The organism is Nonomuraea sp. WAC 01424 (assembly GCF_003947315.1).
In the GTDB taxonomy this organism is placed as follows: Bacteria; Actinomycetota; Actinomycetes; order Streptosporangiales; family Streptosporangiaceae; genus Nonomuraea; species Nonomuraea spiralis.
Genome location: NZ_QHHZ01000004.1, coordinates 226,626 through 457,311, shown reverse-complemented (window position 1 = coordinate 457,311; position 230,686 = coordinate 226,626). Strand labels below are relative to the sequence as shown.

Annotated in this window: 193 protein-coding genes (2 of these 193 only partly in view); 106 read left to right on the top strand and 87 right to left on the bottom strand. The window is 72.1% G+C overall.

What is annotated here, in order from left to right:
• From DMB42_RS14250 to DMB42_RS14230, 5 genes are all read left to right on the top strand, one after another.
• Positions 1 to 1,001 carry the 3' portion of an amidase gene (locus DMB42_RS14250; RefSeq protein WP_125634581.1) on the top strand. Its footprint begins 415 nt before the window's first position, so the window shows 1,001 of its 1,416 coding nt (coding positions 416-1,416); the start codon falls outside the window, past its left edge; its stop codon occupies positions 999 to 1,001.
• A gap of 70 nt (positions 1,002 to 1,071) precedes the next feature.
• Positions 1,072 to 2,250, top strand: coding sequence for a substrate-binding domain-containing protein (locus DMB42_RS14245; protein ID WP_125634579.1), 1,179 nt, complete (start codon positions 1,072 to 1,074; stop codon positions 2,248 to 2,250).
• The gene (locus tag DMB42_RS14240; RefSeq protein ID WP_125634577.1) at positions 2,229 to 3,785 is read left to right on the top strand and encodes a sugar ABC transporter ATP-binding protein; all 1,557 of its coding nucleotides are present in this window, start codon (positions 2,229 to 2,231) and stop codon (positions 3,783 to 3,785) included. The genes DMB42_RS14245 and DMB42_RS14240 overlap by 22 nt, the downstream gene beginning before the upstream one ends.
• On the top strand, positions 3,778 to 4,824 hold the full coding sequence (locus DMB42_RS14235) for an ABC transporter permease (protein WP_125634575.1): 1,047 nt from the start codon (positions 3,778 to 3,780) through the stop codon (positions 4,822 to 4,824). Before DMB42_RS14240 ends, DMB42_RS14235 begins: the two co-directional genes overlap by 8 nt.
• Before the next feature lie 183 nt (positions 4,825 to 5,007).
• Positions 5,008 to 5,565 (top strand): ATP-binding protein, encoded by a 558-nt coding sequence (locus DMB42_RS14230; protein WP_125634573.1) that lies wholly within the window; start codon positions 5,008 to 5,010, stop codon positions 5,563 to 5,565.
• A 27-nt stretch (positions 5,566 to 5,592) separates the two neighbouring features.
• Here DMB42_RS14230 and DMB42_RS14225 read toward each other — a convergent pair whose 3' ends face one another.
• From DMB42_RS14225 to DMB42_RS14215, 3 genes are read right to left on the bottom strand one after another with little or no spacing between them, the layout of a single operon-like run.
• Positions 5,593 to 6,711: an NAD(P)/FAD-dependent oxidoreductase gene (locus tag DMB42_RS14225; RefSeq protein WP_221762137.1), complete on the bottom strand. Its 1,119-nt coding sequence runs from the start codon at positions 6,709 to 6,711 to the stop codon at positions 5,593 to 5,595.
• A gap of 21 nt (positions 6,712 to 6,732) precedes the next feature.
• Complete coding sequence (locus tag DMB42_RS14220) at positions 6,733 to 8,226, bottom strand: long-chain fatty acid--CoA ligase (RefSeq protein WP_125634571.1); 1,494 nt, start codon at positions 8,224 to 8,226, stop codon at positions 6,733 to 6,735.
• Entirely contained in the window at positions 8,219 to 8,692 is a 474-nt protein-coding gene (locus tag DMB42_RS14215) for a MarR family winged helix-turn-helix transcriptional regulator (protein WP_185844649.1), read from the bottom strand. Before DMB42_RS14215 ends, DMB42_RS14220 begins: the two co-directional genes overlap by 8 nt.
• Positions 8,693 to 8,813: 121 nt before the next feature.
• Here DMB42_RS14215 and DMB42_RS14210 point away from each other — a divergent pair, with 121 nt between their 5' ends.
• The 4 genes from DMB42_RS14210 to DMB42_RS14195 are packed head-to-tail and all read left to right on the top strand — an operon-like array spanning position 8,814 to position 12,942.
• Positions 8,814 to 9,731: an SDR family NAD(P)-dependent oxidoreductase gene (locus tag DMB42_RS14210; protein ID WP_125634566.1), complete on the top strand. Its 918-nt coding sequence runs from the start codon at positions 8,814 to 8,816 to the stop codon at positions 9,729 to 9,731.
• Positions 9,728 to 10,606, top strand: a complete 879-nt coding sequence (locus tag DMB42_RS14205) for an amidohydrolase family protein (RefSeq protein ID WP_185844648.1) — start codon at positions 9,728 to 9,730, stop codon at positions 10,604 to 10,606. The genes DMB42_RS14210 and DMB42_RS14205 overlap by 4 nt, the downstream gene beginning before the upstream one ends.
• Before the next feature lie 13 nt (positions 10,607 to 10,619).
• A complete protein-coding gene (locus DMB42_RS14200; protein WP_125634564.1) occupies positions 10,620 to 11,072 on the top strand; it encodes a MaoC family dehydratase in 453 nt (150 codons plus the stop codon).
• A gap of 34 nt (positions 11,073 to 11,106) precedes the next feature.
• Positions 11,107 to 12,942 (top strand): acyl-CoA dehydrogenase, encoded by a 1,836-nt coding sequence (locus DMB42_RS14195; RefSeq protein ID WP_125634562.1) that lies wholly within the window; start codon positions 11,107 to 11,109, stop codon positions 12,940 to 12,942.
• Between the two features lie 15 nt (positions 12,943 to 12,957).
• Here the strand turns inward: DMB42_RS14195 and DMB42_RS14190 are convergent, their stop codons facing one another.
• A complete protein-coding gene (locus DMB42_RS14190; protein ID WP_185844647.1) occupies positions 12,958 to 15,243 on the bottom strand; it encodes a LuxR C-terminal-related transcriptional regulator in 2,286 nt (761 codons plus the stop codon).
• A gap of 389 nt (positions 15,244 to 15,632) precedes the next feature.
• Here DMB42_RS14190 and DMB42_RS14185 point away from each other — a divergent pair, with 389 nt between their 5' ends.
• From DMB42_RS14185 to DMB42_RS14175, 3 genes are all read left to right on the top strand, one after another.
• A complete protein-coding gene (locus tag DMB42_RS14185) occupies positions 15,633 to 16,796 on the top strand; it encodes an FAD-dependent oxidoreductase (RefSeq protein ID WP_125634558.1) in 1,164 nt (387 codons plus the stop codon).
• Positions 16,793 to 17,644 (top strand): sigma-70 family RNA polymerase sigma factor, encoded by an 852-nt coding sequence (locus tag DMB42_RS14180; RefSeq protein ID WP_125634556.1) that lies wholly within the window; start codon positions 16,793 to 16,795, stop codon positions 17,642 to 17,644. The genes DMB42_RS14185 and DMB42_RS14180 overlap by 4 nt, the downstream gene beginning before the upstream one ends.
• A 105-nt stretch (positions 17,645 to 17,749) precedes the next feature.
• Complete coding sequence (locus tag DMB42_RS14175) at positions 17,750 to 19,546, top strand: hypothetical protein (protein WP_125634554.1); 1,797 nt, start codon at positions 17,750 to 17,752, stop codon at positions 19,544 to 19,546.
• A gap of 135 nt (positions 19,547 to 19,681) precedes the next feature.
• On the opposite strand, the gene DMB42_RS14170 is transcribed toward DMB42_RS14175, so the two are convergent.
• Positions 19,682 to 20,287 (bottom strand): hypothetical protein, encoded by a 606-nt coding sequence (locus DMB42_RS14170; protein WP_125634552.1) that lies wholly within the window; start codon positions 20,285 to 20,287, stop codon positions 19,682 to 19,684.
• A 381-nt stretch (positions 20,288 to 20,668) separates the two neighbouring features.
• Here DMB42_RS14170 and DMB42_RS14165 point away from each other — a divergent pair, with 381 nt between their 5' ends.
• A complete protein-coding gene (locus DMB42_RS14165) occupies positions 20,669 to 21,337 on the top strand; it encodes a hypothetical protein (protein ID WP_125634550.1) in 669 nt (222 codons plus the stop codon).
• 34 nt (positions 21,338 to 21,371) lie between these two features.
• Here the strand turns inward: DMB42_RS14165 and DMB42_RS14160 are convergent, their stop codons facing one another.
• Both DMB42_RS14160 and DMB42_RS14155 read right to left on the bottom strand, forming a co-directional pair.
• A complete protein-coding gene (locus DMB42_RS14160; protein WP_125634548.1) occupies positions 21,372 to 21,626 on the bottom strand; it encodes a hypothetical protein in 255 nt (84 codons plus the stop codon).
• A gap of 174 nt (positions 21,627 to 21,800) precedes the next feature.
• Positions 21,801 to 21,971: a hypothetical protein gene (locus tag DMB42_RS14155; protein WP_260477676.1), complete on the bottom strand. Its 171-nt coding sequence runs from the start codon at positions 21,969 to 21,971 to the stop codon at positions 21,801 to 21,803.
• Positions 21,972 to 22,504: 533 nt separating this feature from the next.
• Between DMB42_RS14155 and DMB42_RS14150 the strand changes: the two genes are divergently transcribed.
• The 5 genes from DMB42_RS14150 (at position 22,505) to DMB42_RS14130 (ending at position 30,344) form a co-directional block, all read left to right on the top strand.
• Positions 22,505 to 23,821 carry a cellulose binding domain-containing protein gene (locus tag DMB42_RS14150; protein WP_125634544.1) on the top strand — a complete coding sequence of 439 codons (1,317 nt, stop codon included), beginning with the start codon at positions 22,505 to 22,507 and terminating at the stop codon, positions 23,819 to 23,821.
• 372 nt (positions 23,822 to 24,193) lie between these two features.
• Positions 24,194 to 25,204 carry a ketoacyl-ACP synthase III family protein gene (locus tag DMB42_RS14145; RefSeq protein WP_229823995.1) on the top strand — a complete coding sequence of 337 codons (1,011 nt, stop codon included), beginning with the start codon at positions 24,194 to 24,196 and terminating at the stop codon, positions 25,202 to 25,204.
• Positions 25,201 to 25,452 carry a phosphopantetheine-binding protein gene (locus DMB42_RS14140; RefSeq protein WP_125634540.1) on the top strand — a complete coding sequence of 84 codons (252 nt, stop codon included), beginning with the start codon at positions 25,201 to 25,203 and terminating at the stop codon, positions 25,450 to 25,452. Before DMB42_RS14145 ends, DMB42_RS14140 begins: the two co-directional genes overlap by 4 nt.
• 19 nt (positions 25,453 to 25,471) lie before the next feature.
• On the top strand, positions 25,472 to 26,515 hold the full coding sequence (locus DMB42_RS14135; protein WP_125634538.1) for a ketoacyl-ACP synthase III family protein: 1,044 nt from the start codon (positions 25,472 to 25,474) through the stop codon (positions 26,513 to 26,515).
• Positions 26,516 to 26,564: 49 nt separating this feature from the next.
• Complete coding sequence (locus DMB42_RS14130) at positions 26,565 to 30,344, top strand: type I polyketide synthase (protein WP_260477675.1); 3,780 nt, start codon at positions 26,565 to 26,567, stop codon at positions 30,342 to 30,344.
• A gap of 73 nt (positions 30,345 to 30,417) precedes the next feature.
• Here DMB42_RS14130 and DMB42_RS14125 read toward each other — a convergent pair whose 3' ends face one another.
• The 7 genes from DMB42_RS14125 to DMB42_RS14095 all read right to left on the bottom strand — a co-directional run bounded on the left by DMB42_RS14125 (position 30,418) and on the right by DMB42_RS14095 (position 36,176).
• On the bottom strand, positions 30,418 to 31,074 hold the full coding sequence (locus DMB42_RS14125) for a substrate-binding domain-containing protein (protein ID WP_185844646.1): 657 nt from the start codon (positions 31,072 to 31,074) through the stop codon (positions 30,418 to 30,420).
• 69 nt (positions 31,075 to 31,143) lie between these two features.
• Positions 31,144 to 32,514 (bottom strand): phenylacetate--CoA ligase family protein, encoded by a 1,371-nt coding sequence (locus DMB42_RS14120; RefSeq protein ID WP_125634533.1) that lies wholly within the window; start codon positions 32,512 to 32,514, stop codon positions 31,144 to 31,146.
• A gap of 28 nt (positions 32,515 to 32,542) precedes the next feature.
• Positions 32,543 to 33,169 carry a TetR/AcrR family transcriptional regulator gene (locus DMB42_RS14115; RefSeq protein WP_125634531.1) on the bottom strand — a complete coding sequence of 209 codons (627 nt, stop codon included), beginning with the start codon at positions 33,167 to 33,169 and terminating at the stop codon, positions 32,543 to 32,545.
• Between the two features lie 19 nt (positions 33,170 to 33,188).
• Positions 33,189 to 33,578: a hypothetical protein gene (locus DMB42_RS14110; RefSeq protein ID WP_125634529.1), complete on the bottom strand. Its 390-nt coding sequence runs from the start codon at positions 33,576 to 33,578 to the stop codon at positions 33,189 to 33,191.
• On the bottom strand, positions 33,551 to 34,087 hold the full coding sequence (locus DMB42_RS14105; RefSeq protein ID WP_260477674.1) for a response regulator transcription factor: 537 nt from the start codon (positions 34,085 to 34,087) through the stop codon (positions 33,551 to 33,553). The genes DMB42_RS14110 and DMB42_RS14105 overlap by 28 nt, the downstream gene beginning before the upstream one ends.
• Before the next feature lie 53 nt (positions 34,088 to 34,140).
• Positions 34,141 to 35,193 (bottom strand): winged helix DNA-binding domain-containing protein, encoded by a 1,053-nt coding sequence (locus DMB42_RS14100; RefSeq protein ID WP_125634527.1) that lies wholly within the window; start codon positions 35,191 to 35,193, stop codon positions 34,141 to 34,143.
• The gene (locus tag DMB42_RS14095; protein ID WP_125634525.1) at positions 35,190 to 36,176 is read right to left on the bottom strand and encodes an NADP-dependent oxidoreductase; all 987 of its coding nucleotides are present in this window, start codon (positions 36,174 to 36,176) and stop codon (positions 35,190 to 35,192) included. The genes DMB42_RS14100 and DMB42_RS14095 overlap by 4 nt, the downstream gene beginning before the upstream one ends.
• A 62-nt stretch (positions 36,177 to 36,238) precedes the next feature.
• On the opposite strand from DMB42_RS14095, the gene DMB42_RS14090 reads away from it, so the two are divergent.
• From DMB42_RS14090 to DMB42_RS14065, 5 genes are all read left to right on the top strand, one after another.
• A complete protein-coding gene (locus tag DMB42_RS14090) occupies positions 36,239 to 37,213 on the top strand; it encodes a YafY family protein (RefSeq protein WP_125634523.1) in 975 nt (324 codons plus the stop codon).
• A 253-nt stretch (positions 37,214 to 37,466) separates the two neighbouring features.
• Complete coding sequence (locus DMB42_RS14080; RefSeq protein ID WP_125634521.1) at positions 37,467 to 38,213, top strand: hypothetical protein; 747 nt, start codon at positions 37,467 to 37,469, stop codon at positions 38,211 to 38,213.
• Between the two features lie 182 nt (positions 38,214 to 38,395).
• Positions 38,396 to 42,571, top strand: coding sequence for a LamG-like jellyroll fold domain-containing protein (locus DMB42_RS14075; protein WP_125634519.1), 4,176 nt, complete (start codon positions 38,396 to 38,398; stop codon positions 42,569 to 42,571).
• 11 nt (positions 42,572 to 42,582) lie between these two features.
• Complete coding sequence (locus DMB42_RS14070) at positions 42,583 to 48,795, top strand: RHS repeat-associated core domain-containing protein (RefSeq protein WP_125634517.1); 6,213 nt, start codon at positions 42,583 to 42,585, stop codon at positions 48,793 to 48,795.
• Positions 48,796 to 49,061: 266 nt separating this feature from the next.
• Complete coding sequence (locus DMB42_RS14065) at positions 49,062 to 52,517, top strand: S8 family serine peptidase (protein WP_221762136.1); 3,456 nt, start codon at positions 49,062 to 49,064, stop codon at positions 52,515 to 52,517.
• Positions 52,518 to 52,521: 4 nt separating this feature from the next.
• Here DMB42_RS14065 and DMB42_RS14060 read toward each other — a convergent pair whose 3' ends face one another.
• From DMB42_RS14060 to DMB42_RS14040, 5 genes are all read right to left on the bottom strand, one after another.
• Positions 52,522 to 53,484, bottom strand: coding sequence for a helix-turn-helix domain-containing protein (locus DMB42_RS14060; RefSeq protein WP_125634513.1), 963 nt, complete (start codon positions 53,482 to 53,484; stop codon positions 52,522 to 52,524).
• A 104-nt stretch (positions 53,485 to 53,588) separates the two neighbouring features.
• A complete protein-coding gene (locus tag DMB42_RS14055) occupies positions 53,589 to 54,800 on the bottom strand; it encodes an MFS transporter (RefSeq protein WP_125634511.1) in 1,212 nt (403 codons plus the stop codon).
• A gap of 232 nt (positions 54,801 to 55,032) precedes the next feature.
• Positions 55,033 to 55,527: a hypothetical protein gene (locus DMB42_RS14050; protein ID WP_125634509.1), complete on the bottom strand. Its 495-nt coding sequence runs from the start codon at positions 55,525 to 55,527 to the stop codon at positions 55,033 to 55,035.
• The gene (locus DMB42_RS14045; protein ID WP_125634507.1) at positions 55,496 to 56,386 is read right to left on the bottom strand and encodes an alpha/beta hydrolase; all 891 of its coding nucleotides are present in this window, start codon (positions 56,384 to 56,386) and stop codon (positions 55,496 to 55,498) included. Before DMB42_RS14045 ends, DMB42_RS14050 begins: the two co-directional genes overlap by 32 nt.
• Positions 56,387 to 56,419: 33 nt before the next feature.
• The gene (locus DMB42_RS14040; protein WP_125634505.1) at positions 56,420 to 57,847 is read right to left on the bottom strand and encodes an MFS transporter; all 1,428 of its coding nucleotides are present in this window, start codon (positions 57,845 to 57,847) and stop codon (positions 56,420 to 56,422) included.
• Between the two features lie 144 nt (positions 57,848 to 57,991).
• On the opposite strand from DMB42_RS14040, the gene DMB42_RS14035 reads away from it, so the two are divergent.
• Positions 57,992 to 58,594, top strand: a complete 603-nt coding sequence (locus tag DMB42_RS14035) for a TetR/AcrR family transcriptional regulator (RefSeq protein WP_125634503.1) — start codon at positions 57,992 to 57,994, stop codon at positions 58,592 to 58,594.
• Between the two features lie 22 nt (positions 58,595 to 58,616).
• Here DMB42_RS14035 and DMB42_RS14030 read toward each other — a convergent pair whose 3' ends face one another.
• Together DMB42_RS14030 and DMB42_RS14025 are read right to left on the bottom strand one after the other, a co-directional pair.
• Complete coding sequence (locus tag DMB42_RS14030) at positions 58,617 to 59,306, bottom strand: hypothetical protein (protein WP_125634501.1); 690 nt, start codon at positions 59,304 to 59,306, stop codon at positions 58,617 to 58,619.
• Between the two features lie 220 nt (positions 59,307 to 59,526).
• A complete protein-coding gene (locus tag DMB42_RS14025) occupies positions 59,527 to 60,120 on the bottom strand; it encodes a TetR/AcrR family transcriptional regulator (protein WP_125634499.1) in 594 nt (197 codons plus the stop codon).
• A gap of 96 nt (positions 60,121 to 60,216) precedes the next feature.
• Here DMB42_RS14025 and DMB42_RS14020 point away from each other — a divergent pair, with 96 nt between their 5' ends.
• On the top strand, positions 60,217 to 61,710 hold the full coding sequence (locus tag DMB42_RS14020; protein ID WP_125634497.1) for a carboxylesterase/lipase family protein: 1,494 nt from the start codon (positions 60,217 to 60,219) through the stop codon (positions 61,708 to 61,710).
• 11 nt (positions 61,711 to 61,721) lie between these two features.
• Here the strand turns inward: DMB42_RS14020 and DMB42_RS14015 are convergent, their stop codons facing one another.
• Together DMB42_RS14015 and DMB42_RS14010 are read right to left on the bottom strand one after the other, a co-directional pair.
• A complete protein-coding gene (locus DMB42_RS14015) occupies positions 61,722 to 62,216 on the bottom strand; it encodes a hypothetical protein (protein ID WP_125634496.1) in 495 nt (164 codons plus the stop codon).
• 275 nt (positions 62,217 to 62,491) lie between these two features.
• The gene (locus DMB42_RS14010) at positions 62,492 to 63,676 is read right to left on the bottom strand and encodes an amidohydrolase (protein WP_260477673.1); all 1,185 of its coding nucleotides are present in this window, start codon (positions 63,674 to 63,676) and stop codon (positions 62,492 to 62,494) included.
• A gap of 1,357 nt (positions 63,677 to 65,033) precedes the next feature.
• On the opposite strand from DMB42_RS14010, the gene DMB42_RS14005 reads away from it, so the two are divergent.
• From DMB42_RS14005 to DMB42_RS13965, 9 genes are read left to right on the top strand one after another with little or no spacing between them, the layout of a single operon-like run.
• Positions 65,034 to 66,497 carry a thioesterase domain-containing protein gene (locus tag DMB42_RS14005; RefSeq protein ID WP_185844645.1) on the top strand — a complete coding sequence of 488 codons (1,464 nt, stop codon included), beginning with the start codon at positions 65,034 to 65,036 and terminating at the stop codon, positions 66,495 to 66,497.
• Entirely contained in the window at positions 66,494 to 71,104 is a 4,611-nt protein-coding gene (locus tag DMB42_RS14000; protein WP_125634492.1) for a non-ribosomal peptide synthetase, read from the top strand. The genes DMB42_RS14005 and DMB42_RS14000 overlap by 4 nt, the downstream gene beginning before the upstream one ends.
• Entirely contained in the window at positions 71,101 to 76,500 is a 5,400-nt protein-coding gene (locus DMB42_RS13995) for a type I polyketide synthase (RefSeq protein ID WP_125634490.1), read from the top strand. The genes DMB42_RS14000 and DMB42_RS13995 overlap by 4 nt, the downstream gene beginning before the upstream one ends.
• Positions 76,497 to 76,688 carry an MbtH family NRPS accessory protein gene (locus DMB42_RS13990; RefSeq protein WP_125634488.1) on the top strand — a complete coding sequence of 64 codons (192 nt, stop codon included), beginning with the start codon at positions 76,497 to 76,499 and terminating at the stop codon, positions 76,686 to 76,688. The genes DMB42_RS13995 and DMB42_RS13990 overlap by 4 nt, the downstream gene beginning before the upstream one ends.
• Entirely contained in the window at positions 76,681 to 79,824 is a 3,144-nt protein-coding gene (locus tag DMB42_RS13985; RefSeq protein WP_125634486.1) for a non-ribosomal peptide synthetase, read from the top strand. The genes DMB42_RS13990 and DMB42_RS13985 overlap by 8 nt, the downstream gene beginning before the upstream one ends.
• Positions 79,821 to 82,955, top strand: coding sequence for a non-ribosomal peptide synthetase (locus DMB42_RS13980; protein WP_125634484.1), 3,135 nt, complete (start codon positions 79,821 to 79,823; stop codon positions 82,953 to 82,955). Before DMB42_RS13985 ends, DMB42_RS13980 begins: the two co-directional genes overlap by 4 nt.
• A complete protein-coding gene (locus tag DMB42_RS13975) occupies positions 82,948 to 85,980 on the top strand; it encodes a non-ribosomal peptide synthetase (protein WP_125634482.1) in 3,033 nt (1,010 codons plus the stop codon). The genes DMB42_RS13980 and DMB42_RS13975 overlap by 8 nt, the downstream gene beginning before the upstream one ends.
• Positions 85,977 to 89,597, top strand: coding sequence for a non-ribosomal peptide synthetase (locus tag DMB42_RS13970; protein WP_125634480.1), 3,621 nt, complete (start codon positions 85,977 to 85,979; stop codon positions 89,595 to 89,597). Before DMB42_RS13975 ends, DMB42_RS13970 begins: the two co-directional genes overlap by 4 nt.
• The gene (locus DMB42_RS13965; protein ID WP_125634478.1) at positions 89,578 to 90,846 is read left to right on the top strand and encodes an MFS transporter; all 1,269 of its coding nucleotides are present in this window, start codon (positions 89,578 to 89,580) and stop codon (positions 90,844 to 90,846) included. Before DMB42_RS13970 ends, DMB42_RS13965 begins: the two co-directional genes overlap by 20 nt.
• On the opposite strand, the gene DMB42_RS13960 is transcribed toward DMB42_RS13965, so the two are convergent.
• The 8 genes from DMB42_RS13960 to DMB42_RS13925 all read right to left on the bottom strand — a co-directional run bounded on the left by DMB42_RS13960 (position 90,815) and on the right by DMB42_RS13925 (position 99,528).
• A complete protein-coding gene (locus DMB42_RS13960; RefSeq protein ID WP_125634476.1) occupies positions 90,815 to 91,834 on the bottom strand; it encodes an LLM class F420-dependent oxidoreductase in 1,020 nt (339 codons plus the stop codon). The two genes, DMB42_RS13965 and DMB42_RS13960, sit on opposite strands and share 32 nt — an antisense overlap.
• On the bottom strand, positions 91,813 to 92,547 hold the full coding sequence (locus tag DMB42_RS13955) for a thioesterase II family protein (protein WP_125634475.1): 735 nt from the start codon (positions 92,545 to 92,547) through the stop codon (positions 91,813 to 91,815). The genes DMB42_RS13960 and DMB42_RS13955 overlap by 22 nt, the downstream gene beginning before the upstream one ends.
• The gene (locus tag DMB42_RS13950) at positions 92,544 to 96,497 is read right to left on the bottom strand and encodes a non-ribosomal peptide synthetase (protein ID WP_185844644.1); all 3,954 of its coding nucleotides are present in this window, start codon (positions 96,495 to 96,497) and stop codon (positions 92,544 to 92,546) included. Before DMB42_RS13950 ends, DMB42_RS13955 begins: the two co-directional genes overlap by 4 nt.
• Positions 96,494 to 96,802 carry an acyl carrier protein gene (locus tag DMB42_RS13945; protein WP_185844643.1) on the bottom strand — a complete coding sequence of 103 codons (309 nt, stop codon included), beginning with the start codon at positions 96,800 to 96,802 and terminating at the stop codon, positions 96,494 to 96,496. Before DMB42_RS13945 ends, DMB42_RS13950 begins: the two co-directional genes overlap by 4 nt.
• Before the next feature lie 187 nt (positions 96,803 to 96,989).
• The gene (locus DMB42_RS13940) at positions 96,990 to 97,598 is read right to left on the bottom strand and encodes an MBL fold metallo-hydrolase (protein WP_125634469.1); all 609 of its coding nucleotides are present in this window, start codon (positions 97,596 to 97,598) and stop codon (positions 96,990 to 96,992) included.
• Entirely contained in the window at positions 97,595 to 98,680 is a 1,086-nt protein-coding gene (locus DMB42_RS13935) for an S-(hydroxymethyl)mycothiol dehydrogenase (protein WP_125634467.1), read from the bottom strand. The genes DMB42_RS13940 and DMB42_RS13935 overlap by 4 nt, the downstream gene beginning before the upstream one ends.
• Positions 98,681 to 98,755: 75 nt before the next feature.
• On the bottom strand, positions 98,756 to 99,121 hold the full coding sequence (locus tag DMB42_RS13930) for an amidohydrolase family protein (protein WP_221762134.1): 366 nt from the start codon (positions 99,119 to 99,121) through the stop codon (positions 98,756 to 98,758).
• On the bottom strand, positions 99,091 to 99,528 hold the full coding sequence (locus DMB42_RS13925; protein ID WP_260477690.1) for a LysR family transcriptional regulator: 438 nt from the start codon (positions 99,526 to 99,528) through the stop codon (positions 99,091 to 99,093). The genes DMB42_RS13930 and DMB42_RS13925 overlap by 31 nt, the downstream gene beginning before the upstream one ends.
• Before the next feature lie 65 nt (positions 99,529 to 99,593).
• Here DMB42_RS13925 and DMB42_RS13920 point away from each other — a divergent pair, with 65 nt between their 5' ends.
• Positions 99,594 to 100,448: a GntR family transcriptional regulator gene (locus DMB42_RS13920; protein ID WP_125634463.1), complete on the top strand. Its 855-nt coding sequence runs from the start codon at positions 99,594 to 99,596 to the stop codon at positions 100,446 to 100,448.
• Positions 100,449 to 100,607: 159 nt separating this feature from the next.
• On the opposite strand, the gene DMB42_RS13915 is transcribed toward DMB42_RS13920, so the two are convergent.
• Entirely contained in the window at positions 100,608 to 102,368 is a 1,761-nt protein-coding gene (locus DMB42_RS13915) for a hypothetical protein (RefSeq protein WP_125634461.1), read from the bottom strand.
• Between the two features lie 174 nt (positions 102,369 to 102,542).
• Here DMB42_RS13915 and DMB42_RS13910 point away from each other — a divergent pair, with 174 nt between their 5' ends.
• The 3 genes from DMB42_RS13910 to DMB42_RS13900 all read left to right on the top strand — a co-directional run bounded on the left by DMB42_RS13910 (position 102,543) and on the right by DMB42_RS13900 (position 104,764).
• Positions 102,543 to 103,136 carry a TetR/AcrR family transcriptional regulator gene (locus tag DMB42_RS13910; RefSeq protein WP_125634459.1) on the top strand — a complete coding sequence of 198 codons (594 nt, stop codon included), beginning with the start codon at positions 102,543 to 102,545 and terminating at the stop codon, positions 103,134 to 103,136.
• Positions 103,137 to 103,207: 71 nt separating this feature from the next.
• On the top strand, positions 103,208 to 104,401 hold the full coding sequence (locus tag DMB42_RS13905; protein WP_125634457.1) for an MFS transporter: 1,194 nt from the start codon (positions 103,208 to 103,210) through the stop codon (positions 104,399 to 104,401).
• 45 nt (positions 104,402 to 104,446) lie between these two features.
• The gene (locus DMB42_RS13900) at positions 104,447 to 104,764 is read left to right on the top strand and encodes a hypothetical protein (protein WP_125634455.1); all 318 of its coding nucleotides are present in this window, start codon (positions 104,447 to 104,449) and stop codon (positions 104,762 to 104,764) included.
• Between the two features lie 48 nt (positions 104,765 to 104,812).
• Here DMB42_RS13900 and DMB42_RS13895 read toward each other — a convergent pair whose 3' ends face one another.
• A complete protein-coding gene (locus tag DMB42_RS13895) occupies positions 104,813 to 107,122 on the bottom strand; it encodes a hypothetical protein (RefSeq protein ID WP_125634453.1) in 2,310 nt (769 codons plus the stop codon).
• 86 nt (positions 107,123 to 107,208) lie between these two features.
• On the opposite strand from DMB42_RS13895, the gene DMB42_RS13890 reads away from it, so the two are divergent.
• From DMB42_RS13890 to DMB42_RS13880, 3 genes are read left to right on the top strand one after another with little or no spacing between them, the layout of a single operon-like run.
• On the top strand, positions 107,209 to 108,459 hold the full coding sequence (locus DMB42_RS13890; protein ID WP_125634451.1) for an ROK family transcriptional regulator: 1,251 nt from the start codon (positions 107,209 to 107,211) through the stop codon (positions 108,457 to 108,459).
• Positions 108,456 to 109,679 carry a 6-phospho-beta-glucosidase gene (locus DMB42_RS13885; RefSeq protein ID WP_125634449.1) on the top strand — a complete coding sequence of 408 codons (1,224 nt, stop codon included), beginning with the start codon at positions 108,456 to 108,458 and terminating at the stop codon, positions 109,677 to 109,679. Before DMB42_RS13890 ends, DMB42_RS13885 begins: the two co-directional genes overlap by 4 nt.
• Positions 109,676 to 110,680, top strand: a complete 1,005-nt coding sequence (locus DMB42_RS13880) for an N-acetylglucosamine kinase (protein ID WP_260477672.1) — start codon at positions 109,676 to 109,678, stop codon at positions 110,678 to 110,680. Before DMB42_RS13885 ends, DMB42_RS13880 begins: the two co-directional genes overlap by 4 nt.
• On the opposite strand, the gene DMB42_RS13875 is transcribed toward DMB42_RS13880, so the two are convergent.
• Positions 110,640 to 111,305, bottom strand: a complete 666-nt coding sequence (locus tag DMB42_RS13875) for an N-acetyltransferase (protein ID WP_125634445.1) — start codon at positions 111,303 to 111,305, stop codon at positions 110,640 to 110,642. The genes DMB42_RS13880 and DMB42_RS13875 overlap by 41 nt on opposite strands.
• A 52-nt stretch (positions 111,306 to 111,357) precedes the next feature.
• Between DMB42_RS13875 and DMB42_RS13870 the strand changes: the two genes are divergently transcribed.
• Genes DMB42_RS13870 through DMB42_RS13855 form a run of 4 tightly spaced genes read left to right on the top strand, consistent with a single transcriptional unit; the run spans position 111,358 to position 115,473 of the window.
• Entirely contained in the window at positions 111,358 to 112,584 is a 1,227-nt protein-coding gene (locus tag DMB42_RS13870) for a beta-N-acetylglucosaminidase domain-containing protein (RefSeq protein ID WP_125634443.1), read from the top strand.
• Complete coding sequence (locus DMB42_RS13865) at positions 112,578 to 113,816, top strand: ABC transporter substrate-binding protein (protein ID WP_125634441.1); 1,239 nt, start codon at positions 112,578 to 112,580, stop codon at positions 113,814 to 113,816. The genes DMB42_RS13870 and DMB42_RS13865 overlap by 7 nt, the downstream gene beginning before the upstream one ends.
• The gene (locus DMB42_RS13860; protein WP_125634439.1) at positions 113,813 to 114,670 is read left to right on the top strand and encodes a carbohydrate ABC transporter permease; all 858 of its coding nucleotides are present in this window, start codon (positions 113,813 to 113,815) and stop codon (positions 114,668 to 114,670) included. Before DMB42_RS13865 ends, DMB42_RS13860 begins: the two co-directional genes overlap by 4 nt.
• Positions 114,667 to 115,473 (top strand): carbohydrate ABC transporter permease, encoded by an 807-nt coding sequence (locus DMB42_RS13855; RefSeq protein WP_125634437.1) that lies wholly within the window; start codon positions 114,667 to 114,669, stop codon positions 115,471 to 115,473. Before DMB42_RS13860 ends, DMB42_RS13855 begins: the two co-directional genes overlap by 4 nt.
• Positions 115,474 to 115,581: 108 nt before the next feature.
• Here the strand turns inward: DMB42_RS13855 and DMB42_RS13850 are convergent, their stop codons facing one another.
• Positions 115,582 to 115,959 carry a hypothetical protein gene (locus DMB42_RS13850; RefSeq protein WP_125634435.1) on the bottom strand — a complete coding sequence of 126 codons (378 nt, stop codon included), beginning with the start codon at positions 115,957 to 115,959 and terminating at the stop codon, positions 115,582 to 115,584.
• Between the two features lie 261 nt (positions 115,960 to 116,220).
• Between DMB42_RS13850 and DMB42_RS13845 the strand changes: the two genes are divergently transcribed.
• From DMB42_RS13845 to DMB42_RS13820, 6 genes are all read left to right on the top strand, one after another.
• On the top strand, positions 116,221 to 117,108 hold the full coding sequence (locus DMB42_RS13845) for an MBL fold metallo-hydrolase (protein WP_125634433.1): 888 nt from the start codon (positions 116,221 to 116,223) through the stop codon (positions 117,106 to 117,108).
• A 60-nt stretch (positions 117,109 to 117,168) separates the two neighbouring features.
• On the top strand, positions 117,169 to 118,233 hold the full coding sequence (locus tag DMB42_RS13840) for a hypothetical protein (RefSeq protein ID WP_125634432.1): 1,065 nt from the start codon (positions 117,169 to 117,171) through the stop codon (positions 118,231 to 118,233).
• 134 nt (positions 118,234 to 118,367) lie between these two features.
• A complete protein-coding gene (locus tag DMB42_RS13835; RefSeq protein ID WP_125634430.1) occupies positions 118,368 to 118,772 on the top strand; it encodes a YbaB/EbfC family nucleoid-associated protein in 405 nt (134 codons plus the stop codon).
• On the top strand, positions 118,765 to 119,115 hold the full coding sequence (locus tag DMB42_RS13830) for a hypothetical protein (RefSeq protein WP_125634428.1): 351 nt from the start codon (positions 118,765 to 118,767) through the stop codon (positions 119,113 to 119,115). Before DMB42_RS13835 ends, DMB42_RS13830 begins: the two co-directional genes overlap by 8 nt.
• A gap of 6 nt (positions 119,116 to 119,121) precedes the next feature.
• A complete protein-coding gene (locus DMB42_RS13825; RefSeq protein ID WP_125634426.1) occupies positions 119,122 to 121,365 on the top strand; it encodes an NUDIX domain-containing protein in 2,244 nt (747 codons plus the stop codon).
• Positions 121,366 to 121,381: 16 nt separating this feature from the next.
• Positions 121,382 to 121,753 carry a hypothetical protein gene (locus DMB42_RS13820; protein WP_125634424.1) on the top strand — a complete coding sequence of 124 codons (372 nt, stop codon included), beginning with the start codon at positions 121,382 to 121,384 and terminating at the stop codon, positions 121,751 to 121,753.
• A 48-nt stretch (positions 121,754 to 121,801) separates the two neighbouring features.
• Here DMB42_RS13820 and DMB42_RS13815 read toward each other — a convergent pair whose 3' ends face one another.
• Positions 121,802 to 122,296, bottom strand: coding sequence for a cupin domain-containing protein (locus DMB42_RS13815; RefSeq protein ID WP_125634422.1), 495 nt, complete (start codon positions 122,294 to 122,296; stop codon positions 121,802 to 121,804).
• Between the two features lie 191 nt (positions 122,297 to 122,487).
• Here DMB42_RS13815 and DMB42_RS13810 point away from each other — a divergent pair, with 191 nt between their 5' ends.
• Positions 122,488 to 123,927 (top strand): serine hydrolase, encoded by a 1,440-nt coding sequence (locus DMB42_RS13810; RefSeq protein ID WP_125634420.1) that lies wholly within the window; start codon positions 122,488 to 122,490, stop codon positions 123,925 to 123,927.
• Positions 123,914 to 124,579 carry a nitroreductase gene (locus DMB42_RS13805; protein ID WP_125634418.1) on the top strand — a complete coding sequence of 222 codons (666 nt, stop codon included), beginning with the start codon at positions 123,914 to 123,916 and terminating at the stop codon, positions 124,577 to 124,579. The genes DMB42_RS13810 and DMB42_RS13805 overlap by 14 nt, the downstream gene beginning before the upstream one ends.
• A 50-nt stretch (positions 124,580 to 124,629) precedes the next feature.
• Here DMB42_RS13805 and DMB42_RS13800 read toward each other — a convergent pair whose 3' ends face one another.
• Complete coding sequence (locus tag DMB42_RS13800; RefSeq protein WP_125634416.1) at positions 124,630 to 128,598, bottom strand: S8 family serine peptidase; 3,969 nt, start codon at positions 128,596 to 128,598, stop codon at positions 124,630 to 124,632.
• Positions 128,599 to 128,774: 176 nt separating this feature from the next.
• On the opposite strand from DMB42_RS13800, the gene DMB42_RS13795 reads away from it, so the two are divergent.
• The gene (locus tag DMB42_RS13795; protein WP_125634414.1) at positions 128,775 to 129,770 is read left to right on the top strand and encodes a helix-turn-helix domain-containing protein; all 996 of its coding nucleotides are present in this window, start codon (positions 128,775 to 128,777) and stop codon (positions 129,768 to 129,770) included.
• Positions 129,771 to 129,798: 28 nt separating this feature from the next.
• On the opposite strand, the gene DMB42_RS13790 is transcribed toward DMB42_RS13795, so the two are convergent.
• Positions 129,799 to 130,116, bottom strand: coding sequence for a hypothetical protein (locus tag DMB42_RS13790; RefSeq protein WP_125634412.1), 318 nt, complete (start codon positions 130,114 to 130,116; stop codon positions 129,799 to 129,801).
• Positions 130,117 to 130,322: 206 nt separating this feature from the next.
• Complete coding sequence (locus tag DMB42_RS13785) at positions 130,323 to 130,610, bottom strand: DUF1905 domain-containing protein (protein ID WP_125634410.1); 288 nt, start codon at positions 130,608 to 130,610, stop codon at positions 130,323 to 130,325.
• 111 nt (positions 130,611 to 130,721) lie between these two features.
• On the opposite strand from DMB42_RS13785, the gene DMB42_RS13780 reads away from it, so the two are divergent.
• The gene (locus tag DMB42_RS13780; protein WP_125634408.1) at positions 130,722 to 131,750 is read left to right on the top strand and encodes an acyl-CoA desaturase; all 1,029 of its coding nucleotides are present in this window, start codon (positions 130,722 to 130,724) and stop codon (positions 131,748 to 131,750) included.
• On the top strand, positions 131,747 to 133,273 hold the full coding sequence (locus DMB42_RS13775) for an MFS transporter (protein WP_125634406.1): 1,527 nt from the start codon (positions 131,747 to 131,749) through the stop codon (positions 133,271 to 133,273). Before DMB42_RS13780 ends, DMB42_RS13775 begins: the two co-directional genes overlap by 4 nt.
• On the opposite strand, the gene DMB42_RS54195 is transcribed toward DMB42_RS13775, so the two are convergent.
• Entirely contained in the window at positions 133,270 to 133,800 is a 531-nt protein-coding gene (locus DMB42_RS54195) for a TetR/AcrR family transcriptional regulator (protein WP_125634404.1), read from the bottom strand. The genes DMB42_RS13775 and DMB42_RS54195 overlap by 4 nt on opposite strands.
• 137 nt (positions 133,801 to 133,937) lie before the next feature.
• On the opposite strand from DMB42_RS54195, the gene DMB42_RS13765 reads away from it, so the two are divergent.
• Positions 133,938 to 134,804, top strand: coding sequence for an alpha/beta fold hydrolase (locus DMB42_RS13765; protein WP_221762133.1), 867 nt, complete (start codon positions 133,938 to 133,940; stop codon positions 134,802 to 134,804).
• A gap of 16 nt (positions 134,805 to 134,820) precedes the next feature.
• Here DMB42_RS13765 and DMB42_RS13760 read toward each other — a convergent pair whose 3' ends face one another.
• The gene (locus DMB42_RS13760) at positions 134,821 to 135,468 is read right to left on the bottom strand and encodes a TetR/AcrR family transcriptional regulator (RefSeq protein ID WP_125634400.1); all 648 of its coding nucleotides are present in this window, start codon (positions 135,466 to 135,468) and stop codon (positions 134,821 to 134,823) included.
• A gap of 59 nt (positions 135,469 to 135,527) precedes the next feature.
• Here DMB42_RS13760 and DMB42_RS13755 point away from each other — a divergent pair, with 59 nt between their 5' ends.
• The gene (locus DMB42_RS13755) at positions 135,528 to 136,496 is read left to right on the top strand and encodes an NAD(P)-dependent alcohol dehydrogenase (RefSeq protein ID WP_260477671.1); all 969 of its coding nucleotides are present in this window, start codon (positions 135,528 to 135,530) and stop codon (positions 136,494 to 136,496) included.
• Between the two features lie 24 nt (positions 136,497 to 136,520).
• Here the strand turns inward: DMB42_RS13755 and DMB42_RS13750 are convergent, their stop codons facing one another.
• A complete protein-coding gene (locus DMB42_RS13750; RefSeq protein ID WP_125634398.1) occupies positions 136,521 to 137,384 on the bottom strand; it encodes an aldo/keto reductase family oxidoreductase in 864 nt (287 codons plus the stop codon).
• 130 nt (positions 137,385 to 137,514) lie between these two features.
• On the opposite strand from DMB42_RS13750, the gene DMB42_RS13745 reads away from it, so the two are divergent.
• The gene (locus tag DMB42_RS13745) at positions 137,515 to 137,958 is read left to right on the top strand and encodes a helix-turn-helix domain-containing protein (RefSeq protein ID WP_125634396.1); all 444 of its coding nucleotides are present in this window, start codon (positions 137,515 to 137,517) and stop codon (positions 137,956 to 137,958) included.
• Between the two features lie 24 nt (positions 137,959 to 137,982).
• Here the strand turns inward: DMB42_RS13745 and DMB42_RS13740 are convergent, their stop codons facing one another.
• From DMB42_RS13740 to DMB42_RS13730, 3 genes are read right to left on the bottom strand one after another with little or no spacing between them, the layout of a single operon-like run.
• A complete protein-coding gene (locus tag DMB42_RS13740; protein ID WP_221762132.1) occupies positions 137,983 to 139,437 on the bottom strand; it encodes a multicopper oxidase family protein in 1,455 nt (484 codons plus the stop codon).
• A gap of 11 nt (positions 139,438 to 139,448) precedes the next feature.
• Positions 139,449 to 139,796 (bottom strand): hypothetical protein, encoded by a 348-nt coding sequence (locus DMB42_RS13735; RefSeq protein ID WP_125634392.1) that lies wholly within the window; start codon positions 139,794 to 139,796, stop codon positions 139,449 to 139,451.
• A gap of 10 nt (positions 139,797 to 139,806) precedes the next feature.
• Positions 139,807 to 140,130, bottom strand: a complete 324-nt coding sequence (locus tag DMB42_RS13730; protein WP_125634390.1) for a hypothetical protein — start codon at positions 140,128 to 140,130, stop codon at positions 139,807 to 139,809.
• Between the two features lie 307 nt (positions 140,131 to 140,437).
• Between DMB42_RS13730 and DMB42_RS13725 the strand changes: the two genes are divergently transcribed.
• Entirely contained in the window at positions 140,438 to 141,922 is a 1,485-nt protein-coding gene (locus DMB42_RS13725) for an FAD-dependent monooxygenase (RefSeq protein ID WP_125634388.1), read from the top strand.
• Positions 141,923 to 141,988: 66 nt separating this feature from the next.
• Here the strand turns inward: DMB42_RS13725 and DMB42_RS13720 are convergent, their stop codons facing one another.
• Positions 141,989 to 142,576 (bottom strand): TetR/AcrR family transcriptional regulator, encoded by a 588-nt coding sequence (locus DMB42_RS13720; protein WP_260477670.1) that lies wholly within the window; start codon positions 142,574 to 142,576, stop codon positions 141,989 to 141,991.
• A gap of 115 nt (positions 142,577 to 142,691) precedes the next feature.
• Between DMB42_RS13720 and DMB42_RS13715 the strand changes: the two genes are divergently transcribed.
• The 3 genes from DMB42_RS13715 to DMB42_RS13705 all read left to right on the top strand — a co-directional run bounded on the left by DMB42_RS13715 (position 142,692) and on the right by DMB42_RS13705 (position 145,706).
• Positions 142,692 to 143,324 (top strand): NmrA family NAD(P)-binding protein, encoded by a 633-nt coding sequence (locus tag DMB42_RS13715; protein WP_185844642.1) that lies wholly within the window; start codon positions 142,692 to 142,694, stop codon positions 143,322 to 143,324.
• Complete coding sequence (locus DMB42_RS13710) at positions 143,321 to 144,187, top strand: TIGR03620 family F420-dependent LLM class oxidoreductase (protein ID WP_125634384.1); 867 nt, start codon at positions 143,321 to 143,323, stop codon at positions 144,185 to 144,187. The genes DMB42_RS13715 and DMB42_RS13710 overlap by 4 nt, the downstream gene beginning before the upstream one ends.
• A gap of 112 nt (positions 144,188 to 144,299) precedes the next feature.
• The gene (locus DMB42_RS13705) at positions 144,300 to 145,706 is read left to right on the top strand and encodes a glutamate decarboxylase (RefSeq protein WP_125634382.1); all 1,407 of its coding nucleotides are present in this window, start codon (positions 144,300 to 144,302) and stop codon (positions 145,704 to 145,706) included.
• Positions 145,707 to 145,800: 94 nt separating this feature from the next.
• Here DMB42_RS13705 and DMB42_RS13700 read toward each other — a convergent pair whose 3' ends face one another.
• Together DMB42_RS13700 and DMB42_RS13695 are read right to left on the bottom strand one after the other, a co-directional pair.
• Positions 145,801 to 146,397, bottom strand: a complete 597-nt coding sequence (locus tag DMB42_RS13700; protein ID WP_125634380.1) for a class I SAM-dependent methyltransferase — start codon at positions 146,395 to 146,397, stop codon at positions 145,801 to 145,803.
• A gap of 151 nt (positions 146,398 to 146,548) precedes the next feature.
• Positions 146,549 to 147,094 carry a hypothetical protein gene (locus DMB42_RS13695; RefSeq protein WP_125634378.1) on the bottom strand — a complete coding sequence of 182 codons (546 nt, stop codon included), beginning with the start codon at positions 147,092 to 147,094 and terminating at the stop codon, positions 146,549 to 146,551.
• A 271-nt stretch (positions 147,095 to 147,365) separates the two neighbouring features.
• Between DMB42_RS13695 and DMB42_RS13690 the strand changes: the two genes are divergently transcribed.
• Both DMB42_RS13690 and DMB42_RS13685 read left to right on the top strand, forming a co-directional pair.
• Positions 147,366 to 148,598, top strand: coding sequence for a hypothetical protein (locus DMB42_RS13690; protein ID WP_125634376.1), 1,233 nt, complete (start codon positions 147,366 to 147,368; stop codon positions 148,596 to 148,598).
• A gap of 142 nt (positions 148,599 to 148,740) precedes the next feature.
• Positions 148,741 to 148,959 (top strand): hypothetical protein, encoded by a 219-nt coding sequence (locus tag DMB42_RS13685; RefSeq protein WP_125634374.1) that lies wholly within the window; start codon positions 148,741 to 148,743, stop codon positions 148,957 to 148,959.
• A gap of 375 nt (positions 148,960 to 149,334) precedes the next feature.
• Here DMB42_RS13685 and DMB42_RS13680 read toward each other — a convergent pair whose 3' ends face one another.
• A complete protein-coding gene (locus DMB42_RS13680; RefSeq protein ID WP_125634372.1) occupies positions 149,335 to 149,679 on the bottom strand; it encodes a nuclear transport factor 2 family protein in 345 nt (114 codons plus the stop codon).
• Positions 149,676 to 150,110, bottom strand: coding sequence for a MarR family winged helix-turn-helix transcriptional regulator (locus DMB42_RS13675; protein WP_221762131.1), 435 nt, complete (start codon positions 150,108 to 150,110; stop codon positions 149,676 to 149,678). The genes DMB42_RS13680 and DMB42_RS13675 overlap by 4 nt, the downstream gene beginning before the upstream one ends.
• 316 nt (positions 150,111 to 150,426) lie before the next feature.
• Between DMB42_RS13675 and DMB42_RS13670 the strand changes: the two genes are divergently transcribed.
• Both DMB42_RS13670 and DMB42_RS13665 read left to right on the top strand, forming a co-directional pair.
• Positions 150,427 to 151,503: a hypothetical protein gene (locus tag DMB42_RS13670; protein WP_185844641.1), complete on the top strand. Its 1,077-nt coding sequence runs from the start codon at positions 150,427 to 150,429 to the stop codon at positions 151,501 to 151,503.
• Positions 151,504 to 151,615: 112 nt separating this feature from the next.
• Entirely contained in the window at positions 151,616 to 152,086 is a 471-nt protein-coding gene (locus tag DMB42_RS13665) for a hypothetical protein (RefSeq protein WP_125634367.1), read from the top strand.
• Between the two features lie 19 nt (positions 152,087 to 152,105).
• Here DMB42_RS13665 and DMB42_RS13660 read toward each other — a convergent pair whose 3' ends face one another.
• On the bottom strand, positions 152,106 to 152,555 hold the full coding sequence (locus tag DMB42_RS13660) for a MarR family winged helix-turn-helix transcriptional regulator (protein ID WP_125634365.1): 450 nt from the start codon (positions 152,553 to 152,555) through the stop codon (positions 152,106 to 152,108).
• 63 nt (positions 152,556 to 152,618) lie between these two features.
• On the opposite strand from DMB42_RS13660, the gene DMB42_RS13655 reads away from it, so the two are divergent.
• The 6 genes from DMB42_RS13655 to DMB42_RS13630 all read left to right on the top strand — a co-directional run bounded on the left by DMB42_RS13655 (position 152,619) and on the right by DMB42_RS13630 (position 157,397).
• Entirely contained in the window at positions 152,619 to 152,987 is a 369-nt protein-coding gene (locus DMB42_RS13655) for a VOC family protein (RefSeq protein WP_125634363.1), read from the top strand.
• 78 nt (positions 152,988 to 153,065) lie between these two features.
• Positions 153,066 to 154,049, top strand: coding sequence for an AraC family transcriptional regulator (locus DMB42_RS13650; protein ID WP_125634361.1), 984 nt, complete (start codon positions 153,066 to 153,068; stop codon positions 154,047 to 154,049).
• Between the two features lie 99 nt (positions 154,050 to 154,148).
• Entirely contained in the window at positions 154,149 to 155,372 is a 1,224-nt protein-coding gene (locus tag DMB42_RS13645; protein ID WP_125634359.1) for a styrene monooxygenase/indole monooxygenase family protein, read from the top strand.
• Complete coding sequence (locus tag DMB42_RS13640) at positions 155,369 to 155,866, top strand: flavin reductase family protein (protein WP_125634357.1); 498 nt, start codon at positions 155,369 to 155,371, stop codon at positions 155,864 to 155,866. The genes DMB42_RS13645 and DMB42_RS13640 overlap by 4 nt, the downstream gene beginning before the upstream one ends.
• A 79-nt stretch (positions 155,867 to 155,945) precedes the next feature.
• The gene (locus tag DMB42_RS13635) at positions 155,946 to 156,518 is read left to right on the top strand and encodes a hypothetical protein (protein WP_125634356.1); all 573 of its coding nucleotides are present in this window, start codon (positions 155,946 to 155,948) and stop codon (positions 156,516 to 156,518) included.
• 114 nt (positions 156,519 to 156,632) lie between these two features.
• On the top strand, positions 156,633 to 157,397 hold the full coding sequence (locus DMB42_RS13630) for an IclR family transcriptional regulator (protein WP_125634355.1): 765 nt from the start codon (positions 156,633 to 156,635) through the stop codon (positions 157,395 to 157,397).
• A gap of 9 nt (positions 157,398 to 157,406) precedes the next feature.
• On the opposite strand, the gene DMB42_RS13625 is transcribed toward DMB42_RS13630, so the two are convergent.
• A complete protein-coding gene (locus DMB42_RS13625) occupies positions 157,407 to 158,168 on the bottom strand; it encodes an IclR family transcriptional regulator (RefSeq protein ID WP_125634353.1) in 762 nt (253 codons plus the stop codon).
• Between the two features lie 68 nt (positions 158,169 to 158,236).
• Here DMB42_RS13625 and DMB42_RS13620 point away from each other — a divergent pair, with 68 nt between their 5' ends.
• Genes DMB42_RS13620 through dmpG form a run of 3 tightly spaced genes read left to right on the top strand, consistent with a single transcriptional unit; the run spans position 158,237 to position 161,027 of the window.
• On the top strand, positions 158,237 to 159,061 hold the full coding sequence (locus DMB42_RS13620; protein ID WP_125634351.1) for a 2-keto-4-pentenoate hydratase: 825 nt from the start codon (positions 158,237 to 158,239) through the stop codon (positions 159,059 to 159,061).
• Complete coding sequence (locus DMB42_RS13615) at positions 159,058 to 160,002, top strand: acetaldehyde dehydrogenase (acetylating) (RefSeq protein ID WP_125634349.1); 945 nt, start codon at positions 159,058 to 159,060, stop codon at positions 160,000 to 160,002. Before DMB42_RS13620 ends, DMB42_RS13615 begins: the two co-directional genes overlap by 4 nt.
• Positions 160,002 to 161,027, top strand: a complete 1,026-nt coding sequence (gene dmpG / locus DMB42_RS13610) for a 4-hydroxy-2-oxovalerate aldolase (protein ID WP_125634347.1) — start codon at positions 160,002 to 160,004, stop codon at positions 161,025 to 161,027. The genes DMB42_RS13615 and dmpG overlap by 1 nt, the downstream gene beginning before the upstream one ends.
• On the opposite strand, the gene DMB42_RS13605 is transcribed toward dmpG, so the two are convergent.
• Positions 160,990 to 161,532: a TetR/AcrR family transcriptional regulator gene (locus DMB42_RS13605; RefSeq protein ID WP_185844664.1), complete on the bottom strand. Its 543-nt coding sequence runs from the start codon at positions 161,530 to 161,532 to the stop codon at positions 160,990 to 160,992. The two genes, dmpG and DMB42_RS13605, sit on opposite strands and share 38 nt — an antisense overlap.
• On the opposite strand from DMB42_RS13605, the gene DMB42_RS13600 reads away from it, so the two are divergent.
• The 4 genes from DMB42_RS13600 to DMB42_RS13585 all read left to right on the top strand — a co-directional run bounded on the left by DMB42_RS13600 (position 161,446) and on the right by DMB42_RS13585 (position 167,059).
• The gene (locus tag DMB42_RS13600; protein WP_396982273.1) at positions 161,446 to 161,694 is read left to right on the top strand and encodes an alpha/beta fold hydrolase; all 249 of its coding nucleotides are present in this window, start codon (positions 161,446 to 161,448) and stop codon (positions 161,692 to 161,694) included. The two genes, DMB42_RS13605 and DMB42_RS13600, sit on opposite strands and share 87 nt — an antisense overlap.
• Before the next feature lie 58 nt (positions 161,695 to 161,752).
• On the top strand, positions 161,753 to 165,364 hold the full coding sequence (locus DMB42_RS13595; RefSeq protein ID WP_260477689.1) for a serine/threonine-protein kinase: 3,612 nt from the start codon (positions 161,753 to 161,755) through the stop codon (positions 165,362 to 165,364).
• Positions 165,365 to 165,482: 118 nt separating this feature from the next.
• The gene (locus DMB42_RS13590) at positions 165,483 to 166,043 is read left to right on the top strand and encodes an RNA polymerase sigma factor (RefSeq protein ID WP_125634343.1); all 561 of its coding nucleotides are present in this window, start codon (positions 165,483 to 165,485) and stop codon (positions 166,041 to 166,043) included.
• 56 nt (positions 166,044 to 166,099) lie between these two features.
• Positions 166,100 to 167,059, top strand: a complete 960-nt coding sequence (locus DMB42_RS13585; protein ID WP_125634341.1) for a hypothetical protein — start codon at positions 166,100 to 166,102, stop codon at positions 167,057 to 167,059.
• Positions 167,060 to 167,084: 25 nt separating this feature from the next.
• Here DMB42_RS13585 and DMB42_RS13580 read toward each other — a convergent pair whose 3' ends face one another.
• A complete protein-coding gene (locus DMB42_RS13580; RefSeq protein WP_125634339.1) occupies positions 167,085 to 168,206 on the bottom strand; it encodes a HAMP domain-containing sensor histidine kinase in 1,122 nt (373 codons plus the stop codon).
• On the bottom strand, positions 168,203 to 168,865 hold the full coding sequence (locus DMB42_RS13575) for a response regulator transcription factor (protein ID WP_125634337.1): 663 nt from the start codon (positions 168,863 to 168,865) through the stop codon (positions 168,203 to 168,205). The genes DMB42_RS13580 and DMB42_RS13575 overlap by 4 nt, the downstream gene beginning before the upstream one ends.
• A 151-nt stretch (positions 168,866 to 169,016) precedes the next feature.
• Here DMB42_RS13575 and DMB42_RS13570 point away from each other — a divergent pair, with 151 nt between their 5' ends.
• Positions 169,017 to 170,552: a hypothetical protein gene (locus DMB42_RS13570; RefSeq protein ID WP_125634335.1), complete on the top strand. Its 1,536-nt coding sequence runs from the start codon at positions 169,017 to 169,019 to the stop codon at positions 170,550 to 170,552.
• A gap of 210 nt (positions 170,553 to 170,762) precedes the next feature.
• On the opposite strand, the gene DMB42_RS13565 is transcribed toward DMB42_RS13570, so the two are convergent.
• A complete protein-coding gene (locus DMB42_RS13565) occupies positions 170,763 to 172,682 on the bottom strand; it encodes a hypothetical protein (RefSeq protein ID WP_125634334.1) in 1,920 nt (639 codons plus the stop codon).
• Positions 172,667 to 173,437, bottom strand: coding sequence for an ABC transporter ATP-binding protein (locus DMB42_RS13560; RefSeq protein WP_125634332.1), 771 nt, complete (start codon positions 173,435 to 173,437; stop codon positions 172,667 to 172,669). Before DMB42_RS13560 ends, DMB42_RS13565 begins: the two co-directional genes overlap by 16 nt.
• Before the next feature lie 102 nt (positions 173,438 to 173,539).
• Here DMB42_RS13560 and DMB42_RS13555 point away from each other — a divergent pair, with 102 nt between their 5' ends.
• Positions 173,540 to 174,121 carry a TetR/AcrR family transcriptional regulator gene (locus DMB42_RS13555; RefSeq protein WP_260477669.1) on the top strand — a complete coding sequence of 194 codons (582 nt, stop codon included), beginning with the start codon at positions 173,540 to 173,542 and terminating at the stop codon, positions 174,119 to 174,121.
• A gap of 52 nt (positions 174,122 to 174,173) precedes the next feature.
• On the opposite strand, the gene DMB42_RS13550 is transcribed toward DMB42_RS13555, so the two are convergent.
• From DMB42_RS13550 to DMB42_RS13535, 4 genes are read right to left on the bottom strand one after another with little or no spacing between them, the layout of a single operon-like run.
• Positions 174,174 to 174,533, bottom strand: a complete 360-nt coding sequence (locus tag DMB42_RS13550) for a hypothetical protein (RefSeq protein WP_125634330.1) — start codon at positions 174,531 to 174,533, stop codon at positions 174,174 to 174,176.
• A 51-nt stretch (positions 174,534 to 174,584) separates the two neighbouring features.
• Complete coding sequence (locus tag DMB42_RS13545; protein ID WP_125634328.1) at positions 174,585 to 175,577, bottom strand: pyridoxamine 5'-phosphate oxidase family protein; 993 nt, start codon at positions 175,575 to 175,577, stop codon at positions 174,585 to 174,587.
• Complete coding sequence (locus DMB42_RS13540) at positions 175,577 to 176,215, bottom strand: hemerythrin domain-containing protein (protein ID WP_125634326.1); 639 nt, start codon at positions 176,213 to 176,215, stop codon at positions 175,577 to 175,579. Before DMB42_RS13540 ends, DMB42_RS13545 begins: the two co-directional genes overlap by 1 nt.
• 44 nt (positions 176,216 to 176,259) lie before the next feature.
• Positions 176,260 to 179,556 (bottom strand): BTAD domain-containing putative transcriptional regulator, encoded by a 3,297-nt coding sequence (locus tag DMB42_RS13535; protein ID WP_125634324.1) that lies wholly within the window; start codon positions 179,554 to 179,556, stop codon positions 176,260 to 176,262.
• Between the two features lie 166 nt (positions 179,557 to 179,722).
• Between DMB42_RS13535 and fxlM the strand changes: the two genes are divergently transcribed.
• Positions 179,723 to 180,949, top strand: a complete 1,227-nt coding sequence (gene fxlM / locus DMB42_RS13530) for a methyltransferase, FxLD system (protein WP_125634322.1) — start codon at positions 179,723 to 179,725, stop codon at positions 180,947 to 180,949.
• Between the two features lie 33 nt (positions 180,950 to 180,982).
• Here the strand turns inward: fxlM and DMB42_RS13525 are convergent, their stop codons facing one another.
• Positions 180,983 to 181,552 carry a TetR/AcrR family transcriptional regulator gene (locus tag DMB42_RS13525; RefSeq protein WP_185844639.1) on the bottom strand — a complete coding sequence of 190 codons (570 nt, stop codon included), beginning with the start codon at positions 181,550 to 181,552 and terminating at the stop codon, positions 180,983 to 180,985.
• A gap of 96 nt (positions 181,553 to 181,648) precedes the next feature.
• Here DMB42_RS13525 and DMB42_RS13520 point away from each other — a divergent pair, with 96 nt between their 5' ends.
• A complete protein-coding gene (locus tag DMB42_RS13520) occupies positions 181,649 to 182,050 on the top strand; it encodes a nuclear transport factor 2 family protein (protein WP_125634320.1) in 402 nt (133 codons plus the stop codon).
• A 55-nt stretch (positions 182,051 to 182,105) separates the two neighbouring features.
• Here the strand turns inward: DMB42_RS13520 and DMB42_RS13515 are convergent, their stop codons facing one another.
• Positions 182,106 to 183,905 (bottom strand): DUF5107 domain-containing protein, encoded by a 1,800-nt coding sequence (locus DMB42_RS13515; RefSeq protein ID WP_125634318.1) that lies wholly within the window; start codon positions 183,903 to 183,905, stop codon positions 182,106 to 182,108.
• Positions 183,906 to 184,113: 208 nt separating this feature from the next.
• On the opposite strand from DMB42_RS13515, the gene DMB42_RS13510 reads away from it, so the two are divergent.
• The 4 genes from DMB42_RS13510 to DMB42_RS13495 are packed head-to-tail and all read left to right on the top strand — an operon-like array spanning position 184,114 to position 190,389.
• Positions 184,114 to 187,254, top strand: a complete 3,141-nt coding sequence (locus DMB42_RS13510; RefSeq protein WP_125634316.1) for a discoidin domain-containing protein — start codon at positions 184,114 to 184,116, stop codon at positions 187,252 to 187,254.
• Positions 187,255 to 187,262: 8 nt separating this feature from the next.
• Positions 187,263 to 188,615: an ABC transporter substrate-binding protein gene (locus DMB42_RS13505; protein WP_125634314.1), complete on the top strand. Its 1,353-nt coding sequence runs from the start codon at positions 187,263 to 187,265 to the stop codon at positions 188,613 to 188,615.
• A complete protein-coding gene (locus DMB42_RS13500; protein ID WP_125634312.1) occupies positions 188,615 to 189,559 on the top strand; it encodes a carbohydrate ABC transporter permease in 945 nt (314 codons plus the stop codon). Before DMB42_RS13505 ends, DMB42_RS13500 begins: the two co-directional genes overlap by 1 nt.
• A complete protein-coding gene (locus DMB42_RS13495; protein ID WP_125634310.1) occupies positions 189,559 to 190,389 on the top strand; it encodes a carbohydrate ABC transporter permease in 831 nt (276 codons plus the stop codon). Before DMB42_RS13500 ends, DMB42_RS13495 begins: the two co-directional genes overlap by 1 nt.
• Here DMB42_RS13495 and DMB42_RS13490 read toward each other — a convergent pair.
• Complete coding sequence (locus DMB42_RS13490) at positions 190,332 to 191,531, bottom strand: GDSL-type esterase/lipase family protein (protein WP_125634308.1); 1,200 nt, start codon at positions 191,529 to 191,531, stop codon at positions 190,332 to 190,334. The genes DMB42_RS13495 and DMB42_RS13490 overlap by 58 nt on opposite strands.
• 92 nt (positions 191,532 to 191,623) lie before the next feature.
• Between DMB42_RS13490 and DMB42_RS53195 the strand changes: the two genes are divergently transcribed.
• The 3 genes from DMB42_RS53195 to DMB42_RS13480 all read left to right on the top strand — a co-directional run bounded on the left by DMB42_RS53195 (position 191,624) and on the right by DMB42_RS13480 (position 193,031).
• On the top strand, positions 191,624 to 191,887 hold the full coding sequence (locus DMB42_RS53195) for a hypothetical protein (protein WP_185844663.1): 264 nt from the start codon (positions 191,624 to 191,626) through the stop codon (positions 191,885 to 191,887).
• Positions 191,850 to 192,470 (top strand): hypothetical protein, encoded by a 621-nt coding sequence (locus tag DMB42_RS13485; RefSeq protein WP_221762129.1) that lies wholly within the window; start codon positions 191,850 to 191,852, stop codon positions 192,468 to 192,470. The genes DMB42_RS53195 and DMB42_RS13485 overlap by 38 nt, the downstream gene beginning before the upstream one ends.
• A gap of 126 nt (positions 192,471 to 192,596) precedes the next feature.
• A complete protein-coding gene (locus DMB42_RS13480) occupies positions 192,597 to 193,031 on the top strand; it encodes a hypothetical protein (RefSeq protein ID WP_125634306.1) in 435 nt (144 codons plus the stop codon).
• Positions 193,032 to 193,134: 103 nt separating this feature from the next.
• On the opposite strand, the gene DMB42_RS53190 is transcribed toward DMB42_RS13480, so the two are convergent.
• The 3 genes from DMB42_RS53190 to DMB42_RS13465 form a co-directional block, all read right to left on the bottom strand.
• On the bottom strand, positions 193,135 to 194,568 hold the full coding sequence (locus tag DMB42_RS53190) for a hypothetical protein (RefSeq protein ID WP_185844638.1): 1,434 nt from the start codon (positions 194,566 to 194,568) through the stop codon (positions 193,135 to 193,137).
• 692 nt (positions 194,569 to 195,260) lie between these two features.
• Positions 195,261 to 195,443 (bottom strand): hypothetical protein, encoded by a 183-nt coding sequence (locus DMB42_RS13470; RefSeq protein WP_125634304.1) that lies wholly within the window; start codon positions 195,441 to 195,443, stop codon positions 195,261 to 195,263.
• Between the two features lie 80 nt (positions 195,444 to 195,523).
• Positions 195,524 to 196,036: a MauE/DoxX family redox-associated membrane protein gene (locus tag DMB42_RS13465; protein WP_125634302.1), complete on the bottom strand. Its 513-nt coding sequence runs from the start codon at positions 196,034 to 196,036 to the stop codon at positions 195,524 to 195,526.
• A gap of 77 nt (positions 196,037 to 196,113) precedes the next feature.
• On the opposite strand from DMB42_RS13465, the gene DMB42_RS55975 reads away from it, so the two are divergent.
• The 7 genes from DMB42_RS55975 (at position 196,114) to DMB42_RS13445 (ending at position 202,369) form a co-directional block, all read left to right on the top strand.
• A complete protein-coding gene (locus tag DMB42_RS55975) occupies positions 196,114 to 198,807 on the top strand; it encodes a BTAD domain-containing putative transcriptional regulator (RefSeq protein WP_185844637.1) in 2,694 nt (897 codons plus the stop codon).
• A 63-nt stretch (positions 198,808 to 198,870) separates the two neighbouring features.
• Complete coding sequence (locus tag DMB42_RS53185) at positions 198,871 to 199,038, top strand: hypothetical protein (protein WP_185844636.1); 168 nt, start codon at positions 198,871 to 198,873, stop codon at positions 199,036 to 199,038.
• A gap of 67 nt (positions 199,039 to 199,105) precedes the next feature.
• A complete protein-coding gene (locus tag DMB42_RS53180; RefSeq protein ID WP_185844635.1) occupies positions 199,106 to 199,264 on the top strand; it encodes a hypothetical protein in 159 nt (52 codons plus the stop codon).
• A 74-nt stretch (positions 199,265 to 199,338) separates the two neighbouring features.
• Positions 199,339 to 199,506 (top strand): hypothetical protein, encoded by a 168-nt coding sequence (locus DMB42_RS53175; RefSeq protein WP_185844634.1) that lies wholly within the window; start codon positions 199,339 to 199,341, stop codon positions 199,504 to 199,506.
• A gap of 72 nt (positions 199,507 to 199,578) precedes the next feature.
• Entirely contained in the window at positions 199,579 to 200,127 is a 549-nt protein-coding gene (locus DMB42_RS13455; RefSeq protein WP_185844633.1) for a redoxin domain-containing protein, read from the top strand.
• Positions 200,124 to 201,962, top strand: a complete 1,839-nt coding sequence (locus tag DMB42_RS13450) for an ABC transporter ATP-binding protein (protein WP_125634297.1) — start codon at positions 200,124 to 200,126, stop codon at positions 201,960 to 201,962. Before DMB42_RS13455 ends, DMB42_RS13450 begins: the two co-directional genes overlap by 4 nt.
• Positions 201,959 to 202,369, top strand: coding sequence for a S26 family signal peptidase (locus DMB42_RS13445; protein WP_125634295.1), 411 nt, complete (start codon positions 201,959 to 201,961; stop codon positions 202,367 to 202,369). The genes DMB42_RS13450 and DMB42_RS13445 overlap by 4 nt, the downstream gene beginning before the upstream one ends.
• Positions 202,370 to 202,407: 38 nt before the next feature.
• Here the strand turns inward: DMB42_RS13445 and DMB42_RS13440 are convergent, their stop codons facing one another.
• A complete protein-coding gene (locus tag DMB42_RS13440) occupies positions 202,408 to 203,319 on the bottom strand; it encodes a hypothetical protein (RefSeq protein WP_125634293.1) in 912 nt (303 codons plus the stop codon).
• Positions 203,320 to 203,454: 135 nt separating this feature from the next.
• On the opposite strand from DMB42_RS13440, the gene DMB42_RS13435 reads away from it, so the two are divergent.
• Genes DMB42_RS13435 through DMB42_RS13425 form a run of 3 tightly spaced genes read left to right on the top strand, consistent with a single transcriptional unit; the run spans position 203,455 to position 205,118 of the window.
• Positions 203,455 to 204,276 carry a hypothetical protein gene (locus tag DMB42_RS13435; RefSeq protein ID WP_125634291.1) on the top strand — a complete coding sequence of 274 codons (822 nt, stop codon included), beginning with the start codon at positions 203,455 to 203,457 and terminating at the stop codon, positions 204,274 to 204,276.
• Positions 204,273 to 204,650 (top strand): GntR family transcriptional regulator, encoded by a 378-nt coding sequence (locus tag DMB42_RS13430; protein WP_125634289.1) that lies wholly within the window; start codon positions 204,273 to 204,275, stop codon positions 204,648 to 204,650. Before DMB42_RS13435 ends, DMB42_RS13430 begins: the two co-directional genes overlap by 4 nt.
• A 36-nt stretch (positions 204,651 to 204,686) precedes the next feature.
• Complete coding sequence (locus DMB42_RS13425) at positions 204,687 to 205,118, top strand: hypothetical protein (protein WP_125634287.1); 432 nt, start codon at positions 204,687 to 204,689, stop codon at positions 205,116 to 205,118.
• On the opposite strand, the gene DMB42_RS13420 is transcribed toward DMB42_RS13425, so the two are convergent.
• The 10 genes from DMB42_RS13420 to DMB42_RS13375 form a co-directional block, all read right to left on the bottom strand.
• Complete coding sequence (locus DMB42_RS13420; protein ID WP_125634285.1) at positions 205,081 to 206,322, bottom strand: M24 family metallopeptidase; 1,242 nt, start codon at positions 206,320 to 206,322, stop codon at positions 205,081 to 205,083. The two genes, DMB42_RS13425 and DMB42_RS13420, sit on opposite strands and share 38 nt — an antisense overlap.
• Positions 206,319 to 207,386 (bottom strand): sugar phosphate isomerase/epimerase, encoded by a 1,068-nt coding sequence (locus DMB42_RS13415; protein ID WP_125634283.1) that lies wholly within the window; start codon positions 207,384 to 207,386, stop codon positions 206,319 to 206,321. The genes DMB42_RS13420 and DMB42_RS13415 overlap by 4 nt, the downstream gene beginning before the upstream one ends.
• Before the next feature lie 5 nt (positions 207,387 to 207,391).
• Entirely contained in the window at positions 207,392 to 208,831 is a 1,440-nt protein-coding gene (locus DMB42_RS13410) for an FAD-binding oxidoreductase (protein WP_125634281.1), read from the bottom strand.
• Positions 208,810 to 209,907, bottom strand: coding sequence for a sugar phosphate isomerase/epimerase (locus DMB42_RS13405; RefSeq protein WP_125634279.1), 1,098 nt, complete (start codon positions 209,905 to 209,907; stop codon positions 208,810 to 208,812). Before DMB42_RS13405 ends, DMB42_RS13410 begins: the two co-directional genes overlap by 22 nt.
• Positions 209,904 to 210,731, bottom strand: coding sequence for an ATP-binding cassette domain-containing protein (locus DMB42_RS13400; RefSeq protein WP_125634277.1), 828 nt, complete (start codon positions 210,729 to 210,731; stop codon positions 209,904 to 209,906). Before DMB42_RS13400 ends, DMB42_RS13405 begins: the two co-directional genes overlap by 4 nt.
• A complete protein-coding gene (locus DMB42_RS13395; protein WP_125634275.1) occupies positions 210,728 to 211,591 on the bottom strand; it encodes an ABC transporter ATP-binding protein in 864 nt (287 codons plus the stop codon). Before DMB42_RS13395 ends, DMB42_RS13400 begins: the two co-directional genes overlap by 4 nt.
• Positions 211,588 to 212,505, bottom strand: a complete 918-nt coding sequence (locus DMB42_RS13390) for an ABC transporter permease (RefSeq protein ID WP_125634273.1) — start codon at positions 212,503 to 212,505, stop codon at positions 211,588 to 211,590. The genes DMB42_RS13395 and DMB42_RS13390 overlap by 4 nt, the downstream gene beginning before the upstream one ends.
• A complete protein-coding gene (locus tag DMB42_RS13385; protein ID WP_221762128.1) occupies positions 212,505 to 213,512 on the bottom strand; it encodes an ABC transporter permease in 1,008 nt (335 codons plus the stop codon). Before DMB42_RS13385 ends, DMB42_RS13390 begins: the two co-directional genes overlap by 1 nt.
• A gap of 26 nt (positions 213,513 to 213,538) precedes the next feature.
• A complete protein-coding gene (locus tag DMB42_RS13380) occupies positions 213,539 to 214,981 on the bottom strand; it encodes an ABC transporter substrate-binding protein (protein WP_185844632.1) in 1,443 nt (480 codons plus the stop codon).
• Positions 214,982 to 215,154: 173 nt separating this feature from the next.
• Positions 215,155 to 216,363, bottom strand: coding sequence for an amidohydrolase (locus DMB42_RS13375; RefSeq protein WP_221762127.1), 1,209 nt, complete (start codon positions 216,361 to 216,363; stop codon positions 215,155 to 215,157).
• Positions 216,364 to 216,543: 180 nt separating this feature from the next.
• On the opposite strand from DMB42_RS13375, the gene DMB42_RS13370 reads away from it, so the two are divergent.
• Positions 216,544 to 217,299, top strand: coding sequence for a GntR family transcriptional regulator (locus DMB42_RS13370; protein WP_185844631.1), 756 nt, complete (start codon positions 216,544 to 216,546; stop codon positions 217,297 to 217,299).
• A 140-nt stretch (positions 217,300 to 217,439) separates the two neighbouring features.
• Positions 217,440 to 218,606, top strand: coding sequence for an acetate/propionate family kinase (locus tag DMB42_RS13365; RefSeq protein ID WP_125634267.1), 1,167 nt, complete (start codon positions 217,440 to 217,442; stop codon positions 218,604 to 218,606).
• Positions 218,607 to 218,622: 16 nt separating this feature from the next.
• On the opposite strand, the gene pta is transcribed toward DMB42_RS13365, so the two are convergent.
• The 4 genes from pta to DMB42_RS13345 form a co-directional block, all read right to left on the bottom strand.
• Positions 218,623 to 220,695, bottom strand: coding sequence for a phosphate acetyltransferase (pta, locus tag DMB42_RS13360; RefSeq protein ID WP_125634265.1), 2,073 nt, complete (start codon positions 220,693 to 220,695; stop codon positions 218,623 to 218,625).
• Between the two features lie 61 nt (positions 220,696 to 220,756).
• A complete protein-coding gene (locus DMB42_RS13355) occupies positions 220,757 to 221,578 on the bottom strand; it encodes a universal stress protein (RefSeq protein WP_185844630.1) in 822 nt (273 codons plus the stop codon).
• A gap of 29 nt (positions 221,579 to 221,607) precedes the next feature.
• Positions 221,608 to 222,135: a DoxX family membrane protein gene (locus DMB42_RS13350; protein ID WP_125634263.1), complete on the bottom strand. Its 528-nt coding sequence runs from the start codon at positions 222,133 to 222,135 to the stop codon at positions 221,608 to 221,610.
• Between the two features lie 108 nt (positions 222,136 to 222,243).
• The gene (locus DMB42_RS13345; protein WP_125634261.1) at positions 222,244 to 222,900 is read right to left on the bottom strand and encodes a CBS domain-containing protein; all 657 of its coding nucleotides are present in this window, start codon (positions 222,898 to 222,900) and stop codon (positions 222,244 to 222,246) included.
• A 407-nt stretch (positions 222,901 to 223,307) separates the two neighbouring features.
• Here DMB42_RS13345 and DMB42_RS13340 point away from each other — a divergent pair, with 407 nt between their 5' ends.
• Both DMB42_RS13340 and DMB42_RS13335 read left to right on the top strand, forming a co-directional pair.
• The gene (locus DMB42_RS13340) at positions 223,308 to 223,988 is read left to right on the top strand and encodes a CBS domain-containing protein (protein ID WP_185844629.1); all 681 of its coding nucleotides are present in this window, start codon (positions 223,308 to 223,310) and stop codon (positions 223,986 to 223,988) included.
• A complete protein-coding gene (locus tag DMB42_RS13335; RefSeq protein ID WP_125634259.1) occupies positions 223,973 to 224,602 on the top strand; it encodes an HPP family protein in 630 nt (209 codons plus the stop codon). The genes DMB42_RS13340 and DMB42_RS13335 overlap by 16 nt, the downstream gene beginning before the upstream one ends.
• A 10-nt stretch (positions 224,603 to 224,612) precedes the next feature.
• On the opposite strand, the gene DMB42_RS13330 is transcribed toward DMB42_RS13335, so the two are convergent.
• A complete protein-coding gene (locus DMB42_RS13330) occupies positions 224,613 to 226,106 on the bottom strand; it encodes a carboxylesterase/lipase family protein (protein ID WP_125634257.1) in 1,494 nt (497 codons plus the stop codon).
• A 175-nt stretch (positions 226,107 to 226,281) separates the two neighbouring features.
• The gene (locus DMB42_RS54945) at positions 226,282 to 226,413 is read right to left on the bottom strand and encodes a hypothetical protein (RefSeq protein WP_260477668.1); all 132 of its coding nucleotides are present in this window, start codon (positions 226,411 to 226,413) and stop codon (positions 226,282 to 226,284) included.
• Between the two features lie 135 nt (positions 226,414 to 226,548).
• Between DMB42_RS54945 and DMB42_RS13325 the strand changes: the two genes are divergently transcribed.
• Positions 226,549 to 228,609 carry an NACHT domain-containing NTPase gene (locus DMB42_RS13325; RefSeq protein WP_185844628.1) on the top strand — a complete coding sequence of 687 codons (2,061 nt, stop codon included), beginning with the start codon at positions 226,549 to 226,551 and terminating at the stop codon, positions 228,607 to 228,609.
• Between the two features lie 48 nt (positions 228,610 to 228,657).
• Here DMB42_RS13325 and DMB42_RS13320 read toward each other — a convergent pair whose 3' ends face one another.
• The 3 genes in view from DMB42_RS13320 to DMB42_RS13310 are tightly spaced (at most 26 nt apart) and all read right to left on the bottom strand, a layout consistent with a single transcriptional unit that may run on beyond the window.
• A complete protein-coding gene (locus DMB42_RS13320; RefSeq protein WP_125634253.1) occupies positions 228,658 to 228,837 on the bottom strand; it encodes a hypothetical protein in 180 nt (59 codons plus the stop codon).
• A 26-nt stretch (positions 228,838 to 228,863) separates the two neighbouring features.
• On the bottom strand, positions 228,864 to 229,298 hold the full coding sequence (locus tag DMB42_RS13315) for a S26 family signal peptidase (RefSeq protein ID WP_221762126.1): 435 nt from the start codon (positions 229,296 to 229,298) through the stop codon (positions 228,864 to 228,866).
• 14 nt (positions 229,299 to 229,312) lie between these two features.
• Positions 229,313 to 230,686, bottom strand: partial view of an ABC transporter ATP-binding protein gene (locus tag DMB42_RS13310; protein ID WP_125634251.1) — the 3' portion only. The gene runs 447 nt beyond the window's last position; 1,374 of the gene's 1,821 nt are visible here — the last part of the coding sequence; its start codon lies off the right edge, out of view; the stop codon is at positions 229,313 to 229,315.

Sequence of the window (230,686 nt, the reverse complement as noted above, 5' to 3'; positions counted from 1 at the left end):
CGACCGCCAACCCGTGGGACCTCACCCGTTCGCCCGCGGGTTCCAGCGGCGGCGCGGCGGCCGCCGTGGCCGCGGGCATGGCGCCCGTCGCGCACGGCAACGACGGCGGCGGATCACTGCGCATGCCGGCGTCCGCGTGCGGCCTGGTCGGGCTGAAGCCCAGCCGGGCGCGGATACCTCAGCACCTTCAGTCGTGGTGGGAGTACTGCACGACGGAAGGGGTCATCACCCGTTACGTCGAGGACGCCGCCACCATCCTGGACGCGCTCAGCGTGCCCGACCCGCTCGCCTGGTTCCAGGCGCCCGCCCCCGCCCGTCCGTTCGCGGCGGAGCTGGGCCGGGAGGCGGGCCGGTTGCGTGTCGGCCTGCTCCTCGACGCCCCCACCGGGCTCCCGGTCGACGCCGAATGCGTCAACGCCGCCCTGGTCGCCGCCGACCTGCTCGAAAAACTGGGTCACGACGTCTTTCCCGTCCAGCCCTTCCTGCTCAGCCCGCAAGGCGGGCACGCGTACGTGGAGAAGATCATCCCAACGTCCCTCTACGTGCATCCCTTCGACGAACCCGAGCTCGCCGAGCCGTACAACCGGCACCGGTGGCTGCGGGTGCGCGACATCGACGCCGGCGACTACGCGCAGGCCGTGGCCCTGCTGCAGACCGAGTCACGGCAGGTGGTCGCCCAGTGGCGGCGCGACTTCGACGTCCTGCTCACCCCCACCATGGCCGGGCCGCCACCGCGGCTCGGCGCCGTGCTCGACGACGCCAACCGGCATCCCGAGACCGCGATGCCCAGCGCGCTGGCCATGGTCTCCTTCACCTCGGTGGCCAGTGTCACGGGCCAGCCCGCCATCAGCCTGCCCGTGCACACCTCGGCCGACGGGCTGCCCATCGGCGCGCAGCTGATCGGCGCGCCGTTCGACGAGGCCACGCTGATCCGCCTGGCCCACTCCATGGAAACGGCGACCGACTGGACCGCCGCCCGCCCACCCCGCTACGCGATCTGATCGACTCCCCCAACCCCCCACGCTCAGCCGTCCCCGGACGAGAGCATGGCCAGATCAAGGAACGCTCGTCATGGTCAACGCTCCCCTCAATTCCCGTGCCTCCCTCCTGTCCATCCTCCTGGCCGCCTGCCTCTCCCCGGCCTCCTGCGGCGACGCCTCGCCGGGCGAGGCGGGCGGCGCCTCCGGCACCTCCCCCGCCGTGCTGGACGCGGCGGTGAAGGCCGTCGAGAACGGCTACACCGGCACCTACTCCGAACCGCCATCGTCGGGCCCCGCCCCCGCGAAGGACGAGAACGTCTGGGTGATCACGGCGTGGCAGCAGGTCCGCGCTCTGGCCTACCAGGCCGAACAGCTCACCGAGGCGGCCACCAAGCTGGGCTGGAAGGCCCAGGTGTGCGACGGCCTGAACAACGTCAACGGCGGCATGTCCACCTGTGTCCGCCAGGCCACGGCGGCGGGGGCCACCGGCATCGTGCTGGTCTCGGTGGACTGCGCCCCCGTACGGCAGGCCCTGGTGGAGGCGCGGAAGGCCGGCGTGAAGATCGCCTCGTTCAGCGGGTTCGACTGTGACGACCCCACGCAGGACGGCAGTTCCCCGCAGTTCGACGCCCCGGCCGGCTACAGCGCCGACATGCCGAGACTGGCCGACTTCTACACCCGGCTCGGCGCCATGAGGGCCGATCTCGCCATCGCCAAGACCCAGGGCAAGGCGAAGGTGCTGCACATCGCCTTCCACGGCATCTCCTTCGGCGACTACGTGGCCAAGGGCTTCACGGATCGGATCGCCACTTGCGGCGGGTGCGAGATCGTCAACACGGTGAAGATCGCGCCTGCCGACGTGCCGAACCTCCGGCAGAAGTTCGAGACCGCGCTGGTGCAGGCGCCGCAGGCCAACGTCGTCGCGGTCGACGTCGACCACTTCTTCGTGGCGGGCGTCCAGCCGGCCCTGGTGTCGAGCCCCCGCAAGGACCTGGTCGTCATCGGCAACGAATGCCAGGTCGACAACCTGGACTACATCCGTGGCGGCAAGGGCCAGCAGTACTGCTTCGGCGCCTCGAACGGCTACCGCGCCTACGCCACGATCGACGCCCTGAACCGCGTCTTCAACGGCGAACAGGTCGCCCCCGCCGGCATCGGGATCCAGATCGTGGACAAGGACCGCAACCTTCCCGCCCCCGGCGCCGAGTACGTCGGCCCGATCGACTTCGCCGCCGCGTACGCCAAGACGTGGAACGGCTCGCCGCGATGACCGGCGGCGCCCCCGCGGCGGCCGTCCGGCTGAGCGGGATCACCAAGACCTTCGACGGCGTACCGGTGCTGCGCGACGTGGAGTGCGGCATCGCGCCGGGCTCGGTGCACGCCCTCCTGGGCGGCAACGGCTCCGGCAAGTCGACGCTGCTGAAGATCCTCGCCGGGGTCCACCAGGCCGACCACGGCGGCACGATCACCATCCGCGGTCAGGAACACGCCACGGGTTCGTACGGACCGGCGATCGCCCGCCGGTCCGGGCTCCGCTTCGTGCACCAGGACCTGGGGCTGGTTCCCGACCTGACGGTCAGTGAGAACTTCGCCCTGGAGAGCGGCTATCCGCGGCGGGCCGGACTGGCCATCTCCTGGCGGGAGCTGCGCCGATCGGCCCGGACGATCCTGGAACAGGCGCACGTCGACGTCGATCCGCAGACCCTGGTCCGGGATCTGCGGCCCAGCGACCGCACGCTGGTGGCCATCGCCCGAGCCCTGCGCGACGGCGACGAACACCTGACGCTCGTGCTCGACGAACCCACCGCGAGCCTGTCGCAGCACGAGGCGAAGGTCCTGCTCGAGGCGATCCGCCGGTGTCAGCGGCGGGGCCAGACCATCGTCTACGTCAGTCACCGCCTGCCGGAGGTGCTCGCGATCGCGGACCGGATCTCCGTCCTGCGCGACGGCGTCCTGGTCGCCGATCAGGACGTCGCCGACCTGGACGAGTCCGGCATCGTGACGCTCATGACCGGCCAGGAGTTGCGCAGGCAGACCGCCCGCTCCGGCCCGGGAGCGGACGCCCCGACGGTCCTGAAGGTCGGCGCGCTGGCGGCCGGTCCGCTGCGCGAGGTCTCGCTGTCCGTACGGCGGCACGAGATCGTCGGCATCGCCGGGCTGCTGGGATCCGGCCGCTCGACATTGCTGCGCACCCTCTTCGGCCAGGCCGGCCCCGAAGGCGGCGGGTTCGAGGTCGACGGGGTGCCCGCCCGGTTCCGGTCGCCCAGGGACGCCATCCGGCGCGGTGTCGCCCTGGTGCCCGAGGACCGCGGCGGAGACGCCGCCTTCGCCGATCTGCCGCTGTGGGAGAACGTCTCCGCGACGGTCATCGGCAAGTACTGGTCCGGCTGGCGGATGGCCCGCGCGTCCGAGCGGCGCGACGCCATCGGCCTGATCGAGACCTTCGGGATCCGCTCCGCCACCGCGGACGCCCCCTTCACCCACCTGTCGGGCGGCAACCAGCAGAAGGCCGTACTGGCCCGCTGGCTCCGGCTCGACCCGCGCCTGCTGCTGCTCGACGAGCCCACCCAGGGCGTCGACGCGCCGGCCAGGGACGACATCCACGAGCTCGTCAGGCAGCACGTGGCCAGGGGCAACGCGGCGCTGGTCGTCTCGTCGGACTTCGAGGAGCTTGAGGCCCTGTGCCATCGCGTGATCGTCCTGCGCGACGGGACGCAGGTCGCCGAGCTCGACGGCCCCCGGCTCACGGAGGCCGCCATCGCCGGACTCACCCAGACCGCCCGCAAGGAGTCGACACGTGACTGACGTTTCAACGGACTCGGCGACGCTGCCGAGCGACCTGGCCACGTCGCGCGGGCAGCACCCGCCCGCCGGCCGCGGCCGGTGCGTCGCCGGCTTCGTCGAACGGTACGGCCTGCTCCTGCTGCTCGTCGCCATGATCCTGGTGTTCGCCCTCCTGCCGTCCTCGGGTGAGGCGTTCCGCAGCGCGGCCAACATCAGCTCGGTGCTGGCCAGCCAGGCGGTGGGGCTCACGGTGGCGCTCGCCCTGCTGTTCCCCATGGCGGCCGGCTCCTTCGACTTCTCCGTGGGGGCTGTCACCGCGACGTCGTCCGTCGTGGCGGCAGCGTCGGTGTCCCATTTCGGGCTGCCGCTTCCCGTGGCGATCCTGCTGGCCGTCGTCTCCGGCACGCTCGCGGGCGCGGTGCTCGGGCTGCTGGTGGCCCGCTACGGGATCAACCCCTTCATCGCCACGCTGGGCATGGCGACCCTGCTGGGCGGCGCCGTCTTCGCGTACACCAACGGGTTGCAGATCAGCAAGGACATCCCCGAGTCGCTCACCGACCTCGGATCCCTGTCGGTGTTCGGGGTTCCGCGGATCGTGGTGGCGGCGGCGGTGATCGCCGTGGCGGTCTGGTTCGTGATGCGGCACACGCCGCTCGGCCGCCACCTGTTCGCCGTGGGCTCCAACGCGAGCGCGGCGCGCCTGGTGGGCCTGAACGTCCCGAGGATCACGTTCCTGTCGTTCGCGCTGGCCGGGCTGGTGGCCGGTGTCGCCGGCGTGCTGCTTCTGGCCCGCCAAGGGGCCGCGACCTCCGACAACGGGATGAACATGTTGTTCCCCGCGCTGACGGCGGTCTTCCTGAGCACGATCGTCTTCGAGGTGGGACGGCCCTCCGTCCTGGGAACCGTCGTCGGGGTGCTGTTCGTCGCCGTCAGTGTCAGCGGCCTGACGCTGGTCGGCGCGCCCTCATGGGTGAGCCAGGTCTTCAACGGCGCGGCGCTCCTCATCGCGGTCGGCCTGGCCGGCATCAGCAGGCGCCGGTCCGGGCGCGTAAGACCCTGAGGACGGACGGCGCGGCGGGCCACCTCGATCCGGACCACCGGACGTACGTGGCCCACTACCTACGTAACTGAATCGTGAACACGTAGTTCCCCGGTTATCCCCGCCGGCCCCGCGTCGGAGGCTGGAGATGTGAGGAGTTCATCCGGGCCTCCGGGCCCGCTCACACCATCTGCGGGGGAAACCATGAGCACTTCCGACTGCGAGATCCGGGGCAGCGAGGACCTGCGGCGTCACGCCTCGTCCGCCAACCCTTCGATCCGCCGTACGCGCACTCTGCGGGTCCATACCCGCGTCGTCACGTCCGGTGACTGCGGCTCGCGGACCGAACGCCGCCGGGCCTGGGTCTTCCCGCCCGTCGTCGCCTCGGTGCCGGCGGTGCGGCACAGCGTGGGCGCGCAGGCGCGGCGCTGGGGGTTCGGCGACACCGCGACCGCCGAACTGCTCGTCACCGAAGTGGTCGCCAACGCCGTCGCGCAGACGACCGAGCCGGTGCACGTCCGTATGTCGCAGGACGACGGTGTGCTGCGGCTGGAGGTCGAGGAGCACGGCTCGACGGCCCCGCTGCCCGCGGCCCGGCTGTCCGGCCCCGAGGAGGAGAGCGGACGCGGGCTGTTCCTGCTGGAGGCGCTGTCCGAGAGGTGGGGCGTCAACCGTACGGAGACCGGCAAGGTCGTCTGGTTCGCGGTCGCCCGGGAGACGGCCATCGCGCGGGCGCACGCAGGACGGTGCGGGCCGGCGTAGGCGGCCCGCACCGTACCGTGGCCTCCGTCAGCCGGTCACCTCGTTACTCTGCTGACCGGCCTGGCGGAGGATCTCCTCGGTGTCGTCGAGCGGCGGGTGGATCACTTCCAGGATCGTCCGCTTGAGGTCCTTGGCGTCCTGCCCGGTCAGCGCGACCGCGCGGTCCCAGCCGGTGGTGAACACCGCGCCGGCCGCGCCGAGGTCGAGGCAGGTGACGTACGGGTCGGGCGTGAAGTCCACCAGCGGCAGGCCGAGGAGGTCGGCGGCGGCGTTGTGACCAGCCGCCTTGCCCATGGGGGTGGCGAACTGGCAGCTCTGCACCACGTGGTTCGAGGCGTCCGCCATGGCCGCGGCGACGTCCCCGGCGGCGAACACCCCGCCCGAGACGCGCAGATGCCGGTCGACCCGCAGCCGGCCGAGCCCGTCGCGCTCGGCGGCGATCTGTTCGGTGAGGGAGTGGGCCCGCATCCCGGCGGTCCAGACGACGGCGTCGGCCGGGACGCTCTCGCCGTCCGCCAGGACGACGCCCTGCTCGGTCACCGACCGTACGCTCACCCCGAGACGCACCTCGACGCCCAGCTCGGCCAGTGCCGCCGCGATCACGGGCCGGGGCCCCGGGCCCAGCTCGGGCGCGACGACGTCCGCGCGTTCCAGCAGGATGACGCGCCCGCGGCCGGCCAGCTCGGTGGCGATCTCCAGCCCGGTGAAACCGGACCCGATCACCACGACGGTGAGGCCCGTACGGTCGCCGAGGTGGCCGTTCAGGCGTGCCACCCCGTCGGCGCTGTCGATGTCGAACAGGTGTCGCGCGCCCGGCAGGCCGGCTCGCACGAGCCGGCTGCCGGCCGCCAGCACCAGCCGGTCGTAGCCGATCGTGTCGCCGCCCGCGGTGACCGTCGAGCCGCCGACCTCGAGGCCGGTGACCTCCGCTCTGACGTGGGTCACGCCGATCGGCTCCAGGATGCGCTTCAGGGGGACGCGGGCCCACGCGGGGTCGAGCTTGTGCAGCCGGGGCCGCAGCACCAGGTCCTCGTGGGGCGCGACGAGCGTGATGCGCAGGTCGTCGTCACCCCGGAGGCGCGCCGCGGCGGCCGCGCTCCACACTCCGGCGAAGCCGCCGCCGACGATCAAAACGTCCGACATCATGTTCCCTTCGTCATGGGTCGGTCACCGCAGGAGGCCGCGGTGGATCTTGCCGGACCCGGTTCGTGGCAGCTCGTCCACGAACCGGACCGTTTTGGGGATCTTGTATCTGGCCAGCCTGCCGTCGAGGAAGGCCAGCAGTTCCTGTTCTGCGGCCGGACGATCGGGGTTCAGGCGGACGAACGCCCGCCCCACCTCGCCCCACCGCTCGTCGGGCACGCCGATCACGGCGCACTCCGCCACCGCGGGATGGAGCAGCAACGCGGTTTCGACCTCGGCGGGATAGACGTTCTCGCCGCCGGAGATGTACATCTCCTTGAGGCGGCCGACGATGGAGTAGTAGCCGTCCTCGTCGACCCGGGCCACGTCGCCGGTCCGGATCCAGCCGTCGTCCGTGACGGCGGCGGCGGTCGCGTCGGGTCTGCCCCAGTAGCCCGCCATCACCGTCGGGCTGCTGATGAGCAGCTCGCCCTCCGGGCCGCCGCCGTCCAGGCCTGGTCCGGCCAGCCGGACGTCGGAGAAGAAGTGCGGCACGCCCGCCGCGCCGACCTTCACCGTGCTCATGTCGGCCGTGACGATCAACGCTCCCGGGCCGGCCTCGGTGAGGCCGTACCCCTGGAGGAACCGCAGCCCCCGCTCCTGGTACGCGGCGATCAGCGAGGTGGGCACGGAGGCGCCCCCCGCCAGCAGGGAGCGGATCGAGGACAGGTCGGCCGAACTCCAGCGGGACGCGCGGGCCAGGTCCGCGAACATGGTCGGTACGCCGAACATCCAGGTGACTCGATGCCGCTCGACCAGGTCGAAGCAGGTCTCGACGTCCCAGCCGGTCATCAGCACCGCGCGGCCGCCCTTGAGCAGGGTCGGCAGGAGCGTCATGTTGAGCGCGGCGACGTGGAACAGCGGGGCGCTGACCAGGGTGACCTCGTCGCCGGTGATGTCGATCTCGATGAGGACGTTGAGGCAGTTCCAGATGACGTTGCCGTGGGTGAGGACCGCGCCCTTGGGCCGTCCCGTCGTCCCGGACGTGTAGAGGATCATCGCGGGGTCGGCGTGCCCGACCAGTTCGTCGATGAGCTCGGCGGAGGCGGCCCGCAGCCGGGTCTCGTAGTCGGCGGCGGCCGGGTCTCCGCCGATGGTCACGGTCACGGGGGCGGCGGCCACCCGCAACTGCCGCACCACCTCGTCGTGCCGGACGTCGTACAGCAGCACGGACGCGCCACAGTCGTCGAGCTGAAAGCTGAGCTCCGCCGCCGTGAGCCGGGTGTTGAGCGGTACGAACACCGCCCCAAGCAGGTGGACGGCGAACATGGTCTCCACGAACGAGGGCGCGTTGGGACCGAGGTAGGCGACCCGGTCGCCGGGTCCCGTCCCCATCGAGCGCAGGGTGTGGGCGAGGCGGGTGGAGCGTTCCGCGAGGCGCGCGTAGGTCAGTTCGTCGTTCCCCGCCACGAGGGCGGTCCGATGAGGGGTGGAACGAGCACGGCGGAGGGCCCAGGAGCCCAGACCCTGGTTACGCATCGGAGGGCGCGCCCGCGTCCACGGGGTCCTGGCCGAGGTGGGCGACGGCCAGATGCCTGAGGATGACGAGCAACTGGTCCTGTTCGTCCTGCGGCAGCACCTTCAGGAAGTCCTGGCGGGCGGCGGCGACGTCGACCTGGGCCCGTTCGCGCACGGCGTGTCCTTCGGGGGTGGCCACCACCTCGCGCGCCCGGCGGTCCACCGGGTGGGGCCGCCGCTCGATCAGACCTCGGGCCTCCAGCGTGTCGATGAGCGAGACCACCGGGCTGGGGTCCATCCCGAGGAACTCCGCGATGTCGCGCTGGGTCAGCCCGTCGCGGTCGCACACCAGCGACAGGACGGAGTAGTGGCGGACCCGCAGTTCGAAGGGGGCGAGCCTGGCGTTGGTCAGCCGCACGATCGCGCCGCTGGCATGGGCCAGCAGGAAGCCTGTGTCGTCGAGCAGCCCCACGTCTTGTGCACTCACGGCAACCCTCTCGTAGAGGTTGTCAATGAAGGAACTTTTCAGTTATTGACTTTATCATCTATTTTTGCGTACGGTCCAGCCCAAGGTTCGACAGAGGCGAGAGCGACGGGAGCAGAGGCCGATGGCTGATCTGACAGGGAAAGTAGCGGTGGTCACCGGGGCCGGACGCGGGCTGGGACTGGCCTACGCCCAGGACCTGGCGACCGCCGGGGCAAGCGTGGTCGTCAACGACATCGACCCGTCGGCCGCCGACGCCGCCGTCGAGTCGATCACCGCGGCCGGCGGCACCGCCGTCGCGCAGGCCGCCGCGATCGGCACCGCCGAAGCCGCGCAGAGCCTCGTCGACCGGGCGGTCTCCGCGTTCGGCCGGCTCGACGTCATGGTCGCCAACGCCGGCGTCCTGCGTGACACGGTGTTGTGGAAGATGAGCGACGAGGACTTCGACACCGTCGTCCACGTCCACCTGCGCGGCACGTTCACCTGTGCCCGCGCGGCGGCCGTGCACATGCGCGCGCAGGCCGAGGGAGGACGCATCATCTGCGTGGGATCGCCCACCGGCCAGCGCGGCACGTTCGGCCAGACGAACTACGCCGCGGCCAAGGCGGGGATCGTCGGCATGGTCCGCACCTGGGCCATGGAGCTGGCCCGGGCCGCCATCACCGTCAACGCGGTCATCCCGGTGGCCGCCACCGAGATGACCAGGACGGTGCCGTTCCTGCGCGAGCACGTCGAGGCGCTGGACAGGGGCGAGAAGCTGTCCTCCTTCGCCCGGCGCGCCGTCGCACTCGGATCGACCGCGGACGCCGCCGGCGTGGTGACGTTCCTCGCCTCGGACGCCGCCGCGGACGTCACCGGGCAGGCCATCGGCGTCGGCGGCGACAAGGTCAGCCTCTGGTCACACCCGCAGCAGATCGTCAGCGCCTTCACCGACGACGGCTGGAGCGCCGACGCGCTGGCCGAGACCTGGCCGGCCACGTTCGGCCCGCATGCCCAGACGGTCGGCGAGCCCGTCCCCCAGCCCTTGGAGCAGCGCGCATGACCCAGCCGATCAGCCTCTCCTCGCTCACGGCCATCGACGTGCACGTCCACGTCGAGGTGGACGACGAAGGCCACACCTCGCTCGGCGGTGACCTGATGGAGGCCTCCGCCGCCTACTTCAAGTCGGAGCACCGCACCCCGACCGTGGACGAGGTCGCCGGCGTCTACCGTGAGCGCGCCATGGCCGCGGTCGTCTTCGCCGTCGACCACGAACGCGCCACCGGCCATCCCCCCATCAGCAACGAGTTCGTCGCCCGCGCGGTGGCCCGCCACCCCGACGTCCTCATCCCCTTCGCCAGCATCGACCCCCTGCGCGGCGAGGCCGGCGTCGGCGCCGCCGCCCGGCTGCTGGCCGAGCACGGGGTGCGCGGGTTCAAGTTCCACCCGAGCCTGCAGAACTTCGACCCGACCGACCGCGCGGCCTTCCCCCTGTACGAGGCGATCTCCGCGCTCGGCGTACCGGCCGTCTTCCACACCGGCCAGACGGGCATCGGAGCCGGGCTTCCCGGCGGCGGCGGCATCCGGCTGGGCCTGTCGAACCCCATGCTCCTGGACGAGGTCGCCGCGACCTTCCCCGACCTGCAGATCGTGCTGGCCCACCCGTCCTTCCCCTGGCAGGACGAGGCTCTGGCCATCGCCACGCACAAGGCGAACGTCTGGATCGACCTGTCGGGCTGGTCGCCCAAGTACTTCCCGCCGAACCTGGTCCGCTACGCCAACACGCTGCTGAAGGACAAGGTGCTGTTCGGCTCCGACTTCCCCCTCATCACGCCGGACCGGTGGATCGCCGACTTCGACCGGCTCGACATCAAGCCCGAGGTCCGTCCCAAGATCCTCAAGGAGAACGCGGGCCGCCTGCTCGGCCTGCCGCAATGATCGGAGATCCGTCATGACCACGACCGTCACCGTCGCCGAACTGCCCGGCCTGGTCGGCCGGGACCTCGGCCACAGCCCGTACCTCGCCGTCGACCAGAACCGGATCGACCTCTTCGCCGAGGCGACCGGCGACCACCAGTGGATCCACGTGGATCCCGTCGCGGCCGCCGCCGGGCCGTTCGGCGGCACGATCGCCCATGGCTACCTGACCCTCGCGCTGATCATCCCTCTGTGGGGCGACCTGCTCGACGTCCAGGACGCCACCACCAAGGTCAACTACGGGCTCGACAAGGTGCGTTTCCCCGCTCCCGTGCCCTCCGGGGCCAGGATCAGGCTGCACGCGGTGGTCGCCGACGTCACGCAGATCAGCGGCGGCGTCCAGCTCGTGCTCAACGTGACCCTGTCGGCCGAGGGTGGCGACAAGCCCGTCTGCGTCGCCCAGCCGGTCTTCCGCTACTACCACTGACGTACGCCCCCGTGACGGAGGAGAGGCCGGGCCGATGAGCCACTACCGAAGCAACGTCCGCGACATCGAGTTCAACCTGTTCGAGATGCTCGGCATCGACCGGTTCCTCGGCTCCGGCGTCTTCTCCGAGCTGGACCGCGACGCCTGCCGGGACATCCTCGCGGAGGTGACCCGGCTGGCCGAAGGGCCGCTGGCCGCCTCGTACGCCGACGCCGACCGCAATCCGCCCGCCTTCTTCCCCGGCACGGGGGACGTCGTCGTGCCCGAGTCGCTCAAGAAGTCCTACGCCGCCCTGCGCGCCGCGGAGTGGTGGCGGCTGGAGGCCCCGCCGGAGCTGGGCGGCGTACCCGCACCGCGCACGCTCGTCTGGGCGGTGGCCGAGCTGCTCCTCGGCTCCAACCCCGTGGCCCACCTGTACGGCACCGGGGTGCCGTTCGCCGCGGTCGTCCACCGGGAGGGCACCGCGGAGCAGCGCAGGATCGCCGCGCACATCGTCGAGCGAGGCTGGGGCGCCACCATGGCGCTCACCGAGCCCGACGCCGGTTCGGACGTCGGCGCCGGCAGCGCCAGAGCCGTCCGGCAGGAGGACGGGACCTGGCACCTCGAAGGGGTCAAACGCTTCATCACCTCCGGCGAGCACGACCTCGCGGAGAACATCGTGCACCTGGTGCTGGCCCGTCCGGAGGGGGCCGAGGCGGCGGGCACGAAGGGGTTGTCGCTGTTCATCGTGCCGAAGTTCCTGTTCGACCAGGAGAGCGGCGAGCCGTCCGCCCGCAACGGCGTACGGGCGACCAACCTCGAACGCAAGATGGGCATCAAGGCCTCCACCACGTGCGAGCTCCGCTTCGGCGAGCGGGAGCCCGCCGTCGGATTCCTGCTCGGCGACGTGCACAACGGCATCGCGCAGATGTTCCACGTGATCGAGCACACCCGCATGATGGTCGGCCTCAAGGCCGTCGCGGCTCTGTCGACGGGCTACCTGCACGCCCTCGACCACGCGCGCACCCGGATCCAGTCGGCCGACCTCACCCGGCTGGGCGACCGGAACGCGCCCAAGGTGACCATCGTCAACCATCCCGACGTACGCCGCAGCCTGATGCTCACCAAGGCGTACGCCGAAGGGCTGCGGGCGCTGGTCCTCTACACCGCCGACTGGCAGGACCGGGTGGCGGCCGGCGAGCGCACGGGCACCGACGTCAGCGAGGCCCGCGCCGTGAACGCGTTCCTGCTGCCGATCGTCAAGGGCGTCGGCTCGGAGCGCTCGTACGAGCAGCTCGCGCACGCCCTCCAGGTGCTCGGCGGCTCCGGCTACCTCCAGGACTACCCGCTGGAGCAGTACGTACGGGACACCAAGGTCGACACCCTGTACGAGGGCACCACCGCGATCCAGGGCCAGGACCTGTTCTTCCGCAAGATCGTCAGAGATCGCCGGGCCGCGGTCGACGTCGTCCTGGCCGAGATCGACGAGTTCCTGCGCGCCGTCGGCGGGGACGACCGCCTGCGGAGCGAGCGCGAGGCCCTGGCCAGGGCCCGGGACGCCGTCGCCGGCATGGTCGAGGCGATGCTCGGCCACACCGGACGTGCCGAGCGGGACCCGCGCGAACACTACAAGGCCGGCCAGCACACCACCCGTCTGCTCATGTGCGCGGGCGACCTGATGGTCGGCTACCTGCTCCTGCGTCAGGCCGCGACGGCCCGTCGCCGGCTGGACCAGGGGGACCTCTCCCCCGACGCGCACGCCTTCTACGTGGGCAAGACGGCCGTCGCGCGCTTCTTCGCGCTCACCGTGCTGCCCCTGCTCGACGGTCACCGCGCGGTCGTCGAGACGGCGGACAACCATCTCATGGAGGTTCCCGAGGCGGCGTTCTGAGCACGGGACCGGCGCCTACTCCTGCGGCGGGGGCGCCACGTGGTCGAAGTACCAGGCGGCGATCTGGGTGCGCGAGGTGAATCCGAGCTTGGTCAGGATGTGTTCCACGTGCCCCTCGGCCGTACGGGGCGAGATGACCAGCCGGGCGGCGATCTCCTTGTTGCGCACCCCTCTGGCGATGAGGCCGGCCACCTCCAGCTCGCGCGGGGTCAGCTCCGCGGGCTCGGCACGTGGCCGTACGGTGGCATCGGCGTCGTTCTCCGGTTCCTCCAGGGCGTACGTGACGGCCTCGTCGAAGTCGAGGCCGGCGCCGCGCTCGAAGGCTTCCTCGAACCCCGTGTCGCCCAGTCCGGCACGCAGTGCCGCCTCCGCCTCGTCGTGCGCGACCGCGTAGGCGTGGAAGCCGGGCAGTGACAGGCCCAGCGCCCGCCGGATCGAGGTGGCCGCGCCGAGCAGCCGCGCCGCCCGGTCGTCCCGTCCTTGCGCGGCCGTCGCCCAGGCCAGGGACTCGATGTTCCAGGCCGCACCGTAGCGGTAGCCGGTCGTACGGCCGATGCGGATGCTGGCGCGGATCAACTCCAGCGCCCGCTCCGTCTCCCCCGCCAGCCAGCGTTCCATGCCCTCGACCCACACGCCCATGGAGATCTCGCCCTGCGCCCCGGCGTCCTCGGCGGTCTTCCGGCAGCGGGCCGCGAAGGCGGCGGCCCGCGGGTCCCCGCCGAAGGCGGCCGCCAGCGCCAGGTAGAAGATCGGCAGGAAGGGCCCCTGCGGCACGTCGTCCCCGGCGGCGGCCGTCCCGTACCGGTCGACGGTCTCCTCCAGCTGGCGGACGGCGCCGCGATAGTCGCCGAGCAACAGGGCCAGCCGGCCGGACAGGAACGTCACCATCGCCCGCTCGCCGCGGTCCCGCTGCTCCCCGGCCAGCGCGCGGCACTCGTCGATCAGCGGCACCGCCGCCTCGACCTCCCCCTGCATCAGGGCGAACAGCGCCTGCGTCGCCAGCGCCCCGAAGCGGGCCGGATCAGCGTCCCGCATCCGCCGGACGGCACGGTCGAGCCAGTGGCGGGCCTCGCTGAAGCCGCCGAAGTGCACCCAGTAGCCGTACAGCCTGGTGACGATCCGCAGGCCCGTCCCGGCCTGGTCGGGGTCGGAGAGCGCGTACTCCAGCGCCGCCCGGAAGTTGGGCATCTCGCGGACCACGCTGCTGTAGGAGTCCGCCTGCAGGGCGGTGAACCAGCTCGCCTGCGCCCGCTCGGCCAGCCGCCGGAAGTGGTCGAGGTGGCGCCGCCGCACGTCCGCCTGCGAACCGCTGCCGGCCAGCCGTTCGGCGCCGTACTGGCGCAGCAGCTCCAGCATGCCGTACCGGGCCTGCGGGCCGGTGTTGTCGTGCGTCAGGACGGACTTGTCGATGAGCGCGGCGAGCAGCGGCAGCAGGTCCTCACGCGCCAGGCCGTCGCCCGCGCACACCTCCTCGGCGGCGTCCAGGTCGAAGCCGCCGGAGAAGACCGTGAGGCGCTGCCAGAGCAGCCGCTCCCGCGGCGAGCACAACTCGAAGCTCCAGGCGACCGCGGCCCGCAACGTCTGGTGCCGGGGCACGGAGGTCCGATAACCCCGCGTGAGTACGCCGAGGTGGTCGCCGAGCCGGTCGGCGATCTGGTCGAGGGACAGGACCCGCGACTGCACCGCCGCCAGCTCGATGGCCAGGGGAATGCCGTCGACCAGCCGGCAGATCCTGGCCACGCCGCGATGGTCGGGAGCCCTGCCGAACGACGGGTCGATGGCCTTGGCACGTTCCATGAACAGGGTCACCGCCTCGTAGCGGCCCGCGTTCTCGGCCGTCAGGCACTGGTCGTCCGGCGGCAGCGACAACGGGGGCACGACGTACCGGACCTCGGCCGGGACACCCAGCGCCTCGCGGCTGGTCGCCAGGATGCGCACCTCCGGGACGGCCCTGATCAGCTCGTCGGCGAAGGCGGCACACGCGTCGACGAGATGTTCGCAGTTGTCCAGGACCAGCAGGGTCCGCCGGTCCCGCAAATGGTCGGCCAGCGTCTCCATGGAGAAGCGCGACCCCTTGTCACGTACGCCCAGCACCTCGGCCACGGCCCGTCCCAGCAGGTTCGCGTCCTGGAGGGAGGCCAGTTGCACGAGCCACACACCGTCGGAGAAGGCGCGCCGCGTCCTGGCCGCCACGTGGACGGCGAGGCGCGTCTTGCCCACGCCGCCGGGGCCGGTGAGCGTCAGCAGGCGGGTGGAGGCCAGCAACCGCCTGAGATCCGCCACCTCACGCCGGCGCCCCACGATCTCCTCGCTGTCGGCGGGAAGATTGCCGGCCGGCCGCCTCGACGCCGTCCTCGGAGCCACATCTCATGCTATCAACGCAGCTCAGAGCACCCATGGACGCGGCCCGGCAGGACGCGAGAGCCCGCCGCCACGGAACGGACGTGATCTCCCCCTTACGGCTGGGCCGACGGTCCGGGCGCCTACGCGGCCTGGTACTTCCACAACGACGGCTACACCACCCTGGCCGGGCCGCTCAGGTCCACCGTGACCTGAGCCCGCCACCGCGCGGGGACCCGGTGAGCGGTCACCAGGTCCCCGCGCCATGGGGGGACACCCGCGCGCCGGCCCCTGATGTCACACTCCGGGCGCTCTTTCCTTCTCATGGATGATGAGGAAAGGGGAACAGAATGGCGAAGAAGATCACGGTGGTCGGCGGCGGGCTGGCGGGACTGGTGGCGGCCGTCGTCTGCGCTGAGGCGGGCGCGGAGGTGACGGTGCACGAGGCGCACCGGAGTCTCGGCGGGCGCGGGCGGGCGATCGGCGGGCCGTACCTGGCTCATGAGGGCGCGCACGTCTTCTACGCCGACGGCCCGCACTGGACGTGGCTGAAGGAGCGGGGCCTGATCGGCGCGCTGGGCCGGCCGGCGATCCGCGACTACCGGATGGGGTTCGTACGGGACGGCCGGATGCGGCGACTGCCGCCCGCCGCCTTCGTCCGGATGATGGCGACCGGCCCCCGGACGGCCCCCGTGGAGGTGGACTTCCACACCTGGGCCGCCGGCCGGTACGGCGAGCGCGCGGCCCGGATCGCCGCCAACGCGATCAGTGTGGTGACGTTCGACGCCGACACGGGACGGTTGTCGGCGGCGTTCGTGTGGGGCCTGCTGCGCCGCGTGTTCGCCCCGCGCCCGCCGGCGGTCCGCTGGGTGATCGGCGGCTGGCAGGCGGTGATCGACCGGCTCGCCACCCGGGCCCGCGACCTCGGCGTCCGCGTCGAACTGGGTTCCCGGGCGAACGAGCTGCCGGACGGGCCCACGATCGTGGCCACCGAGTTGTCCTCGGCCCGGGTGCTGCTCGGCGACGACACGTTGCGTTGGGAGAGCGGCAACTGCGTGCTGTTCGACCTGGCCGTATGCTCGGCGCGCGGCGACCGTTTCATCTGTTGGGACCTGGACGGCGGCGGCTTCCACGAGAGTTGCTCCATGCAGGACCCCACCGCCGCCCCGGAGGGCGAGACGCTGTTCCAGATCGACGTGCCGATCCGGCCCGGCGAGAGCAGGCCCGAGGCGACCGGGCGGGCCGAGGCGCTGGCCGACCTGGCGGTGCCCGGCTGGCGCGACCGCGTCACCTGGCGGCGATCCGGCACGGCCAGGCATCGCACCGGCGCGCTCGACCTGCCGGGCCGGACGTGGCGCGACCGCCCGGCGATCGATCGCGGGGACGGCGTGTTCCTGGCGGGCGACATGGTGGCCGCGCCCGGCATGCGCGGCGAGATCTCCGTCAACAGCGCGATCAGGGCCGCCGAGGGCGCCCTGCGCGCGCTGCGCGTCGCCGGACAGGCCGTCCGATGAGCCAGGATGCCTTCCACACCCACCGCAACCTGCTGTTCAGCCTCGCGCACGACATTCTGGGCAGTGCCGGCGACGCCGAGGACGTCGTCCAGGAGACGTGGGTGCGCTGGCACGGCGTCGACCGCGACCGGGTGGACAACCCCCGCGCCTGCCTCGTCCGCATCGTCACCCGGCTGGCCCTGGACGAACGCGACCGGCTCCATCACGAGTACACCGGCCCCTGGCTGCCCGAGCCCGCCTCCGGCCCGGCCCGGGACCCGGCCGAGGACGTGGCCCGCGCCCAGACCATCGCGTACGGGCTGATGGTGGTGCTGGAGACGCTCTCCCCGCTGGAGCGGGCGGCGTTCATCCTGCACGAGGCGTTCGGTTTCCCGCACACCGAGATCGCGCGCATCCTCGACCGCTCCCCCGCCGCCGTACGCCAGCTCACCCACCGGGCGCGTGCACACGTCCAGGCGCGGCGTCCGAGGTTCGGCACCCAGCGGGCCGCCGCGCAGGCCGCCGCCGAACGGTTCCTCGACGCGGCGCTCGGCGGGAGCATCCCACACCTGATGGAGGTGCTCGCCCCCGACGTGACGCTGCGGACCGACGGCGGCGGACGGACCAGGGCCGCCCTGCGTCCCGTCACCGGCAGCGATCGGGTGAGCAGGCTGCGGGCGCGGGTGGCGCCGGTCGACGCCGAGGTGACGGTGCGCTGGTCCACCGAGGACGGGCCGCCGACAGCGGCCGTGTTCGCCGACGGCCGGCCGTACGCGGTGCTGGTGGCGGTCGTCGGCGAGGACGGGAACCGCGTCAGCGAGGTCTACGGCATCCTCAACCCCGACAAACTGACCCGTCTGACCGTCTGACCGAAGGAGCGGAACGCCCGGTCGCCCCGGGGAATTGAGGGGTGACCGAATCCCCGATCCAACCCGTGACAAAAAGGCTGACAGGCGCTTGAATGGCGCTCGAACATGAAGAGTCACATCGGGGACATGCCGGGGCTGGCCCGTCACCGCTTCGGGCGTCCGGCCGCCGTCGCCGTCGCGCTCTACCTGACCACCGCCACCGTCGCCGCCTGGTACGACGGCGGGCGGTGGTTCGTCGTCGTCGCGACGGCGCGTTTCTGGCCGTCGGACGACGAGGCGCGGCTCCTGCCCGCGGCGATCTGCGTGCTCAACGCGTGGGCGCTGTGGCAGATCCTGCGCGGGCCCGCCGCGCCGCGCGCCGCAACGCTGCCGCGCGAGGTGGTGTGGCTGCGGCGCCTGCTCTACGCGGACGTGCTCGGCGACCTGCTGCTCTGGGAGCTCCTCGACGACCTGTCCGGCGTCGCGGAGCACGTCGTGCGCTGGGCCGTGTGGACCGCCACGATGTTCCTGCTGGTACGGGCCCTCTCCGGGGTGTCGGCCCGGTTCCGGGGCGTCGCACTCGGGCTCGGCCTGACCGGAGTGCTGGGCGCGGCGCTGCGGCCGTTGGCCGAGGTCCCGCCCGCGGCTGCGCTCCCGCTGGTGATGGCCACCGTCGGCTGCAAGGTGATGATCATCGCCGGGCAGCGACGCGACGGCCGGTTCAGCGCCGTCACGGTCGCGGTCGGCTGGACCGCCCTGCTGCTCCCGACGGCGTTCGCGCTGCTCCAGGAATGGCTGGCGTTCGACGGCCTGTCGCTCGTCGTGCAGGCGCTCGGCGGGCTGCTCGTCGTGTGGGCGGCGCGTGCCGCGCACGAGCTCGCCGCGCCCCGCCCGGACGGGGCGGCGGCCGGAACCGGGCGGGCGCCGCGGTTGCTCGCCGCCGCCGCGTTCGTGCTCGTGTTGCCGATGGCGGTCGTGGGCGCGGAGCGGGACGCCCGGCTCACCTACACGGCCGCCGACGAGGGCTGCCGCGACCGGCTGCGCCCCGCGACCGGCCTCGGGCCCGGGGAACGGCGGCGGTCGTTCCTCTGCCTGGCCAGGAACGAGACCTTCGCCGCGGGCACGATGTTCCCCGAACGGCTGGCCGACCAGCGTGTCCTCGCCTACGGCGCGCAACTGTGCGCCCTGCCCGGCGACCGGGAACGGCGAACGCTGCACGAGCGGGCCGGCGGCATGGGGGACGTCATCGAGCTGACCGCGGCCCTTGAGTACCTGTGTCCCGGCGTCGTCGCCCGGCAGACCGCCGACGCGTACCGCGCCCAGGCCGAGCGTGACCTGCAAGAGGCCAGGTGGAAGGCCGAGGCGAACGCCCGGTGCGCCGACCCGTGGCCCAAGGTGCGGGCCAGGCGGCAGGGCACGGCCGCGTACATGTTGTCCGAAGGGGGCGGCTACGCCGTCTACGACGACCGCGACGACAGCGAAGGCGATCCCGGGGACATCTACGGCGGTGACGGTGAGGCCGCCGACATCTTCGACGCCATCGAGGACGGGTTCATCGACGCCGCCGGCAGCGGCGCCGCCATCGTGACCTCCGAGGAGAACGCGCCGATGTGCATGACGGTCAAGGCGTTCGACCGTGCCCCGCCGCTCCGGCTCGCCGGCTGGGACCAGGTGGTCGAGGTGGGCATCGTCAGCCGCAGCGGCCGCCTGGTCGTGCCGACGTACCCCGAGGGCGGCGGCAGCGGGGCGGCGGGGCCGCTGCCCGACCTGGCCGTCGCCGGTCCGGGCGGCTACCGCCTGCGCGTCCATGCCCGTACGGTGCCGTGGGACGAGGACGACCCCGACGCGCCGCTGGAGGAGCACCTGCTCGTGGTCTATCCCGGCCGTTCGACGGACAAGGTCGTCCATCGCCCGCGCGGGTGACCATGCGGGCGCGTCCGGATCTAACGGTCCACACCCTGATCCGCAGGCCGACTGTGGTCTTGGAGGGGCGACACCCCCGGCCGCGGACGCCGGTGGGGTGTCGGGGGTGTCACGGACGTGGAGCTCGGTCCCGGGTCACTGGTCGCCGGTGCCGCTCCGGTACCAGCCGCAGTCCCACTTGGGCTTGGATCCACCCGGCGAGCACATCCTGATGTCGTAGAACTTGGTCACGACACTCTCGTTGAGGTAGTTGCTCCAGCCCAGGTCCCTGACGGACAGATCAACGTACATCAGCGTCTTGCCGGAGTAATTCGCGTAGTCTCCGAGTTTCGTCTTGATCCACATGTCGAAGTTCGAGGTGTCTCCGTATTGCGGAGCCATCGTCAGGTCCGTCGAGTCGAAAGTGTTGCTGCTCCAGTCGTACAGGTGGCCGGAGACCATGACCTGGCAGTTGGGCTTGCCGTTGACCACGGGGTAGCCGGGCAGCAGCTTGCCCATGATCCAAAGGTAGGCGCCCGGCGTGTTGGGCGCTCCCGCCCCTCCCGTCTGGATGATGAACTTCGCCTGGTAGTTGCAGCGGCCGGACTTGGCGCTGAAGTTCACGTTGTTGTTCTGGCTCTGGATCGTCTTGCTTCCGTTGATCTTGTAGTAGTCGACGTCCGCCGAGGCGGGGGCGGCGCCCGCCATGAGCAGCGCCGCCCCGCCGAGCAGCGCGGCCACGAGCGAGATCATGCGCTTCACGAGAACTCCTGATCTGCCGGAAAGAGCAACGCGAAGATCATTACCGCTGTCACTGAACGGGCGGCGTCACGGACATTACGGCCACCCGAAATAGTGGCCGTCCCGGCTCTCCGGTACCGGTCGCCGTGGCCTGGGCGGTGGGGTGGTGACGAGCGCGGTCAGGGTGAGCACGACCGCGGGCCACACGAGCTTGTTCGTACGCCTGTCCAGCAGCGTCGGGAGCGCTTCTTGTGGATCAGTTGGATCTGGGGGCAGGGCGGGAGGAGACGCCACGCTCGGGGATTTGCACGGAACGTCCGGTCCGGCCTGTTCGTCGTCATGGTGTGACCCTCTCTCCGGAACTTGACGAACAGCTGCGCGAGGCGTCCGGCAGAATGCGCCGTGCCGAGCACGTCCGGCGCCTGCGCGCGGCTCGAAGCGGACGTGGTGGCGGCCGACGCCGAGCTGGTCGTGCTCGACCCCGCGTCCCGGGAGTACGCCCGGCTGCTGGCCGAGAAGGAGCGGCAGCTCATCCGGAGCGATGATCCACTCGCGCGTGAGCTGGCCGACCTGGGCGCCGCGCTCAACCGGGCGAGCTCCGACACGCGTGAGTGCGAGGAGGCCCACCGGGCGGGGCAGGGCGCGTACGAGGCGCTCGGCGTCGTGCTGCGCCTGCTCAACTCCGCCAGGACCGCCTCCACCTTCGACATGTTCGGCGGCGGCCTGCTCGCCGACGTCTTCGAGCACGACAAGCTGACCAGCGCCGACAAGGCCGCCTGGCACGCCCAGCGCGCTCTGGACGTCTTCTCCCGCGAGCTGGCCGACATCGGGATCACGGCCGGGCCGGTGATGCCGAAGGTGGACACCCGATGGTTCGTGGACACCTTCTTCGACAACATCATCAGCGATGTGCTCAAGCATCAGCGCATCGAGAAGACCCGGGCCGAAGTGGAGAAGCTGGCGCGGTGGGTGCGCGACACCTGTGCGTACCTCAAGGCACGCCGTGCCCAGCTGCTGGCCGAGACCAGCCGGCTGCTGACCAGGCGCGAGGAACTGCTGCGCCCCGCGTAGCCGGTCGCCGGGCTTCGCGCCCGATCGCACCGGGCTACGAGACGTACAGCATCCAGTAGGGAGGCCGCGCGTAGATGCTGCTCGGACGGCAGGAAGCGGTCTTCCCGGCGGCGGTGTACGTGGCGGCCGCACGAGCGCACGCGTCCGACGTCGGGTAGACGCCGACCATGACCGGGGTCGTGGAGGTCTGCGCCGTGGCAGCCTGTGCCGCCACGGGAAGGGCGAGGACGGAGAGGACAAGGCCGGCGCCAGCTGCGGCGCGGCGGAATGTGTTCGTGTTGAAAACCATGGACGGAACGGTAGAAGTCGTCCCTCTCCCCGGTCGTCAAAGCGACCCTTGATTCCCCGTCCCCCTCAGGGATGATTTTCCGCGGCCGGGACGTCCGCCTCCCGGGCTCGTGGTGAGGGCGCACGCGCCCCCGGGCCCTGAGGATCGGACCGGGGGCGCGTGCGTCTCACGAGGTCACGCGTAGAGGAAGTAGTAGAGGTACTGGCTCTGCCACTCGCATGAATAGTCGTCCCACCAGGTCTGGGTGATGCCGTAGGTGCCGGTCCGCTCGCACTCCGAGTGTTCCCGGAAGACGCCGGCCAGTCTTTCGGCGTGCGCCGGGGCGGCGCCGACCGTCAGCGTCACTCCGAGAACCATGACGGCTGAGACGAGAACAGCGCGTGCCTTTCGCATTCGTCCTCCTGCGACTGGGGAGATCATGACGGAGGACATTATCACCCACCGCGCCGGAATGATTGTCACGGCGGAATCGACCGCCGGAGTTCGTGAAACTTTCATCGGCGTTGCCGGGGAACGGCGCACGGAGTTGCGGCCGCTGTCAATTGCGGACCGGACGGCCGAGAAAGACCTCGTGGGTGCGTATCCGACCGCCTGTGCATGCCATGGATGCTCTGGGGCCGTCTCCGCGCCTTACGCCCCCAAAGTACGATTTATGCCGCTTCCCCGGCCGCCAGGAAACGACAGCACGAAAACTTTGACCATCGTCGCATACGTGTCATATCGTCTCCCCGCCCATATCGATGTGAGCCGCGACACTCGAGCACGACGTTGTTCTCACAGGCGCTACGGTCGGCACGCCGATCACGGCTGCCCTGCCGCCGGACGAGACACGCACGGCCACGGAAAGCGGCGATCATCCGACCAACCGGAGTCGCACCATGCAAGCTCGAATCCGCACGGCCTTCATCGGCTTGGCGATGACCGTGCTGGCCGCCGTCGGAGTGCCGGCGGCCTTCGCGCCGCCGGCTCACGCCACGCAGACGTTCATCGATATCGCTTACGCGCCCGCACAACCGGCCGGCAGCAAGGGGCACCTCCTGGACCTCTACCTGCCCGCCACCGGCATCACGCCCCGGCCGCTGCTGATCTGGCACACCGGCTCGGCGTGGAGCAGCGACAACGGCAAGGCCGGCGCGGACGCCATCGCGGCGATCTTCAACCCGCTCGGCTTCGCCGTGGCCGGCGTCAGCGTCCGGTCCAGCTCACAGGCGATCTTCCCGGCCCAGGTTCACGACATCAAGTCGGCGATCCGCTGGCTGCGCGCGAACGCCAGTACGTACCAGCTCGATCCCAACCGCTTCGCGATCATGGGCGACTCCTCCGGCGGCTGGCTGACGGAGATGGCCACCCTGTCCGGCGGCGTGCCCGCGCTGGAGGGCACGCTCGGCACGACCGGCGTCTCCAGCGCCGTGCAGACGGGGGTCGCCTTCTTCAGCCCGACCAACTTCCTGCAGATGAACTCGCAGAACCTGCCGACCGGCGGGCTGGACCACGACTCCCCCGCCTCCCCGGAGTCCCTCCTGGTCGGCTGCCCGATCCAGACCTGCCCGGCCACCGTGGCGCAGGCCAACCCGATGACGTACGTCGACAGCAACGATCCGCCGCTGATGTTCCTGCACGGCCAGGCCGACTTCCTGGTGCCGCACGGGCAGAGCGTCCTGCTCTACAACAGGATCAAGGCTCAGTGCGGTGACGCCACGTTCATCTCGGTGCCCGGCGCGGACCACATGGTGCCCCAGATCATGGACCCCGCCCATTTCGGTTCGCAGACCGTCTCCACCACCACGGACTGCACCGAGACCGTCGGCACGGGCACGATCAACCCCACCTGGGCCAACTTCGCGACCTTCGTGCGCGGCGGGCTCAAGATGGGCACCTCCTGCGAGGTCACCTACGCCACCGAGGTCTGGCCCGGGGCGTTCAACGGCACCGCGACCATCAGGAACACCGGCACGACCCCCATCTACGGCTGGGCCCTGACGTGGACCTGGGCGGGCAACCAGCTGGTCACGAACTCCTGGAACTCCACGGTGACCCAGACCGGCACGCAGGTGACCGCCCGCGACGACGGCACCAACACCTACATCGGTCCCGGCTCCAGCCAGGGCCTCGGCTTCACGGCGAACGTCACCGGGACGAACGCCATTCCCGCCCAGTTCAAACTGAACAACATCCCCTGCACGCGAGTGCCCTGAGACGACGCGCGCCGGGCGGGACCGAATGGCGACGGCCCGGCGCGCTCTCCAGAATTACATTCGGATAAACCGCGCCACAAAGCGGAAATACTTATTTCCTGAATGCGACACGTTCCGTCGACACTTGGTCACGGAAGGTCGCGGATCAAAATATTGCTTTATCCGACGGGCCAGCCCTATCCTTACCCGGGACGGCCCTCCGGCCCATTTCGCGTCGTATTCGCTGACCGGCCGGGGCCGCGTGATTCCCGGGGCCCGAAATGAATCGGATAAGCCGCCTTCCCCTGCTGAAGGCCGCTGTCCGGGATTCGTCGATGAGTAAGGGGACGTGTGCGTACATCCAACATGTTTGTCAGGAGCTTAGGCGTTTATGTGCCTGACAGCGTGAGCGTCGAGCAGGCGGTCCGCGAGGGCTGGTACCCGGCCGCGGAGGCCGAGGAATTCCGGCAGATCGGCGCGGCGGTGGCCGGGGACATGCCCGCGCCCGAGATGGCGCGGCTCGCGGTCCTGGACGCGTACGACCGCTGGGGTGAGTCCTCCCCCCGCGATCTGGACCTGCTGCTCTACCCGTCGGTCTGGCACCAGGGCCCGAACGGCTGGCAGCCTCAGCACTACCTGCAGATGCACCTGCTCGGCGGGGGCGTGCCGGCGCACGAGATCCGGAGCGGCTGCGTAGGGATGATCAGCTCGCTCGAACTGGCGGCGAGCTACCTCCAGGCCGGTGCGGACCGGGACACGGCCGTGGTCGTCTCCTCCGACAACCACGGCACGCCGCTGGTGGACCGCTGGCGGATGACCCCCGGGGCGCTGATCGGCGACGCCGCGGCGGCGATCGTGCTCGGCAAGGACTACGGCATGGCCGAGCTCCTGTCGGTGAACGTGACGGTGATCCCGGAGGCCGACGCGGTCAACGACGGCGCCTATCCCCTGTTCCCCCCGGACGCCACCGTCGGCAGGGGGCTGAGCTTCGGGGACCGGCACGAGGAGTTCCGCCAGCGGCTGCTCAAGGCGCAGGGGACCGGGATCCACCTGACGATCCAGAAGACGATGATGCAGCAGGTCGAACAGACTTTGGAGGAGGCCGGGATCGGGCTCTCCGACATCACGAAGGTGGCCTTCCCGCACGGCCGCCGCGAGGACCTGGACGGGCAGATGTCCTGGCTGGGCATCGACGAGGACCAGACGACCTGGGACTACGGGCGGCGCGTCGGCCACTGCGGCGCGGTGGACCAGTTCATCGCCTTCGAGCATCTGATCGCGACCGGCGGGCTCGTCGCCGGCGACCACCTGCTCATGGTCGGGTTCGGCTCCGGTACGTCGGTCGCCGCGGCGGCCTTCCGCGTCCTGTCCACCTCGCCCGTCACGAAGGGGGCGCGCGCATGAGCGACATCACGCAGAGGCTGGTCGACTTCGTGCAGGAGAACCTCGTCCTGGACGGCGACGACATCAAGGTCGACGCGACGACCCCGCTCCTCGTGTCGGGGCTGCTCGACTCCCTGCGCACGGCGCGCCTGCTGAACTTCCTCCGCAAGGACATCGGCGTCACCATCACCGCCGCGAAGCTCGACCCCGAGAACTTCAGGGACGTCGCGACCATCGTGACGATGGTCAGGGAACTCCAATCCGCTTAACCGGGACGAGGACAGAGTCATGCGGTACGCGGACACGTACATCAGCGGCGTGGGGGCCTACCTCCCCCGGACCGTCGTCAGCGTCGAGAAGGCCGTCGCCAAGGGCTGGTACCCGGCAGAAGAGGCCGAGCTGCACAATCTGGCGGGAGCGGTGGTGGCCGGGGACGTACCGGCTCCGGAGATGGCCCTGCACGCGGCGCGCAGCGCGATCAAGCGCAGCGGCCGGGCCCCGGCCGACCTGGACCTCCTCCTGTACGCCTCGACCTGGCACCAGGGGCCCGACGGCTGGCCCCCGCACTCCTACCTGCAGCGTCACCTCGTCGGCGGGGACGTCCTGGCCACCGAGATCCGGCAGGGCTGCAACGGGATGTTCATCGCCCTGGAACTCGCGGCCGGCCACCTGAGCGCCGCTCCGCACCGGCAGGCCGCCCTGCTGGTCTCGGCCGACAACTACGGCACCCCGCTGATGGACCGGTGGCGGATGGGCCCCGGCTACATCGGCGGGGACGCCGCGGGCGCGCTCGTGCTCTCCAAGGACGGCGGATTCGCGCGCCTGATGTCGGTCTGCACGACGACGGTGGCCGAGGCCGAGGAACTGCACCGGGGCAGCGAGCCCCTGTTCCCGCCGGGTGTCACGGTCGGGCGCCGGATGAGCTTCGCGGCCCGGAACGAGCAGTTCCGGCAGCAGGTCATGCCCAAGGGCGAGGCCACCTCGGCGTTGTTCAACATCCAGCGGGCGCTCATGGAGATCGTCGAGCGCGTGCTGGACGAGAGCGGGATCGAGGCCGGCGACCTCACCCGGGTGGCGTTCATGAACTACTCCGAGGAGATCGTCGAACAGCGCTGCATGGCCGTGGTCGACCTGCCCATGTCCCGCTCGACCTGGGACTACGGCCGCACCATCGGCCACTGCGGGGCCAGCGATCAGGTCCTGTCGCTCGACCACCTGCTCACGACCGGGCAGCTGGGCCCCGGCGATCACCTGCTGATGCTGGGCACCGGGCCGGGAGTGACCGTCTCCGGTGCCGTGATCAAAATCCTCGAAACTCCTCAGTGGGTCTGACATCGAAGGGAAACGAACACAGATGGTCGACACTCCGCGCGGAGCCCGGGTGGAACCAGTCGCGGTGGTCGGGATCGGATGCCGTCTTCCGGGCGACGTCCACTCGCCGGACGAGTTCTGGGACCTGTTGTGCGCCGGCCGGAACACGACCCGGCCGCTGCCCGCCGAACGCTGGCGCCGGTACGAGAACCGCAGCCCCGAACACGCCGCCGCGCTGCGCGACGCCGTACGTCACGGCAGTTTCCTGAGCGACATCGAGGGCTTCGACGCCGAGTTCTTCGGCCTGTCGCCCCGCGAGGCCGAGCTGATGGACCCGCAGCAGCGGATCCTGATGGAGACCGCGTGGGAGGCCCCCGAGCACGCCGGCCTGCCGCCGCACGAGCTGGCCGGGACCGACGCCGGGGTGTTCGTCGGCGTCTGCACGGCCGACTACGGCGGCCGGCTGCTGGAGGATCTGCCCCAGATCGAGGCGTGGACCGGGATCGGCGCCGCGACCTGCGCCGTCGCCAACCGCATCTCCTACTCCCTCGACCTGCGCGGCCCCAGCATGGCGATCGACACCGCCTGCTCGGCCTCGCTGGTCGCGCTGCACCTGGCCGCGCAGAGCCTGCGGCTCGGCGAGAGCGACGTCGCCCTCGCCGGCGGCGGCAACCTGCTGGTCACCCCCGGCCAGACCCTCACGCTCGGCACCGCCGGAGCCCTGGCCCCCGACGGGCGGTCCAAGTCGTTCGACGCGTCGGCCGACGGCTACGGCCGCGGCGAAGGCTGCGGCGTGGTCGTGCTCAAGCGGCTGTCCGACGCGCAGCGCGACGGCGACCGCATCCTCGCGCTCGTCGCCGGCAGCGCCGTCAACCAGGACGGGCACACCAACGGCATCATGGCGCCGTGCGGGGAGGCCCAGGAACACGTGATGGCCCGGGCCTGCAAGCAGGCGGGCGTCGCGCCGTCCACCGTCGACTACATCGAGGCGCACGGCACCGGCACCCGGCTGGGCGACCCGCTTGAGGCGGGCGCGCTCTCCTCGGTGTACGGCTCGGGGCGGCCCCCCGGCGACCCGTGCCTCATCGGCTCGGTCAAGTCCAACATCGGCCACCTCGAAGGCGCCGCCGGCATCGCCGGCGTCATCAAGGCGGTGCTCGCCCTCCACCGCGGCGAGATCCCCCCGAGCGTGCTGGACACCCTGAACCCGGCCGTCGCGTGGGAGACCTCGGGCCTGCGTGTGGTGACCGGGCAAACCGCCTGGCCGGAGCGCGACCATCCCCGCCGGGCGGGCGTCTCCAGCTTCGGGTACGGCGGCACCGTCGCGCACATCCTGCTTGAGCAGGCCCCGCCCGCGCCCGAGGCCGAGGGGACGCCTGCCCGGTCGGAGCGGCTGTTCCCGCTGTCGGCCGCGTCGGAGCAGGCCCTGCGGCAGTACGCCGGCAAGCTCGCCGATCACCTCGGGAACGGGCTCGACCTGGCGTCGGCCGGGCACACGCTGGCGCTCCGGCGCACCCACCTGGCCCGCCGCGCCGTCGTGATCGGGACGGACCAGGACGAACTGGCAGCCCACCTGCGCAGACTCGCGGAGGACGTGCCGGCCGAGGCGGTCCTCACCGGGGACGTGCTGCCCGAGCTCGGCCCCGGGCTGGTCTGGGTCTTCTCCGGGCAGGGCTGCCAGTGGCGCGGCATGGGACGGGAACTGCTCGCCGTACCGGAGTTCGCGTCCCTCGTCGACGAGGTGGAGCCGATCTTCACCGCGGAGATCGGCTTCTCGCCGCGGCAGGTCCTGGCCGACGGCGACCTCGACACGATCGACCGCGTGCAGACCATGATCTTCGTCATGCAGCTGGGCCTGGCCAGGCTCTGGAACGCGTACGGGGTCGCGCCGAAGGCCGTCATCGGCCACTCCGTCGGCGAGATCGCGGCGGCGGTGACGGCCGGCGCGATGAGCGTCGCCGACGGCGCCCGCCTGATCTGCCGGCGTTCCCGGCTGCTGCGGCAGGCCGAGGGCAAGGGCGCCATGGTGATGGTCGACCTGTCCTTCGAGGAGGCGGCGGACCGGCTGGCCGGCCGTGCCGACCTGGTGGCCGCGATCTCGTCGGCGCCGGGCTCCACCGTGTTGTCCGGCGACGTCGCCGCGGTCGAGGAGGTGGTGAACGAGTGGCCGGCCGAGGGCATCGTGGTACGGCGGGTGGCCTCGGACGTCGCCTTCCACAGCCCGCACATGGACCCGCTGGCCTTCGGCCTGGCCGCCGCCACGGCCGATCTGTCGTTCGGCGCGTCCCGCATCCCCATGTACACGACCGCGCTGGCCGACCCCCGGGCGACGCCGGTCCTGGACAGCGCGTACTGGGCGGCGAACCTCCGGGACCCCGTACGGCTGACCGCGGCGACGACGGCCGCCGCCGAGGACGGCTACCGCGTGTTCCTGGAGATCTCCCCCCACCCCGTGGTCGCGCACTCCGTCACCGAGACGCTCTCGGAGAACGGGTTCGAGGACGTGTTCGTCGGCGTCTCGCTGCGCCGGAACCAGCCGGAGCTGCCGGCCTTCCTCGTCGCGGTCGGCACGGCGCACTGTCACGGCGTCGAGGTGGACTGGCACCGGCTGCAGCCGTACGGCGGCCTGGCCGACCTGCCGCCGTACGCCTGGCAACACCGCCGCCACTGGCGCGAGAGCTCCGGCGAGGACGACAACCGAGGGCACGACGTGCACTCCCACACCCTGCTCGGAGCCGGGACCAGCCTCGCGGGCAGCCGGACCCGCGTGTGGCGCACCAGCCTGGAGGACGCCAACCGGCCCTACCCGGGCAGCCACACCCTCAACGGGGTCGAGATCGTGCCCGCCGCCGTGCTGGTCAACACGTTCCTGCACGCGGTCGAGGACGAGGACGCCACGCTCACCGACGTGGAGATGACGCATCCGCTGATGACCGCGGAACGCCGGCAGATCCAGGTCGTGCACGAACCTCCGGCGGTCCGGCTCGCGGCCCGTACGCCGGGCGACCCCGACGAGCCGGAACCGGCGTGGCTGGTGCACGTCACCGCCGACGTCGCCGCCCCGGGCATGGTGAAGCCCGACGTGCTGCCGGACGCCGGGGCTCTCGGCCCGGTCGACCCCGGGTTCGTGCACCAGCGGCTGGCCGCCGTCGGCGTGCCCTCGACGGGGTTCGACTGGACGATCGAGACGCTGCTGGGCGCGGACGGCGTGCTGCGCGCCACCGTACGCACCGGGGAGTCGGAGGGCTGGGCCTCGGCGCTGGACGCGGCCATGTCCGTGGCGCCCTGCGTGTTCCCCGGCGATCCGGTGTTGCGCATGGTCGTGCACATCGACGAGGTGGTGCTGACCGGCGCGCCGCCGTCCACGGTGATCATCGACGCGGCGATGGACCCGACCGCCGAGGACACCGTACGGGCGCTCCTGGCCGACGTGGACGGCCGGGTGGTGGGGCACCTCAGGGGGCTGCGCTACCCGGTGATCGACGCGCCCGTCCTGACCGAGGAGGACCTTCGGGGGCCCGGTGAGTCGTTCGCCGGCCTGGCGCCGGAGGTCCTGCGCGACCGCGTCCTGCCCGAGGTCCGCGCGGAGATCGCGGCCGTGATGCGGCTGGCCCCGGAGGACCTGGCGATCCGTCGTCCCCTTGTCGAGCAGGGGCTGGACTCGGTGATGACCGTCATGGTCCGGCGGCGTCTGGAGAAGCGTTTCGGCTGCCGTCTTCCCGCGACCCTGCTGTGGCAGCAGCCCACCATCTCCGCGATCGCGGACCACCTGGTGACGCTGCTCGCGACTCTCGAACCGGCCCCGGCGACGGAGCCCGTACCCGAGAGCCTGCCGGTGGTCGGAGGCTGAACCGGCGAGCCGGGCGGCCCTCGGACCGCCCGGCTCGCCGCGCCCGCCCGCCTCCGTACGACCTGCTTGCGGCCTACTGGCCGGTCGAGCGGTCCGTGCGTCGGGCGGCGGCCTGGCGGATGATGTCGGCGAAGGCGCGGACGGCGGGTGTGTCGCGCGCGGTCGGCCACAGGATGCCGTACTCGATCGGCGGGGCGTCGTCGAAGGGGACGTAGACGATGCCCGGGTGGGCGAAGTAGGGGGCGGCCCACAGGCAGGTGGGTGAGACGCCCTTGCCGCTGCTGACCAGCGGCAGGATCTCGTGCCAGTAGGTGGCGACGGGCCCCCTCGGTACGACGCGGCCGGACGGGGTCGCGGACGGGTAGTGGTGCTCGTACCAGTAGGCCGGGACGGCGCCGCCGCCCACGGTGATCATCGGCTCGGCCGCGCAGTCCTCCAACGAGACCGAGGCACGCTCGGCGAAGGGGTGCCCGACCGGGACGATGAGCGCGCGGGGCGCGCTGAAGACGACGGGGCCGACCGTGACGTCGGGTTCGTCGATCGGGAGCTCAGTGAGCTGGAGATCGAGGGCGCCGGCGCGCAGCGGGCCGAGGGGATCGTAGAGCTGGACCTCGGTGACCTGCACCTGGGCGGCCGGGTTGCGGACGTGGAGCAGGTCGGCGGCGGTGATGAGGATCTCGGCGCACCAGCTGCACGTCCTGCGCCTGGACACCTGGCGCGTCCAGGTCATCCGGGGCATGGACCTGCGTAGCCGCATCTGGCAGGCCACGGACAAGGCCTGAGAAGCCCCCGGAAGCCGTCAGGGACCCGGCAGCGGGATGATCTTGCGGTACTTCCCGCCGGCCGACTGCTCGGGCGGCTCCCCGGCGCGCTCGATCGTCACGTGACCGGCTCTGTGCTCGGTGAGCAGGTGGACGACCCGGTCACGGGCGGCCTGCCACACCCAGTCCGCGTCGGCGCCGCCGGCGGCCCGCAGGCGTACCCGCAGGACGGTGGGCGCGGTCTGGACGAGCTGGAACTGGTCCATGCCGGGCACGGCCAGCGCGGTGCTGAAGGACATGGGCGAGATGCCGACCCGCTCACCGTCCTCGGCGGGGAAGGTGAGCAGGTCGGCCGCGCGCCCCTGCACCTGTACGGCCGGGAGCGCGTTGCCGCATGGACAGGGGTCGGGCCGCATCAGGACGCTGTCGCCGAGGTCGTAGCGCAGGATCGGCTGGACCCGGTTGGCGAGGTTGCTGATCAGGACGGTGTGCGAGAGCTGCCCGGGCGGCACCGGCCGATGGTCGGCGTCGACCGGCTCCAGGACGACCCAGTCGCTGTTGACGTGGTACCAGCCCTCCCGGCAGCCGGACGTGAGGAAGCCGCACTCGCCGCAGGCGTAGGCGGCGCGGACCTTCGCGCCGAACGCGGTGGCGAGGCGTTCCCGGGCCTGCGGGCTCAGCGTCTCGCCGCCGGGGATGACGAGCGCCGGACGGATGCGCAACCGTCCGGCCTCCTGCTCCCCCGCCAGCAGCGTGAGCAGCCCCACGAACCCGGCGACGCTCGCCGGATCGAACCGGTTGAGCTCGTCGACCATGCTCTCCATCGACTGGTCGGTCGGGACGACCCGCATCAACCGGCCGAGCCACGGCCGGTCCAGGGCCGCCCGTGCCGGCCCGGCGAGGGTGGCGAAGTGGCCGCGCGGCGCGGTGACGTCCGCCATACGGCCGGCGCGGGCGAGGGTGCGCAGCACGTCGCGGGCCGACAACCCGGCGCCGGTGCGCAGCCCGGTGGCGGTGTGGACGGCCAGGCAGTGGTCGTCCTGCACGAACAGGCCGCGCTGCCCGCTGGTGCCGGTGGTCGTGGTGACCAGGTAACGGCCGAGGAACCGGTGGCCCACGAGATCGGGATCGGCCACGAACGCCTCGACCCGCTCACGGGTCACCTCACGGTCGGTGGCCCAGTCGTCGAAGCGGGCCATCAACGCCTTCTTGCCGGTGACCGGGAGCAGCTCAGGGTCGTCGGCCCCCTCCGGCAGGCCGTGGTAAAGCTCGCGGTAGTACGGCGAGTGGGCGCGGGCGTGCTGCACCAGCTCGGCCAGCCGGGCCCGCCGCCGCCGCGCGATCGCCTCAGGGCCTTCCCGTACGGCGCGCCGCATGTCGCGGGCGAGCCGCCGGATGCTTTCCCCCATGATCGTCGCTCCTGTCTCGGGTGGTGCGTCAAGGGTTCGGGGTGGGCGGCGGCACCGCGAGCAGGCCGCGCATGGCGATCTCCACGCCGTGCCTGCTGGCCTGCCACAACTCCTCCTGCGACCGGCCGAGCTGGACGCTGGCCAATCCCGCCTGCTGGATGGCGCCCATCAGGGCCCCGGTCATCGCTGCCGCGGTGATCGGGTCGAGGCCGGGGAACGCCTTCAGCAGCTCGCCCGCGACGCGCTGCTGAAGGTCGAGCAGCAGGTAGAGCCCCTTGGCCTGGAGCGCCGGCGTGGTCAGGGCCATCCGGGTCACGCCGGACAGCTCCGCGGCCTCCTTGACGGGGACCTTGGGCCGGCGGTGGGCGGCGTACCGCTCGACCGCCCTGGCCAGCACCTCACCCGGGCCCTCGTCCTGGCGGCGGGCCGCGATGGCCTCGACCAGCACGTCGAAGTCCCGTTCCAGGTCGGAGAAGAGCACTTCGTCCTTGGTGCGGAAGTAGTTGAAGAACGTCTTGGGGTCGACGTCGGCCGCCGCGGCGATCTGCGTCACGGTGGTCTGCTCGTACCCCTGTTCCTCGAACAGGGCGATGGCCGCCGCCACGATGCGGCGGCGGGTCTCGTGCTTCTTCCGCTCCCGCCGCGATTCCTGCATGCGGGCAAATGTACTCGCACTAGAAATTTCCAGCAACTGGAAGTTTCAGCGCCGGGGGCTCCACGGCGTCGTACTCGCCGCCGTCGCGGATCCACTGGCTGACGGCGTCACGGGTCTTCTCCATGGCGAGCGTCTGGGCGTTGTCCGCGGGGTAGAGCCAGGGGTTGCCCTTGAACGGCATGATCGTGCCGCCGATGACCCGTACGCCGCGGGCGCGGAAGGTGGTGGCCGAGGCGATGTCGTGGAAGGTCGCCGGGTCGGTCGCGCCCTTGACGTACAGGGTGACGCTCAGCTTGTCCAGCGCGGTGACGGGCAGCCGTACGGCGTCGCTGACGGCCTCCCGTCCGGCGGGGATCACCGTGCCGTGGCCGCGGCCGAACGTCACGGCCCGCGTCGTGGCCGGGCGCACGGCGGCTCCCCCGGCGGACTTGGCGACGGTGACACCAGTGATCGTGAGCGGCGTGGTGCCGTACCGGTTGGACAGCCTGAGCCGGATCGTGGAGCCGCCGGCGCTGAGGCGTACCACCTGGCGGACGCCGAGGCCGGATAGTTCCGTACGGTGCCGTAGGTCAGGCGGAGCCACTGGGCCACCTCGCGCGGCGTGGCGCCGCGCGCCGTCAGGCGCAGCACGTCGGCCTCCCGCGAGGTCAGCGGGCTGCCCTGCGCCCCCAGCGCGGCGAAGGCCGGCTGCGGATCGATGACCCTGCCCCCGCCCGCCACGGTGCGGATGGCCGCCGACAGCTCGTCCGGGCCCGCGTCCTTGAGCATGAACCCCGCGACCTCGGCGGCGATCCCGCGCCGCAGGTTGTCCGGCCGCCCGACGGCGGTCAGGATCAGCGCCTTCTCCAGATCGGCCGCCAGCCGGAGCAGCCCGGCCGGCGCCTCCCGCAGGATGCGCATGTCCTCGGCCAGCGACACCCGAATGACTCGGCCCCTCCCCCTTCGCCGGAGGATATCGGCACCCCGGCGCCTCAGCGGTACGACAGGAACGGCAGCAGCCGGCTGATCTCGTCGTCGACCGCCTGCCGTTCCGCGGCCGAAAGGGTACGGAACGGCGTCACCCGTACCTCGCCCGCGGTGAAGGACCAGGTGCCGCTGACGTAACCGTCGATGAGCACCGTGGGCAGCACTCTGGCCTGGCCGGGGGCGACGTGCTCGCGGTCGGCGTCGGCGACGATGCGGCTGCGGTCGGCGTGGCCGAGGAGGGCGTTGTCGTAGGCGGGCAGCAGCCGTACCGGGGCGGGGGTGTCGGGGTCGGGGAGCGGCGCGTCGGGCAGGTCGAGCAGGCGCCGGCCGTCGGGGCCGGTGTGGTGGCGCAGGCCGGCGCCCATCTCCGAGACGACCTCGTCCAGCCGGGTCAGCCCGCACCACGCCTGCACGTCCGCCACGGTGGCGGGCCCGAACGCGGCCAGGTAGCGGCGGATCAGGTCGCGGAGGGCGGCGGGGTGGAAGGGGTCGACCGGGGTGTCGCTGACGGCGACCGACGAGCGGGTGCCCCAGCCGCCCCAGGACGCGGTGGCTGGATCGTGCACGAGCGGGGTGCGCAGTTCGATCTCGCCGGCCAGGATCCGGCTGTCGCGGCCCGGGTGGAGGGTCGCCAGGTGCCTGGCGAGATCCCTTCTGGGCAGCGGCCCGGTCCGCACCAGGGCACGCCCCTCGGCCACCAGCGCCGCGGGGTCGAGCCCGGTGTTGTTGCGCCGGAAGTGCGCCGATCCGGCGGTGCGGTCCAGGACGGGCTGAATCACCGGCCGCAGCCGCCGGAAGTCGCCGGCCACTGTGAGGTGCATCGTGCCGCGCAGCAGACCGGAACGCACCACCCGCCCCTCGGCGAGCAGGGTGGTGAGGTCGGCGTGGGTGAAGTGGCGGATCCGGGTCCACAGTCCGACGTAGGGCCAGTTCGGCTCCTGCGCCTGCATGGCGACCAGGTGGCCGATCACCTCCAGGGCCGGCAGGTCGGCCCGCTCCAGCAGGAACTGCCGCTGGAGCAGGGCCCGGTTGAGCGCCCGGCGGGACAGGGTGGTCATGGCAGCCGCACCGAGACGTTGCCGCGGTACTCGCCCCGCAACATGGCCAGGAACGCGCCGGGCACGCCGTCGATGCCGGTCTCGACCACGGTCCGCGGGTAGACGAAGCGGCCCTGGTCGAGCGCCGTACGGAAGTGGCGGTGCCAGGCGGCGACCTGGTCGGGCGTGTGGTGGCAGGAGAACGGCAGCAGCTCGACCCCCTTGGCCCGGGCGGCGTCGTGGTCGGGCTCGGGGAAGCGGTCGGGGGCGGCGCCGAGCTGGGTGGACAACGATCCGCACAGGGCGAACCTGGCGCCCGGGGCGGCGGCCTCCAGCGCGGCGTCGTACAGCGCGCCGCCGACGGTGTCGAAGAAGACGGTGATGCCCTCCGGGGCCAGTTCCCTGAGCGCGGCGGCCGGGTCGTGGTGGTAGTCGAAGGCGGCGTCGAAGCCGAGCTCGGCCACGAGGTAGTCGGCCTTGGCCTGGCTGCCCGCGCTGCCGATCACCTTCTTGGCGCCCAGGTTGCGGGCGATCTGCCCGGCCAGCGAGCCGACACCGCCGGCCGCGCCGGAGACGAACACGACGTCGCCCTCGCCGGCCTTGGCCACGTCCGCGACGCCGTGGTAGGCGGTGGGGCCCTGGCCGAGGTGGTAGCTCGGGTCGGGGTAGGCGTCCCGGTCCAGCTTGACGTAGGCGGCCGCCGGTCCCGCCGAGTGCGTGCTCCAGCCGCTCATCGACTGGACCAGGTCGCCCTCCCGCAGGCCGGGATCGGCCGAGCTCAGCACGGTGCCGATCGCCATGACGCCCACCCGCAGGCCGGGCTGCCAGGCCGGGATCGGCAGGTGGCAGTCGGGGCGCATGAGTTCGAGGTACGTGGCGGCCAGCCCCAGGTAGTCGGTGCGGACGACGACCTCGCCCGCGATCTCCGTCCGGGCGACGGTGAAGTGCTCGGGGCCGGGGACGCCGGCGATCTGGGCGGTCAGCTGAATCTCGTGAGTCATCATGGTGACCACACTAGAGAGGCTTCCGGCCAGTTTTTGACCGGAAGTACGCCGATAATGGCGACATGGCCAACACCAGTTCCCGCACGCTCACGCTGTTGTCGTTGTTGCAGACGCACCGTCACTGGCCGGGCGCGGACCTGGCCGACCGGCTCGGCGTGTCGGAACGTACGCTGCGCCGCGACGTCGATCGCCTGCGCGAGCTGGGCTATCCGGTGCACGCCTCCCGGGGCACCGACGGCGGTTACCAGCTGGAGCCCGGGGCCGTGCTGCCGCCGTTGCTGCTCGACGACGAGGAAGGGGTCGCGCTGGCGGTCGGCATGGGGGACGCGGCGCAGAGCGGGATCTCGGGGCTGGAGGCGGCGGCGGTGCGCGCGTTGACCAAGGTGGTGCAGGTCCTGCCGCCCCGCTTGCGGACCAGAGTGAACGCGCTGCGCGCGATGACCGTCTCGGCGGCCTCCAGCGGGCCGGTCATCCCGGCGGAGGTGCTGACGCTGATCGCCCAGTCGTGCCGGGACCAGGAACGGCTGTGCTTCGAGTACACCACGCGCGGCGGCGCGCGTACCGGACGCGAAGTGGAGCCCCATCGCCTCGTCGCGCTCGGGGGCCGCTGGTATCTGGTGGCCTACGACCTGACCAGGCACGACTGGCGCAGCTTCCGCGTCGACCGGCTGGCCCTGCCGCGCAACACCGGTGTGCCCTTCCGGCCACGGCCGCTGCCCGGCGGGGACGCCGCCGCGTTCGTACGGACCGCGGCCCAGGTTCCGGCCGCTCACACGGTCGTCGCGCTGGTCCACGCGCCCGCCGGGCAGGTACGCCGGATGGTCGGCCAATGGGGCGAGGTCGAACCGGTCGCCGACGACCGGTGCCGGCTCACGATGATCTCCACCAGCCTGGACTGGCCCACGCAGGCGCTCGGCAACGTCGGCGCCGAGTTCGAGGTGCTCGGACCGCCGGAGTTCCTCGACCACCTGCGCGACTGGGGCACCCGCTTCCTCGACGCCGTCGCCAGGTCGTCGCCTCCCGGATCTCGCCCGTGACGCCGCGGGTCTACAGGTCCTTCCCGGCGAGCCAGGTCAGGCACGCCTCGGCCACCTCGCGCCAGCCGTGGTCGATCGTCAGGGAGTGACCGCGGTCGGGGAAACGCTGGATCTCGGTCACCGCGATGGAGGGAGAAGTGAAGCCGGCCGGGGTCGGAGAATGAGGCTGACGCCTCTTCCCGACGTGGTGCCAGCTACAGGCGTGAGGCGGTCGTGCCCCGGTCGTGACCGGCCTGCGGCAAGATCACAGCTCGTGAAGAAGACCATGATCACGGCCCTCGCGGCCTCCTGCTGCCTGCTGACGGCGGCCGTCCCCGCCCAGGCTGCCCCCAAGGATCCCGTACGCGCCCTCAAGGCCGTGCTCACCTCCGGGCACGGCGTGCGGTTCACCGAGACGACCACGCTCTCGGGCGGCAAGAACAACAAGTTCCAGAGCCGCAAGGGCACGTTCCAGTTCAACGCCAAGGGCGTGGCGGCCTCCGACATCACCGCCACCCCCGTGGGCCGCCCCCGCGAGCGCACGATCAGCATCGGCGACGTCAGCTACACCTCGGGCGGCATGTGGGCGGACCGCCTGCCCGAGGGCAAGGCCTGGTACAAGGGCAACGGCCTGCTCGGCGGCGGCAGCGCCTTCTACGGGCAGGTCATCAACCCCGTCGAGCCCAAGACGCTGGCGGCGCTGGTGAAGAAGGGGAAGCTGAGCGGGCGCACGCTCACGGGCAAGATCACCTTCAAGGAGCTGGAGAAGGCGTCGCGCTGGTTCGGGGCCTCGATCCCGCTGCGCATGCACGACGACACCAAGGTCTCCTACACGCTCACGCTGACCTCAGCCGGGCTCGTGAGCAGGGTGAAGTCGTCGTACGCGGCCACGGGGGTGCTCGACACCAGCGCCCTGGAAGGCAGGACGATCACGATCGACAGCCGCTTCACCGGCTGGGGCGCCAAGGTGTCCATCAAGCCGCCGGCCTCCGACGCGGTGAGCACCAAGGCCGACGACTGACGGGCCCTCTCCCGACGGCGGCGGGATCGTACCGCCAAAGTTGACGATCTTCTCAACCCACGGGCTGACGCCACCGTCATGCCTCGGGTCCTACTTTCTTGGCAGCTCTCAGCATCGCCGTGCCCCGGGTCGTCCCGGGGTCCCGGCATGCCTTCCAACAGGGCCGGAGCCGAGGAGCACCCGTGAGAAGACGTTGGAGCGCGGCACTCGCGAGCGTGCTCGCGCTGTCCTTGCTGACCGTTCCGTCCAGGGCCGATGCCGGGCCCGCCGGGCGGGCCGCCCCCGAGCCGGGGCCGCACGTGACCGAGACCGAGGCGGCGGCGGAGGCCGTACGCAGCGGCCGGCCCGTCGAGGTGCTCGGGCTGCGCGGCGAGGCCCGGGAGGTGTACGCCCAGCCGGGCGGCGGTTTCGTCGCGACCGAGCACCTGTTCCCGGTCCGCACGCTCAAGGACGGCGCCTGGGCGCCGGTCGACACCACCCTGGTCAAGGCCGAGGACGGTTCGGTGGGACCGGTGGCCGCGCCCATCGGCGTACGGCTGTCGGGCGGCGGGGACGGCGCGATGCTGGCGCTGACCAGGGCCGGCCGGACCATGTCGCTCACCTGGCCGGGGACGCTGCCCGCGCCCGAGCTCCAGGGCGACACGGCCCTGTACCGGGGCGTACTCGGACCGGACGTGGACCTGCGCGTGCAGGTGAGCGCGAGGGGCGCCTCGCACGTGCTGGTCGTCAAGACCCCGGCCGCGGCCCGCGACCCGCGGCTGCGGCAGCTGCGGTTCGGGCTGACCACGCCCGGACTGCGGGTGTCGGCCGACGCGCGGGGCCGCCAGTCGGTGACCGACGCGGCCGGCGGCGGCGAGCTGTTCACGGCCGCGCCGCCGCGCATGTGGGACTCCAGCGCTCCCGCCGGGCTGCTGGCCAGGTCCGGCGCGGTCGACGACGGCCTGCGCGCCGCCTCGGCCGCCGCGCCCGGCGACACCTCCAAGGTCGCCGTGATGCCCGCCGCCACCGGGGACGGCGCACTGACCCTCACGCCCGACCAGGGCATGCTCACCTCGCCCGGAACGGTGTTCCCCGTCTACATCGACCCGGTCTGGTACTCCCCCGGCGAATCGGCCAACCTCATGGTCTCCAGCGGCGGATGGGAGGACTACGGGTTCAAGGAGGAGGGCATGGGCCGCTGCCCGATCAACCTGCCGCCGGCCGGCGCGTACTGCGGCAGCTCGTTCGTCAAGCGGCTGTTCTACCGGATGCCGACCAGCCGGTTCTCCGGCAAGCAGATCATCTCGGCGGAGTTCTCGGTCAAGGAGACGTACGCGCCCTCCTGCGACGGCCGTTCGGTGCACATCTACCGGGCCACCGGTTTCGGTACGACGTCCACCTGGAACTCCACGAAGGACAACTGGGCCGACTACCTGACCTACCGGGACGTGGCCAAGGGCCGTACCGGCTGCCCGGCGGGCGACGTGGTGTTCAACGTGCTGAGCGCGGTCAAGGCCGCCGCGTCCAAGGGCTGGTCGGCCACGACGTTCGGGCTGCGGGCCGGCCACGAGGACGACGAGTACGGCTGGAAGCGCTTCGACGGCGACGCCGTCCTGCGCGTGTACTACAACACCCCGCCGCCGCAGCCGAAGATGAGCCAGCTGCGTTCCAGCCCCGGCGGCCCGTGCGCCGTGTACGGCAAGCCCACGGCGGTCAACCGGATCCCGATGATCTACGCCGACAACCTGACCGACCCCGACAACAGCGGCACCGAGGGCGAGAAGCTGAGCGCCGAGTTCGCGGTGGTGTGGACGGACGCGCAGGGCGTGGAGAAGAACTGGCACACCACGACGCCGAAGAAGCAGTCGGCCGCCGGTTCGAAGAAGTCGTCGTTCTCGGTGCAGATCCCGTCCGGGCTGATCCCGGTCGGCGCCGGGTTCAGCTACATGGTGCGCACCTACGACGGCGCGGCGTGGAGCCCGTGGAGCTGGGCGGGCGACGCCACCGCCTGCTACCTGCGCTACGACCCGACCGCCCCGCGCACGCCGCAGATCAGCTCGCCGGAGTACCCGGCGCTCAACCCCGACGACCCGGACACGGTCGCCCGCGACGGCGTCGGCAGGTACGGCGGCTTCTCCCTCGCCTTCGACCCCGAGGTCGTCAAGTTCGCCTACGCGCTCAACACCACGCCGGATCCCGCCTCGGCCCAGGCCCGTACGGCCAACCCGCAGCTCGTGCGGCAGGCGCCCACCCGGCCGGGGATCAACACCCTGTACGTGACCGTATGGGACGCCGCCGGCAACTTCTCCATCGGCGACCACAGCTTCTGGGTCAGCGAGGGCGCGCCCGAGCAGGTCAGGCTCAAGCTCGACGAACCGGTGGGCGCGACCGCGCTCACCGCCGACACGCCGGGCGTGGCAGCGCTGGCCGGAGCCGGCGTGACGCTCGGCGCCGAGGGCAGAACCGGGCGCGGCCTGCGGCTGGACGGCCTCGGCGGCGGGTACGCGGCGACGTCCGTCCCGCTGGTGCGCACCCGGGCGGGCTTCACGGTCTCGGCGTGGGTACGGCTGCGCAGGAACGACGGCTACTACAACGTGCTGGCACAGGACGCGCTCACCCAGAGCGGGTTCCAGCTCGGCGTGGACCCGGCCCCCAACGGCTGGGTGTTCAAGACGCCGGCCGGCGACGTACGCGGCGGCAGCAGCCCGTGGACCAGGGCCGGCGCGAACGCCCTGCCCGAGCTGGACACCTGGACCCACCTGACGGGCGTCTACGACGCCACGGCCAAGGTGCTGCGCCTGTACGTCAACGGCACCCGGGTCGCCGAGACCCCGGTGGCGTCGGTGCTGGACGCCCAGGGCGCCTTCCAGATCGGCCGCAGCCTGTACGACGGCGGCTACGCCAACTGGTGGCCGGGCGACGTGGACGAGGTCGCCGTACTCCGCAGGGCCGTGTCCGACGAGGAGGCCGCGACCCTGGCGGCCGGGACCGTGCCGCAGGGCGCGGCGGCGATGTGGCGGATGGAGGAGCCGGCCGGCGGCTCGCGCGTCTACGGCGAGAGCGCCCCGCCGACGGCCGCCGCGTCCGGCCTCACCCTGGGCGTGCCCGGCCAGGTCGGCAAGGCCGCCCAGTTCAACGGCTCCACCGGCTACGCGGCCACGGCCGACCCGGTCGTGGACACCGGCGGCACGTACTCGGTCTCGGCGTGGGTGCGGCTGCCCGCCACGCTCCCGGCCAAGGACGTCAGCGTGGTCAGCCAGGACGGGCTCACCCAGAGCGGCTTCTACCTCAAGTACCGGGCGAGCACCAACAAGTGGGGCTTCATGGTCACCGCCGCCGACGCGATGTCCCCCACGACGGCGACGGTCTACTCGGCCGCCGCGGCGGTCCCCGGCCAGTGGACGCACCTGGTCGCCGTGCACGACGCGGTCTCCAGGAAGTTGCGCCTGCTCGTCAACGGCGTCGACAGCGGCAGCGCGGACATGGCCGAGCCCTGGCGTTCCACCGGCGGCCTGCAACTCGGCCGGGCCCGCTGGAACGGCGTGATGGGCGACTACTGGCCGGGCGCGATCGACGACGTGCGACTGTTCGACCGGGTCGTCTCGGCGGAGGAGGCCAGGACGTTGTTCACCGTCAAGTCCGACGTGACCGGCCGCTGGCGGGTCGACCAGGCCACCGGCATGCCGCCGGTCAGCGCGGACTCCGCGCCGGTCACGCCCGCGCACCCGCTGACGCTGGCCGGCGGCGCGCGGATCGTGACCGGCCCGGGGCTGAGCATCGTCACGCCGCCGTCCGGGCAGGTGGCGGGGGCGCTCGACCTGCCGGGCGGCGACGGCGACTACGCCTCGGCGTCGGGGCCCGTGGCGGACACGGCCGCGAGCTTCACCGTCTCGGCCTGGGCGCAGACGGCGGGCGTACCGGCCCGGTCGATGACCGTGCTGAGCCTGGCCGGCGCCACCAACAGCGCGATCACCGTCCGCTACGACGCCGCCAAGGGCCGGTACGTCCTGGAGGTTCCGAACAAGGACGGCGCGGGCGCGAGCGTGGCGACGGTCGAGCACTCCTCCTTCCACCAGAGCGGGTTCGCCGACTGGGACCACCTGGCCGTGGTCTTCGACGGCTTCGACAGCCGGGTCTCGCTCTACGTCAACGGCGTGCTGGAGGCCGCGGCGGAGGCGCCGACGGTCTCCTACCGGGAGGGCACCCGCGTCTTCGCCCCGATCTCCTCGCTGCAACTGGGCCGGGCCAGGAGCGGCGGCGCGTACCCGGCGGGACAGAACTGGGCCGGCCAGATCGACGACGTGTGGGTGCTGCGCGGCGCGGCGACCGACGACGAGGTCGCCTACCTGGCCAATCCGACCGAGATCGACGAGCTGTGAGGGAGGGCGCCGTGACGAGGTCAGGGCGTGCCGTCGGCTTCACGACGGCGTTGACGCTGGTGGCGGGCCTGCTGGCCGCCTTACCCGCCGCGCCGGCGAGCGCGGACCGGGCCGCCGCCCCCAAGGACCCCGACAAGGTCGTGGCGGGCGGGCCGGTCAAGGCCAGGCCGCGGGTGCTGGACGCGTCGGTGACGCGTCCGGCGCCGCCGCCGGTGGTGCGCTGGCCCGAACCGGGCGTGGTCGAGGGCTCCCCCAAGGCGTCCCCGGGACTGTCCGCGGGGGCGTCCCGGGAGACCTCGGGGAAGGGCCCGCTGCGGGTCTCGGGCGCGGGGCGGGCGCGGGTGCTCGACCGCGCGGCCGTGGCCGGGACCGGGCTGGACGGCGTGGTCTTCGCGCTGGAGCAGCCCGCGGGCGACACCGTGGACGTACGGCTCGACTACTCGGGCTTCGCCGCCGCCTACGGCGGTGACTACGGCTCCCGGCTGCGCCTGGTCGGCCTGCCCGCGTGCGCGCTGACCACCCCCGGCCGGGACGAATGCCGCACGGTACGTCCGCTGCCGGCCGTCAACGACACGGCCGCCGGCACGCTGAGCGCCCAGGTGCCGGCCGCCGAGACAGTGCTGGCGGCCACCTCGCAGAGCGGCGGCGAGAAGGGCGACTACAAGGCGACCTCGCTGACCGCCTCCGACACCTGGCAGGTGGGCGCCCAGTCGGGCGACTTCACCTGGTCGTACCCGATGCGGGTGCCGCCGGTGCCGGGCGGGCTGACGCCGTCGGTGGCGTTGTCCTACAGCTCCGCCTCGATCGACGGCCGCACCTCCAACGGCAACAGCCAGCCGTCGTGGGTGGGCGACGGCTTCGAGTTGTGGCCCGGCTACATCGAGCGCCGCTACAACTCCTGCGAGGACGACAAGGCGCCCAAGAACACCACCTGGAACATCTACCCCGGCGACCTGTGCTGGGGGTACGACAACGCCACGCTGAGCCTGAACGGCAAGGGCGGCGAGCTGATCCCGGCCGGTGACGGCACCTGGCGCACCAAGGGCGACGACGGCACCCGCGTCGAACGGCTGACCGGCTCGGGCACCGACAACGGCGACGACGACGGCGAGTACTGGAAGGTCACCACGACCGACGGCACCCAGTACTTCTTCGGGCTGAACACCCTGGCCGCCGGCAAGCCGCAGACGAAGTCGGCCTGGACGGTCCCGGTGTTCGGCGACGACGACGGCGAGCCGTGCCACAAGGCCGAGTTCAAGGACTCGTGGTGCCAGCAGGCCTGGCGGTGGAACCTGGACAAGGTGGTCGACGCCGACGGCAATGCGGTCGTCTACTTCTACGAGCAGGAACGCAACCACTACGGCCGCAACCTCAAGTCCGAGGACGAGACCCCGTACGTGCGCGGCGGCCACCTGCGCTACGCCGAGTACGGCCTGCGCGCGGGCGACCTGTTCCCCGCCCTGGCCCCGGCGCGGGTGGACTTCACCACCGCCGAGCGGTGCATGCGCGAGACGGCCTCCGACTGCGCCGAGGCGGAGATCAAGGACCATCCCGACTACTGGCAGGACGTGCCCTGGGACCTGCACTGCGACGAGGGCCAGAAGTGCGAGGAGGACCACGGCACCGGCTCGCCCACGTTCTGGTCGCGCAAGCGCCTGGTCAAGGTGACGACGAAAGTGGCCAAACCCGACGGGAGCGGCCACCGTACGGTGGACTCCTGGACGCTCCAGCACGCCTGGGGCATGGCCGATGTCGACCGCCAGCTGCTGCTGACCTCGATCGTGCAGACCGGGCACGCCGGGGCCGCGCCGGTGACGCTGCCGCCGGTGTCGTTCGTGTACACGCAGTTGCCCAACCGCGTCGACAAGCTCGGCGACGACCTGGGGCCGTTCGTGAAGAACCGGCTGGGCACGGTCTACAACGAGTTCGGGGGCGTGCTCGACGTCAACTACTCGGCCGCCGACTGCACCACGTCCGACCTGCCCTCGCCGCAGTCGAACCGGCGCCGCTGCTTCCCCGTGTACTGGATGAAGACCAGCGGCGTGGACGACCATCCGACGCTGGACTGGTTCCACAAGTACGTGGTGACGCAGACCGTGCAGACCGACCTGACCGGCGGCGCGCCCGACCAGGTCACCGCCTACGACTACTCGATCGGCCGGCCCGCCTGGCACTTCGACGACGACGACGGGCTGACGCCGGAGAAGTACAAGACGTGGTCGCAGTGGCACGGCTACGACAAGGTGCGCGTCGTCTCGGGCGCGACCGGTCCGAACCCCGGCCAGGTGGACCACTGGTACTTCCAGGGCATGGACGGCGACCGGCTCGGCGCCGACGGCGGGCGCAAGGACGTCGACGTCTCCGACGGCGAGGGCGGCTCCTACCCCGACAGCGAGGCGTTGCAGGGCTTCGAGGTGCGGAAGGTCACCTACGACCGGGCCGGCGGCACGGCGGTGGAGAAGGTGCTCACCTCGCCCTGGTACCACCGGACGGCCAGCCGTACGCGCTCGTGGGGGACGGTGTCGGCCTACCTGTCGGCCCCGAAGACCACACGGACGCTCACCGCGCTGGACGGCGGCCGCTGGCGGGAGGCGAAGACCGCCAACCTGTCCTTCGACGAGGTGACCGGCCGGGTGCTGCAGGTCGACGACCAGGGCGACGCGGCGCTGGACACCGACGACGTGTGCACCACGACGACGATGGCGGCGCGCAACACCGGCGCGTGGCTGGTCGACGCGGTGGCCGAGGAGCTGAAGGTCGCCAGGCGCTGCGGCGTGGCCGTGGACCACACCAAGGACGTGGTCTCGGCCACGCGCACCGCCTATGACGGCGGCGCGTACCGCCAGGCCCCGACGAAGGGGCGGGCGACCTCGGCGGACAAGGCGTCGGTCGGCGGCACGACGGCCTCGGCCCTGGCGTACGTCTCCGACACCAAAACCTCCTACGACGCCTACGGCAGGCCGACCGCAATAACCAAGATCGACCACACCTCGTCCCCGGCGGTCGAGCGGCCGACGACCACCGTGTACACCGACACGCAGGGCCTGACCACCCGGACCACCGAGACCGGCCCGCCGGCCACGCCGGGGGTGCCCGGCTCGGCCATGACCACCGCCAAGGACCTCGACCCGGCCTGGGGCAGCGCCGTACGGACCACCGACGCGGGCGGCAAGACGGTCACGATGGCGTACGACGCGCTGGGCCGGCTGGTCAAGGTCTGGACGCCCGCCCGCGCCACCGGCCAGGTGCCCGACCGCGAGTACGCCTACCGGGTGGCCGCCGGCCAGATCACCGCCGTCACCACGAAGAAGCTCGACCAGGACGGCGGCCAGGAGACGTCGGTGTCGCTGCTGGACGGCTGGCTGCGCGCCCGCCAGACGCAGGACGCCGGCCCCGGCGGCGGCAGGCTGATCTCCGACACCTTCTACAACGCCCAGGGCGCCGTGGACCGGACCTACGCCGCCTACTTCGCCGACGGGCCGCCCGCGCCCGCGCTGTTCGGCGTGGCCCAGACCGGCCAGGTCGAGACCCAGACCGTCTACACCTACGACGGCCGCAACCGCAAGACGGCCGAGATCCTGCGGCCCGGCAACAGCGACACCGGCGAGTTGTGGCGCACCTCCTTCGCCTACGGCGGCGACTGGTCGCGGGTGACGCCGCCCTCGGGCGGGGTGGTCACCACCACCGTCACCGACGCCCGCGGCAGGCGCTCGGAGCTGCGCCGGCACCGCCCGGACGGCGGCTACGACTCGACGTTCTACACCTACACCGGCGGTGACCGGCCGGCCGAGGTCAAGGGGCCGGGCGGGAACGTGTGGCGTTACGCCTACGACGTACGGGGGCGCAAGACGAGCGAGCTGGACCCGGACAAGGGGCTGACCACGTTCGCCTACGACGACCTCGACCGGCTCGTGCAGTCGGTGGACGCGAGAGGCCAGAAGCTGACGCTGACGCTCGACGGCCTGGGCCGCAAGACCGCCCAGTACGACGGCTCCGGCGTCAAGCTGGCCGAGTGGACGTACGACACCGTGCGCAAGGGCCAGCCGGCCACCTCCACGCGCTGGTCGGGCGGCGCCGCCTACACCAAGCGGGTGGACTTCTACGACAACCTGAACCGGCCGACGCGGACCACGGCGGTGCTGCCCGCCGTCGAGGGCGCGCTGGCCCCGGCCGGCGGCTACACCTTCTCGACGGTCTACAACCCCGACGGCACGGTGCAGTCCACCGGCAGCCCGGCCGCGGGCGGCCCGGCCGACGAGGTGATCGCCGCCTCGTACGACGAGCTGGGGCATCCGCTGACCGCCTCCAGCAACCTGTCGTCGTACGTGGTCGGCACCGACTACAGCAAGACGGGCAAGCTGCTCGCCCAGCGGCTGGACACCGGCGCCGACGGCAAGCAGGTGGACTTCACCTACTCCTACGAGTTCGGCAGCCAGCGGCTGCGCACGCTGACCACGGTCCACGAGGGCGCGGCGGGCGTCGACCGCAGCGAGACCTACGGCTACGACGACGCGGGCAACGTCACGCAGATCGCCGACGCCTCCAGGGACGGCGCCGACAACCAGTGTTTCCGCTACGACCATCTGGCCCGCCTGACCGAGGCGTGGGCGCAGGGCGGGGGCGCGTGCGCGGCCGACCCGGCCGCCGCCGTCCTGGGCGGGCCCGCGCCGTACCACGACGCCTACACCTACGACGAGGCGGGCGACCGTACGGGCGAGACCCGCTACGACGCGGCCAACCGGCCGGCCGTCACCCGCGCCTACGCCTACGCGGGCGACGACGGCGCCGCGGCCGGGCTCAAGGGGCACCAGCTCGGCACGGTCACCCAGACCGGCACGGGCGCCCGCACCGAGAGCTACGCCTACGACGCGACCGGCAACACCACCAAGCGCCAGGTCGGGGCGTCCGCCCAGACCCTCACCTGGGACGCCGAGGGCGAGCTGGCCAAGGTGTCCGACCCGGGCAAGGGCGAGACCTCCTTCGTCTACGACGCCGACGGCGCCCGGCTGCTGCGCCGCGACCCCGGCGGGACCACGCTCTACCTGGACGGCATGGAGGTGCGGCTGAACAAGGGCGCCACGGCCACGGTCGCCACGCGCTACTACACGCAAGGCGACCAGGTGGTGGCGGTCAGGACCACGACCGGCGTCTCGTTCCTGGCCGCCGACCGGCACGGCACCGGCGAGGTGGCCATCGACGCCAGGACCGGCGCGGTCGTCAAGCGCCGCCTCACGGCGTTCGGGCAGCCGCGCGGGAGCGCCGCGGCGGGCTGGCCGGGCGACAAGGGCTTCGTCGGCGGCACCGTGGACGACAGCACCGGCCTGACCCACCTCGGCGCCCGCGAGTACGACCCGGACACCGGCCGCTTCATCTCGGTGGACCCGGTGTTCAACGCCGACAATCCGGGGCAGCTCAACGGTTACGGCTACGCCGAGAGCAATCCGGCGACCAACAGCGACCCGTCGGGCGAGTGCAGCCCGGAAGGCGGCTGCGCCACCAACCCCTGCCATCCGACGGGCGGCTTCTGCGGCGGGTTCGACGGCTGCGGCGGCACGTGCCCCCACCGCCCCGACGTCTCCGGCGGCGGCAACTACGCCCCCCGCTCCCCGGGCGAGCCCGAGCACGGCGGCTACCGGACGTGGAAGCGGACGCTCAAGCGGATGCTGAAGATGATGAAGGTGCTGGCCGAGTACGACGCGCTGACCGAAGGGTCCTGTCTGGCGGCGTGGTCGCTGACCTGCGACACCTGGCATCACTACCGCGGCAAGAGCGGCAAGGACTTCATCGTGGACCCGTACCAGATCTACTCCGACAACGAGGGCATCACCAAACGGGTGAACCAGGTCATGCGGAGCATGGCGAAGAAGGCGATCGCCAAGTGCCGGGCGGCGACCTGTGAGCTGTCGTTCGACTCGTTCTGGAAGAGCGCCCACGTCAGCGGGAACGACAAGGACACCTACTACACGCTCGGCGGCAGCATGTTCCGCGCGGACGGCAAGTTCCTCATCGAGAACGGCAACAACCCCAAGAAGCGGGTCATCACCGCTCAGTACACGTTGCGCATGCACAAGGACTGGAACTTCGACCCCGACGACGCGGCGTCGATCCCGATCCTGAACCGCAAGGCGAACTTCCGGCCCTTCTACGAGATGCACCTGTTGGGCTACGCCCGCGAGTTCGTCCTGCGGGGCAGCTCCAACGTGTACCAGTCCTGGCACCAGTAGCGGGCCCGCGACCGCCACCCCCGGCACGACGCGCCGGGGGTGGCGCCGTCGTTCTCCGGGCCGGCGTACGGTGTCGCAATTGCGACATGGCAGACAAACGGCACGTGTGACACCTGGCGCGTCACACATCCGATCACTCACTCTCGTGTGCACTGGTTGTTGTTGCTACGAGAGGTTTCACCCCCATGCACTGGTCCGCCCATGTGACGGTGGCCGGAGTCACCACCGCCGCCCTGTTGAGCTCCCCGTTACCCGCAGCCGCGGCCGTGGCAGAACCCGCCGGCGGGAGCGTCCACCGGGTCACGCTGATCACCGGGGACGTGGTGACCGTCAGGCAGGCCGGGCCGGGCAGGAACGCCGTCGAGGTGAAGCCCGGGCCCGGCCGGGAGCGGATGGCGTTCAACACCACCGAGGAGAACGGCGAGCTGCGGGTCCTGCCCAACGACATCGTCCCCTTCCTGGCGGCCAGGCGGCTGGACCCCGCCCTGTTCTCGATCACCCGGCTGATCGCCCAGGGGTACGACGACGCGAAGACGGACAAGCTGCCGCTGCTGTTCCTCTACGACGGCTCCGCGCCGAAGAGCGCGACCGCGCCCGAGCTGGAGAGCGTCAACGGCCGCGTCGTCGCCGCCGACAAGCGCACGATCGGCAAGCTGTGGAGGTCGCTCGACGAGCCGCGGGCCACGCTGTCGCAGGGCGTGGCGAAGATCTGGCTGGACGCCAAGGTCAAGGCCACCCTCGACCACAGCGTGCCGCAGGTGGGCGCGCCGGAGGCGTGGCAGGCCGGGTTCGACGGCAAGGGCGTCAAGGTCGCCGTACTGGACACCGGCGTCGACGCCACCCACCCCGACCTGGCCGGACGCGTCAAGCAGACCAAGGTGTTCACCGACGAGCCGAGCGTCCAGGACGGCAATGGGCACGGCACCCACGTGGCCGCCACCATCGCGGGCGGCGACGGCAGGAAGGGCGTGGCCCCCGGCGCCGAGCTGATGGTCGGCAAGGTGCTCGGCGACGACGGCTCGGGCACCCTGTCCGGCGTCATCGAGGGCATGGAATGGGCCGCCGCCGAAGGCGCGTCGGTGATCAACATGAGCCTCGGCGGCGGCGCCACCGACGGCACCGACCCGCTCAGCGTCGCCGTCGACACCCTCACCGAGCGAACCGGCGCCCTGTTCGTGGTCGCCGCGGGCAACGACGGCGCGGCCTACTCCGTCGGCACCCCAGGCGCGGCGACCTCGGCGCTGACCGTCGGCGCGGTCGACGGCAAGGACGCGCTCGCGCCGTTCTCCAGCCGGGGCCCGCGCCTGGACGACGCGCCCAAACCCGACCTCACCGCCCCCGGCGTGGCCATCGTCGCCGCCCGCGCGGCGGGCACCACCATGGGCGACCCGGTCGACGACCGTTACACGGCCGCCTCCGGCACCTCGATGGCCACCCCGCACGTGGCCGGTGCCGCCGCGATCGTCAAGCAGCGCCACCCCGACTGGACGGCGAAGCAGATCAAGGACGCGCTGATCGGCTCCGCCAAGCCCATCGCCGGCCAGCAGATCGACGACGCCGGCGCGGGCCGCCTGGACGTGGCCCGCGCGGTGCGCCAGGGCGTGACCGCGACCGGCGTGCTGGACCTCGGCAAGCATCAGCAGGGCCAGGGCCCCGCCACCGCCGAGGGCACGATCACCTACACCAACGGCACGGCCGCCCCCGTCACGCTGGAGCTGGCCACCACCCTCGGCGGGGCCGCGCTCGGCGCCAAGACCGTGACGGTCGCGGCGGGCGGCACCGCCGACGTCAAGGTCACGGTGGACCTGGCCGCGCTCTCCTTCGGCCGGTACGGCGGCGCCGACACCGCCACGGCGGGCGCCGAGCAGGTGCACACCACGCTGGCGCTGACCTGGAAGGGACCGCAGCACAAGGTCCGCTTCACCGCCATCGACGCCGCGGGCAAGCCGACCGGCACCGACACGCTGTCGATGTTCGGCGCCTCGCAGCAGGACGACCTCTTCACCTGGCTGCCCGAGGACGGGCTGACCGTGGAGGTGTCCGAGGGCACCTACATGACGCAGTCGCTCAACCTGGGCAGCGGCTGGGGACGCATGCACCCGCGCGACGGCATGGTCGTCATCCCCGAGCTCAAGGTCGACCGCGACCTGGACGTCGTGCTCGACTTCCGCAGGACCACCCCGGTGATCATCAGGACCAAGGAGCCCGCCGAGCAGGTCGGCATCTACACCTACTTCACCTATCGGGCGTTCGGCTCGCGCAAGATCTCCCAGGGCGTCATGAACTTCGACGTCATCGAGGGGCTCAACGTCTCACCGACCCAGCCGGTGCGGGACGGCTCGTTCGAGTTCGCCTCGCGCTGGCAGCTCGTCGCGCCGAAGCTCACCGTCCGCGTGCCCGGTACGGCGCAGCCGTACACGATGGGGTTCCTGGGCGGGTCGCCGGGCGTGGAGGGGCGGCACATGTGGCGGCTGGCCGACGGGACGGCCGGGTCCAAGGGCAAGGCCGCGGTCATCCGCAGCGAGGACATCGACTGGGCCGACCCGTCCGGGGCCGCGATCAAGGCGGGAGCGGCGGCGGTGATCCTGGTGATGGCCCCCGACGACCCGTTCGGGCCTGGCTGGCGGCCGGTCGGCGCCGACCTGCCGATCCCGGCGCTGGTGGTCGCCGCCGACCACGGGCGGCGGATGCTGGAGCGGATGACGAAGGGCAACGCGAAGATCGAGGTCACCGGGCAGATGGACTCGCCTTACCTCTACGACGTCATGCAGGTCTCCGACGGCCGCGTGCCGGACGAGATCGTGTACGAGGTGAACGACGGCAACACCGCGCGTGTGGCCACGACATACGCCGACAACGGGGGCTTCGCCTGGGCCAAGGAGCAGCGCTTCGGCTGGCGCCCCTGGCAGTCCTACTCGCTCGGCCAGCAGATGGAGACCCAGCGGATCGTCAAGACCCCGCTGCAACGCACCGAGTACGTCAGCGCCAACGGCTCCTACTGGCAGCACCTCGTCAACCACCAGTACGTCTGGGACGACATGGGCCGCCTGCTCGACGGCATGACCGAGCAGCCGCGCACGTACCAGCCCCGCACGCGGACCAGCGAGAGCTGGCACGCCCCGGTGGTCCGCCCGGCGATCCCCGCCTGGATCACGCCCTCCACCCGGGAGGGCGACACGATGGAGATCCGGATCCCCGAGTTCGTCGACTCCTCCGGTCACGCCTCCCGCGCGGGCGTCGACAACGACACCGCCTCGGCCCGCTTCTACCGCGACGGCACGCTGGTGGCCGAGCGCGACGCCGCCTGGGGCGCCTTCCCCGCCGCGCCGCAGGGGGCCGCCTACCGCCTGGAGCTGTCCACCAGCCGCACCTCGGAGGAATGGACCACGGCCACCGCGACCGAGACGGCCTGGACGTTCCGCTCCAAGCCGGGCGACCGGGTGTTGCCGCTGCTGCAGGTCGACTATGACGTACGCCCGGAGCGCCCCGGTCTGGTGGGCTTCGCCGTACGGCATCAGGAGGGCGTGAGCGGGGCACGTGCCAAGGACCTGAAGCTGGAGCTGTCGTACGACGACGGCGCGACGTGGCGGGCGCAGCCGGTGGTCGCGCTCGGCGGCGGACGCTACAGCGCGATCGTCCTGCGCCCGCACCCGTCGCTGCGGGTCACCGCCACCGACTCGGCCGGCAACACGGTCAGGCAGACGGTGATCAGGGCTTACTGATCGGTCAGAGCCAGTTCTCGCGGGCGGCGTGCCAGGCCAGTTGCATCCGGGTCTGCGCACCCGCCCGCTCCATCAGGTAGGCGATCCTGCGCTGCACCGTACGCTGCGAGATCTTGAGCTGGGTGGCGATCGACTTGTCCGGAACACCCGCGACCAGCAGCGACAGCAGATAGAGATGGTCGGCGTCGAGCGGGCTGCCCGGACTGGTCAGGCTGACCGGCGTGGCCCGCTCCCACAGGCTCTCGAACAGGGCCTTCAGGGCGTCGAGCAGGCTGCTGGGCCTGATCAGCGCGGCCGTGAGCTGGGTCAGGCCGTCGGTGTGCTGGATGAGCGGGAGCACCCCGAGCTCGCCGTCCGCGATGATCATCCGTACCGGGAGGGCGGGCAGCGCGCGGGCCTGCTCCCCCAGCGTGATGCCCTCGGCGAGGTTGACCAGCATGCCGGGTTCCTCCAGCAACGCCCCTTCGTAGATGACGCGGAAGCCGACGCCGCGCCGCAGCGCCGCGAGCTCCTCGGTGTTCTCCTGCGAGGTCATCGCCACGTGCCCGGCCCGGCAGAGGCTGACCACCTCGTGGCGGGCGCCGTCCTGCAGCAGCCGCAGCTGCTCGCGCAGCGCCGTACGGCTGGTGATCACCTCGATGAGCTGCGCCGCCTCGCGGCGCCGCGCGTGCGCGAGGTACTCCCCCGTGAGCTGCTCCATGGCATGCCGTGCCCGGTCGACCTCGGCCTGCCGCCGATGCAGCCGGGCCGCGAGCGCGACGTCGGGCGCGACCGCCGTGAACCGTCCGGACTCTCCCGGTACGGCCCGCGCCAGCCCCTTGGCCAGCAGCGAGCCGAGCGTCCGCCGCGCGACCTCGGCCGCCACGCCCAGCTCCTCGGCCAGGGCGTCGGACTCGACCTCGGTGGTCCTGACCAGCAGCCGGTAGGCGGCTTCCTCCTCCGCGCCCAGCCCCGCCGCGCTCAGCACGTGCCGCTCACGACCCGATCCAGATTCACCCGGCCATTGTAGGGAGGCGCCGCCGGGTGATGGCCGGGGCCGGTGACGGCGTCGTGAGCTCCCGCCGAGGGCGGTCAGTCGTGGACGAGTGCGGGAGCGGGCACGGCGGCGCCGGCCGGTTCGCCCGCCGGTTCGGATGCCGGGGCACGGCGTTCCAGGGCCGCGGACCAGACGGCCAGGACCAGGGCAGCGGCGGCGAGGAGGGCGCCGACCCAGTTCGGCGCGGTGAAGCCCAGGCCCGCGGCGATGACCAGGCCGCCCAGCCAGGCGGCGAGCGCGTTGCCCAGGTTGAACGCGCCGATGTTGACGGCGGAGGCCAGCGTCGGCGCGCCATGGGCCTGGTCGAGTACGCGCTTCTGCAGCGGCGGCACGGTGGCGAAGCCCAGCGCCCCCACCAGGAAGACGCTCGCGGCGGCGGCGACCTTGTTGTGCGCGGTCAGGGTGAACAGCGCCAGCACGACGGCGAGCCCGCCGAGGGCGGTGTACAGCATGGGCATCAGGGCGCGGTCGGCGAACCGGCCGCCGAGCAGGTTCCCGAGGAACATGCCGACGCCGAACAGCACGAGCAGCCAGGTCACCGCGTCGGCGGAGTAGCCGGCCACCTGGGTCATCATCGGCGCGATGTAGGTGATCGCGGCGAAGACGCCGCCGAAGCCCAGCACGGTCATGGCCATCGCGAGCAGCACCTGCGGGTTGCGGAACGCCGTCAGCTCCCGGCGCAGGCGGGTGCCCTCGGGCCGGGGCACGGCGGGCACGAGCGTGGCGATGCCGACCAGGCCGACCAGGCCGAGCACGGCGACGATCACGAACGTGGTACGCCAGCCCACCGCCTGCCCGATGAAGGTGCCCAGCGGTACGCCCACGACGTACGCGACGGTCAGGCCGGTGAACATGGTGGCGATGGCGCCGGCCTTCTTGTGCGGGGCGACCATGTCGGCGGCGGCCACCGAGCCGATGCCGAAGAACGCGCCGTGGGCCAGCGAGGCCACGATGCGGCCGCCGAGCATCACGCCGAAGCCCGGCGCCAGCGCGGACAGCAGGTTGCCGGCCACGAACAGGCCCATGAGCAGGAGCAACATCGTCTTGCGGCTGATCCTGGTGCCGAGCACCGTCATCAGCGGGGCGCCGATGACCACGCCGATCGCGTAACCGGTGACCAGGAGGCCCGCGGTGGGGATGGACACGCCGTAGTCGCCCGCGATCTCGGGCAGCAGGCCCATGATCACGAACTCGGTCGTACCGATCCCGAAAGCCCCGATGGCCAGGGCGAGAAGTGCGAGAGGCATCGCGCGGCCCTCCATGTGATTGCTGATGCATTTTGCAAGCCTCGACAATAGTTGCACGCGCGCTATAAAGGCAAACGCGGGCATTCCGTTCCCGTCGTCCGGGAGTCGGCGCCGGGAGCGGGCACGAGCCGCTTGGCCTTTCGGCCGTCCGGGCCCGGTTCGCGACGCAGGACAGCGCCCCGCTCCAGGACGTCCGCGATCCCCGGGGCTGAACTGGGCCCGGCGGGTCCCGTCAAGGGTGGATGGCGGGCACGATGCGCCAGTCGCGTTGGAACACCAGATTGTGCAGGTCGGCGGCGGCGATGGCCCGCAGGACGGGGACCAGCTCCGCCGCCTGCCGCGCGTCCGCGACGTTGAGCGGCCACTCCCCGACCGTGGCGCCCCGCAGGTGCGGGTGGTGGAAACCGGCGCCGTAGTGGGCGATCAGGGTGATCGGCGCGATGCCCGCCGACCGCTGCGCCGGCCACGACAGCGACCAGGTGGCGAAGCTGCCGCCCGCGGCGTCGGTACGTACGCCGGTGGCCTCGACGGCTCCGGCGCCCAGGAGGAGGTGCCGGTCGAACTCGGCCAGCACCTGCCGTACGGGCGCGTCGAGGAGTTCGGCGGCCTGCCGGAAGGCACTCTGCTTGCCCTGGCGGGTGGTGTGCCCGGCATGGGTGCCGTCGCGCAGGTCGGTGAAGTGGCGGACGAGAGCCTCAAGCGGGGCGGGGGGAACGTTCGTCGTCATCGTGAGTCCTTTCGCTGGTCGAGCCGGCCCGGAGTGCACACAGAGCGCGGGCGAGCGAGTGGAGAAGAGGACGGTCGGGGCGCAGCACGTCGCCGTGGACGGCGCCCGGTGGGCGCAGGAGCCGTACCGGGACGCCGTCCTCGCGCAGGCGGTGCGCGTACGCCTCGACGTCGTCGTGCACGGGGTCGTCGCGGCCGACGGCGAGGACGGCGGGGGCGAGGCCCGCCAGGGTGGGCGCCTGCCAGTGCGTCGCGTACAGGCGGGTGCCGTCGGCGTCGCGGACGGCGGCCGGCCCGTCGCCGAGCCGGGCGCGCCAGGCCCGGCGCAGCGCCGCCGCCTGCGGGAACGCGGAGGGCGAGCGGTGATAGGACGGCGCGGCGCAGGCGGGGTCGAACGGCGGGTAGGCCAGCACCTGCGCGGCCAGCGGCAGGCCGCGGTCCCGGGCGGCCAGGGCGGCGCCGGCGGCGATCGTGCCGCCCGCGCTGTCGCCCCCGACTGCGAGCGGGAGCCCGGCCGACTGGCCGCGGGCCCAGCCGAGGGCGGTGAGAACGTCCTGAACGGCGGCGGGGTGGCGGTGACGCGGCGCGAGCCGGTAGTCGACGCTGATCACCGTCCAGCCGGACCAGGCGGCCAGGGCCGCGGTGGCGTCGTGCCAGTCGGCGGCCGAGCCGCGCTGCCAGCTGCCGCCGTGCGCCCAGACCAGCAGCCCCGCGGGAGGACGGGCCGCCGGCCGATGGACCCGGGCCGGTACGGGCGGCGAGCCGGGCAGGACGAGCCCGCACCAGGACGTCGCCCGCCGACCGAAGCCGGAGATCTCGATGGCGGGGCCGGGAAGGCGGGCCGTGAGCTGAGGATCCATGATCTGCTCCGAGACGGGAGAGGGAAGGGCGGGTCAGGCGCCGCGCCGGCCGCGCAGGAAGAGCGCCGCGAGGAGTACGCCGAGCAGGACGAGGGCGGCGTTGACCGCGATGCCGACGGTGACGCCGTGCAGGACGGCCGCGCCGGTCGCGACGCCGGCCGTCGCGGCGGTGACGATCGCGGACATGATCGGGGTGCCCATGGTGATGCCGATCTGCTGGGACATCGAGGCCAGCCCGGTGGCCAGGCCCTGCTCGCGGCTCGGCGGGCCGGTGGTGGCGGTGACCATGAAGCCGACGATGACCAGCATGTTCCCCACGCCGCCCAGGAAGGTGGCGGGCAGCAGCAACCCCATCGAGGCCGAGGTGTCGCCGAGGAGCAGCAGGGCGGCGGTGCTGACCGCCTGCAACACCCCGCCGCCGACCAGCACGGCCACGGTCGAGGTACGGGCGATCACCTTCGGGGCGAGCAGCCCGCCCGCCACGGTCCCGAGACCGAGCACGCCGAACGACAGTCCGGCGGCCAGGGCGGTGAAGCCGAGGGTCTTCTGCAGGTAGAGGGTGAGCAGGTACACCAGGGACGTCTCGGTGACGAAGGCCAGCAGGCCGATCAGGTTGCCCCAGGCCACGGTCGGCTTGCGCAGGACGTTCAGCGGTACGAGGGGCTGGGCGGCGCGGCGTTCGACCAGGAAGAACAGGCCGAGCAGGACGACTCCGGCCACGAGCCCGGCCAGGGCGAGGGGGTGGGTCCAGCCGTGTTCGCCGGCCTGCGTCAGGCCGTAGACGACGCCGAGCAGCCCGAGGGTCACGCTGAGCGCGCCGGGCAGGTCGAGCCGGGGACGTACGGCGGGGCGGGACTCGGCGATGACGGCCGGCGCCACGAGGAGCACGGCGAGGGCGACGGGCACGTTGATGAAGAACGCCCAGCGCCAGGAGAGCACGTCGGTCAGTACGCCGCCGAGCACGGCTCCCGCGGTGAACCCGGCGGACATGAGGGCGCCGTTGAGGCCCAGCGCCTTCTGCCGCAGCGGCCCTTCGGGGAAGGACGTGGTGAGCAGGGCGAGCCCGGCCGGGGTGGCGGCGGCGGTCGCCAGGCCCTGGGCGATCCTGGCCACGATGAGGATCTCGGGAGTGGGGGCGAGCCCGCCGGCCAGCGAGGCCGCGCCGAGGAGGGCCAGGCTGCCGAGGAAGATGCGCTTGCGGCCGATCAGGTCGCCGATGCGGCCGAAGAAGAGGGTGAACCCGGCCGCGCACAGGGCGAAGGCGGTGGCGATCCACTGGAGGCCGGACAGGGAGAAGCCGAGGTCGTCGCCGATGGCGGGCAGGGCCACGTTCAGGATCGAGAAGTCGACGGCCAGCATGAACTGGGCGACCAGGAGCACCGCGAGGGTGAGGCGCAGGCGGCCGGTCAGGCGCCGCGTCGGGGCCTGGACGGCGGACGACGGCAGGGATGTGGTGGTCATGGCAGGGCTTTCTCTCGGGCGTGCCGGTCGGCATGCCGCTACAAACGGTTCTGGAGTTCCGTTAAGATGAGAGGACTGTAGCACTGGAATCCACGCTAAGGGAACTGTTGTCCCGATAAGCGTTCGCAAGAGGAGGAGCCCGTCATGGCCGCCGATCCACCGCCCGGCGCCGTCCGTCCTGGTGGGCGTACTGCCCGCGTCCGCGAGGCCGCCCTCCAGGCCGCCGGCGACACCCTGGTCGAGAAGGGCTTCGCCGGGCTCGACCTCGGCGACATCGCCCGCCTCGCGGAGGTCGGCAAGACCACCGTCTACCGCCGCTGGGGCACGCCCGGCGCGCTGGCCGCCGACCTCCTCAAGGACATGGCGGCGACCTCACTGCCCCGCGCCCGCAACGGCAACCTGGAACAGGACCTGCGCGACAACGCCCGCCTGGTCGTCAAAACCCTCACCGACCCCCGCCAAGGACGCCTGTTCAAGGCGCTGATCGCCGCCTCCCTCTGCGACGAGGAGGCCGCCCGCGCGCTGCACCGCTTCTACGCCGTCCGCATCGAGGAATGGTCCGGCTGCGTCACCGACGCGATCGAACGCGGCGAACTGCCGCCCGGCGCCGACCCGCACCGGGTGATCGCCGCCGTCTCCGCCCCCCTGTACTACGCCCTGCTCAACACCGGGGAACCCCTCGACGAGGCCGCCGCCGACCGGGCCGCCACGGCGGCACTGACGGCGGCCCGCGCCGGAGCCGCCTGACCCGCGGCTCCGGCGCCGCGGGTCAGAGCATGTGATCTTGCTCGGGGAGGTAGGGGCTGAAATGGTCGGCGACCATCTCCGCGATCGCGGCGGCGTCGCGGGAACCGTCGACTTCGATCACGCGCACGCCGAGCCGGCGGGCGGCACGGACGGCGTCCTCCGCGACGAGGCGATCCCGGGCCAGGCGGTTGGCCTGCGCGCGGGCCGGATCGCTGACGCGGTGCCCGAGCGAGGCGGCCCGCGGCAGCTCTCGGAGCTGGTGCCGGCGGAACCCCGGCGTCGGCACCATGACGACCATCCGGCGTGGCGAGTCGACGACGGGTGCGACGAGTTCGGGGCGGAGTCCCCAGCCCTCGGCGATGATCGGACGGCCCGAGACGAGCGCGCGCAGGTCGTCCAGAGCCCACTCGAACCGGACCGGGAAACCCGCCAGGGTCGCGGCGGCCATCTCCTCCGGGCCGGTACGGACCCACACCTCGTCCGGGTCGGGCTCGGCGGCGGCCTCGGCGCGCGCGACGCGACGGGCGATGCGGCGATCGTTGTGGCCGCGGGCGTCGTGGTGGTCGTAGTGGTAGGCGGTGACGCCGTACTGGACGGCCAGGAGCCGGGCCACGGTCGACTTGCCGGCCCACTGGCCACCGCCGATCCACAACGCGCGGCGCAACGTGCCGAAGGGATCTTCGCCGTTTGCGAGGGAGCCGTGGCTGGTCATCCGGTGTCCTCCTCCGGTGAGGTGCGGTCCGCCTTCATGGTGTCGCCTCCTCGGCGGGATGGTGAAGTTGATCCGGAAGACGTTGCCGGGGTCGTGGACGGCGGCGACCACGTACGCCGGACGCGACTCGACAGCCCGGTCGAGTCCCGTCCGCCCGTCGTCATACCCATGGTCACCAGGCCGGAAGACCTGACCGGGAACGGCGGCGGTCTTGCGGGAATCAGCCGAACAGCCTGTCCAGGTGCACATCGATCGCGGTGAGCGCGTCCCGGGACTCGATCACACCCAGTTCGATCAGGGGGGTGAGGCCGGTCAGGGCGAGGAGCAGGTTGGTCTCGACCGCCGGGTCGCGGTCAGGGCCTATATGTCCGTCGGCGACCGCCTGGCGTACCAGTTGCTCGACGAGCGCCCGCCCCTGGACGAGGCCACGACGCGCCTGCTCGTGGACGGCCTCGTCGTGCAACGCCTCCAGGACGTACGCGGCGCTCATCCGGCTGGTCGCGCGGGCGTCGGCATGCAGGGGAAGCATTTCCGCGAGCGTCAGCCGCAGCACGTCACGAGGGTGCGGACGGTCACCGAGCTGCTCCAGACCCCGGCCGACGCGCAGCGAGGTCTGCTCGGAGGCGAAGTCCACGGAGAAGGAGAGCATGGCGGCCCGGGAGGCGAAATAGTGTTGCAGCTGCCCGAGCGACATGCCCGCCTCCTGCGCCACCACCCGCATGGTCAGGTGCGCGACGCCCCGCCGGTCCACCACCCGCCACAGCGCGCGGGCGATCTCCTCGCGCCGTCCGCGATGATCCACCTGTTTCGGCATCGCCGGTCTCCCTCTCGCCCTCCGGAACCTTTCCCATACAACTGACATAATACAGTTGACCTACAACCTCGAGATCCACTCAGGGAAGGCCCCCTCATGCCCGTACAAGCGACAGTGCGAACCACGGAAGGCGCGGTACAGGGACGCCGACGGCACGGACACACGGTGTTCCGCGGCATCCCCTACGCCCAACCCCCTGTGGGAGCCCTCCGCTTCGCCGCGCCCGCCCCACCGCAGCGCTGGGAAGGAATGAGACAGGCGACGGAATTCGGCCCAGCGGCACCCCTGTCCCTGCCGGTCGACACGGGCCCACCGCAGGGCACGGACTGGCTGACGCTCAACATCGCCACCCCCGACCCGGGCGCGACAGGACTACCGGTGCTGGTGTGGATCCCCGTGGGCGGCTACGTCTCCGCGATGTCGAGCGACCCGATGTACGACCCGGCGGCACTCGCCGAGGCAGGACTCGTCGTGGTCACCCTCAACTGCCGCGTCGGCGCGGAGGGCTTCGCGTTCCTCGACGACGCACCACCCAACCGCGGGCTCCTCGACCAGATCGCGGCACTGGAATGGGTACAACGCAACATCACCGCCTTCGGCGGCGACCCCGGCCAGGTCACCGTGGCCGGACAGTCCGCCGGCGCGGGGTCGGTCGCCGCCCTCCTGACGATGAAACCGGCACGCGGCCTCTTCCGGCGGGCCATCGCCCACTCCGTACCGGGGCTGCACAGCACCCCCGCACTCGCACGACAGGTCACCACCACCCTCGCGGAACGGGTCGGCGCGGCAACCCCCACCGCCGCGGCCCTGCGCGACACCGACCCCTGGCAGCTGGCCGCGGCACTCACCGCCCTCAACACCGGCCTCCACGCACACCGAGCACGCTGGGGACGGCTCACCGAGACCGGCACCGCCCTGTGCCCCGTCATCGACGGCGACGTCCTGCCCGAGACACCCTGGACCGCGCTGGCCGGCGCACGCGCCGACGGGACCGAACTACTCGCCGGCCACACCCGGGACGAATTCCGGCTCTTCAGCGTCATGAGCGGACGACACGGCACCTTCACCGAGCACGACGCCCACACGGCCCTGGAACTGCTCGCCCCCCAACCGCACGGCCCGGACGCCTACCGAGCCGCGTTCCCGCAGGCCGGCCCGGAGGAACTGGTGGAGACGGTCTACTCCGACGTCCTCTTCCGCATGCCGTCACAGAAACTGGCCGAGGCGAACGCCACAGCCGGCGACACCTCGTACCTCTTCGAACTGCGCTGGGCCGCCCCTGCCCTCGGCGGCATCCTCGGCGCCTGCCACAGCCTCGACGTCCCCCTGGCGTTCGGCACGCTGGACAGCCCCATCGGCACGCAGCTCATCGGCGACGAACCCACGCCCGAGGCCGTCGCCCTCTCCCGCGAACTCAGGGAGGCATGGATCCGCTTCGTCACCACCGGCGACCCCGGATGGCCCGCCCACCGACCCGACCGGCACCTCACCCGCGTCCTGGACACCGAGTCGAACACCCTGCCCTACCCCGAAGAGGCCTCCCGCCGAATCTGGGAAGACCACTCCCCCGCTCCCTTCGACCTCGTGTAGGCCGGCGTCGGTCATTCACGAGATGCCAGACCGGGAAGTTCACCGGCGAAGCGATCGTCCAGGAGGATCCCCTCTCCGAAGGACGAAGACACCGGCTCCCACTTCGCGGGGACCAATCCCTCCGAAAGGCTTCCTCCGTTCAGTGCTTTGAAGGTGTCCGTGTTCAGGTCCAAGCCTCGGCCTCCGCGATCCACCGCCATGACGTACTGCGGCGGAATGTCGGGGCGCGTCGGATTGACGACTTTCAGAATGGTTCCGCACTCCGAGGCCGTCAGACCTTGCACTGCGGTGATTCGCGACAGATCCAGGGCCGAGCCGGGAATGCCGCAGGACATCGGAATCTCATCCAGCGACCCTTTTTCCGGCCGGAACTCATGGAAGGTGACTTTCTGCTCGCCGGAGAGCATGCCCCCATCTGCCGCGACGGAGGCGTCGGCCCAGGTGGGTGGGGGCCATGACAACACCGCCAGAACGAGCCCTGTCATCGCCGCAACGGTTTTCCCCATGATTTGAAGACGGTACAGCCGAACGCCGTTCGCAGACCGGAAACCCCGCCTTTACGTTGTAGATCACACCATCCGGACGACTGGAGACGACGAGTCCGCGGGAATGCCGCGTTCGGATCGTTGGACGAGAAGGACCGGCCTGGATCGGGCCTCACGGTCCCGGCTGGTCCGTCGTGATCGGCTGTCCCGGCATTGCCGCACGAGGGCGGAGAACGGCTCGTGGCCGTCGGGGCGGCGGCGACGCCGCCATGTGACGCTTCCGTACCCTCGGGCGGTCAGCTGGGCGTTACCGGGCCCGAGGGAGCGTCGCCCGTCAGGACGCGGCGGGCCAGCGTCACGTAGTAGTCCGTCCCTGTCCGCAGGACGGCGTCATTGAAGTCGTACTGCCTGCTGTGCAGCGGGTCGCCGCCCCGGCCGGGTTCGGCGCCGTTGCCGAGGAAGGCGAAGCAGGCCGGTACGGCCTCGGCGAAGACGCCGAAGTCCTCGCTCGGCATGATGGGCGCGCAATCCGGGTCGACACGTCCCTCGCCGGCGACCGCGACGGCCGCCTCGACCGCCGCGGCGACGCAGGCGGGGTCGTTGACGGTGGGGGCGAACTCGTGGGTGTAGGTGACGGCGCACGTCGCGCCGTGGGCCGCGCCGATGCCTTCGCAGAGCCGGCGGATCCGGTCCTCGATGAGCTCGCTGACGCCGGGGTCGAAGCTGCGCGTGTCGCCTTTGATGACGACCTCGCCGGGGATGGCGTTGCGTACGCCGTCCGTGCTGAAGTCGGTGCAGGACACGACAGCGGGCAGCGCGGGGTCGACGTTGCGGGCGACGACGGTCTGCAGGGCCAGGACGATCTCGGCGCCCACCACGATGGGGTCGACGACCATGTGCGGGCGGGCGGCGTGCCCGCCGCGTCCCCGGATGCGGATCTCGAAGTTGTCCTCGCCGGCCATGATGCTCCCGGCGCGGGTCAGGAAGTGGCCCGCGGGGATGCCGGGCAGGTTGTGCAGGCCGTACATGGCCTGGACGGGGAAGCGTAGGAGCAGGTTGTCGTGGAGCATGGCCCGCGCGCCGCGGCCGGGCTCCTCCGCGGGCTGGAAGACGAACCGTACGGTTCCGTCGAAGCCGCCCTCGGCGGCGAGGACGGCGGCGGCGCCGAGGAGCATCGCCATGTGCCCGTCGTGGCCGCAGGCGTGCATGAAGCCGGGGTTGCGCGAGGCGTGGGAACGCGTGCCCGGTTCGTCGAGCGGCAGGCAGTCCATGTCGGCCCGCAGCCCGATGGCACGGTCGCCGTCACCCCTGGTCAGGGAGGCCACGACGCCGGTGCCGCCGACACCTCGGACGACGTCGAGACCGGCCGCCTCCAGCGTCTCGGCGACGTAGGCGCTCGTCGCGTGCTCCGCGAAGGCCGGTTCGGGGCGCCGGTGCAGGTCGTGCCGCCAGGCACGCAGGCGGGAGTCGAGGTCGGTCACGAGCGGTCCTTCCGGGCCGGTGGGAGGAGGACGGGGCCGCGGAGTCGTGCCGTGCCTCCACGACGACAGGACCGCCACCATGATGGACGCCTCCGGACGCCTGATCAAGGTCGGGCCGCAGGCGGGGAGGCTCATCTGGCCGGCCTGCGCCTCTGCGGGGCCGTCTCGTGGAGCCGCCACGCCCCGGCGGGCCCCTGACCCGACCCCGGACAACCCGCCCGGAGGACGGTTCACGATCAATCCGGCGTCCGGGGAAATGTCCGCCGATCAATCCGGCCGATGCCCGACCAATGCCCTGGAGCCAATCGGAACGCCGGGCCACGATCGGCACGAGAGGAAAACCGACGGAAGGAACCCACATGCGTTACGAACCGTGATCGGCCTGATGCTCGCGGCCCTGCTGATACCGCTCACCGCACCGGCCTCACAGGCCGAGATCAGGACCACCGCCGCCTTCGACCCGAACCCGACGATCGGCGGGAACGGCAAAGTCGTTCCCGCACCGCACTACGCCACGGGAGCTCGCGGTGTGAGTGCGCCCTCCTACCTGCCGAGCTGCCCGTCCCAACGCGTCTGCGTCGCGGTACTCGACTTCCAGGACGATCGCGTCAACAAGTGGAAGATCTGGGGCCTGTACCAGTGCCCTTCAACCTCCGCGATCTCGGAGGTGCGAGGACTGCGCGGCGCGTGGGCGTGCTTCTCCGTTCGGGCGGGGGCTTCCGAGAGTTCACCCGAAGTGCGCCCGGCGACGGTTGATCGGGGCCTGCGGGCGGTCCGGACGGGACGGCGTCACGCTGACCGGACACCTTGGACGCCGTCACCATGGAAGGCGTCTGACCAGGGTAAATGTCGATGCTCGCGGGGCGTGGAACGGCGGCTGTCAACACCTTGTAAGGCTGCTACCAGCAAGATCGTCCGCGATCTGACCGTTATATGGAATCGGTCTCGACTCAATTAGTCAATAGGGACAGAACACCCTCTTTCGGGCATGACCGAAACTCCAATTACGGGCATTCCATGGAGGAGCTAGATGATCACACAGGGTGCTGAATCCCCAGGACGCGGGGGCAGGCGGAGATCATCAGCCCAGCGGGAGAGGGTCCGTCACCTGTCAACACGTCCCCGGGCGCCGAATTTTCCTGATGCCCGAAACCCTCATTCCATCATTGGTTTAAATTTCATCCCTTGACTGACTTTCGGACAAAATAATAGGAATGGCGTGGCTTCAGGCGCTTGCCGCCCCTCGTCAGGACGAACCCTGACGTGCGGCCCTTACTTCATGCTGCCCGCGCGACGACCTCGTACGGCGCAGCGAACCTGCCGGGGGGGACTTTGCGTAGCAAGGCGAGAAGAACACGTGCTACCTGAGACACCGTTCGCCTCGCTGACGCGATACCCGCCCGGAGCTCCGCTCCTGTTCTGCCTCCCCTACGCCGGTGGGGACGTCTCCGCGTTCTGGGCCTGGAAGCAGGCGTTCGACGGGGTCTTCGACGTACGGGTGGTGATGCTCCCCGGTCGTGAAGGCCGGGTGGCTGAACCCGGAGCCCTCTCCCCGGAGCTGATCGCGCGGTCCATCGCCGCCCACACCGGCACGCCGTACTCGATCTACGGGCACAGCATGGGCGGACGGGTCGCCTTCGAGGTGGTCCGCGAGCTGCGGCGGCTCGGCGTACGAGCGCCCGAATGCCTCTACGTCGGCGCCGCGCACCCGCCGGAGCGCCAGGAGACGCTGGGACGGTGGACGGGCCTGGGCGACGACGACCTGATCGAGGAGCTGATCCACCGGCTGGACGCGCCCGCGGACCTGCGGACGCAGCCCGAGCTCAAGGCGCTGCTCATCCCCGCACTGCGGACGGACATGGAGTGGCTGCGCCACTACCGCTTCGCCAGGCAGGAGCCGCTCGACGTGCCCATCATCGCCTTCGCCGGGGCTCACGACCGGGAGGTCGCCCATCCCGGCATGCTCGCCTGGGCCCGCCACACCTCCTCGACCTTCCGCCTGCACACGCTCGACGCCGCACACCTCTTCCTCACCACGCACGCCGATCAGGTGGCGCGCACGATCGCGGACGGCCCTCATCGGGGCCTGGCCGCGGACGAGGTGCACGTGTGGCTGGCCGACCTCGACGAACTGCCCGAGTTGTGCGCGGCCGTGGAGGAGTTGTCGCCGAAGGAGGCGGCACGAGCGGCCCGGTTCCGGCAGGAGGACCAGCGGCGCCGGTTCGTCGGCAGGTCGGTGCTGCTGCGACGGCTGCTCGGCGAGTACGGGATCGAGCCGGGCGCCGGTGGGCCGCGTACCCTGCCCGGCGGCGAGGCGGGCGGCGAGAGCGGGGCCGGCCACAGCCTCAGCCATTCGGGCGGGCTCGTGCTGGTCGCGCTGGCGGCCGGCCGGGTGGGCGCCGCGCTGGAGCGCTTCCGCCCGCTGGCCGACGAGCAGTCCTTCTTCGACGGGGTGCTGGACGAGCGGGAGCGCGACGAGTACGCCGGGCTGCCCGAGGAACTGCGGTTGCCCAGCGCGCTGCGCACGTGGACGGCCAAGGAGGCGGTGTCGCGGGCGACCGGCGACGGGCCGCGGGTGGATCCGGCGCTGTTCGGGTTCGCCGGGCAGCGGCCGGGCGCGACCTGGGTGCCCGAGGTGGCGCCCGAAGCGGCACAGCAGGCGGGACAGCTGGCGGAGTGGCTGGCGGAGTGGCGGGTGACGCACCTGCCGCTGGGCCGGGCGACCGCCGCGATCGCGGCCCGCCCGCCGCGCTTCCTGCTGCGTTTCGAGACGGTACGGCAAGGCCGGCTGGTACGGCCGGGTGTGGAGGCCGCAGGATGACACTCCTCAGCAGTCTGATCACGGCTCAGGCCGCGAGGACCCCGGACGCCCCGGCGGTCCGGCAATGGGATGACGTGCTCAGCTATGCCCAGCTGGTCGAGCGGGCGTGGGCGCTGGCGGCCCGGCTTCGCGAGCTCGGCGTCGGGCCGGAGGCACGGGTGGGGCTGTGCACCCGCCGTACTCCGCTGATGCCGGTGGCGGTGCTGGCCATCCATCTGGCGGGCGGCGCGTACGTGCCGCTGGATCCGGGGCATCCGCGCAAGCGGCTGGAGGAGGTGCTGGAGGACGCCGGGATCGCGGTGGTCGTCGTGGACGAGCGCGGCCGCGAGCTCCTGGACGGCTGCGCCTCCACGCTCGTGGACGCCCATCAGCCGGGGCCGGCGGAGCCGCTGGAGAGCGGCGTCGTGGCGGGCAACGCGGCGTGGGTGATCTACACCTCCGGTTCCACCGGACGGCCCAAGGGCGTCGTCGTGAGCCACGCCAACGCGGTCTTCTTCGTCACCTCGACCGTCGCGCACTTCGGCCTGGACGCGAGCTGCAGCTCGATGGCCTTCTCCGCCCTGGGCTTCGACGCCTCGATCATGGACATGGTGCTCCCGCTGACGATCGGCGGCTGCGTGCAGCTCGTGCCGGACGAGGACCGCGTGGACCCGGCCCGGTTGCAACACTTCCTGGAGGCGCACGACGTCACCTGGGGGTACCTCCCGCCCGCGCTGCTCCCGCTGGTGGATCCGAGCCGCCTGCCGTACCTGCGGGACGTGGTGACGGCGGGTGAGCCGCCCCCGCCCGAGCAGGTGGAGCGGTGGTCGGCGCACACGCGCTTCCACAACCTGTACGGCCCGACCGAGCTGACCGTCGTCGTGGTCGGCGGCGAGTTCCGCGGCGTGTGGGACCGGCCGCTGCCGATCAGCCGGCCGCTGCGCGGCTGCCGGGCCTACATCGTCGACGAGGACATGAACCTGTGCCCGCCGGGTGTGCCGGGCGAGCTGCTCGTCGGCGGCCCGCAGGTCAGCCGGGGGTACCTGGGCCGGCCCGCGCTGACGGCCGAACGGTTCGTGCCCGACCCGTTCTCGGCGGAGCCGGGGGCGCGGCTGTACCGGACCGGCGATCACGTGGCGTGGGGGGAGGACGGCCAGATCTCGTTCATGGGCCGCCTCGACCGCCAGGTGAAGGTGCAGGGGCAGCGCGTGGAGATCGGCGAGGTGGAGACGACCCTGCGTGCGCATCCCGGCGTGCTGCAGGCGGTGGTGGACTTCACCGGCGAGCTGGTCGCCTACGTGACGCCCGAGGACGCGCCCGACCTCGCCGTGCTGCGCGAGGACCTGGCGGTGCGGCTGCCGCCGTACATGTTGCCGACCAAGCTGGTACGCCTGGCCATCCTCCCGCTGAACCCCTCGGGCAAGGTGGACCTGGCCGCCCTCAAGGCACGGTCCAGGCGGGAACAGGGTACGGCGAGCGGGCTGGCCGGGATCTGGGCGCGGGTGCTGGAGGCGCCCGTCCCGGACGACGAGGACGACTTCTTCGAGCGCGGCGGGCACTCACTGCGGGCGATGCGGCTGGTGGCGGCGGTACGCGCCGAGCTGGGCCGGGCGGTGTCGGTCCAGGACGTGTACGCGGGCCGGACCTACGGCGCGCTGCGCGCGCTCGTGGAGGACGCGCCGCGGGCGGCCGTCGCCGCGCCGCCCACCGGGAGCCCGGTGGCGTTCTCGCCCGCCCAGCGCCGGATGTGGTTCGTCGAGCAGCTGGCGCCCGAGTCGACCGCGCACAACATCGCGATGGCCGAACGGATCCGCGGCCCGCTCGACGTCGCGGCGCTCCGGCGCGCGCTCACCGACGTGGTGGCGGTCCACGAGGCGTTGCGCTGGCGGGTGGGCTCGCGCGACGGCATCCCCGACGTGACGGTCGCGCCGCCGGCCGAGGTGCCGCTGCCGGTCGACGACCTGTCCCCCGCCGAACTGGCCGCGGCGCTGGAGAAGGAGGCGCGGGAACGGTTCGACCTGGCCGCCGGGCCGCTGTTCCGGGCGCGGCTGATCCGGCTGACCCCCGACGAGCACGTGCTCTGCCTGACCGCGCACCACCTGGTGTTCGACGGCTGGTCACAGGACGTGCTCTTCCGCGGCCTGTCCGCCGCCTACCGGGGCGAGCCGGTCGAGGTGCCCGAGCACACGTTCGCCGACTACGTACGCTGGCTGCGCGGGAACGACGACGGCCAGACGCTGGGCTGGTGGCGGGAGCGCCTGCGTGACGCCCCGCTGGTGCTCGACCTGCCCAGGGACGCGGCCAGGCCGCCCGCGCAGACCTTCCGCGGCGCCTCCTGCCGGGGCGAGCTGGACGCGGCGCTGGGCGCGCAGGTGGCCGAGCTGGCGGCGCGGCTGGGCAGCACGCCGTACGCGGTGTTGCTGGCCGCGTTCGCCCGCCTGCTCGCCGGGTTGTCGGGACGTGACGACCTGGTGGTGGGGGCGGCGTACGCGGACCGGCCGCACGTGGCGTTCGAGTCGCTGGTGGGGATGTGCGTGCAGGTCCTGCCGCTGCGGTTGCGCCCTCGGGGCGACTTCGCGGAGCAGGTGACGGCGTGCGCGGCCGAGCTGGGCGCGGCGATCAGGCACCGGGACGTGCCGCTCGGGCAGTTGCTGGAGTCGCTGCGGCTGCCGCGCGACCTGAGCCGCAACCCGATCACGCAGGTCATGTTCAACATGTACAACTTCGCGCAGGCCCATCTGGAGCTGGACGGTTGCGAGAGTGAGCCGTTGCGGCCGGGGCTGCCGGGGGCGCTGTTCGACCTGACGATGTACGTGGGCGAGCAGCGCGGCGGTTACGCGCTGGAGCTGGTCTACAACCCCGACCTGTTCTCGGCCGAGCGCATGACGGCGCTGGTCGACGGCTACGTCGGGCTGCTCGGCGAGTTGCTGACCGGGCGGGCGGAACCCGGCTCCCCCGACGTGGAGCTCCCGGACTGGGACGGCCCCGGGCTGCTGGAGCTGGTCGGCGACGCCCACGCGGGGGCGCGGCGGCGTACCGAGGCGGCGCTGCGGGAGGCGGGGGCCGGGCCGGGGGCCGTGGTGGCCGTCGTGGCCTCCCGGGTCCCCGAGCTGCCGGGGATCCTGCTCGGCGTGCTGGCCACGGGAGCGCGGTGGGTGGTGATCGACTCGGCTTATCCTGCTGCCGTACAGGAGCGGCAGATCGCCGCCGCGGGCGCCCGGCTGGTCCTGCGGGACGGGACGATCGAGCCGCGCGAGGGCGGCGCCGAGCTGCCGGGGTCCGGCTATCTCTCGATGACCTCGGGCACCACGGGCGATCCCAAGCCGGTGGTCACCGCCGAGAGGCCGCTGGCTCATTTCATCTCCTGGTACGTCCATACTTTCGCCGTCGAGCCGCACGACCGGTTCGCGTTGTTGTCCGGGCCGGCCCACGATCCGGCGCTGCGCGACATGTTCGTCCCGGCCGCGGCGGGCGCCGAGTTGTTCGTGCCCGAACTGGAGCTGGTCCGCGATCCCGCCAAGCTGGTCACCTGGCTGCGCGAGCACGCGATCACCGTCCTGCACCTGACGCCGCAGCTCGCGGCGATGCTGGCGGGCACCGGCACCACGCTGCCCGACGTACGGCTGGCCGGCGTGGGTGGCGACCTGTTCACCGGCACCCAGGCGGGCAGGCTGCGGACGCTCGTACCGAATGCCCGGCTCGTCGCCTTCTACGGCACGACCGAGACGCCGCAGGCGCACGCCTGGCACGAGCTCGCGGAGCCGTACCCGGAGGTCGTGCCGATCGGGCGGCCCGTCGAGGGCAGCGAGATCATCGTGGTGGCGCCGGACGGCAGGCGGGCCGGGGTGGGCGAGCTGGGTGAGGTGGTGGTCCGCAGCCGCCATCTGGCCTCGGGTTACCTGGACCCGGCGCTGACCGGCCGGCGCTTCGACGGCGACCGTTTCCGTACCGGGGATCTCGGCCGGCGCAACCCCGACGGCACGGTCACCCCGGCCGGGCGCGCCGACGACCAGGTGAAGGTGCGCGGGTTCCGGGTCGAGCTGGGCGAGGTGGAGGCGGCGCTGGCCGCCTGCCGGGACGTACGGGCCGCCGCGGCCAAGGTCGAGGGCGGCACGCTCATCGGCTACGTGGTGCCCGCCGGGCCGGGGACGGCCGCGCATCGGATCCTGGACGAGCTGCGCCGGGCGCTGCCCGAGCACGCCGTTCCCACCGAGGTGGTGGTGCTGCCCGCGCTGCCGCTGACGCCCAACGGCAAGGTGGACCGCGCCGCGCTGCGCGGGCGGCCGGTCGAGCAGCCGAAGGCCGCCGGCGGCCTCGACGGTCCCACGCAGAAGACCGTCGCCCAGGTGTGGCGGGCCGTGCTGGGCATGCCGCGGCTCGGCCCCGACGACAACTTCTTCGAGATCGGCGGCCACTCGCTGGCCATGGCGGCCGTGCAGGCACGGCTGAAGGCGGCGACCGGCCGCGAGATCCCGATCACGGAACTGTTCAGGCATCCCACGATCCGGACGCTGGCCGCGCATCTCGATGGCGCGGGCGGCAGTCCGGGGCTGGACCGGGCGGCACGCCGCCTGGCCTCACGGCGAGACAGGTTGAGGAACCGCAACGAGAAGGGGATTGCCCCATGACGGACGAGCCCACGGCTGAGCCGATCGCGATCATCGGCTTGTCGTGCCGAGTCCCGGGAGCGGGTGACGCGCAGCAGTTCTGGCGCAACCTCGCCGACGGCGTCGAGTCGCTGACCACCTACACCTTGGAGGAGCAACGGGCGCTGGGCACGGCGGAAAGCCTGCTGGCCGACCCGAACTTCGTGCCGGCCGCCATGGCGCTGGACGACTACGAGGGTTTCGACGCGGCGTTCTTCGGCATGTCGATCAGGGAGGCGGAGGTCCGCGATCCGCAACACCGGTTGTTCCTCGAACTGTCGCACACGGCGCTGGAGGACGCGGGCTACGACCCGTTCCGCTATCCGGGCGAGATCGGCGTCTACGCCGGGACCGGGACGGACACCTACCAGTGGCGCAACATCCGCAGCAACGCCCAGGCCCACAAGAACGCCGGCTGGCTTGCGGTCATGGTGGGCAACCACGTCGACTACTGCGCGACGCTCACCTCGTACAAGCTCGACCTGCGCGGTCCCAGCTACACCGTGCACACCGCGTGCTCGACCGCGCTGGTGGCCTTCCACGTCGCGTGCGAGGCGCTGCGCAACGGCGAGTGTGACATGGCGCTGGCCGGCGCGGCCATGCTGGACCTGCCGCAGGGCGAGGGCTACATCTACGACCAGGACGGCATCGTCTCGCCAGACGGGCACACCCGCTCCTTCGACGCCGACGCCGGTGGCACAGCCTGGGGCAGCGGCGGCGGCGTCCTCGTGCTGAAGCGGCTGTCTGAGGCGATCGAGGACCGCGACAACATCCGCGCGGTGGTCCTGGGCAACGCGATCAACAACGACGGCGCGGGCAAGGTCGGCTTCTCCGCGCCGAGCATGGACGGTCAGGCCGCGGTGATCGCGCAGGCGCTGGGCGTGGGCGGCGTGGACCCGCGTACGGTCACCTACGTCGAGGCGCACGGCACCGGCACGGCGCTCGGCGACCCGATCGAGGTGGCCGCGCTGTCCAGCGTGTTCGCGCAGCACACGACCGACACCCAGTGGTGCGGCATCGGCTCGGTCAAGAGCAACATCGGCCACCTCGGCCAGTCGGCCGGCATCCCCAGCCTGGTCAAGACGGTGCTGGCGCTGGAGAACAAGCTGATCCCGCCGACGCTGCACTTCAAGAGCCCCAACCCGAAGATCGACTTCCCGGTGAGCCCGTTCTACGTCGTCTCCTCGCCGACGAAGTGGGAGCCTGACGGCTTCCCGCGCCGGGCCGGCATCAGCTCGTTCGGGATCGGCGGCACGAACGCGCACGCCGTACTGGAGGAGGCGCCGCCGCGTCCGCCGCTCCCCCGCGAGCGGCCCGCGCACCTGCTGAAGTTGTCGGCCAGGACCGAGTCGGCGCTGGCCGCCGCGCGGGAACGGCTGGCGGCGCACCTGGCCGCGCACCCCGAGACGGACCTCGCCGACGTGGCCCTCACGCTGCGCGTGGGCCGCCGCGAGCTCAAGCACCGGGCCGCCGTCGTCACGACGTCGCCGGCCGACGCGGTGGCCGCGCTGACCGACCCCAAGCGCGTCGTCTCCGGCGCCAAGCCGAAGCGACCCGCGCAGGTGGCCTTCCTCTTCTCCGGCCAGGGCTCCCAGTACGGCGGCATGGCCGCGGAGCTGTACCGGAACGAGCCGATCTTCCGCGAGGCGGTGGACGAGTGCGCGGCCGTCCTGGACGTTCGCGAGCAGATCTTCGCCACCGGCGAGGAGGCGGACGAGGCGCTGCGGCAGACCTCGCTCACCCAGCCCGCCCTGTTCACGGTCGAGTACGCGCTGGCCAGGCTCTGGCTCTCGCTGGGCGTCGAACCGGCCGCGATGATCGGCCACAGCATCGGCGAGTACGCGGCGGCCACCATCGCCGGCGTCTTCACGCTGCCCGACGCGATGCGGCTGGTCGCGGCGCGCGGACGGCTGATCCAGGACCTGCCGCCCGGCTCCATGCTGGCCGTGCAGCTCATGCCCGACGAGATCGCGCCGATGTTGCCCGACGACGTCTCCGTGGCCACCGTCAACGGCCCCGGCACGTGCGTCGTCGCCGGCCCGTCCGAGTCGATCAGGGAACTGGCCGAGATGCTGGAGGAGGAGGGCATCGGCTGCACCCAGCTGCGCACCTCGCACGCCTTCCACTCGGCGATGATGGAGCCGATGCTGCGGGAGTTCCGCGAGCTGGTCGCCGCCGTCGGGCCGGCCGCGCCGAGCCTGCCGTTCCTGTCGAACGTGACCGGCACCTGGATCACCGCCGCGGAGGCCACCGACCCGTCGTACTGGGCCCGCCACGTGCGCGAACCGGTCCGCTTCGGCGACTGCGTCTCGACGCTCCTGGCCGACGGCGAATGGATCATGATCGAGTGCGGTCCCGGACGGCGGCTGTCCGGCCTGGCGGGCACCCAGCTGCCCGCCGGCGCGATCGCCCCGCTGCCGTCGCTGCCCGGCCCGCGCGACCGGGCCGGTGACGTCGCGGTCCTGTCGCAGGCCGTGGGCGCGCTCTGGGTGCACGGCGTCGAGCTGAACGACTTCGGCGCGCCCGGCTTCCGCGTCTCGCTGCCGGGTTACCCGTGGGAGCGGCAGCGCGCCTGGATCGACCCCGACCCGCAGGGCGCCTTCTCCGGCGGCGTCGCCGCGCCGCGGCAGGCCGAGGGGCCCCTGCCTCCCGAGCAGTGGTACGGCGTGCCCGTCTGGCACCAGGCGCCCGCCCGTCCGGCGACCGCGTCGCCGATCACGCGCTGCCTGGCCTTCGTGGACGAGGACTCGGCCGCGCTGGCCGACGCCCTGCGCGCCTCCGGCGCCGAGGTCCTGGAGGTACGGCCGGGCACCGCGTTCAGCGCCTCCGACGGACATTTCACCGTACGGCCCGCCGAACGGGAGGACTACGACGCGCTGCTCGAAGCGGTCGGCGAGATCCCCGAGCGGATCGTGCACGCCTGGGCCCTCACCGGCGGTGAGCCTACGTGGGCGGCGCAGGACCGCGGCTTCTTCGGCGTCCTGGCCCTCGTGCAGGCGTTGTCGGCGGCCCAGCCGCCCGGCGGCGTGCAGCTCGACCTGGTGACCGCGGGCACGATGGACGTCGTAGGCGACGACCTGACCAGGCCGGAGCACGCGACGCTGGCCGCCTTCGCCCGGGTCGTCCCCCTGGAGACGCCGTGGTTGCGGGTCCGCCACATCGACGCGCCCGACCGGGACGCGGTGCGTGGCCTCGCCGCCGAGCTGGGCCGCGCGGCGGAGCCCGGCGAGGCCGGGCTGCTGGCCCCGGTCGCCCTGCGCGGCGGGAAGCGGTGGCTGCTCGGATACGAGCAGGTGGAGGTGACGAGCGAGCCGGGCGAGCCGCGCGACGGCCAGGTGTACGTGATCACCGGCGGTCTGGGCGGCATCGGCGTCTCGCTGGCCGAGGACCTGGCGGCGCGGGCCCGCGTCAACCTCGTCCTGCTGTCCAGGACCGGGCTGCCCGGCGGCCCGCCGCGGTCGGCCCGCGAGGCGCGCGCCGCCGAGGCGATCCGCCGGATGGAGGCCGCCGGGGCGCGGGTGCTGACCCTCGCCGCCGACGTGACGGATCCGGCGGACATGCGCCGGGTCAGGGACGAGACGCTCGCCGCGTTCGGCCGGGTGGACGTGCTCGTGCACGCGGCCGGCCTGCCCGGCGGCGGCATGGCCCAGATCAAGGAGCGGGAGGCGGCGGAGGCCGTGCTCCGGCCCAAGGTGCTCGGCACGCTGGCCCTCCAGGAGGCGTTCGGCGAGCTGGAGCTGGAGGCCGTGGTGCTCTGCTCGTCGATCACCGCCGTGGCCGGCGGGTTCGGGCAGATCGACTACTGCGCGGCCAACAACTTCCTCGACGCGCACGCCCGCGCCGGACAAGGCTGGAACGCCGCCCAGATCGTCAGCGTCAACTGGGGCAGGTGGCTGGAAGTCGGCATGGCGGTGGAGACCGCGGCGCCCGCCGGATTCGTCGCCCTGCAACGCGGCGACCGGATCAAGGCGATCGACCACCCGGTCCTCGACGCCCGGCACGCCGGCGAGGGCAACGGTCTCGACTGGTGCAGCGGCACCCTCTCGCCGAGCACCCACTGGGTGCTGGACGAACACCGCATCGCCGACGTGTCGGTACTGCCGGGCACTGGTCACCTCGAACTGGCCAGGACGGCCGCCGAGGCGGTGCTGCCCGGCAGCGGCCTGGTCGAGCTGCGGGACGTGGTGTTCGTCGAACCGCTGTCGGTGGCCGACGGCGCCACCGCCGAGGTACGGGTGATCTTCACCCAGGAGGCGGACGGCGCGGAGTTCCAGGTGCAGAGCATCATCGGCGGGTCGCACCGCGTCCACGCCAGAGGCACGGCGGCCAAGGTGAACCCGCCCGCCGCCGACCGCGTGGACCTGCGGGCGATCATGGATCGCTGTGTGCCCTCGACGGACGAGCAGGGCGGCGTCCCCCTGTCGGGCCTGCTCACGCTGGGCGAGCACTGGCACCGGACCCTGACCGCCACGCATGCCGGCCGGCAGGAGGCGCTCGGCCTGTTCGAGGCCAACGACGCGCTGCTGTCCGATCTCGACCGCTGGGGGCTGCACCCGGCCCTGCTCGACGTCGCCACCACGTTCAGCTGGGTCGAGGTCGAGGGTCACTACCTGCCGCTCGGCTACGGCCGCATCACCGTGTTCGGCGCCCTGCCCGAGGCGTTCTGGAGCCATCTGCGCATCACCAGCACCGACACCGACGAAGTGCTGGTCGTGGACGTCACGATGATCGCGCCCGACGGCACGGTGCTGGTGCAGGTCTCCGACTACGTCCTGCGCAGGATCGACACCGAGGCCGTGGTGTCCGGGGTCGTCACCAGCGCCGGCTCCCAGCTCGCCGCCCCGGCGGCGGCCACGGCCGACGACGCGGCCGGCATCAGGCCGGCCGAGGGGGCCCTCTCCCTGCGCAGGCTGCTGGCCGCGCCGCTCGGCCCGCAGGTCGTGGTGGCGGCCACCACGGTGGCCGAACTCGTCGCCGGCGTCGGCTCGCTGACCCAGGAGACCGTGGAGTCCGAGCTCGATCCGGCGGCGGTCGCCGACCGGCAGGACAAGGCGCCCGCCGAGGGTTACGTCGCCCCGCGCAACGACGCCGAGGCCACGATCGCCCGCCTGTGGGGCGAGGTGCTCGGCGGCGACCACATCGGCGTCGACGACGACTTCTTCGAGCTGGGCGGCAACTCGCTCATCGCGGTCCAGCTCATCGCCCTCATCCGCAAGGAGCTGGGGGTGCGGCTGCCGATGCGCAACCTCTTCGAGGAGCCGACCGTGGCCGGGGTCGCCGCCCTGATCGACGCCGCCACGGCCGCGGCCCCCGAGCCCGCCCCCGCCACCGGGCCCGCCGCCCAGACCATCCCCCGTCTCCCCCGGAGTTCCGCATGAGCGCAGAGACCAAGGTCGTCCGCAACGACGAGGAGCAGTACTCCATCTGGCCCGCCGGCCGGGACAACCCCTCCGGTTGGTACGACGCCGGTTTCTCCGGCACCAAGGACGAATGCCTGGGCCACATCGAGCAGGTGTGGACCGACATGCGCCCGAAGAGCCTGCGAGAGGCCATGGACAGTGAGTGATGCCTTCCCCGCGTCCTCCGGCCAGGAGCGGATGTGGTTCCTTTCGCGCTTCGAGCCCGATCTGGCCGTCTACAACATCGGGATGATCATGCCGATGGCGGCCAGGCAGCCGGTGGACCCGCGCCGGCTGGAACGGGCGATCGACCTGGTCGTACGGCGCCATGAGGCGCTGCGCACCACGTTCGAGTTCCGGGACGGGCAGGTGGTGCAGCTCGTCAGCCCCGGCGCGCCGCCCACGGTCCTGACGGAGACGGACCTGACCCACCTTCCGCTGGACGGCGCCGAGGCGGAGCTGGCCCGCCTGGCCCAGGCGGACGCGGTGCTGCCGTTCGACATGGAACGGGCGCCGCTGTACCGGGCCAGGCACGTCAAGCTGGCCGAGGACGATCTGCGGCTGGCCATCGTCTTCGACCACACGATCTTCGACGGCATCTCGTCCATGGTCTTCATGGACGAGGTGGAGGAGTGCTACGACGCGCTCGGCGAGGACCGTGCGCCGAAGCTGCCCGAACTGCCGATCCAGTTCGCCGACTTCGCCGTGTGGCAGCGCGGCAGGTTGTCCGGCGAGTTCCTGGAGACCGAGCTGGTCCACTGGCGTGAGCGGCTGGCCGGAGTGCCCGCCGACCTCGCCCTGCCGGGTGACCGGCCGCGGCCGGCCCGCCGTACGTATCGGGGCGGGATCCGGCTCGGCACCTACTCCCCCGAGCTGTCGGCGGGCGTGGAACGGCTGGCCAAGGAGCTCAACACGACGTTGTTCACGGTGATGCTCACCGCGTACGCGGCCGTGTTGTCGCGCTGGTCCGGGATCGACGACATCGTGGTGGGCACGCCCGTCGCGGGACGGCTGCTGCCCGAGACCGAGCCGGTCATCGGCATGTTCGTCAACGCGGTGCCGCTGCGCGTGGACCTGTCGGGCGCGCCCAGCTTCCGCGAGGCGGCCGTCCGCGTACGGGCGACGGTGGCCGAGGCGCTCGACCATCAGGAACTGCCGTTCGAGCGGCTGGTGGAGGATCTCCAGCCGACCCGGGACCTGAGCGTGCCGCCCCTCTACCAGGTGATGTTCAACCTGGCCATCCGTACCAACGAGGGGCAGATCGCCAACGGCACCGCGAAGGTGGACGTCCAGCTCGACGTCAACATGCGCGACGGGCTGCTGCACACCCGGCTGGAGTACGCGACCGACCTGTTCGATCCGGGGACGATCGAACGCTTCGAGGCGAACCTGCGGACGCTGGTCGAGTCGGCCGCCGCCGACCCCGACCGGCCGGTGCCCACGCTTCCCGTGCTCGCCGCGGAGGAACGTGCGCGGGTGCTGGCTCTCGGGACCGGCGCGCCCCAGGCCGCGCCCGGAACCCTGCACACGCTGATCGAGGCCCGGGCGGCCGCCACCCCGGACGCCCCGGCGGTGGTCTTCGGCGAGGTCACGCTCACCTACGCCGAGCTCAACGGCCGTGCCAACCGGCTCGCCCGCCGGTTGCGGGAGGTCGGCGTCGAACGCGGCCGCACTGTCGCGGTCTGCGCGGAACGCTCGCCCGAGCTGGTCGTCGCGCTGCTCGCCGTGCTCAAGGCGGGCGGCGCGTACGTGCCGCTGGATCCCGAGTACCCGCGGGACCGGCTGGAGTTCATGCTCGCCGACTGCGGCGCGCGGGTCCTGCTCACCCAGCGCCACCTGGTGGTGCCCGGCGGGCCGATCGAGACGGTGCTGCTGGAGGACGACCACGACTTCGCCTCCGGCGACCTGGAGCCGGTGACCGGACCGGACGACGCCGCGTACCTGATCTACACCTCGGGCTCGACCGGCCGGCCGAAGGCCGTGGTCAACACCCATCGCGGCATCGTCAACCGGCTCGCCTGGATGCAGGAGACGTTCGGGCTGACGGCCGGCGACGTGGTGATGCAGAAGACCCCGACCAGCTTCGACGTGTCGGTGTGGGAGTTCTTCTGGCCGCTGCTGCAGGGCGCCTGCCTCGTCCCGGTACGGCCGGGCGGCCACCGGGACCCCAGCCACCAGCGCGACCTGATCAAGCGGCATTCGGTGACCACGATGCACTTCGTGCCGTCGATGCTCGCCCTCTTCCTGGAGGAGGCGAACATCGAGTCGTGCACGTCGCTGCGCCGCGTGGTGTGCAGCGGCGAGGAGCTGCCGCCCAGGCTGGCGGCCCGCTTCTTCGACCGCCTGCCCGGCGTGGAGCTGCACAACCTCTACGGCCCCACCGAGGCGGCCGTCGACGTCTCCTGGCACGCCTGCCGGCCGGGCGAGACGGTGATCCCCATCGGCCGTCCGATGCCGGGCTGCCGCCTGCACGTCCTGGACGAGCACCTGGAGCCGAGGCCCGTCGGCGTGCCCGGTCACCTGCACATCGGCGGCGTCCAGGTGGCCCGCGGCTACGCGGGGCGGCCGGGGCTGACGGCCGAGCGCTTCGTCCCCGACCCGTACGGGCCGCCGGGCGCGCGCCTGTACGCCACCGGCGACCTGGCCAGGCTGCGCGCCGACGGGGAGATCGAATTCCTCGGCCGCATCGACGACCAGGTGAAGGTGCACGGCTGGCGGGTCGAGCTGGGCGAGATCGAGGCGGCGCTGGCCGAGGACGCCCGGGTGCGCCGGGTCGTCGTGGCACTGCGCGACGACGCGCCGGGCGGCCCCGGGCTGGTGGCCTACGTGGACTGGACGGGCGAGGCGAGCCGGCTCTCGCACGAGCTGCGTACCGGGCTGGCGCGCACGTTGCCGCCGGCCCTGGTGCCGCAGGCGTTCGTGCAGGTCGCCGAGTTCCCGCTGAGCCCGAGCGGGAAGCTCGACCGCGCCGCGCTGCCGCCGCCCACCGGGCCCGGTCGCGGCGATCTCGGCACCACCTACGTCGCGCCGGAGACGCCGCTGGAGGAGGAGCTGTGCGCGCTCTGGGGCGAGCTGCTGGGCCGTGACCGGGTCGGCGTCGAGGACGACTTCTTCGCCCTCGGCGGGCACTCGCTGCTGGCCGTCCAGCTGATCACCAGGTACCGGGAGGAGTACGGGATCGAGATGGACCTGCGGGTCTGCTTCGAGCTCACCACGGTGACCGAGCACGCGCTGGCCGTACTGGAACTCCAGCTCGGCGACGTCGAGCTGGACGATCTCCTGGCGGAGGACGCGGACGGATGAGCGAGGTGCGAGGGCGGCTCGCCCGACTCAGCCCGGAACAGCGTGCGGCGCTGGAGCGCAGGCTCCAGCGGCAGCCGAAGGCCCGGCCCACCGGCATTCCCGCGCGCAGCGATCCGGACGCGCCGGCGCCGCTCTCCTACGGGCAGGAGCGGCTCTGGTTCCTGCAACAGCTCGACCCGGCCGACGCCTCCTACAACATGTACATGGTGCAGCGGTTGCGCGGCGAGCTGTCCGTCCAGGACCTCGCTGCGGCGCTGACCGCCGTGGCGGCCCGGCATCCGATGTTGCGGGCCCGCTTCCCCGCCATGGAAGGCAGTCCGGTCCAGGTCGTCGAGCCGGAGCTGAAGCTCGATCCGGTGCTGGTGGACCTGGCGGACCTGCCGGCGTCCGAACGCGAGGCGCGCGCCACGGCGCTCGTGGCCGAGCTGACCAACACGCCGTTCGACGTGGCCACTGGCCCGCTGGTACGGGTGCACCTGATCACGTTGTCGGCGACCGATCACGTGTTCTGCCTGGTCCTGCATCACCTGGTGGCCGACGGCTGGTCCCTGAAGATCATCTTTTCCGAGCTGGCCGCCTGCTACGCCGGGAACGCGGCCGGGCTGGGCGCTCCCTCGGTCGACTACCGCGACTTCGCGGCCTGGCAGCGGGGCCGCGAGCCGTCGCAGAAGTCCCTGGACTACTGGCGCGCCCAGCTCGACGGCGTGGAGCCGCTCGACCTGCCCACGGACCGGCCGCGGCCGGCCGTACGGGTGCCCAGTGGCGACTACTGCGCGCGCCGCGTCGGCCCCGAGCTGACGGCCCGCCTGGAGCAGCTGGCCAGGGACGAGCGCGGCACGCTGTTCATGGTCCTGCTGGCCGCCTACCAGCTCCTGCTGGCGGCTCACTGCGGCAGGAACGACCTCACGGTCGGCTCGGTCATCGCCGGACGCGACCGCCCGGAACTCCACGACGTCGTCGGCTTCTTCCCCGAGACGCTGGTGCTGCGCGGCGACCTGTCCGGCGACCCGTCCTTCCGCATGCTGCTCGCGCGGACCAGGGCGACGGTCCTGGACGCGTTCGCGCACCAGGACATCCCGTTCGAACGCCTGCTCAACGACCTCGGCATCCGCCGCGACCTGAGCACGACGCCGCTGTTCCAGGCGATGTTCGTGATTCAGGACAAGGCTGCCTCCGCCCTTCCGCTGCCGGGCATCGAGGTGGAGATGTTCGACCCGGGGGCGACCCAGGCGAAGTTCGACCTGATGCTGGACATCACCCAGTTCGACGGCTCGCTCTGGGCGATGTTGTCCTACGCCAGCGACCTGTTCGAGGAGGAGACCGCGACGCGGTTGCTGCGGCGCTGGGAACGGGTGCTGGAGACGGTCGCGGGCGACCCGGGCACGCCGCTGTCCGCGTTGCGCGCGGCGATGATGTTGCCCGAGGACCGGCCGCCGGCCCTCGACAACCCGCAACCGCCCGCGCGCGACGTGCTCGACCTCTTCCACGAGCGCGTACGGCTCTCGCCCGGCGCCCCGGCGGTGAGCCACGGCGCCCGCCGGGTCACCTACGCCGAACTGGACGCCATGGCCACCGCGCTGGCCGGGCGACTGTCCGAGGCCGGCGTCGGCCCGGACACGGTCGTGGGCCTGCGCGCCGGGCGCTCGGTGGAGCTGATCGCCGGGATGCTCGCGGTCGGCAAGGCGGGCGGCGCGTACCTGCCGCTCGACCCGGCCTACCCGCCGGAGCGGCTGCGGTGGATGGCGGCGGACGCGGGCGCGGGCCTGGTGCTCGACGAGGACGGCCTGCGCGAGCCGACGTCCCGCGTCGGCGGCGCACCCCAGGTCACCCCGCCGGGCTCGCTGGCCTACGTGATCTACACCTCGGGTTCGACCGGACGTCCCAAGGGCGTGGAGGTGCCGCGCGAGGCGCTCGCCTCACGGGTGGGCTGGATGCGGGAGCACTACGAGCTCGGGCCGGGCGACCGCGTCCTGCAGTTCGCCTCGCCGAGCTTCGACACGCACGCCGAGGAGATCTACCCGGCGCTGGCCGCCGGCGCCGAGCTCGTCCTGTGCCCGGACGAGCCGCTGCCGGACTTCCTGAAGACCCCGGAGGGTTCGGCGCTCACCGTGCTGGACCTGCCCACGTCGTACTGGCAGGAGCTGGTGGCCATGGGCGTCGCGTGGCCGTCCGGCCTGCGGCTGCTCATCCTGGGCGCCGACCCGCTGCCCGGCCCCGCCCTGGCCGCCTGGTACGACTCCGCACCCCCGGGCGTGCGCCTGATCAACAGTTACGGCCCCACCGAGACCACGATCATCGCCGCCACCGCCGAGATGCACCCCGCCGAGGCGCTGCGCCGTCCGGCCGTGGGCGTCGCCCTGCCCGGCACCACGCTCCAGGTGCTGGCCCCCGACGGGCTGCCGGTTCCGCCCGGCGTCGCGGGCGAGCTGCACATCGGCGGCAGCGGCCTGGCCCGCGGCTACCGGGGCGCGCCCGCCCTCACGGCCGAGCGTTTCGTCCCTGGCCCTGACGGCTCGCGCCTCTACCGCACCGGCGACCGGGCCCGCTTCCGCCTGGACGGCAGCCTGGAGATCCTCGGCCGGCTGGACCGGCAGGTGAAGGTGCGCGGGTATCGCGTGGAGCCGGGCGAGGTGGAATCGGTGTTGCTCGCCCACCCGTCGGTACGGCAGGCCACCGTGGTGGTCCGCGACGACCGCCTGATCGCGTACGCCGTGCACGACGGCGGCGACGGGTTACGCGATCACCTGGCCGCCGAGCTGCCCCCGCACATGGTGCCGAGCGTGGTCGTCACGCTCGATCGCATCCCGCTGACCCCCGCCCGCAAGATCGACCGGGAGGCCCTGCCCGAGCCGGGTCAGACGCGGACCACGGCGTACGAGCCGCCGGCCGGCGCGGCCGAGGAGCTCGTCTGCATGGTCTGGGCCGAGGTGCTGGGGCTGGAGCGGGTCGGCGTACTGGACGACTTCTTCCAGCTCGGCGGCCACTCGCTGCTGGCCACCAGGACCACGGCCCGCATCGCCGCGGCCATCGAGCTGGAGGTGCCGCTCAAGCTGGCCTTCACCCACCCGACGCCACGCCTGCTGGCCGCGGCGCTGGAGAACCTGGCCGAGGAGGCCGACGAGCGTGGATGAGCGGCGTGCGCGCGTGGAGGCGCGCTTCCGCAAGGCGATCGCGGGCCTGGGCGACGCCGAGGAGATCCCGCGGCGTGCCGGGGGCGGCGATCCGCCGCTGTCGTTCGCGCAGGAGCGGCTGTGGTTCATGGAGCAGTTCGCCCCCGGGACGAGCGCGTACGTGCTGCCCGTGTCGGCCCGGCTGCGCGGCCCGCTCGACACCGAACGGCTGCGGCGCTCGCTCGACGCCGTGGTCGCCCGGCACGAGAGCCTGCGCATGACCTTCCCGGCCGGCCCCGACGGGCGGCCGGAGGTACGGGTGGCCGAGCGGGTACGCGTCCCGCTGCGCGTCGTGGACGCGCCGACGGAGGCGGCGGCCCGGCAGGTGCTCACCGCCGACGCCGCGCTCCCCTTCGAGCTGGCGACCGGCCCGCTGCTGCGCGCCACACTGGTACGGCTGGCGCCCGACGACCACGCGCTGCTGGTCGCGGTCCATCACATCGTCGCCGACGGCTGGTCGGCCGACCTCATCCTCCGCGAACTCCTGGAACCGCCGCAGCACGGACCCCGGCTGGGTTTCGGCGACTACGCGTCCTGGCAGCGCGAACGGCTGAGCGGCGCGCGGCTGGCCGGCGACCTGGCGTTCTGGCGCGGCGAACTGGACGGGTTGCAGGTCCTTGAACTGCCCCTGGATCGGCCGCGCCCGCCTCGGCAGGGCTTCCGGGGCGGCTGGCACGACCTGGAGCTGGACATCGCGGAGTTCCGCGAGTTGTGCCGGGCCGAGGGGGCGACGCTCTACATGGGGTTGCTCGCCGCCTTCCAGGTGCTGCTGGCCCGCTGGTCCGGTACGACCGGCTTCGCGGTGGGTTCGCCGGTGGCCGGGCGGACCAGGCCGGAGTTCGAGGACATGGTGGGGCTGTTCGTCAACCTGCTCCCGCTGCGGGCGCGGCTGGCGGGCGATCCCGAGTTCGCCGAGTTGCTGCGCCGTACGCGGGACGGGGCGATCGAGGTCTACGACCACCAGGAGCTGCCGTTCGAGAAGCTGGTCGCCGAGCTGGACCCCGAACGCGACGTCAGCCGCCCGCCGCTGGTCCAGGTGCTGTTCGCGCTGCAGACCTATCGCGACGGCGGCGAGGGTTTCGAGCCGGACAGCACGACCACCCGGTTCGACCTGGAGCTCTACGCCGCCGAGCGGGGTGACCTGCTGGCGGGGCGTTTCGTCTACAACGCCGAGTTGTTCCGGCCGGAGACGATCGAGCGGCTGGCACGCCGGTTCGGCGCCCTCCTGCGTGCGGTGGTGGCGGCGCCCGACCTGCCGGTGGGGCGTCTGGACATCCTGCCGGCCGAGGAGCGGGAGCAGATCGCGCGGTGGAACTCCACCACCCGGGAGCATCCCGGCGGGACACTGCACGAGCTGGTCTTCGCACAGGCGGAACGCACTCCGGACGCGACGGCACTCATCTTCGAAGGCGACCGGCTCACCTACCGCGAACTGGCCGAACGGGCCCGCGCCGTCGCCGCCGGGCTGGGATCCCGTCTGGACCAGCCGGTCGGCGTCAGCATGGAACGCGGGCTGGACCTCCCGGTCGTGCTCCTCGGCGTGCTGGCCGCCGGTGGCGCGTACCTGCCGCTCGATCCGGGCCACCCGGCGGAGCGTACGCGCGGCATGCTGGCCGACGCGGGCGCCGACCTGGTGCTCACGGCGGCGGACGGGCACACGACCCCGGGCCCCGTCGTACGGGTGCACGAGGACAACCTGGCCTACGTCATCTTCACCTCCGGCTCCACCGGACGACCGAAGGGCGTGGGTGTCTCCCACCGGGCCATCGTCAACCGGCTGCGCTGGATGCAGGACACCTTCCAGCTCACCCCCCAAGACCGCGTCCTGCACAAGACGCCCACCACCTTCGATGTGTCGGTCTGGGAACTGTTCTGGCCGCTCATCACCGGCGCCACCATGGTCATCGCCCGGCCGGACGGACACCGCGACACCGCCTACCTGCGCGACCTCATCAAAACCGAGAACATCACCACCACCCACTTCGTCCCCTCGATGCTCCAGGCCTTCCTGGAAGAGGAGGACATCCAGCCACCGAAGCGGATCATCTGCTCCGGCGAAGCCCTCCCACCCGGCATCGACCTCCCAGGACTCCACAACCTCTACGGCCCCACAGAAGCCGCCGTGGACGTCTCCTGGCACCCCTGCCAACCGGGCGAGCCGACCGTCCCCATCGGACGGCCGGTGGACAACACCACCCTCCACGTCCTGGACGAGCAGTTCTGCGAAGTCCCCATCGGCACTCCCGGAGAGCTCTACATCGGCGGCATCCAGCTCGCCCGCGGTTACCTGGGCAAACCGGCGCTCACCGCCGAACGTTTCCTGCCCGCGCCCGGCGGCGGCCGGCTCTACCGGACCGGTGACCTGGCCCGCCGGCTGCCCTCGGGCGAGCTCGAATACCTGGGCCGCACCGACCATCAGGTCAAGATCCGCGGCATGCGCGTGGAGCTGGGCGAGATCGAGGCCGTCCTGCGCGAACAGCCGGGCGTCACGGGCGCGGCGGCCAAGCTCGTGGACGGCCGCCTGGTCGGATACGTCGTCGGCGACACCCCCGACCTGTCCGAATTACTGCCAGATTTCATGATCCCGACGGCGTGGGTACGGCTCGACCGCCTGCCCGTCACCCCCAACGGCAAGCTCGACCGCGCCGCCCTCCCCGCCCCCGACCGCCCGGCCGACCTGCCCTGGGAGCCGCCGCGCGGCGAGGCGGAGAACGCCGTCGCGCAGGTCTGGCAGGAGGTTCTCGGCCTCGACCGGGTCGGCAGGCACGACACCTTCTTCGCCGTGGGCGGCGACTCGATCCGCAGTCTCAAGGTCGTGGCCCGGCTGCGCGCCATGGGCTACGGCGTGGAACTGCAACACCTGTTCACCCACCAGGCGGTCGCCGAACTGGCCGCCGTCCTGCGGCCGCGGCAGGCCGTACCGGAAACCGCGGCGGGAGCCTTCGACCTGCTCAGCCTGGCGGACAGAGAGAGGCTCACGCGATGATCATCGACGCCTACCCGCTCAGCGCCCTCCAGGCGGGGATGCTGTACCACAGCGAGCTGGACGGCGTGACCTTCCACGACCACACCACGCTCACGCTGCGCGGCACGTTCGACGAAGCTGCGCTGGTCAGGGCGCTGGAGGAGCTGTCGGCGCGGCACGAGGTGCTGCGGACCTCGTTCGACCTGACCGGGTTCAGCGAGCCCGTCCAGCTCGTGCACGACCGCGCGGAGATCCCGCTGACCGTCTCCGACGGCGAGCCTGAGTACGGGCCCTTCGACTGGTCGCGGGCTCCCCTGCTGCGCGTCCACGTGCGGCCCGAGGCCGGCAGGTTCGCGCTGACCGTCTACTTCCACCACGCGATCCTCGACGGGTGGAGCGTCGCGAGGCTGGTCAGCGAGCTGCTGGCGCGCTACGCGACACCGGGGCTGCCGGTCGAGCCGCCGGGGGCGCGCTTCCGCGACCTGGTGGCGGCCGAGAAGGCCGCGCTCGCCCGGCCGGAGGCCGCGGAGTTCTGGCGGGAGGCGATCGCCGAGGCGCCGGAGGGCCGGCTGCCCCGGATGCCCGGCTACCCCACCGGCGGGCCGCGCAAGGTCGAGGTGCTGGCCACGGCGCTGCCCGGCGACCTGGCGAAGGCGCTCACCGAGGAGGCGACCGCCGCCCGGGTGCCCCTGCGCTCGGTGCTGCTCGCGGCGCACGTACGCGTCATGGCCCTGCTGACCGGCGATCCGGACGTCCTGACGGGCATGCTCACGCACAGCCGTCCGGAGAGCGAGGCGGGCGACGAGGTGCTCGGCCTGTTCCTCAACACCGTCCCGCTGCGCGTGCGGGCCGACGCTCCCGGCCTGGTCCAGCAGGTGTTCCAGGCGGAGGTGGCGGCGCTGCCGTACCGGCACTTCCCGCTCTTCGAGATCCAGCGGGCCAGCGGCCGTGCCCGCCTGCTGGACACGCACGTGGACTTCCGCGACTTCCACGTACGCGGCGCCGCCGCCACGCCCATCGAGGGCCAGGACTTCTTCGAGCAGACCGACTTCGCCTTCAGCGCGGCCTTCGTCCGGACGCCCGGCCAGGGGCTGACGCTGACCATCTCCTACGACACCACGCAGTTCCCCGCCGGCCAGATCGCGGCGATCCGGGATCACTACGTCCGCGCGCTGTCCGGGGACGTCGGCATCTCGCCGGAGGACGCGGCCCTGCTCGCGCTGTGGAACTCCACCGCGCACGACCACCCGGGCGGAACCCTGCACGAGCTGGTCTTCGAACAGGCGGAACGGACGCCGGACGCGACGGCGCTCGTCTTCGAGGGCGACCGGCTCACCTACCGCGAGCTGGCCGAGCGGGCCCGCGCGGTGGCGGCCGGGCTGGACGTGCGGCTGGACCAGCCGGTCGGCGTCAGCATGGAACGCGGGCTGGACCTCCCGGTCGTGCTCCTCGGCGTGCTGGCCGCCGGTGGCGCGTACCTGCCGCTCGATCCCGCCGATCCCGAGGAACGGCGGCGCGGCATGCTCGCCGACGCGGGCGCCGAGATCGTCCTCACCGCCGCAGGTGCCGGGGGTGGTCACACCCCGCCACGGGTGCACGAGGACAATCTGGCCTACGTCATCTTCACCTCCGGCTCCACCGGACGACCGAAGGGCGTCGGCGTCTCCCACCGGGCCATCGTCAACCGGCTGCGCTGGATGCAGGACACCTTCCAGCTCACCCCCCAAGACCGCGTCCTGCACAAGACGCCCACCACCTTCGACGTGTCGGTCTGGGAACTGTTCTGGCCGCTCATCACCGGCGCCACCATGGTCATCGCCCGGCCGGACGGACACCGCGACACCGCCTACCTGCGCGACCTCATCAAAACCGAGAACATCACCACCACCCATTTCGTCCCCTCGATGCTCCAAGCCTTCCTCGAAGAAGAGGACATCCAGCCACCGCAACGGATCATCTGCTCCGGCGAAGCCCTCCCACCCGGCATCGACCTCCCAGGACTCCACAACCTCTACGGCCCGACAGAAGCCGCCGTGGACGTCTCCTGGCACCCCTGCGAACCGGGCGAAACCGTGGTCCCCATCGGAAAGCCGGTCGACAACACCACCCTGCACGTCCTCGACGGGCAACTCCAGGAAGTCCCCATCGGCACCCCCGGAGAACTCCACATCGGCGGCATCCAGCTCGCCCGCGGCTACCTCGGCAAACCGGCACTCACCGCCGAACGCTTCGTGCCCGCGCCCGGCGGCCGACGCCTGTACAAGACGGGCGACCTCGCCCGCTGGCTCCCCACCGGCGAACTCGAATACCTCGGCCGCACCGACCAGCAGGTCAAGATCCGCGGCATGCGCGTCGAACCCGGCGAGATCGAGGCCGTCCTGCGCGCGCAGCCGGGCGTCCGCGACGCGGCCGTCACGGCGTACGAGCACAGCCTGGTCGGCTACGTCGTGGGCGAGGTGCCCGACCTCCACGACCTCCTGCCCGACCACCTGATCCCGCGCCGGTGGGTACGCCTGGACGCCCTCCCCCTCACCCGCAGCGGCAAGCTCGACCGGGCCGCGCTGCCTCTGCCCGAGGCGGCGGGCGGACGCCCGTACGTGCCGCCGCGCGACGAGGTGGAGGCGCGCCTGGCCACGCTCTACGAAGAGGTGCTGAAGGTGCCCGCGGCCGGGATCCTGGACGACTTCTTCGAGCTCGGCGGCCACTCGCTGAGCGCCCTGCGGCTGGCCGCCCGCATCCGCCAGGAGCTGGGACGGAACCTGCCCGTCGGCACCGTGCTGACCGCGCCGACGATCAGCGCGCTGGCCAGGGTGCTTCGGCAGCCCGAGGACCTCGCGCCGCCGAGCCACGTCGTGCCGCTCAACCCGGACGGCGACCGTACGCCGATCTTCTTCGTCCACGCGCTCGGCGGCCAGGTGTTCCGCTACCACCCGCTGGCCCGCCGCCTCGGCCCCGACCAGCCGGTGTACGCCATCGCCGCGCGTGGGCTCGTGCCCGGCGAGGAGCCGCACGCCACGCCCGACGAGATGGCCGACGCGTACGTGGCCGACCTGCTGGAGGTGCGGCCGTCGGGGCCGTACGTGCTGGGCGGGTTCTGCATCGGCGGGAACATCGCCCTGGAGGTGGCCAGGCGGCTGCGCGAGCGCGGCGAGCAGGTGCCGCTCGTCGTGCTCCTCTACGCCAACGCCGAGGAGCCCGTGGCCGGCGCGTCGCTGGAGGACGACACGGTCCTGCTGTTCCACGCGCTGGCCGGCGGGCCTGAGGAGACCCTCGGGCTGGACCCGGCCGAACTCGCCGCCCAGCCGCCGGAGGAACGGCTGCTGGCGGTCATGGGCGCCGCCTCGGCCGCCGACCGGCTGGCGCCCGACACCGCCGAGGTCGAGCAGGCACGCCGCTACCTGGCCGTGTTCCGGGCCAACGCGCACGCGGTCGGCGGCTACCGGCACGAGCCCTACGACGGCGACGTCGCGCTCTTCGCGCCCACCCCCGAGGACGGCGGCTGGCCCTCAGTCGCCAAGGGCCGGCTCGCCCACTACGCGATCCCCGAGGAACGCGTCCCGATCCTGTACGAACCCCTGGTCGCCGGAGCGGCCACCGAGATCAGAAGGTGGATGGATCATGGCATCCCCGACCAGTGAGCAGACGAGCCTCTGGAAGTACCCCGACTTCCTGCGGTTGTGGGCGGGCCAGAGCCTGTCGCAGTTCGGCTCGGCGATCAGTCTCTTCGCGTTCCCCGTGATCGCGGTCACCGTCCTGAACGCCTCCGAGGCGGAGATGGGCGTCGTCGGCTTCCTGCTGCGGCTCCCGATGGTGTTCTTCCTCCTGTTCGGCGTGCTGGCCGACCGGGTGCGCAAGCGGCCCATCCTGATCTGGACGGACGTGGCGCGTTTCGTGCTGCTGATGCTGATCCCCGTCGCGTGGTTCGCCGACATGCTCACGCTGACCTGGATCTACGGCGTCATCTTCGCCCTCGGGCTGCTCAGCACGCTCTTCCAGACGGCCTACCGCAGCTACTTCCCGTTCCTGGTGCCGCGGGAGAACTTCCTGGAGGGCAACTCCAAGCTGCAGCTGACCGAGTCGGCCGCCCAGACGTTCGGGCCCGGCCTGGCCGCGGCGCTGCTGAAGGTGGTCGCCGCGCCCGCGCTGCTGGTCATCGACGCGGTGTCGTACCTGGCCTCCGCGGTGGCGGTGTCGCTGATCAAGCGGCCGGAAGCCCGCCCCGAGCCGGACGACACCACCCCCGGCCAGGTGCACAAGGCGATCTGGCAGGGCATGGGCTGGGTGATGCGGCACGAGCTGATCCGGCCGCTGGCCATCTCCTCGGCCGTGTACTCGCTGTTCATCCTGGGCTCGATGAACTCGATCTACGCCCTGTACGTGATCCGCGACCTGGGTGTGCCCGCGGCGTGGTTCGGCAGCATCCTGGCCGGCGGCGGCGTGGGCGCGATCATCGGAGCGCTGGTCGCCGTCAAGGTGATGCGCCGCTACGCGATCGGCAAGGTGCTGGTGTGGTCGATGGTGTACGGCAACCTGGCGCTCTTCCTCATCCCGCTGGCCATCGGACCGGTCTGGGCGTCGGTGGCCATGCTGGTCGTCGCGCAGCTGGTCAGCGGCGTCAGCTCGCAGATCTTCTTCGTCACCAACACCACGCTGGTGCAGACGATCACCCCGCCGCACCTCCAGGGCCGCGTGGTGGCCTCGATCTACTCGCTGGGCCTGATCCCCGCCCCGCTGGGCGCCCTGGGCGCGGGCCTGCTGGCCGGCGCCCTGGGGACCCGTACGACGTTGTGGGTGGTCATCGCCGTCGGCCAGCTGGTGCCGATCGCGGCGATGGCCTGGTCGCCGCTGGCCAAGCTCATCGGGATGCCGGCGCCAGACTCGCAATGAGCCGCAGCTGACGGCTGCGCAGCCGCCGGGTGGGCGTGACCAGGCCGACGATCAGCGTGGTCGCGCCCGCCTCCTGGTAGGCCGCCATCCGCTCGCGCACCTTGCCCGCGGGGCCGCACATGGTCATCGCGTCCACGAGCTCGTCGGGCAACATCGCCATGGCCTCGCCCTGCCGCCCGTCCAGGAATGCCTCCCGCATGCGGGCGGCCTCCTGCTCGAAGCCGAGCGTGGCGGCCAGGCGGTTGTAGAAGTTCGTCCGGCGTGAGCCCATGCCGCCGAGGTAGAGGGCGAGCATGGGCCGCATCATGTCGTAGGCCAGCTCCTGGTCCTCCTCGACGAGGGTGAGCACCATGGGCGCGATGTCGAGGTCGGCGCCGTTCAGGTGTTTGGCCATCTCGGCCAGGTGGTCGGGCGGGAAGTGGATGGCCAGCCAGCCGTCGGCGAGCTCGCCGGCCAGCGCGACCATCTTGGGGCCCATCGCGGCCAGGTAGACCGGCAGCCGTTCCTGCACCGGCGAGACGGCCAGCGTCAGTTCCTTGCCCTCGCTGCCGGGCAGGGGCAGCGACATCGTGGCGCCGTCGTGCCGTACGGGCTCGCTCCGCAACGCCTTGCGCACCACCTGGAGGTAGTCGCGGGCGCGGGCCAGCGGCCGTTCGAAGCGCTCGCCGTGCCAGCCCTCGACCACCTGCGGGCCGGACAGGCCGACGCCCAGCCGGGCGCGGCCGCCGGAGAGCTGGTCGAGGGTGGCCGCCGTCATCGCCGCGACCACGGGTTTGCGTCCCGTCATCTGGAGCACGCCGGTGCCCAGCGCGATGCGCTCGGTCTGGCCCGCGATCCAGGCCAGCAAGCTGGCCGGGTCGGTCCCGTACGTCTCGGCCGCCCACACGGACGAATAGCCGAGGGCCTCCGCCTCCCGTACCAGCGCCAGGTGGTCGGCCGGGCCGAGGCCCGCGCCACCCCAGTAGCTCATGCTGTAACCGAGGCGCATCCCATCTCCTCAGAGATCGCGGCGGCCAGGACGTCCGGAGTGTCCTCGGCCAGCCAGTGGGTGGAGTCGAGTTCCCGCAGCGAGGGCCCGTGCTCGCTCTGCCGCCGCCAGCCCAGCAGGCCGCCTCTGGTCAGCGAGGCGTCGCGGGCGCCGTACAGGACGGAGACGGGCACCGGCAGCGGCGGCCCGGGGCGGTGGTGGTAGCCGGCCAGCAGCCCGAAGTCGGCGCGCAGCGCCGGCTCCAGCACCGGCCAGAGCGCCTCCCGGTCGGCCAGCTCCGGCGGGACGCCGCCGAGCTCGATCAGCTGCTCCCAGAACAACCACGACGGCAACGACGGCAGGCGGCGCAGCAGCAGGGTCACGTCCGGCGCGGCGAACGAGCCGACGACCAGCCGTTCCGGCCGCCCGCCCAGCTCGACCACGCGAAGGCCGACGAGGTAGGCCAGCAGCGCCCCGCTGCAGTAGCCGAACAACGTGTACGGCTCGCGCCACCCGGCGAGCTCGCGCGCCAGGTCCTCGACCAGCCCGTCGAGGTCGGTCCGCGGCTCTTCGGCGAGCCTGGCCTGCCGCCCCGGCAGGTTGACCGACCACAGGCCCACCTCGGGCGGGAGGTGTCCGGCGAGCTCGCCCAGCGAGGCCGGCCCCCCACCCGCGTGCGGGAAGGCGACCAGCGCCCGTTCCCCCTCCTTGACCTGGACGAACCACGGCGTCATCGGGCCTCCCCCAGATGCTGGGCCAGTTCGGCCGGCGTCGGATGGTCGAACACGGCCCGTACCGAGACGGCACGCCCCGCCAGCTCCTCCAGCGGCCCGATCAGCCGCACGGCCAGCACGGAGTGGCCGCCGTTGAGGAAGAAGTTGTCGTGCGGGCCCAGGCCGGGCCGCTTGAGCGCGTCCCGCCACAGCGCCACCACCTGCTGGACCAGCCCGTCGCCGGCCTCCCGCGCCGGGGCGCCGTCATCGGCGGGCACCACCAGCTCGCGATAGGCGATCTTCCCGTTGGCGGTGGTCGGGAGCCTGTCGGTGACGAGATAGCGGGTGGGGACGGCGTAGTCGGGCAGCCGCGTCCTGGCGAAGCGCCACAGCTCCTCCTCGGCGGCCTGGCCGGTGACCTCGACGAAGGCGACGAGCCGTCCGTCGGTCTGCGGGTCGCCGTCGAGGATCACCGCGGCCGTCCGCACGGCGTCGTGCTCGTGCAGTGCCGCCTCGACCTCGCCGAGCTCGATGCGGTGGCCGCGCAGCTTGATCTGCCGGTCGTCGCGGCCGAGGAGCTCCAGCGTGCCGTCGTGGCGGATGCGCGCGCGGTCGCCGGTCCGGTAGAACCTGCCGTACCGGTCGTGCTGCCCGAAGCGCTCGACCGTCAGCTCGGGCCGGTCGAGGTAGCCCGCGCTGACCCCCGTACCGGCGACGCACAGCTCGCCCGGCACGCCCGGCGGCAGCTCGCGGCCCGCGGGATCGGTGACGAAGATCTGGGTGTTGGCCAGCGGCTCCCCCGCGGGGACCGGATCGAGCGGCGGCTCGCGCAGCTCGGCGGCGGTGGACCAGATGGTGGTCTCCGTCGGCCCGTAGACGTTGAACACCCGGCAGCCCAGTTCCAGCAGGTCCCTGGCCAGGGCGGCGGGCATCGGCTCGCCGCCGCACAACACCGTGCGCCCGGCCAGCTCCCGCCGGGCTTCCGGCGCGACCAGCCGCCACGCGGTCGGCGTCGCCTGTACGACCTGGACGCCGGTGTCGGCGATCAGCTCCAGGAACCGGCCCGGCTGCAGTTGGTCCTCGTCCGAGGCCACGACCACGGTGCCTCCGGAGGCCAGCGGCAACAGCAGTTCCAGCCAGGAGATGTCGAAGGAGGTGGTGGTGGACCACAGGACGCTGGTGGGCGCGCCCAGCCGGTCGGCGAAGTCGAGCACCAGGTTCGTCAGGTTCCCGTGCGTGACCTGCACACCCTTGGGCCGCCCGGTGGAACCGGACGTGTAGATGACATAAGCGATATTTCCGGCCTCGACCGGTACGGGTTCCCCCAGCGTGCCGGGCATCGGCGTGACCGGCGTGTCGCCCGCCCACCGCGGCGTGCCCGCCCCGACGACCAGCCGCGCACCCGAGTCGGCCACCTGGTAGGCCAGGCGCGACTCCGGTTGCCGCACGTCCAGCGGCAGGAACGCCGCTCCGGCCTGCCACACGCCCAGCACCGCGGCGACCAGGTCCGCCGAGCGGCCCAGGGCCAGGGCGACGACGTCGCCGGACCGTACCCCTCGCTCGCGCAGCAGGTCGCGGACCGCGGCCGCGCGCCCCAGCAGCTCGTCGTAGCCGACCTCGCGGCCGCCCTCGCGGACCGCCACGGCCGGGCCCGGCACGATGCGCCCGGCCAGCGTGCCGGGCCAGTCGCGGCGTGTGTCGTTGACCCGGTCGAGCAGCGCCCGGTCGGCCGGCGAGAGCACGTCCGGCACCCGGCCGCGCGCCGCCCGCCGCACCACGGCGCACATCCTGGCCGTGAACGCCGCGATCTCGTCCTCGTCGTGCACCTCGGTGCTGTGCACCATGCGGACGGTCAGCCGGCCCGGCTCCTGGATGACGTTGCACTGCATGTCCAGGCGGCTGCGGTCGATCAGGTTGTCGACGTACCCGGGAACCTCGCCCTGGACGTGCACCTTCTCGTCGCTCCAGGGCCGGTAGTTGAACATGTGCCGGAACAGCGGGACCCGCCAGTCGTCCGTGCCGTGCCCACGGCGGGTCAGCACCGCCTCCACCGAGGCGCCGGCGTGCTCGACACCGTCCGCGAACGCCTCCTCCACGCGCCTGGCGACCTGTTCGAAGTCGTCGTCCAGCTCGACGTGGACGCGCAGCGGCAGCGTGCTCACGGCGTAGCCGACGCGCCGGTGCTCCTCGCCCGTCTTGGTGCTGACCGGCATGCCGATCACCAGGTCAGGACCGGCGCCGTGCCCGCGCAACGTCAGCAGGAAGGCGGTGGCCAGCACGATGTTGCCGGTGGTGCGCAGCCTGGCCCGCAGGTCGTCCAGGGCCGCCACCGTCTCGTCGTCCACCTGCCACGAGCAGGTGTGACCGGCGAACGTCGGACGGCCCGGCGAGTGCCTGCTCCCCGGCAGCACCATGGCGTTGGGGTCGACGCCGTCGAGCCGGTCCAGCCAGTAGCCGATCGACTCCTCCGACGGCTCCACCGGCTCCAGCATCGGCGCGGGCCCCGCCAGCTCGGGGGGCAGCGTGCCGTGCCCGGTCTGGCTGTCGTAGAAGCGGCCCAGTTCCTCCACCAGGAGCTGCATGGAGGTGCCGTCGATGATGATGTGGTGGCCGGCCAGGCACACCACGGTCCCGGCGCCGTCGGGCAGGGTGAAGTGTCCCACCCTGATGAGCAGGTCGCGGCCCAGGTCGAAGGGCTCGTCCAGGAAGGACCGCAGGTCCGCGACCAGCGTCTCCTCCGTCGTGGCCCGCGTCTCGACCTTGAGCTGGGCGTCCTGGGGCGCCACCAGGTGCCTGACGGGCGTCCCGTCCACCACGGGGAACCGCAGGCGCAGCGCCGGATGCCGCTTGATCAGCCGGTTCACCGCGATCTGCAGCGGCAGCCTGCGCAGCGGTGTCACGAACCTGAGCGCCACCGCCAGGTTCGAGACGCCGCTGTCCGGCGCGAGCTGCTCCAGCACCCAGAACGAGTACGGCACCGCCGACAGCGGACGCGGCTCCTCCACCGGGGCGGGCAACTCCGGCTGCGGACGCGGGATGTGCACGCGCTGCAGCGGGTGATCAGGGTCGAGCGCGGCCCAGTCCACCCGGCCGCCGCCCGTCCAGAACCTGGCCACGGCGGCCAGCAGCCCGGCGAGGTCGCCGCCCACCGTGATCTCGGTCCCGGCCGTCTCCCGCGTGCCGAGCACGTCCTCCAGCGGACGGTCGCCCGCCAGAAGCGCCGGGTCCGGGGCCTGCGCCCGGATGCCCCAGGCGGCGAGGGTGGCGGCCAGCCCGTACGCGGCGGTGAAGCCGGGTGGCGCCTCGACGCCGCGCGTTTCTAGGGCCTCTTCGCACACGTCCACGGCCTCGGTGAACACGCGTTCCACGCCGTACAGGCCGGACGCCTCGGCGGAGCCGGACAGGTGCACCGGCCCCTGCTCGTAGGTGTGCTCGCGGCCCAGCGCGAGAGCGGCCTCGGCGGCGTTGCGGCAGACCACCGCGCCTCTCACGGGGTGGTGGACACGTCCCTGCTGCAGGGTGCCGGCCGCGTCGGCGTAGCGGTCCTCCGGCAGCCCGGCGAAGAAGCCGGCCAGGCTCCGCCGTACGGACTCGGCCTCCTCGCGGGTACGGCCGGACCACACCACGACCCGGGGGCGGCCGTCGCCCGGGGCGTGCACCTGCGGATAGCCGTCCTCGACCTCAAGGTCGTCGGGCCAGATCACCCGGTGGACCAGGTCTCCGTCGAGCAACGCCCGGTCGAGCAGCCGCAGGACCAGGGTGCCGCGCAGCGTGCCCGGCGGCAGCTCGCCGGCGTCGGTCACGGCCAGCTCGCACTCCCCGGCCAGCAGCGCCGAGCAGGCCTTGCCCACCCCGCCGTACAGCCGGACGGCCTGCGCCCCGGGATCGTGCCCGGCCTCCTCGGCCGCGCCCACCTCCAGCGGGAAACGTCCCATCGCGATCACGGCGACGGGCTGATCGTGCGAGGTCACCGACCGTCCTCACGGATCCTGGCGCGCACGTCGCGGCGGCTGCCGCCGAGCGGGCGGCGCGGGGCGCCGCCGTCCTGCCTGGTGGGCGCCTCGCCCTGCGTGATCAGGTTCGCGAGCGCACGCAGGTTCGGGTGGGTGAACATGGCGGTGACCGGCAGCTTCAGGCCCAGCGTGCCGGTGATCTCCTCGTGCAGCTCGACCAGGGCGAGCGAGTCGAACCCCGCTTCGAAGAAGTTGAGGTCGGGATCGAGAGCGCGGCCTAACCTGCGCTCCACGAGAGATGCCACCGCGTCGGCCTGGGTCATCCGGCGTCCTTTGTCTCGCCTGCGATCGGACGGGATCACCGTCCACGTCCCAGCAATCTTGCCGAGTGCCATAATCCACCACAAGCCCGTATTTATTGGGATTTCGGACACGCACTGTGGTCATCACCGGACCGCCGCAGGATCCGTGCGCGCCCGCGCGGACCCCACCGGCGCGGCGCTCGCCCGATCAGTGGCCCCGTGCCGGCCATTCGGCCAGGTGCGGAGCCTCGGCTCCGATGGTGGTCGCCTCTCCGTGACCGGTGAGCACCACCGTCTCGGGCGGCAGGGTCAGCAACCGGGTCTCGATCGACTCCATGATCGTGGCGAAAGAGGAGAACGACCGCCCGGTGGCCCCGGGACCGCCCTTGAACAGGGTGTCTCCGGTGAAGACCACTCCTTGGTCCGCCGCGTACAGGCAGACCGCGCCGGGCGAGTGTCCCGGCGTGTGCGACACCTCCAGTTCGACCCCGCCCACCGCGATCGTCTCCCCGTCCTCGAGCGGCAGGTACGGCGAGCCGTCCCCGTAGTGCCGCCTCCACAGCACGTCGTCCGCGGGATGGAGCCGTACGGGGGCGCCGAGCAGGACCGCGGCGTTGATGTGGTCGTCGTGGGCGTGCGTGCAGAGGACGGCCTTGATCCGGCGGCCGGCCACGACGTCCAGGATGGCCGTCGCGTCGTGCGCCGCGTCGATGACGACCACCTCGGTGTCGTCGCCGACGATCCACACGTTGTTGTCCACCTCCCAGGTGCCCCCGTCGAGGGAGAAGGTCCCCGAGGTGACCACGTGCTCGATCACAGGACCACCACCGAACGCAGCACCTCGCCGCGACGCATCTTGGCGAAGGCCTCCTCGACCTGGTCGAGCGCGATCGTCTCGGTGACGAAACGCGCCAGGTCGAGCCGGCCCTGGAGGTGGAGGTCGATCAGCATGGGGAAGTCCCGGCTGGGCAGGCAGTCGCCGTACCAGGAGGACTTCAGCGCGCCGCCGCGGCCGAAGACGTCGAGCAGCGGCAGCTCCAGTGTCATCTCCGGCGTGGGCACGCCCACGAGGACGACGGTGCCCGCCAGGTCGCGGGCGTTGAACGCCTGGACGTACGTCTCGGGCCTGCCCACCGCCTCGATGACGACGTCGGCGCCGAATCCGCCGGTCAGCTCCCGGACTGCCGCCACCGGGTCGCCGGCACGCGCGTCGACCGTGTGGGTGGCGCCGAACGAGCGGGCCCACTCCAGTTTCCTGTCGTCGACGTCCACCGCGATGATCTTCGCCGCGCCGGCGAGCGAGGCGCCCAGGACGGCCGCGCTACCCACTCCGCCGCAACCGATGACGGCCACGGTGTCCCCGCGGCCGACGCCGCCGGTGTTGATCGCGGCGCCGATGCCCGCCATGACCCCGCAGCCGAGCAGTCCGGCCACCGCCGGAGCGGCGGCCGGGTCGACCTTGGTGCACTGCCCGGCGGCGACCAGGGTCTTCTCGGCGAACGCGCCGATGCCCAGCGCCGGGCTGAGGGGCGTGCCGTCGGCGAGCGTCATCCGCTGCGTCGCGTTGTGGGTGTCGAAGCAGTACCAGGGACGGCCGCGGCGGCAGGAACGGCACTCGCCGCACACCGCGCGCCAGTTGAGGACGACGTAGTCACCCGGCGCCACGTCGGCGACGCCGGGGCCGACGGCCTCGACCACGCCCGCGGCGCCGTGCCCGAGCAGGAAGGGGAAGTCGTCGCTGATGCCGCCCTCGCGGTAGTGCAGGTCGGTGTGGCACACCCCGCACGCCTGGACGTTCACCACGGCCTCGCCGGGGCCGGGGGCGGGGACCAGGACGGTCTCCAGCGTCACGGGCGCGCCCTTGCCGCGCGCGATCACTCCGCGGACTTCGTAGGTCATCGGGTCTTGCCTTTCTCAGGAATCAGACGGAGGGGAAGCGGCCACCGCGGCCGCCTCCCCTGGGAGCGTCGTGCCTCAGCGAGCCGCGAGGTGCCGGTACGCCTGGGCGTAGTTGACACTGGCGCCGCGCTCGGCCTGGCCCACGAACTCGGCCAGTTCGTCGGGGCCGAACCGGTGCTGGGCGGCCACGGCCCGCTCGATGTTGTCCAGGGCCGCGTTCGCCCTGGCCCGCAGCGCCGTCAGGTCGTGGCCGACGAGCTTGCCGTCGCGCTTGCGCACCTCGCCGTTGACCAGCACGGCGCTGACGTCCGCGGCGGTCGACTGCAGGACCACGGTGGCGGTGGGGAAACTGGAGCGCACGACGTTCCAGCGCGGCTTGACCACGATGACGTCGGCCAGCTTGCCGGCGGTCAGCGAGCCGATCTTGGACTCCAGGCCCATGATCCTGGCGCCGTTGGTGGTGGCCCAGGTGAGCGCGTCGCGGATCTTGAGGTCGACCCCCAGCGGTGAGCGCCCTTCGGCGTGCGCCGGCAGGGCAGCAGGACGCTGGAGCCGGCTGGCAGTGTGCCCACCCGTACCGTGCCCAGGGCGCCCGCGGCCAGCCCGGACACGCGCTCGCCCGCCCGGCGCAGCTCGGCGAGCACCGCCCTCGCGTGTTCCAGGAACGCCTCTCCCGACGGGGTGGGCGTCACGCCGCGCGGCCCCCGGACGAACAACTGCACACCGAGGATGTGCTCCAGCTCGCGCAGGCAGCGGGTGACGGCGGGCTGAGCCAGCCGGAGCCGTTCGGCGGCCCGCAGCACGCCGCCCTGATCGGCGACGGCGACGACCACGACGAGGTGGCGCAGCTTCAGACGGCCGTTGAGGAGTTCGATCTCCGCCTCCCTCGCTCGCTCGCGGATATGATCCGAAAGTGGATACAGATGAGACCTCGCGCTCGGGGGACGCGGTGACGCTGGTGCACGAGGAGCTCAGAGAGCTGATCCTCTCCGGGAGCCTGCCGCCGGGTCAGCGGCTGACGCAGCGCGAGCTGTCGGACAGGCTGGGAGCGGGACGCACTCCGGTGCGCGAGGCCCTGCGGATGCTGGAGGCCGAGGGCTTCGTCGTCTCCCGGGCCAACTACGGCATCACGGTCTCCAGCCTCGACCTGCACGAGGCCGAGGAGCTGTTCGCCGCGCTGCTGCTGCTGCAACCGCCGCTGCTGGCGCGGGCGGCCAGGGAGATCTCGGACCGGGCACTGCGGCGCATGGCCGAACTGACGGCCGTCATGCGCGCCCTGCCGCAGGAGCCGCGCGACTTCCACCGCGACCACACCGAGTTCCACACCCTGCCGCAGGAGACGTTCGGCCCCACTCTCTCCAAGGTGATCGGCGATCTGTATCGGCGGCTGTCGCGCCTTCAGCGCTTCTACTACCGGGGCAGACGCATCCCGGCCTTCGCCCAGGAGCTCGACCTGGCCTTCTTGGAGGCCATGCAGGCCAAGGACGGAGCACGGGCCAGACGGGTGCAGGAGTTGCACATGCTCAACTCGGCGATCGGGCTCATCACCGACGCCGACCCCTGGCACGAGTTCGGGCCGCTCATCGACGCCGCCGCCGGGGTGGGCATTCACATCCCGTCGGCGAGCGGGCGCATGCTGACCCCTCCGGTGCAGGTCACCTGGGCGGAGCCGCTGCCCGGCTACCGCCCGGTGGCCACCGGTTACGCCGTGGACGTGACACCTGATCAAGCCCACCCCCAAGAGGATCAAAGATTGGATCCACTTTAGGATACTCCTGCTGCGAACAGTGGCAGTCACCCTGAACGGGCACGGCGCCCGACGCGCGTCGTGAACCCGGCAGGCACGCCCTGGGCGCGTACGAACCGTGCCACGACCAGCGCCGTACCCATCAAGGTCTTCAGGCGCGGATCCGGTCGGTGTCGATCCTCACCGCATGAGCTGGGCGGTGTTGATCTTCACCTCGAAGACGTCGCGGTACGGGCTCGATCCACCGCCCACGGGCCACAGGTAGGGCAGCGGCTGGGTCAGGTCGAAGGAGATGGTCGGCGTGGTGGGCTGGACGGTGTCGACCGGATAGATGGTCCATCGCGGGGTCGCCGGGTCCGGCGTCCCGGGGGAGGGTTGCGGGTCGGCGGGGGTGGGACGGGGGCCGGGGTCCGTGGGGTGGGACAGCGGCGGGTCGATGTTGACGTAGGTCATGGTCGAACGCGGGCCCACGTTGGGGGTGCTGGTGCCGCCGCCTCCCCCACCGCCGGTGCCACCGGTCGACCCGCCGCCGCTCTGGGTGGCCTTGGCAGGCAGGTAGTGGCGGTCGCTGTAGTCGGGGTCGCACGGCTCCGCCGCCCTGGCCGGTGGAGGCGCCCCGTCGGACGCCTTGAGGCGCAGCCCGAGCTCACCGGCGATCATCAGGGCGTAGTGGCCCGCCAGCGCCTTCTGCCCCTCCTGGTTGGGATGTCCCGTCTGCTGCACGCGGTTGAAGTCGTCCCCGGCCCCGGCCACTTTCCAGTTGAGGTTGCGGACGTAGGGGGTCTTGGTCCCCAGTTCGTGGCCGGCGAAGGCGTTCTCGAGGTCCAGCATGTCGGTGGCGATCCCGTGGTCGGCCAGGACCTGCTGCGCCTTCTTGACGGAGGCGGTCAGCTGAGGAGCCAGTTTCGCGGCGCTGGTCCAGGCGTAGGGCCACATGTTCGTCAGCCAGCCCATGAGGCCGCCCGGGTGCAGGCCGACCTTGACGGGTTGCGGGTAGTTGACCATCATCACCCTGGTCTTGCCGTTGGAGGCGGCATGCATCGCCCGAACCATCTGCACCAGCCTGGCCGACAGGGTGGCGGGCTGCGTCAGCGGGCGGACGAACGGGGGTCGCGGCGGCTGGGAGTCGTCCCATTCCTGCTGCGAGGTGCGGGTGGTGTCGAGCAGCGGCCGGATGCGCGCCTCGATGCCGCTGATGTCGACGGGCTCGTTGAGTACGGCGTACAGCATGGGCCCGAACTCCACGTCGTTGCCGCCGAAGCCGGAGATCACCAGGTCGGTGGCCTCGTCCACGCCCTGGTTCTGGGGCGGGTTGACGCGGGCGTGGTCGTTCTGGCCGACGAAGAAGTGCTCGCTGGCGGCGCCGGAGGAGGCGTTGAAACGCACGTCGAAGAAGACCTCGGGGTTGGCTCGGCGCAGCAGGTCGATGGCCTGCAGAACCGCCGCGTTCGCCGAACGGTGGCGGAAGTCCTCGTCGTAGTCGTCCTCGGTGTGCCCCGCCGCCGGGTAGGTCTCCCCGCCCAGTCCTCCCGCGATGCGGGGTTCGGGAAGGAAGCCGCGCTTGTTGTAGTAGTCGCCCGCCCCCTCCCCCGACATGTACGAGTCGCCCATGATGACGATCTTCACGATCCTCTGCCCCGGCCGGGGGACGCCCTGGCGGAACTGGGTGGGCTTGTCGTCCCCCCAGAACAGCGGTCCGCCCGGCCCGGTGGCGACCGGCGGGCAGGTGTCGGTCGGCGCGTACCGCTGTGCCAGGTACTGCAGGCCGCCGACGGCCGGGAGGTTCGCCAGCGATTCGGCGTCGTAGTCGTCGAGCAGCGGGATGTCGGTGATGGGGGCGGCGCTCGCGGCGGTGGCGCCGGAGCTCGTGACCAGGGCGACGGCGAGGGCCCCCGCGGTGAGGGCACGGGGCAGGGGCCGACGTAAGGATCTTCGCGTCATGCCGTCAACTATGAGCAACCCTCCACTTGGCCTGCCTCCTTCTGGGGAACGAGGCCGCTTCTCCGCCAACTGGCCGCCCGTCCTCCTACGACAGGCCGGTGCCCACCCGGCGTTCCCCGGCCGCCGCGCCGTCGCGTATTGCACCAATCGATGCAAAACGGGTAGCGTGCTCGTATGGCAAGGCCGAGATCGTTCGACGAAGACCGGGTCCTGGACACTGCGATGCGCACGTTCTGGGCCAACGGCTACGAGTCCACCTCGACCAGGGACCTGTGCGAGGCACTCGGCCTGGACCGCAGCAGCGTGTACAACGCGTTCACCAACAAGCGCGAGCTGTTCAAACGCGCGCTGACCCGCTACATGGACGCCACCACCGCCGACCAGCAGCAAATCCTCGACGACCACGAGCTGCCGGCGACCGAGCGGATCCGCGCGCTGTTCGCCAGGATCCTCCGGACGGAGGCGGAGAACCGGCGCGACGGCCACGGCCTCGGGTGCCTGACCGTCAACACCACGATGGAGCTCGCCGGCCGCGACCCGGAGATCGCCCTGATGCTGGCCCGCGACACCGAACGCCGGATCGCCGGCCTGACCACGGCCATCAGGGACGGCCGGCGCGACGGCGACATCGGCTCCACCCGCGATCCCGCCGAGCTCGCCAGGTTCGTCAACGCCGTGATCGCCGGGATCCGGGTGGCCGCCCAGGGCGGCGCCGACGACGCCACCATCGAGGCCGTCGCGGCCACGGCCATGGACGCCCTGGCCTGACCTCTGGTTTTTCACGCCCGAGGCGTTTTCATGCCCGAGTTCTACACCGATTGATGCAAAAAGGAGCCCCCTTGCCCAGAGCCGTCTACGTGCTGGCCATCGGCATCTTCGCCATGGTGACCAGCGAGTTCGCCGTCGGGGGCCTGATGCCCGAGATGGCAAGCGGACTCGGCGTGACCATCTCCCAGGTCGGCTATCTGATCACCGCCTTCGCGGTGGCCATGGCGGCGGGCGGCCCACTGATGACCGTCGCACTGGTACGGATCCGCCCGAAACCCGCCCTCACGCTGCTGTTCGCCATCTTCCTGGCAGGCAACGTGCTCGCCGCCGTCGCCCCCTCCTACTCGATCATGATGGTCGCGCGGCTCGTCACCGGCGTCGCCTCCCAGGCGTTCTTCGGCGTCGCCATCTCGGTGGCGGTCCAGCTGAGCCGCCCGGAGATACGCGGCCGCGCCCTCGCCGTCGTCCTGAACGGGTTGATGCTCGGCACCCTGCTCGGCCTGCCGCTGTCCACGCTGATCGGCGGGCAGTTCGGCTGGCGCGCCGCCTTCTGGGCCGTCGGCGCCCTGACCGTCATCGCCGCGCTCGCCACGATGGCGGGCGTCCCCAGGCTCGGACGCGCCCGCGGCGGCGACGGCGACTTCAGGCAGGAGCTCACGGTCTTCAGGAACGGCCGGCTCTGGCTGGCGCTGGCGACCAGCACCCTCATCATCGGCGCGACCTTCGCCGCCTTCAGCTATCTCAGCCCGATCCTCACCCAGGTCACCGGGTTCACGTCGAAGGCCGTCCCCCTCCTGCTCGTCGCGTACGGCGCGGCCACCGTGGTCGGGAACTTCGTCGTCGGACGCCTGGCCGACCGGCACACCATCGGCGTCCTGCTGTCCGGGCTGGTCCTCAACACGGTCTTCCTGGCCGGGTTCGCGCTGTTCGCCCATCTCAGCGTCCCGGCGGTGCTCGCCATGCTGGGCGTCGGGCTGGCCGGAGTGACCATGAACCCGGCAATGGCCGTACGGGTCCAGCGCGCGGGCAACCCGGGGCCGCTGGTCAACACCGTCCACGCCTCCTTCATCACCCTCGGGGTGATCATCGGCTCCTCGGTCGGCGGGCTGGTCATCGACCGGTTCGGGCTGCGGGCCCCGCTCTGGCTGGGCGTCGGGCTGGCCGTACTGGGGACGGTGTCCCTCCTGCCCGAGCTCGCGCGTACCAGGGCCAGGTCGTCGGCGCAGAGCCCCGCCCAGGAGCACGCCGAAGCCGCCACTCCCTGACCTGGCGCCCGCGACAGGCGGGGCGGTCCACTGAGTGGACGAACGTTGCCGTCCACCTCGGTGGCGGGGGCGGCGGTGCCGGCGCCCGCCGCGGCCGCCGCGGCCGGTGCGCGCGTCGTCCGGGCCGCGGCCGACCCGACGTGCGGGAGCTGGGTCTCCAGCCTGGTCTTCCCGGGCCTCTCGGCCCGGGCCTGCGTCTGGGGGACCGGCGCCAACCTCCAGAACGGGCAGACGGCGCTCTGCGCCACCCAGGTCGTGCCTGACAACAACCCCTTCCAGTTCCACCGCGCCGTGGGTTCCACCGAGGTCAGCGTGCCGGGCCGGCGGGAGCAGTTCGCCTTCTCCTCCCCCTTCGTCGGCTGACCGGGAAGAGCCGGTCCGGCTCTTCCCGGTCAGCCGTCCGCGCGACGGCTACTTCTCGGCGATGAACTCGTGGTACCGGCCCATCCAGTACGGGAGCAGGTACGAGGTGCCGTCGTTCTCGCCGTAACCGTCGCCGCCCTGGTCCAGCTTGTACGGGTCGTGGTTCCAGTGGCTGACCACCCGCTCGTCGACCGGGAGCACGGTGCCGCCACGGAGCATGCCGAGCTTCTTCGGGTCGGCGTCCGGGCGGATGTGCTGGCCGAGGTTGACGATGTCGAGGCGCTGGCTGTTGCTCTGCTTCCAGTCGATCATGTTGAGCGGGAACCGCTTCAGCGTGTCGATCGACTGCCGCAGCCAGGGCCCGTTCATCTCCAGCGGGAACGGGCCGTAGGCGTCGGTCCAGACCTCGTCCTTCAGGGTGACGCCGGCGATGAAGTTGAAGAACGGGTTGAGCTCGTACTGCTCCTGCTGCCAGTAGTCGTAAAGGGAACGGGCCCAGGTGGCCTTCAGGCCGGCGTCCTGCTCGTAGCGGAGCAGGTGATAGTAGTTCATGAAGGCCATCTCGTCGTCGGACTGGTTGCCGCCGCCGACGCCCGGGGTGACCTTGGGCTGCTGGGTGTTCAGGTCGTAGCCGTCCTCCTCGATGAGCTTGGCCTTGGCCTGCGCGTACTTTTCTGGATTTTTCGCGACATGCTCGGCGATCGTGAGGAATGTGATGATCGTCTGGCTGTTGAGGCCGCGCTCCTCCCTCCGCCACGGGTTGCCGTTGAGCTCCTTCGGGTTGAAGAAGCCCCAGCGGGTGGGCTTGCCGTCATGGTCGGTCAGGGAGAAGTCGTGGTCGATCAGGTGGTCGGTGAGCCTGGTGACGACGCCCGCGACCTCGTCCTTCTCCGGGCCGGTCGCGACCAGGTCGTAGTAGAGCGCGTAGAGGAAGTAGTGGCCCACCAGCTCGTCGGAGCTGGCGTCGGTCTTCCAGAACCACTTGCCGTCGGCGCTCTTGGGCCAGCGCGGGACCAGGATCTTCCAGTACGCGTCGCCCTTCTGCTTGTCGCGGTCGTGCTGCTCGTTGTCCTTGATGTTCGGGTCGGTGGCCGTGGTCTCCAGGATCGTCCGGGCGATGAACCCCTTGGGCGCCGGGTTGGTGCCGCTCTGGGTGACGTCGCCGAGGAACTTCAGGGCCTCGAACGCCTTCCGCGCGTTGGCCTTCGCCGTGGCGTCCTTGGTGGCGGCGTACTTGAACACCTCGGCGGCGCCGTACATGCCGGTCCAGAGGCCGTCGTTGTCGCTCGCGCCCTGGCCGTACTGGGTGAGATCGCCCGGCCTGGCCAGCCCGATGCCCTCGACGAATCCGTACGGGGTGCGCTTGTGCCTGGCCTGGATGGCCTGCTCGTAGACGGCCGCCTTCTCCGCCAGCGTGGTACGGCGGGCCTCGATGACGCCGGCGGCCGTCGCGGCGGCGGAGTAGGCGTTGGCGTTCCCGTCCACGGTGACGGCGGTGACCGTGTCGTCCGGCAGCCAGCGGCGGCCCTGGCGGTACTCCCAGGTGGTGCCGTCGAAGTGCACGGCGCCCTTGGCCGTGCCGAGCCAGACGTCGCCGTCGGCGCCGGGGGCGATCGCGGTGAAGCCGAGCATGGGCAGACCTTCGGCGGGGCCGTACTGCTTGAGGGTGGCGCCGTCCCTGAACCCGAGGCCGGTGGCGCCCGCGAGCCAGAGGCGGCCCTTGGAGTCGTAGGCCAGGTGGGTGGTGCCGACGGCGGGTGAGATCTGGGTCCACGTTCGGCCGGTCGTCTCGAAGACGGCCGTGGCGGTGGCGACGGCGACGGCGCCGGACCGGGCGCGGGCCACGGCGGTGGCCTGGCCGGGCAGCCGGTCGGGACGCCACGAGCCGCCCGGCCCCTTGCGGTAGAGGCGGTCGCCCTGGACGAGGATCAGGTCGTCGCCGCCGACCAGCAGGGCCGTGGCCGGGTCGGTACCGGGCGGGAGCCGGTCGGCGCCTCCCTTGGCGGCGTCGGCCCCGCCCTGGCCCTTGGCCGCGTTCCTGATGGTCAGCAGGCCGTCTGCGGTGAGGGCGACGAGGTCGTCGCCGCGCCAGACGACCTTGTGGGCGGGCGTGGCCGACAGGGACGTCCAGGCGCCCGAGGCGTACAGGGCGACGCCCTTGTCGTGGGCGGCGGCGACCACGCCGCCGGGGCCCGCGGCCAGTGCGGTGATCTTGCCCTGCAGGGCGGGCAGCGTGGCGCCGACCTGGAGGACGAAGGGGTCGACGACCGTGGCGGCCTCCGCGGGTACGGCCGTGGCGGCCGGTCCCACGGTGAGCGCGACGGTCGCGGCGAGCAGGAGGTTCTGGAGTCGTGCCATGGGTGTTCCTCCGGATCAGGGGGCTGCGAGATACAGTAAAGAGTCTTTATTGCATTCGGGCAAGAGTCTTTACTAGAATTCGCGTCATGTCCCAGCATGCGACGCTCACCACCCTGCGCGAGATCAACGCCTCCGTGGTCCTGGAGTCCATCCGGGCCGACCCGCCGATCTCGCGGGCCGAGGTGAGCCGCCGCACCGGCATGACCAAGCCGACCGTGGCCAACGCCCTCGACCTCCTGGTGTCCGCCGGCCTGGTCCGCCAGGCCGAGCCACCCGGCGAGATGCACTACGGCGCGGTCTACTTCGAACCGGTGCACACGTTGGCCCACGTCCTGGCCCTGGACATCGGCACCCGCTTCGTCCGCGGCGCGCTGAGCGACCTGCGCGGCACGATGCTGGCCAGGCACGACGAACGCATCGACGACTCCGACCCGGCGACGATCCTGCGCGCCGCCGTGGCCGTCCGCGACGCCCTGTCCCCCGGCGGGCCCCCGGGTGGCGTCCCGCCCGGCGGCCCGGCGGTCGGGGGGATCGAGCTGGTCGCGGCCGGGGTGCCGGGCGTCGTGGATCCCGAGGAAGGGGTCATCCGGCAGAGCAACCGGCCCGCGCTGGAGGGCATGGCGATCCGGACCGAGCTGGAGGCCGCGCTGGGAGTGCCCGCCGAGGTCGAGACCGACGCCAACCTGGCGGTCATCGGCGAGCACGCGCTGGGGGCCGGCCGGGGCGTCGCCGACTTCGCGTTCCTGTCCATCGGCGCCGGGGTCGGGGCCGGGCTGATCCTCGGCGATCGTGCGCATCGAGGGCATCGGGGGGCCGCGGGCGAGGTCGACGATCCGCCGCCCGGGGAGGACGAGCTGCCCGACAGCCCCTCCGGCGACGCGCTGATGAGCTGGGCCCGTACCTGGATCGCGGCGGGTCTACGCGACGGGGACACCGCGCTGCGGCTGGACGCCACGCCGGAGGCCATCTTCGCCGCCGCCTCCCAGGGTGACGGCCTGGCCTCGGCCATCGTCGCCGAGGAGGCGCGGCGGATCGCGGCGCGGATCGCCACCATCTCCCGGGTCGTCGACGTCGAGCTGGTCGTGCTCGGCGGCGGCATCGGGCTGGCCTGCGCGGGCATCCTGCCCGAGATCGACGCCGCGCTGGCGGGCATGTTGCGGCACCCGCCCCGTGTCGAGGTCTCGGCGCTCGGCAACGCCCCCGTGCTGACCGGCGGCCTGGCGCACGGCACCCGCCTGCTGAGGGAGTCGGTCGCCACCCGCCGTATCTCGGCGGCGGCCAAGGTCTCCGGGGCGGCGAAGGCCACCATCACGGGTTCGGGATCGGAGGGACGATGAAGATCACCGTCGTCGGGGGCGGGTCCACGTACACGCCCGAGCTCGTCGGGGGGCTCGCCGAGCTGGAGCTCGAAGAGCTCGTCCTCATGGACCCCGACCGGGAACGCCTCGACGTCGTCGGCGGCCTGGCCACCCGGATGCTGCACGACAGGAAGACGCGCGTCAGGCTCACCACGCACCTCGACGACGCCGTCGAGGGCGCGGACGCCGTGCTGCTGCAGTTGCGGGTCGGCGGGCAACGGGCCCGGCACGGCGACGAGACCTGGCCGCTGGAGTGCGGCTGCGTCGGCCAGGAGACCACCGGCGCGGGCGGCCTGGCCAAGGCGATGCGGACCATTCCCGAAGTGCTCCGCATCGCCGAACGGGTCCGCGTCCTCGCCCCCGACGCCTGGTTGATCGACTTCACGAACCCGGTCGGCCTCGTCACCCGCGCCCTGCTCGACGCCGGTCACCGCGCCGTCGGGCTGTGCAACGTGGCGATCGGGTTCCAGCGCCTGTTCGCCCGCCTGCACGGCTGCGCGCCGTCGCAGCTCACGCTGGGACATGTCGGGCTCAACCACTTGTCGTGGGAGCGTTCCGCGTGGGTGGACGGGGTCGACGTGCTGCCCGGACTGATCGAGCGGCACGCCGCCGCGCTGGCCGGCGAGTGCGAGCTGCCCGCCGAGCTGATCACCGCTCTGGGCGTCGTCCCCTCCTACTACCTGCGCTTCTACTACGCGCACGACCAGGTGGTGGCCGAGCAGCTCGGGCGTCCGACGCGGGCGCAGGAGGTGCTGGAGCTGGAACGACAGTTGCTGGCGATGTACCCGGCGCTGAACGACAAACCGGACCTCCTGGAGCAGCGGGGCGGGGCCCACTACTCGACGGCCGCGGTCGATCTGCTCGCCTCGCTGCTCGACGATCGAGGGGACGTCCAGGTGGTCAACGTCCGCAACGACGGGACCCTGCCCTTCCTGCCCGCGTCCGCGGTGATCGAGGCGCCGTCGCGGATCACCGCCGCCGGGGCCGTGCCGCTGGCCGTACCCGAGGTGGAGCCCTTGCAGGCCGGGCTGATCGCGCACGTCAGCGCGTACGAGGAGCTGGCGGTACGGGCGGCTTTATGCCCTGATCGGGCGCATGTGGAGGCGGCGCTGCTGGCGCATCCGCTGGTCGGGCAGTACGACCTGGCGCAGGGGCTCGCCGACCGCCTGCTCGCGGCCCACCAGGTCTGGGCCTCGTGACCCGGCCTGCGGTCCTGGCGGTCGACGCGGGCAACAGCAAGACCGACGTCGCCCTGGTCAGCTCGTCCGGCGAACTGCTCGCCTGGGTGCGCGGCGGCGGCTTCCAGCCGCACGGGCCGAAGCTTCCCGCCGCGATCGGCCTGCTCGCCGACCTCGTGGCGGCGGCCGTACGGCTCACGCAAGACGGCGGCGCCCCCTCGGGCGGCGCCGGGTACGTGGCCCAGCGGGTGTCGGCGTTCCTGGCGCACTGCGACCTGCCGATCGAGCAGGAGATCCTGCAGACGGCCGTCGAAGCGCGGGGGTGGGCGCCCGCGGTCACCGTGGACAACGACACCTTCGCGATCCTGCGGGCGGGGGCGGGCGTGCCGTACGGCGTGGCGGTCGTGTGCGGCGGCGGGATGAACTGCGTCGCGCGCGGCCCGGACGGGCGGGTCGCGCGCTGGCCCGCGCTGGGACGGCGCTCGGGCGACTGGGGCGGCGGCGAATGGCTGGGCGAGGAGGTGTTGTGGTGGGCCGTGCGCGACGAGGACGGACGCGGACCGCGCACCCTGCTGCGCGAGGCCGTGGCCGACTGGTACGGCCTGACGGACGTCACCTCGGTGTGCGTCGGCTTCCACCTCGGGCACCTGCCGGAGGAACGGCTGCACGAGCTGGTGCCGGTGTTGTTCGAGGTCGCGGGACAGGGGGACGCCGTCGCCGTCTCGCTGGTGGAGCGGCTGGGCGACGAGGTCGCCGCCTGGGCCGGCGCGGCGCTCGGGCGGCTGGACTGGGGTGAGGTGAGCGTGCCCGTCGTGCTCGGGGGCGGGGTGCTGACCGGCGGGGACACCCGGCTGATGGCCCGGATCGGCAAGGGCCTGCCGGGGGTGGACGTACGGGTGCTGGACGCGCCGCCGATCGTGGGGTCGGCGCTGCACGGGCTGGACCGCCTCGGAGCGACCTCCGAGGCGGTGGAACGGCGGCTCAGAGCCGGGTTCGCCACTCGGCGGCCGTCATGCCCATGAACAGAACCGTGTCCGCACGCTTGAGCTCGGTGAAGCCGAGCTTCGTGTAGAACGCGACGGCCCGGGTGTTGCGCGCGGAGACGCCCAGGTGGACGCCCCGGGAGCCGTGTTCGTCGAGGGCCTGGAGGAGCCTGGCGACGAGCCTGCTCCCCCAGCCCGCGCCCTGCCATCGGGGCAGCAGGTCGATGTGCAGGTGCGAGGGGTGGCCGGCGACGATCTCGTCGGGGGCCGGACGGGGGCCGGCGAGGTGTTCGGCCAGCCAGCGTTCGGGCTCGGTGACGTGCCGGTATCTCGCGCGGAGCGGCGGCCACCACAGGCGTTCGCAGTCGGCCTCGAAGGCCCGCGTGTCCAGGGCCCCGAGGACGTAACCGCCGGGACCGCCCGCGGGACGCCCGCCGTCGTCACCGCCGTCGTCACCGCTGACGTCGCCGCTGTCGTCGTCGCTGTCGTCGTCGAGCACCCAGGCCAGGGACGGCTGCAACGCCAGGTAGGGGCCCACGAAGATGTCCGCCAGCAGGTGGCGTGTCGGGTAGACGGCTGAGGCGTCCTGGCCGTCGAGGCCGGTACGGAGGCAGACTTCGTACAGAGCTGTTTCGTCGCCCGGTCGGTATGTCCTGATTCCCATGAGTCTAGTAAAGACTCTTGCCTAGATGGAATAAAGACTCTTTACTGTCTTCATGAAGTCAGCAGGCTTTGCGGTCCGTGGGGTCATCGAAGGGTTCTACGGACGGCCATGGAGTCACGAGCAGCGGCTCGACCTGCTCGGCTTCCTCGGCGCCCGGGGCATGAACACCTACGTCTATGCCCCCAAGGCCGACCGGCCGTCGTGGCGGGAGACCGGTACGCGGGGGCTCGGCGAGCTGGCCGAGCGGGGCAGGCAGGCGGGGGTCGACGTCGTCTACTGCCTCTCGCCCGGCCTGTCGCTGCGCTACTCCGACGCCCGTGACGTCCGGACGCTGTGCGAGGCGTTCGAGCGGGCCATGGAGGCCGGGGCCGCCGGGGCGGGGCTGCTGCTCGACGACATCCCCATGCGGCTGCGGCACCCCCAGGACGTCGGCGCCTTCGACGACCTCGCCGAGGCTCAGCTCGCGCTCGTCGACGCCGTCTTCGCACGCACCGGACGGCTGATCGTCTGCCCCACCGTCTACTGCGGCGACGCCGACGACCCCTACGTACGGGCCATGGGCCTGATCGACGCCCGGGTCGAGCTGTTCTGGACCGGCCGGAGCATCTGCTCCCCCACCATCGACCTGGCCGACGCCGCCGCCGTCACCCGGGCGCTGAACAGAGCCCCGATCTACTGGGACAACTACCCGGTCAACGACGTCGCGATGGGCCACGAGCTGCACATCGGCCCGTACCGGGGCAGGGACAGGCACCTGTACCGGTTCGCGACCGGGGTGGTGGCCAACGGCATGGAGCTCTACGAGTCATCGAAGATCGCCTTCGCCACGGTCGCCGACTACCTGCGCGACCCGGAGGGCTACGACCCGGAGGAGAGCTGGGAGCGGGCCCTGGCCGACCTCGTCGGCGACGGCGAGGATCTGGCCGCCTACCGGGTCTTCGCCGACAACGTGCGCGGCTCCTGCCTGGAGCCGCACGACGCGCCCAGGCTCACGGGGGTGCTGGAGCAGTGGGCGTTCGAGCGCGAGTCCGGTGACGCCGCGGCGGCGGGGCGGCTGCTCGCCGTACACGCGCAGGAGCTGCTGGACGCGGCCGGGCATCTGCTGCGCGGGCCGGTGCGGCGGCGCGCGCTGGTGGAGGAGGCCCGGCCCTGGCTGGAGGAGTTCGAGCAGGGCGCGCTGGCGTTGCTGGCCGCCGCTCGACAGGACGTACGACCGCACCCCCGTCGCCCCGCCCGCAAACGGGTGTTCGGCGACTGTCTTGAGGAGTTGTCATGGTGAACAGGACGGCCGGGGCGCTCGCCCTGGTGTTGCTGGTGTCGGCCTGCGGTGGCGGCGGACAGAGCGCGGCCACCGACAAGGTGTTACGGATCGCGATGAGCTCCCCCGGCGAGGAGCAGATCAAGGTCTGGAAGGACGTCGCGACCCAGTACGAGAAGACGCATCCGGGCGCCAAGGTCGAGCTCAACTTCCAGGAGGACGACCTCTATCAGACCATCGGCCTGCAGAACCTGCTCAACGGCCGGCAGGCGCCTGACATCTACTTCGAGTGGGCGGGCGACCGGCTGCGCACCCGGGTCAAGGACGGCTTCGCGGCCGACATCTCCGCCCAGGTCACCGGAGGGCCGCTCAAGGGCGTCATCCCGGACGAGGCGTACAAGCGCACCACGGTCGACGGCAAGACGGTCATGGTGCCGTTCGCGGCCGACGTGACCAACGTCCTCTGGTACAACACCAAGATCCTGGCCGACGCCGGGGTGCAGCCGCCCAAGACGTTCGAGGAACTGCTCACGGCCTGCGACACGCTCAACGCCAAGGGCCTCACCCCGATCGCCTCGGGCAACAAGGACCTGTGGGCCGCCGGCAACTGGCTGTCCCACCTGGTCTCCCGGGTCGTCGGCGAGCAGTCCTACCAGGACGTGCTGACGGGCAAGACCCCCATGGCCAACCCCGACTGGGAACGCGCGCTCGGCTACGTGGCCCAGCTCCGCGACCACAAGTGCGTCAACAGCAGCGCCAACGCCGCCAACGACAACGAGGGCGCGCAGCTGTTCTTCCAGGGCAAGGCCGCCATGCACCCGATCGGGTCGTGGCTGGTCAGCTGGGCCCTGGACGAGGCGCCCAAGCTGAACTTCGACTACGTCAACCTGCCGGCGATGACCGGCGGCGCCGGTGACCAGGACAGCGTGATCGGCGTCGTCACCGGCTATGTGATCAACGCCAAGAGCAGGAAGGTCAAGGAGTCGGCCGAGTTCCTGGCGCTGCTGAACTCTCCGGCCAACGCCGCCGCGTTCGTCAAGGCGGGCACGGTGCCGCAGGCCAAGGCGGAGGGGGCCGAGCAGGTCGACGCGCGTACCACCCGGCTCAACGAGCTGCTGGCGGATGCCAGGACGGTGGTCTCCCCGCCCGACACCGGCTACGACCTCAAGCGCGCCGACGCGCTCTACCGCGCGCTGGCCGCGGTGCTCGGCGGGGCGAAGTCTCCCAAGGAAGCGCTGGCCGCCGCGGGATGAAACGCAAGCTCATACCGTACGTGTTCGCCGCCCCGGCGCTGCTGGTGTTCGGCTTCGCGGTGCTCGCGCCCGCGCTGGCGACCGGGGCGTTCAGTCTGACCGAGTGGACCGGTTTCGGGCCGATGGAGTTCGTCGGCTTCGACAATTTCCTCAGAGCAGCCCAGGACACGATATTTCTGGACTCGTTCGTTCATGTCGGCATCTACATTCTTGTCACGATTGTCGTGGAAGTCGCCGTGGGTCTCGTCCTCGCCGGGCTGCTCGTCACCCGGCGCGGCGGGGCGCCCTGGTTCCGGGTGGCGCTGTTCACCCCGGTCATGTTGCCGATGGTGGTCGTGGCCGTGCTCTGGGCGTTCGTCTACAACGCCGACTTCGGCCTGGTCAACGCCCTGCTTGAGGTCGTCGGCCTGCCGGGCAAGGTCTGGCTGGGCGACGAGAGCACCGCGCTGCTGGCCGTCTGCGCGGTCTCCGGCTGGGTGTACGCCGGGTTCTACATGGCGATCTTCTACGCGGCCTTCGCCCAGATCCCGTCGGACGTGGTCGAGGCCGCCCGCCTCGACGGCGCCGGCGAACTGGCCATCTTCCGCCGGATCAAGGTGCCGATGATCAGGGACGCGGTCGAGGTCTGCCTGCTGCTCTGCGTCACGGGCGGTTTCCAGACGTTCGACCTGTTCTACGTCATGACGGGCGGCGGGCCGTACAACGCGACGGAGATCCCCACCACCTACCTGACCCGGGTCGTCTTCCGCGACGGCGAGGTCGGCTACGGCTCGGCCATGGCGGTGCTGATGACCGCGGCCGTCGTGCTCATCGGGCTGGCCTTCATGCGCCTGCGCAGGAGGACGGCCCGATGAGAAGGCTCACGACCGTGCTGCTGGCCGTGGTCTCGGCGGCCTTCTTCCTGCCGTTGTTGTGGATGGTCGCCTCCAGCTTCAAGTCCAACGCGCAGATCTTCGCCGACCCGTTCGCCCTGCCCGCGACGCTGGACTTCGGCCGCTGGGCCGAGGCGTGGGAGGTCGGCGGCATCGGCGGGTACGCGCTCAACAGCGTGATCGTGACCTCGGTGTCGGTGCTGCTGATCCTGGCGCTGTCGTCGGCGGCGGCGTTCGCGTTCAGCCGGTACGAGTTCCGCGGGCGCGGGCTGCTCATGGGCCTGCTGGCGCTCGGGCTGCTGCTGCCCCTGCAGTCGTACTTCATCGCCCAGAGCACGATGTTCACCGAGCTGGCGCTGAGCGACACCCGTTGGGCGTTGATCATCCCGTACGTGGCCATGGGGTTGCCTCTGGCCACGTACCTGATCAAGGTCTACCTGGACGCGCTGCCGCGCGAGCTGTTCGAGGCCGCGCACATCGACGGCGCCTCCGACCTGCGGGTCTACCTGCTGATCGCGCTGCCGTTGTTGCGGCCGGGGCTGGCGACGGTGGCGGTGTTCTCGGCGCTGTCGTGCTGGAACGAGTTCCTGCTGGCCCTGCTCTACATCCAGGACGACTCGCTCAAGACGATCCCGACCGGCCTGCTGGCCTTCTCCAGCCGCTACGTGACCGACTACGGGCTGCTGTTCTCGGCCCTGTCGATCATCACGCTGCCGATGATCGCGGTCTACGTGGTGTTCAACCGCCAGGTGGTGAGCGGCATCACGGCGGGCAGCCTCAAGTAGGGACGACGAGCCCCGAAGTCGCCCGTACCGCCACGATGAGGTGGCGGGCACGGGACGACCTCGGGGCGTGCCCTGTGTGCTCGGGACGCCCGAGGCACGTCTCTCGGGTCAGGAACCGTCCGCCAGCGTTCCGATCGCGGCCACGGTGTGCCCGCCCGCGGCCTTGCACGTCCACAGCGCCGCCCCGCGCACCCGCTCCGGATGCAACCCGAAGGAGTGCGCCGGACAGGTCGGCCAGATCCTGCCCTCCTGCTCGGCGATCACTTCCTGGGCGAGATCGGCGATCAGCACGAGGATGGCGACCGGTTCGTGCGCTTCGTCCGCACGCAGCCCGTAGCTGGAGTACTGCCCCTTGTACTCGACGCGCAGGTAACCCAGGTCGTCCCACTCCGGGGAGTCGAAGCCGAGCCGCCCGGGGACACCGGTCGCCTCCATGTCGCGTCGAACGGCGAGCACCGCGCCGTCCAGCACCTTGTTGGTGGTCATATCCCCCATCCTTACGGACTTCCACCTCCGCCGGGGCCGGACGCCGATACGCGCAGGAATTGAATCCACGCACGGACGGCCACTTTCCGGGCCCGGCTTGACAATTTTCCGAAATGGCCATCCGCAAATCAGCCGCATTGGACCCGAATTTCAGAGCAGCAATCTCCGGAGAAGTCAACCGCGCTTTTCATTTGGCCTCTCCCGGTAATGCGTGATATCAAATCAGGCGTCAATCCCCGCCATTCCCGGAAGGACCACGCCATGAACGAGCCGTCGGCCGACGCCGCCTGGCACGTCGATCGTCGCTGCACCAACTGCGACACCGCCCGGCAGCTGGCCCCGGAACTCCTCGCCGAGGTCGCCGGGCGTTCCTCGGTCGTCCGCCAGCCGCGCACGACCGCGGAGGAAAAGGCGATGTACGCCGCGGCGTTCGCCTGCCACACCCGATCGATCCGGCGCGGCACACGCGGGCCGGATCCCGCGCTCGACCCTTTTCCGCTGCCGCTCACCGAGCACGTGCACCTGTGCGGGCACAATTCGCCGCACACCGCAGGCGCGAACGCCTATCTGCTGCGCCGTCCGGCCGGAAACCTGATGATGATCGACACGCCGCGCTGGAGCAGCACCCTGGCCGCGAAATACGCCGCGCTCGGCCCGATCACCGACGTGCTGCTCACCCATCGCGACCACGCCGCGCACGGCCGCCAGTACGCCGACCGGTTCGGCGCCCGCCTGTGGATCCACGAGGGAGACCTGTCCGCCGCCCCGGACGCCGACCGCGTTCTCCGGGGCACCGAGCCGGTCGAGATCGCCGACGGCGTGACGGCCCACCCGCTGCCCGGACACACCGAGGGCAGCACGCTGTACGTCGCCGACGAGACGTACTGCTTCAGCGGCGACAGTTTCTACTGGTCCCGCACCCTCGGCGACCTGGCCGTCGCCGAGTCGGTCACCTGGTACTCCATCACCGAACTGGCCGCGTCGCTGGCCCGTACGGCGCCGCGGATCCGCTTCGAATGGCTGCTGCCCGGCCATGGCGACCGCAGGCGGCTGCCCGCCGGGGAGTTCGCCCGCCGGATGCACGACCTGGCCGTCCGCACCGCGGCACTCGCGCCCCGGCCGATCGACTTCTCCGCGCTGTCCTGGTAGGCCTCGCCGAACGTACACCGCCTTGATCCCGTTTTTCGGGTTCGTGGTGAGATGGCAGCCATGGATACGGTTCTTCGTAAGGCGTCGGAGTCATTGGGGGTGCCGCTCCCGGAGGCGGTCGATCTGGGAGGTTCTTCGCGGTCCACGGTGATCCGGTGCCGTACGGGTGACGGGCGGAGCGTGGTGATCAAGGCGTACAAACCGGATGCCTTCCGCCATTTCACCGCGGAGGCCGCCGGGCTGGGCCTGGCCGCGGGCTCGGGCCCGAGGTTGCTCGCGGTGGACACCGAGTACCCGCTGCTGGTCATGGAGGACCTCGGCGAGGCGCCGAGCCTGGCCGACGCGCTGCTCGGGGAGAACCCCGAAGCCGCCCGCGCGGCCCTGCTCGCCTGGGCGGTCGCCTACGGCCGGCTCGCGGCCGAGACCACCGGGCGCGAGGACGAGCTCGCCGCGTTGCGCGCCCGCTACGACCGGGGGGAGCAGCAGTGGGGCGAGGACCCCGAGCTCCGCGCGGCGGCCGAGGCGCTGCCCGGCGTGCTCGACGCGCTCGGCGTGACCACCCCGCCCGGCCTGGCGGCGGAGTTGGCACCGATCGCCGATCTGGACAAGGGCCCCTACCCGGTCTACTCCCCCGGCGACATCTGCCCGGACAACAACCTCATCTTCCCGGACGGCATGCGTCTGCTGGACTTCGAGGGCGCCGGCTACCACTCCGTGTTCCTCGACGCCGTCTACACCCGCATGCCGTTCTCCACCTGCTGGTGCGTCTTCCGGCTGCCCCCGGCGATCCAGGAGGAGATCGAGTCCGCGTACCGGTCCGAGGTGGCGAAGGGCCACCCCGACCTGCTCGACGACGAGGTGTGGCGGGCGGGCATGCGGCTGGCCACGATCGCGCTGACGGTGCAGATGACGACGCTGGTGCCGCGCGTACTGGCCGGGGACCGGCCGCTGCATCCCACGCGGCAGGCGCCGAGCATGCGCCAGCTGTTGCGCCACCGCTGGCAGGCCCTCCTGGCCGATCTCCCGTCCGACTCCGCCGTCGCGGAGGCCATGCGCGGCCTGCTCGCGGCGACGGAGAAGTGGGACTGCCCCGCCCTGCCGCCGTATCCGGCGTTCGCCGGCTGACCGGCCGGCAGGCGCTCTGGCGTCTTTCAGTCACCGGCCGCTGCCCGTTACGCAGATTTAGTACGGTATGTCGTCTGAGTAACGGAAGTGGCAAAATGCAACGCATGATGCTCAGGTGACGAGAGGCGCGCTGCTTGAACGACGAGTTCCGGCTGACCATCGAAGGGTTGGCCAAGGAGTACAACCGGCAGGCCGGAGAGCTGCGCGCGGCCTACGGCAGGCTCTCCGAACTGACGGGGACCGGCGAGTCCGCAGACCGCCTGGTCCGCGTGACGGTGGGCCCGCGTGGTCAGGTGCAGGAGATCGAACTCGACCCCCGGGTGTACCGCAAGCTCGCGCCGTCGCAACTCTCCCGCGAGATCATGCAGCAGATCGGCGCCGCCACGGAACAGGTGGCCGAGCGGACGAAGGAGCTCATGGCGCCGTTCATGCCGGAGGGGCTGCCTCTGGAGGAGGTCCTGGGCGAGGGGGCGAGCATCGACGCGTTCCTGCCCCGGCCGGTGGAGCTGCCGGCCGAGGACGGGGACGTGCGTGGGTGACACCCGCGCCGGCGGCTACCTGGCCGTCTTCAGCGGCCTGCGGTCACGTTCCGCGCAACTCGACGACAGCGTCGAGCGCGCGTGGGAGCTGAAGGACCGGCTGTCCGCCGTCTTCGCCCGCGAGGGCAACCCGCTCGGCGACGACCAGTACGGCGCGGAGCTGGAGAAGAACCAGTGGATCATCGAGAACGGCATCCTCGTGGCCTTCGACGAGTACATCGCCGAACTGGAGGACCTGCGCGACGGATTACGGGCCAGCGCGACCAATTACCAGGACGCCGAGGGCTACGGGGATCCCGGGTACGGCACCGGTGACGACCCGGCCTACCCGCGGGGCGGGTGAGCCGCCGTGGGATTCGACGGTTTTCTCGTGCCCGACTGGGCCAAACCGTTCGTCGGCTATGCCGTCGGCATGGACTGGCCCGAGGGCGACGAGGACGGCTGTTTCCGGCTCGCCGACGCGTGCGCGGCCACCGCGCAGGACGTCCTGGACGGCTGGGGTCTGGCGGACTTCACCCGGATCGGCGACGACTGGGACGGCGACGCGCTGAAGGAGTTCGTCACGCGGGTCCAGTCGGTGTCGGACCCGGCGCTGGTCAAGCTGATCGAGCAGCTCGTCTCGGCCGCGCTCCGGTACAACGATCTCGGCGTCCAGGTCCAGTACACCAAGCGGATGATCGAGGTCTCGGTCTGGTTCCTGATCTTCCAGATCATGTGGTTGCTGGCCGCCACCGCAGGCCCTTGGGGACCGGCGGCCGCGGCCATGGTCGGCGCCCGGATACAGCTGACCCGGCTGGCCATCGCCCAGCTCGCCAAGCGACTGCTGATCAACATCGCCCTGTTCGGCGGCCTGATGGGCGGCATGGACCTCGCGGTGCAGGCGTCCCAGTCCCGGCGCGATCAGCTCGACTGGGAACAGATCATGGCGTCGGCCGGCACGGGAGCACTCCTGGGCGCCTTTCTGACGGGCTTCACCGGGATCGTGCCCGCCAGGTCCATGTGGGGGCTGATGGGCCGGTCCGGCTTGGCGAGCAGCGCCACCGACCTGACTACGCAGATCAAGAGCGGGCAGCCGCTCGACCTGGACAGGCTGTTGAAGAGCTTCACCTCGGGCGTGCTGGGCGGCGCGGACGCCCACTGGACGAGCTGGAGCCCGATCGCGCAGGGCAAGCCGGGCCCGGGGCCGTCCGGGCATCCGCTCCCGGAGAGCTCCGGCGCGCGGGTCCACGGGGACGGTGACGGCACCACGCTCGCCGACGCCGGGGCCAGGCAGGACGTGTCGTTCAGGAACGAAGCCGGCGTCGACGCCCTGATCAACGGCTCGCGGAGCATGGAGCGGCCCGGTTCCTCCCACGCGGGCGACACCACGCTGTCCGGCCACAGCCCGTTCCAGCTCCTGGAGTACTCCGGCCGGCCCGGCGACGGTTACGTGAACGGGAACCTGTGGGGCAGGTACGGCGCGGCAGGCGTCCTGATCAGGGGCATGGACGAGCAGGGGCAGCCGCGATACCTGCTCATGCAGCAGAGCCAGTACGTCTCCAACCCCGGCAAGTGGCAACTGCCCGGCGGAGCCCTCGACAGCCTCGAACGTCCCGTGCACGCAGCCGCCCGCGAGCTCAGTGAGGAACTGGGCGTCGACCAGCGCTACCTCGACCGGCTGAAGCTCAGGGGCGAGCACGCGACGGAGGTCGGCGGCACCGGCTGGAGGTACACCAACCTGGCCGCCGACGGGCCTATGTTCACCCCGAGGCTCGACCCGTTCGAGGCCAGTGGCGCCAAGTGGTTCACGCTCAAGGAGCTCGCCGCGATGGCGAACCAGGGCGACCTGCATCCGGCCCTGGCCAGGGCCCTCCCCGACCTGCTGGCCCGCTTCCACGACGACGGGGGCGTGCCCCCCGCCGCGCACACCGGGGCGGGGGCGGGGCATCCGGGTCTGGGGCAGACCATCCGCCGATCCGGGTCGGGCCTGTACTACACCGCGCCCGCCCCGCACGTCCCGCTGGACGCGGCGTACGGCAGCCGGGCCGTCAGCCCCACGTTCGGGGACGTGGTCTGGACGGGAGTCCGCGACGACATGTCGCCGGCCGAGCTGGACGCGGCCCGGCGCTACGCCTCGGGCAGACACAGCCTGATCAACCGCTTCCTGCGCATGGGCGACGACGCCTTCCAGCACTTCCGCGAACACGAGATCCCGGCGGAGCGGGCACGCACCGTCGAGCAGATCGAGATGCTGACCTCGCTCCTGGAGCGTCAGCCGGTCCCCGAGACGATCGACGTGATCCGGATGCTGACCTCCCATCCGGACCTGTTCAGCGTGCCCATCGAGGAGCTCGTCGGAACCGTGCAACGTGAGCCGGGATTCCTCTCGACCAGCCTCGGCGACGAGGCGAGGTACCCGGGGGACGTGCACCTGCACCTGCGGGTGCCCAAGGGCACCCCGGCCTTCTTCCTGAAGCTGATCAGCAAGATCCCGGACGAGGAGGAACTGCTGCTGGGCCCGGACCTGCCGTGGTTCGGGGAGGACGTACGGCTGCGTGGCGGCGAATGGCACATCTACGCTCGGGTGCTGACGCCGGAGGAGATCGGCCGCTGATGGAGGAGACGAACCCTTGTCACTGAAGGACCAGCCCGTCTTCCGGACCGTCCGGGCCCCGGACTCCTATCCGCGCACGACGTCCGCCGCGGTCCGCTACGTCCCGATCCTCAAGGACGAGGTCGTCATCGGCTACCTGTGGGCCGCGACCACGGACGACGCGGCCCGGTACGTGCCGCGTGAGCAGGCCGGTGACGCCGTCGACGACGCCGCCGTCGCCTGGACGCAGCGCCTGCGCTGGGCCAAGGCCAACGGCGTGACCCCGCTGCGGGCGCTGCGTCACTGGGCCGGCGAGGCCGAGGACCCGCGTGCGGGCCGGGTCCCGGTGGGCAGGCCCTTCGAGCTGGCGTCCTTGGAGGCGCTGGTGGAGCTGGCCGCCGCCGGATGACGGGTACGCGACCGCGCGGGCGATCCGGCTCGGGTCGCCCGGGGTGGTTCAGGGGACGGCGTACTGGTCGTGCCTGGCGTACAGCTCGGTCCATTCGTCCTCGGTGAGCCGGCGGCCGGACGCGACGATGTCGGCGAGTTCCTGGAAGTACGCCTCCCGGGGGGCGCCCGGCGTGAACAGCACCAGCATGGAGGCGGGCGCGTCGGAGTTGTTGCTGAAGGCGTGGACACCGCCCGGCGGCACGTACAGGAAGTCGCCGGGGGTCGCGTCCCGCCATCGGTCGCCGTCGTACAGCGAGACGGTGCCCTCCAGGACGAAGAACGACTCGGAGATGGTCCGGTGGAAGTGGGCGCCGGGGCCGTTCGGGATCGCGGCCATGTCCCAGCGGTAGAGGCCGAACTGGCCGTCCGTGCTCGCCCCGGTGGCCAGGTGGCCGACCCGGGACTTGACCCCGATCGTGAGGTCCGGCGGCGCGTCGGCCGGGCGGAAGGTCGCGCTGGCGATGCCGTGTTCCTTCAGGTATCGCGGCGGCGGATAGGACATCGTTACCGGCTCCTTGCGGTGGATCGAGCTGGGCGGCATGACTCTAGAGGACGAAGTGGCCCGGCCGGCAGATCCAATTCCCGCCCGTTCGATGGAGCCAAGTCTTCCGTGAGGGAGTAGCGGTTTTCCGTAGGAAAGGCGGAGGGAGTCCGCAATGGTCGCGGCAGGAGGGTTGTCCATAGCGTTGGCGGGTGTTCAGAAACGTTGTCGCCGTTCTCTGCCTCGCCCTGCCGCCCGCGTCCGGCCCGGCCCCGCCCCACGACCCCGCCCCCTCGTCGGTGGACGCCTTCGTCGCGGCCTACCGCGAGGCGACGGGGCTCCCCGGGGCCGCGGTCGCGATCACCCACGGCAGGCGGGTCGTCCACGCCGCCGGGTACGGCGAGACCGCCTCCGGCGAGCCGGTGACGGCGGACACGCCCATGGCCGTGGCCTCGGTCAGCAAGTCCTTCACCTCGCTCGCCGTCATGCAACTGGTGGAGAAGGGCGAGGTCGAGCTCGACCGGCCGGTACGCGGCTACCTGCCCGAGTTCACCATGGCCGATCCCAGGGCCACGCGGATCACCGTGCGGCAGTTGCTCAACCAGACGTCCGGCATGGCCGACTCGGCCTTCCGCGAGAAGAGCCTGCCCCAGCCCGGCACGCTCGAAGGCGCCGTGGCCCGGCTCAGGACGGCGCGGCTCGCCACGGAGCCGGGCACCGCCTTCAGCTACCACAACACCAACTACCAGGTCGCCGCGCGGCTCGTCGAGGTGGTGAGCGGCCGGCCGTTCGGGGCCTACCTCGACGCGAACGTCTTCACGCCTGTCGGCATGCGCGACAGCAGGACCGTCGACACCGACCGCGACCTGCCCGGCAGTGCCCGCGGCCATCTGGTCGTCCTCGGCCGGGCCGTCGCCGTGCCGGAGCCGGCCGGGTTCGGCAACGGCTCCGGCGGGATCCTCAGCACCGCCGGCGACATGGCCCGCTGGCTGATCGCGCAGAACAACGGCATCCTCTCGCCCCAGAGCGTCAAGGAGATGCGCACGCCGTCCGAGCAGAGCGGGGAGTACGCCCTGGGCTGGATGATCGGCAGGACCGGACGCGGCACTCCCGTCGTCCAGCACGACGGCGACCTGTTCACCTCCACGGCCGCCCAGTTGCTGATGCCGGAGTCGGGGTACGGCGTCGCCGTCATGGCCAACACCGGAACGGCCTTCGGCGACGCTGACGCGCTCATGGACGGCCTGGTCGCCATGATCGAGGGAGGCACGCCCGAGATCCCCTCCTCGCCGCCCTTCCTGGTCACCGACATCCTGTTCGCGCTCCTGACCCTGGCGACCGCCGGGCTGGCCGTACGGGGGGTGGCCCGCGCCCGGCGGTGGGCCGCCACACACAGTCGATGGCGGCTTCTGCCATATATGGTCCCGCTCGTGCTGTGCGTCATGGTCGTCCCGATCATGCGCGTGCTCCTCCGGGGCGGCGACATCATGTGGGTCCAGGTGGTCTACCTCTACCCGACGTTCATGATCTGGTTGGTGACGGGCGCGGTCGCGGGCACGGCGGTGGCGGCCGCACGACTCCGGGCCGCCGCCGGGCATCGATGGAGATGGTCGTCGTTGAGTGAGAGGACGGGAAGACGTGGACGTGTATGAAGCCGTGGACAGCCGGCGGGCGGTGCGGGCGTTCAGTGACGAGCCGGTTCCCAAGGAGGTGCTCGAACGCGTGCTGACAGCCGCCACGCGGGCGCCGTCGAGCGGGAACCTCCAGCCCTGGCACCTATACGTCGTGGCCGGCGAGCCCTTGGCCGAGCTGAAACGGCTGGCGACGGCTCGGGCGCTGGCGGGAGACCCGGGTGACGAGCGGGAGTATCCGATGTACCCGGCCGAGCTGACCTCGCCGTACCTGGACCGTTTCGCCGCCGCGGCCACCCAGCGGTACGAAGCGCTGGGGATCGAGCGCGACGCCCCTGACCGGCCCAAGAGGATCGCCGCCCTGAACTCGGAGGCGTTCGGGGCGCCCGTCGTCCTGTTCTGCTACCTGGACCGGGCGATGGGCCCCGGGCAGTGGGGGGACGCCGGGATGTACCTGCAGACGGTCATGTTGTTGCTGCGGGCGGAAGGGGTGCACAGCTGCCCGCAGGTGATGTGGACGATGTACCGCGAAACGGTCGGCCGGATCGTCGGCGCCGATGACGGGCTGGTGCTGTTCTGCGGGGTCGCGGTCGGCTTCGAGAAGCAGGACGTGCCGGGGCTGCGTACCGGGCGGGCGGACCTGGCGGAGACCGTGAGCTTCGTCGGAGTGTGAGGCGTGGGCCGCCGGAGCGGGGGCGGAGCTTCCCGCCCCCACTCCGGTGGTCACTTCACGAGGTAGGCGTCGGCGAGAACCTGCTGGACGGAGTTGCCGTCCCGGTCCTTCGCCTCGACCTTGACCGAGACGCTGCCCGGGCCCTTCGGGTTGGGCGCGAGCACCTTGTCACCGGGCAGCACCTTGGCCGGCGTCCAGTGCGCGCCCTTGTCGTCGGAGACCCAGACTCTCTCCAGCGACGGCGACCTGCCGCCCTCGGGCCTGACGGTGAAGGTGAACGGCCTGCCGGCCTGGACCGTGTCGTTCTCCGGCAGCTTGAGCCCGTACTTGAGGCGGATCAGCGGCGCCTGGGCGCAGGGCTGCTGGTCGCCCCACAACACGGTGTCCAGGCAGGGCTGCGGGGCGTCGCCGGCCGTCGGGCGGGCCGAGCGGAACGTCCAGGTGGTCTCGACGCTCGTGCCGGGGTGCTTTCCGGCGAAGGCGTCCTTCCACGAGTCCGTGAGCCGGTACGCGCCGGATCCGGCGGGGACGGCGTAGTAGGGCAGGCCCAGGTCGTCGTACTGCGGCTCGACCTCGGTGCTGCCGCTGAACAGGTGGATCTCCTCGGTCCCCTGCGCGCCCTGGTACATGTGGCTCGGGTCGGAGGCGTCGGAGTAGTACCCGTAGCCGAGCGGGCTGAGCGCGCGCAGCCTCAGCCGGTCGCCCTGGCGGCAGCCGTCGCAGTAGACGGCCTGGCCGGCCCAGTCCGGCAGGTCGGGACCGGCGGTGAACTGCGCGGGGACGACGGCCTCGTTCCAGTCCTCCCGCTCCTTGGCGGCGCGGGTGAAGCCGCGGGCGGAGGAGGCGAAGCGCGCGCCGCCCGTGGCGAGGTCGAGGAAGGCGTAGTCGCGCTGCCACAACACGTCCCGGCCGGGCGCGTTGTAGTACTCGGTCCTGGCGGCGGGCCCGGCGAAGCTGTGCGAGCCGCGGATGCTGAGGCGCTGGTCGGGTGTGTAGGTGTGGTTGACCTCGGTGAAGTTCGCGCTCGACCCCCACGTGCCCGCCGGCGCGGGGAACTGCGCGTGGTAGGTGGTCTCGATCTCGGTGAGGTCGCGGGCCTTCGGGGCGAAGTTCAGGCGACCCGCCGTGGTGCCCTTCACGTAGTAGGCCAGTTTGTACTCGAACGGGGTGGTGGGCGTCACGTGCAGGGCGGCGCCCGGGTACGGCTTGCGGGCCAGGGCCTTGCCGAGCCGGTCGGCCTCGCCGCTGTCGATCCACAACAGCGGGATCTTGTTCTGGGCCTCGTACGCCGGGTCGGTGAGCAGCCAGGCGAACCGGTCGCTGGTGACCACGCCCGCGGCTCCGGCCTTGATGGCCAGGTCGAGGTCGGCCAGGAAGAGCGGGAGCGAGTCCCTGGCGGGGAGGTGGACGAGCTTGCCGCGCGCGTCCGCGCCGCCGCGCAGGTCGTCGCCCGTGGTCAGGCTCAGGCGCCGGTCGGCGGCGAACTTCGGCACCGCCGCGTCCTGCTCGCTGACGTAATGGGGGGTGAGCTGGAGCCCCGGCACGGTCAGTTCGACCTCGGGAGCACGGCGGACCTGGTCGAACAGCACCGTGAAGGTGCCCACCGCGGGCGCCTTCCGCACCCGCGTGACCCAGTACCTGCCCCTGTTGACCGGCTCGTAGCTCAGCAGCGACGCGTCGGCGTACATCTGGCCCGAGGCGGTCGTGCGCAGGACCATCACGTTCATGAACGCCCCCTCCGACGTGCGGGGGGTGCTCACCTGGATCGGCTCGGCGTCGGTCGCGTCCAGGGTCACCGTGGTGTCGCCGTCGAGCTTGACCTCGGGGGCGAGCAGCGAGGTGTACTGGAGCTGCCGGTCCGGCTTGGTGAACCAGTTGGGCGTGGCGCCGATGGAGTAGACGCCGCCGTGCGCGAGCTTGAGGTCGGTCTCCAGCGTGCCCGGCGTGTCGGTGGTCCGCCAGTCCATGGTGGCCAGGGTCATCGGCTCCCCTTCGAGGAGGGGGTCGGTGTCGCTGACCCGCAGGGCGGACAGGACGCCCGGCAGGATCGTCCATTCCGGCCTGCCGGCGAGCCTGACGCGTACGGTGTCCATCTTGGCGCCCTTGCGGAAGGCGATCGGCGCCGTCAGGCGGGTGGTGCCGGCCGTGGCCGTCAGGCGTCCCTCGTACCAGCCGGGGTCGCCGAGCGTGGGCTCGACGGTGAGGTCCGCGCTCGCGGACCCGCCCGCGGGGACGGTCAGCGACGACGGGCTGAGCGTGGCCATCCCGGCGGGCGCCTGGGCCTCGCCGCGCTTCAGCGCCAGGGACAGGTCCAGCGTGACCGGTTCCCCGCCGGTGTTGCGGAAGGTCACCTTCCTGGTGAGTGCCTGGCCGGCGTACGGGTCGGTGAACCCGGCGTAGACCGTCGCCAGGTCGTCGAAGACCTGCTGGGTGACGGCCTGCCCGAGGTCCAGCCGGCCCGAGCCCTGGTCGTAGGCCGGGGCGTCGCCCGGCTTCGCGGTGCCGGTCAGAGCGGTCTTGAGCTGCTCGGGCGTCCAGTCGGGGTGCTGCGCGGCGAGGATGCCCGCGGCGGCCGCCACGTGCGGGGCGGCCATCGAGGTGCCGGACGCCGCGGTGTAGTTGTCGTCGATCGGGCCGCCGCCCGGGACGCTGCTGCCCGCGCCCAGCGAGGTGCCCGCCGCGCGTGCCGCGATGATGTTCACGCCGGGCGCGGTGATCTCCGGCTTGATCGCGAAGTCGTCGCTCACACGCGGACCGCGGCTGGAGAACGAGGCGATCCTGTCGGCCGAGTCGACCGCGCCGACGGTGAGCGCCGAGTTCGCCGCGCCGGGTGATCCGACGGTGTACCGGCCGGGGCCGGAGTTGCCCGCCGCGACCACGAACAGCGTGCCGTATTGGGCGGTCAGCTCGTCGGCCGCCTGGCTCAGCGGGTCGGTGCCGTCGGTCGCGGTCTGGCTGCCCAGGCTCATGTTGACCACCCGGACGTGCGCGGTGGCCGCCTGCCACTGCATCGCCGCGATGATCTCGGAGTCGCTGCCGGTCCCGTTGTCGTCCAGCGCCTTGGCGATGGTCAGCCTGGCGCCGGGGGCGACGCCCTTGTACCTGCCGTTCGAGGCGGCGCCGCTGCCCGCGACGATGGACGCCACGTGGGTGCCGTGGCCGACCCGGTCGGTGACCTCGTCAGGGTTGCCACCGCCCGGGCTGCCCGCGGGGACGAAGTTGCGGGCCGCGGCGATCCGCCCCTGGAGGTCGGGATGCGCGGTGTCGATCCCGGAGTCGATGATGCCCACCGTCGCGCCCGTGCCGTCGAAGCCGGCCGCCCAGGCGGTGGGGGCGCCGATCTGCGGGTTGCTGACGTCGTCGAGCGCCTTGACCTTGCCGTCGAGCCAGACCTTGCGCAGGCCGCCCGCCAGGGCCTTGGCGTTGTCGCGGGATTCTCCGAGCGACTGCCCCGGCCCGAGTGACCGCCAGAACGCGGTGGCCTGCTTCTTGTCCACCTTGATCGCGGCGCCGTCGATGCTGTCCAGCACCGTCGGCTCCGCGCCGCCCTTGAGCGACTTCGCCTTGCCGGCCAGGTCGGCGGCCTTGGTACGGGGGTCGTACTGGACGATGAGGGGGATCTGCGCGGCCTTGGCGTCGCCGTACCCGTTGGCCGCCAGGTAGTCGACGTTGAACAGTTCCTTGTCCAGCAGTCCCTTGGTGACGTAAGGCGAGGCGTCAGCGGGGATGACGTAGTAGCCGTGATCGTTCTGCTGGGCCTGGAACATCCGCGCCTCCCGGCCGTCGCCGGGCTCCAGCGTGGCCGACGCGCGGCCTTTGCCGTCCTTGGCGTAGACGACGGTGTCCCCGGTGATCAGCGTGATCTTGACGGGAGGCGTGCCGGTCACCCGCGCGTCCGCCTTGGCGGCCCCGGGTGGCGCGGTCGTCGCGGTGGCCGCCGCCGGAGCCGCCGCTGGCGGCACGGCGAGTGCGGCCGCGAGTAAGGCCGCGAGCCCGCGGCGCCGGGGGGTGGGCAGCATGCGCACAACTTTCTCCAGACGTGAGAACACCGGCCATCGTCGCCCGTGCGTGATGGAGATCATTTCTTTGCTGACCTAATCTGGGATTCAGTCAGGGCACAAGTCCGCCGAACGGGCCAAAACCCGCCAGGTGGCGGTAACCCGCCGCCCTGTCTCCGCGAGAAAGGGTGTCGTCGATGCTCGAAGCGATCGGCCTCTCACCGGCCGAGAGCCGCCTGTACGTGACCCTCGTGGACAACCCGCGATCATCCGCCGACGAGCTCGCCGTGCAGTGCGACGTCTCGACGCTCCTCGCCGCCCGTACGCTGGCCTCCTTCGCGCGGCGCGGCCTGGCCAGCAGGCTGCCGGGCCGCCGCGCCCGTTATGTCGCCGTCGCCCCCGACATCGCCATCAGGCCGCTGCTCACCCGGCACGAGGAGCAGCTCCAGCAGGTCCGTACGGCGATCCATGAGCTGACCGGCTCGTTCCACCTGGCCTCCCGCTACGCGACGCATCCGGCCGAGCAGGTGGAGGTCATCACCGGGACCGACAACATCATCAACCGGGCGTACGCGCTGCAGGACAGCGTCCAGGCCATGTTCCGCAACATCGACAAACCCCCGTACGCCATGCGCGGTCACGGCGACAACGTCGAGCGCGAGCGGCAGATGCTCAGGTCGGGCATCGACTACCGGACCGTGTACGACCGGGAGTCCCTGGCGGTCCCCGGCAAGTTACGCCTCATCCAGGACTCCATAGCCCATGGGGAGCAGGCCCGCGTGGTGGCCGGGGCGGCGGCCAAGATGTGGATCGCCGACGACTCGCTCGCCCTGATCCCCATCCGCAACGGGTCCAACTCCATCGACGCGGCGTTCGTCCTGCACCGGTCCGCCCTGCTCGACGCGCTGATCGCGCTGTTCGAACTGGAGTGGCGGCGGGCCTTGCCCCTGCGCGCGGCCTCCCGGCCGGCCGGGCACTCCACCGAGTACGCCGCGCGTTCCGACGAGCCCGACGAGCCGACCAGGGAGCTGCTCGGGCTGCTCGCGGGCGGCCTGACGGACGAGGCCATCGCGCGGACGCTGGGGCTCGGGCTGCGCACCGTACAGCGCCGCATCCACGCCGTCATGCGCGCCCTGAACGCCGTCACCCGCTTCCAGGCGGGACTGGAGGCCCGGGAACGCGGCTGGGTCTAGCCCGCCGGAACGACCGCCGGCCGGCCGATCAGCGTGGGCGGCTGAGGGCGACCTCGGCCAGATCCGTCCATCGCCCGGCCGAGGAGTGCGGCACGACCACCCAGTCCTTGACCGTGCGGCCTTGCCCCATGGGGTCGAACAGGCACGCCCCGGCCAGTTCGAGCGCGGCCGCGTGCTCAGGGGTGTCCCTGACCAGCCGGAACACCATCGCGCCGTCACGCTGCAGGCTCGCGAACACCTTCCCCGCCTGGTCCTTGAGCGCGGGGCTGCCCATCATGCGGGAGACCCGCACACCCAGGTCGGCCAGCTCGGCGCCGACCCGCTGGAAATCCTCTTCCGCGCTCATGCTCAGTGGTGTCCCCAACGTCGTGGTGGTGTGGGTCGGGCGGCTCGCCGGGGCTCTTCCCGCGTGACTCGACCGCCTCGGTTCCCGCCTTCCGGCAGAACGGCGATCAGGCTAGCAGGACCGCACAGATCCGGAGAAACCGCCGCCACAGGCTGTCCTCCTTGACCTTCGCCCCGGGCAGGAGCCATACGGCCTCCGCGCGGAGCTCAGAGGTCGACGGTCAGGCGGACGGTCACCACGTCCCCCACGTCCAGCCCCTCCGCGCTGCGCACCCCCGCCTTGACCGGCACGAGGTAGCGGCCGTCCTTGGGGAACAACGACGTACGCCATCGGGTCTCGTGGATCTGGGCGGTGACGGGGATCATGCCCCAGCCGTAGCTCACCGAGGCGGCGGTCATCGCCAGGTCCTGGCACTCCTCGTCGGGGACGGTGACGAAGTGCCAGGGCGCGGGGCCCCTCCAGAACCACACCTCACCGCTGAACTCCAGCTGCATCGCCACAGCATAGTCACGCGACGATCACCGTCCAGTGCGGTCACCCGTCCAAACAGTTGTCACAAACAGATGTTTTGCGCATCTGTTCAAAACGTGTGTATGGTCGGCGGCATGCCACAAGCAACCGCAACGGCCCCGGCCGCGAGCGACTTCAGTCACCTGTCCAGACGCATCAGGCAGGCCGGGCTCCTCGACCGCCGCCCCCGCCACTACCTGTCCCGGCTCGGTGCGGTGGCCGGCCTCTACCTGGCGGGCGTGGCGGCGTTCTTCCTGCTCGGCGACTCCTGGCTCCAGGTGCCGCTGGCCGCCTGCTTCGCGATCGTCTTCGCCCAGGTCGCCCTCGTCCTGCACGACCTCGCACACCGGCAGATCTTCGCCGCCCGCGGCCCGAGCGAGGCCCTCGGACGCCTCGGCGGCAATCTCGGGATCGGCCTCGGCTACGGCTGGTGGATGAACAAGCACACCCGCCACCACGCCAACCCCAACCACGAAGACCTCGATCCGGACGTCGTCCCCGACGTCCTGGTGTGGTCGCAGCGGCAGGCGCGCGACAGCCGCGGGCCGGCCCGGCTCATCGGCGGCCGGCAGGCCCTGCTGTTCTACCCGCTGCTCCTGCTGGAGGGGCTCAACCTGCACCTGGGCGGCATTCGCGCCCTACGCCGGCCCTGGATGAGACACCGCGTTCTGGAGGGCGCGCTACTGCTCGCCCACTTCGTCCTCTACCTGGGCGCGCTGGCCTGGGTCCTGTCACCGGGCAAGGCGCTGGTCTTCTTCGCCGTGCACCAGGGGCTGTTCGGCCTCTACATGGGCTGCGTCTTCGCCCCAGGCCACAAGGGCATGCCGACGCTGACCGGGGAGGCCACCCTCGACTTCCTGCGCAAGCAGGTGCTCACCACCCGCAACGTACGCGGCGGCCGCTTCGTCGACGTCGCCATGGGCGGGCTCAACTACCAGATCGAACACCACCTGTTCCCCAGCATGCCCAGCCCCAACCTCCGCCTGGCGCGCCCCATCGTGCAAGCCCACTGCCGCCGGCTGGGCCTGCCGTACCACGAAGTGGGTTTCCTGGCCTCGCACGGCGAGGCCCTCCGTCACCTGCACCACGCCGGTGCTCCCCTCAGGCAGAAAGGCCGCCCATGAAAGCCGGACGCAAGCAGTGGATCGGGCTGGCCGTCCTGGTCCTGCCCGTTCTCCTGATCTCCGTCGACCTGCACGTGTTGTCGTACGCGCTGCCGTTCATCAGCGCGAGTCTGGCGCCGAGCGGTTCCCAGCTGCTGTGGATCATCGACGTCTACCCGTTCATGCTGGCCGGACTGCTGCTGCCGATGGGCACGCTGGGTGACCGGGTCGGACGGCGGCGGCTGCTGATGGCCGGGGCGGCGGCGTTCGGCGCCGCCTCCGCGATCGCCGCCTTCTCCCCCAGCGCGGACCTGCTCATCGCCACCCGGGCCCTGCTCGGGGTGGGCGGCGCCACGCTGATGCCCTCGACGCTGTCGCTGATCCGCAACATGTTCCACGACGACGGCCAGAGGCGGATCGCGATCTCCATCTGGACCGGCGCGTTCGCCGGGGGCGCCATGCTGGGCCCGCTGATGGGCGGCGCGCTGCTGGAGCACTTCTGGTGGGGTTCGGTGTTCCTGGTCAACCTGCCGGTGATGGCGTTGCTGCTGCTCCTGGCGCCCCTGCTGCTCCCCGAGTCGCGTGACCCGCACCCGAGCCGGTTCGACCTGCCCGGCCTGGTCCTGTCGCTGGGCGCGATCCTGCCCGCGATCTACGGGATCCAGCACATCGCCCAGGAGGGCTTCGGCCTGCCGCCGATCCTGGCCGTCGTGACCGGCCTGGCGCTGGGTGTCGCCTTCGTACGCCGCCAGCGTTCGATGCCCGACCCGATGCTGGACGTGCGCCTGTTCGGCAGCCGCGCCTTCACCGCCGCCGTCGGCGCCAACACCCTCGGCGTCTTCGCCATGGTCGGCTCCAGCCTGTTCACCACCCAGTACCTGCAGATGGTCATGGGCGCCCGGCCGCTCGTCGCCGGCCTGTACGCGCTCCCCTCGGCCGGTACGGCGATGCTCGCGGCGGGGCTGGCCCCCGTCCTGGTCCGCAGGGTCCGTCCCGGGGCGGTGGTCTGCGCCGGGCTGCTCGTCGGCGCCGGCGGGTTCGCGCTGCTGTCCGGGCTGGACGTGACCGGCCAGGCCGGCCTGCTGGTCGCCGGGATCATGCTGATGGCCGGCGGCGTCACCCTCGTCCTGACCGTCTCCGCCGACCTGATCATCGCCACCGCCCCGCCGGAGCGGGCCGGCTCGGTCGCCGGACTGTCGCAGGTGGCCACCGAGTTCGGCGGCGCGCTCGGCATCTCCGTGCTGGGGAGCATCGGCACCGCCGTCTACCGGGGACGCCTCGGCGACGCCGGCGCTCCCGCCGCCGCGCTGGACACCCTCGGCGGCGCGCTGGAGGCGGCGCGGCACCTGCCGGAACCGGCCGGGACCGCGCTGGCCGCCGCCGCCCGCGCGGCCTTCACGCAGGGCCAGCACCAGGCCATGATCGCCGCCGCCGCGGGCCTGTGCCTGATGGCGCTGGTCGCGCCGGTCATGCTGCGTTCGGTACGGCGTGCGCCCCGGCCGCAACTGCGCCCGGAGCAGTCCGGACGGCACGTGCTGCGTTAGCCGGCCGCCGCCACCGAACGGATGCCGGCGGCCAGGTCGTGAGCCGTCGGGGCGTTGTCCGGATCGACCTGCCAGCGCACCAGCAGGCCGATGAACAGCGTCAGCACCACCTGGGCGCCCGCCTCGTCCTGGCGCGGCAGGCGCCGGGCCAGCTCACGCAGGGCCAGCGCCTGCCCCTCGGCCAGGCGGGCGCGTACGTCGGGAAGATGCGGCGCCTGCGCCAGCGTCTCGACGTTGGCGCGCCACACCATCGGATTGGCCCGCAGGGACACGATCAGTTCCGCCAGGAACGTCTCGAGCCATTCCCTGGAGTCGTCCGGGAACGCCTTGAGCACCTCCGCGACCGCTTCGCCGGTCACCTCGATCATCGCCTGGGTGAGCAGGGCGTCCTTGGAGCGGAAGTGATAGTTGATCGCGGCGAGGTTGCTGCCGGAGACGGCGACGATGTCCCGGACCGTCGTGCGGGCATATCCGCGTTCGGACAGGCACTGCTTGGCCGCGGCCAGCAAATCCTCAGGAACTCCCACGCGGTGATCTTATCAGCGCCGCGAACAAGCGTTTCAAACATCTGCTTGACTCCCGGGTGTTATTGGTCCAGTTTCGCCCGGAATGAAACCATGATGTGCCGGTGCCGCTTATGGCTAGCGTGGCTGGAGTGCAAACAGTGATCACTGAAGCGGGCCGCACCCTTGCCGTGGAGCAGTGGGGCGTACCCGACGGGACGCCCGTCTTCTACCTGCACGGCAGCCCCATGGGACGCCTGGCCCGCCATCCCGACGACTCCCTGTTCACCGGGCTCGGCATCCGGCTGATCACCTTCGACCGGCCCGGCTTCGGGGGCTCGACGCCGCTGCCGGGGCGGCAGGTGGTGGACGGCGCGGACGACGTCGCCGCCGTCGCCGACGCGCTCGGCCTCGACCGTTTCGCCGTCTACGGGGTCTCCGGCGGCGGGCCGCACGCGCTGGCGTTCGCCGCCCGCCACCCCGGCCGGGTCAGCCGGGCCGCCTCGCTGGCGGCGCTCGCCCCGCGCGACGCCGAAGGGCTGGACTGGACGGCCGGGATGATGGAGGGCAATCAGCGCAGCGCCGCCGTAGCCCTCCAGGACCGCGACGCCATGATCGCCCACCTGGGGACGGACTCGTCCGGGCCGCCGCAGTTGCCCCCGGCCGAGGCCGCCGTGCTGACCCGTCCCGCGATCAGCGCCATGCTCGCGGCCGCGTACGCCGAGGCGGTTCGTCCCGGACTCGGCGGCTGGGCCGACGACGTCATCGCCCTCTTCGGCCGCCCGTGGGGGCTGGACCTCGCCTCCATCACCGTGCCGGTCCGGCTGTGGCACGGCGCGCTGGACGGGGTCGTACCGGTCGCGCACGCCCGCTGGCTCGCCGCCCACATCCCCACCGCCACCCTCACCGTCCAGCCCGACGCCGGGCACGCCGGTCACTTCGACGCCACCCCCGCCACGCTGGAATGGCTGCTCAACGGCGACGAACCCCGTGGCGACAGGAGCCCGGCCGCGGCCGTCACGAGCTAGGCGGCGCCGCGCCGCGTCACGCCCTCCGGGTCAGGTCGCCGAGCGTGAGCGGCGGCGGTGGCGGCAGCGGTTCGGCGTGCCCGGCGCCGAAGGACTGCAGCAGGTACGCCACCAACCGCCGCGACGCCGCCTCCACCCCCTCCCCCGCGCCGGCGATGAGGCCGCAGTTGGCCCTGAACAGCAGCACCAGGTCCGCGACGTCGAAGTCGGCCCGCAGCCGGCCCGTGGCCTTGGCCCGCCGTACCATCTCGGCGAGGCCCCGCTCGGCCCGCACCCGTGTCCGCTCGTAGTCGACCGCGTCCGGGAACGCGGTGAGGAAGGCGTCGGTGAACCCCCGGTCGGCGACCTGCATCGCGCACACCTTCTCGATCGCCGTGCGGAACCCCCGCCACGGATCCGGGTCGGCCAGCGCCTCGTCCACGACCGACGCGCACGCCGCCAGCTCGTCCCCGAACACCTCCGTGATCAGGGACTCGCGGGACGGGAACCGCCGGTAGAGGGTGGCCACCCCGACCCCGGCGCGCCGGGCGATGGCCACCATCGGCGCGTCCAGACCGCGCGCCGCAAACGTCTCCCGCGCCGCGTCGAGGATGCGTGCCCGGTTGTGCCGCGCGTCCGCCCGCAGTTCCCCGGCCGACGCCAACTGAGAGGGATGATCAGCCATATTTCTCACATTAGCGTAAGTGGACAACCCCGTCCGGTTAGCGGGCTAGCGTCGTCCGTATGGAGACGAACCAGATGCGCGCGGCCCTGTTCGACCGGTACGGACCGCCGGAGGAGCTGTACGTGGGCACGGTGCCCAAGCCGGTCCCCGCCCCCGGACAGGTGCTGGTCCGGGTGCACGCCGTCAGCGTGAACGGCGGCGAGGTGCACGGCCGGACGGGCCGGCTGCGCCTGGTGACCGGGCTGATGCAGCGGGGCTTCCCGAAACGGGTCGGGATCGACCTCACCGGCGAGATCGTCGCCCTCGGCCCCGGGGTGACCGGCCCCAAAGCGGGCGACCGGGTGTGGGGCGCGCTGGGACGCACGTTCGGGAGCGCCGCCGAGTACGTGGCGATCCGCCCCCGCCGTCTGGCCCCGGCCCCGGCGGGACTCGACCTGGTGACGGCCGCGGCGCTCCCAGTGGGCACGACGGCCATCACGGCGCTGCGCGACCTGGCCGCGCTCAGGCCGGGCGAACGCCTGCTCGTCCGGGGTGGCAGCGGCGGCGTGGGCGTCGTCGCGGTACAGCTCGGCCGGGCGCTCGGCGCCCACGTCACCGCCCTCGCCGGGGCACGCAACCTCGACCTCGTCCGCGACCTCGGCGCGCACGAGGCGTACGACTACGCCGCCGTCGCCCCTGCGGACCTGGCCAGGTTCGACGTGATCCTGGACACCGCCGGCACCGAGCACGCCGCCTTCCGCCGCCGGCTGACGCCGTCCGGCCGGATGGTGGCGATCGCCTTCGACCAGCGCAGGATCGCGGCGTCCCTGGCGTACATCGCCGCCTCGGCCGTCCACGGGCGGCGGCGGGTGCGCTTCTTCAGCGGCAACCCCACCACCCGGCTCTTCACCGACCTCACCCGGTACGTGGACAGCGGCGCCGTCCGCCCGGTCGTGGACACGGTGTTCCCCTTCGACGACATCGCCCAGGCGCACCGGACGCTGGAGAAGGGCGGCGTACGCGGCAAGGTCGTCGTACGGATCGCCTGAAAGCACGGCGAGGTCACCGTCGGGTCAGCGGCCGATCTTGTCCAGTTCGGCGAGATCCTCCTCCGAGAGCGGCAGTCCCGCGCCCGCGACGTTCTCGCGCAGGTGGGCCACCGACGAGGTGCCGGGGATCAGCAGGATGTTCGGCGAGCGCCGCAGCAGCCAGGCCAGGGCGACCGACATCGGCGTGGCCTCCAGCCGGGAGGCCACCGCCGTGAGCGCCGAAGACTGCAGCGGTGTGAACCCGCCGAGCGGGAAGAAGGGCACGTACGCGATGCCCTGTCCGGCGAGCTCGTCGATCAGCTCGTCGTCGTGGCGGTGGGCGAGGTTGTACATGTTCTGCACGCACACGATCGGCGCGATCGCCCGTGCCTCGGCGACCTGGTCCGGCGTCGCGTTGCTGACGCCGAGGTGCCGGATCAGGCCCTGCCGCCGGAGTTCCGCGAGCGTGCCGAACGCCTCGGCGAGCGAGCCTGGCCGAGTGCCCTGGGCGTCGCCGAGGCGGAGGTTGACCACGTCCAGCGTCGCGAGGCCGAGGTTCTCCAGGTTCTCGTGCACGGCCCGGCGCAGCTCGTCGGGCCGCCGGGCCGGAGGCCAGCCGCCCTCCCGGTCCCGGGTCGCGCCGACCTTGGTCACGATGTGCAGCGAGTCCGGGTACGGGTGCAGCGCCTCGCGGATCAGCTGGTTGGTGACGTGCGGCCCGTAGGCGTCGGCGGTGTCGAGGTGGGTGATGCCGAGGCCGGCGGCCTCGCGGAGGACGGCGAGCGCGCCGGCGCGGTCGGCGGGTGGCCCCATGACCCCGGGGCCGGCGAGCTGCATGGCGCCGTAGCCGAACCGGGTGACGGTCAGATCGCCCAGGGTCCAGGTGCCGCCGGGAAGCGTGCCGCTCATGTCGTGCCTTTCGTGTCGAGCCAGCGGGCGGTGCCTCGTGGCGCCTTGCATCATCATTGGGGTGTAGCTTCCTGATGGGAAGTAGGCACTCCGGAGTGCGTAAGGCGCCCGCAGGTGAGAGGAACGGCCGATGGCGACGACGACGGCGGCCCAGCAGAGGGCACAGGCGAAGGTGGCGTACGACGCCTTCGTGGCGGCCTGCCCCAGCCGCAGGCTGCTCGACCGGATCTCCGACAAATGGGTCACGCTGATCCTGTCCGCGCTCGGCAGCGACGCCCCGCACCGGCCCGGCGCCGACTGCGCCGGCGAGCCCCGGGCGATGCGCTACTCGGAGCTGCTGCGCCTGCTGGCCGGCGTCAGCCAGAAGATGCTCACCCAGACACTGCGCTCCCTGGAACGCGACGGCCTGGTGACCCGCACCGTGACGCCGACCGTGCCCGTCACGGTCTCCTACGAGCTGACCGACCTCGGCCTGTCGCTGTACGAGATGACGCGAGGCCTCAAGTCCTGGGCCGAGCAGCACATGGACGAGGTCCTCGCCAACCGCGAGTCCTACGACACCCGCACCACCTGAGACGCGCGGCTCGTCGGCGAGCGGTCAGACCACCTCGAACGTGCTCATCATGGCCATGTCCTCGTGTTCGAGATTGTGGCAGTGCATGACGTAACGCCCGCGGTAGCCGGTGAAGCGGGTGATGATCTCCACGGTCTGCGTCTCCCGCAGCTCGACGGTGTCCTTCCACTCCGCCGGCCCGCTCGGGCGTTCGCCGCCGATCGAGAGCACCTGGAAGGGCGCCAGATGCAGGTGGACGGGGTGGGCGACGTCGCTCGTCACCCGCCAGATCTCCACCTGGCCGAGCTTGGGCCGGGCGTCGACGCGGCGGGCGTCGAAGGGCTTGCCGTTGATCAGCCAGCCGGTCTCGCCGTGCAGGTCGCCGCTGTTGAACTCGAAGTCGCGGGTCACCGTCGCCTGCGCCGGGTCGAGCCGTTCGACGCGCGAGAGCGTCGGCGGGATCGCCGAGTCGTCGCGGGCGTCGCGCTCGACGGTGAAGCGCATCACCTGGGCCTGCGGTCCCTCCTCCAGAAGGTTGCGCAGCTCGACATGGTCGCCGACGCGGTAGGCGGCGAAGTCGACGATCACGTCGGCGCGCTCGCCCGGCGCGAGGCGTACCTGCTGCAAGGGGCGAGGCGCCGCGAGCAGCCCGCCGTCACTGGCGACCTGGGTCAGGGTGCCGCCGGGCGACAGGGCCAGCTCGTAGACGCGGGCGTTGGAGGCGTTGAGCAGCCGCAGCCGGTAGCGGGCGCGGTCCACCCCGAGCTGCGGCCAGGGCGCGCCGTTGACCAGGATGACGTCGCCCAGCACGCCGCCCATGAACGCCATGCGGGCGCCGGGGCCGTCATCCCTGACCGGGTAGGGCATGGTGCCATCGGTGTGGAAGGAACGGTCGCAGATCAGCAGCGGCACGTCACGTTCGCCCGACGGGAGCGGCAGCCTGTCCTGCTCGTCGTCGCCGACGAGGAAGAACCCGGCCAGGCCGCGCCAGACCTGCGGCCCGGTGTAGTCCATACGATGGTCGTGGTACCAGAGCGTGGCCGCGCGCTGTTGCAGCGGGAAGACGTAGTCGCGCTGCGTGCCCGGCTGGACCAGGTCGGTGGGATAGCCGTCGGACTCCGGCGGGGTGTGCCCGCCGTGCAGATGGGTGACCGTCGGCGCGGCCAGGCGGTTGGTGACGCGCACGACGGTCCTTCGGCCGCTGCGCGCCCGGATGGTGGGCCCGGGGAACTGCCCGTCGTACCCCCAGATCGGGGTACGCAGGCCCGGCAGGATCTCGGCCTCGGCAGGTCGCTGGACGAGTTCGTAGTAGTCGGTGCCCGCGTCGGTCCGTACGGGCTTGGCCACCGCGGGCAGCGGGAGCGGCACGGTGTACGGCTTGGGCAGCGGCGCCCCGCTCGTCAGGAGCTGTGGCAGCGGCGTACGGCCCACCAGGGAGCAGCCCGAGACGGTCAGCGCCGCGCCCAGGCCGAACAGGCGCAGCGCCTGCCGTCTCGTCATCCGGGTCACGGTCATGCCGACGCCGTCCGGGCGCGGTCGGCGGACCAGACCCGCGTCATCTGCACCATGCTGCCGCCGAACATCAGCACGCCGAGCGGCACGTGCAGGATCTTCACGTGTGCCATGCCGAGCGCCATCTGGACCAGGGTCATCACCAGCATGCCCGCCGCGGCCATGATGGCGGCCCGCTCCCGGGTCATCACGGCGGCGACCAGGTACAGCAGCACGGTGGCCGCGACGGCCAGGGCCGTGGCGCTGTGCACGGCCCGGCCGCCCGCCGAGGACAGCAGCAGCCCGGCGGTCACCGCCTGGATCAGGAGGGCGACGGTCTGGGCGGCGAGCGCGATACGCAAGAACATGATGGCTTCCTTAGCGGGTGGAGGGCCGGGCGACGAGCGCGGCGGTGACGATCAGCACGAACGCGGCCAGCGCGCCCGCGCCCAGCGCCAGCAGGCGCGGCCGGCCGCGACCGGCGACGGCCAGGCCGAACGTGGTGAGGATGGCCAGGGCCATCGCGCTCTGCATGACCGGCTCGTTGACCTTCATCATCGTGGTGTGGAAGGTCAGGCGCACATCGAGCGGAACGGCGTCGAACGTGGGGATCACGTTGGCCGCGCCGTACCCGAACGCGCCCGCGAGCAGCCCGGTGGCCACCAACGCCGCGCCCTGGCTGTACCTGACAGCGGTTCTCATGAGCAGCAATCGTCGTCCGGCGGGGGCCGCGGCGCGTCCCACGTGCGGACTCATCTGCCGCTACCCCAGCGGGATCAGAATTCCGGCCGGACTACGACCGCGGAAGTAGTCCCGCCCCGGCCGATCCGGCGCACCCGACGGTGACGGTGTACTCGCCCGTACGCTCTGTGTCGTACGGCGACCGCGGCACGCTTCCGCGACGAGGCCACCGGGGCGACTATCGTTGCGGAAACCGGCACCCCCACGGTTACCGTCGGCGCAGCGGTCGGCGACCTCATCGCCGATCCTGTCGAACGGAGCATCCGTGATGAACGTCGATGTGATCGTCGTCGGAGCCGGCCCGACCGGGCTCATGCTCGCCGCAGAACTGGGCCTCGCCGGAGTGAACGCCGTGGTCGTCGAACGGCTGGCGCAGCGCAGCGGGCAGTCCAAGGCGCTCGGCATCCAGCCCCGCTCCGCGGAGGCACTCGAATTACGGGGCCTCCTGGAACCCCTCATGGACCGGGCGATCCAGCGGGTGGCCGGCGGGCATTTCGCCGGGCTTCGACTGGATTACACCGCCTGGGACACGCGGTACCCGTACTCGATCGGCATCCCTCAGGGGCGCGTCGAGGCGCTGCTCGAAGAACGGCTCGGCGAGCTGGGCGTGCGGGTCCTGCGCGGACGCGAGGTGGCCGCGCTGTCGCAGGACGCCGACGGGGTCGAGGCGACTCTGCGCGGCCCCCAGGGCGAGTCGCGGCTCACGGCCCGCTTCCTGGTGGGCTGCGACGGCGGCCGCAGCACCGTCCGCGAGCTGCTGGGCATCGGCTTCCCCGGCCTGGACGGGAAGTTGCTCTCGGTGGTCGCCGACATCACGATCTCCGACCCGGACGACGCCGTGCCGGAGACCTGGACCCTGCCCGTCATGACGCCCGACAAGTACGGCAAGGGCTACATCGCTCCCATCGGCGACGGCGTCCACCGGTTCCTGTTCTACGGACCCGAGCAGCAGAAGCTCCCCCGCGACAGCCCGATCACCGAGGAGGAGGTGCAGCGGGCCCTGCACCACGAGTTCGGCCCGGGGGTACGGCTCACCGGCATCCGCTGGGCCTCCCGGTTCAGCGACGCCTCACGTCAGGTCGAACGGTACCGTCACGGGCGGATCCTGCTCGCCGGGGACGCCGCGCACATCCACTCCCCGTCGGGCGGCCAGGGACTCAACCTCGGCCTCCAGGACGCGTTCAACCTGGGCTGGAAGCTCGCCGGGGAGATCGGCGGGTGGGCGCCCGACGGGCTGCTCGACACCTACCACTCCGAACGGCATCCGGTCGCCGCCCGCGTGCTCGCCAACACCCGGGCCCAGGCCGTCCTGCTCGTCCACGACGAGGAGAACCTGGCCCTGCGCGACATCGTCGAGCAGCTCGTACGGGTGCCGCAGGCCAACCGGATCGTCGCCGGCATGATCTCAGGACTGGACATCCGCCACGACCTCCCCGGCCCCCGGCACCACCTGCTCGGACGTCACGTCCCCGACCTCGACCTGGAGACACCGTCCGGACCGGACCGCGTGGCCCGGCTGCTGCGCGACGGCCGCGGCCTGCTGCTGACCACCGCCGACGAGGCCGCGTTCACCGAGGCCGCCGGGCCGTGGTCGGCCAGGATCGGCCGCGCGCACGTGAAGGCCGACCTCGGCGCGGACGCCGTGCTGATCCGCCCCGACGGCTACGTCTGCTGGGCCGGCTCCGCCACCGGCACCGCCGGCCTCACCGAGGCCCTGACCCGCTGGGCGGGTCCCCCCACCCGCCCGTCCTGACCCGCGCTCCCGGGCCTGCGATTCTCGGCGAAACACGCCCCTGGACCAGGCTCGCGGCCGGTTCGCCTACGGATGCACTCCGGTCAACGCCAGGCCGAGCAACCGCTCGGCCTGAGCCCCGGCGTCGGGTTCCTGCTCAACGGCCAGGCAGATGGCGTTGACCAGTTTGAGCAGGTCCGTGATGGAGACGTCGGCTCTCGCGGCGTTCGCCTCACGGGCACGGGCCAGCAGGCCCGCTCCGGCATCGGTGATCATGCTGTGACAGGTGGCCCCCAGGGCCGGATCGCCGTCATGGGCTCCCCGCATCATCGCGGCGGCCAGCCCGCGGTTGGACACGGCGTGCCGGGCGACGGCTCCGAGCCAGGACGCCAGCGCGCGTCCGGGGTCGGGCCCGGCGGCCAGGTCGACGGCGGTGTCGCACAGGGCCTCGACCTTGCCCCGGAAGACCGCCTCCAGCAGTCGCTGCCGGGAAGGAAAGTGCCGGTGCAGCGTCGCCGAGCCCACTCCGGCGCGGCGGGCGATCTCCTCCAGGGACGCCTCGGCCCCGTGCTCGGCGACGGCCTCGGCGGCCGCGGCCAGGATGCGGTCGTAGTTGCGGCGCGCGTCCGCGCGCATCGGCCGCTCGGTCGAGGTCGTACGGCTGTCTGGCGGCATGAGATCTCCGGCTTGCAAAAACGGGGTGGCCCTCCATATCGTACACAGCGATAACCGGAGGGCCACCCCAGTTAAGCGGGACGGCCCTCGCATGCCTGCCTTCTGGAGACACATCGTGAAGACCATCGTGGTGACCGGGGCCACCGGCCCGGAGGGCCGGGCCGTGACGGCGCGGCTGCTCGCCGACGCCGGGCGCCACGACACCGGGAAACTGCCGCGGAACACCGTCAGCAAGTGGCGGATCGAGCAGCACATCACCCGGCTCGGCCTGCCCGCGACCTTCCTGCGCCCGGTCTCCTTCATGGAGAACTACACCGGCTCCTACCACCTGCACGACGGCGCCGTGGCCACCGCGTTCGCCGCCGACGTACCCCAGCAGATCATGGCCGTCGACGACGCCGGCGCCTTCGCCGCGCCGGCCTTCGCCCACCCGGGCGAGTGGATCGGCCGCGCGGTCGACCTGGCCGGGGACGAACTGACCCCACGCCGTATCGCCGCGCTCATCTCCGAGGCGATCGGCCGCCCGCTGCCGTACGTCCAGATCCCGATCGAGGTGATCGCGCAGGCCGGCGAGGAGTTCGCCGTCGCCTGCACCTGGCTCAACGAACGCGGCTACCGCGCCGACGTCGCCTTCACCCGCGCCCTGCACCCGGGCCTCATGGACCTGCGTACCTGGCTGGAGCGCACCGGCGCGGCCCGGATCGCCGATTTCCTGGCCGCGCGGGACACCGCCGGGCAGGCCCGATGAACACGCCCGACCTCGGACGCGTCGGCATCTGGGCGGGCGACATGGACCGCCTTCCCGCCTCCGCCCTACGTCGGGCAGCCGCCGCCGTCGAGGATCTCGGCTTTCCGGCCCTGTGGTTTCCCGAGACGACCGGCCGCGAGGCGATGGCCCAGGCCGCCCTGCTGCTGTCGATCACCCGGCGGACGGTCGTCGCCACCGGCACCGCCGGCATCTACGCCCGCGACGCGATCACCACCGCGGCCGCGCAGCGCACCCTCGCCGAGGCCTTCCCCGGACGGTTCCTGCTCGGCCTCGGCGTCAGCCATCCCACCCTGGTCACCGAGGTACGCGGCCACCGCTTCGGCCCGCCCGTGGCGACCATGCGCGCCTACCTGGACGCGATGGACACCGCGCCGTTCGGCCCGCCGGTCCCCGCACCGCCGAGGGTGCTGGCCGCACTGGGCCCGAAGATGCTCCAGCTCGCCGCCGTACGCGCACGGGGCGCCCACCCGCTGGGCATGCCGGTCGAGCACACCCGCCGGGCCAGAGTCCTGCTGGGGCCGCGGGCGCTGCTGGCGGTCACCCAGCTCGTCGTCGTGGACCCGTCCCGGGCCCGCGCGTCCGAGCTGGCCCGCGCCCACGCGGCCGCCGCCCTGCCCAACCGGCTCGCCCTGCTCCGCGACCTGGGCTTCGACGACGCCGAATCCCTCGACGGACGACTGGTCGACGCCCTGGTCGCCACCGGCGAGCCCGAGGACGTCGCCCACCGGGTCGCGGAGCACCTCGAAGCCGGCGCCGACCACGTCAGCCTGCACGTCCTGACGACCACGCCGGACCAGCCACCCCTACGTCAATGGCACGAGCTCGCCACGCGATTGTTGTGAGCGGGCGTCGCGGCAGCTCATCGGCTCTTGGTACGGCGATCGTTGACTCATAGTAAAAACTTGCCTACCGTCAGTGTTCGACATGACCCAAGTTCATCGAGGGGGGAAACTCATGCTCAGACGAGTCGAATCCGACCGGTGGCAGGAAGCGCTCGACGTCAATCCCCTGTACAACGGGCTGGTGCCGGAAGGCGGCGTACCTCGTTTCAAGATGCCGACCAGTCCGATGAATCCCAGCGCCGCCCAGGCGCTCATCCGCGACGAACTCCTGCTCGACGGCAACGCCCGGCTCAACCTGGCCACCTTCTGCACGACCTGGATGGAGCCGCAGGCCCGCGAGCTCATCACCGAGACCCTCGACCGCAACCTCGTCGACCACGACCAGTACCCCCGGACGGCCGACATCGAGGCGCGCTGCGTCAACATGCTCGACCATCTGTGGGGCGACCCCAACGGCGTCAGCGTCGGCTGTTCCACGGGCGGCTCCAGCGAGGCGGCCATGCTCGGCGCGCTGGCGATGAAGTTCCAGTGGCGTGAGCGGCGCAGAGCGGCGGGGCTGTCCATCGACAGGCCCAACCTCGTGATGGGCACCGCCGTCCACACCTGCTGGCCGAAGTTCTGTCAGTACTGGGACGTGGAGCCGCGCTGGATACCGATCGAGGAACCGGCCTACACCCTGTCCGCCGACCGGCTCGCCGAGTTCTGTGACGAGAACACCATCGGGGTCATCGGCGTGCTCGGCTCCACACAGTGCGGCAAGTACGATCCGATCGAGCAGATGTCGGCCGAACTCGACCGGCTGGAGGCCGAACGCGGCCTGAAGATACCGCTGCACGTGGACGCCGCCGTGGGCGGCTTCATCACCCCGTTCCTGGAGCCCGACAGGGTGTGGGACTTCCGGCTCCCCCGCGTGCAGTCGATCAACACCTCGGGACACAAGTTCGGCCTGGTCTACCCCGGCGTCGGCTGGATCGTCTGGCAGGAGCCGGACGCCCTGCCGCAGGACCTGGTGCTCTCCTGCGACCTGCTCGGCGGCAACATGGACACCTTCACGCTCAACTTCTCCCGTTCCGGCGCCCCGGTCGTCGCCCAGTACTACAACTTCCTGCGGCTCGGCTTCGACGGCTACCGGGCCGTCCAGCAGACCTGCCGGAACGTGGCGACCTACCTCGGGGAGGAGATCGCGAAGCTCCCCGAGCTCTCGATCATCGCCGACGGCTCCGAACTGCCGGTGCTCGCCGTACGGACCGCCCCCGGTTACGACGGTTTCACCGTCTTCGACCTGGCCGACCGGCTGAAGATGCACGGCTGGCAGGCCCCGACGTACTATCTGCCGCCCAACCTGGAGCACATCGCCGTCATCCGCTTCGTCATCCGCAACGGCTTCAGCCAGGACATCGCCGCCAAACTGCTGGAGAGCGTACGCACCGAGGTCGAGTACCTGCGTACCAATCCGGTTCCGCGCCCCCGCGTGGCCCCCGAGGAGCCCGGCGTGCCGACGGCGAGAAGGCCTCGATGAACGACCTCACCGCCCCGCTGTGATCGTTCCGTAGAAGATCTCCGGAGCGCCCGCGCAGCCGCACCTCCCTGGGAGCACCTGCGGCTGCGCGGTGTCATTTCCGTTCCGGGTCCACGATCGGGCGCCGGCAGACATACGTACGGGCGGGCGGCAGGTTTCGCCAGACGGTTCTGGTGGTCAGCACCTCGTCGAAGGCGGCGCCCAGCCGTCCGCGGAACCGCCTGCCGGGCCCGAGACGAGTGCCGGTCAGGTAGGCGATCGTGGTGAAGCTGCCGCCGGGCGCCAGGACACGCGAGACCGCCGCGAGGATGCGTACCTGGGCCGGCCCGGGGATGAGCGTCCACGGCAGGGCGCTCACCACGGCGTCCACCTCGCCCTCACCGATGCGCGACCCCAGGTCGGCGGCGTCCATGTGCAACACCTCCAGCCACGGGCGGGTCACCGCCAGATGGTCGACCATCGCACGGTCGGTCTCCACCGCCACGAACCGCGCCCGGGCCGGCAGCCGCGATCTGATCAGCCCGCTGATCACCCCCGTCCCCGGCCCCAGTTCCAGCACGGTCGGCGCGCCGCGCTTCGGCACCACCTCGACCAGTTGCGCGGCCAGCAGTTCCGAAGTGGGCGCGAACGCGCCGATCACCGAGGGCCTGCTGGCAGCCGCCTTCAGGAAGACGCCAAGATCAGATCGCATGTCTCGACGCTAGTGACGCGGCGGTCCGGCCGACTCCTGCCTGATGTCGATCCCCCGCCTCCGCCCATGAGCCGGGCCCCGCGGCCGACCGGTCGGCCCTGTCCTCCTCCTGGAGGACCCACCGGCCCCGGGTCACGCTGCCCTCGACGGGTCAGATGGTGAAGTGGTCGGTACGGCCGAACATGGTGGTGGTGGCGGCGCCGCAGTCGATGACCGGGTCGAACAAGGTGTTGCGGAAGACCTCCCTGCCCTGTCCGGCGCCGGAGGTGACCAGGCCGACGCTCTTCTGGCGGAACCGGACCAGGTTCCCGCTGACCTCGCGCGTGGTGATCACGCGGACGTAGTCGACGACGCTGCTCTGGCCGTCGTTCCAGGTGTAGGTGACGGTCTCGATGCTCTCCAACGGGAACGGCTCGGCGCAGGAGGCGTCCACGGTGACGGGGCCGGTGGTCGCGGTGCCCGACGACACCGAGCCGGTGCAGTTGTTGTAGCCGGCGAAGTGGGTACGGGCGCTCGGACGCGGAGTCTGAGCCGGAGCCGGAACGAATCGGTACGCTTCGACCGGGTTCGTCCGCGCCGAGTCGCTCCAGGCGCAGAACACGGTGAAGTCCGCGCGGGCGGCGGAGGCGGCGGAGGCGGCGGGTGCGGCGGAGGCGGCGGCCGGCACCGCGGCCAGCATGATGAGCGAGCCCAACACTGCTCGCAGCCGACATGACATGGGTGCTCTCCTGTCTGGCGAGGGCGGGTCACCCATACTGTCCGCCTCTCCACCCAACCCTCGAAGACGCCTCACAGTTATAGAACGATTACTCACAGTGCCGACGCGCGCCTGCCCAACCTGACCTCAGGTGCGGCCATCGCTCCTTCTGTTGAACCACGACGGAGAATCACCGCATATGGCTCAGCGAGGGGGCGGCGGTCTAGGGTACGGATCATCATCCGACACGGGGAAGAGGACGGGGACGTAAATGATGGCGAACGATCCGGAGCGGCCGACGTTGATGACGCGGATGATCGCGGCGTACAAGGGTGAGGTACGCGCGGACGAGCTGGAGGCGTACCGGCGGGCGGGGGGCCTGGTCTACACCGAGCTGGAGCATGCCGAAGAGCTCCGGTTACGCCTCGCCCAGGAAGGCGTCAACCTCTGGCACGGTCCGCAGGCGGCCTCCGGACAGCTGCTGTGCACCTGGAACGCGTTCGTGCTGCAGACCATCGGCGAACAACTGCTCGACGCCGACTACACCGCCGACCCGCGCACCGCGGGCTACGTGCCGCCGGTCACCAGCCAGCAGGTGGCCGCCTGCTTCGACCAGGTGGAAGGCTGGGTGTCGCGGGCCCGGCAGGCGGCCGGCAACACCCGCTATCTGGTCGAGACAGAGCTCCAACTGCCCGCCGACCTGCCCGAATGGGCCGAGGCGGACCCTTGCCCGCTACCTCATCTGCACGGCATGCTGGCCGCCGCCCGCGCGATCCGCCAGCACGCCGAGGTGGCGTTCGGCGTGTTCGAGCAGAGCATCGCGGACACCCACGACCACCAGCCCGACCTGCAACGTCTGCGCCAGCTCGTGGCCGAGGCCGCCACCGCCGCCGACTACGCCGAGGGGCTGCTCAAGGGCAATCCCCAGCCGAGCCTGCACGAGGCGATCGAGCAGCGGCTCCAGCGATCGTTGGAGCTCTACTATCACGTGGGCCAGCTCATCGCGATGCCCACGCACATCGCCACCTACCAGGGCACCGCCGCCAGGTCCGCCACGACGTACGAATCTCTCAACGTGAACGCCCGCGACTTCGACGCCTGGTGCCTGACCGACCCGCAACGGCGGGACTTCTGGAAGGCCGACCCCAAGGCCCGGCAGGCCATCAAGGAGATGTGGGAGTACGACCCCGACCCGGCCGCCACTCTTCGCATCCAGGCGCAGATCGACGCCGCCTTCCGCGACGGCCTCATCGTGTACGCCGTCAACGCCGCGGGCAAGTCGCTCGGCAGCTACTACTGCTGTCCGTTCCCCGCCATCTACGAGGTGCGCAGGCCGGTGGTCATCGGCGGCAAGCGGCTGCGCCCCATGCAGCAGTTCACCTACGAGGCTTCCGCCGAGGAGATGGAGAGCGGCGGGGCGTTCAAACGCGAGCTCATCGTGGCCAACTTCAAGCCGACGAACCAGATCGACTACTGCGACCCCGACGGGCTCCACGGCGACTAGGACGTTGAGGGCATGGTCGGCGTTCCCGACCGCTGCCGTCGGCGAGCGCTCGCCACGGCGGACGCCGCCCTGCTCCGACATCCACGCACCGAACGAGAAAGGAGCTTCCCGGGTGCGGACACGGCAAGGAGCTCGAACCGTCTTGTTGGATCCCGATGACCGGCTGCTCATGATTCGGGTCCAGAACGACGGCGTCATCGTCGTCCCCGGTCATCCCGCGCCGGCGTTCTTCTGGATCCTGCCCGGCGGCGGCCTTGAGCCCGGCGAGACCTTCTTCCCACCCGGCCTGCCCAAGCTGCTCAGTGACGTCCTGAACGGAAGCGGGCGCCTCCCGAGCGAACCGCTGGCCCTGAACACGTGAGGTCCTCTCCGACGCCCTCGGAAACGATCACCTCGCGTGTGGCAGGTGATCGTCGGTCGTGCCGGTTCGACGCCGGGATGTGACCTGCCGACGGCAGTTGACGGGGTCGGTGCCGTCGCACTCGGACGGTACGGCCCGAGCGTCGATTTCGCGACGGTGGTACTGCCGGGACCACGCCGGGCCCGGGCCCGGTCGCGGCCGGTCGTACCGTGGTGGCCAGTGCGTTGGCCCGTTCGCGAAGTGCGGCCGGCAGGATCCGTTCGAGCTTGGCGAGCGCCCGGATCGTCGTGTCCAAGCCGTCGGCGAGACGCCGCGTCGCCGCGAGGCGCAGGCCCGCCGCCATGGCGACGGCCTCCTCGTCGGTGGGGGCCGGTTTCAGGAGTCGCGGCGCAGGGAGGACAGGCCCCACAGTTCGGCGATCCGCCCGTCACGCACCCGGAAGATCTCCAGCATGGTCGGCGGCTGCCCGCCGGGGACGCCCCGCACGCTCGTACGGACGGCGGCCGTGTTCCCCTCGACGACCATGTCCTCGACGACGACCTGAACGTCCGGGAAGGCCTCGTGGAACCGTCGCCATGCCCGGGTGACGCTTTCGGGACCGGTGGTTCCCAGGGGATGGCTGAAGAAGTCCGTCGTGAAGATCTCCTCCATGGAGGTGTACTCACGGGCGTTGAACGCCATGTACATGCGCCGCGCGGCGGCCCGCACTGCGTCGGTCATCGTTTCTCCTGTTCGGTCACGTTCGCGCGGACGCGCCGTAGGACGTCCAGCACGACCTCTCGCTGTTGTGCGGTGGCGCCGGCGAGCAGCCGCTCCTGGTACGCCTGATGCGATCGCTCCAGGTCGGCCGCCACCCGCTCACCTTCGGGGGTCAGGGCGGCCAGGGTGTAGCGGTTGTCAGCCGGGTCGAGACGCCGCCCGACGAACCCTTCGGCCTCGAACTCCTTGACCAGCCGGGTGACGCTCGCGCCGTCGATGCCCAGCGCCTGGCGCAGGTCGCTGTGGCTGGTCTCGCCGTTACGCCGCAGCCGGATGAGCACCTGCACTCGGTGCGGGCTCATGCCCACGTGCCGGGCGAACGCCTGGCGCAGATCGGCACATACGCCGCCGAGCTCACGGAAGAACTTGTCCTCGGACGTCTCTTCATGCACCGACTCTTTATATCGTCAACTCTTGATGCCATCAAGAGTATGCCCAAGGCGTCGAGTGGGGTCTGCACTGCGTGGTGCCGCCGGCCCACCTCCCGGCTCGGCCGCCCGGCGGCCGAGGCCGAACGCGCCTGGCGGGAATCGCCGCGTACGGTCACCCCCCTCGCACTCCCGCTGTCGTACGTCTCGACCCGCCGATTCGCCTCCGCCCCCATATCGGGAGGGCCCCCGGCCGAGACCGTCAGCCGATGAGCACCCTCAACGATCGCCGTATCGGCGCTGTCGATTACTGAGGGTGGCCGACGGGTACGGAGCCGGTGTGGGATCCCCCGTTGTGCCGACCAGGCCCACCGGTCTCGGCACCTCCGCAGCCCGGCTCGACCTCCTTCAGGACGCCGGATCATCCCCGGACACCGGCTCGTCCGCGAATGCCGGTTCCCCGCCGCCCGACGACCTGTCGCGGTTCCGGCGGGAGTTCGTCCGGGCCGGGTATCCGCGGCGGATCGCCGCGCTGACCGACGGCTACCGCCCGAGCGCCGACCCCGCCCGAGTACGGGCCGAGGCCCGGTTCCTGCGAGCCGAACTCGCGGAGTTCGGGATCTCGTGCGATCTGGCCTATGTCGAGATCATGTGCACCTACCGCCAGCTGATGATCCCGGTGGACGAAGCCGACCTGGGGATCGCGCTCAGCCGCAGCATCCTGTTGCCGACGATCGTCGACGACGACTGCGACCAGGGTCCGGAGGCCGCGTTCCGGGAGCTGCGGGCCGCCGTGCTCAAGGGCGTCACCCAGCCTCGGCACACCAGGGTCGTCCTCGACTCCGCCCTGCATCCGCAGTCGGTCTACACCGAGCACATGTTCAACGAGTTCTCCCGATTCTGCTCGGCGAATTTCCTGAGCCTGTACAAGACGTTCTTTCACCAGTCGCTTTTCGGGGTCGTCCTGGAGTCGGCCTACAACGCCTGCGACGCGCGCGACGACGTCGACACCGAATACGTGCGTGTACGGTCCGGATTCGGCGAGTACTACGCCACGGCGATGAGTGTGGCCTATCCCTGTCTCAGGTTCGACGACACCGTCGCGTACTGGGGCGCCGCGCTGGGCCATTGGGGGAACTTCTTCATTGACATCAACGACGTGATGTCCTCCTACAAAGAAATCTTGGGCGGTCAGTTCACGACGAACCGCATCTACCGCAAGGCCGTCCAGAACGGGATGCCGTTGATGGACGTCTACGAGGAGACCTTCCGGCGGGCAGTGGCAAGCATGAACCACATCCACGAGCTGGGCACCCCGGAGCAGCGGCCGCACCTGTTGCACCAGTTGCAGGGCTACGTTCACTGGCACCTCACCTCTGACCGCTACCGCTGGGCCGAGCTCATCACATCAAGCTGAGCCAACCGGCCGCAGCCGCCCGACGGGGCCTCGGGGACGGCTCGCCGGCCATGCGGATCGCGGCCGGATGTGGACACTTGCCTTGATCGAGAGGCTGAATGAGCATGACGTCATGGATCTCGAAGTGCTGATCGGCGCGGCTGGTCTGGTGATCTCATACGTCGCGGCCCGGTCCAGTGCTGCCCAGCTCAAGCACATGTTGCAACAACCCGGACCGTCGACCGACACGTCACGCTCAGGCGTGAAGTCCGGAGCGAGCGGAGGGGACGGCTGTTCGGACAGCCTGCTCGGCCTGCTTCTCGTCATCCCGGTGGTCACGGCACTTCTGTCGTCAGGCCCGTTGCGGGGATCCGGTTGGGCCACATTTCTGAATTGGCTCACTCTTGTGCTGAGCGCCCCGACAGCGGTCACGTTTGTCATGAAAGCGCTCGCCAGGCTTCCCAGAGGCGAATACAGGGCCCTCTTGTGGTCCGCGTTCGGCGGCTTCATCTATGCCAACTTCTTCTCGCTGAGCTTGAAGTACCTGGGATTCACGGACCGGACCCTGTTCGACTGGCTGGTCGAAACCCTGCAGCACCGGTGAAGCGGCTCGAAGTCGGTGGTCATGCGCCGTCGCGCAACGAATGGATCATGCCCCGCAGGATCCGGAACGCGTCCGACTGCTCGGTCTCGGTCATGCCGCCCAGCATTCTGACCTCGACGGACCGGACCGCCGCGCTCGCCTTCTCCAGGCTCCGTCGGCCGCGAGGCGTGAGCCGCGCGGGAAGGGCCTTCCCGACGGGCGCCGCGGCGGGCCTGGTCACGTAGCCGTCTCGTTCCAGGGTCTGGAGCAGGACGTTCATCGACTGCCGTGTCACGAACGCGCCGCGCGCGAGCTCGGAGTTCGACAGGCCGGGCCGTTGGGCCAGCAGTTCGAGGCAGGAGTAGTGAGTCACGGTCATCCCGAGTGGCCGCAGCACCTCCTCCATGGCCGCACGCAGGGCGCTCGAAGCCTCTTTCAGCAGGTAGCCCAGCGATTTGTCCAGGTCGATGCCGGCACCGTTTTGACTCATGTCAGTATTCTGACATACATTGACCCGTGTCAGAAAACTGACACGAACAGAAGGAGCATCGTCATGCCCGTCACCGGCCCCGACTTCGTCTCGCTGCAGGCACGCGACCTCGCCGCTTCGCAGGCGTTCTACGAGCGATACCTCGGCCTCGTCCGCTCGCCGGCCGGGCCTCCGCACGCCGTCGTCTTCGAAACGAAGCCGATCGCCTTCGCGCTGCGCGACGTCCTTCCCGGCACCGATCTCGCATCCGTTGCCCAGCCCGGCATCGGTGCCGCGATCTGGCTCCACGCCACCGACGTCCAGGCCATCCATGACGCTCTCGTCGCCGACGGTCACACCATCGTCTCCGCACCGATCGACGGCCCCTTCGGCCGGACGTTCACCTTCGCCGACCCCGACGGCTACCAGATCACGCTCCATGACCGCGCCTGAGGCGAGCACCCTGGTTCCCGGCGCGTTTGTGCGTACTTTTACGTGGAACGCCGGAGCGGGGACGGCCGATCATCTGGTGTGCTCCTCAGCAACCGTGCCGTCTTCGCCAGTTCCGACCTCGACGAGGTCCGCGGTGAGGTCGCCAAGGTGTTCTGCCCGCACCGGCTGGACCTCGCCGGGGACGCGGGCCTGCTGTCGGCCCGGTTCAACTCCGTGCAGCTCGGCTCGGTCCGGGTCAGTTACCTCGACTACGGGGCCGACGTGCACATCGAACCGGGCGACCTGGACACGTTCTTCCTGGTGATGATTCCGCTCGCCGGGCGCAGCCTGATCCGGGCCGGGGACAAGGAGATCGTCTCCAGCCCGTCCCTGGCCGCGCTGCCGTCGCCGACGCGCCACCTCGACATGCGCTGGGCCGCCGGGTGCCCCCAGCTGCTGGTCAAGTTCGAGCGCTCCGCGATCGAACGATCCCTGGAACAGATGCTCGGCGAACAGCTCGACGGTCCGGTCGTCTTCGACCTGGGCATCGACCTGACGACGGGCTGGACCAGGTCCTGGCGCGACATGGCCGACCTGCTCGTCCGGGAGGCCGAACGGGACGACGGGCTGGCCGGACATCCGCTGGCCGTCGCCCACCTGGAGAACGCCCTGATCACCCTGCTGCTGACCATGCAGCCGTCCAACTACCTGGAACGGTTGACGGCGCCCAGGCCGGCCGCGCTGCCGAAGGTCGTACGACGGGCGATGGAGTTCATCGAAGGGCACGCGCACCTCCCGGTGAGCACCACCGACATCGCGGGCGCCGTCGCCGTCAGCAGCCGTTCCCTCCAGGAGGGTTTCCGCGCGCATCTCGGGATGTCCCCGATGGCCCACCTCAGGCGGGTACGGCTGGCGCGGGTGCACGACGAGCTCAGAACGGCCGACCCCGCCAGGGCCACGGTGACCACGGTGGCCGCCCGCTGGGGTTTCCTGCACCAGGGACGTTTCGCCGCGCAGTACCGCGAGAGGTACGGGCAGCCGCCGTCGGAGACGTTGCGCGGAGGGCCCGCGTCAGGCGGATGAGATCCGCGCTCAGCGGATGGCCCGGGTGGACGCGCCGCCCGTACCGTTCTTGTCAGGCGCCGATCCGATCCTCCACACGACACCCGAAGGACACCACCCATGCGCGACATCCTCATCGTCGGCGCCGGCCAGGCCGGTCTCCACCTGGCCATCGGCCTGCTCCAGCACGGCTACGACGTCACCGTGGTCTCCAATCGCACCCCCGAGTCCATCCGCGACGGCCGGGTGATGTCCGGCCAGGCCATGTTCGGCACCGCGCAGGCCCACGAACGCGAGCTCGGCCTGGACTGGTGGGCCGGCGTCTGCCCGCCCGTCGAGGGCATCGCGCTCACCGTCCCGAGCCCGGAGGGCGGCAAGGCCCTCGACTGGGCGGCGCGGCTGGACGTCCCGGCCCGCTCGGTCGACCAGCGGCTGAAGATGCCGGCGTGGCTGGGCGAGTTCGAACGGCTCGGCGGCAAGCTCGTCCTGCACGACGCCACGCCCGAGGACCTGGAGAGCTACGCGGCCCGGTACGACCTGGTCCTGGTCGCGGCGGGCAAGGGGCAGATCGCCTCGCTCTTCGAGCGGGACCCCTCGCGCTCCCCGTACGCCACCCCGCAGCGCGCGCTGGCGGTCACCTACGTCAACGGCCTCGCCCCGCGTCCCGATCATTCCGCGGTCTGCTTCAACCTGCTCCCCGGCGTGGGCGAGTACTTCGTCTTCCCCGCGCTCACGCACACCGGCCCCTGCGAGATCATGGTGTTCGAGGGCGTGCCGGACGGCCCGATGGACTGCTGGGGCGACGTGCGCGGCCCCGCCGAGCACCTGGCCCGCAGCCGCCGGATCCTGGAGACGTTCTTCCCGTGGGAGGCCGAGCGCTGCGCCGGGATCGAGCTCACCGACGCCAACGCGGTCCTGACGGGTCGCTTCGCCCCCACGGTCCGCCGTCCTGTGGCCGTCCTGCCCTCGGGCGCGCCGGTGCTCGGGGTCGCCGACGTCGTGGTGCTCAACGACCCGATCACCGGGCAGGGCAGCAACAACGCCGCCAAGTGCGCCGCCACCTACCTGCGGGCCATCGTGGAACGGGACGGGCAGCCGTTCGACGCGGACTGGATGCGGCGGACCTTCGACCGGTTCTGGACGCAGGCCCAGCACGTCACGAACTGGACCAACGCTCTGCTGGCGCCCGCCGAACCCCACCACCTGGCGCTGCTGGGGGCCGCCGGGCAGTGCCCGGAGATCGCCTCCCGGTTCGTCAACGGCTTCGACGACCCGGCCGACTACGCCGACTGGTTCATGGACGCCGGCCGGGCCGCGTCCTATCTCGGCAGGGTGACGGCGTGAGATCGCTCCGTGACGCCTTCGGGCAGTTCGCGACCGGGGTGGCGGTGGTCACGACGGTGACCGCCGCCGGGGAGCGGGCCGGGGTGACCGTCAACTCCTTCACCTCGGTCTCGCTGGATCCGCCGCTGCTGTTGTGGTGCCTGTCGAACAGGGCGCCCAGCGCGCCGCTCTTCCTGCGGGCCGGACGGTTCGCCGTCAACGTCCTCGCCGCCGACCAGGGCCATCTGTCCAGGCGTTTCGCCACGCCGGCGGCCGACAAGTTCGCCGGGGTGGAGCTGCTCGGCACGCCGCTGCCGATCCTCGCCGGGACGCTGGCCAGCTTCGTGTGCCGTACGGAACGTGTGCACGACGGCGGGGACCATCACATCGTGGTCGGGGCGGTGGAGTGTTACCAGCGGACGGGAGGCGAGCCGCTGGTCTTCCACTCCGGCCGCTACCGGGAGTTCTGGCCTGAGATGACGACCGGCGAGGGCCGCCTGCCCACGCACGTCTGACGGACCTCTCCTCTCCAGGAGCGACATCGCGATCAAGAAATACTGAACTTTCTTCACATCCGTCACCTCTAACCCCAATGTGAACAAGCTTCAGAAGCTAGCCACCCTGTCCGTACTGCCGATCGCCGCGGCGCTCGTGTCACTCCCCGCCCAGGCGGCGGCGCGACCGGGCTGTCCCGTTCCCACCAAGGCGGAGGTGAAGCGCTCGTCCGACAGCAAGATCGACAAGCCGCCGAGGGGCGCCGCCGCCCTCAAGGGAGTCCGCGCCGGCCACGTCCCGAAGGGCTTCACGTACGGACAGGTCGTCGTCAACAAGCACGACGGCATCACCGAGTACGGCTACCAGTGGATGGACGACCGCGACGACGTGGACCGCCGGCACCGGTCGCTGTGGATCAGGGTGGTGTGCTGGCCGAAGGCCAGCACACTGGCACAACTCAAGAACGCGCCGTTCGACATCGGGACGTTCTCCGGGGACACCAAGACCGTGAAGATCGGCGGCCGTCAGGTGCTCACCCAGGAGGGCGACGGCGCGCTCGGCCACGGGCGGTACGCGGGCTGGGTCGAGCGCAAGGGCGTCGTCGTCACCGTGATGGCCAGCCAGCCTCTCGTGCCCGAGCTCGCGAAGATCATCAAGGGCATCACGCTCTGAGCCGGCCGCCGTCGGCTCAGGTCCTCGCGGGCAGCCGGTGACGGCGGGGGCCGGGCCGACGGAGTTGGAAAAGGGCATTCTGTAAGACGGAAAAGGTGTGTCAGGATCGGCTGCATGGCGAAGCCCATGAAGACCCCGCCGGCCTACGCGCCGAACAGCGTCGACCATGCCCTCCGGCTGGCGCAGATCCTCCAGCTCGACGGGGTGATCACGGTCTCGGCCGCGGCCGAGCGCCTCGGGGTCGCCCGTTCGACGGCCCACCGGTTGCTGACCGCGCTGGTGTACCGCGACTTCGCGGTGCAGAACGAGGACCGCAGCTACCGGGTGGGCCCCGTTCTGGCCCTCGCCGAACGTGCCCAGTCCGACGTCGGCGCGCTGCGCGCGGCGGCGCTCGGGGCGATGCGGGCGCTGGTGGACCGGATCGACGAGACGGTGAACCTCAGCATCCGCACCGGCCGGAGCGTGCGTTTCATCGCCTCGGTCGAGTGCGGGCAGGCCCTGCGGGTGGGCAGCCGCGAGGGCATGGTCTTCCCGGCCCACCAGGCCACCGGCGGCCTGGTGGCGCTGGCGGCGCTCTCGGACGAGGAGCTGGAGGTCCTCTACGCCGCCGACGGCCGCGGCGACCCGGCCGAGGAACTGCCGGATCTGGCACGGCTGCGCCGCGACCTCCGGTCCGTACGGCAGAGCGGGATCGCGCTCAACCTGGAGCGCACCGAGCGGGGCGTGGTCGCGGTGGGATGTCCGGTGAAGGGGCGCAGCGGGTCGACGGACGCGGCGCTGTCGATCTCGATGCCCAGCGTGCGCTACTCCCCCAAGCAGATCAAACCGCTCGTCGCCGCGCTCACGGCCGCGGCCGACGCGATCAGCCGCGCCCTCTGAGCGGCCGGTTCACCGCAGGAGGTCGCGCCTGGTGAGCGTGCTGGCGAGGGCGGCCGCCGCCGCGCGCACCGCGGTCGCGTGGCCCTCGGGCCGGAACCTGCCGGTGGGGCCGGCCACGCTGATCGCGGCGAGCGGCTCGTCGCCGCGGCCCAGCACCGGCGCGGCGACGCACACGAGCCCGACGGCCGACTCCTCGGCCTCGAACGCGACGCCGGTCTCCGCGACGCGCCGCAACTGGCCGCGCAGGATGTGCGGCGCGACGACGGTGTGCGGCGTACGGCGTTCGAGGGAGCCGGTCAGCACCTCGCGCCGCAGGTCGGCGCCCGCGTACGCGAGCAGCGCCTTGCCGATCGCGGTGCAGTGGAGCGGCATCCGCCCGCCGGTGCGCGAGGGCGCCCTTGCCTGGCGGTGGCCGCCGATCTTGGCGACGTAGACGACGTCGTGTCCCTCCCGCACCCCAAGGTGGACGGTCTCGTGGGTGCGTTCGTAGAGGTCCTGGAGGAACGGCATCGCCAGCTCCAGCAGGCTGCGTTCCACCGAGGCGAGCATTCCGAGCTCGAACAGGCCGCCACTGAGCCGGTAGCCGCCGTCGGCGCGGTCGAGCAGGCGGTTGGCGACCAGATCGCCGGACAGCCGGTGAACGGTCGCCTTGTGCAGGCCGGTACGCCGCACCAGCTCGGCGAGGCTGACGACCCGGTCGTCGGGCCGGAAGGCACGCAGGATCGTCACCGCCTTGCCCAGCACGGTGTCGAGATCGGCTGTCTCCGTCACCCCTCCAGCGTATCGCTGAACGAGACGATGTGCTGGTTGGTGCGCCATCCTGCCTGCACAGTGGGGGTATGAACGAAACCATCGGATCGGCCGCCGCGGGCCCGTCCGACATAGCCGCCGCGGTCGAACGGCTTGCCGGCGCGGCCGCGTCCGGCGTGCCGTGCGCCCCCGTACGGGACCTGATCGGCCGGGACCACCTGGCCGCCGCGTACGCCGTCCAGGCCGCGCTCACCGGGTCCCGCCTCGCCGCCGGAGCCCGGATCGCCGGCCGCAAGATCGGCCTGACCTCGGAGGCCGTGCAGCGGCAGCTCGGCGTCGACCAGCCGGACCTCGGCGTGCTGTTCGACGACATGGCCTACGCCGACGGGGACACGATCCCGATCGGGCGGATCCTCCAGCCGCGGGCGGAGGCGGAGATCGCGTTCGTGCTCGGCGCCGACCTCGCCGACGGCCCGCTGGACGCCCCGCAGATCCGGGACGCGATCGCGTACGGCGTCGCCGCGCTGGAGATCTGCGGCAGCCGGATCGCCGGCTGGGACATCAGCTTCGGCGACACGGTCGCCGACAACGCCTCTTCTGGCGCGTACGTGCTCGGGACGGAACGCCGCACGCTCGGCGAGTTCGAGCCGGTGGACGTCGTGATGTCGATGAGCGTGGACGGCGAGGAGGTCTCCGCGGGGACCGGCGCGGCCTGTCTGGGCGACCCGATCGAGGCGGTCGTGTGGCTGGCCCGCATGGCCCGCGACCTCGGCGAGCCGCTGCGCGCGGGGCAGGTCGTCCTGTCCGGCGCGCTCGGCCCGATGCGGCCGGTCGCCGCCGGGGACACCGTCACCGACCTCGTGTCCGGCCTCGGCACGGTGACGGTCCGCTTCACCGAAGGAGCAGCAGAATGAGCAGGACGAAGGTCGCGATCATCGGGTCGGGCAACATCGGCACCGACCTGATGATCAAGGTGATGCGCGGGGCGCGCCACCTGGAGATGGGGGCCATGGTCGGCATCGACCCGGAGTCGGACGGCCTGGCCCGCGCCGCCCGGTTCGGCGTCCGTACGACGCACGAGGGTGTGGACGGGCTGATCGCGCTGCCGGACTTCGGCGAGATCGGGATCGTCTTCGACGCGACCTCGGCCAAGGCGCACGAGATGAACGCCGCGAAGCTGCTGCCGTTCGGGAAGCGGCTGATCGACCTGACCCCGGCCGCGATCGGGCCCTACGTCGTCCCCGCCGTGAACCTGGACGAGCATCTCGACGCGCCCGACGTGAACATGGTCACCTGCGGCGGGCAGGCCACGATCCCGATCGTCGCCGCCGTCGGCCGGGTGGTGCCCGTCGAGTACGCCGAGATCGTCGCCTCGATCGCGTCCAAGTCGGCCGGTCCGGGCACCCGGGCCAACATCGACGAGTTCACCGAGACCACCTCGGCCGCCATCGAGCAGATCGGCGGGGCCCGCCGCGGCAAGGCGATCATCATCCTCAACCCCGCCGACCCGCCGCTGATCATGCGGGACACGGTCCTGTGCCTGGTCGCGGCGCCGGACCCGGCCGCGCACGAGGAGATCCGCCGGTCGGTCGAGAAGATGGTCGCCGACGTGGCCGCGTACGTCCCCGGCTACCGGCTCAAGCAGCAGGTGCAGATCACCGAGATCCCCGCCGACCAGCCGGTCGGGACGCTGCTGGCCGCCGGCGCCGCCCGGCCCACCCACCAGGTGTCGGTCTTCCTCGAGGTCGAGGGCGCCGCGCACTACCTCCCGGCCTACGCCGGCAATCTCGACATCATGACCTCCGCCGCCCTGCGGGTCGCGGAGCGCATCGCGGCACGGAAGGCGGGCCTTTGATGGGTACTCCGATCTTCGTCCAGGACGTCACGCTGCGCGACGGCATGCACGCCGTACGCCATCGGATGACTCCGGAGGACGTCAAGCGCATCGTCACGGCGCTCGACCGGGCGGCCGACGGCGCGATCGAGGTCGCGCACGGCGACGGCCTGGCCGGAGGGTCGCTCAACTACGGTCCCGGGTCGCACACGGACTGGGAGTGGATCGAGGCGGCGGCGTCGGTGCTGGTGAACGCCCGCCTCACCACGCTGCTGCTGCCGGGCGTCGGCACCGTCGACGAGCTGAAGCGCGCCCACGACCTCGGCGTGCGTTCCGTCCGGGTCGCCACGCACTGCACCGAGGCCGACATCTCCGCGCAGCACATCGCCGCCGCGCGGGAGATCGGCATGGACGTGTCCGGGTTCCTGATGCTCTCCCACATGGCCCCGCCGGAGGAGCTGGCCCGGCAGGCCAAGCTCATGGAGTCGTACGGCGCCCACTGCGTCTACGTCACCGACTCCGGCGGCCGGCTCACGATGAACGACGTGGCCGCGCGGGTGCGCGCGTACCGCGACGTCCTCGACGCCGGGACCGAGATCGGCATCCACGCCCACGAGAACCTGTCGCTGTCGGTGGCCAACTCCGTCGTCGCGGTCGAGAACGGCGTCTACCGGGTCGACGCGTCGCTGGCCGGTCACGGCGCGGGCGCGGGCAACTGCCCGCTGGAGGCGTTCATCGCGGTCGCCGACCACTCGGACTTCGAGCACCGCTGCGACCTGTTCCAGCTCCAGGACGCCGCCGACGACATCGTCCGGCCGTTGCAGGACCGTCCGGTGCGGGTGGACCGGGAGACCCTGACCCTGGGGTACGCCGGGGTCTACTCGTCGTTCCTGCGGCACGCGGAGAGCGCCGCCGCGCGGTACGGCGTGGACGTGCGCGACATCCTGATGGAGTGCGGCCGCCGCCGGCTGGTCGGCGGGCAGGAGGACATGATCGTCGACATCGCCCTCACGCTCGTCGCCGAGCGGGAGAAGCAGCCCGCCTGACCGTCTCGCCCGGCTCGCCGGCGCCCCGGCGGGCGGCGATCAGCGCCTCGCCGATCGCCACCATGGCGTCGGCGAGCTGCTCCATGAACTCCGAGATCGGCTTGCCGTCGCCGGACTGGAGCGAGACGAAGGCGCCGTCGAATCCGGCCATGCCGAAGTGGGCGAGGGCGTCGGCGACCGCGTTCGCGGCGTCCTCGCCGACGAACGACGAGCGGATCATGTGCCGCATGTGGTCGCGCCCCTCGCCGCGGACCTCGCTCACGGTCAGCGTCGCCTCCGGGGCCTCGGCGGCCTCGTTGCTCATCACCAGCACCAGCAGCAGGCGCAGGAACTCCTCCCGGTGCACGAAGACCTCGCCGGTCTTCCGCAGGTACCAGCCCAGCCGCTCGCGGGGGGTGCCGCCCGCCGGCGGGTCGCGGTGGGCCTGCCGAAGGGCGCCCCGCTGCCGAAGTGGGTCAGGCCGGAGCTGCTGCCGGGGATCCAGGTGCCGACGCTGCTCATCCACGGCCGCGACGACCGCGTGGTGTCGTTCGAGACCTCGCTGTACCTGCTGGCCGACATCCCGCACATCCGGCTGGTGCTGCTCAACCGGTGCGGGCACTGGGCGATGATCGAGCACGCCGACGAGTTCAACCGGCTGGTCGCCGACTTCATCGCGAACAACTGAATCCCGGCGGGCGGTGCGCAACTTTCCCGGGAAAGTGTGCATCCAACCCGCCGTGGACATGTTGATCGAGGGCGATCCGCAGCGCCTCGGAGGTTACTGGCTCGCCGGGCGGCTCGGCGCGGGCGGGCAGGGCGTGGTCTACGAGGCCTACGCCGAGGACGGCCGGCGGGTGGCCGTCAAGGTCCTGCACGGCGACCAGGCGCGCCAGCTCGCCAGGGAGGTGACCGCGGCGCGGCGGGTGGCCGCGTTCTGCACCGCCCCCGTCGTCGCCGCCGTGCTGGACGGGCCCCGGCCGTACATCGTCAGCGAGTACGTCGAGGGCCCGAGCCTGCGCAAGGCCGTCTCCGAGGGCCGTCGGTTCGGCGGCGCCGACCTGCACCGGCTCGCCACCGCGGTGGCGACCGCGTTGACCGCGATCCACGACGCCGGGGTGGTCCACCGCGACCTGAAGCCCGACAACGTGCTGCTCGGCCCGGACGGCCCGCGCGTCATCGACTTCGGGATCGCGCGGACGGCGGAGATGTCGCTGACCGAGACCGGGCTGGTCACCGGCACGCCGACGTACATGGCGCCGGAGGTGTTCACCGGGCAGCGGGCCGGGATGCCCGCCGACGTCTTCGCCTGGGGCGGCATCATGTTGTACGCCGCGACCGGCGCCGACCCGTTCGAGGCCGAGAGCCTGGGCGGCGTCATGCACCGCGTGTTGTCGGCCAACCCCGACCTCGGCGTGCTGCCCGGCTCGATGCGCCCGCTGGTGGGCGTCGCGCTGGACAAGGACCCGGCACGGCGGCCCACCGCCAGGCAGCTCCTGCTGGCCCTGGTCAGCGCCGAGAGCGGGCTCGACACCGCCCATCTGCTGGCCCAGGGCAGCGGGCAGGCGGCCGGTATGACGGGGACCGCCGACGACCCGGGGCTCGGCACGCTGGCCGAGCAGGCGTACGGGATGCTCACCCGCGACGAGCGCGAGCTGGCCGCCGAGGTCTTCCTGCGGCTGGTGACCATCGGCGAGCGCGACGAGCTGACCGTACGCCGCGCCGCACTCTCGGAGCTGACCAAGGGCAGGCCGGCGCGGGAGTCGGCGGCCGTGGCCCGGATCATGGACGTCTTCGGCTACCTGCTCGGCCGCGACGGCGAGGAGGTGTGGTTGTCGCGGCCCGCCCTGCCGCACGCCTGGCCGCGCTACCGCCGCTGGATCGAGGCGAACAAGGACGGCCTGGCCGCCCACCGGGAGATCCTGACCGCCGCCAGGCGCTGGCACCAGACCGGGCGCAGGGACGGCGACCTGTTCCAGGGCCAGAGCCTGGACAACGCGCTGCGGTGGGCGGCCACCGAGCGCCGGAACATCACCCTGTCCCCCCTCGAACGGGACTTCCTGGACTCGGGCGCCCGGCTCGCCAGGGGCAAGGCCAGGCGCAACCGGCTGGTCACGCTCAGCCTGGCCGGGCTGCTGGTGATCTCGCTGGTCGCAGGAGGGCTGGCCGTCCAGCAGAGTGTGCTGGCCGACGAGCGGGCCGACGCGGTGGCGGCGCTGCGTGACCGGGCCGAGGGGGCACGGCTGGCGCAGGTCGCGGACACGTTACGGTACACCGACCCGCGGACGGCGATGCAGCTCAGCGTGGCCGCGTGGCGGCTGGCCGGGTCGGCGCAGGCGCGCGCGGCGCTGACGAGCGCGCTCGCGCAGCGCGAGGTGGCCGTGTTCAGGGATCCGGCGGGGGCCGCCGACACCGTACGCGCGCTGAGCCGCGACGGCCGGATCCTGGCCAGCGTGGGCGGCGACGCGATCAGGTTGTGGGACCTGCGTACCGGCAGGCGGGCGGGCGGCGTCGCGAAGCTCGGTCTCAAGGGCGAGTCGCCGGTGGCCGCCGCCCTGTCGCCCAGCGGCCGGGACCTGCTGCTCACCACGTCCAGGCGGCTCGTGGTGTGGCGGCCGGGCGCCGGCCGGGTCGTACGGTCCCTGCCGATGGCCCGCGACGTGCAGCTCTACGGCCGGTACGGCACCGTCGACCGCTACGTGATGACCACCTACACCGACGACGACGGCCACCGGCACGACCATGTCTGGGACCTCGAACGCGGCACCCGCAAGGCGATCGCCGCCTACGACGGCGCCATGACGGCGGCCGGCGACGCGATCTACGTGCGCGGCGGCGGCGCGCACGGCCGGGTGGAGCGGCGCGGCCTGCCGGGCCTGCGTCTGGAGCAGGCCCAGCAGCCCGCCGCCGCCTGCGACTGCCGGGCTCCCCTGGCCGTCACGCCCGGCGGCGGCGACCTGATCGAGGAGACCAGGGACGACCTGACCGCGACGCCGGTGAAGGGCGGCCGTTCGCGGGACCTCACCCTGCAGACGGGCGTCACGCCGTGGAACCGCGGCGAGCTCACCGTCAGCCCGGACGGCCGGCTGTTCGCCTCGGTGACCGAGTCGCAGATCCAGGTGTGGCGGGCCTTCGACGAGCATCTCACCACGATCACCCTGCCCACGGGGGCCGACAACGGCTCGCAGGCCCCGCAGGTGGGGTTCGACGGGAGCGGGATGCGGTACCTGAGCGAGGACCGCGTGCTCACCGTGGACCTGGCCGACCTGCCGGTCAAGGCGGCGGACGCGACGCCGTGGGGGCAACCCGAGCTGAGCCCGGACGCCCGCCACCTGCTCGCCGTGGGCGAGGACGGCACCGTCTACACCGGCGACCGGCCTGCGAACAAGGCGGACAAGGCGGGCGCAGCGAACAAGGCGGGCACGGCGGGCGGTGGGGGCGGGATGCGGCCTGTGGTCAAGGTGGCCGGGGGCTCCGGGGCCGCTACGCCCGCCGCGTTCAGTCCTGACAGCCGTCTGGCCGCCGTGGGCGCCCCCGGCGGGATCGTCGTCATCGACGTCGCCACCCGCCGCCCGCTGGCGCAGTGGCGTCCGGACCTCGCGGGCCGGCCGCAGGCGACCGACCTGCTGGCCTTCGCCCCCGGCGGCACCCGCCTGGCCGCCGTGCAGTACCCCGCCGACGGCTACGCCGACGACCGGAGGCTGGCCGTGTGGGACTGGAAGACCCGCCGCGCCCTGTGGTCGGTACGGTTCGCCAACGTCAGCGGCGTCAGGTTCGCCCCCGACGGCCGGACCCTCGCGGTCGCCGGCGCGAAGTCGGCCGACACTCCCGGCCACGACCTGCGGCTGCTCGACGCGACGACGGGCAGGCAGCTCGGCGCGCCGTTCGGCATGCGCGGCCAGGACTCCACCGTCATCGACTTCGCGTTCTCCCATGGCGGCTCCTCGGTGGCGGTCGTGGACGGGCGCGGCCGGGTGACCACGTTCGACCTGGCCACTCGCCGCCGTACCGGCCAGGTGGGCCAGGGTGGCGAACTCGTCGGCGAGGCCACCATGTCGCCGCGCGAGAACGTGATCGCGGTCAGCACGAAGTCCGGCCGGGTCCAGCTCCTCGACCTGGCGACCGGCGCACCCCTCGGCCTCCTGCGCGACGGCGACGTGGGCGGCGTCGGCGCGCTGGCGTTCTCCGCCGACGGGACGGCGGTGACGACCGTCGACCTGGCCGGCCTGCCGCATGAGCGCCCGGTGGAGCCCGCGAAGATGGCCGCCGCGATCTGCGCGCGGTCGGGCGCGCCGCTGACGCCGGCCGAATGGCGGGCGTACGTGACCGAGGCCTCCTACCGGAAGGTCTGTCCGTGACCGTTCCCTGACGGACGGTCATTGCCGCAAACAGTCGGAAATGATGGGCCGGGTGCGTACATAGGCAGGGGTGTCCGAGTAATTGATTCGATGAGGAGACCCACCATGGGAACCGCCCGTGGATGACGAGCGGCGGGCCAGGTTCGAGGCCGCCTACAACCGCGCCTACGGCCAGATCACGGCCTACGCGGCGCGCCGCTGCGACTCCCCGCAGGACGCCGCCGACGTGGTGGCGGAGACGTTCACCGTCGCCTGGCGCCGGGTGGACGAGCTGCCGGAGGGCGAGGAGGCCACGCTCTGGTTGTACGGCGTGGCGCGCAAGGTCCTGGCCAACCATTTCCGGGGCGACAACCGCCGCCGGGTGCGCACGGCCGAACTCGACGCCGAACTGGCCGACCTGTACGGCCACTCCCCCGACACCCAGGTCGAGCTGGACGCGATCGGCCGCGCGTTCAGGGGCCTGCCCGACGACGACCGGGAGTTGTTGTCCCTGGTCGCGTGGGAGGGGCTGGAGCGCGAGGAGATCGCCAGGGCGCTGGGGTTGTCCCGCAACGCCGTACGCATCCGGCTGCACCGGGCCCGCAAGCGCCTGTCGCGCGCGCTGGCCGGGGCGGGCGTGGACATCACCGCGCAGAGCCGGCTGGTCCCGGCCGAACGACCGCTGCGAGGAGCCCTGTGAGCGACACCCCCAAGAACACCCCGAAGAACGCCACTGAAAGTCCGGTGAGGAGTCCGGTGAGGAACGTAGACGAGATCGAGGCGATCAGGCCGCTGGCCCGGGTCGCCCCCGGGGAGCACGGAGGCGAGCCGTCCGGCGCGGGGGCGCGGGCGCTGCTGGCCTCGATCACCGCCGAGGAGCCTGGCACCGCGCGGGACCGGGGCATGGCGTCCGGGGGCCGGCGGTTCCGGCCGAGGCGGGTGCTGATCGGCCTGGCCGCCTCGGCCGCGCTCGCCGCGGGCGTGGTGGTGGCCCCGATCGTGCTGAAGGACGGCGTGCCCAGCTCGTACGCCGTCATCCTGGACGACGGGATGGTGACGATCCAGATCCGCGACTTCGACGACGCCGCCGGGCTGGAGAGGCGGCTGAAGGAGCTGGGGGTCCCCGCGCGGGTGGACCACGTGGCCAAGGGCATGATGTGCCGGGAGCCGCGCGGCACGCAGGTGGTGGACAACATCCCCCGCGGCCTCTACAGCCTGCCGGAGAACATCCCCGGCGAGTCCGAGGGCTGGCAGATGCGCATCAACAGCAAGCTGTTCGGCCCGGATCAGACGTTCGTCTGGACCATCAGCGGCAAGGGCGGCATGACCAGCACGATCCTGTACGAGGGGCCGGTGGCGCCCTGCGAGCCGGTGCCCGCGCCCACGCCGAGGCAGATCAAGCCGGAGTTCCGCGTCGCGACCGACAAGGGCCGCTCGCTGGAGGGGCTGCGGGTGGACGAGAAGACCGTCGGCGAGGTGCTGCCCGAGCTGAAGCGGCGCGGCAAGCAGGTGATCTTCGCCATCATCTCCGTCCCGCCCGGCAACCCCGGAGGGTACGGCATCGACCGTACGCAGAAGGAGCCCGTCGGTGACGGCTGGGTCGTCTGGGAGGCGGAGGAGAACGCCAAGGGGGTGATCCGGCTGCTGGTGACCGAGGACCGGCTGGACAAGAACCCCGTCTACGGCGGCCCCCGGGACGCGGTCATCAAGGACTGACCCTTCCCGGGTCCCCCCGCGGTGATCAAGGAGTTGGCGATCGGCGGGCGGCGTGTTCGGCGAACCGTACGGTGACGGACAGGCCGCCTTCCGGGGGTGCGACGGTGGTGAGGGCGGCGTGGTGGGCCTGCGCGACGGCGTTGACGATCGCGAGGCCGAGACCGTAGCCACCGCCCAGGCCGTGGCGATCGGGCGCCAGTTTCTGGAAGGGCTGGAACAGGCGCCCGATCTGGTCGCCGGGGACGACGGGCCCGCTGTTGGCGACCGTGAGGACCGCGTGCGTGCCGGTGCCCCGGGTGGTGACCCGTACGTGCCCGTCCGCGTGGTTGTGGCGGATGGCGTTGTCGACGAGGTTGGCGACGAGGCTCTCGACCAGTCCAGGGTCGCCCGCGACGACCGCGGGCGACAGGTCCGCGGCGAGCTCGACGCCTGCCTCCTCGGCCTGGTCGCGGCGCGTGGCCAGCACGTCTCCGGCGACGTGGGCGAGGTCGAGGCGGTCGCGGCGGGTGAGGCCGCGCTCGCTGGTGGCCAGGGCGAGCAGGGCTTCGACGAGCCGTTCCTGGTGTCCGCCGAGAGCCAGGGCCTCCTGGCAGGCCGAGCGCAGCGTGACGGCGTCCGCGCCGGGGTCGGCGAGGGCGACCTCGAGCAGGGTACGCAGGCCGGCCAGCGGGGTGCGCAGCTCGTGGGAGACGTTGGCGACGAAGTGGCGCTGGGCGTCGAAGGAGGCTTGCAGGCGGGCGAACAGGTCGTCGAGGGTGTGGCCGAGCTCGGTCAGCTCGTCCGCAGGCCCGCCGAGGTCGAGGCGGCGGTGGAGGTCGCCGGTGGAGATGACCTTGGCGGTGGCGGTGATGGCGCGCATCGGGCGCAGGAACCGGCCGGCGACGTGCCAGCCGAGGGCCAGCGCGACGGGCACCAGCACGACCAGCGCGACCGCCGATCCCAGGAGAAGCTGGGGCACCCCGACGCCGGGCCCGTTCTCGCTGACCGCGCCCGGCGAGGGGCCGCCCACGGGCGCGGAGACCCGTACGGAGGCCAGCGGGACGTCGACGAGGACCAGCACGAACACCCCGGCGGCGTAGACGGCCGCCGCGTACGCCAGCGCGAGCCGCTTCCGCAGGGACCTGCCGGACGACGGCCGGGCGGTCATGACGCTCCGAGGCGGTAGCCGCCTTCGCGGACGGTCTCGATCACGGGCGGATCGCCGAGCTTGGCCCGCAACCGGTGCACGGTGTGCTTGACGGCGCTGCTGAACGGGTCGGCGGCCTCGTCCCAGACACGTTCGAGCAGCTCCTCGGCGGAGACGACCACGCCGGGCATCGCGAGCAGGCATTCGAGCAGGGCGAACTCCCGGGGGCTCAGCTCAAGGCGCCGGCCGGCCCGGAACGCGGCCCGGCGGGCCGGATCGAGCGTGAGGTCCGCGTACGAAAAGGTGGGCGGCAGCGGCGGGGTGGCGCGGCGGGCCAGGGCACGGACGCGGGCGACGAGTTCGGCGAACGCGAAGGGCTTGGGCAGGTAGTCGTCGGCGCCGAGGCTGAGCCCGTCGACGCGGTCCTCGATCGTGCCGGAGGCGGTGAGCATCAGCACGCGGGTCTCGTGGCGGCCGTGCGCGAGCCGCCGGCAGATCTCGTCCCCGTGGACGCCGGGCAGGTCGCGGTCGAGGATCACCACGTCGTAGCGGGTGACGGCCAGGCGTTCGAGGGCGGTGGTGCCGTCCAGGACGACGTCGACGGCCATGCCCTCGCGGCGCAGGCCGGTGCCGACCGAGCGGGCGAGGATCTCGAAGTCCTCGACGACGAGGACTCTCACCGCCGCCCACCGCCGGTGGTCGTACGGGCGGGGCGGGCGGCCGGGCCGCCGGGTCGAGGAGCCATTGCTCAACGATGGCAGACTCCCGGTTCCAGCCGGGTCGCAGTCGCCGCCACCCGGGCGGAACCGGGCGCCGCGTACAACCGTCGCCATGAGTCCATCTACGGCATACCGATCCGGCCGAGGAGCCGGGCCGGACGGCTTTCCCCAACTGCTGCGCGCGGAGTGGGCCAGGTTCCGCGCCGGGCGCGGCTGGGCGCTCGCCATGGCGGCGTCCGTACTGGTCACCGTGTCGCTCGGCCTGCTGATCGCCGGGAGTGCCCGCAGCACGTGCGTGACCGGGAAGGGCGAGGGCCCCTGTCCCGCGCCGCTGCTGGGGCCCGACGGTACGGCGGTCAAGGACAAGTACTACTTCGTGCACCAGCCGCTCACCGGGAACGGCGGCATCACCGCCCGCGTGTCGGACATGACCGGGCAGATCCGGCTGCCGGACGCCGTACCCGGGGTGCGGAACGTCGCCAAGGGGGTGGTGCCGTGGGCGAAGGCCGGGCTGCTCATCAGGCAGAGCCTCAAGCCGGGCACACCGTACGCCGCCGTCATGCTCACCGGGGCGCACGGCGTGCGGATGCAGTACGACTACACCCATGACGTGGCCGGCGGTCCGCACAACGGGCCGCAGTGGTTGCGGCTGACCAGGTCGGGCGACACCGTCAGCGGCTACGAGTCGGACGACGGCCGCACCTGGACCGAGATCGGCACGGTCAGGCCGGCCGGGCTGCCGGAGACGGTCGAGATCGGGCTGTTCGCCACCTCGCCGGGCACGTTGTGGGACATGGCGAAAGCCTTCGCCCAGGTCACCGCCACCTTCGACCAGATCGGGCTGCGGGGCGCGAACGGCCCGTGGCGGAACGACGACGTCGGCGTGTCCATGGAGTCCGACGGCAGGACCCCGCATCACCCGGGCGGGGTCGTCAAGGCCGGCGACAAGCTCGTGGTGACCGGGGGCGGTGACATCGGGCCGGCGACGGTGGAGGGCGGTCTGCGCGCCGACCTCACCCTGATCGGCGGCGCCGTGGGGCTGATCCCGCTGCTCGTGGCAGCCGCCACGTTCCTGACCTCCGCACGCCCCCGAACCGGAACCTCCCCTGCCCCGGCCGCTCCCGCCGAGCCGCGGCCGGCGCGGGTGCTGGTGGCCGCAGGGGGGCTGGTCGGGGTGGTGGCGTTCGTGGCGGGGCTGGTGGCGTCGGGGGTCGTGGTGCCCGCCGGTCTGGCGTTGTTGCGCGCCCATGAGAACCCGATCCAGCCGATCACCCTGGGCACCGGCCTCCGGGTGATCGTCGGCTACGCGGCGCTGACCGCGGCCGCCGCCGTGCTGGCTCTGGGCCTGGCCGCGCTGGCCGGACGGATCGTCGCCGCCGGGCTGGCCGTCACGCTGGTCGTCGTGCCGTACCTGCTGGCGACCGCGGGAGTGGCGCCGTGGTTGCTGGCGATCACCCCGGCCGCCGGGTTCGCGATCACGCAGAGCGTCCCCACGTTCGCGCACGTGGACGTCGACCCGTCGCCGATCGGGGGCTACTACCCGCTCCCACCGTGGGCAGGGCTGGCGGTGACCTGCGGATATGCCGCCCTCGCCTTAGGGGCGGCGATGGTCGTACGGCACAGGAGGGCCGTCGCCGGCCGATCCTGACCCGTCCGGGGCGGCCAGGCAACCGTCAGCGCGGCGGTCAGATGGTCGCGGAAGCGGCGGGCCGCCTCGCGGACGGGGTCGGCGCCGGATGGCGCGCCGCCGCCGAAGCCGACCTCGCCCAAGGGCTACGGCGCCGGCCACCGGCTACGCCCGCGGGACCAGCACCCGGACCACCTGATCGACCTCAAGAAGATCGTCGCCTGGGTGAGGTCACGGAACAGAAGGACCGTGAGCGGCGCGGTCGTCCACGGGCGGCTGTCGCCGTGACCTGGCCAGGTAGTAGAGGCCGATGCCCAGTCCGGTGACCAGCAGGACGGACCCGAGGGTGATCATGGCGATGATGGTCGGCCATCGGAGCGGAGGCGGCAGGTACAGGGCCAGGAACCACGAGCGGGTGATCTCGCCGGTGGTCAGCATGAGCGCGGGCACGACGCCCTGGGCCACCAGGGGCACCCAGCACAGGGTCAGGCTCGCGACGACGTAGGCGCGCCGGCCCGCCGGAGCCAGGTCGAGGCCGAGCCGGTCCAGGCCCAGGGAGGGCTTGGACCGGGACAGCGGCTCCAGGTCCAGGGCAGGAGCCGGCCGCCTCCGTCCCGGTGAGACGCCGGTGCGCAGGTGCAGGAGCAACTCGGGCGCGCTCGACCTCAGCCTGGTCGCGGCGACCCGCCCCAGCGCCCACGCCAGTACGACACCACCGGTCAGGCCCACGACCGGGCCCGCCCAGACCGGCCCCAGCCGGACCGCGGCGTACGCGGGGACGGCGGTCGCCGCCGTGAGGATCAGCACCAGCAGCACCTGGGCGAAGTCGATGCCGTTCTCCAGCAGGTTGCCGCCTCTGCGGTGCGGGTCGGGCAGGGGCGACGGCCGCAACACCGACACCAGCACGGTCACCCCCGCGCCGCCACCCAGCAGCGCGGGCACGAGCGCCACCAACCAGGGCCACAGGTCGTACCGGCCGCTCAGGACGACCATGGCGACGGTCAGGACGATCGTCGGCGGCGCGGCGACCATCAGCCAGGCGAGCTGACGACCGCGTACGTCGTGGCGCTCGGCGCCGGGGATCATCATCTTGCCCCACAGCTCGGTGCCGTCCTCGCCGTAGAGGTTGGCGGCGATGGCCGCGACCCAGAGGGCGAAGACCGTTCCGGTCCAGGGGAGGAAGACCGGCGCGCCTACGGCCAGCGGCAGCAGGCAGAACGCCAGGGCGTAACACAGGGCGAAGACCAGGTAGTGGAAACGCGGCAGGTCCCGGGACCAGGTGCGCAGCTCGCGGGCGGCGACCGCCGTGGTCGGGCCCTTGGCCCAGCCGCCGGTGGTGACCCGGGCCGGGCGGCCGTTCGGGCGTCTGGTGGTCAGCCGCCGCTTCAGCAGGGCCGCCCAGCCGTACCAGCAGGCCAGGGCGAGGACGGCCAGCCCCGCGAGGGCGGCGGCCACCGCCGGCCATCGCCCCTCACCGGCCGCGCGCACCGCCACCACACCCCAGCCTGAGGGCAGCGCGGCCACCCAGGCGGAGAAGGAGCCGGAGAACCCGGTGCGCAGGACGCTCTGCGCCAGAGGTGAGAGCACCCAGGTCGAATGCAGACCGGCCAGGACGACGGCGCTGACGAGGGCGGCCAGCGCCGCGCCCGCCTTGGACCGCATGACCTGGCCGAGCGCCGCGGTGACCAGCCGGGAGGCCAGTACGCACACCATGAGCTGGAGCACGACGGCGAGCACACCGACCGCCGTGGCCGCCGCGCCGAGCCCGGTCCTGACGGCCACCACCACGAGCGCGGCGAAGGCCACGAGGGTGACCAGGGGCGCGACGCCGACGAACGCGGCCCCCGCCAGCCCGGCCGCCAGGCCGCGCGGCGTGCACGACAGCAGCGAGAAGTGTTCGGGACGCAGCGTCTCGTCACCGCCGCCGAACAGCGCCGGGCCCAGCAGCCATCCCGCCGCCCACAGGGCGAACCCCACACCCAGCAGGTCGAACGGCAGCGACGCGACCGCGTGGTCGCGGCCCACCAGGGCGATCAGGCCACCCGCGAGGACCAGCCCGGCCAGCGCGCCGGTGAGCATCTGGAAGGCCCGCCGGCCGGTCATGGAATGCCGCAGGACGGCCAGTTTCATCCGGATCAGGACGACAACCACGCCAGCTCACCCACCTCGGGGATCTGGCCGCCGACCAGGCTCACGAACCGCTCCTCCAGGCTCAGGCCCGCCTGTACGGCCGCCAGCGGGCCCGAGGCCACGACCCGGCCGGAGGCGATCACCGCCACGTGGTCGCACAACTGCTCGACCACGGCCATCACGTGGCTGGAGAACACCACCGAGCCGCCCCCGCGGACGAACCGCCGCAGGATCACCTTGATGGCGGCGGCCGAGACGGGATCGACGGCCTCCAGCGGCTCGTCCAGCACCAGCAGCCTCGGCGCGTGCAGCAGTGCCGCGGCCAGGCCGATCTTCTTGCGCATGCCGGTCGAGTACTCGATCACCAGCGTGCGTCCGGCCCCGTCCAGCTCCAGGATCTCCAGGAGCTCGGCCGCCCGCCGCTCGACCTGCCGGGGTTCCATGCCGCGCAACAGGCCGGTGAATCGCAGGAGCTCGGGGCCGGTCAGCCGCTCGGGCATGGACAGCCCGTCGGGCAGGACGCCGATCAGCTTCTTGGCCCGCGTGGGGTCGGCCCATACGTCGAGGCCGAAGATCTCGGCCCGGCCCTCGTCGGGGCGCAGCAGGCCGACCGCCATCGACAACGACGTCGTCTTGCCTGCCCCGTTGGGGCCGACCAGGCCGAAGAAGGACCCGGGCGGCACCTCCAGGTCGATGCGGTCGACCACCGGTCTGCGTCCGAAGGTCTTGGTCAGGCCGGCGAGCCGGAGCGCCGGGTTGGTGCTGGATGGCCTCACGCTGAGCTCCTGTCTACACGGCACGTGCCGTGCCGTTCTGGAGCATGATGGAGGACGGTGGCGCTTGTCAACACGGCACGTGCCGTCCGTTACGGTGGTGGCATGAGTGACAAGCGCAGCAGCCGGGCCGCCGACCGTACCGAGGCCATCATGCGGACCACGCTGGAGTTGGGCGAGGAGATCGGGTACGCCAAGCTCAGCATCGAAGCAGTCGCGGCCCGCGCCGGCGTCGGCAAGCACACGATCTACCGCCGCTGGCCGTCCAAGGGCGCGCTCTTCCTCGACTCACTCCTGTCGCTGAACGAGTCCCACCTGGACTACCCCGACACCGGCGATCTCCTCGCCGACCTGCGCCGGCAGATCCACGCGGCCGTCGACCTGCTGGACCGGCCGCCCGTGGGCCCCCTCTACCGGGCGCTGATCGCCGAGGCCCTGCTCAACCCCCAGGTCGCCGCGGCGCTCAACGACCACTTCATCACCCCGCAGGCGGAGAAGACCGTCGCCCGCCTGAGGGCGGCCCGCGACCGGGGGCAACTGTCGCCCGGCTTCGACCTGGACCTGGCGATGGCCGTCCTGTCGGGCCCGCTGTACTTCCAGGCCCTGATCGTCCAGGCGCCGCTGACCCACGAGTACGTCGACCGCGTGATCGAGACCCTCTTCACCGGGATGAACGTCAGCACCTGACCCGGAACGCCCGTACTTCCGCCCCCGTCGCGCTCACGGAGGCCCGAGGGGGTCAGGCGCGCCGGAGCTGTTCGGCGTGCGGGCGTTCCTCGGCGCGCGGGCGGCCCGGCCGGGTGTCCAGGAGCCGCCATCGGCTCGTGACGCCGTCCGGGCCCTTGAGCGTCCCCCGCGCGAGGGCGGTGTCGATGCGGGCCCGTACCTCGTCCTCCGCGTCCGGTTCGGCCGCGAACAGGACGCGCACCAGCACGACGCCGTCCCGGCGGTCGGCGGCCGTGTGGTGGGGCGCGATCGGGCAGGGCGGCTCGTGGTCCCAGTGTCCGCACAGAGCCACGGTGATCGCCGCGCCGGGCGCGCGCACGTCGCTGTCGTCCTCCATGACGATCGTCGCCTCATGGGCGAAAGCGGTACGCACCCTCCCATGGTCGCCCGCCCGAGCCCGAGAGGTCCAGCCCGGATCCCGTTCTCACGCGCGGGCGGCGCCGGGCCCGGGACGGCGGACACGCGGTACGGGCTGCCCGCGACGGGCGGCCTCGGCCTCCAGGCGCTTCCTGAGCATCCGGCCCTGACCGAGGAACGAACGGTTCCGCGCGCGGCGGTTCCCGGCAAGACTCCAGTCGTTCAGGGCCCGCTCGACCCGTACGACCAGCCGGTCGCCCGTCCCCGTCGCGATCCCGACGAGCACGACGTTCTCCTGCCACTCCATGGCCGGGCCGTGCCGGTGGAAGGTCAGGCACACCGGCCCGTCGGCCGCCCGTACGCCCGCGGGCAACCGCAGGTCGTACCCGGTCCCGGTCCGTACGGCGGAACGGGTGGGCACGGCCAGCGGCATGCCGTCGGCGACCATGGTGACGACGGGCTCGCCCAGGCGGTCCGCGCGGTCGGCGAACGGCCGCCAGTCCGCCGGCGGGGCCGACCGGCTCGGCAGCCGGGGGCCCAGGGGGGCGGGGTCGGAGGCGGGGGCCGTGACGTCGCCGGAGCCCGTCCAGATCTCGGGCGTCCTGGACAGGTCGCCGCCGGGCCAGCGGACGATCCGCTCCGGGGTCACCTCCACCCAGACGCGGGCGAAATACCACCCCAGGCGTTTCACCAGGAACCACGGCATCCCGGCGAATCCGGCGCCGGTCTTGGCGAACGACTCGCGGACGTACCGGTCGGTGCCGGCCTGGAGATCGGCATCGCGTACGGTCGCCCGGCCCTGCACGAGGACGACTTGCGCCCGGTCCGGCCCGCCGGAGCAGAGCAGCGCGACGCGCGGGTCGCGCCGGGCACGTTCGGCCTTGTCCGGGTAGGTGAGCCCGGTGCTCACGTCGAGCGTGCCGCCCGCGCCGGCGTACGGCGTGACGGGCCAGGTGACGGGCCGGCCGTCGCGGGTGAGCGAGGCGTACCCGCAGACCAGGGCGCGGTCGAAGAGCTCGGCCGCCTCGCGCGGCAAGGTGGTCGGTGCGGCTGTGGTCATCACGACTCCGAGAGAGCAGGGGCGGGGGTGGCGTACAGGCGGGTGAAACGCCGCCGGTAGGCGGGCCACCAGAACAGGCGGAACATGAGCCGGGCCACGACCGGCAGGTCCGCGTACGAGGCCGCGAGCAGGTCGGCGCCGGCGCTGGAGGCGAGCCAGCCGAAGATGACGGGCACCCGGCGGCGGCCGAAGTCGTCCATGGCCCGGCGTCTGTCGGCCTCGACGTCGTCGAGGGTGAGGTGGCGGAGCATGAGCGGCACGGCGGTCCGTTCCTCGTGGTCGAGGTGCTCGTTGACGGGCTCGTGCAGCCGCCGCAGGGTGGGCGCGCGCCCGGTCAGGGGCACCGCGCGATCGGCGGCGGCCTCGATGAGCGGGTCGAGCAGGGAGTGCTCGGACTCCAGCTCGGCCAGCGCGTCGGCCGCCTCCGGGGCACGACGGGTCAGCGTGGGCCACAGGACGGCGTCCTCGTGCGAGTGGTGGGCGTGCAGCATGTCCAGCACGAGCGCGAGCTGCTCCTCCAGCAGCTCCTCGTGCGCGTCGTCACGCGGGTCGCCGCACGCCTCGGCCAGGCGGCCGAACTCGGCGCGGAAACCGGCGTGCATCATCAGGAAGCCGGTCAGGTGTTCTGGTGTGATCATCAGTCTGTTCCTCACGTGTCGGGAACAGAGTGCGCGGCCCGTCTCTACGTGCACTTGGCGAGGGCTTGGCGGGCTCTAGCCAGCCAGTAGCCCGCGCCCGCCCGCTCCAGCAGGCGCACCGCCTCCCGCAGGTGGGCCCGCGCCCCCTCGCGGTCCCCGAGCGCCAGCAGCGCCTCCCCCAGGTGGCCGTCGTACGCGCCGTCGACGGTGGTGCACGTGCCGCTCACGTGCAGCAGCCCGGCGAAGGGACGGAACGCGCCGTGGACCTCCCGTACGACGTCCGCCTCGCCGAGCCGGATCGCGGCGTGCAGCCGGCACATGGTGGCCGTCGCCCAGTGGTAGTCGCGCGGCGGCAGGGGCGTCTCGCGCAGCAGCCGCCGGGCGCGTTCGTGCTCGCCGAGGCCCGCGAGCGCGTACGCCAGGAGGTAGGCCGCCCCCGCCAGACCGGTACGCCGGAACGTCTCCTCGATCCACGCCACCTCCTCGCCGAGGCGGTCCTCCTGCATGAGCGTCTCGGCCCGTACGGCGACCATGGCCACCTCGAAATACGCGAGATCGGCGAACGACAACGTCGCCCGGACGGGCTCGAAGTGCCGGGTCGGGTCCGGCACACCCTGGAACAGGTCGAGCCCCACGTGCGCCACCGCCACCTGGAGCGCCAGCGTGGGATTGTGCAGGTCGCGCAGCGGCGCGGCCATCTCCGCCAGCAGCGCGCGGGCCCCCGCGACATTGCCGTGCGTCACGAGATGCACGACGAGGTGGAGCTGCGCGATCACGCTGAGCTGGGCCGACAGGTCCGGCTGCGCCAGCAGCCGGCGCGCGGTCCCGGCGCGCTGCTCGATGAAGTCCTGTCCCTGCGTGGCGAGCAGCCGCAGGTGGAGCACGCGCCGCAGCGCGGCGGGGTCGCCCAGGCGCTCGGCCGCCGCCACGGCCTGCGACGAGACCGCGCCGACCTCGTCCTCGCGTCCGGTCTGGGCGGACACGACCGCCCGTACGGCCTGTGCCGTAGCCCAGGCGGGCGCGGACGGCGGCAGCTCCCGTACGGCCCGGTCCATCGAGTCCCGTACGGCGGCGACGTCGAGGCCGTACCGGAAGGGCACCCAGACGCCGTGTCCCATGGCGATGTCGGCGGCCCTGACGGCTTTGTCCAGGTCGGCGCCGGCCAGGGCGAGCGCCTGCTCGACCGCCTCGTAGCCTTCGTCGAACCGTCCGGCGGCGTAGCGGCTCTCCGCCAGCCCGACGGCGAGCTCGAAACGTTCGGCCGCGCCGGCCCCGGCCGGTTCGGCCGCCGCCAGCGCCTCCTGCCACGACAGGGCCGCGTCGTCGGGCGCGTGCCGCCGCAGGGCCGCCCGCGCGGCGCGGGCGGAGAAGTCCATCGCCATCCGGGCGGGCCGCGCGCCCAGCTCGGCCGCGGCCAGCCAGTGCCGGGCGATCACCGCGGCGCGGTCGTCCCGGTCGCCGTGGACGCGGGTGAGGGCGTCCGCGACCTGCTCGTGCACCCGTGCCCGCCACAACCGCGACCGGCGCGACAACAGGGCGTCGGTCACCAGGGCGTGCGCGAACTCGTACCCGCCCAGCCGGTACGACGACTCCCGGATCAGCCCCGCGTCGAGAGCTGCGTCGAGCGGCGGCAGCAGGTCGCCGACCTGGACAAAGCCGTCAGGGCCGCCGGCGACCCGGGCCAGGACGCCCGCCTCGAACTCGTCGCCCATCACGGCGGCCAGCTCCAGCACGCGGGCCGCCTCCTCCCCCAGGGCCGCGACCCGGTGCAGCACGACGTCCAGCACGCCCTGCGGCAGCTCCTCGCCCGCGCGGGCCAGCTCCGTGAGGAAGAACGGGTTCCCGGCGGTGCGTCCGCGCAGCTCCTCGGCCCCGCGACTGCCCGGGTCACGGCCGGACACCTCCCGGACGAGCGTACGGACCTCCTCGGCGGCGAGCCCGTCGAGCCCGAGCCGGCGCGCGCCGAGCCGCGACAGCGCCGACAGCGTGGCGGTGAGCGCCGAGGCACCGTGCCGCCGGAAGGTCGCCACCAGCAGCAGGCCGGGCCGCGCGGCGGAGGCCACGTGGACCAGCAGCCGCAACGTCGCGTCGTCGGCCGCGTGCACGTCCTCCAGCACGACGACCGCCGGGCCGACGCCGGCCAGGAACGTGCCGACCGCCTCGAAGAAGCGCAGCCGCGCCCCCTGCGCGTCGGACGCCGGGATCGCCTCCACCCCGCCGGACAGGAACCCGCGTACCTCGCCGGGCAGCGCGGCCTCCGGGACGGCGGCGGCGAGGTCGCGCAGCACCCGTTCCCAGGGCCACAGGGCGGGCGCGGTCTCGTGGTCGGGACTCGCCCCCCAGCCGACCGGCACGCGGGCGGTCGCGCGGAACCGCTTCAGCAGGCTCGTCTTGCCGACGCCCGGCTCGCCGTCCACCAGCACGACCAGCCCGGCGGCGGACTCGGCCCGCGCCGCCTCGTCCAGGAACGCCAGCGCGCTCTCACGTCCGACGAACACCGGCGGGTCCGCCGCGGGCTCGGCGACCTCGCGGGCCGGGGGTTGCCGCGGGGGTGCAGGCGTGGCCGGCCGTACCGGCGGGAGCAGCGTGGCGTCCTGGCGCAGGACCGCGGCTTCGAGGTCCCGCAGCCGCGGCCCGGGGTCGATGCCCAGCTCCCCCGCGAGCACCTGCCGCACCCTGCGCAGGCATTCGAGGGCCGCCGCCTGCCGGTCCGCCCGGTAGTGGGCCAGCACCAGCAGCTCCCAGGCCCGCTCCCGCAGCGGGTGTTCCCGGACGAACGGGTCCAGCCGGGCGACCACGTCCGTGTGCCGGCCCAGCTCCAGCAGGGCCGCGGCCAGCCCCTCCACCGCGTCCAGCCGTACCTGTTCCAGGCGGCCGATCTCCGCCTGCGCCCACTCCTCGTAACGCGCGTCCGCGTACGGGTCGCCCCGCCACAGGTCGAGCGCCTCGGCGAGGGCGGCCGCCGCCTGCTCGTGCCGTCCCTCGGCCAGACGGCCGGACCCGGCGGACACGAGCGCCTCGAAGTCCCTCGTGTCGAGGCCGAGCCCGCCGGTCATCAGGCCGTACCCGTCGGCGGCGCTGACCAGGACGGTCGGGGTCGCGCCGGGCCGCCGCCCGGGCTCCAGCCGGCGGCGCAGATTGGAGACGTACGCCTGCAGGCTCCCCTGGGCGCTGGCCGGCGGACTGCCGGACCACAGCCGGTCGGCCAGGAGGTCCACGGGGAGCACGCGGTCGGCGTGCATCACGAGAAGGGCCAGCAAGGCGCGCTGCTTCGGCGTTCCGACCGGAACGACCCGCCCGGCCACGACGAGTTCCATGGGCCCGAGGACGTTCAGCCGCACCCGCCAATGATAGGGAGCCCCCTTTCAACCGGTCCAGTCACCACTTTTCCAGACCCGTCCACCCGTCCGGCGCCAAGGATCGCACCACTTCCACCGGCTTGGGCCAGGCTCGCCCGTGCTCCCGAATCTCCGGTACGACCGGGCAGGCCCGGCTACCCTCGCTCCGGTGACCACCGACCTCGTGCCCTCCGACTCCCCCGATCGCCTTCGGGCCGACATGGTCTCCGAGCTCAGGCGGGGCGGCTGGATCCGCTCCCCCGCGGTCGAGTCGGCCTTCGCGAAGGTGCCGCGTGATCGGTTCGCTCCGGAGGCCCCGCCACATGCGGCCTACGCGGCCAACGACGTCGTCATCACCAAGCGCGGCCCCAACGGCAGAGCCACGAGCTCGATCAGCGCGCCGTGGCTGCAGGCCGACATGCTCGAAGCGGCGGAGCTCCGCCCGGGCGCGAAGGTCCTGGAGATCGGCTCCGGCGGCTACAACGCCGCCCTCATCGCCGAGATCGTCGGCCCCGGCGGGCTGGTGGTCACCATCGACATCGATCCGTTCGTCACCGAGCGCGCGAGCCGTTTCCTCGCCCAGACCGGCTACGGCCGGGTCAAGGTCGTCCTGGGAGATGCCGAGCATGCCGCCGATCAGCACGCCCCGGACGGCGGCTTCGACGCGGTCATCGTCACCGTCGGCGTGTGGGACGTGCCCTGGGGCCACCTGCTCGCCCCGGACGGCCGGATGATCGTCCCGCTGCGCTTCTCCACCATCAGCCGCTCCTTCACCTTCGTCCGCGAGGGCGGGCACTTTCTCGGACTCGACCCCGAGGTCTGCGGCTTCGTCCCCTGCCAGGGCGCCGGCAAGCTGCCCGATCAGGAACCGGTCCTGGCCGACGGCGCCGTCAGACTGACCCTGGAGATCGGCCCCACCCTTGACGCGGCCGCACTCGACCGGGCGCTGACCGGCGACCGCACCGAGCTGTGGACCGGCGTCACCGTCGGTGGCGAGGAGCCGTTCGACTCGCTGCACCTGCGGATCGCCACCGTCGACGAACGGTTCGGCATGTTCTGGCAGGATCCCGACCGTGACACCGGCCTCGTCCAGCCGGCCATGCGCTGGTACTGTCCCGCGCTCATCACCCGCGACAGCTTCGCGTACCTCACCATTCGCCGGCAGCGCGGCACCGAGGGGCGCTGGGAGTTCGGCGCCAGTGGCCACGGCCGCGACGGCGCCGAACTCGCCCACCGGCTTCACGATCACGTATGCACCTGGGATCGTGCCTGGCGCGACCGCCCCGAACCGGCCTTCACCCTCCACCCCGCCGACGCCGACGTGCCGGCTCCCGCCATCGGCCGTATCTTCCGCAAACGTCACACCCAGCTCGTGATGAGCTGGCCCGACACCTGACGGTTCCGCCCGGTGCACGTACGGCCGGCCGCGTCAGGAGGTGGGGCCGGTGAAGCCGTGGTGGAGGAGGTGGAGGAGGTGGCGGGCCTCGTTCGCGTCGGCTCCCGCGATGGCGGTCGCGTTGGTCAGGGCGAGCAGGTGGTCGAGGGTGAGGTCGGTACGCACCTCACCGGCCCGCTGAGCCCGTATGAGCAGCTTGTCCGCGGTGGAGCGCATGGAGTCGTGCCATTGGCGGAACAGTTCGGCGCGGCGCTCCTGGCTGGTGTCGGTCCCGGCGAGGGCCAGGGCGCGTTTGTCGGAGATGTGCGCGACGAAGGCGTCCAGCCAGGTGAAGAGCGCCTCGCCCGGTGACGGCTCGTCGAGCAGGTGGGCGCCCAGGTCGCACAGTGCCGTGACCTCGTCGGCGTAGACCGCCACGATCAGGTCGGTACGGGTGGGGAAGTGCCGGTAGAGGGTCGCGTTGCCCAGCCCCGCGCGCCGGGCCACGTCGTCCAGCGCGACGCCGGGACCGTGTTCGGCGAAGAGTTCCTTCGCCGCCGACAGCAGCAGCCGCGCGTTGCGGGCCGCGTCGGTCCGTCGTGCTCGCCGTGGGGCGTTCGTCATGGCCCTGTTCTCCGCCGGTTGTCATGTGGGGACGTCCCCGGTTACGGTAGCGCACACAAACGGGGACATCCCCACTTAAGCGGGAGACGGAGAACCATGGCTCTCACCCTCGAAGAGCGCGTCACCATCACCGAACTGATCGCGATGCACGGCCACCTGTGCGACAGCGGGGAACTGGACAGGCTGGAGGAGGTGTTCACCGTCGACGTCACCTACGACGTCACCGACTTCGGACAGGAACCCCTGCGCGGAGTGGCCGCCTGCGCGGCGGCCGGACGGGCCCTGGGCGATCTCAACCCGGTCGGGCACCACGTCACGAACGTCGTCCTGACCGAGCAGGACGGCGGACGGGTACGGGCCCTGTCCAAGGGCATCGGCGTCAACGCCGACGGCACGACCGCCAGCGTGACCTACGAGGACGTCGTCGTCCACCTCGACCAGGGCTGGCGGATCAGCCACCGCAGGGTACGCGCCCACCGGGCTCCCCTGGGCGGCTGAGCCACCCGGTCCCCGCCCGAGAACGGCGAACGGACCAGGTCCGCGCACCGCGGCGCTAGTCCATGCGGAAGTCGTACGCGGGCGGGAGGGCGGAGTCCCTGCCGTGGTGGGCGAACCAGAGGTCGTCCAGGGCGTCCTCGCCTTCGCGCAGGTCGGGGACGATGAGACCGGCGTCCAGGATCCGGCCGGTACGGGCGCGGTCGCCCGTGGACAGCGCGGCCCGGGCCTCCAGCAGGCGGACACGGCCGTGCGCGCGGTCCCCGGCCGGGAGGCGGTCGACGAGGTCGAGGGCGTCGGCCGGGCGGCCGGCGGCGATCAGGGCGGTGAGGGTCTCGACGGTGAGCGGGCGCATGCCGGGCGCCAGGGCGTGCGCCTCCAGCAGGAGGACGGCCGCGGCCGCGTCGTCGCCGTCGATCCGGCCGGCTTCGGCGAGCGCCCGCAGCACCAGGGGGTGACGCCGTACGGCCAGGGCCTCGCGCCAGGCGTCGAGCGCGCCCGCCCGGTCACCGGCGGCCCACAGGTTGAGGCCGAGGTGGTAGCGGCCGTGCCAGTCCGCGGCCGTACGCAGCAGGTTCAGCCAGCGCGGTCCGACCACGCACACGGCCTCGCACACCGCCTCGCCGGGCAGCCGTCCCTCGGCCAGGAGGGACAACCACGGCGTCTGTTCCGGCCCGAGGGTGTCGTCGGGGAACGGCGTGGCGGCCGACTCCGGCAGGCCGCCCGCCCTGCGTTCCAGCGCGCCCCACCCCGAGCCCCGGTGGATCACCTCGGTGACGGGACGGTCGGTCCACGGCCCGGGATCGGCCTGCTTCCAGGGAAGTGTCCTGGCGATCACGTCGACCGCCGCGCGCGCCTGCTCGTACGGAGCGTGGGGCTGGCGGAGGGTGAGCGGGCTGTAGGTCTCCGTCCAGGTCCAGGCGGTGTCGCCGGGGAGCGGCAGGTGCTCCAGCTGGGTACGGGCCAGCCCGGCCTGGATCTCCAGGTACGGCGCCCCGGGCCCCGAGAGCCAGCTCTGCCAGTTGCTCCCCCCGGCGGAGACGCCCCAGCCGAACAGCTTGCGCCCCTTCAGCCGGGAGGTGGAGGTGTGCAGCAGGCCGTGGCCGTCGTCGTCCACGGCGGCGATCCAGGGGGTGTCGGACGTGACGTGGAAGAAGTAGTCGGCGGCCGACCGCCAGGTTCCCGGGTAACCGGCGTCGGGCTCGCCCGGGTAGGGCACGGTGGTCAGGCGCTGGGCGTACCCGAAGTGCTCGGCCCGGTCGGCCGGGGCCAGGACGCGGGTGCGCGGGGACTGCGGGACGGCGATGTTGGACCACCAGTAGACGGGCACGGTCTCCGTCCGCGGGTTGCGGATGGTGACGGACACCACCAGAGCCGGAGAACCGGGCGGCAGGGCGGCGTCGATCTGGACCACCAGGCCGCGCATCCGTTCGTACTCGTACAGCCGCAACACCGGGTACGGCGCCTCCACCCACGCGGCGTGCAGCGGGTCGCAGGTCAGGGCCCAGTGGCCGGTCGTGCCGAGGTTCCATTCCACGCCGCCGGCGAACCAGGCGTCCCGCAGGGCGAGGTTGGCCGGTTGGATCACGGGGTTGCGGTGCAGCAGTTCGCGGCCGGTGGCGAGGTCGACCAGCGACCACAGCCGTCCGCCCAGTCCGGGCAGGAAGACCGCGCGCAGGTGCTCGTTCTCCAGCGTGACGGAGGGGACCTCCCGCTCGGCGGGGTCGCGGTCGTAGGAGTCGCGCCTGGCGTACGGGAGCAGCGACGGCGGGTGCCCGAAGTCGGGGATCGCCACGGCGGGAGGTCGCAGGATCGGCAGCGGGCTGACCGGCCCGGCGTCGGCGATGGTGAGCTTCATCCGGACATTGCCCCTTCGTTCAGAACGTTTTAAGGCGACCTGCCGCGAACGCTAAGGACCGCCAGGCTGCCTTGTCAATGCCCCGAAGTGTGCGTGTAACAGTCCGAATACGAGCCATTGACGACATCTATGTGCACATCTATGTTCCAGTCAGCGCATTTTGAATCGTTTTACCGCAGGTTTCGGGGACCTCAGTGAGGAGCCGTCCATGGCCGTCAAACCCGCCCCGCTCGCAGCGTTATGCCTCCTGCTCACTTCCATGTTCCTGGCCGTTCCCGCCCACGCGGCCGCCCTGTCCGTCTGGGTGCAGAGCGCGGCCGACCGCGCGTTCTCCTCGACCACCCGCCCGTCCGGCGCGCCGGCGTCGATCACGCTGCGGGCGGCCCGCGGCGAGAACGAGGCCGCCCAGATCCTGGTCAGGTCCACCGCGGCGGCCACCGGGGTACGGGTCACGGCCGGCGCCCTGAACGGCCCCGGCGGCGCGGTGATCCCGGCGTCCGCGATCACCGTCAGGCGTGAGTACAACCACCCGCGCATCTCCAAGATCGGCGTCTACCAGAACCCGCCGGACGGCGGCACCGCCTACTACGACTCCCTGATGGAGAACACCTCGCAGTCCCTGGCCGCGAACCTCACCCAGCCCTACCACTACAGCGTGCGCGTCCCCGCGTCCCAGACGCCCGGCGCGTACACGGGCACCGCCACCGTCCGGAGCGACGGCGGCGACGTCACGGTAAATGTCGCGGTCACGGTCTACGACGTCACGATCCCGCCCGCCAACCGGTCGACCTTCAAGATGAACAACTGGTCCACCTCGGCGGGCTGGGACTACGACGGCACGGTCCGGGCGATCCCCGCGCAGTACGGCGTGCAGATGTACGACGCCGGCTGGTGGCGGGTCATCGGGAACATCGCGGCCAACCACGCCAGGCACCGCAACAACGTGATCTTCGCCGACTTCCAGGCCCTGCTCATCCCCGACACGACCGTGGACGCGGCGGGCACGTACACCTTCGGCTGGGGCACCTTCGACCGGTTCGTCCAGACGTTCGTGGACGCGGGGGCGATGCAGTACATCTACACCCCCCACCTGCTGGAGGGCCTGCCGAACGACGTCGTCAAGCTGGACATGATCAAGAAGGTGAACGGCGTGGTCCAGCGTGTCCTGGCCGATCCGGGCACCGCCGAGACGAACGCGTACCTGACCCAGCTCTTCCCCGCGCTCAAGGCGCACCTGGACGCCAAGGGGTGGACGGACCTGTTCTACATGAGCGCGCTGGACGAGCCGACCACCGCCAACCAGGTCAACGCCGCCAAGTGGCTCTACGCCAAGTACCGCCAGTACTTCCCCCGCCCGCTGACCAACGAGGCCCATCTGCGTGTGCTGCCGCAGATGGAGGAGGACCTCACGACCGCGACGCCGCACACCATGCTGTACGACAGCGACGTCGCCTACTTCCAGCGCCGCCGTCTGAGCGGCACGGACCTGTGGCTCTACAACAGCAGTTCGCCGCAGGACAAGCGGATGAACCGCTTCATCTCCTACAACCTGGCCGCGACCCGGCTCACGCCCTGGCTCACCTGGAAGGTCGGCGGAACCGGCTACCTGCACTGGGGCTGGAACTTCTGGTGGGACTTCAGCGACCTCAACCGGCCCTCCGACACCTTCGACGACTGGCAGACCGGCGACAACTGGCTGGTCAGGCCGAACAAGGCCGCCTACGACGTCTACGACAGCGTGCGCAGCGAGACCCAGCTCGACGGCCTGGAGGACGTGGAGCTGCTGAACCTGCTGGCCAAGACCAAGCCGGTCGCCGCACGGGCCATCGCCAACACGCTCGTCACCGACTCGAACTCCTACGAGCAGAGCGGCACCGAGGTCGACAACCGGCACCGGCAGATCCTCGACGCGCTCGTCTCACCGGGCCCGGACCTGCGTTTCCCGTACGCCGACGACTTCGCCGCGGGTGAGACGAGCTGGCGGCACAGCGCGGGCGCCTGGTCGGTGGCCGGCGGCGAGTACGTCCAGTCCGACTCCTCCGCCAAGTGGGGCATCACGGCCGCGCTGGAGGGCCGGGCCTACCGCGACGTGGTGGCCTCGGCCGACGTGCGCATCACCGGGGTGAACGCCGACGGCGGCGACACCAACTGGGCGGGGCTCATGGTCCGCAACCTCAACGCCACCGACATGGACACCGGCTACCTGGTCGCGCTGCGCGACAACGGCCAGGTCTTCGTCTACCGCAGCGGCGTCCAGCTCGGCACCGCCGCCGTGCCGGGGTACGCCCCGGGCCAGTGGACCAGGCTGCGGGTGGCCGCCCGCGGCGGGACCATCACCGTGTTCGCGGGGGCGAGGAAGGTGCTCACGGTGACCGACGACGCCTACCCGGTGGGCGGCCTGGCCCTGGTGACCGGCGGCGCGAGCGCCCGCTTCGACAACGTACGGGTCAACCCGGAGACCAACCCGGCCGAGGGCCGTACCGTGACCGCCTCCAGCTCCTACGACGGCGACGGCTGGTCGGCCCCCGCCGCCGTGGACGGCGCGCGTACCGGTGTCGGCTGGAGCAGTTCCGCGGCGAACATGGGCGCCAACCACACCGAATGGGTGCAGGTCGATCTCGGCAGCGCCAGGCCGCTGAGCCGGGTGGACCTCTATCCCCGCTCCGACGGCGCGAACACCGGCCTCGGCTTCCCGGTGGACTTCACGGTCCAGGTCTCGGCCGACGGATCGTCCTGGACGACGGTCGCCACCAGGACCGGATTCCCCAGGCCGGGCGCGGGCGCGCAGACCTTCCCCTTCCCGGCCGCCGACGTCCGGTACATCAAGGTGACCGGGACGAACCTCGGCACCGACCAGCTCGGGCACTACCACATGCAGCTGGCCGAGATCGAGGGCGCCGGCGGCAACCTCGCGGCGGGCCGCCCGGTGACGGCGTCCAGTTCGGTGGAGTACCTCGACGAGGGGTGGCTGCGGGCCGACCTCACCGACGGTTCGCGTTCGGCGCTCTGGTACTCGATGGGCTGGAGCAGCCTGCCGGGCGCGGCCGGGCGTACCGAGTGGGCGGCCGTGGACCTCGGCGGCCCGAGCCGGGTCTCCCGGGTCGACCTGTACGCCAGGTCGGACGGCGAGAACACCGGCGGCGGCTTCCCCGTGGACTTCACGATCCAGGTCTCGGCCGACGGATCGTCCTGGACCACCGTCGCCACCAGGACCGGATACCCGCAACCGGACGCCTCGGCGCAGACCTTCTCCTTCGCGCCCGTCACGACCCGGCACGTCAGGGTCGCCGGGACCACCCAGCGCACCGCCCCCTACCACATGCAGCTCGCCGAGCTGGAAGTCCACTAGGAGCACAGATGAGAAGAACGTCCATCGCGGTCCTCGCGCTGGCCCTGACCGCCTGCGGCGGCCCGGCGGCGCCGGCCGAGGAGGAGTTCTCGCTTCCCACGGCGGCCGCGTACTTCACCACCCCCTGCCCCGAGGCCGGCACCAAGCCCGCCACGGACAAGGAGCTGACCTACTGGTCGATGTGGACCAAGGACGAGCCGCAGGGCAAGGTCCTGCGGTACGCCGCCGACTGCTTCACCAAGAAGACCGGCGTCAAGGTCACCATCCAATGGCTGGGCCGCGCCTACCTGCGGCAGAACCTGTTACCCGCGCTCAACACCGACACCGTGCCCGACCTGTTCGACCAGGACCTCACCAACATCAAGGCCGCGATCGCCTCGGCCGGCGGCACCCGCCCGCTGGACGACGTGCTGAACCTGAAGACCGGTGACGGCGTGGTCCGCGACGTGCTGCCCGCCGCCTACAGGGACAGCGCGGCGATCAAGGACGAGTCGGGCAAACCGTTCGCGGTGCCGTACCTCGTCATGGGCAACGCCTGGTGGTACGACAAGAAGAAGGTCCCGGGCCTGAAGCCGCCCGCGACCATGAAGGACCTGTACACGCTGTTCGGCGACCGGTCCGTCGCGCTCGACGGCGACATCGGCTACTACGCCGCCTGGTTCTTCGACCAGCTCGCCACCCGGTACGTCGGCCCCGGCGGGCTGGCCAGGGCCGCGCAGGACCCGACAGGGCGACTCTGGAAGAGCGACCCGGGCTTCCTCAAGGCCGCCGAGCACACCGCCGGGATCGCCGCCCACCTGGTGGACGGCTGGGACGCCGGCAAGTTCCCGCAGATCCAGCAGCGCTGGGCCGACGGCGACGCCACGTACCTGTTCATGGGCAGCTGGGGCCCGACGGAGACCCGCGAGTACCTGACCAAGCAGGGCGGCGGCCAGAACATCGACTACGGCTCCTTCCAGTTCCCCATGCCGGACGGCGCCACCCACGACGTCATCGAGGTGCAGCAGGTGGCGTTCGGCGTCACCGCCAAGGCCAGGCACCCCGAGGCGGCCAAGGCGTTCATCGCCTACTTCCTCACCCGCGACCTGCTCGCCGGTCTGCCCGCGGTCGCCGACAGCCTCACCCCGCGCACCGACCTGCCGGTCCCGTCCGACCTCACCGACCTCAAGGCCGCCCTGGAGAACCCGGCCAAGAAGCACACCCTGTTCATGGACGGGCTGGACGGCGTCGCCGACGGCAAGTTCGCCGAGCAGGTGTTCTTCCCGGCCGACAACGACCTGCTCAAGGGCAGGCTGACCCCCGTCGCCTTCGTGGACCGGCTGGTCACGGCGACCGCCGCGTTCTGGAAGGCACAGGGCTGATGGCACAGGCCCTGGCGGCGGGCAGGCGCGCCCTGCCCGCCGCCGCCACACCGCACCTGCGCAACCGGCGGCGGCTGTTCTGGCCGTTCACGCTGCCCGCCCTCACGCTGTACGTCGTCTTCCTCGTCGGCCCCGCCCTCGCCACCGTGGTGCTCGGCTTCACCCGCTGGTCGGGCGCCGGGCCGGTGACGTTCGTCGGTCTGGAGCAGTACGGCAGGCTGCTGGGCAGCGAGTCGTTCCGCGACGCCTTCGTCAACACGCTCGGCTACATCGTGGTCGGCGGGACCGGCACGTTCGTGTTCGCGTTCCTGTTCACGATGGTGTTGCGCGGCATGCGGGCCTCCAAGACCGTCCGGGCGATCCTGTTCTTCCCCAACATCGTCGCGCCGGTCGCGCTGGGCATGTTCTTCGGGTTCGTGTTCACCTACAACCCGGGGCGGCAGGGGCTGGCCAACTTCCTCCTGGAGTCGTTCGGCCTGCCCGCGGCGCGGTTCCTGCGTCCGGAGAACGTCACGTGGGTCGTGATGGGCGCGCTGGTGTGGGCCAGCGCGGGCTTCTACATCACGATCATGATGGCCGCCGTCGACCGCATCCCGCCCTACCTGTACGAGGACGCCGAGCTGTGCGGCGCCTCCCCCTGGCAGCAGTTCCGCGCCGTCACGCTCCCGCTGACCTGGGACGTCGTGGGCATCGCCGGCGTGCTCTGGACGATCGGCGCGGTCAAGATCTTCGAGATGGTGTTCGTGCTCGCGGGCCCCGGCACCTACTCGCCCCCCAGCCGTACCTGGACGCTGGCCGTCTACGTCTACGACCGGTCCTTCGGCACCCAGGGCACGCCGGAGTACGGCACCGCGTGCGCCTGCGCGGTCGTGATGATCGTCCTGGTGACCGTGCTGGTGACCGCGCTGCGCAGGGTGATGCGCAGAGAGAGGCTCGAATACTGATGCTCAGGATCGCCGGCAGGACGGCCGTCTGGCTGTTCACCGGGCTCAACGTGCTGCTGCTGTACTGGCTGGTCGCGGCGTCGTTCAAGACCCCGCTGGAGATCTTCCGGGATCCGTTCGGGCTGCCGCGCACCTGGTTCGCCAGGGGCAACCCGTTCCGCAACTACCTCTACGCCTGGAACCAGGCCGAGTTCGGCCACGCCTTCCTCGTCACCGTCGTCCTGGTGGCGGCGGCCGCGGTCTCGATCGTGGTGGTCTCCGCGCCCGCCGCGTACGCCCTCAGCCGGTTCGGCGTACGCGGGTCGGGGCCGCTGACCGGCTTCCTCGCGCTCGGCATGGGCGTCCCCGTGCAGACCGTGATCATCCCGCTCTTCGTCGGCCTGTCCGACTTCGGGCTGACCAACAGCCTGTTCGGCCTCTATCTCCTCTACGTGGCCCTGTCGGTGCCGTTCACGGTGTTCCTGCTGACCGGCTTCTTCCGTACGCTGCCCGAGGAGACGGAGGAGGCGGCGGCCCTCGACGGCGCCTCCCCGCTGCGCACGTTCGTCTCGATCACCCTGCCGCTGGCCCGCGGCGGCATGGTGACCGCGCTCATCCTCAACGCCATCGGCCTGTGGAACGAGACCCTGCTGGCCATCGTGTTCATCCAGGAGAACGCGGGCTTCACCCTGGCCCGCGCCCTGTTCACCTTCTACGGCGCGGCCACCTACCAGTCGGAGTACGGCGGTCTGATCGCCGGCGTCGCCATCGTCGTCCTCCCCATGCTCGCGCTCTACCTGGTCCTGGCCCGCCGCATCATCACCGGCCTCACGCTGGGCGCCGGCAAGTAGAAGGGTCTGGCCGACACGCTCCTGCTCGGGCTTCGGCAGCCGGCCGGGGTGGTCGGGTCGCGCCAGACGGCGTCGAAGTCCAGCACGGCGTCGAACGCGCCGCCGGCGCGGATCCACTCGTTGACCGTACGGCGTGCGCGCTCGCCCTCCGGCGTGTGGATCTCCGAGCCCTCGTACGGCGCGATCGTGGTGGCGTGGACCTTCACGCCGCGTTCGCGGGTCCGGGCGATCAGCCGGAGGTAGCCGGCGATGACGTCGTCCGTCGTCACCGGCGCGCCGGGGAACCTCTTCAGGAACTCGGCCAGGAAACCGTCGGCGTCGCGTGGGGCGGAGGAGATGCCGATGTCGTTCGCGCCCACGGAGAGCACCACGTGGCCGAGGCCGGGCGTCGCCAGCACGTCGCGGTCGAACCGGGCCAGGGCGGCGACGCCGATGCCGTCGTTGAGCAGCCGGTTGCCGCTGATGCCCTGGTTGGAGACGTAACCGGCGGTCGCGCCGCGCTCGGCGAGACGTGCGGCCAGCAGCTCCGGCCAGCTGTGGTTGGTGTCCGGGGTCGAGCCGGCGCCGTCGGTACGGGAGTCGCCCAGCACGACGATGGCCTCGGCCGGGGCGTCGGGAAGCAGTTCGACGGCGGAGATCAGGGCCCGCACCGGCAGCACGCGGGCGTTCTCCGGCAGGGTGAGGGCGGCCACGGCGTCGCCCGGGATCGTCCAGCCGGTCTCCAGGGCGGGGTCGTGGCAGGTGCGGCTCTCCACGCGCCCCGGCAGGTGGATGCTGACGGACAACTTGGCGAGGGCGGGCAGGGGCAGGTCGACCGGATCGCTGAGGATCGGCGCGCCCGCCGGGACGGTGACGGCCGCCGCGCCGGAGAAGGTCAGCACGCGCTCGCTGCCCGGCTGAACCCCGCCGCCGGGCGCCGCGCGGCCCACCCGTGCCGCGCCGATGGTGAGGGGCGCGGTCCCGAACTCGTTGGTGAAGCGGACACGCACCCGGCGTCCGCCGCCGCTGACGCGTACCACCTGGCGCAGGGTCACGTCGGCGAGCGGCGGGTGGTCGTCCAGCGAGCCGAGCCCGTCGTGGGCGGCCTGAGGCGAGGCGCCCCAGGTGCGGACCCAGCCGGTGGCGTCGTTCGTGTCGGTCATCTGTGTCCTCCGTTGTCTGTGATGCCGGTACGGCCTTCGAAGACTGGGCCGGGCCGCTGACACCGGGCCAACACGGCGCGAACACGGGGCAGGTGTCCCGCGGTGACGCCGTCCTGCCCGTTCCCGGGGAGCGGTTGCGGAGCCTGCTCGTACGGCTGGCGCTCGCCGGTGGCCGCCGGGTCGAACCGGGCGTACTGGTCGAGGCGATCTGGGCCGAGGAGCCGCCGTCCGGGCCCGGTCCCGCGCTGCAGACCCTCGTCTCGCGGTTGCGCCGCGCGCTCACCCCCGGCCGGCGCGCTCGACCGGGCGCACGGCCATGTGGAGGCGGCCCTGGCCCGCTTCCGGCAGGTCGGTGACCGCTGGGGGCGGGCCGCCGTGCTGCCGATGCGCGCCCGGCTGCGGCGGTACGACGACCTCGACGGCGCGCTGGCCGACCTGCGCGAGGCCCGTACGTCGGCGGGCGAGTTCGGCTCGCTCAGCCTCGGCGACCAGCTCTACGGCGACCTGCGCTGGATCGACGTGCACGTCCGGCGCGGCGACACCGCGTTCCCCGCCGACCACGCCCGGACACTGGTCGCCGGGGCACGCGCCGCGCTCCGCCTGGCACTGGGCGATCCGTCCGGCGCTGAGGAGGCGCTGCGGGAGGCGTACGCGGCCGCGCTGGCGACCCGGGAGCTGCCGGCCCTGTCGCTGGTGACGGTGAACGCGGCCGCGCTCGCGGAAGCGCGCGGGCGGCAGCGGGAGTCGGCCGTCCTGCTCGGGGCCGCCGCACGGCTGCGGGGCACGCACGACCGTACCGATCCGCAGGTACGCGAGCTCACCCGCCGGGGTCGGACCGCGCTGGGCGAGGACGGGTTCGCGGCGGCGTACGCGAAGGGCTGGGAGCTGGACACGCGGGCGGCGGTGGACGCGGCGCGTGCCGTGTTCCGCTCTCCATGACGAACGGCCCGTTCATGCCAGGCACAGGAGTGGGTCTGGACCCACCCACCCGTACGGCCAAGCCCATACCGGGCTGATCAGGTGCTCCCTAACATCGTTCACGCAACGACCTAAGGGAGACAGATCATGACGAACATCAGTGACGCCACGACCGCCCACCTCGGCGACGCCCGCGTCCAGGACGCCTTCGCCACCGTGAAGAAGTGCGTCACGCTCTTCGGTGTGGTCGGGGCCGTCGTCCTCGGGGTGGTCGCGGTGATGGCGTTCATCGGCCAGGAGGCGAGCGCGTTCATGTGGATCCGGGGTGCCGTCCTGCTCGCGGTCGCCCCGCTGCTGCACCGGATGACCGTCCGCGCTTCGGAGGGGTCGTACAAGGCTTTCGACCGGGTGCGTACCCTCTCCACGATCCTGCCGATCGCGATCATCGGCGTCGACCTGATCCCCGGCCTCTGCCCCGCCTGGTACGCCGTGCTCCAGGGCCTGTCCGCGCTGTCCCTGGCCGGCGTCGCCTTCATCACTCGCGGCGCCACCCTTCGCGCCGCCTTCCCCGGCCAGAAGTGAACCCGCTCGGCCCTTCGTACGGCCACCACGCGCTGTGCCGCGATCGGGCCCGGCGCCGGTCCGCCGGCTGGTGCCGAGGGGCCGGCGCCGGGCGCGAGGCGGGTCAGCCGGTGAAGTCGGCGGCGTTCGCGGTGCCGGCCGGCCACAGGTACTTGGCGTTGTCGGCGGGCGTGTAGCCGCGGTTGCCGTCGCCGGCGCGCGCCTGGATGCGGTTGTTGCGCCAGGTGGAGCCGCGGGCCTTGCCGCCCCAGATGCCGCCGTACAGGAAGCCGTGCAGCTGGTCGAGTTCGGCCGAGAAGACGTTTCCTGAGACGGTGATGTCCTTGGCGTTGTCGGCCGTGCCGATGCTCAGGGCGTAACCCCATCCGGAGATGTAGTTGTTCGTGACGGAGACGTCCTGGTAGACGCCCTTGCCTTGGAGCGCCAGGCCGTTGGTGTTGCCCAGGGACGCCAGGGTGTTGTGGTTGACGATCATGTGACCGCCGTTGCCCTCGCTCTGCGGGCCGATGCCGTCATGGTGGTAGACGTCGCGGGCGGTGTCGGCCATGTCATGGATGTAGTTGTTCGTCCACGTCGAGGGCCGGCCCGGATATCCGGTCACCATGATCAGTCCGGCGTTGCCCCAGATGTCGTTGTGGTCCATCACGGCGACGGCTTCCTTCATCGTCGTCATGAGCTGCCACGACTTGTCGAACGGCGTGCCCGGCTTGGCGTGCGCGGACGACACCTTGCCGTCGTTGCCGGGAGGCGTGGAGTAGGAGCTGGGCTTGAACGTCGAGTACAGGAACTTGATGTTGGTGTCGGAGTAGATCTGCACCAGGTTGTCGTTGGGGTTCGTGCCCTCGAACAGGCAGCCCACGAACGTGAGATTGTCGCCGTAGATGTACACCTTCGAGGCGGTGAAGCGCTTGAAGGAGATGACGCTGTTGTCCGGGTACTCGACCCGCAACGGCTTGTCGGGGCTCATGCCGGCCGCGTAGTCGGCGAGCTTGCCGGGATAGGCGCCCAGCCCGAGGCCGCCGGCATTCGCGGGGGTGCGGGAGTAGCCGGTGTTGGAGAAGTCCGGCCAATACCCCGAACCGTCGTTGGGCCGCGCCCCGAGGGGGGAGCCGGACGGCGGGGGCGACCCGGTCGGCGTGCCGGTGGGAGTGGACGTCGGCGTCTTGGTGGGGGTGGGTTTCGTCGTCGGCGTCTTGGTGGGAGTGGGCTTGGTCGTCGGGGTCCTGGTGGGAGTGGCCGACGGTGTGGGCGTCTTCGTCGGCCTCACCGTCGGGGTGGCGGTGGGCCTGTGGGTCGGCCTGTGGGTGGGCCTGCGCTTGCGGGTCGGCCTGGGCGACGCGGTCGGCGTGGCGAGGCCGGCGTTCTCGCTGGTCATGGCCACCCTGCCGGCGTCCAGTACGGCGGCCTGACTGTCCCGCGTGTCCGCCCCGGTCACCAGGATCGAGGTGACGAGAGCCGCGGCGGCCGAGACGCCGCCCCATCTGATCAGGCGGTTGACCAGGAAGCGGCGTGGCCGGAATAAATGCTGAGGTGACATATGAGGGGGTCCCCGTGGTATTCGGCGATGAATCGAGTCATTCCGGCCGGACCGAGCCTGTGACACACGAAGGACGAAGCCCTTGTCCGGCCCCCGCCTTGCTGTTTGCCTTATCGGCCCGTCCGTCGGACGCGGAACACCTTAAGCCATGATGATCACTTCACACAAGGAAGGAGTAAATGGCCGACGAAGGGTGTGCTTCGATTCCCCTCGACCCGGTTCGAGAGCAAGGCCCGACTGCCGGGCGTCCGGCCCGCCAGGCCGGTCGCCATGGGCAGGTTGTCGCAGCTAGGAGGCATCGCCCTGTAAGCCTTCATCATCCGGCTGACAACATACGATGTTATCGGCTAAGGTTCCCCGAAATCTTCTTCAGGGAGCTCTCGTCGCCGGTGAATCACGGGCGACAAACTCAGGCACGCATGGATCGGTAACAGCGCTTTTCTCAGCACACGATCGACTGGAGTGGATGTCGCCGAAAGGTGCCATCAATTCATTTAACTTTCTTTTCCTATTGATGGCGGCCGACCGCAACCACTTCTCACTGGTACGGGGTGGCCGTGGCCCTGGCGCCGTCCCCGGCCGTTCGTCACTGGAAGCGGCTCCGGAGAAAGCGGAAGGGCCCTCGCGTGGTCGCGGGGCCCGTCGCTCGTGGCGTCACCTGGCCGAGACGGCCTTCCCGGTGCGGGGATCGTTCACTGCTGGTCCTGCGTGCCCTTGGCGGGGAGCGCGTAGGCCAGGGCCACGCCGAGGCAGAGCGACATCGCGAGGCCCAGGAGGAGGTTGTGGAGGGTGACGCCGAGCCCCATGCCCAGCGCGACACCCGCGGCCAGGCCGGCGATCCAGTTCGGGGTGGCGTTCTTCGTGTTCTTCGTCATGCTTCGATCTTGTCGGAGGTGAGGGGTTCGGGTTAGATGCCGGAATCACGGGTGGGAGATGACAGAAGTCATGACATCGGCTACCGGAGCAGCGAGGCGAGATCGTCCGTACGGGTGATCACCAGGCCGAGCGCCGCGCCGGCGACCCCCGCGATCAACGCCATCCCCACGTCGGCGATGCCGAAGGACGTCGACGCCGCGAGGCCGAGTACGGCCAGCGCCGTGAGGACGAGGTCGCGGATGACGTGCGTCCACCCCATGGGCGTCTCCGAGGCGCCGCCGAAGCAGCGGCAGGGTACGGCCGCACCCCGCCGTACGACGAGGGCGGTGGCGACGGTGAAGCAGCCGAGCAGCGCCGCCGCCAGCGCGAACCCCAGCACCCCCGCCCACTGGAGGGGCGTCGCCACCAGCACGATCGCCGCGGCCTCCCCCGCGGCGACGGCGACCGGGACGGCGTTCGAGCGCCACGGCGTCATGTCCCTGACCGACCTGACGAACCGCGTCCACGGCTCACGTCCGGAGATCTTGCTCCACAGCGCGAGCGCGAAGACGGTGACCAGCAGTACGCGGCATCCCACCTCGACGTAGCCCATGATCGAGATTGTGCGCCGGCCGTCTTAACGATTTCTCAACGCCGTCTCCATGACTGCGCGACTAGGCTCGAATGATCATGCTGATTCGGTTGCTTGGGCCGGTGGAACTGGAACGCGAGGCACGGATCCGCCAGGTACGGCCCCCGCAGGTCGCGCTCGCGCTGGCCGCTCTGGCCTGGGAGGTCGGCCGGGTCGTACCGGTCGGGACGCTGCAGGAGAGGATCTGGGGCGAGCAGGTGCCCGACGGCGCCAGGAAGACCCTCTACACGATCATCACGCAGCTCCGCCACGACGTGCTGGGCGATGACGGCGACGTGCTGCGCCGGCTCGGCGGCTACCTGCTCGACGTGGACGAGACGGCGGTGGACCTCGTCCTGTTCCGGGGCCTGGCCGAGCGGGCGGCGGCCGTACCCGAGCCGGAGGCGCCGCTGGGCGAGGCGCTCGGGTTGTGGCGCGGCGAGCCGCTCATGGGGCTGCCGGGCGAGTGGGCCGAGCGGGCGCGCCGCGCTCTCCGTGACGAGCACAAGGAGGTCTGCCTGCGCTGGGCGCGCGCCGTGACCCGCGCCGATCCGGGACCGGCGGTGGCGGCGCTGTCGCCGCTGGCCGAGGAGTACCCGCTGGACGAGCCGGTGGCGGCCGCGCTGATCGAGGCGCTGCACGAGGGGGGCAGGACCGCCGAGGCGCTGACCCGCTTCGCGGACGTACGCGCCCTGCTGGCCGAGGAACTGGGCGTCGATCCGGGGCCCGAGCTGCACCGCGTCCACCAGCGGATGCTGCATCCCGATCAGAGCCCTCGCGCTCCCAAGCTCTTGGCGCCCGCCCAGCTCCCGCTCGACCTGGACTGCTTCGTCGGCCGGGCCGCCGAGCTGGAACGGCTGGACGGCGAGCGGGCTCCCGTACGCGTGATCCACGGCCCTCCGGGGGTGGGCAAGTCGTCGCTGGCCCTGCGCTGGGCGCACCTGCACCGCGAGCACTACCCCGACGGCCAGCTGCACGCCGACCTCGACGCGAGTGACGCCGCCGCGGTGCTGCCCCGCTTCCTCGGCTCGCTCGGCGTGCCGGAGGGGCGGGTGCCCGCGAGCCTCGACGCGCAGATCGGGCTGTTCCGCAGCATGTTGTCCGGCCGCCGGGTCCTGGTCGTCCTGGACGGCGCCCGCGACGCGGCCCAGGTCCGTCCCCTGCTGGCCGGCGCGCCCGGCTGTCTGACGCTGATCACCACCCGCTCCGACCTGTCCGGCCTGTCGGTGACCGCGGGCGCGTCACTGCTGCGCCTCGACGTCCTGCCGGACGGCGACGCCCGCGGGCTGCTGTCGGCGCGGCTGGGCACGGCACGCCTGTCGGCCGAGCCCGAGGCCGCCGGGCAGATCGTGCGCCGATGCGGCCGCCTGCCGCTGGCGCTGGCGATCGTCGCGGCCCGCCTGTCACGCAGGACGGAGCTGTCGCTGGCCGATACCGCAGCCGATCTGGCGCGTCCGGGGCTGGAGCCGTTCGTCCACGCCGATCCGGCCATCGACCTGCGCCAGGCGCTCGGCCGCTCCTACCACGACCTGCCGGAACCGGCCGCCCGCCTCTTCCGGCTGCTCGGCCGCGAATCGGGCGCGCACCTGTCGCTCGCGGCCGTGGCGAGCCTGGCCGGGCTGCCGGTGGACCGCGCGCGGGAGACGGTCGACCGGCTCGACCACGCGAACCTGGTCGAGCTGCGCGCGGAAGGCCGCGTACGCCTGCACGACCTGCTCCGCGTCTACGCGGCCGAGCAGGGCCGCGCGACCGACGACCAGGAGGTACGCCAGGAGGCGACGCGCCGCCTCCTCGACCACTACGTCCACACCGCCCTGTCCGCGAGCGACGCCTGCTATCCCCATCGGGAGCGGCTGCACCCGCCACCGCCGGTCACGGGCGTCGTGGTGCAGCGCTTCGCCGGCGCGGCGCAGGCGCTGCGCTGGTTCGCCGCGGAGTCGCCGCCCCTGCCCGCGCTGCTCGCCGAGGCCACCGGCGCCGGGCTGAACCGGCACGCCTGGCAGCTCGCCTGGGCGTTCTCGGAGTTCATGCAGCGGCGCGGCCCGTGGGCCGAGATCCTCAACGTCCAGGCGGTGGCGCTGTCGGCGTCCGAACGCCTCGACGAGGGGCTGGCCGCGGCGCGCTGCCACAACGCCTTGGCCCGCGCCCACGTCAAGCTGGGACACGACCGGGAGGCGGTGGCGCACTTCGAGCGGGCGCTGGAGCTGCATCGCCGGTTCACCGAGCCGGCCCTTGAGGCGCACGTCCACCTGGGGCTGACCGTCCCGCTGAGCCGGATCAGGCCGGGCCGGGAGCTGGAACACGCCGTACGGGCGATGGAGCTGTTCAGACAGGGCGGCGACGTCGTCGGCGAGGCGCGGGCGCTGAACAACGCGGGCTGGTGGCGCGCCCAGCGCGGCGAGTACGAGCAGGCGCTGGCCGACTGCCGCCGGGCGCAGCGCCTGCTGGCCGAGTTCGGATACCCGCAGGGCGAGGGGCACGCCTGGGACAGCGTCGCCTACGTCCTTGACGCCATGGGCCACCACGCCGAGGCGGTGGCCTGCTACGAACGCGCCGCGGAGCTGCTGCGGGGCTGCGACGACCTGTATCCGGCGGCGGAGACGCTGGTCAGGCTGGGCGAGACGCACGCGCTGGCCGGGGAGTCGGAGGCGGCGATCGACGCGTGGAAGCGCGCGGCGGAGTGGTTCGACGAGCTCGGCGACGCCCGCGCGGAGGAGGTCAGGGAGCAGGCCAGAGCGTTGAGAAACCGCTGAGACTTCACTGAGACGGGCGGCGCATGCTGCGAGCGACCATCCGTACATCCGAAAGGAAGTCTCATGCGCGCCATGACCCGATGGGCCGACCGGCTCCTGGAGAAGGTCGCCCCGCACACCGTCGCCCGCGCCACCGACTGCGACTGGGAGACGTCGTGTCCCAATCCGACGCAGGCCCGGTACTGCTGCTACTACCCCAATGGCCACCGCTACTGCGGCCGCTGCCAGTAGCGGCGCCGACGCCGGTGGTTCCCGTGCCCGGCTCGACGGCCGGGCACCTCGCACCCGGAGGTGGGCCGTGCCGTACGCGATCGCTCTCGTGGCCTTCGCCTGCGCGCTGTGCGTGCTGAACCTGACCCTGACCCTGGCGGTGGTGCGCCGGCTGCGCGACCACACCGGACGGATCGACGAGCTGTACGCCTTCGTCGACGCCGAGCTCGCGGACAGGGCCGGCTGAAGGCGCCGAGAAATCGCCGAGACCGCCGGCGCATGCCGCGGTCGACCCCGACGAAGAGAGGTTCGATGAAGATCGTGACCAGATGGGCGGACCGGCTCCTGGAGAAGGTCGCCCCGCACACCGTCGCCAGCGCGACCGACTGCGGCTACGACTGCTGCAACGGCAACATCTACGCGGCCTGGTGCTGCTCCTACCCCAACGGGACCTACCGCTGCGGCATCTGCACGCGCTACCGCTGCTAGCGCGGTTCTGCCCCGATGAACCGGTGCCCGGCGCCCCCGCCGGGCACCACCCTATCGACCCGGAGGTGTGCTGTGCCGTACGTGATCGCCGTGGCCGCCCTCATCGGTGTGCTGTGCATGATGGACCTGGTGCTGACCCTGGGCGTCGTCCGGCGCCTGAAGGAACACGACAAACTGATCGAGGTCCTGTACGAGACCCTCGAGGCCGGCGGCCTGGCCGGGTCGAGCGGCCTGGCCGTCGGCGACCGCGTCGGCGACTTCGACGTGACGGCCGTGGACGGCGCCAGGACGACCCTCGGGTCGCTGCCGGACGGCGCGGTGGTCGCGTTCGTGGCCGCCGAGTGCGACGCCTGCCGCAAGGAGCTCCCCGAGCTCGTCAAGTGGGCGTCCGGCCAGGACAGGTCGCGGGTGCTGGTCGTGGTCGACGGCCACGGAGGCGACCCCCGGCCGATGGTCCGCGCGCTCTCGCCGGTCGCGCAGGTGGTGCTGGAGGACGGAGGCGGGGCGGCCAGCCAGGCGTTCGGGATCCGGTCCTTCCCGAGCTTCTTCCAGGTCGGCGGCGGCGTCGTCCAGGGCAGGGTGCGCGGCGTGTCCCGGCTGCCCGCCGGATCCACCGCATGAAACGCGGCAGACGCGAGCACCCGGGGTTCCGGGTCCTGGCCCGGGGCGCGGCGCGCGGCGCCGGGCTGGTGTGCCAGGCGGCGCCCGCGCATGTCGCGGCGTACGTCGCGGTGACGCTGGTGGGCGCCGTCACGCCGGTCGCCCTGGCCTGGCTGACCAAGGACGTGCTGGACGGGATCGCCCACGGGTCCGCCGCGGGGCTGCCGGGTCTGGCGGCGGCGATCGCGGTCGTCACGACGCTGGCGGCGGCGGCCACGCACGCCGCGGAGTACCTGCGGGCGGAGGTCGACCGCCGGGTCTCGCTGCGGGCCAAGGACGAGCTGTTCACCGCCGTGTGCGGGTTCACCGGGCTGGCGCGGTTCGAGAGCCCGGCCTTCCTGGACCGGCTGCGTATGGCGCAGCAGGGCGCCAGCAACCCCGGACGGCTGATCGACACCGCCATGTCTGCCGCGCGCAGCCTGATCACCGTGGCCGGTTTCGTGGGTTCGCTGCTGCTGATCAGCCCCGTCTTCACGGCCCTGCTGCTGCTGTCGGCGATCCCCGCGCTGCTGATCGAGCTGCGGCTGTCCCGGCAGCGGGTGGACATGATGTGGCGGATCGGACCCGTCGAGCGCAAGGAGATGTTCTACGCCCGGCTGATGTCCACCACGGACGCGGCCAAGGAGATCCGCCTGTTCGACCTCGGGGCGTTCCTGCGGGTGCGCATGCTGGCCGAGGTCCGGGCGGCCTACGCCGCCCGCCGCGGGATGGACAGACGGGAGTCGGCCGTCCAGGCCGGGCTGGCGGGCGCCGCCGCGATCGTGGCCGGGGTCGGGCTGGTGTGGGCGATCCTGGCGGCGGCGCAGGGACGGCTGAGCGTCGGTGACGTGTCGATGTTCGTGGCGGCGATCGCCGGCGTGCAGGCGGCGCTGAGCACGGTGGTGTCGGCCGGCGCGATGGCACACGAACAGCTGCTGATCTTCCAGCATCACGTCACGATCATCGGCTCGGGACCCGGCCTGCCCGTTCCCGCCGACCCCGCCGCGCTGCCGGCGCTGCGGCGCGGGATCGAGCTGCGCGACGTGTGGTTCCGCTACAGCGACGAGCATCCCTGGGTGCTGCGCGGGGTCGACCTGTTCATCCCGTACGGGCGGACCGTGGCGCTCGTGGGCCGCAACGGCGCCGGCAAGAGCACGCTGATCAAGCTCCTGTGCCGCTTCTACGACCCGACCCGCGGAGCGATCCTGTGGGACGGGGTGGACATCCGCGACGTCCCGCCGGAGGCGCTGCGCGCCAGGATCGGGGCGGTGTTCCAGGACTTCGTCTCCTACGAGCTGACCGCGCGCGACAACATCGCCGTCGGTGACCTGACCGCCGCCGAGGACCAGGAGCGGCTGCGGCTCGCGGCGGAGGAGGCCGGCGTCAACGAGGCCCTCGCGGCGCTCCCGTACGGCTACGAGACGCTGCTCAGCCGCGACTTCGCCCCCGAGCAGGACGAGGAGGCCGACGGCGTGCTCCTGTCCGGCGGGCAGTGGCAGCGCGTGGCGCTGGCCAGGGCCTTCCTGCGACGCGAGAGCGACCTGATGATCCTCGACGAGCCGAGCGCCGGACTGGACGCCGAGGCCGAGTACGAGGTCCACAACCGGCTCACGCGGCTCAGGGCCGGGCGTACCAGCGTGGTGATCTCACACCGGCTCGGCGCGACCCGCGACGCCGACACGATCGTCGTGCTGTCCGGCGGCGCCGTCACCGAGCAGGGCACACACGCCGAACTGCGCGCCCTGGACGGCACGTACGCCGCCCTGTTCACCCGCCAGGCCAGCGGCTACGTCGACGACCTGGCGGCCCGGCGATGATCGCGGTCGCCGTGGCCGTCGGCCTGCCGCTCCTGGCGCTGGTGTGGTTACGCGTCCGGTTCCTGGTGGTGACCGTCGAGGGGGAGAGCATGCTCCCGACGTACCTGCCCGGCGAGCGGGTCCTGGTAAGGCGGGCGCGGGCGGCGCACCCGGGGCAGGTGGTCGTGCTCTCCGGCAGAGGCCCCGAGGAGGAGAGCCGGTGGATCATCAAACGACTGGCCGCGGTCCCCGGCGACCCGATCCCGCGCGAGGACGTGCCGGCGCTGCGCGACGCTCCGGGGACGCTGGTGCCGTCGGGCCGGATCGTCGTCCTGGGCGACAACCCGACGCGCTCCCACGACTCGCGCCGGGTGGGCTACCTGAGCGCCGACCGGCTGCTCGGCGTGGTCCTGCGCAAGATGGGATAGCGCGGCCCCCGCCGGCCGGGGTCGTCCGAAGCGGGCTTCTACTTGTACGCGTCGACCAGGTCGTCGCTGTAGGGATCCCGGCCGGGCCCGACGGTGGCGGGCGCGGGGATCGAGGCCTTGACCCCCCAGCTGTACCGGGTGGCGGCGGTGGCTCCCCGCAGCCGATGGCCCTCTCCCGTCCGCCAGACCGTGATGACCGTGATCGGCCTACCGGTGAGATCGGTGTGGACGCCCCACATGAACGAGATCTTCCCGGCCTGCGGGTCGAGCCGGCCGCCGAGCATGTCACGGAACGGCTTGGACGCGCGGAACAGGGCGGCGAAGGTGGTCGTGCCGCGGTAGGCCCAGGTCTTGCCGACCCGACGGCCGTCGGCGTCGTAGAGCGGGCTGCCGGCCCGGTTGATGGTCGCCGTACTGACGAGGAACTTCAGGGTGCCGACGTCGAAGGGGTCGATGATCTGGTCGCCGTAGAGCGCCGCGCCGCCCGGAGCCCCGCCGAGGGTACGCCATCCGGCGCCGCTGCCGTAGGCGGGCCCCGAGACGTAGAGACGGCCACCGACCGTACGTGCCCTGTGCGCCGCCGAGGCGACCTTGACCTGGTCGGCCGCCCGTCGGTCACCGCCGGCGGCGTCCTCCTTCAGGAACCGCAGAGGGCATTCCTGGATGATCACCTGGCGTTTCATGTCGGCGGCCACCACGCCACCCCGGCCCAGCCTGGCCACACCGGTCACCACGGGCGCGTCCGCCCGCCGCCCGCACTCCCTCGTCGGCAACGCCTCCACACGCGGATCCGCCGGCCATGCCGCGTCGGTCCGCTGATGGACCTTCACCGCGGCGCCCTGGCCTTGCAACCGCTTGACCGCAGCCACCACATCCACCGCGGCCGCCTGCGCGGGGACGGGTAACGCGGTCAGTCCGAGCACGATCGCCGATGTCGCTCGCCATCTCATAGCCGGCGATCATGCCATACGCCATCGATGCGCAATCCCTCCGAACACGTGCCCCGGATCGGGACCGGAGCGTTGACTTTGTCGCAACCAATGACGCACGATGTTGCTACAAAGCTTGCGACAAAAGGAGGGGACATGACGAACGCTTCCACGTCCGACGCCGGACCGCCGTCGGCGGACATCCGGAGCGCCGAGACCTGGCTGCGGCGGCACGGCCTGAGCGACGGCCCGCCGACGCCGTTGCTGGCCACGCGCCTGGCGGTGCGGCGGCGCGTACGGCTGCTGGGCAGCGTCCTGCTGGCCGTGCTGATCATCGCGGCCTCCCTGGCGCAGGTCGCCGCCCTGCCGGGAGCCTCCGACGCGGCCGGATCATCGCAGCTGGTGCCGATGCTGGCGCTGAGCGGGTCGATCGTCGCACTGCTGCTGACCCAGACGCTGCTGGACGCCTGGATACGGCGCGTCGACCGGCGCGCCGGAGCGGCACTCCCGCGGCGGGTGACCCATCCGGTGCAGCTCGGCTGGGCCGCCCTGCTCGGACGCCCCCACGCCGTCATGGCGGGCGCCACCATCGTCTGCGCGTTCGCGCTGGGGGTGAGCGCGCTGGTCGTCACCGAGGGCACCGCACGGCACGCCGCCGTCGTACTGCTGGTCGCCGTGACCGGAGTCGCCCTCGGCGCCGTCCTGCAGCTGCGCGAGATGCTGACCCGGCCCGTCGTGGCCGAGGACGAGGTCTCGCTGACGGCCGACGTCGTCATGCGGATCGAGGACGCGCGCGAGAGCTCCGCGCCGGCCGTGCTGTGGGCGCTGCCGGTGGTGCTGCTGTCCGGGTTCGCGCCCGGGTGGTGGAGCGCCGCCTCGGTGGGTTTCCTGGTGCTGGGGGTGCTCGCCCTGGTCGCCGTCCACGTCAGGGCGCCGTCGTACGCGGCCACGGCGCGGCGCGCGGTGGGCCTGCGATGATCGTCATCGACGCGGGCTCACCGGTCCCGCCGTTCGAGCAGTTGCGGGCCCAGCTCGCCCGGCAGATCCAGGACCGCACGCTTGCCGTGGGCGCCCGGCTGCCGACCATCCGCCACCTCGCGGCCGACCTCGGCCTGGCCGTCAACACGGTCGGCCGGGCCTACCGCGAGCTGGAGGAGGCGGGACTGATCGAGACGCGCGGCCGGGCGGGCTCGTTCGTGGCGGCCGCCGGGGAAGAGGGCCGGGAACGGGCCCGCCGGGCCGCCGCCGACTACGCCGCCGTGATCGCCAGCGTCGGCATCGACGCGGCCGAGGCGATCCGCATCGTCCAGGCGGCTCTGACATCCGGCACGGTGGCACCGGCCGCGCCATGACCGCCCCCCACGCGACTCCGGGTTCCCACGATCGGAGTGGCTCTCGCCGCCCCCCTCGGAGCCGGGCTGCTCACGGCACCCGCCGCGGACGCCGCGCCCGACCAGAAGACCAGCCACGTCAAGCGGATCAAGCCGGTCCAGTCCGTGATCACCTATGTCTCGATCAAGGACAGCGTCGGCCAGAGATATCCGATCAAGGTGACCACCACCTGGGCCTACAAGTCCCCCAAGTCCGCGCTGCTGCGGTCCATCGTGATCCGCGAGAACGGCTTCCCCAAGAACTTCTGCAACGGCGACACCAAGGCGTACTCCGTCATGAGGACGGTCAAGGTACGCAGCGGCAGCCCCCTCGGGCAGCTCTGGATCCGCACCCCTAACCCCGGCCACCCGCGGGCGCCGCGGGCCCGGTGGGCCGCGGCGCCCCGGCGGGTCAGCCGACCACGTTCAGGTGGTTGGGGATGGTGTTGAGTTCTTCGGGGCCGGAGGCCGTCAGCAGGACGGTGCCGCCGATGCAGACACGCTTGCCGTCGCGCACGGCGTTCGGCTCGAAGGCGAAGGCGTGTCCCTCGGTGATCTCGAAGTCGCCGTCGAGCCCCATGCCGCTCGGCAGCTTCTCCAGGCGCGACAGCGCCGGGTCGACCTCCGGGTGCAGGCGGGTGGCGCTGTTGTAGAGGGGCGAGACCGTCTGGACCATCGGGCCGGTGTTCCAGGTACGGGAGCGGTGCAGCGGCTCCTCCATCACCGCCGCGAGCTCGGAGAACCGGAGCCCGGGGCGCAGCGCGGCGAGGCCGGCCTCGTAGGACTCCCGGCAGACCGCCTCCAGCTCGCGCAGCAGTACGTCCGGCTCGCCGAGCGACACGTCGATCTGCTGCTGCGACTCCATGCCCCCGTAGAACGCGAAGATCTCCGCCGCGATGGTGTCGCCGCGCTTGAGCACGTGCGGAGCGCCTCCCATGCCAAACCATTCGGGGATGTTCCAGGCGAAGCCCGAGGCTCCGGCGCGCTCCAGCATGAACGGCCAGCGCGCCCAGCCACCGCCGGCGATGATCGCCTGGAAGGACGCGGCGACGATCTCGTGCTCGTTCGCGCCTTCGCCTGCCTTCGCGACGAACGCCGCGCAGGCCGCCTCGCCGAGCTCCGCGGCCCGGCGCAGGAGGACCTGCTCCTCGGCGCTCTTGACCAGCGCGAGCGACTCGTACTCGGCGGAGATGTCGACCCAGGTGACGTCGGGCAGCAGCGAGAGCACCCGCGTCCACTCGCCGAACGGGATGACTCCGGACCAGTCGCCGACGAACCGGCTGGTCAGGCCCACGACGCCGAGTGCCGTCCGGTCCAGTCCGCGTTCCCGTACCGCGGCGGCGAGGTTGGCCAGCCGGTCGCCGTGCGCCCAGTCCTCGACCCAGCGTTCCCAGCGGGCGCCCGGCTCGTCGAAGCGGCCGAGGGGAACGTCGCCGACCAGCAGGAGCGGGTCCCCGGTACGGGTGAACAACACGACCGAGCGGGTGACCTCGTTGGTGATGTAGGAGTCCGCGGAGTCGCGGCCGTAGCCGAACACGACGACCCCATCGAGCCCGGAACGCTCCAGCAGGGCGCGGATCGAGTCCCAGCGGCGGTCCCGCTCGCGCAGGCTCAGCGTCGGGTACTTGGTCGTCTCTTCGAAGGTGTCGGTCATGTGCGTGGCTCTGTTCTCTCTTCGGTTGACGGCGGGAGCGACGCCACGAGCTCGCGCAGGCGGCGTGCGCTCTCCCTGATGAATTCGAGCGGTTCGCCCGGCACGACCGGGCCTCTGAGCCGGTGCAGGCCGGGCGCGGACCCGGCCACGGCCCGAGCCTCGTACGCCCGGGTCAGCCGGACGACCTCAAGGGCCTCCGCGGCGGTCAGGTCCGGATGCCCGCGCAACCAGCGTTCGTCGTCGATGTGCAGCGACATCTCGGCGCGGCTGCCGATGACGCCCTCGATCGAGAGCATCACGTCGCGCCCGGCGAGCGGGGCGAGCAGCGCGGGCCAGTCGATCACGCCCTGGCCTACCGGGAGCAGGAAACGGCCGATGCCCTCGTCGGTGAACGCCAGGGCGACGTCGCGGACGTGGGTGGCCCGGACGTAGGGCGCGGCGCGGCGCATCGCGCGCACCGGGTCCTCGCAGCGCACCAGCACGTTCGCGGTGTCGAAGGTGATGCCGAGCACGTCGGCGCCCACCGCCTCCACGATCCGGACCAGCTCGAACGTCGTGATCTCCTCGTGCGTCTCGATGTCGAGATGCACGCCGGCGTCCCGGGCGATCGGCGCGACCCGGCCGAGGAACCGTTCGACGGCGGCGAGCTGCCGCTCCCAGCTCACGTCGGTGCGGAAGCGGTCGCAGGCGTACAGGCCGCTGAGGCGGAACTGGAAGTTCGCCGTGGCGGTCCACAACTCCCGGATGCCGGCGTCCGCGGCGGCGATGATCATCCGGCGCAGGCCGAGGAGGTAGTCGCCGTCGCCGAGGGCGCGCACCCCGGGCGACTCGGGGTTGGCGAACGGGTTCACCTTCCCCACCCCCGCCTCGACCCGCAGGCCCAGCGCCGCCGCGGCCTGCATGGCGTCACGCAGTTCCGCCGGGTCGAGGGTCCCGCTCAGTTCGAGCACCGACCGGAAGAACACGCCGTCCAGGCCGAGCTCGGCCGCCTGCTCGAGCAGCCAGACCGCGCCCCTCTCCGGCGCCCCGGGGAACTTGGAGCTGTCGACACCGACTTTCAGCATGGTCGTTACTCCGCGCCCGCGTGGTCGGCGCCGGCGGGCTGGAGGTCGACGTGGCCGTGGTCGAAGACGTTCAGCGGGTCGTAGCGGCGCTTCAGCTCGACCAGCCGGTCGTACTTCGGGCCGTAGATGGCGCGGGCGCCGCCCTCGTCCTCCTTCTCGGAGGTGAAGTTGACGTAGCTGCCGTTCTCCCACTCCGTGACCGCGGCCGAGAACCGCCTGACCCAGGCCACCAGCGGCTCGCGCTCGTCCGGGTACTCCCAGTCGGCGCCGATGTTGCCGGCCCAGCGGGAGTGGATGCCCGAGGTGGAGTCGTTCGCGTGCTCGCGCGGCTGGAGCCGGCCGGCGATGAGCTCGAACGGGCACATCGTCTGGTGCGTGATGAACGAGCTGGAGTTGAGCGAACGGCCGGGGTAGGCGTCGACGTGCTCGATGGCGAGGTCGAGCAGCTCGTCGGGGAGCTCGCCGAAGGCGACGTGCCGCCAGTAGTGCGCGATGCCGTAGCGGAACTCGTCGTCGGTCGCGTGTTGCAGCGTCACGTGCGGGATGGAGCGCACCGACTGATAGATCGGCTCGCCGATCTGGAATATCGGCGCGCTGAGCGCCGGCTCGTCGGCCGGGTCGCCGTAGGTGACGGTCGCCACCGAGACGATCGGCTTGCCGCGGTGCTCGCGGGGCAGCTGCGACCAGTACTCGGGGCTGCGGTAGAGCCGCACGTACGTGCCGACGTTGTCCGGCATCGCCGGTCCCTGCTCGCGGAACAATTGCAGCACCTGCTTGCGCGACTCGGCCGGGTAGAGGGCGAGGCGTACCGTCGCCAGGCCGGGCAGGTCCACGTAGCCGAAGACGAACTCGGTCGCGATCCCGAAGTTGTGCCCCGCGCCCTTGAGCGCCCAGAACAGGTCGGGGTCGCTGTCGGCGTTGACGCGGCGGCCCACGCCGTCCACGGTGACGAGCTCCACCTCGCGCAGGAAGTCGACCGTGGAGCCGAACATGCGCGACAGGTAGCCCATGCCGCCGCCGAGGGTGAGGCCGGCCACGCCGGTGTGGGAGACGACGCCGGCCGGCAGCGCGATGTCGTACGGCTCCGCCGCGCGGTCCACGTCGCCCCAGCGGCAACCGGCGCCCACGGTGATCGTCCGCGCCTCCGGGTCGATGGACACCGACCGCATCAGCCCGGTGTCGATCAGCACGCTGCCGTCGGCGACGCTGGTCCCGGCGAGGTTGTGCCCGCCGCCCCGCACGGTCAGCGGGAAGGCGTTGGCGACGCACCAGCGGAGCGCGTCGACGACGTCGGCCGTGCTCGTGCAGCGTACGATCGCCGCCGGCCGCTGGTCGACGTCGGCGTTCCAGACGCGGCGCAGCGACTCGTACCCCGGCTGTCCCGGGTACACCACGTCGCAGCCGACGGCGGACGCCAGGCTGTTCAGGACCTCGGGTTCGTACATGTGGGGAGTTCTCCTTCACTGGCGAGAGTTGGGTTGCGAAGGTCGAGGAGCGCGCGGAGGCAGGCGAGCGATTCGCCGAGGAACGCGCGCAGCTCCGGCCCGGCCGGGCCGGAGCTGCGCAGTTCGCCGAGCCCCGGCCGGCGGCCGGCGGCGGCGTCGGCCGTGTGCCGAGCCGCGAGCGAGCGCAGCTCCTCCAGGTCGGACGGGGTCATGTCGGGATGGGCGGGCCACCACCGCGGGTCGTCGGGCAGCAGCGACATCTCCGCCCGCGAGCCGCCGATGCCCTCGATGACGAGGTCGATCTCCGGCCGCGCGCCCAGGAGCGTGTCGAGCAACCGCGGCCAGTCGGTCATCCCCTGGCCGATCGGCATGAGGAACCGGGAGAGCCCCTCCCCCGTGTCGGCGAGGATCGCGTCGCGCAGATGCGTCATCCGGGTGTACGGCGCCACCCGCGCGACGGCCGGTCCGACGGGCTCGCCGCGGACGACCAGGTTCGCGGGGTCGAGGCAGACGCCGAGCACGTCGGCGCCGACCAGGTCGATCAGGCGCAGGATCTCGAAGGTGGTGATCTCCTCGTGCGTCTCGATGTTGAGGCGCACGCCGTGCTCGCGGAGCACGGGCGCGAGCGCGAGCAGAAAGTCGCCGGTCGCGGCGAGCTGGTCGGCCCAGTCGGCGTCAGTGCGGAAGCGGTCGAAGCTGAGCAGCCCCGGGTAGGGCTTGAAGCCGCCGGTGGCGGTCCACGCCTCGGTCCAGCCGTGCTCGGCGCACAGGCGGATCAGCCGTTCCATACCGGCCAGGTAGCTGCCGCCGCCGAGATCCCGTACGCGCGGCAGTTCGGCCGTCATGTACGGGTTGACCTTGCCGACTCCGAGCTGGACGAACATCCCCCAGTCCCGGGCCGCCCGCGCGAACGCGCCGATCGCGCCGGGGTCGAGCTCGGGGAAGGCTTCGTCGACCGTACGCACGAGGATGCCCTCGAACCCGAGGCCCGCCACGGCGTCGAGGGTGGCGAGCGGGTCGGCGCCCAGCAGCGAGGAGCCGCCGGTGAACTTGACGTCGACGCCGATCCTGGTCATCGTGGCACCTCCGCCCGCTGCCTGCGCAGCTCCCTGCGCCCGCGCTCGTACGCCGGGTCGGGGATGGGCACGGCTTCGAGCAGCGCGCGGGTGTAGTCGGCCCGCGGGTTGCCGTAGATCTCGGCGACGCTGCCGGAGTCGACGACGCGGCCGTGGTGGAGCACGACGACGCGGCTGCACAGGTACTTCACGACCGCGAGGTCGTGGGAGACGAAGAGCACGGTCAGGTTGAGCCGCCGCTGCATGTCCTTGAGCAGGTTGAGAACCTGGGCCTGCACGGAGACGTCGAGCGCGGAGACCGGTTCGTCGCACAGCAGCACCCGCGGCCCGACGACCAGCGCGCGCACGATCGCGATGCGTTGCCGCTGGCCGCCGGAGAAGTCCCGCGGATAGCGGCCCAGATGCTCGGCGTCCAGCCCGACCAGGTGGAGCAGGTCGAGGATGCGCTCCATCCGGTCGCGGGCCGGGAAGCCGCCCATGACGAGCATCGGCTCCTCCAGGAGCTGCCGCACGGTCATCCGCGGGTCGAGGCTCGAGTACGGGTCCTGGAAGACCATCTGCACCTCGCGGCGGTAGCGGTGCAGCTCGCCGCGGCCCGGTCGCGCCGGGTCGATGCCGTCGTAGCGGATGCTGCCGGAGTCCTCGCGTTCGAGGCCGATCAGGCAGCGGATGATCGTCGACTTGCCGGAGCCGGACTCGCCGACGAGGCCGACGATCTCGCCCTCGGCGATCTCGAAGCTCACGTCGTCCAGCGCCTGGTGGGCGCGGCGGCCGGAGCCGAACCGCTTCGAGAGGCCGTCGACCTGGAACAGCACTCTGCTCATACCGTGGGCCCTTCCGTCGCCATGAAGTCCCCGACCGTCTGCAGCCGGGTGTCCGGGTCCGCGTCGAGGCGGGGGATCGAGCCGATCAGCCCGCGCGTGTACGGGTGCCGGGGGTTCGCGAACAGCTCGTCGACCGGCCGGTCCTCCACGAGGCGGCCCCGGTACATCACCGCGACCCGGTTGGCCAGGCCGGCGACGATCGCCAGGTCGTGGGTGATGAAGAGCACCGACAGGCTCATCTCCCGCGACATGGCCTCGATGAGGTCGAGCACCTGCTCCTGGACCCGTACGTCCAGGGCCGTCGTCGGCTCGTCGGCGATGAGCAGGCGCGGCTCGGCGATGAGGGCGGCGGCCATGACGACGCGCTGCCGCATGCCGCCGGAGAACTGGCCGGGATAGGCCTTCAGCCGTTCCTTCGCCTTCGGCACGCCGAGCCGGTCGAGCATCTCGGCCGCCCGCCGCAGCGCCTCGCGGCGCGCGACGCCGCGGACGACGAGCGGCTCGGCCACCTGCTGGCCGATCGTGAGCACGGGGTTGAGCGCGGTCATCGGATCCTGGAAGATCATCGAGATCTCGCTCCCGCGGAGGCGGCGCATCCGGCGCTCCCCCGCGCCGATCAGTTCGGTCCCGTCCCACCGGATCGAGCCGTCGTAGACGAGCGCGCGGTTGAGCTGGAGGATGGCGCGGGCCGTGATCGACTTGCCGGAGCCGGACTCGCCGACCAGCGCGACGCGCTCGCCGGGGCAGATCGACAGGTCGAGCCCTTCGACGACCGTGAGGTCGCCGGCGCCGCCTCCGATGCGGGCCCGTTCGGGCACGCGCACGCTGAGGTTCTGGATGCTGAGCACGGGCTCGGTCATCGGACGCTCCTCGACGCCGGGTCGACGACACCGCGTACGGCGTCGCCGACGAGCCCGAAGGCGATGGCGGAGATCGTGATGGCGAGGCCCGGGAAGAGGGCCACCCACCACGCGCTCGTGATGAACTGCTGTCCCTGGGCGACGAGCGACCCCCAGTCCGGGCTGGGCGGGGGCGCGCCGACGCCGAGGAAGGCCAGGCCGGCCATCATCACGATGGTCCCGGAGATCTCCATGCTGGCCTGCACGTAGACCGCGTCCATCGAGTTGGGCAGGACGTGCCGGAGCATGAGCCGCAGCCGGGAGACCCCGAGCACCTGGGCGGCCTCGACGTAGGAGCCGCACATCGTCTCGCGCAGGATGCCGCGCATGAGCCGGGCCGTGCCCGGCCAGGAGGCCGCGACCATCGCGATGATGATCGAGGTGAGCGACGGGCCGATGGCGGCGGCCAGGCCGAGGGCGAGCACGAGCGACGGGATGGACATGAAGATGTCGCACACGCGCATGACGGCTTCGTCGGCCCAGCGTGGCAGCAGCGCGGCGACGCTGGCGACGAGGACGCCGGTGATCATCGACAGCACCACGATGCCCACGGCCGCGAGCAGCGTCGTTCCGGCGCCGGCGAGGATGCGGGAGAGCACGTCGCGTCCGGCGTCGTCGGTCCCGAGCAGGTGGCCGGGGCCGGGTGGCAGCAGCGCGTCCTCCGGCGCGACCTCGTACGGCGAGAACGGCGCGAGGAACGGGCCGGCCGCGGCGAACAGCAGCAGGAGCGCGACGCCGGCGAACGCGAAGCGGTCGACCAGGGCGACGCGCCGGCCGAAGAGCCGGCGGATCCTGCCGCCGATGCTCCGGCCGACCGCGGCCGTGGACAGGTCGATCCCGTGGGGAACGGTGAGGGGTTCGCGGGTTCCGGTCATCAGGCCGCTCTCAAGTGGTTGGTACGCACCCGCGGATCGAGGATCATCTGCAGCAGATCGACGACCACCGAGGAGACGATGAAGACGAACCCGACGACGAGCACCGCCCCCAGCACGGCGTACGTGTCGTTGTTGACGATGGCCTTGTACATGTAGCTGCCGACCCCGGGGAAGGAGAACACCGCCTCCACCAGCACGGACGCGCTCACCATCCAGCCGAACTGCATGCCGAAGATCGTCAGCGTCGAGCCCATGGCGGAGCGGAGCGCGTGGCGCACGACCACCCGTCCGCGCGGTACGCCCTTCGAGATCGCGAAGTCGATGTAGTCGGAGTGCAGCGCGGAGATCATGTTGGAGCGCACGTTCCGCGCCAGCGTGGCGATGAACGGCACGCTCAGCGCCAGGGCGGGCAGGACGAGGTGCGCGAGCGAGTCCAGCAGGTTCGCGACGTCTCCGAACAGCAGGGAGTCGAGCACGGTGAACCCGGTCACGTCGGGCGGCGCCATCCCCACGCCGTTCAGGCCGGACAGCGGGAACCAGCCGAGGAGGAACCCGAGCGTCCAGCGCAGCATGATCGCGAACCAGAAGATCGGCACCCCGCCGGCCAGGACGAGGATGAGACGGGCCGCGACGTCGGCCGCCCGCCCTTGCGAGACCGCGGCGACGACGCCCAGCGGGACCGCCACCAGCACGGTGATCAGCATCCCCGCGAGCACCAGCTGAATCGTGTTGGGGAGCGCCGCGGCCAGGTCGCTGGTCACTCCCTGGTGCGTGTACGCGGAGGTGCCGAGGTCGCCGGCGGCCGCGCGCGTGAGGTAGGTGCCGTACTGGGCGAGCATGGACTGGTCGAGGCCCATCGTGTGCCGGACCTGCTCGACCTGGTCGGCCGAGGCGAAGCGGCCCGCGGCCACCCGGTCGGGGTCGCCCGGGATCAGCTTCGACATCAGGAACACGATCGTCGCGACGCCCCAGCCGGACAACAATGCCAGACCGATCCGTCGGATCACGAAGACGAACATCATCGGCCGTCCGGCTACTTCGCCAGCAGCAGCCGGCCGACGTCGAACGTCGGACTGGTGGGCGTGTACGGCAGCGGCGCGAGCTTGCCGTTCCTGGCGCCGTTCACGGTGGGCCAGGCGATGTAGACGGCGGCGTGGTCGGCCACGATCTGCTTCTGCGCGTCCACGTACGCCTCGCAGGCCGCCGCCTGGTCCTTGGCGGTCGAGGCCGCCGCGAGCAGGCTGTCGACCTTCGCGTTGTCGTAGCGTGCGCCGTTCGTCTGGCCGATCGCCTTGGAGTTCCAGCTACGGTCCAGGACGGAGCCGGCGTCGGGGAACGGCGCGAAGTCCCACGAGATCGCGAGGTCCGGGGTGGTCGCCGGAGCCGAGATCATCTGCATGTACTGGGGGAAGGTCGCCGTCTTGACCTTCACCACGAGGCCGATCTCGCGCAGGCTGTTCTCCAGCAGCGTCCCGGCGAGCTTGAACTCCGGGACCGCCGGGTCGTAGGCGATCGACACCGTCGCCCCGGCCGCGCCCGCCGCGCCGAGGAGCTGCTTGGCCTTGGCGTCGTCGCGGGCCGGCGCCGGGCCGTCGTAGACGCAGTCCATGCCCCGGGGGATGACACTGCGGGCGATCTCGCCGGAGCCCTGCAACGCGGTCTTGATGTGGCCTTCGTAGTCGTAGGCGAGCTGGATCGCCTCGCGTACGCGCGGGTCGCGGGTGACCTTGCCCTGCGTGTTCATCGTGGCGAGGGTCACGCGCGTCGAGGGCATCGAGTAGCCCTCCAGGCCGGCCTTGCCGCTGAGCTGCTTGACGTCGAGGGGCGCCAGGCCCCAGCCGAGATCGACATTGCCGGTGAGGAGTTCGTCCCTGAGCAGGCTGCTCTCGTTCATCATGCGGAGTACGACGTTCTGCGGGCGGCGGGCGTCCGTGGCCCAGTACTTGTCGTACCGGGACAGGCCCACCTCCTGGTTCGCCTTGTAGCCGCTCAGCACGTACGGGCCGGATCCCGCGTCGTGCGTGGCCAGCCACTGCTGGGCGTCGTCCGCGCCCTCGTTGCTCCGCACGACCTTGGAGTCGACGATGTAGAGGTAGCTGAGACCGGCCAGGAAGCTGACGCTCGGCCGGGTGAAGGTGATGGTGACGTGGGTGTCGTCGACGACCTTCGAGGACGCGTACGAGGGGATGAAGGCGACGCTTCCCGAGGCGATCCGCTTGGCCCGGTCCAGGCTGTACTTCACGTCCTCGGCGGTGAGCTTGTTGCCGGAGTGGAAGACCACGTCGTCGCGCAGCGTCAGGGTCACGGCCGTCGCGTCGGAGTTGAACTCCCAGGAGGAGGCCAGCTTGGGGATCATCTTCGAGTTGGAGTCGAATCCGACCAGCCGGTCGTAGAAGGCGGCGATGAAGATGTCGTTGTCGGCGTTGGACGACTGGAGGGGGTCGAGGGTTTCGAGCGAGGCCTGGCCGGCGGCCACGATGGTGTCCGCCTTCGCTCCGGCGTTGCCGCTCGTCGAAGGCGCGGACAGTCCGCACGCGGACAGGGCCGACGCCGTCGTTACGCAAAGGACCGCGAGAATGGCTCGCCGTGCAGCGCGACCTTTCATGTCGGGTTCCTTCCTCAGATGTGCAAGGGGGGTTGTGTGGGGGGTCAGGCGATCGGGCTGGGGACGTCCGATCGCGTGGTGAGAGAGCTGCGCGAGACCCACCGGCCGGCGCGCATGACGTCGCGTCCCAGGGGCGGAGCGGCGACGGCTTCGGCCGCGTGGCGGGCGCCGGCCACCACGAGGTCGGCCGGGCCGCCGGCGCGCAGGCCGTGGTCCGGCACGCCGAGCGCGGCCGCCGCGCGGTCGGTCACGAAGCCGAGGGCGAGGTCGAGGTCCTCGTCGGTGAACAGGCTGTTCCGGTACGCGACGGTTCGCGCCACGTCCAGAGGGTCCCCGGAGCCGAACGGCCACCAGCTGTCGCGGATGTTGTCGGTGCCCGAGAAGACATTGACGCCCCGCCGTACGAGTTCCAGCACGGGCGGGACGGGGCCGGCAGGCCCGTTGGTCATGATCGAGATGTGCTGTTCGGCGAACGCGGCGGCGATCTCGTCGAAGTCGCGCTCCCCCAGCCGGCCCAGCCCGTACGCGTGGCTGAGCGTGACCGAGCCCCGCATCCCGTACGCGGCGACCCGGCCGACGATCGCCCGGTACTCGGTGAGCGCCGCGGGCCCGTCCTCGTGCAGGTGGAGGTCGATCCCCGCGCCGTGGCGGTCCGCCAGCGCGAAGACCGCGTCGAGATGGCCGTCGAGGTCGCCGTCGATGGAACGGGGGTCAAGCCCGCCGACGACGTCCGCGCCGAGGCGCATCGCCTCCTCCAGCAGGTCCGCGACGCCGGGCGCCGAGACGATCCCGCTCTGGGGGAAGGCGACGATCTGTACGTCCAGGTAGCCGGCGAACGTCTCGCGGAGCCGCAGCATCCGCTTCAGCCCGTCGAGCCCGACGTCGGGGTCGATGTCGACGTGCGCCCTTAATGTGCCGGTGCCGTACTCGACCATTGTGCGGGCCAGGCCGAACGCGCGCTCGTCGGCGGTGTGGCCGAGCGTGGCGCGGCGGGCCTTCTCCAGCTCGATGCGTTCCCGGACGCCGCCACCGGGAACGTGCGGCTGCCACTCCCCGCCGAAGAAGGTCTTGTCGAGGTGGGCGTGGCCGTTCACGAGCGGCGGCAGGACGAGCCGCCCGTCCAGGTCCTCGGACGGGCCGGTGACCGGTTGGGATCCGGCCGGCCGGATGTCCCGGACGACCGTGTCCACGATCTCGATGTCGACGAGGTCGCCGTTACAAAGGCGTCCGTTCCGAAGGGTCGTTTGACTCACATCGATCCTCTCAGCTCCGCTGATGGCATACACAGTCGCAGACAGGATCACGTTTGTCACGGTTGTTGGGGCTTGTTACGTCGTTGTTGTATACCAAACTCGAGATCACGTTTGGAGAAGGGCTGGGCGGGCGCGGCCCGATCATGCCTAGAATGAGTCGCCGGAGCACGGAGGTTGAGGGTGTCCATCCCAGAGCGAGAACGACCGCCGACTGCCGAGGGGGAGCCGGTCGACACACCCGGGCTCTCCCTCGACCAGCTGGCCTACGAGTGGGTGCGCGAGCGGATCATCGACGGCACCTACAAACCGGGCGCGCGCATCCGCGAGCGGGCGGTGGCCGAGGAGCTCGGCATCTCCCGCATCCCCATCCGCGAGGCGTTCCCGCGGCTGGAGAGCGAGGGGTTCATCCGCAGCCTGCCCCGGCGCGGCGCGGTGGTCGCCTCGCTGACCGTCCGCGACGTCAACGAGCTCTACGACGTACGCGGCTCGCTGGAGGTGCTGGCCACCCGGCTCGCGGCCGAGCAGTGCGGGCGCGGCGCGTCCGCCGAGATCCTCCGGGAGATCCTCGACGAGGCGGAGCGGGCCGTCGCCGCCAACGACGGCGTGCTGCTGTCGGCCACCAACTCGCGTTTCCACGCCGCGATCCTGACGCTCTCGGACAACCTGCTGCTGCAGGACCTCATGGCGCCGATCCTCGGCCGGGTCAACCGGCTCTTCTACATCGTGCCCGAGAGCGACCAGGTCAACTTCCACCACGAGCACGCCGAGCTCTACCGGGCGATCTCGTCCGGGCAGGCCGACCTGGCCGCCGCCCTGGCCTTCGCCCACGTGGAGCACAGCCGCCGCGACACCATCCCGGTCGTGCAGTCGCTGCTCGACGCGGCCGACCCGCCCCGGCCGGCGGGCCCCCGTCAGGTGGTCAGGCGCACACCGTAGGCGCGCGTGATGACCTTGGTCCCGGATGTGGGTGCCCTTCGGCCGCCGTGCCCGCCGCCGTTCTCAAGGAGGGTGGAGGCGGACATCCGGTGTCCTACCTCGTCACCGGCGGCTGATCACGACTGAATAGGCTCTCCGACATGGCCGACCCCATTCTCGTGCTGAACACGGGATCCTCCTCCATCAAGTACGAGCTCATCGACCCGCACACCCGCGAACGCTCGGCCAAGGGCCTCGTCGAACGCATCGGGCAGGAGTGGGGGCGGCTCACCCACGTCGGCGGCGACGGGCGGCCGTACGTGCGCGACCGGCCGTTCCCGGACCACGGCGTCGGGCTGGAGGCGATGCTGGAGGCGTTCGCCGCCGCCGGGCCGGCGCTGGACCCCGTCGCGGTCGGGCACCGCGTCGTGCACGGCGGCGACCGGTTCGGCGCGGCCGTGCTCATCGACGACGAGGTCGTCGCCGCCATCGAGGAGCTGGCCCCGCTCGCGCCGCTGCACAACCCGGTCAACCTGACCGGCATCCGGCTCGCGCTCAAGACGTTCCCCGAGGTGCCGCAGGTCGCCGTGTTCGACACCGCCTTCCATCGCACGCTCGCGCCGCAGGCGTACACGTACGCGGTGCCGCGCGAGTGGGGAGTGCGGCGCTTCGGCTTCCACGGCACCTCCTGCGCCTACGTCTCCCGCCGCGCCGCCGAACTGCTCGGCCGCGACCCGTCCGGGCTCAACCTCATCGTGCTGCACCTGGGCAACGGCGCCGGTGCGACCGCCGTCTCCGGGGGGCGCAGCGTGGACACCTCCATGGGCATGACCCCGCTGGAAGGGCTCGTCATGGGCACCCGCTCCGGCGACGTCGACCCCGCCCTCGCCGGCTACCTCGAACGGACGCGCGGCCTGGACGCCCGGCAGGTGGAACACGCGCTCACCCACCGCGGCGGCCTGCTCGCGCTGACCGGGACCAGCGACATGCGCGAGGTCCGCGCCCGCGACGACGCCGACGCCCGCCTGGCCCTGGAGGTCTACACCCGGCGCGTCCGCAAGTACGTCGGCGCCTACTACGCGCTGCTCGGCCGGGTGGACGCGATCGTGTTCACCGGCGGAGTGGGCGAGCACGACGCGGCCACCCGGGCGGAGTCGCTGGCCGGGCTCGACCGGCTCGGCATCACCGTGGACCCCGAGCTCAACGGGTCGGCGCCGGCCGGGGAACGTACGGTGTCCCCGCCCGGCGCCGAGGTGGCGGTCCTGGTCGTCCCCACCGACGAGGAGGGGGAGATCGCCCGCCAGACGCTGGCGGTGTGCTCGCCCTGAGCGGGGTCCGTCCGGTCTAGCGGCGGTCCGCCAGTTCCAGCGGCTCCCCGGGCAGGCCCGGTTCGTCGTCGTGCACCTGCGCGGCCGTGACGGCGACGGTGGTGACGATGTCGGCCACCGTGGCGCCCCGGGACAGGTCGTTGACCGGCTTGCGCAGCCCTTGCAGCACCGGGCCCACCGCGCCCGCCCCGGCGCTGCGCTGGACGGCCTTGTACAGGTTGTTGCCGGTGTTCAGGTCGGGCACCACGAACACGGTGGCACGCCCGGCCACCTGGCTGCCGGGCATCTTCACCCGGGCCACGGACGGGTCCACCGCGGCGTCGTACTGGATCGGCCCCTCCACCTGGAGGTCGGGACGGCGCTCGCGGACCAGCTCGGTGGCGGCGCGGACCTTGTCGACGTCGGCGCCCGCGCCGGAGGCCCCGGTCGAGTACGACAACATGGCGATCCGCGGATCGACGCCGAACCGCGCCGCGGTGCCGGCCGAGGCGATCGCGATGTCGGCGAGCTGCTCGGCGCTCGGATCGGGGTTGACCGCGCAGTCGCCGTACACCAGCACCCGGTCGGCCAGCGACATGAAGAACACGCTGGAGACCAGGCCCGTACGCAGGATCTCGAACGCCGGCCTGATGGTGTGGGCGGTGGTGTGCGCCGCGCCCGAGACCATGCCGTCGGCCATGCCGGTGTGCACCATGAGCGTGCCGAAGTAGGAGACGTCGGTGACGGTGTCGCGGGCCAGCGCGACGGTCATGCCCTTGTGCGCCCGCGCCTCGGCGTACGCGCGGGCGAACCGCTCGCGCAGCTCCGCGTCGAACGGGCTGAGCACCCTGGCCGCGTCCAGGTCCAGGCCGAGCTGGGCGGCCTGCACCCTGATACGTTCCTCGTCGCCGAGCAGGGTGAGCTCGGCCACGTCGCGGCGCAGCAGGATGTCGGCCGCGCGCAGGATGCGCGGCTCCTCGCCCTCGGGCAGCACGATGTGCCTGCGCCGGGCCCGTGCCCGGTCCAGCAGCTCGTACTCGAACATGAGCGGGGTGACGACGTCGGTCTTGGCGATGTCCAGCCGTTCCAGCAGCAGCGGGCCGTCCACGTGGGTGGCGAACAGCCGCAGCGCGGTGTCGATCTTCCCGGTCGCCTCCGGGGTGAAGCGGCCCTCCACCGAGGACAGGCGGGTCGCGGTGTCGAAGGTGTCGTGGTCGGTGGCGATCACCGGCAGCGGGATCGCCATGCCGCGCAGCAGCCGTTCGACCGGGGCCGGCAGGTCCGTGCCGCCGGTGAGCACGACGGCCGACAGGGCGGGGAAGCCCGGCGTGGTGTGCGCCGCGATCAGGCCGGGCAGCAGCGCCGCGGCCCGGTCGGACGGAATGATCACCGCCGCCCCCTCGGTGAGGCGGTCGAGGATGTTGGGCAGCGACATGGCGCCCACCATCAGCGTGCTCGCCTCCCGTCCCAGCCCGTCGCGCTCGCCCAGGAAGAACCGGCCCTCGCACGCGTCGAGCAGGTCGGCCACGGTCGGCGCACGCAGGGAGGCGGTCTCCGGCAACACGAACACCGGCGCCGGATGCGCGATCGTCAGGCCCTCGGCGGCCCTGGTGACCACGACCGCGAGCTCCTGGTCGTGGTGCTGCGCCAGCTCCCTGGACGACAACTCGACCGCGGCCGCGATCTGCGCGGCGGTCCGGCCCCGGCCGCTCACCACGTTGACCACCGGCGTGCCCAGGTTCGCCGCCAGCCTGGCGTTGAACTCGAACTCCGTCGGCGCCCCCACGTCGGTGTAGTCGGTGCCGACCACCACGACCGCGTCACACCGCCCGGCCAGCGCACGGTAGCGGGCCACCACCTCGCCGACCGCGCGGTCGGCGTCGGCGTGCACCTCGTCGTAGGTGACACCCGCGCACGCCTCGTAGGGCAGGGCGAGCTGGAACCTGCTCCGGATCGTGTTGATCAGGCCGTCCTCGCGGCCCGCCCGTACCACCGGCCGGAACACCCCCACACTCTCCACCTGGCGGGACAGCAACTCGACCAGGCCCAGGGCGACGGTCCCCTTGTTGCTTCCCGCCTCACCCGCGGCAATGTACGCAGCACGTGTCATGACACTCATTCTCGGTCGTCTCGGCAGGTCGATCCGCCCGCGTGGGGGCGCGGCCCGGCGGTCATCGTGGTGTCCTGACCACGGCCAGCGGGCCCGGCGCGTGGTGCAGCAGCGCGTGGCTGACCGAGCCCAGGACCAGCCCGGCGAACGTGCCGTGCCCGTGCGAGCCCACCACCAGCAGCTCCGCGCCGGCCGCGGCCTCCCGCAGCGCCTCGACCGGATGCCCGTGCACCAGCTCCTCGACGACGGGGACGCCGGGGTGCCGCGCCCGCAGGCCGGCGAGCGTCTCCTTCAGCGCGTCCGTCCCGCCGGGATCCGCCGGGTCGTACCCGCTCCGGTGGTCCTTGGCGCGGACGACCCGCAGCCGGGCACCGCGCAGCGCCGCCTCGGCGAACGCGAACTCCAGCACCCGGGGCGAGGCCGCGGCCCCGTCGACGCCGGCGACGATCTCGCGGGCCGGTGCCGAGATGGGCGGGCGAACCACGACGACGTCGCAGGGCGCGTGCCCGGCCACCCCGTAGGCGACCGATCCGACCAGCGCCCCGCGTACCCCGCCGAGCCCGTGGCTCCCGACCACCAGCAGGTCGGCGTCGCGCGCGGCCTCGATCAGGGCGGCGCGCGGGTCGTCGGGCAGGAACGTCGTCCGCAGGCCGATCTCCGGCCGGTCCGCGCGGGCCCGTTCCTCGGCCGCCGCCAGCACGGACCGGCCGCCCTCGCGCATCCAGGCGGCGACCTCGGCGAAGCGGCCGGTCTCCGTCTCGTACGCCCAGCGCGGCAGGGCGTGCGCCACGGTCAGCGGCACGTCACGCAGCGCCGCCTCCCGCGCCGCCCAGACCACGGCTTCGAGCCCGGCCCGCGAGCCGTCCACTCCCACGAGAATCATGGTTTCTCCTTCGACGGGGGCCGGGCCGGTCACTTGAGCCACGGGGTACGCCGGACGACGGGCAGGCCGCCGAGCCCGAGGGTGCCACCGGCCCCGGTGAGGGCCAGGCCGACGAGGACGAGCGCGTACACGATGTGGTCGTCCACGAAGGGGTTGGTCTCCAGCGGCAGCCCGGCCGCCCACATGAGCAGCAGCATGGCGGTGCCGGCGCCCGCGGCGACGCGGGTGCCGATCCCGAGGACGAGCGCCAGGCCGATGAGGGCCAGGCCCGCCATGAACAGCCAGTCCACCCACGCCTGTCCGGCCAGACTTGAGAAGAAGCCGCCGAACGCGTTCTCACCGGCACCCTTGAGGAAGCCGGTCGTCGGGCTGCCGCCGTTGATCCACGCCTTGGCGGCGGGGGTGGCCAGGCCCCAGCCGAACGTCTTGTCCAGGAAGGCCCACAGGAAGATCCAGCCGAGCGCGATCCGGGCGACGGCCCAGACGTAGTCGGCGGGGGTCCGCGCCGCCTTGACCACGTGGGTGTGCGTCACTGGCCGGTGAATGGTGGTGGCCATGGCGGGCCTTCCTTCCGTGCTGTCCTACGTTCCTGTCTCACCTCCATCCCATCGGCCGGGGGCGGCGGCGTTCAGTGCCGTACGGCCCGGGGCCGAATGACCTTGGTCCTACAGCAGCGGAGGGACGACGACGAGGTCGTCCTTGACGCAGGTCAGCTCGGACACGACGTCGATGACGCCCTCGACCGCCCTGACCGCCTCGGTGACGGCGATGGCCTGCGACCTCGTCCCGGTCCGGCCGCCGATCGTCACGACTCCGCGATCGACCACGACGGAGAACCGCTCGGGGTCCGGGAGCACGGCTCTGATCTCGGCTTCCAGCTCGCCGGCCGGGCGGGTGAAGACCCGAAGGACGTCCCGCTGGTGCAGAGTGCCGGCGATGCGGCCGGTGACGGGGTCGATCACCGGCAACTGCTTGACGCGGTGGTCGTGCATCAGCCGGGCCGCGTCCCGGAGCGGTGTGCCGGGCGTGACGGTGATCGCCGGTGAGGTCATGAGCTGGGCCGCGTTCACCGCGGCGGCCTTGTGGTGTTCCGCGCGCCGGTCGCGGGACTCGAAGATCGACACGCTGTGCCGTACCGGGTCGCTCTCCTTGACCAGCAGGTCGTCCTCGGAGATCACCCCCACCGGCCGCCGGTCGGCGTCGATCACGGTGACCGCGCCCACCGCGAACCGCTTCATCGCGGCCACGACGTCGGCGAACGACGCGTACGCCGGCACCGCGATGGCCACCCGGCCCATGACGTCCTTGACTTCGATCGACATGACGTTCCCCCTCACCTTCATCCTCCAGAGTCCGGCGCCGGAGCCCGGCCGGGTCCCGCGCCGGCGCGTGGACGTGAGGACACCCGCCGGGCGAGGCGGACGGTCCCGCCCTGCCGGGGTCGCCGGGACCGGCGACCGGAGCATCGTGACTGCCGTGATCCGGCGTCGGACGGGCCCGCTGCGGGGATGGGGATCTCTCGCGCCTCGGCGGGTGTCTTCCCTCATCCTCGGCGGAGGCCGGGCGCGTGCGTAGGGTCGTTGGTCCTCACCCCGCCGGGACCAGCGGCCCGGTCTTCCCGCCCGCGCACCGACCAAGGACCGTCCGCATCGAGGACTTCCGCCCCTGAACGACGCCGTCCTCCCGCGATGGGATGGAGGTGGAGCACCGGAGGGAGAGCTGATCCGCCATGCGCATGACCGTCGCGGACGTGATGACGACCGAGGTCGTCACCGTCACCGCCGCCACCCCGTTCAGGGACATCGCCGAAGCCCTCGTCACCGGCGGCGTCAGCGCCGTACCGGTGATCGACGAGGACCACCACGTGCTCGGCGTGGTCTCCGAGGCCGACCTGCTGCGGAAGGAGGAGTTCCGCGAGCAGTTCTGCCGCGAGGGCTACCGGCCGCCGATGCGCGCCCGGCTGCGGCACCCCGGGGCCCTGCGGAAGGCCGGCGGCGACACCGCCGCCGAGCTCATGACCAGCCCCGCCGTCACGATCACCGCCGGGGCGGCCGCAGTCGAGGCCGCCCGCCTCATGGACGCCCACGACGTCAGGCGGCTCGCGGTCGTCGACTACAACGGCCGTCTTGAAGGCATCGTCAGCCGCCGTGACCTGGTCAAACTGTTCCTGCGCGGCGACGCGGAGATCGCCGCCGAGGTGCGCGACGACATCCTCGACCGCGCGCTCTGGGTGAACACCGACGGCGTGCGGGTGACGGCGGAGCACGGCGTCGTGACGCTGTCCGGCTGGATGGAGCGCCGCACCGAGGCCGCCATCGCCGTCCGCATGACCGGCCGGGTCAACGGGGTGGTCGGCGTCGTCGACGAGCTCGCCTGGAAGCAGGACGACTCGACGTGGCAGGGCAGGTAGCCATGCTGGTCCGGGAGGTCATGAGCAGCCCCGTCGTCACCGTCCGCCGCACCGATCCGGTACGGCGGGCCGTCCGGGTCCTGTACGGCCACGACATCACCGCCGCCCCCGTCGTCGACGACTCGGGCAGGCTGGTCGGCGTGGTGAGCGAACTGGACCTGCTGCGCGGCGAGTTCGAGCCCGACCCTCGCGCCACCGCGACCGCCGCCGCGGCGTCCGGCGAGCCGCCGCCGCGCCTGGTCCTGGAGGTGATGACCCGCGAGGTCGTCACCGTCACCGAGACCACCGACGTCACCACGGCCATCGAGTTCATGGTGGGCAGGCGGGTCAAGAGCCTGCCCGTGGTCCGCGGCGGACAGCTCGTCGGCATGGTCAGCAGGCGCGACCTGATGGCCGTGCTCGCCCGTCCCGACGACGAGCTGCGCGCCGCGGTCGTGGCCGCGCTGGCCGAGCAGTATCCGTCCGGTCCGGGCTGGACGGTCGCGGTGCGCGACGGTGTCGCGGAGCTGAGCGGGCCGCCCCGCGAACCCGCCGACCACATCGCCGGCCTGCTGGCCCGTACCGTGCCCGGGATCGTCCGGGTCAGGCACGTACGGGGACAGCCGGGGCCGTGAACCGGCCGGGCTACGGCCGTGCCCGCGAGGTGAGCGGGGCGAAGGCGTGCCCGGCCCACAACCGCCGGGAGATCTCCTCCGGGTACGCCTTCGTGCCCGGCTCGGTGTCGATGACCCAGGTGTGCCTGTCGCCCGGCTCGTACGCCGGCCAGCCCGGATCCCCGGAGGCGGCGAACGCGGTCCAGGCGGCGCGGACCCGGGCCGACAACTCGGCCGCGACCGGCGGCGGCTCCTGCCCGAGCAGCAGCGTGGCCATTCCCGCCGTCAGGTTGCCGAACGTCAGCGGCACGCCGGGCCCATGGCAGGCGCCGAGGGCGTCGCCGCCCATGCCGGGGGCGGGCCAGGTCAGCTCGTACAGGTGGGCCCGGCCGTGCCTGGCGTGGGTCTCGGCCAGCCGGAGCGAAGGCATCCGGAACATCCAGTCGGAGTGCACCAGCTCGTACAGCCGTTCCTCGCCGACGCCGGGGTGGGCGGCCCGGTAGGCGCCGGGGTCCGGGGCGAGCTCGCGCAGCGCGGTGGCCGCCCGCTCGGCGGTGATCCGGCCGAAGTCGCCCTGGATGGCCATGAACAGCCGGTACTCGTCGCGCGTGTGCCCCACGACCAGGGCGACGTCGCGCGCCGGAGCCTCCCACGGCAGGGCGGGCAGCACCTCGCCGTCCACGACCGGCGCGAACGGCGTCCGGACGTACGCGGCCGTCCCCCATCGCGGATGGCCGCCCATCTTGTCCGCCACCGCGTCCCCGGCGTCGAGCAGCCGCTCGGGTGACAGGCGGGCGAGTTCGGCCGCGAACGGCGGCAGGCCCAGCTCACCGGCCAGGACGGCGGCGATGTCGGCGGCCAGCTCGGCGGAGAGGAACAGGCCCGGCACGCTCTGCGCGATCGCCCCGCGGAACAGTCCGGCGGCTCGGGGCATCGCCAGCAGCGCCGCGATGCTCCCGGCCCCGGCGGACTCCCCGAAGACGGTGACCCGGTCCGGATCCCCGCCGAAGGCCGCGATGTTCTCACGCACCCAGCGCAGGGCCGCCACCTGGTCCAGCAGCCCGCGGTTGGCCGGCGCCCCCGCGAAGTGCCCGAAGCCCTCGGCGGAGAGCCGGTAGTTGAAGGTGACCACGACGACGCCGTCCCGGGCGAGCACCCGGCCGTCGAAGACCGGGTCGCCGGACCACCCGTACATGTAACCGCCGCCGTGGATCCACACCAGCACCGGCAGCCCGGCGGCGCCCAGGTCGGGGGACCAGACGTTGAGGGTCAGCCAGTCGCCGTCCGCCGCGGCCCCGCCGGACGCGCCCAGCAACCTGGACTGCGGCGGCGGCGGGCCGAACGTGGCGGCCTCGCGTACCCCGTCCCATGGTTCGGGCGGGGCTGGCGCGGCCAGTCGCAGGCCGCCCACCGGCGGTCGCGCGTACGGCACGCCGCGGAAGACGGTGACGCCGTCCTCCGTCCGCCCGCGCAGTCTTCCCGTGGTCACCCGGGCCTCCGGGCCCGCGGATCCGATGGCACTCATGGCACACTCCCCTTCCGGAGGTGGCTCTCACAGCCAGGCGCGGCCATCTTCACCCGGACGGCGGGCCCGCCGCACCTCGATTTCGCGTGCGGGGCGGCGAAGGCGGGTGCCGACGGCGACCGGCCGTGGTGGGATGGACGCCGGGGCGCACGATCAGACCTGGAGCAGTCGTGAGTCAGCCATCCTCCTCCTGGGACGTCCCGGGCCGGTCCCGGTCATGCCGGCGGTCGTCCCGTACGGCGGTCGCCAGCGCGATCGCGGCGGCGGTCAGCTGCACCAGATCGGTGAGGAGGTCGAGGAGGTTCATGCGGCGAGCATCCGGATCCGCGCCGGGGCCGTCCTGCCCTCTCCCCCGGCGCCGCCGGAGAATCCGCAGGTCGGAGCCGTGCTCCCGGGCGGCGGAAAGTGTCCGGACCGGACCCCGCCGGACGGGCGGCACCAGATGACCGGCCGGGAGGACGACCCGCGCCGCTGGTTCGCCGACCGGCTCGGCGAGGGGTTGCGCCTGTGCGGCCGCAGCAACACCCAGCTCGCCCTGCGGGCCACCGCCATCCTGGAGCACCGCGCGAACCTGCCCGGCGGAAGGGCCGGCGGACGGGTGCTCGTCGATCGCAAACGCATCAGCGCCTGGTCCACCGGCGCGGACCTTCCGCAGGATCAACGTGTCCTGGAGGCGCTGGTCAAGGCGTTGCTGGAGGGGTTGCGCAGGCAGCAGGAGCAGGGGCGGGCCGACGCGGGCGAGATGACCGCGGGCCTGCTGGACGAGCGGGCCTGGTTGGCGTGGTGGCGCGCCGCCCGCGACGCCCCTCGCGGCGAGCCGTGGCTGGGGGCCTACCTGGCCGCCGCCCGCCGGGCCGCCGAGGCCCACCCGTACCCGGGGGTGCTGCCCGGTTCCCGGCTGCCGCCGCTGTCGCAGGTGTACGTGCAGCAGCGCGGCCGGTTACGGTCCGGCGACCACCCCGCTCCTGACTCGTACGGCTCGCCCGGGACGCGGCTCACGGCCGAGGCGGTCGTGTCGGCCGATCACGACGTGCTCCTGCTCGGCGCTCCCGGGGCGGGCAAATCCAGCCTGTTGCGCCACGTGCTGATCACCATGGCCGCGTCCATGGCGGACCGTGGCGCGGCCGTGGAGGGCGACGTTCCCGTCCATGTGCCGGCCGTCTGCCTGACCGTGCGGGGGTTGTCGTTCGCCGGGCAACTCGCCGCCGCGGCCCGGGACGAGCTGTCCGGACAGCGGGTGCCGCCGCTGACCGCGGAGCTCTTCGAGCGCCCGCCCCGGCCCGGCTCCCGTTGGCTGGTCCTGCTCGACGGCCTCGACGAGATCGTCGACGTACGGCAGCGGGTCCGGCTGATCCAGCTGGTCGGCGAACACCGCGCGGGCCCCTACCGGTTCGTGCTCACGAGCCGTCCGCTCCCCGAGGACGAGCTGCGACCGCTGGAACACGATCCGCGCCTGCGGATCTACGACCTGCTGCCCTTCGAGCCCGGCCAGCTCCGGTCCTTCGCCGAGGGCTGGATGCGCACCGCCCACGACCTCGACCCCGTACGGCTGCCCGACCCCGAGGCCGCGGTGCGCGCCTTCCTGGCCCAGGCGACGCGACCGCCTCTGGCGCAGCTCGCCCGCACCCCGCTGCTGGCCACCGTCCTGTGCCAGTTGCACGCCGCCGGACCGGACCGGACGCTGCCGCGCGACCGCTACGGCATCTACCAGAACTTCGAGCTCCTGCTACGGCAGCGCCTCACCGATCCCCAGGTGCCCGAACTGCCGGACGCGATCGTCGCCGCGCTGGGCCGCTTCGCCGCCCGGCGGTATCACCGGCACGGGATCGACGACGTCCCGGCGCGCGATCTGCTGGCCGAGGTGCTGCGCGACACCGACGGCCTGCGCCCGCCGGGGCTGCCGCCGCTCGACTGGACGGCGCGGCGCGAACACCTGCTGCGGCGCACCGGCCTGGTCTCGGCGCGCGGCGGCACGTACGCCTTCGTCCATCTGACCATCGGCGAGTTCCTGGCCGCCCGGCACGTGGCCGCCGACGCCCGGCTCAGCAGGCAGGCGTCCCGCGAACTGTACGGCTGGCCGGGCCCCAGACCGCTGGTCAGCTTGTCGTCCTATGACCGTTTCCTCATCGCCGCCTGGCTGGGCGGCCCGTCACGGGACCCGTCTCCGCAGGCGCCGCGGGGGCTCGCGACGGCCCTGCGCCGCTCGGCCCGCTGGAGCATCGGCGCCGGGTACATCGCCCAGCTCGCCGCCGACGGCCTCACGCCGCCCCCGGAGACCGCCGACGCGGCCGCCGCCATCCTGAGGGGCCTGGCCGCCGACCCCGACCGGGTGGGACACATCCGCGTCGAGGCCGCGCGGGCCCTGGCCGATCTACGCCACGAGCAGGGCCGCGACCTGCTCGCCGCCCTGGCCGCCGACACCGGGCTGAACGAACTCCAACGGGTGGCGGCGGCGGAGACGCTGGCCGTACGGGACCCGCCGCGTCTGCCGCCCCCACCCTGAACGGGCCGGAGGCCGGGCGGCGGGCTGCCGTCCGGCCTCCGGGGCTGGTCAGAACCAGGGGCAGGGGTTGTTGCAGGCGGTGTAGCTCGACGTGCAGTCGGTGTAGAAGAAGATCCGCTTGTAGAAGCCGCCGCCACAGTGGTCGCACCAGGTCTGGTACGTGCAGCCGGCGTCGGCGGTCGTCTGGGGGAGGACACGGGCGAGCACCCGCTCCGCGAGCTTGACCATTGTTGTTGTCCCTTCCTCGCTTTTCCTCACCGCCCGGCGGGACGCCGGCGCGGAGTCTTCGGCAGGTGGCCGACGACCACGCCCAGGAGCTGCCGGGCGGGTACGTAGCCGAGCCTGCGGGAATCGAGGCTGATCGGCCGGTTGTCACCGAGCACGACCAGCTGTCCGGGTGGTACGACGGGCTCCGGCCGGGTCGCCAGCGCGGGCACCTCGGCGCGTGGCACCGGATCCCCGGGCACCGCCGCCGCCCGCTTGACCATCCACTCCATGCCCAGCCCCGGAGCCGCGGCGACCACCACGAGCCGTCCGGGCCGCACCCGGGCCAGGGGCGACCTGCGCACCAGTACGCGGTCGCCGTGCCGCAACGTGGGCTCCATGCTCCGCCCGCGTACGGTCACCGTGAGGAACCGCGCCCGCAACACAAGAATCAGGACGACGAGAAGAACCGGGACGACGGCCACCGAGGCCACCGCGGTCAACGGACGCCCGCCGGGGCGTAGCCGCGGGCCTGGGTCGCGAACAGCTCGGCGTACCGGCCGCCGGCGCGTACCAGCTCCTCGTGGCCGCCGCGCTCGACGATCCGGCCATCGGCCAGGACGGCGATCGTGTCGGCGTCGCGTACCGTGCTCAGCCTGTGGGAGATCAGCAGTGTCGTCCGGCCGGCGCGGTGCTCGCGCAGGACGGTGTGCACCTCGTGCTCGGCGGCCGGGTCGAGACCGGCGTTCGGCTCGTCCAGGATCATCAGCTCGGGACGGTCCCGTAACAGCCCTCTGGCCAGCGCGATCCGCTGCCACTGCCCTCCCGACAACGTCACGCCCGACTGCTCGTCGTCGGAGAACAGCTTGGTGAGCAGGGTGTCGTAGCCGCGCGGCAGCGCCCGTACGATCGCGTCGGCGCCCGCGCGCACGGCCGCCGCCTCGACCCGCGCGCGCCCGGCCGTCAGGTCGCCGACCGCGATGTTCTCGGCCGCGCTGAGGTCGTAGGCGGCGAAGTCCTGGAACACCGCGCCCAGCCGTTCGCGCAGCGCCGCCGGGTCGAGTTCGCGCAGGTCCACGCCGTCCCAGAGGATCGCGCCGCGCTCGGGGTCGTAGAACCGGCACAGCAGCTTGACCAGGGTGGACTTGCCCGCGCCGTTCAGGCCGACCAGCGCCAGCGAGCGGCCGGAGGGGATGTCGAGATCGACGCCGCGCAGCACCCACGGCCGGTCGGGCCCGTACCGGAACCACACGTCCCGCACCTCGATCCCCCGCGAGACCGGGCCGGGGGACGCCGCGCCACGCCCGGTCGGGATGCGCGGGGCCAGGTCGGGGGCGGTGTCCAGGACCGCCCGGTAGTGGCCGAAGAGCAGCAGCGCCTCGTGCGCGGCGGCCAGGTTGCGCACGCCCGCCGCCAGCCCGCCCTGCGTGCCCGCCACCGCCGCCACGAACACCGACAGATCGCCCACCGACGCCCGGCCCGCGACCGCCTCCGCCACGATCCACACCAGCCCGGCCCCCCAGATGGCGGCGGCCAGCAGCGCCTGCCCGCCCTGTCCCCGGAGCTGCCGCACCGCCACCCGCCGCCGCTCGGCGTCGACCGCCCGCAGCTCGGCCAGCATCCGGCCGCGGAAGAAGTCCCCGAGACCGAACAGGCGGATCTCCTTGGCGGCGTGCGGCATGCTCAGCAGCCGGGCGAAGAACAGCTCCCTGCGCTGCCCGTGTCCCGTGGTCCGCATGACCTCGGCCTGCTCCCGTCCCAGCCGCAGGTGCACGCGGAGCAGCGGCAGCGCCGCGACGGCGACGAGGACCGCGACGGCCGGGCTCACGCCGGCCAGCGTGACCAGGAATCCCGTCGTCGTGAGCACGGCCTG

Coding starts and splice junctions, on each gene's coding strand:
- DMB42_RS14245 (WP_125634579.1), top strand. CDS start 1,072: ATGGTCAACGCTCCCCTCAATTCCCGTGCCTCCCTCCTGTCCATCCTC.
- DMB42_RS14230 (WP_125634573.1), top strand. CDS start 5,008: ATGAGCACTTCCGACTGCGAGATCCGGGGCAGCGAGGACCTGCGGCGT.
- DMB42_RS14225 (WP_221762137.1), bottom strand. CDS start 6,711: ATGATGTCGGACGTTTTGATCGTCGGCGGCGGCTTCGCCGGAGTGTGG.
- DMB42_RS14220 (WP_125634571.1), bottom strand. CDS start 8,226: ATGCGTAACCAGGGTCTGGGCTCCTGGGCCCTCCGCCGTGCTCGTTCC.
- DMB42_RS14210 (WP_125634566.1), top strand. CDS start 8,814: ATGGCTGATCTGACAGGGAAAGTAGCGGTGGTCACCGGGGCCGGACGC.
- DMB42_RS14205 (WP_185844648.1), top strand. CDS start 9,728: ATGACCCAGCCGATCAGCCTCTCCTCGCTCACGGCCATCGACGTGCAC.
- DMB42_RS14200 (WP_125634564.1), top strand. CDS start 10,620: ATGACCACGACCGTCACCGTCGCCGAACTGCCCGGCCTGGTCGGCCGG.
- DMB42_RS14195 (WP_125634562.1), top strand. CDS start 11,107: ATGAGCCACTACCGAAGCAACGTCCGCGACATCGAGTTCAACCTGTTC.
- DMB42_RS14185 (WP_125634558.1), top strand. CDS start 15,633: ATGGCGAAGAAGATCACGGTGGTCGGCGGCGGGCTGGCGGGACTGGTG.
- DMB42_RS14180 (WP_125634556.1), top strand. CDS start 16,793: ATGAGCCAGGATGCCTTCCACACCCACCGCAACCTGCTGTTCAGCCTC.
- DMB42_RS14175 (WP_125634554.1), top strand. CDS start 17,750: ATGAAGAGTCACATCGGGGACATGCCGGGGCTGGCCCGTCACCGCTTC.
- DMB42_RS14160 (WP_125634548.1), bottom strand. CDS start 21,626: ATGGTTTTCAACACGAACACATTCCGCCGCGCCGCAGCTGGCGCCGGC.
- DMB42_RS14150 (WP_125634544.1), top strand. CDS start 22,505: ATGCAAGCTCGAATCCGCACGGCCTTCATCGGCTTGGCGATGACCGTG.
- DMB42_RS14140 (WP_125634540.1), top strand. CDS start 25,201: ATGAGCGACATCACGCAGAGGCTGGTCGACTTCGTGCAGGAGAACCTC.
- DMB42_RS14135 (WP_125634538.1), top strand. CDS start 25,472: ATGCGGTACGCGGACACGTACATCAGCGGCGTGGGGGCCTACCTCCCC.
- DMB42_RS14125 (WP_185844646.1), bottom strand. CDS start 31,074: ATGACCTGGACGCGCCAGGTGTCCAGGCGCAGGACGTGCAGCTGGTGC.
- DMB42_RS14120 (WP_125634533.1), bottom strand. CDS start 32,514: ATGGGGGAAAGCATCCGGCGGCTCGCCCGCGACATGCGGCGCGCCGTA.
- DMB42_RS14115 (WP_125634531.1), bottom strand. CDS start 33,169: ATGCAGGAATCGCGGCGGGAGCGGAAGAAGCACGAGACCCGCCGCCGC.
- DMB42_RS14100 (WP_125634527.1), bottom strand. CDS start 35,193: ATGACCACCCTGTCCCGCCGGGCGCTCAACCGGGCCCTGCTCCAGCGG.
- DMB42_RS14095 (WP_125634525.1), bottom strand. CDS start 36,176: ATGATGACTCACGAGATTCAGCTGACCGCCCAGATCGCCGGCGTCCCC.
- DMB42_RS14090 (WP_125634523.1), top strand. CDS start 36,239: ATGGCCAACACCAGTTCCCGCACGCTCACGCTGTTGTCGTTGTTGCAG.
- DMB42_RS14055 (WP_125634511.1), bottom strand. CDS start 54,800: ATGCCTCTCGCACTTCTCGCCCTGGCCATCGGGGCTTTCGGGATCGGT.
- DMB42_RS14050 (WP_125634509.1), bottom strand. CDS start 55,527: ATGACGACGAACGTTCCCCCCGCCCCGCTTGAGGCTCTCGTCCGCCAC.
- DMB42_RS14045 (WP_125634507.1), bottom strand. CDS start 56,386: ATGGATCCTCAGCTCACGGCCCGCCTTCCCGGCCCCGCCATCGAGATC.
- DMB42_RS14040 (WP_125634505.1), bottom strand. CDS start 57,847: ATGACCACCACATCCCTGCCGTCGTCCGCCGTCCAGGCCCCGACGCGG.
- DMB42_RS14035 (WP_125634503.1), top strand. CDS start 57,992: ATGGCCGCCGATCCACCGCCCGGCGCCGTCCGTCCTGGTGGGCGTACT.
- DMB42_RS14030 (WP_125634501.1), bottom strand. CDS start 59,306: ATGACCAGCCACGGCTCCCTCGCAAACGGCGAAGATCCCTTCGGCACG.
- DMB42_RS14025 (WP_125634499.1), bottom strand. CDS start 60,120: ATGCCGAAACAGGTGGATCATCGCGGACGGCGCGAGGAGATCGCCCGC.
- DMB42_RS14020 (WP_125634497.1), top strand. CDS start 60,217: ATGCCCGTACAAGCGACAGTGCGAACCACGGAAGGCGCGGTACAGGGA.
- DMB42_RS14015 (WP_125634496.1), bottom strand. CDS start 62,216: ATGGGGAAAACCGTTGCGGCGATGACAGGGCTCGTTCTGGCGGTGTTG.
- DMB42_RS14000 (WP_125634492.1), top strand. CDS start 66,494: ATGACACTCCTCAGCAGTCTGATCACGGCTCAGGCCGCGAGGACCCCG.
- DMB42_RS13995 (WP_125634490.1), top strand. CDS start 71,101: ATGACGGACGAGCCCACGGCTGAGCCGATCGCGATCATCGGCTTGTCG.
- DMB42_RS13990 (WP_125634488.1), top strand. CDS start 76,497: ATGAGCGCAGAGACCAAGGTCGTCCGCAACGACGAGGAGCAGTACTCC.
- DMB42_RS13980 (WP_125634484.1), top strand. CDS start 79,821: ATGAGCGAGGTGCGAGGGCGGCTCGCCCGACTCAGCCCGGAACAGCGT.
- DMB42_RS13970 (WP_125634480.1), top strand. CDS start 85,977: ATGATCATCGACGCCTACCCGCTCAGCGCCCTCCAGGCGGGGATGCTG.
- DMB42_RS13965 (WP_125634478.1), top strand. CDS start 89,578: ATGGCATCCCCGACCAGTGAGCAGACGAGCCTCTGGAAGTACCCCGAC.
- DMB42_RS13960 (WP_125634476.1), bottom strand. CDS start 91,834: ATGCGCCTCGGTTACAGCATGAGCTACTGGGGTGGCGCGGGCCTCGGC.
- DMB42_RS13955 (WP_125634475.1), bottom strand. CDS start 92,547: ATGACGCCGTGGTTCGTCCAGGTCAAGGAGGGGGAACGGGCGCTGGTC.
- DMB42_RS13945 (WP_185844643.1), bottom strand. CDS start 96,802: ATGACCCAGGCCGACGCGGTGGCATCTCTCGTGGAGCGCAGGTTAGGC.
- DMB42_RS13935 (WP_125634467.1), bottom strand. CDS start 98,680: ATGACCTACGAAGTCCGCGGAGTGATCGCGCGCGGCAAGGGCGCGCCC.
- DMB42_RS13930 (WP_221762134.1), bottom strand. CDS start 99,121: ATGGGCCTGGAGTCCAAGATCGGCTCGCTGACCGCCGGCAAGCTGGCC.
- DMB42_RS13915 (WP_125634461.1), bottom strand. CDS start 102,368: ATGACGCGAAGATCCTTACGTCGGCCCCTGCCCCGTGCCCTCACCGCG.
- DMB42_RS13910 (WP_125634459.1), top strand. CDS start 102,543: ATGGCAAGGCCGAGATCGTTCGACGAAGACCGGGTCCTGGACACTGCG.
- DMB42_RS13895 (WP_125634453.1), bottom strand. CDS start 107,122: ATGGCACGACTCCAGAACCTCCTGCTCGCCGCGACCGTCGCGCTCACC.
- DMB42_RS13890 (WP_125634451.1), top strand. CDS start 107,209: ATGTCCCAGCATGCGACGCTCACCACCCTGCGCGAGATCAACGCCTCC.
- DMB42_RS13885 (WP_125634449.1), top strand. CDS start 108,456: ATGAAGATCACCGTCGTCGGGGGCGGGTCCACGTACACGCCCGAGCTC.
- DMB42_RS13875 (WP_125634445.1), bottom strand. CDS start 111,305: ATGGGAATCAGGACATACCGACCGGGCGACGAAACAGCTCTGTACGAA.
- DMB42_RS13870 (WP_125634443.1), top strand. CDS start 111,358: ATGAAGTCAGCAGGCTTTGCGGTCCGTGGGGTCATCGAAGGGTTCTAC.
- DMB42_RS13865 (WP_125634441.1), top strand. CDS start 112,578: ATGGTGAACAGGACGGCCGGGGCGCTCGCCCTGGTGTTGCTGGTGTCG.
- DMB42_RS13860 (WP_125634439.1), top strand. CDS start 113,813: ATGAAACGCAAGCTCATACCGTACGTGTTCGCCGCCCCGGCGCTGCTG.
- DMB42_RS13855 (WP_125634437.1), top strand. CDS start 114,667: ATGAGAAGGCTCACGACCGTGCTGCTGGCCGTGGTCTCGGCGGCCTTC.
- DMB42_RS13850 (WP_125634435.1), bottom strand. CDS start 115,959: ATGACCACCAACAAGGTGCTGGACGGCGCGGTGCTCGCCGTTCGACGC.
- DMB42_RS13845 (WP_125634433.1), top strand. CDS start 116,221: ATGAACGAGCCGTCGGCCGACGCCGCCTGGCACGTCGATCGTCGCTGC.
- DMB42_RS13840 (WP_125634432.1), top strand. CDS start 117,169: ATGGATACGGTTCTTCGTAAGGCGTCGGAGTCATTGGGGGTGCCGCTC.
- DMB42_RS13815 (WP_125634422.1), bottom strand. CDS start 122,296: ATGTCCTATCCGCCGCCGCGATACCTGAAGGAACACGGCATCGCCAGC.
- DMB42_RS13800 (WP_125634416.1), bottom strand. CDS start 128,598: ATGCTGCCCACCCCCCGGCGCCGCGGGCTCGCGGCCTTACTCGCGGCC.
- DMB42_RS13795 (WP_125634414.1), top strand. CDS start 128,775: ATGCTCGAAGCGATCGGCCTCTCACCGGCCGAGAGCCGCCTGTACGTG.
- DMB42_RS13790 (WP_125634412.1), bottom strand. CDS start 130,116: ATGAGCGCGGAAGAGGATTTCCAGCGGGTCGGCGCCGAGCTGGCCGAC.
- DMB42_RS13785 (WP_125634410.1), bottom strand. CDS start 130,610: ATGCAGCTGGAGTTCAGCGGTGAGGTGTGGTTCTGGAGGGGCCCCGCG.
- DMB42_RS13780 (WP_125634408.1), top strand. CDS start 130,722: ATGCCACAAGCAACCGCAACGGCCCCGGCCGCGAGCGACTTCAGTCAC.
- DMB42_RS13775 (WP_125634406.1), top strand. CDS start 131,747: ATGAAAGCCGGACGCAAGCAGTGGATCGGGCTGGCCGTCCTGGTCCTG.
- DMB42_RS13760 (WP_125634400.1), bottom strand. CDS start 135,468: ATGGCTGATCATCCCTCTCAGTTGGCGTCGGCCGGGGAACTGCGGGCG.
- DMB42_RS13755 (WP_260477671.1), top strand. CDS start 135,528: ATGGAGACGAACCAGATGCGCGCGGCCCTGTTCGACCGGTACGGACCG.
- DMB42_RS13750 (WP_125634398.1), bottom strand. CDS start 137,384: ATGAGCGGCACGCTTCCCGGCGGCACCTGGACCCTGGGCGATCTGACC.
- DMB42_RS13745 (WP_125634396.1), top strand. CDS start 137,515: ATGGCGACGACGACGGCGGCCCAGCAGAGGGCACAGGCGAAGGTGGCG.
- DMB42_RS13740 (WP_221762132.1), bottom strand. CDS start 139,437: ATGACGAGACGGCAGGCGCTGCGCCTGTTCGGCCTGGGCGCGGCGCTG.
- DMB42_RS13735 (WP_125634392.1), bottom strand. CDS start 139,796: ATGTTCTTGCGTATCGCGCTCGCCGCCCAGACCGTCGCCCTCCTGATC.
- DMB42_RS13730 (WP_125634390.1), bottom strand. CDS start 140,130: ATGAGAACCGCTGTCAGGTACAGCCAGGGCGCGGCGTTGGTGGCCACC.
- DMB42_RS13725 (WP_125634388.1), top strand. CDS start 140,438: ATGAACGTCGATGTGATCGTCGTCGGAGCCGGCCCGACCGGGCTCATG.
- DMB42_RS13720 (WP_260477670.1), bottom strand. CDS start 142,576: ATGCCGCCAGACAGCCGTACGACCTCGACCGAGCGGCCGATGCGCGCG.
- DMB42_RS13710 (WP_125634384.1), top strand. CDS start 143,321: ATGAACACGCCCGACCTCGGACGCGTCGGCATCTGGGCGGGCGACATG.
- DMB42_RS13705 (WP_125634382.1), top strand. CDS start 144,300: ATGCTCAGACGAGTCGAATCCGACCGGTGGCAGGAAGCGCTCGACGTC.
- DMB42_RS13700 (WP_125634380.1), bottom strand. CDS start 146,397: ATGCGATCTGATCTTGGCGTCTTCCTGAAGGCGGCTGCCAGCAGGCCC.
- DMB42_RS13690 (WP_125634376.1), top strand. CDS start 147,366: ATGATGGCGAACGATCCGGAGCGGCCGACGTTGATGACGCGGATGATC.
- DMB42_RS13680 (WP_125634372.1), bottom strand. CDS start 149,679: ATGACCGACGCAGTGCGGGCCGCCGCGCGGCGCATGTACATGGCGTTC.
- DMB42_RS13665 (WP_125634367.1), top strand. CDS start 151,616: ATGGATCTCGAAGTGCTGATCGGCGCGGCTGGTCTGGTGATCTCATAC.
- DMB42_RS13660 (WP_125634365.1), bottom strand. CDS start 152,555: ATGAGTCAAAACGGTGCCGGCATCGACCTGGACAAATCGCTGGGCTAC.
- DMB42_RS13655 (WP_125634363.1), top strand. CDS start 152,619: ATGCCCGTCACCGGCCCCGACTTCGTCTCGCTGCAGGCACGCGACCTC.
- DMB42_RS13645 (WP_125634359.1), top strand. CDS start 154,149: ATGCGCGACATCCTCATCGTCGGCGCCGGCCAGGCCGGTCTCCACCTG.
- DMB42_RS13630 (WP_125634355.1), top strand. CDS start 156,633: ATGGCGAAGCCCATGAAGACCCCGCCGGCCTACGCGCCGAACAGCGTC.
- DMB42_RS13620 (WP_125634351.1), top strand. CDS start 158,237: ATGAACGAAACCATCGGATCGGCCGCCGCGGGCCCGTCCGACATAGCC.
- DMB42_RS13615 (WP_125634349.1), top strand. CDS start 159,058: ATGAGCAGGACGAAGGTCGCGATCATCGGGTCGGGCAACATCGGCACC.
- dmpG (WP_125634347.1), top strand. CDS start 160,002: ATGGGTACTCCGATCTTCGTCCAGGACGTCACGCTGCGCGACGGCATG.
- DMB42_RS13595 (WP_260477689.1), top strand. CDS start 161,753: ATGTTGATCGAGGGCGATCCGCAGCGCCTCGGAGGTTACTGGCTCGCC.
- DMB42_RS13580 (WP_125634339.1), bottom strand. CDS start 168,206: ATGACCGCCCGGCCGTCGTCCGGCAGGTCCCTGCGGAAGCGGCTCGCG.
- DMB42_RS13570 (WP_125634335.1), top strand. CDS start 169,017: ATGAGTCCATCTACGGCATACCGATCCGGCCGAGGAGCCGGGCCGGAC.
- DMB42_RS13555 (WP_260477669.1), top strand. CDS start 173,540: ATGAGTGACAAGCGCAGCAGCCGGGCCGCCGACCGTACCGAGGCCATC.
- DMB42_RS13545 (WP_125634328.1), bottom strand. CDS start 175,577: ATGACCACAGCCGCACCGACCACCTTGCCGCGCGAGGCGGCCGAGCTC.
- DMB42_RS13540 (WP_125634326.1), bottom strand. CDS start 176,215: ATGATCACACCAGAACACCTGACCGGCTTCCTGATGATGCACGCCGGT.
- DMB42_RS13525 (WP_185844639.1), bottom strand. CDS start 181,552: ATGACGAACGCCCCACGGCGAGCACGACGGACCGACGCGGCCCGCAAC.
- DMB42_RS13520 (WP_125634320.1), top strand. CDS start 181,649: ATGGCTCTCACCCTCGAAGAGCGCGTCACCATCACCGAACTGATCGCG.
- DMB42_RS13515 (WP_125634318.1), bottom strand. CDS start 183,905: ATGAAGCTCACCATCGCCGACGCCGGGCCGGTCAGCCCGCTGCCGATC.
- DMB42_RS13510 (WP_125634316.1), top strand. CDS start 184,114: ATGGCCGTCAAACCCGCCCCGCTCGCAGCGTTATGCCTCCTGCTCACT.
- DMB42_RS13505 (WP_125634314.1), top strand. CDS start 187,263: ATGAGAAGAACGTCCATCGCGGTCCTCGCGCTGGCCCTGACCGCCTGC.
- DMB42_RS13500 (WP_125634312.1), top strand. CDS start 188,615: ATGGCACAGGCCCTGGCGGCGGGCAGGCGCGCCCTGCCCGCCGCCGCC.
- DMB42_RS13495 (WP_125634310.1), top strand. CDS start 189,559: ATGCTCAGGATCGCCGGCAGGACGGCCGTCTGGCTGTTCACCGGGCTC.
- DMB42_RS13490 (WP_125634308.1), bottom strand. CDS start 191,531: ATGACCGACACGAACGACGCCACCGGCTGGGTCCGCACCTGGGGCGCC.
- DMB42_RS13480 (WP_125634306.1), top strand. CDS start 192,597: ATGACGAACATCAGTGACGCCACGACCGCCCACCTCGGCGACGCCCGC.
- DMB42_RS53190 (WP_185844638.1), bottom strand. CDS start 194,568: ATGTCACCTCAGCATTTATTCCGGCCACGCCGCTTCCTGGTCAACCGC.
- DMB42_RS13470 (WP_125634304.1), bottom strand. CDS start 195,443: ATGACGAAGAACACGAAGAACGCCACCCCGAACTGGATCGCCGGCCTG.
- DMB42_RS13465 (WP_125634302.1), bottom strand. CDS start 196,036: ATGGGCTACGTCGAGGTGGGATGCCGCGTACTGCTGGTCACCGTCTTC.
- DMB42_RS55975 (WP_185844637.1), top strand. CDS start 196,114: ATGCTGATTCGGTTGCTTGGGCCGGTGGAACTGGAACGCGAGGCACGG.
- DMB42_RS53185 (WP_185844636.1), top strand. CDS start 198,871: ATGCGCGCCATGACCCGATGGGCCGACCGGCTCCTGGAGAAGGTCGCC.
- DMB42_RS13450 (WP_125634297.1), top strand. CDS start 200,124: ATGAAACGCGGCAGACGCGAGCACCCGGGGTTCCGGGTCCTGGCCCGG.
- DMB42_RS13445 (WP_125634295.1), top strand. CDS start 201,959: ATGATCGCGGTCGCCGTGGCCGTCGGCCTGCCGCTCCTGGCGCTGGTG.
- DMB42_RS13440 (WP_125634293.1), bottom strand. CDS start 203,319: ATGAGATGGCGAGCGACATCGGCGATCGTGCTCGGACTGACCGCGTTA.
- DMB42_RS13435 (WP_125634291.1), top strand. CDS start 203,455: ATGACGAACGCTTCCACGTCCGACGCCGGACCGCCGTCGGCGGACATC.
- DMB42_RS13430 (WP_125634289.1), top strand. CDS start 204,273: ATGATCGTCATCGACGCGGGCTCACCGGTCCCGCCGTTCGAGCAGTTG.
- DMB42_RS13420 (WP_125634285.1), bottom strand. CDS start 206,322: ATGACCGACACCTTCGAAGAGACGACCAAGTACCCGACGCTGAGCCTG.
- DMB42_RS13415 (WP_125634283.1), bottom strand. CDS start 207,386: ATGCTGAAAGTCGGTGTCGACAGCTCCAAGTTCCCCGGGGCGCCGGAG.
- DMB42_RS13410 (WP_125634281.1), bottom strand. CDS start 208,831: ATGTACGAACCCGAGGTCCTGAACAGCCTGGCGTCCGCCGTCGGCTGC.
- DMB42_RS13405 (WP_125634279.1), bottom strand. CDS start 209,907: ATGACCAGGATCGGCGTCGACGTCAAGTTCACCGGCGGCTCCTCGCTG.
- DMB42_RS13400 (WP_125634277.1), bottom strand. CDS start 210,731: ATGAGCAGAGTGCTGTTCCAGGTCGACGGCCTCTCGAAGCGGTTCGGC.
- DMB42_RS13395 (WP_125634275.1), bottom strand. CDS start 211,591: ATGACCGAGCCCGTGCTCAGCATCCAGAACCTCAGCGTGCGCGTGCCC.
- DMB42_RS13390 (WP_125634273.1), bottom strand. CDS start 212,505: ATGACCGGAACCCGCGAACCCCTCACCGTTCCCCACGGGATCGACCTG.
- DMB42_RS13365 (WP_125634267.1), top strand. CDS start 217,440: ATGGCCGACCCCATTCTCGTGCTGAACACGGGATCCTCCTCCATCAAG.
- pta (WP_125634265.1), bottom strand. CDS start 220,695: ATGACACGTGCTGCGTACATTGCCGCGGGTGAGGCGGGAAGCAACAAG.
- DMB42_RS13355 (WP_185844630.1), bottom strand. CDS start 221,578: ATGATTCTCGTGGGAGTGGACGGCTCGCGGGCCGGGCTCGAAGCCGTG.
- DMB42_RS13350 (WP_125634263.1), bottom strand. CDS start 222,135: ATGGCCACCACCATTCACCGGCCAGTGACGCACACCCACGTGGTCAAG.
- DMB42_RS13345 (WP_125634261.1), bottom strand. CDS start 222,900: ATGTCGATCGAAGTCAAGGACGTCATGGGCCGGGTGGCCATCGCGGTG.
- DMB42_RS13340 (WP_185844629.1), top strand. CDS start 223,308: ATGCGCATGACCGTCGCGGACGTGATGACGACCGAGGTCGTCACCGTC.
- DMB42_RS13330 (WP_125634257.1), bottom strand. CDS start 226,106: ATGAGTGCCATCGGATCCGCGGGCCCGGAGGCCCGGGTGACCACGGGA.
- DMB42_RS54945 (WP_260477668.1), bottom strand. CDS start 226,413: ATGAACCTCCTCGACCTCCTCACCGATCTGGTGCAGCTGACCGCCGCC.
- DMB42_RS13325 (WP_185844628.1), top strand. CDS start 226,549: ATGACCGGCCGGGAGGACGACCCGCGCCGCTGGTTCGCCGACCGGCTC.
- DMB42_RS13320 (WP_125634253.1), bottom strand. CDS start 228,837: ATGGTCAAGCTCGCGGAGCGGGTGCTCGCCCGTGTCCTCCCCCAGACG.